Here is a 230,686-nt window from a genome sequence, read left to right as displayed (position 1 = left end):
AAGGCAAAGGAATGCCAGGAAGAAACGGCGGTGAACCGGGCGATCTGTTCCTGAAAGTTCATATAGGCCAGAAAGCCGGATTTGAGCGGAAGGGAACGGATATTTATGCAGATGTGCAGATTCCCTTCACTACGGCAGTTTTTGGCGGAGAGGTAAGAGTGCAGACATTAAATGGAGCTGTCATGTGCAAGATTCCGGCTGGCACCCAGTCGGGCAGTAAGATACGTTTAAGAGGAAAAGGAGCACCGGTGTTGGGCAATTCTTCCACGTGGGGGGATTTCTATGTGGTTGTCAGGATCGAGGTTCCGAAGAATCTGGACGCGGAATCTGCGGGCAAATTAAGAGAATATGAAGCGTGCCGGAATCGTGCGGTACAATACAGAAGAGCAGGTTAAGGAAGGAAAGGCAGAATGAAAAAAAGTGACTGGATACTGGCAGCGGCAGTTTTGCTGGCAGCCGGGGTGCTGGGAGCGTGGTTTTTACTTGGAAAATCAGAGGGCAGCCAGGTGGTTGTGACGATAGATGGAGAAGCCTTTGGAACTTATCCCTTGGAAAAAGATCAGGTTATTGAGATTGGAGATGGAAATCGTCTGGAGATTCATGACGGAACAGCAGATATGATCTGGGCAGATTGCCCGGATCAGATTTGCGTAAATGCAGCACCCATCAGTCAGGACGAGGAACTGATTGTGTGTATGCCTCATAAGGTGATGGTAGAAGTAAAAGCAGAATAAAATCGAACATATGATTGCGGTTCTCCTGATTTCATGCTATGATAAGCAAAGTAGAAAAACAGATGACAGCGGGAGAGACGATGAGATGATCGCATTTTTAAAAGGAATGGTAGAAGATATTACAGGGAACAGTCTGGTTCTGGATGTTCATGGAGTGGGATATGAAGTCCTGGTTCCGGGACAGATTCTGGATCTGATGGGAGGAACCGGACAGGAGATTAAGCTGTATACCTATATGCAGGTCCGTGAAGATGCGGTCATTTTATTTGGCTTTCTGACGAAGGATGATCTTCAGATGTTCCGGATGCTTATTGCAGTGAATGGTGTGGGACCGAAAGCGGGATTGGCTATTTTGTCGGCGTTGGGAGCGGATGATCTTCGGTTTGCCGTATTGGCGGATGATGCAAAGCGGATTGCGAAGACACCGGGAATCGGGGCAAAGACTGCCCAGAAGATTATTTTGGAACTGAAGGACAAACTGGATCTGGAGGATGCTTTTGAAAAGAAGCTGAATGCGGATCGAATCACACCAGAGACAGCTGTGGCAGCCGGAGCAGAAATGGTACAGGATGCAGTGGAAGCTTTGGTGGCACTTGGATATGGAAATACGGAAGCTTTGAAAGCAGTTCGAGCAGTCAAAGGGGCAGACTTCATGGATGTGGAGCAGCTGCTGAAGGAAGCGCTCAAACACATGTCTTTTTAGACAAAATGATTTTGCATAGTAAAATGAAACGAAATGGAAAGATAGAAGCATGAACAACCGCAGAATTATCACAACAGAAGAAGCAGAAGAAGATATTCAGATAGAGGGAACCCTGCGTCCGCAGCATTTGTCAGAATACATTGGTCAGGAACGGGCCAAGAGCAATCTGAAGATTTATATTGAAGCGGCCAAGTCCAGAGGGGAAGCGCTGGATCATGTGTTGTTTTACGGTCCTCCCGGTCTTGGAAAGACCACTCTGGCAGGAATTATCGCCAATGAGATGGGAACTCACATGAAGGTAACCAGTGGTCCGGCCATTGAAAAACCAGGGGAGATGGCAGCTATCCTGAATAACCTGCAGGAAGGGGATGTCCTCTTTGTGGATGAGATCCATCGGTTGAATCGCCAGGTGGAAGAGGTGCTTTATCCGGCGATGGAGGATTATGCCATTGATATTATGATTGGTAAAGGTGCTTCGGCCCGGAGCATCCGGTTGGATCTACCTAAATTTACATTGGTAGGTGCGACTACAAGAGCAGGACTTCTGACAGCACCTTTAAGAGACCGTTTCGGCGTTGTGCATCATCTGGAATATTATACGGTGGAAGAACTGACCACGATTATCGTTCGATCAGCGGATGTACTTCATGTGGAGATCGACCGGAATGGTGCGATGGAGCTGGCCAGAAGATCCAGGGGGACACCCCGGCTGGCAAATCGTCTGCTGAAGCGTGTCCGGGATTTTGCCCAGGTAAAATACGATGGAAAGATTACGGAAGAGGTAGCAGTCTTTGCGTTGGATCTTCTGGAAGTGGACCGCCACGGTCTGGATCAGTCTGACCGGACGATTTTAAGAACCATTATTGAAAAATTTGCAGGCGGTCCCGTGGGGCTGGACACGCTGGCTGCAGCGCTGGGAGAAGATGCCGGAACGCTGGAAGATGTGTATGAACCGTATCTTCTTCAAAATGGATTTTTAAACCGGACATCCAGAGGGCGTGTGGCAACCCAGGCGGCTTATAAACATTTGGGGATTGCTTTTCCTGAATAAATCAGTATACTTATAAGAAAGAAGCCGATCTGGAGGAAGAAAATATCTATGGCGAAGAAGAACACAGCGGAAGTGCTGATTAATGGAAAAATATATACCATCAGCGGGTACGAGAGTACAGCCTATCTTCAGAAAGTGGCAGTTTATCTGAATGAGATGGAGGATAAAGTCTCACAGATGGAAGGATACCGGCGGCTGGGATCGGAAGAAAAGCAGCTTTTAAAAAATATGAATCTGGCAGATGAGTATTTTAAGGCATATGATGCAAAGGAGCAGCTGGAAAAAGAACTGGAGAACCGGGAGAAGGAGATTTATAGCCTGAAGCATGATTTGATTGATGCCAGGATGGAGAAGGACAACCTGATGAAACGAATCCAGGAACTGGAAGGTGAGCTTCAGAATGAAAAAAAGCAGCTGAAGCAGTCTGCATCTGTGCGGAAACTGCACAAGCCGGAGCAGAAGTTATAAGGAACGAAGAATGACAGGCCAGCCCGGAAGAGCTGGCCTGTTTTGTGAAAGAGAGTAGAAGAATGGAAAAGAGAAAATTAGAAGTGTTAGCCCCGGCAGGCTCTTTTGAAAGTCTGAAGGCGGCAGTCAGTGCAGGAGCGGATGCAGTCTATATGGGAGGCAGCAAGTTTGGTGCGCGTGCTTATGCGCAGAATCCGGAAGGGAAGATTCTTCTGGATGCCATTGATTATGCACATTTGTATGGCGTAAAACTATATCTGACAGTTAATACGCTTCTGAAAGATCAGGAATTGGAACAGGAATTATATGAGTATCTGAAACCATGCTATGAGCATGGACTGGATGCAGTGCTGGTACAGGATCTGGGGGTTCTGTGTGCCATTCGGAAATGGTTTCCGTCTCTCCCGGTACATGCCAGCACCCAGATGACGATCTGTGGATCGGGTTCCGTGGAGCTTCTGAAGGAAATGGGCGTAGAGCGTGCCGTCCTTTCCAGAGAACTGAGTTTGAAGGAGATTGCAGACATTTATCAGAAGACGGGAATGGAGCTGGAGACCTTTGTTCATGGAGCCCTCTGTTATTGCTATTCCGGGCAGTGTCTGTTCAGTAGTATTCTGGGTGGGAGAAGTGGAAATCGTGGAAGATGTGCCCAGCCCTGCCGTCTCGCTTATCAGGCAGTAGATGAGCAGAAAAAAGCGCTGACCGGTGAACAGACATTGTTAAGTCCCAAGGATATCTGTGCCCTGGATCTGATTCCGCAGATTGCAGAGGCGGGTGTCTATTCCCTGAAGATTGAGGGACGTATGAAGCGTCCGGAATATACAGCTGGCGTGGTACGGATTTACAGGAAATATGTGGATCAGTATCTGCAGAATGGTGCCAAAGGCTATCAGGTTGCCGAAACGGATCGGAAAGAATTGCTTTTATTATTTAACCGGGATGGATTTTCCAGAGGATACTATGAACAGCATAATGGAAGAAATATGATGGCGCTGGAAAATGCCAAAGCATCTGATCAGGAAAAACGGGCATATGAGGCGTTGATTGAAAAACTCCATACAGAATATGTGGAAACAGAGCGGAAAGTACCTGTTCATGGGCAATTCCGGGCTGTGCCTGGAGAACCTATGCAGCTAACTTTGTCCTGCAGGATGGATGGTCAGATTTGTCAGGTGGAAGTGACAGGTGAGGTGCCGCAGCAGGCACAGAACCGCCCTATGGAGGAAGCACAGTTCTTAAAGCAGATGAAGAAACTGGGAGGAACGCCATTTACATGGGAACAGCTGGATCTTCATTTGGAAGGAACCTTGTTTGTGCCAGTAGGCGCGCTCAACAATTTAAGAAGAGCAGGACTGGAAGCACTTCAGAAAGCATTGGTGGAACGTTACTGGCGGGAACAGCCGAAAGCAAAAGAATCAGAAGAGACAGTTTTTTTGAAAAAGGCGGCTTCTGGAAGCCAGAAACTCCACGTATCTGTAGAAACGAAAGAACAGCTGCAGGCGGTACTGGATTTTACGGAGGAGAGGACGGGACAGCTTCACGCCCTTTATCTGGAAGCGGAAACTTTTGAAGCAGAGCTGCAGGAGCTTGTGCCGGAGCTTCAGAAAAAGGCGTCGGAGACGGGAAACTGGAAGGTTTATGTGCTGCTTCCGACGGTATTCCGGCTTCACACGAAAAAACGGTATGAGGAGAAGCAGCGGATGTGGAAGTCACTCCCGGCAGACGGTTATGTGATCCGCAACCCGGAGGAGTATGTGTTTCTGAAAGGTGCAGGCTGTGAGAAAGAAATTCTTCTTGATCATAATGTATACACCTTTAATAAAAGGAGCCGTCAGGAATGGACTAAGCGAGGCGTCATCTGGCAGACCAATCCGCTGGAATTAAACGCCAGGGAACTAAAGGAGATTTCCTATGAGTATTCCATTCAGGTAGTGTACGGAAGATATCCAATGATGGTGACGGCAGGCTGCGTTCACAGGACGTTAAATCAGTGCAAAAAGAAGCCGGAGCAATGGTTTTTACGAGACCGCTACCGAAAGGAATTTCCGGTAAAGAATTACTGTCTGGATTGCTATAATATGATTTACAATAGTCAGCCGCTGTATCTTCTGGACAGAAAAGCAGAGGTGGAAACCCTGGGAGCAGGTGCCTGCCGTATGATGTTTACAACAGAAAAGGGGAAAGAGACCCGGGAATTACTGGAACGGTGGATCACGGGAACTCCTTGGAACGGAGAATTTACAAGAGGTCACTTTAAACGGGGCGTGGAGTAAGTATGGTTAATGTAATCACTGAACTTTCCAGATATGCCATGATTCTGATGCTGGCATTGTACACACTGCAGGGATTCCGACTGGTAAATCTGCAGGATGAAGAAAAAGAAGCGGCCCTCTGGCAGCAGAATATTTTGTTTTTTGCGCTGCATTTTCTGGGAAATGGAATTTTGTATCTGAACACACAGAATGAGAAAATCCTGTATTTTTACGGGGCACAGGTGGCAGCCTTCGTGGTATTCCTGGTGCTGCAGCATCTGCTTTATCCGAGAGCAGATAAACTCTTGAACCATAATTTGTTGATGCTGTTAAGCATCGGACTCCTGATGCTGGCCCGCCTGTCCTTTGATAAGGCGGAACGGCAGCTGGAAGTGGCAATTCTGGCTATGGGACTGACATTTTTGATTCCCCTCATTATCAGGAAAGCAGGAAAATTAAGAGAGCTTTACTGGCTATATGGCGCTGTTGGGTTTCTTTTGCTGGCAGCAGTGCTGATTCTGGGAAGTTTGAGCTATGGTGCTAAGCTTGCTATTACCATTCATGGTGTGACTTTCCAACCGTCAGAATTGGTGAAGATCCTGTTTGTATTCTTTGCTGCAGGTATGCTGCATAAACAGCCTGACTTCCGAAGAGTAGTAGTGACAACGGCAGCGGCAGCGGCGTTTGTGCTGGTTCTGGTATTGTCCAAAGACCTGGGAGGCGCGCTTATTTACTTCGTGACTTATCTGATGATTCTGTATGTGGCAACTGGACAGCCTCTTTATCTGCTGGGAGGACTGTTGGCTGGCAGCGGAGCGTCCTTTATCGCCTATCGGCTTTTTTCTCATGTACAGACTCGTGTGCTGGCGTGGAGAGATCCGTTTTCTGTTATTGAGAAAGAAGGATATCAGGTTACCCAGTCTTTGTTTGCCATTGGAACAGGTGGCTGGTTTGGTTCTGGTCTGGGAAAGGGAATGCCCTACAAGATTCCGGTAGTAGAACAGGACTTTATCTTTTCTGCCATTGCGGAGGAACTGGGCGTGTTGTTTGCTGTTTTTTTGATTTTTGTATATATCTGCTGTTTCTATATGATTATCAATATTGCAGCGTGTCTTAAGGATACTTACTATAAACTTGTGGCGCTTGGACTGGGTGTGCTGTTGATTTTTCAGGTATTCCTGTCCGTGGGTGGTGCTATGAAATTCATTCCCTCCACAGGAGTGACCCTTCCCTTTATCAGTTATGGAGGAAGCTCACTTCTCACCACATTTATGATCTGGGCAATTATCCAGGGTATGTATCTGAAACGGGGCGATGAGGTGGCAGAAAATGACAGAAAAGAAGACAAAGATGACAAAAGTAAAGATGAAAAGGCAAAAACAAAAAAAGCAAAACAGTAAAGAATACACCAATATTTTGCTGTTTTTTACGGCACTGTTTGTACTGATGACCGGCTATCTAGTCTGGTTTCAGGCATTTAAAAGCAGGGAAGTAATCAATAATTCCTATAATGCCCGGATTGAAGCCATGGAAAATCAAGTGATCCGCGGCAGTATTCTGGCTTCTGACGGACAGGTACTGGCAACCACAAAGGTGGATGCAGATGGTACAGAGAAGCGTGTCTATCCTTTTGGGTGTACTTTTTCCCATGTACTGGGATACTCAGAATACGGAAAGACAGGGATTGAGAGTATCGGCAACTTTCAGCTGACCACATCCAATGCCTATTTTGTGGAGCGTTTCCTGAATGAATTAAAGGAACAGAAAAATATCGGAGACAGTCTGGTGACTACGTTGGATGTGGAACTGCAGACAGTGACCCATGATGCGCTTGGCACTAATAAAGGTGCGGTGATTGTAATGAAGCCGTCTACCGGGGATGTGCTGGCACTGGTATCAAAGCCGGATTATGACCCTTCAGAGATTGCACAGAAATGGTCTTCTTTCAGCAATTCGGAAGACGGTGTGCTTTTAAACCGGGCAACCCAGGGTCTCTATCCCCCCGGATCCACTTTTAAGATGCTGACGCTGCTGGAATATTTGCGGGAACATCAGATGAATGCCAGTGGATTTTCTTTCCATTGCACGGGAAAAGTGACATCTGGGGATACGTCCATCAGCTGTTATAAAGGCAAAGCCCATGGAGATCTGGATTTGACAAAGGCTTTTGCAAAATCCTGTAATGGTGCTTTCGCGGAAATTGGACGGGATCTGGACATCTCTTCCTTTCAGTCGCTGACGGATCAATTATTGTTTGATCAGGAACTGCCGGTGGCATTTCCATATAGTCAAAGTTCTTTTTCGCTAAAAGCTTCTGATCCGGAAATTTTAAAAATGATGACTGCTATTGGTCAGGGCAACACGCTGATGACGCCCATGCATATGGCGCTTCTTATGTGTGCAGTGGCAAATGACGGTGTGCTGATGACACCAAGATTTTTAAAACGAACGGAAAGCTATACAGGCATGCAGGTGGAATCCTATCCGGTCACTACCTATGGACAGCTCATGACGGAAGAAGAAGCGCAAACCCTGCAGCTATATTTGAGGGCTGTCGTAGAAGAAGGAACCGGAACGAAATTGCAAAGTGATGTATATGAGGCAGCAGGAAAGACCGGGACGGCAGAATATTCCAGCAACAAAAAGCAGAGCCATGCCTGGTTTGCCGGTTATGCATCTGGCAGCAAGGATGATCTGGTGGTGGTGGCAATCGTGGAAGGAGCCGGCTCCGGAAGCGAATATGCGATACCTATTGCGAAGAAAGTATTTGATGCGTATTATAAAGAGTAACAGATGCTTTTACAGGTTTGCCTTGTCATTTGCCTGAAAAAATGGTATGCTATAGCCAGTCTAAGAGGCACACCAGGCGACAGGAGGAATTGCAATGATCGAGGCAACAAGCTGTGGCGGTGTGGTGATTTTTCGAGGCAAGATACTGCTCCTGTATAAGAATTACAAAAATAAATATGAGGGATGGGTTTTGCCAAAAGGAACTGTAGAGCCGGGAGAGGAATATCCCCAGACAGCTACCCGCGAGGTGTGGGAGGAGACGGGTGTTGATGCGGAGATTATCAAGTATGTGGGAAAAAGCCAGTATACATTTACTGTTCCGGAGGACGTGATCGAGAAGGATGTCCACTGGTATCTGATGATGTCGGACAGCTACTACAGTAAGCCACAGCGTGAAGAGTACTTTATGGATTCGGGATATTATAAGTTTCATGAGGCATATCATCTTCTGAAATTTCCCAATGAGAAGCAGATTCTGGAAAAGGCATACAATGAGTATACGGAGATGAAACGAAATAATCTCTGGAAGAACCACAGATAAGCAAAGAGGTTGTTGGAGACGACAGCCTCTTTTTCAAAAGGAGGTGGCGTATGCGCTGGTACAGAAATCTATATATGGGCCCCAATGCGGCACTTTATGTGGAAAAAGTCCGCAGGAGAGCAGCACAGGGAAAAATGATGCCGGGGATTTATTATCTGACGCTTCCGACGGTGCCCGGCAATCTGCTGGATATTTTTCATAACGGATTTCTCAAGCAGGAGCTGTTTGCAGAACATCAGCGACAGGATGTAATCGGAATAGCGGAAGGAAAGCAGGAGGCATTCCGCCTGACAGCACAGATTATGGAAGAAGTGCTCCAGAAGACCGGAGGGTTCGATGTGGAAGCTTTTTTCCGGGAAGAAGATTTTCAATCGAATGAAGGGATACAGGAAAGATAGATGCTGCATGTGGTATTTTTAATTCTGAAAATATTGGGAATCCTGTTTCTTAGTATCCTGGGATTATTTCTTCTGCTGTTATGTGCAGCATTGTTTGTGCCGGTCAGATATCAATTGGATATGGAAAAGCAGGAACAGGTTCGGGTAACGGTAAGGGCCGGATGGCTGTTTCGGTTTCTGTTTGTAAAATACGAACTACGCTGGCCGGAGGAAGAAGCACTCTGGCAGAATTTGTGTTTTCGGATTTTGGGAATCCCCGTGTTTCGTCCGTTTCGGAAGAAAAAGAAGAAGCGGGAGAAGGGTAAGCCAGAGCCGGTAAAGAAAATAACACAGATATCGGAAAAAACGCCGGAGCCAGAAGCGGCATCGGAACCAGAGACAGTTCCGGAATCCGAGGAAACTTCGGAAGAAACCCCGGAACAGGAAGCTGTTCCAGAAAAAGAGCATATTCCGGAGCCAGAGAAACCGAAAATTTCTCTATGGGAGAGGCTCTGCCTCTTCTTCCGAAAAATGGCAGACCGGATGAAAGGTATCGGAAATTCTGTCCGGCATTTAGGTGATAGAATCCAAAAGATCAAAGAGAAGAAAGATACTTTGGTGGAGTTCTGGAATCTGGAAGAACATGTGCGGGCAAGGGAAGCGCTGATCAAAGAGGCTTCTTACCTGTGGAAACGGTCCAGACCACGCAAAATAAAGGGAACGCTGCAGTTTGGATTATGGGATCCGGCGGCGACGGGAATTCTCATGGGAATGCTGTCCATGCTCTATGCCTGGTATCCGGAAGAATTTACCCTGCATCCGGATTTCGATCAGCTTATTTTAAAAGGTGAGCTTCATATCAGAGGACATATAAGGCTGTATCCTTTCTGTCTGTCCGCATGGCGGATCTGGAGAAATAAGGATACCCGGCTGATGTATAAACATTGGAAACAAAAATAGGAGGTTCTTATGAGCGAAAAAAATAATAATACCTTTGAATCTACTGTATCGTCTCTGTTTCAGGGAATGGATCATTTCATCTCCAGCAAGACAGTGGTAGGAGATGCTATTACGGTAGGAGATACCATTATTCTTCCGCTGGTGGATGTGACCTTTGGCGTAGGAGCAGGAGCATCTGCATCGGACAGTAAGAACAATGGCGCAGGCGGTCTGGGAGGTAAGATTTCCCCCAGCGCGGTACTGGTAATCAAAGATGGAAATATCCGTCTTGTAAATGTGAAAAATCAGGACGCTGTGACGAAAGTACTGGATATGGTGCCGGATTTTGTCAACAAATTTACATCCGGAAAAAAGTCTGATCCAGATGTGGATAAAGCGGTAAACGATATTCTGGACGGTGAAAAATAAATGGATTTTGCAGAACTGAAAAAAAGTCTGTAAAAAAAGTAAAATTTTGCTTGCCAAGAAGAAATATTTCTGATAGAATAACAGAAGTTGTGAGTCTCCGGGACTCAAATAACCCTAAGGAGGTGCAATGATGGCTAAATGTGCAGTTTGTGAGAAGAGTGTTCACTTTGGTAACAATGTGAGTCATTCCCATAGAAGATCCAACAAAATGTGGAGATCCAATGTGAAGTCCGTAAAAGTGAAAGTAAACGGCGGAGCAAAGAAAATGTATGTATGCACTTCTTGCTTAAAATCCGGTAAAGTTGAAAGAGCTTAATCGGCTGTCATATGATAGGAATGCATAGGGGGTGTCGCAGTGCGATGCCCCTTTTTTGCGATTTTTACTTATCAGCAGGAAAAGTAACACTGATAGCCACAGATAATAAAGACTGCAGACATGAGAATTCGTGGGAAAAGGTTGTCTGCCGGCAAAAACAGCGTCAGAAAGATTCCGATGCCGATCCAGAACATGACAAAGCCAATTGTTTTTTTCATGGGTGGCCGAGCGATCCTCTGCTGATTTCCTTATTCCAGTATATGCAGATGATGTTAAAATAGAAAATAATAAAAACTTATTTCATTTTTTACTGAGATCGGGTATAATAATTTCAGTTATGTATTTTAATCGGGAGGTATTCGTATGCAGGGACAGATTAATACGAAGCTGGGAAATATTTCAATTGATGCGGATGTGATTGCAGTATATGCAGGCTCCGTTGCACTAGGCTGTACGGGTATTGTAGGTATGGCATCTCTTGACATGCGTGATGGTCTGATGAAACTTCTGAAGAAGGAGAACATCACGAGAGGTATTGAGGTGGAGATCGAAGATAACGAGATTTATCTGGCATTTCACGTGATTGTAGCTTACGGAGTAAATATCCCGGTGGTATCAGAGAATCTGATGGATTCTGTCAGATATCAGGTAGAAGAGTTTACTGGTATGAAAATCAAAAAGATTGACATCTTCGTGGAAGGTGTAAGAGTGATAGATTAATGAGGGAGGAACTTCATCTTGATTAGGACTATTGATGCCCGGATGATTGCAAAAATGTTTCTGGGCGGTGCAAAAAATCTGGAATCCAAGAAAGAATGGATCAATGAACTTAACGTATTTCCGGTGCCGGATGGTGATACCGGAACTAATATGACCATGACCATTACCGCGGCTGCATCCGAGGTGATGAAACTTCAGGATCCGGATATGGAGACACTGGCAAAATGCATTTCTTCAGGATCATTGCGTGGAGCGAGAGGAAACTCCGGAGTTATTCTTTCACAGCTGCTGAGGGGATTTTCCAAAGGAATCCGTGATCACAAGGATCTGGATGTAGTAGATCTGGCAGATGCTATGGAAAAGGCAGTGGAGACTGCATATAAGGCAGTTATGAAGCCGAAAGAAGGTACCATTTTGACGGTTGCCAAGGGTGCAGCAGTAAAAGCAGCTGAAGCAGCAGAAACCGTGGAAGACATTGAAGAGTTTTGCCGTATTGTGATTGAAGAGGCAGAGGCAGTTCTGGCGTGTACACCGGACATGCTTCCGGTTCTGAAGGAAGCTGGTGTGGTTGATTCCGGTGGACAGGGTCTGGTAGAAACCATGAAGGGTGCCTTTGACGCATTGCTTGGAAAAGAAGTGGATTATTCCTTTGAAGTTTCTAAAAAAACCGAGCCCTTAAAGGTCAGTGAGCAGACGAAAGCAGAGATCAAATTCGGATATTGTACGGAATTTATCATTATGCTGGAGAAGCCTTATGATCGGAAAACGGAACAGGAATTCAAGAATTTTCTGGAGTCTATCGGTGATTCCATCGTAGTCGTGTCCGATGAAGATGTTGTGAAGGTACACGTACATACGAATGATCCGGGTCTTGCAATCCAAAGAGCTCTGACATATGGTTCTCTCTCTAATATGAAGATTGATAATATGCGTCTGGAACATGAGGAGAAGCTGATCAAAGATGCTTCCAAGATTGCAGAAGAACAGAAAAAGGCAGAAAATCAGCAGAAAAAAGAGCCACGCAAAGAGATGGGATTTGTTTCCGTATCCATCGGAGAGGGCGTAGGAGAAATCTTCAAAGGACTGGGTGTTGATTACTTGATCGAAGGCGGACAGACCATGAATCCGAGTACGGAGGATATGCTGGAGGCTATCGACAAAGTGAATGCAGATACTATTTTCATTCTTCCGAATAATAAGAATATTATTCTGGCAGCTAATCAGGCAAGTTACCTGACTGAGGACAAGAAGATTGTTGTGATTCCGACAAAGACAGTCCCGCAGGGTATTACGGCTATGATCAATTTCATTCCGGAAGAGACACCGGAAGAAAATGAAAAACGCATGATTGAAGAGATACAGAATGTGAAGACCGGACAGGTAACTTATGCAGTTCGTGACACAAAGATCGATGATAAAGAGATCCATGAAGGTGATATCATGGGTATCGGAGATCAGGGAATTCTTGCGGTGGGCAAAGATATTGCAGAAACGACTAAGGCAATGATGAAAGAGCTGGTGGATGAAGATTCTGAGATCATCGGTGTTTACTATGGCGAGGAAGTATCCGAAGAGGATGCGCAGAAGCTTGGAGACGATCTGGCAGCACTTTATCCGAATGCGGAAGTAGAAGTACACGCAGGAGGCCAGCCGATTTATTATTACGTAATTTCCGTAGAGTAACGGAACGATATAACGGGAAAAGAGACGGCTTATTTCAACAAATGCCGTCTCTTTTTTTAGGACAGTAAAGAAGAGGACAACATGAAGATACAGTTTATATACCACAGTTGTTTTACAGTGGAAATTGCCGGTAAAGTGTTGGTGTTTGATTATTATGGGGAAGGAGATCTTCCGGCATATCCGGCGGACAGCCAGATTTATTTTCTGAATAGTCATAGTCATCCGGATCATTTTTCCAGAAAAATTCTGGCGTTAAAAGAACAATATCCAGCGGCAGAGTATATTCTTTCTAAAGATATCCGATTCCATGAAGAGGAACGGAGAGACTGGATTCACAGTGTTAAGGCCGGTGCAGAGTATGAGATTGGAGAACTGAAGATTCGTACACTGAAATCCACAGATGTTGGGGTGGCGTTTTTAGTGGAAACAGATAAAAAGAAGATTTATCATGCAGGAGATTTGAACTGGTGGCATTGGCAGGGAGAAGAAAAATATTGGAACAATAATATGGCCAGCAACTATAAGAGATCTGTGGATCAACTTGATGGCGAGACGTTGGATGCAGCCTTTCTTCCACTGGATCCAAGACTTGGAAGTGCTTATTACTGGGGAATGAAATACTTCCTGGAGCATGTGGAGGCAAGAGCGGTATTTCCGATGCATTGCTGGGGACAGTATGAGGTGTGCAGAAAAGTCATGGAGCAGCCGGAAATGAAAGGACTTCTGGAAACATATTATCCGGTGGAACGGACCGGACAGGAGTGGATCATATGAAGGTAAGAATTTATACGGATGGAGCAGCAAGAGGAAATCCTGACGGACCTGGCGGATATGGCACGATTTTATCCTATGTGGATCCAAAGGGGGAGGAGCATATCCGGGAGTTTTCACAGGGGTATAAGAAGACGACTAACAACCGTATGGAGCTGATGGCAGCAATTGTGGGTCTGGAAGCATTGAATCGCCCCTGCGAGGTAGAACTGTATTCGGATTCCAAGTATCTGGTGGATGCATTTAATCAGCATTGGATTGATTCCTGGCTGAAGAAGAATTGGGTTAACAGCCAGAAAAAACCGGTAAAGAATCCGGATCTCTGGAAGCGGCTCTTAAAAGCAAAAGCACCGCATCAGGTAACCTTTATCTGGGTGAAAGGACATGACGGACACCTGCAGAACGAGCGATGCGACCAGCTGGCAACCACGGCAGCAGACGGCGACAGATTAATGGATGATATGATACTGGAGTAATGAGAAGAGAACTGTAACAGGTTCTCTTTTTAATTTTAAGAAAAATATTGCAAAAAAGAAAAAGTTCCTGTAAACTAAATGCAGATATAAAAGTTTCCGTGCAATCGCACATAATTCCCAATAAAAACCGAAAGAGAAAACGGAAAGGAAGTATATGACATATGAGATGTTTTTAGATTGTCTGGAATGCGCAGTGCAGCAGGCGAAAAGAGAAAATGAGCAGATTAAAAGGGTTCATATTCTGAAAAATAACGGTGTTTATATGGATGGATTTGCATGCAGGCTTCCTGGAAGAAGGGAGGAACCCACGGTTTATGTGAATCATTATTATCGGGAAAATGCAGAGGAAGAATATGTGCAGGAGGTAGCGCATATGATTTTGGGAATCCAGCGGGAAAGTATGAGCTTTTCCTCCAATGATCTGGAACAGGTGCTGGATTTTGAACGAATGAAGAAGCGAATCTTTTTCCGACTGGTATCGAAGGAAAAAAATGCAGAGCTGCTTAAAAAAGTACCGTATGTAGAATGGCAGGATCTGGCGTTGATATTTTATTTGAAAATTCCTGAGGAGATTGTAAAACATGCGACAGCTGTTATCCATACCAATCATATGGAGCGTTGGGGAGTGGGAGTAGAAGAGCTTTATCACACAGCAAAGGTCAATATGGAGGAAATGCCGTTGTTCCTGCATCCTATTGAAGATTTTCTGAAGGACTATGGACTGGAAGACTTTGGAAGCGGGATGCATGTGCTGAGCAATCAACAGAAAGAGTTTGGAGCTGCTGTGATTGTTGATCCCAAAGTACAGAAAATGTGTGCCGATCGGATGAATGGAGATTACTATGTGCTGCCAAGCAGCATTCATGAGGTGATTTTACTGCCTGCCAGACAGGAGTATGAGAGAAAAGAACTGGATGAGATGATCAGAGATGTGAATGGGCAGTGTGTGAGTCGGGAAGAATATTTAGGTAATCATGCATATTATTACTCGGTTGCACTGGGAAAATTAGAATTTTGAGAAACTATTCAGAACCCATTCGCAAAACCGCCTCTGAGAGGCTTTGCTTTTGCTCATACAGAGCTTCTCGCCCTATAAATGCTCCGAAATATGTTCTTTTATGCGAGCATACGGAACATATTTACGGGCATTTGCAGGGTTCTGAATAGATATTACAAAATTATTACAAAAAACATTTGCTTATTTCCTCAACATGGTGTATGATAGTTGAGGTAATAAGCCAAGCACCTGTAGCTCAGCTGGATAGAGCACGGGCCTCCGACGCCCGGTGTCGCAAGTTCGAATCTTGTCAGGTGCATTTTTTATATCCAAAAATAGCTTCGGCTGTTGGGGACGGGGAAAAGAAGTGTTATGTCAAAGCTATGCTAGTTTGTTGGAGGAAAAAGAATGGAACAGAAAAACTGGAAAGAATTGTTGCAGAAGTATAAGAACTATATAATTGTTCTTGTGATTCTGCTGGTAGCAATTGTAACGCTGGCACGCAGCTGCGGTCAGAATAAGACGGAAAATAATACAGAAAATACGCAGCAGAATCAGACAGAGCAGACTGATCCGTCTGTTCAGGCAGGTCAGGCGGAAGAGGAGGAAGAGCCGAATGAGTTGGAAGAGAATACTCATTCATCAGTAGAACGTCTGGTAAGCAAGTATCTGGATTGTATTGTAAGCGGTGATACGGATGCTTTATCAGAGATTGTAGATGATCTGTCTGATAATGATAAAGAAGAAGTACAGAAGCTTTCCAAAGCTTATGAAGCTTACAGCAATTTGGAGTGTTATACCAAAAAAGGACCGGAGGATGACTCTTATATTGTATTTGTATGCTGCGATATGAAAATCACCGGTGTAGAGACGCTGGCTCCCTATATCAGTTGTCTGTATGTATCAGCAAAAGATGAATCCGGCAACCGTTATATCCGCTATAATAATGTAGAGGAGGATCAGACACTGCAGGCTTATGTGCAGGAGCTGGAACAGGATCCGGAAGTAAAAGCCCTTTACGATGACGTCAATGCCCGCTATCAGGAAGCACTGAACAATGATCCGACTCTGGCAGAATTTGTTCAGAATGCGACCGGTAAGGCAAATGAGAATACGGAAACTGCTGAAGAGGAAGCTCCTGCAGCAGATGAGGCCGCTGAGCAGGAGGATGCTCAGGAGGAGACTGGGGAAGAACCGGCAGCAGAAGAGCAGAACGAAGAGCCAGCAGAGGAAGAAGCACCGACAGCAGAGGCACAGAGCAGAGAGACCCGTGTTACGGAGAGTGTCAATATCCGTTCGGAGGCGTCTACGGATTCTGACCGTATTGCCCTTGCATATCAGGGAGATGCCATCACACAGATTGAGTCCTATGATAATGGTTGGAGCAAGGTTGAGTACAAAGGTGAGACCGGTTATGTGAAGACCGAATTCCTGGAGTAATGAATTTTTGAAAAGTGAATAAATATGGAAAAGCTCCATACCCTAGTAGCAATACAAGGGAAAGGAGCTTTTTTATGTTTTCAGATGCGGACAGAGCTGTGATGAAGGAAAATTACCGGAACAGCCGGATGGGACGGGAAGCCATCAATGTGATGATCAGTAAGGTGGAGGATGATGATCTGGCGTTGGATCTGAACCGCCAGGCATGTAAATTCATGCAGTTTGAGGAGAAGATCCAAAAAGAATATATGAAGGCAGAAGAGCCGCTGCCGGAGGAAAATCTGGTAGGAAAGACAATGCTGTGGGGAGGTATTCAGATGAATACCCTGTTGAATGCCAGTACCAGCCATCTGGCTGATATGATGATTCAGGGAAATACAAAAGGTATTGTAGAGCTTATGAAGGCAGTGAAGAGTAATCAGAGTGTGAAGAAAGAATATTATGAAATTGCGCAGGAACTGATGGATTTTGAAGAGAAAAATATTGAGAAACTGAAAGCGTATCTTAGATAGTCACTGGTCATTTGAAGGAAAATTTGGTATGATAGAATGGCGTGGGGCAGTATGGAGCCCCACGAAACAGCAGCTGAAAAGAGCGGCAAAAAGTTCCGGGAAAGGAAGTACATACCATGATACGTTTAAATAAATATATGAGTGAGGCGGGTGTCTGCTCCCGAAGGGAGGCAGACCGGCTTATCGAAGCTGGGAAAGTGACCGTTGACGGCATGAAAGCGACTGTCGGAATGCAGATTGAGGAAGGACAGAAGGTTTGCCTGAATGGAAAACCAGTACAGAAAGATAAAAAGGATAAGCTCATTCTTCTGGCAGTGAATAAACCAAGGGGAGTAGTCTGCTCAGAAAAAAGTCAGGGCGGTGATGTGAACATCATTGATTTTCTTCATTATCCCAAACGGATTACTTATGCAGGGCGTCTGGATAAAGATTCTGAAGGGTTACTTCTCATGACGAATAATGGGGATATCATTAATCAAATGATGCGTGCGGCAAATTATCATGAGAAGGAATACGAAGTAACGGTAGATAAAGAATTTAATGACCGCTTTCTGAAAGACATGGCGGCAGGTGTGCACCTGAAAGAGCTGGAAGTGACCACACGTCCATGTGAAGTAGAACGACTTGGTAAAAAGAAATTCAAAATTATTCTGACCCAGGGATTGAACCGGCAGATTCGCCGGATGTGTAAGGAACTGGGTTTTCATGTGACTGGAATTAAACGTGTCCGGATTATGAATATTCATCTGGGGCATCTGACAACCGGTGGATATAGGAATGTAACAGAAGCAGAACTTCAGGAACTGCTGTATTTACTGGAAGCATCCGAGAACGAGTCAGAAGATGTCCGGGAACTTAATGAGGAGGATATGCAGGATGACGAATAAGGAGCAGCAGATTGCCCGCATGAAGGAGTTGGGAGAACTGCTCAGGAATGCATCAAAAGCTTATTATGCAGAAGACAGGGAGATTATGAGCAATCTGGAGTATGATAAGCTCTATGATGAACTGACGGCATTAGAGAAAGAGACCGGCACGGTGTTATCCGGCAGTCCTACCATGACAGTAGGATATGAAGCGGTGGATGAACTTCCCAAAGAACGCCATGCGTCACCGATGCTTTCACTTGATAAGACCAAGGATGTGGGAGAACTGGCGGCATTTGCCGGAGATCATGAGGTATTGTTGTCCTGGAAACTGGATGGGCTGACGGTTGTCCTGACCTATGAAAATGGCCAGCTTGCCAAAGCTGTTACCCGTGGAAACGGGGAAGTGGGCGAGGTTATTACCAACAATGCAAGAGTTTTTAAAAACGTTCCGCTTACGATTCCCTGCAAAGAACAGGTGATTCTGCGAGGTGAGGCAGTGATTCGTTATTCTGACTTTGAGAGAATCAATGAAGAGATCGAGGATGAAGCAGCCAAATATAAAAATCCGCGAAACTTATGCAGCGGTTCCGTCCGTCAGCTGAATAATGAGATCACGGCAAAGCGAAATGTCTATTTTTATGCATTTGCGCTGGTTCAGGCCGAAGGTGTGAAGTTTGATAATTCCAGAGAAAAGCAGTTTCTGTGGCTGAAAAGCCAGGGCTTTGATGTGGTGGAATATAAGAAGGTGACTGGTGTCCAGGTGCCGGAGACTGTACAGTGGTTTTCAGAAGCCATTGTACACAATGATTTCCCATCCGATGGACTGGTGGCAACCTATGATGACATTGCATATGGGCAGTCTTTAGGAAGAACAGCAAAATTTCCAAGAGATTCCTATGCATTCAAATGGCAGGATGAACTGCGGGAAACTCATCTGCAGGAGATTGAGTGGAGTCCGTCCAGAACCGGCCTTATCAATCCAGTGGCCATCTTTGAACCGGTGGAACTGGAAGGGACAACAGTCAGCCGTGCGTCTGTTCATAATGTGAGCATTTTAAAAGGATTAAAGCTAGGTATTGGTGATGTGATCACCGTCTATAAAGCCAATATGATCATTCCGCAGATTGCAGAGAACCTGACTGGAAGCGGAACGGTAGAGATTCCGTCTGTCTGTCCGGTGTGCGGCGGTGCCACGGAGATCCGGAAAACCAATGATGTGGAATCCCTTTATTGTACCAATCCAGAATGTCCGGCAAAAAAAATCAAAGCATTTACATTATTTGTAAGCAGAGATGCCATGAACATTGACGGTTTGTCAGAGATGACGCTGGAGAAATTTATTGACAAAGGATTTATCAAGGAATATGCGGATCTGTTCCGTCTGGATCGCTACAAAGAAGAGATCGTCGGGATGGAAGGCATGGGTGTAAAATCCTATGAAAACCTTATGGACAGTGTGCAGAAAGCAAGACATACAACGTTGTCCAGAGTGATCTACAGCCTTGGTATTCCGAATATTGGACTTGCCAACGCGAAGATGCTTTGTAAAGAGTATGATGACGATGGAACGAAGCTTCGGAAGGCAACGGCGGAGGAACTGAGCCAGATTCCGGGTATCGGCGGTGTGATCGGTGCCAGCGTGGAGGCTTATTTTAAAAATGAGGAGCATAACCGATGGCTTGACGATCTGCTGGGAGAGCTGGATCTCTATAAAGAGACAGTAGATGAGAGCCAGCAGAACCTGTCAGGAAAAGTATTTGTCATCACCGGAAGTCTGGAGCAGTTTGATAACCGGGCGGCCCTTAAAGATTTTATTGAAACAAAGGGCGGTAAGGTAACCGGCAGCGTGACATCAAAGACGGATTATCTCATCAACAACGATGTGATGTCCAATTCTTCCAAAAATAAAAAAGCAAAAGAACTGGGCGTGGAGATTATTTCCGAACAGGATTTTATCGACCGGTTTACAAATGATTGATAAAAGAGGTATAAGCTATGGAAAGAGAAATGACGAATTGGATTGACAATATATGGCCGAAATTTCTGGATGCGGGGCTGTCCATTGTATGGGCAGTGATTCTCCTGATTATTGGCATTAAAGTCATTAATGTGGCAAGAAAACTGTTAAAAAGTGCACTGGAACGTTCCAGTATTGATACCGGAGTCGTGCAGTTCCTGGACGCATTTGTAAAATTTGTAGCCTATGCAGTATTGATTCTGGCACTGTTAGGACATTTTGGAGTGCAGACAACTTCTTTTATTACTATCCTTGGTTCTGCTGGAGTAGCCATTGGTCTGTCTTTGCAGGGCAGCCTGTCCAACTTTGCAGGCGGTATCCTGATTCTGATTCTGAAACCATTTGTGGTGGGGGATTATGTGAGCGTCTGTGGCTGTGAAGGAACGGTAGCAGTGATATCCCTGTTCTACACAACCTTACATACGGTGGATAACCGAAATGTTGTACTGCCAAATGGTAGTCTTTCCAACAGTAATATCACGAATTATTCAGCCAATGAAATTCGCCGCGTGGATATGAGCGTAGATGTGGGATATGGTTCTGACCTGAAGAAGGCAAGAGAAGTGATTATGGACATCCTGAATCAGGATGAACGAATTTTGAAAGATCCGGCTCCGATCGTAGCAGTGGATAATCTGGGAGACAGCGGCGTGAACGTGCTGATCCGTCCGTGGGTCAAATGCGAGGACTACTGGGCAGTGAAATGGAGTGTGCTGGAAGCTGTTCATAATCGACTGAATGCCGAGCAGATAGACATCCCGTTCCCGCAGATGACTGTACATCTTGATCAGAATTCATAAAGTTTTAATGGAAAACCACTGGAAAAAGGGATATACTGGTATCGGATAGTTAGACATGAGGTGAGTGAATGAAAGCGCATATGAGGAAACTCCTGAAGATATTTACTAGTCGTGTAGTTGTGGTAGGACTGGCTCTGCTGGTGCAGTTGTCATGGTACCTGTTGTTTCTGAACAGACTCGCGAATTATTCAATTGTCGTTAATGGTTTTTTTCGTGTGCTGAGTGTGATTATTCTGTTGTATCTGATCCGGAAGGATGAAAATTCTGCTTACAAAATAGCCTGGATGATCCTCATTATGATGATTCCGCTTTTGGGAGGCATCCTTTATGTAATGATCGGCAACAAAAAGCCGGGGAAAAAACTGGCTGCAAAGATGGCAGTTGTCAAAGACAGTATGACAGATGCGCTGAAGCAAAATGAAGATGTCCTGCAGGAAATCGAGGAACAGGATGCCAGGGTTGCCGGAAATATCCGGTATATTGGAAATTATGGCCCCTATCCGGCGTGGAAAAATACGACAGTTGAATATTTTCCGGTGGGTGAAAAGATGTTTGATGCCATGTTAAAAGATCTGCAGGCGGCAAAACATTATATTTATCTGGAATATTTCATTATTGCTGAAGGTGTCATGTGGGACATGATTCTGGAGATACTGGAACGGAAAGTAAAAGAAGGTGTGGATGTCCGGCTTATTTATGATGACGTAGGATGCGTGTCATTGTTGCCAATACATTATACAAAGATTATGGAATCTAAAGGTATCAAATGCATGGCATTCAACCGTTTTGTACCGTTTTTGTCTCTTGCCATGAATAACCGTGACCATCGGAAAATTTTGGTGATTGACGGTCACACAGCTTACAATGGCGGTATCAATCTGGCAGATGAATATATCAACCGGAAGATGAGGTTTGGACACTGGAAAGATACAGGGGTGCGGATTCATGGTGAGGCCGTCTTCAATTTCAGCATGATGTTTCTGGAAATGTGGAATGCATTCCGGGAGCCGGAGACGGATTTTAAAGCCTTTGATCCCCATCGGTGGCATCCGGAACCTTTTGAAAGCGACGGCTATGTGGTGCCATACTCCGATACACCGCTGGATTTTGAAGAACTGGGGGAGAATGTCTACATCAATATCCTGAATCAGGCGAAGGATTACGTCTATATAGCAACACCCTATCTGCTGATCAGTGATGAAATGGAAAATGCACTCTGTACGGCAGCCAAGCGCGGTGTGGATGTAAGGATTCTGATGCCTGGTATTCCGGACAAACCGATGGTATTTTATATGGCGAAATCTTATTATCCGCCGCTTCTTCGGGCAGGCGTTAAGATCTATGAATACACGCCGGGATTTGTTCATGCAAAATCCTATGTGTGCGACGACCGGATTGCGACAGTAGGAACCATCAATATGGATTTCAGGAGTCTTTACCTGCACTTTGAGTGTGGAACACTGCTGTATGAGTGTAAAGCAGTGATGGATGTGAAAAAGGATATGGAAGAGTGTTTCCCGAAGTGTCATGAAGTAACCATGGGAGACTGCAGACAGGGTGTGATTGGAGATCTTCTTACTTCCGTACTCCGTGTACTGGCTCCGCTGATGTAAAGTACTGTAAAAACGATAATTACGACAGGATGAAAAGAGAAGGATGAATGTATTATTTTTTCTGACCCCGAAAAGTGAGGTGGCCCATCTCCAAAAGGAATGGACCCTCAGACAGGCCATTGAGAAACTGGAACGGAGCGGTTATACTGCCATTCCTATGATCGACCGGGAAGGACACTATGTGGGAACAGTTACAGAAGGGGATATTTTATGGACGCTGAAAAAGCGCTATAACATGAATCTGAAGGAAGCGGAGAATGTTCCAGTGACCAGTGTAGAACGGCGCATTCCGTTCAAACCGGTTTCCATCGACGCAACCATGGAGGATTTGGTACAGATGGCCATGAACCAGAACTTTGTTCCGGTTATTGACGATAAAAAAATATTTATCGGCATCGTAACCAGAAAGGATATTATCCGTTTCTGCTACGAGGAGTATGCCAGAAGGCTTGAGGAGGAAAAGAAGTCATGAAATTAAAAGATTTACAGGATGCAATGATCGCAGCAATGAAAGCAAAGGACAAAGCGAGAAAAGATTCCATTTCCGCACTGGTATCTGCAGTGAAAAAAGCAGGTATCGACGCAGGCTGCCGCGATGATATCCCGGAAGATATGGTAAGTCAGGTCATTTTAAAAGAATTGAAAAGTGTAAAAGAACAGATTGATACCTGCCCGGCTTCCAGAGAAGATCTTCTGGCAGAGTACAAAGCACGTTACGAAGTGATGAGTGAGTTTGCTCCGAAGCTTTTAAGTGCAGAAGAAGTAAAAGAAATTCTCACCAGCAAATTTGCTGAAGTGCTGGCTACCAAGAATAAAGGTATGATCATGAAGACCGTTATGGGCGAACTGAAAGGCAAAGCTGACGGTAAAGTCATTAACCAGGTCGTTGCGGAGCTGACGAAATAAGATGCCAACATTACCAATGAGTCTTACTACGCTGTGTTATCTGGAGCAGGGCGACAGCTACCTGATGATGCATCGGGTAAAGAAAAAGAATGATGTGAATCAGGATAAATGGATCGGAGTAGGTGGTCATGCGGAAGATTACGAAAGTCCGGAAGACTGCCTCCTTCGTGAGGTGCGGGAGGAGACGGGTCTTACCCTGACCGATTACCGTTTCAGGGGCATTGTGACCTTTTCATTGAAGAATGTCGAGACCCAGTATATGTGCCTTTTTACAGCTACTGGATGGGAAGGAAAGCTGAACTATGACTGCGTGGAAGGTGATCTGGAATGGGTCAGAAAAGACCGTATCAAAGATCTGGAACTTTGGGAAGGAGATAAAGTTTTCTTTAAATTACTCACGGAGGAAGTACCATTCTTTTCACTGAAATTGTACTACGAGCAGGATGAACTGAAGGAATGTGTACTGAATGGAGAGATGTTGGATTGGAAAGATTTTCTGACGGATTAAAAAATTATATTTGAAATATAGTTTTGAGATATACTCCTTGTTTTATTTTTCTATATGTGATAAGATAAATCTACCAAAAAGAAACATATAGTAAAAGAAAAGGAGGAGTTAGTATGTCGGAAGATACAAAAATGATTATGGAAGAACTTGCAAAGATCCATGGTCGTCTTGACAATATGGATGGTCGCCTTGATAGAATGGACGATCAGTTTGACAAAATGGATGGTCGTCTTGATAGAATGGACGATCGGTTTGACAAAATGGACAGATGTATGGATGCTTTGGAAAGCAGTACAAAACAGGAGATTCGGTCACTTAAAACATATCTGGAAAATGAAATTGAAACAAAAATTAATATTGTGGCTGAAGGTCATTTTGATTTGATGAGAAAGTTTCGACAGGTCCAGTTATGTAATGAAGAATGGGAAATGATGAAAATCCGCATATTAGCTTTAGAACGTGGCGTTCGTGAAATCAAGGCAAAAATGCAGGTCGCATAAAAATTTTGAAAAAACAGTTGACATTTCACCTCAAGAGGCATAGAATACAAACAAGTTCAAACCAATTGTATACCAAAACCGATGAGAAAGAGAAGTAAGCTTTCCAGTAAAGTCACAGAGAACCGCAGGTGGTGGGATTGCGGTACAGAGCTGATTGCTGAATGGCCTTTCGAGGGCGGCCCGAAATGAGAAGAGTAGGAACCGTCGGGAACCAAACCCGTTATCAATGAGGAGTGTATGACAGTACACCGAAAGTGGACAGCAATGTCAAGTTGAGTGGTACCGCGATTATAAGATATTTATAACCGTCTCAAGCAGAAAAAGCTTGGGACGGTTTTTTTGTATGATAAAAAGCGAAGGGCAGCCGTTTCAAGCCAGCAAATAAGCCCTGGATTTTTGAATTGTGGAGGAAAAGGACATGAAAAAGAAAGTAGTAAGCGTATTACTGGCAGCAGCAATGACAACAACCCTGGTAGCTGGATGTGGAAGCACTGGAGCAGCAGACACCGCAGCAGATACTTCTGCAGAGGAGACCACGGAAAGCACAGATGATACCGAAGCAGATGCGGCAGATGCAGAAGAGACCGCCAATGCAGGTGCTACCTACAAAGTAGCAGTTGTAAAACAGATGGATCATGCATCACTGGATGAGATTGCAAACGCAGTAGAAGAAGAACTGGATGCAATCGCAGCTAAGAACGGAGTTACTATTGAATATGAAACCTATTCCGGACAGGGGGATCAGTCTACACTGACCCAGATCGGAACCCAGGCAGTAGCAGATGGCGTAGATGCCATCATCCCGATTGCAACTCTGGCAGCACAGGTGATGGCAACCTGTGCAGAGGATACCCAGACACCGGTTGTTTATGCAGCCATCTCTGATCCGGAAGCAGCAGAGCTGACTGACATCGATTATGTAACCGGTACTTCCGACGCATTGAATACCACCTTTATCATGGATATGATGCTGGCACAGAACCCGGATGTACAGAAGGTTGGTCTTCTTTATTCCCAGTCTGAAGCAAACTCTACCAAACCAATCGCAGATGCAAAAGCTTATCTGGATGAGAAAGGTATTGCATACGAAGAGAAAACTGCAAACACCAACGATGAAGTAATCACTGCAGCAAGCGCACTGATCGCTGATGATGTGGATGCAGTATTTACCCCTACGGATAACGTGATCATGGCAGCAGAGCTGGCTATCTATGAGAACCTGGCTGAAGCAGGAATCCCTCATTACACCGGAGCTGATTCCTTCGTAAGAAATGGTGCATTCGCTACCTGTGGTGTCAATTATACCGACCTTGGACATCAGACCGCTGATCTTGCATATGATGCAATGACGAAAGGCATGGACGACCTGGAAGACTACTATCTGATGGACGGCGGCATCATCACAGTCAACACCGAGACTGCCGCAGCACTTGGAATTGATTATTCCGTATTTAATGACATGGGAGAAGTGGTAGAAGTTACCACAACTGAGGAGTAAATTATGATTTATGTGATTCAGACAGCCCTGGAGCTGGGCTTTATGTACGCACTGGTAGCCATGGCCCTGTTTTTAAGCTACCGGATTCTGGATATTGCAGATTTGACGACAGACAGCGGATTTGTACTGGGAGCAGCTGTGTCGGTAACAGTAGCGGCAGCAGGACATCCGTTCCTGGCTATTCTGGCAGCAATGGCTGCCGGAAGCTGTGCCGGTTTTGTCACCGCATTTCTGCAGACCAGACTGGGAGTTCCGTCGATTCTCGCAGGAATCGTAACTAACACAGGACTTTATACGGTGAACCTGATGGTCATGGGCTGGAGTTCCAATGTGAGTCTTCTGAAACAGGATACTTTATTTACGCTTCTGAAGAACACGGGAATTGGAGGAAGTTGGTATAAGCTTCTTCTTGCTGCCGGAATCACAATTGCAGCCGGAGTTTTTCTGGTATGGTTTTTGGGAACCCGTATCGGACTGAGTATCCGGGCAACCGGAGATAACGCGGATATGGTGCGTGCCTCATCTGTGAATCCAGTATTTACTATTACCATTGGCCTTTGCATTTCCAATGCACTGACTGCTCTGTCTGGAGCTGTTGTAGGGCAGTATCAGAAGTCCGCAGATATTAACGGCGGAACGGGAATTGTAGTCATTGGTCTTGCCTGCCTGATTATTGGTGAGACTCTCATTGGCCGCAGATCCATGGGAAGAAATGTGATCGCAGCCATCGTGGGAAGTATTGTATATCGTTTTATTTATGCAGTCATTTTAAAGACCGGCATCGTACCGATTGAGTGTCTGAAACTGGTAACCGCTATCGTGGTAGCACTGGCCATTGCCGGACCGGCACTGAAAGAGGGAGCCGCATTTCAGAAACGGAAAATGAGCGCATCCGCGTCCAGAAAGGGAGGCAACTGATATGTTAAAACTGGAAAATATCAAAAAGACCTTCAATCCGGACACGGTCAATGAAAAATGTGCGCTGCAGGGATTATCCCTTCATTTAAAGCCAGGCGATTTTGCAACGATCATCGGTTCCAACGGAGCCGGAAAATCCACCATGATGAATGCCATTGCAGGTGTATTCTATGTGGATGAAGGTTCTATCACTCTGGATGGACAGGACATCACGTTTATCCCGGAATATAAGAGAAGCCGTGTCATTGGCCGCCTGTTCCAGGATCCGCTTCGCGGAACGGCTCCCCATATGACGATTGAGGAAAATCTGGCACTGGCTTATTTAAGAGCTTCTAAGGGAACCGCTCCCTTTAGCCGGATCTCCAAAAAGGATAAAGAATTTTTCCGGGAACAGTTATCTCTTCTTCATATGGGACTGGAAGACAGGATGAAAAATCCGGTAGGCCTTCTTTCTGGAGGACAGCGTCAGGCACTGACACTTCTTATGGCAACCATGGTACCACCCGATCTCTTACTTCTGGATGAGCATACCGCAGCTCTTGATCCTGCAACCGCAGATAAAGTGCTGAAGCTGACTCAGGAAATTATTGAGAAAAATAATACTACTTGCCTGATGGTAACCCACAATATGCATCAGGCATTGACGATGGGGAATCGGACGCTGATGATGGACGATGGAAAAATCGTACTGGATGTGGAAGGCGAAGAGCGCGCCAATATGACGGTGAACGATCTTCTGGAAAAATTCCACAGCAAGGCAGGAAAAGATCTGGACAATGACCGGATTCTCTTATCCATGGAAAAATAAAAGCGAAACTGTTCGGAAGATACATTCTTTCGGACAGTTTTTTTATGTAAATCTAAAAGTTTTATAAACAGTCGAAAAGTAGTTGCAAAGACAGAAGCTTTATGCTAAAGTCAGTCATAACAACAACGCAAGTCAAAATTCGGCCATATCGGCCAAAATTTTCCAAACAACAATGAAATTAACTGTGGTGCAAAAGAACGGGGGAAAGTGCAAAGTGTGAACAATATTATTTTTCTTTTACTGCTGGGTTGGATTGCAGTAGAAGATTTGAAACATCGCAGGATTCCAAACTATTTGGTCATCTGTCTGTTTCTATGGGGGATTTACAGCAACGGGATGACAGGAGAGTGGAATTCGTCGGTAAAAGGGGCATTACTGGCAGGCGGAAGTATGCTGATCTTTTATATTGTATTCCGCAGAGGAATCGGTGCCGGGGATGTGAAATTACTGACAGTGGTGGGATTTTACGTGGGGTGCGAAAAAATCTGGGAGCTATTGTTTTTGATTTTTCTGATGGCAGCGGTATGGGGAATATTATGCAAAAAGGAGGTCCCTCTGGCAATCTGCGTATTTCTGGGCGTAGGCTGTCGGATGTTGGGACTGATTTAACAGGGGGATTTTATGAGGTATTTATCTGCTTTTTACACAGATATTGGAACACAAAAAAAGAGTAATCAAGATTCGCTGTTAATCCAGGAAGCGAATACAGCAACAGGAACGACATTGCTGGCGGTTTTATGTGACGGGCTTGGCGGTTTGCAAAAAGGAGAGATTGCCAGCGCAGAAATGATCAAAGCATTTTCCGTCTGGTTTCAATATCAGTACCCGATTCTTTTGAACCAGAGATTTACTGCGGATGGTTTGCGGGAGAGCTGGTCGAAGCTGGTATCTGAAACGCATCAGAAGTTGACTACGTATGGGAAAATGCATGGATTATCACTGGGGACAACGGTCGAAGCAGTCCTTTTTTATGAAAAAAAATACTATGTATTTCATATCGGAGACTGCCGGGTTTATAAAAAGGAAGGAATTTTACAGCAGATTACAAAGGATCAGACCTATATTCAGCAGGAGATGGATTATGGAAGAATGACTCTGGAGGAAGCAATAAAAGATTCGAAAAGAAATATGCTGCTGCAGTGTGTGGGGGCAGGTAATTATCTGGCACCGGATTTCATACAGGGAGAGTTGGCACCGGAACAGGGGTTCCTGATCTGCAGTGATGGTTTCCGGCACGTAATCAGTACAGGAGAAATTGCAGAAGGCATGCGATTACCGTCTTCGCATCATGAAGATCTCATGAGAAAGCGGCTTGTGGGGTTAACGGAACTTTGCAAGCAGCGGGGAGAAAAGGATAATATCACTTCGATCTGGATACAGGTCTGCAGGTGAGATGAGGGAGTGTATACATGCTGAAGATTGGTGATTTACTGGGTGGAAAATATCGAATACTGAGTGTTGTTGGACGGGGCGGAATGAGCACCGTCTATTTGGCGCGTAATGAACGGGCAAATAAAAACTGGGCGGTAAAAGAAGTCAGAAAGAGCGGTGTAAATCAGGATCAGGTTGTAGAGCAGAGTCTCCTGACTGAGGTGGAGATCATGAAGCATCTCAATAATCCACATCTGCCAAGTATTATCGACGTGATTGATATTGATGATACATTTGTAATCGTTATGGATTTCGTGGAAGGAAATTCACTGGAGAAGGTACTGGAACATGGGAGCGTGTCGGAAATACAGGTGATTGACTTGGCAAAACAGCTTTGTGATGTATTGCTGTATCTTCATAGCTGTAATCCGCCGATTATTTACAGAGATATGAAACCATCCAATGTAGTACTGAGACCGGACGGAGTGGTGATGCTGCTGGATTTCGGTACGGCGAAAGAATATAAATATGATGAATCGGGAGATGCAACCACCTGTCTTGGTACAAGAGGATATGCAGCACCGGAACAGTATGGAGGACATGGAAGAACGGATGCCAGGACAGATATTTACTGCCTTGGAGCAACTCTTTATCATCTGGTGACAGGAAAACACCCGAGCAGTGAACCATACATGAAACCAGTCAGAAAAATCAATCCGAAACTTTCAGAAGGTCTGGAAAAGATGATTCAGAAATGTACCAGACAAAACCCGGAAGAACGTTATCAGTCCTGTGGAGAGCTGAAATTTGATCTGGATCATGTAGAAGAGATCGGAAGAACAGCCCAGAGAAAAAGAAGCAGAAATTTAGGACTGTTTTTTGGCTCAGTTCTGATGGCAGTATCCGGAATTGCCGGTATGACCGGATTTAAAATAGCTGCCTCCAATGAGACCAGATCCAGCTACGACTATTATATCTCACAGGGTGATGCGGTGGCGGAAGACGACAAGGAGCAGGAACTTTCAGAAAAGACAGAGATTTATAAACAGGCCATTCAGGTGGCACCGGCCAGAAATGAAGCATACAGGCATCTGCTGGACACGATCATTCATGATAACCGGATTGATATAAAGGAAATACAGGCAATGCAGACGCTTCTGGGACAGATGCTGGAAGGAAATCCGGCTCAGAACTATTTTCAAAAGCGGAATGAAAAAGAATTTGATGAGTTCGCTTATGATCTTGGTGTAAATTATTATCTCTATTGTACAGATAATGGAAAGAGCCTTTCTCTGGAATGGCTGAAGTATGCAGCTGACAGTACAACCCTCTCAAAAGAAAAAAGAGGAACGGCGGAAAGTCTTTGGACAATTGCAAAGTCTCATGGAGAACTGACAAAGAAGGTGAACTCGGAATATACCTATACAGAATATTGGACAGACCTTAATGGGCTGGTACAGGACGATCTTGTGACAAATACAGGATATTATATTGCCCTTGGTATTTACCGATATACAGCAGGAGAGATCAAATCCCAGATCAATAAGTTCAAAGCGCAGGGCGGTATTGAAAAAGCAGAGATAGAGCAATTGCTTGACCGGATCGAACAGGGAACAGCGCAGATTGAAACAGGAAATAACCTGGATGAAGAAGACCAGAAACTGATGGAAGAAATCAGAAACCAGGTGAAAGGAGCCAGAGATATGTCGGCCGTGGCATATGGTGTTTAAGGAGGAAACATATGGGAATGGAACGAATACAGACATATAACGCCGGGTTTTATATATGTCTGGTTATCACGATATTTGGAGTAATACTTGCGATTTTGTTTTTCTTTACCCTTCATATTAAAGATGCATGGAAGATGAGTTCAGGAAGAGCCAGAAATGAAAGCATTCGGAAGATAGAGAAAGCGACAGAAGTAATGATGAAAAGAGAAAACTGCTTTACTCTCACTAAAAATATTATGGTGATTCATACAGAGGAAAAAATCTAAGGAGGAGAATAAAATGCATAAGAGAATTCTGGCACTGATATGCACGGCTGTGTTGATATCAAATCTGCTTTCTGTTGAGAATTGGAGTATGATTACCCGTGCTGAAGAGCAGGAGGAACAGACAGAAGAGGAAACAGGATCTGCGACTGTCACGGTTACTACACAGGAAGGAAAAACAGCCGAGTGTGCAGTAAAAGTGACCAAAGATATAACCTCCATTACAATTGAACAGCCAGCAGAAGCAGAATTTTATCCGGCATTTACAGACAGTGTGCAATTTGCAGCAGCTCTTATACCGGATGAGGAATACTGTAATGATCCAACGGCCACATGGTCAGTCAATGAGGGAAGTACCGCTTCAATAGATCCATCCACCGGAGAACTGACACTCCATGAATTGACAGGTGATGAAGAGACGGTAACCGTTACCGCAGAAGCTGGAAATGAAAAGACCAGTAGGCAGGTCACTTTGAAAAAAGCAGAGATTACAGAAATTTTTGTCGATGATATCGATGTTACCTATGGAAAAGAAGCACAGTTGACGGCAACTGTAAAGTCTGGTGATGAAACAGTCAGTGAAGACAAAATGCCTCCGCTTCATTTTGAGGAGACAGATGGGACGGAAATAGCTGAAGTAACGAAAGAAGGAAAGGTAACTGCACGTGAAGTAGGCGCTTTTAAAGTAAAAGTATCCACAGATGGAAATGGTTACTTTAAATCCGCTGGAAGTTCCGAGAAGGAGCTGACCATACATCCGGCAAAACTGCAGGTAAAGGTTACAGAAGGTACGGCAGAGGGACCAATTGTAACAAAAGTCAGCGATGGAACAGCAGCACTGACAACAGACAATATCACCGCGATTGAAAATGCACTTTCCCTTGATGGGATTGTCGATGGTGATGAAGTGTCTCTGAAGGTCGGAGATGATGCACCCTGGAGCAGCCTTTCTTATGAAGAGAATAAGCTGGGCAGCAATACGGTATCACTGAACAGCCTGAAGGACAGTTTCGAACTGGAAGGAACGGACAGTGCTAATTATGTGCTGGATGCCGAGGTTCCCGCTGCAAATGATCTGAAGGTAACTGCAGAGATTGCACCGAAGGCACCAGAGACTTCTGATTATGATATGACTCAGGCAAAAGAAGATCAGACGTTTGCCCTTACGGATGATGAAGTAAGCGGTATTCTTCTTTCTGCAGGTACAAAAGGAACAGATGAAGTTTACTGGTATAACGAAGCAGGACTTCCCTTAACGGTTGATGAGGGCTATCAGCTGCTGACAGATCAGTATGTGCAGTATACGGACAGTCTCATAACAGAGTCCGGCAAGACGTATTATGTAAAGCAGACAAAAGAAGACAATACCGTATGGTATTATGGTCCCTATACCATTGAATTACAGTGTGATGGGGATGAGCCGACTTACCATATTGATGAGATTAAGAAGATCAATTTTGGAAAAGAAAGTACAGAGTTTACCATTATCATCAAAGATACAGATGGCAGTGGTGTAGATGCAGATTCGATCCGTTATTTTATCGGAGACAACAAGACGATGAAAGAAGACGGAACACTTCCGGCAGAAACAGATTCTGCATGGAAAAAATCCGCCACAGTATCACAGGATAGAGAAAACTATAAAGTAACAGTGACCGTTCCGACGTCCGGATATCTTTATATTCAGGCAGCTGACAAAGTGGCAAACAACAGCTTTGGAGGACCGTTCTATCTGCTGATACTGGAAAATACAGCACCGACGGTTACTGTGACCTGCCAGGATCAGGGCTATGATTTTGATGCGCCGAGAAATGCACATACCCTGAATATTACGGCAGAAGATGCCAAAGAAGACGGGACAGAACCGTATTCATATTCCGGAATTCAGTCACTGACTTACCGTCTGAGCAGACAGAATCAAGACGGAACAGTAGGAGATATTGTCCTGACAGCAGAAGATGCGGAAGCTTTCATGCCTCTTACGATGGATGTTGTAAAAGCATCCAGAACAAAGGTAAAAGATCAGATTGTCCTTCAAAATGATGACCAGGGACAGCCTTTGAATGGCATCTATATTTTGATGGTAACAGCAGTTGATTTCTGCGGAAATGAAACCGTAAAATCCGACTGGATTCTAAACTTTGATAATGAGACACCGAAGCTTGTAGATGCTTCCTATGATGGATATACCCATATCGGTACAGATGGAAATATATACTATGGGCAGAAGGCGACTGCACATCAGATACAGTTTACCATTCAGGAGAAGAATTTTGATCCAGATCTTGATAATGATTCCAGTATCGTGGTCAAAAAGAACGGTCAGCAGATCACAGAAGGATATACGGTGACGTGGGAACATGACGGAGAACTTCATAAAGCGATCGTAAATCTGACGGGAATCAATGGGACAGAAGAAAATGATGTTTACACCGTAGAGAGTCATTATCAGGATCTGGCAGGAAATCAATTGGATTATGAAGGTGCATCTATGGTGATGGACAAGGTGAGCCCGGTAGTTACCCGGATCGTAACCAGTGAAAATCTGAATGGAGAACCGGATGGCAGTCCGTACGATGGAATCGATTATTATATTAATAAAACAATTACGACTGTAATTACAATTGAAGACGAAAACTTACCGTCTGATTCCACGGAGATTTGGCAGACTTCCATGAAAAAAGACGGAAATGATGTGGAAGAGGATTTACGGACTGCAGAATCCGGACAAATCACATTTACAATGGAAGCAGACGGCCGATATTCCGATCTTAAAGCAGCAGGAACGGACCTTGCTGGAAATCCGCTGGTTCTGGCTGAAAATGGATATGAACACGAAATGTGGGATGAGGCAGAAGCAGAAAATGGGACGGTCAACCTCTCTTATGCAAGAGTCGTGGATACAGTCGCACCGGTTGCGGTGATTACTTATACTTCCAAAGCCGATCCGAATGGATATGGCACTGAGTACTACTACAACAAAGATGTTACAGCAGAAATTGCAGTGACAGATCAATACGGTGATAATTCCTGTGGCATTGATTTTACGAAACTATTTACGATATGCCGGAAAGACGGACAGGGAACAGCGGAGAATATCAGCAGTGAAAAGACGATTTATGAAATCAATAAAGTAGATGGAAGATATGGTATTTGCATCTATGGAACAGACCGTGCGGGAAATGCCCTGGGTGTCAGGGAGCAGACTCCGGGGACGATGGACGGATTTAAGGAAAATGTGTCCGGTAAAGACGGAGACGCCATACCATATACTATTATCCGTGACACAACCCCACCGGTCTTTACTTTCCAGGTAACTCCAGATGCAGCGGTTACCAATCAGAAGAAGCAGGAGGATGGACGTTATTATTTTAACGGAGATTATCGGGTTACCGTTGTAGTGGAAGATACCAACTTTGATGCAGGGAAGGTTTTTCTTAATAAAGGAATGACAGCGGCAGGTGCTTATGATGCTTCTGCAGCTACAATATCTGATTACAAAAAACTGACCGGTGATACATACAATAACGGAAACAATATCTATACAGACAGTGAAAGTATGGAAGGAGTGTTCCGCTATGCGGTCTATGGAACTGATAAAGCCGGAAATGCCCTGGTCATGAAAAAGGGAAGCGGCATCAATGAAGATATGGAAGGAAATGCCAGCTGCTACATTATAGTTGATAAAACAAAGCCGACAGGAACTCTTACCGTAGGCAACGGAAAAGAGACATACTATCAGATTCAGGTACAGGATGGTGCGGTGGATCAGGCAGAGCCGTATCGGACAGAAAAAGAGGCATATATTCAGATTACATCAGACGACTTCAGCCCGGTACAGATTGCATACACCACGGATCGTCTGGAGAATGATGAAGTAAAAGAGGCAGCAGAGATAAAAGGAAATGGTTTCTCTTATCAGCAGAGCAGAGAGAACAGTGTCAGTGGAGAACAGATTTTCAGAATTTCCGGTATCAGTATGACTGACCGTGCAGGAAATATGAGATTCCTTGCAAAGACCAATAAAATTTATCTGGATGTGACACCGCCGACCATGGATGAACTGGCTCCGACCATCTCTGTAGTGGCAACCTCTGAGAGTGATGGGCGTGGAACAAAAGGAACCCCTCTCTTTAAGGATGATGTACCACTTCATATTAAGGTAACCGATCCGTATGGTGGTTCTAAGAGTTCCGGACTGAGTGAAGTAACGTATCATCTGTATATAAATGGATCAGAAGTAGCCGGTGACAGACAGGTACTGAATCCAGAGTCCACTACAAAATGGAATGAAAATTATGAGGATTCTTCGTTAGTCTTCAATATTGACAGAACAATTACCGTGAATGCATCCAGCCATAACTATAATGATATCCGTGTTGTGGTGAATGCAAAGGATAATGCGGGAAATACCAATACCAGAAACTATACATTTGGAATTGATGTGACAGCGCCGACCATTGAAGTGGAATACGATAATAATGATGCGCAGAACGGACGGTATTTTAAAGCGGATCGTGTGGCAACTGTAACTGTAACAGAGCGGAACTTCAGCTCTGATCTGATAGACATTTCCACACAGTCTTCGAATATCAGCAGCTGGAGCTACAGTAAAGGCAGCGATGCCAATGGTGACGATGATAAGTGGACAGCGGAGATTACTTATCATGTGGATGGCGAGTATACACTTGATATTTCAGGAGAAGATCTGCTGGGACAGAGTGCGGAAAGTATCAGCTATTCCGGAACAGCATCCCAGGATTTCGTGATTGATAAGACCGCTCCGGTACTGACTCTGGAATTTGACCGGAATGATCCGGCAAATGGCAAGTATTACAACAGCGCAAGAACAGCAACTCTCTTGGTTGATGACGTGAATTTTGGCGGACAGGCAGACATTACCGTAAATGCGTCTGGTGGCGGAGCAGCACCGGCATTTACATTCACTGGAAAATCTTCTTCCGCAACATTCCATATGGACGGAATCTACAGTTTTGCCGGTACTGTCACGGATATGGCGGGAAATGTATCACTTCCGATAGACTGCGAAGAGTTTGTCATTGACCAGACAGCACCGGTAATTACATTCCATGATGTGGAAGATATGACAGCTTACGGTAAAAGTGACAGTGCATTTGCACCGTATATCACTATCGATGATACGAATTTTGATCCGGCTGGTGTGACAGTTACCATGTCAAGAATGAAATGGGATTCCGAAGAGGAAATGACGGATTTCGGAGGATTGAATGGAAGTACCTGGCAGCTGAAGGAACTGGAGCAGATGCCGGAAAATGATGCGGTCTATACACTGAACGTGAGAGTACAGGATATGGCGGAAAATCCGAACAGCGATGAGACTTACGTTACATTTTCACTGAACCGTTATGGCTCTGTCTATGTACTTGGTGAAGAGACATCTGCTTTGCTGGAACAGTATTATACAAATGAGGCTCAGGAACTGACACTGACAGAATACAACCTGAGTAATCAAGTAGATTCCTGGATTGATGTGTCCAGAAACAGCGAAGAAGAAACGCAGCTGACAAAAGATACAGACTACAGTGTACAGAAGCAGGGGAACTCTGGAAATGACTGTAACTGGAAGCAGACGGAATATCAGATTCATGCATCCAATTTTGTAGAAGATGGAACTTATAAGGTACTTGTATATTCCAAAGATACGCTGGAGAATGCAACGACCAATGAAAATCCGGCCGCAGAAGAATATGCGTCTGTGCTTGCATTCTGCAAGGATACGGAAGGTCCGACTGTGACTTTGACAGGTGTGGAAGAAGGTGGATTCTATAATGAAGCCAGTATGCCGCTTCTTGTTAATTATTTCGATAATAACGAAATGGAACGACTGAATATCCAGGTAGTCAATGGGGCAGATGAGAATGATGTGATAGAGAGCGTGGAGTATGTGGCAGATGACGGAGCCATTGAAGCAGCATCCGGTAAACTGGAATATACACTGAAGGAAAATGCAAAGATTCAGAAAGTCATTGTAACGGCAACCGACCGCGCAGGAAATACTTCAGAACCACAGAGTATTACATTTACCTTGTCTACCAGTGCGTGGGTACGGTTCTACAACAATAAGCAAAAACTCTATGGAACAATTGCAGGTGTAGCAGGAACGCTGGGAGTGATCTGTCTGATGATTAGGATCTGGCGAAGAAGGCGAAGGAATTGATTGCCAGGCTGCAGATACAGCCTTAAGCATTTCATATTTTTTTCACAGCCCGCCCATAATTTTAACACGAAAATCCGATCATCTGTATGTGAATGGAGAGAAGACCCTGTAATGGCTGATAATAGATGCTGAAAATCATAGATCACATAGAAGAACGCAGAAAAATTTTCTGCGTTCTTTTCAAAATCATTTAAAAATTCTGTATTTTTGTTAAAAAATAAATTATTCTTGATAAAACTGTATACAATGATACAATAGTACAAAAATACAACACGTGAACAAGGGGGAGAAAGCAGAATGAAAATGATCGTAAATTTCATCAATGAACTGGACGGACTTGTGTGGGGATGGCCAATGATCATCTTATTGTTGGGAACACACATTGTAATGACAGTCTGTACGGGAGGTATCCAACGGAAGATCGGAACAGCAATCAAGCTTTCCGTGACAAAGGATACAGAAGCAGAAGGTGAGGTCAGTCAGTTCGGAGCATTGGCAACGGCGCTGGCTTCCACTATTGGAACCGGAAATATCATTGGTGTGGGAACTGCAATTTACCTTGGCGGTCCGGGAGCGGTACTGTGGTGCTGGCTGACTGGTGTATTTGGAATTGCTACCAAATATGCAGAGTCTCTGATTGCAGTGAAATACAGAGTAAAAACTTCTGACGGACGCATGCAGGGAGGCGCTATGTATGCACTGGAGAGAGGGCTGAACATGAAATGGCTGGGTCTGATTTTCGCATTCTTTGCAGCCTTTGCATCCTTTGGAATCGGATGTGCGACACAGGTCAACGCCATCGCAACTGTTTGCACTGAGAATCTTGGCATTCCGACATGGCTGGTAGGAGGTGCAGTTGCATTTTTTACAGCGTTGGTTATTTTTGGAGGAATCAAGTCTATTTCCAGCGTATGTGAGAAGCTGGTTCCGTTCATGGCATTATTTTATGTGCTTGGATGTTTCGTAATTCTTTGTATCAACGGAGATTTTCTTCTTCCGGCATTGAAGACGATCGTAACGCTGGCATTCCAGCCGGGAGCAGCTGCAGGCGGTCTGACTGGCGGAGGTATCATGCTGGCACTGCATTATGGGGTTGCGAGAGGATTGTTTTCAAATGAGTCCGGTATGGGTTCTGCCCCGATCGCAGCTGCAGCTGCACAGACGAGAAATCCGGTGCGCCAGGCACTGGTATCCGCAACCGGAACTTTTTGGGATACTGTGGTTGTATGTGCCATGACCGGTCTGGTACTGGTTACCAGTATTATGAAAAATCCCAATATTGATATTTCCGGAGTGGACAATGGAGGTGTTTTAACGACACTGGCTTTTGATCAGATTCCGTACATAGGACCGATGATTCTCGTATTTGGAATTATTCTCTTCGCATACTCCACTGTTCTTGGCTGGGCATATTACGGAGAACGCTGTGTAGAGTACTGCCTGGGTAAAAAAGCATTGGTTCCGTATCGTGTTCTCTATATTGTAGTAGCTGCCATTGCTCCGGTTGTAGCGTTGGATCTGGTATGGACTATTGCTGATATCCTGAATGCATTGATGGCGATTCCGAATCTGGTGGCAGTGCTCCTGCTGTCTCCGGTGATTATGAAAGAAACCAGAAAATATATCAATAATCTGGATGCACACAGTAATGAAGCAGTTCCGGTGCTGAATACAGAAAAAGAAGACGTAGCTTAACATGATTATGAGATAGAAAACAGGAAAGAATAGGGCCTCGGGAAAGCGGTATTGCTTTCCCGGGGCTTTCTGTATTATAATACTATGGAATCTATAAAGATAAAGGAGACTACATCATTTATGATGAACATTTTATTTGTATCTCTTGGCTGTGACAAGAATCTGGTGGATTCTGAAGTTATGCTGGGACTGCTTTCAAACAAAGGTTATACATTTACCGATGATGAGACGGAAGCTGACGTCATTGTGGTAAATACCTGTTGTTTTATTGGTGATGCTAAGGAAGAGAGTGTTAACACAATCTTGGAGATGGCAGAGTATCGGAAAGCAGGAAAATGTAAGGCACTGATTGTGACCGGATGTCTGGCTCAGCGTTATAAGCAGGAGATCATTGACGAGATACCGGAAGTAGATGCGGTTCTCGGCACCACTACCTATGACAGCATCGTGGAAGCCATTGAGCAGGCTATAGGTGGTGAGCATATGCTCAAATGTGAGGATATTGACCGTCTGGTGCTGACTCCGGCAAAGAGAATACTGACTACAGGTGGACATTATGCACATCTGAAAATTGCAGAGGGCTGCGACAAACACTGCACCTACTGTATTATTCCAAAACTGCGCGGTAATTATCGAAGCTTCCCTATGGAGCGTCTGGTAAAGGAGGCAGAAGAACTGGCAGAGCAGGGTGTGAAGGAACTGATTCTGGTAGCCCAGGAGACAACCCTTTACGGAACCGATTTATATGGAAAGAAAAGCCTGCACCTGTTGCTGAAAGAGTTATGCAAGATCAAAGGCATCCGCTGGATTCGTGTGCAGTATTGTTATCCGGAGGAGATTTATGATGAATTGATCCAGACCATCAAGGAGGAGCCGAAAGTCTGTCACTATCTGGATCTTCCGATCCAGCATGCCTCCGATAGGATCTTAAAGAGAATGGGCCGCAGAACTTCCCAGGCAGATTTAAGAGCAATTGTTGCAAAATTAAGAGAAGAGATTCCCGATATCTGTCTTCGTACGACGCTGATCAGTGGTTTCCCGGGTGAAACCCAGGAAGATCATGAGGAACTGATGGCATTCGTGGATGAGATGGAATTCGACCGTCTGGGTGTATTTGCCTATTCTCCGGAGGAGGATACTCCGGCTGCCACTATGCCGGATCAGATCCCGGAAGAAGTCAAAGAAGAGCGTCGGGACGAGATCATGGAGCTTCAGCAGGAGATTTCCTTTGAAAAAGCAGAGGATATGGTTGGAAAATCCCTGTGGTGTATGATTGAGGGAAAAGTAGCGGATGAGTATGCTTATGTGGCAAGAACTTATAAGGATGCTCCGGGTGTGGACGGTTATCTGTTTGTCCAGACCCTGGAGGAACTCATGTCCGGTGATTTTGTAAAGGTCAAAGTGACCGGTGCGGATGATTATGATTTGATAGGAGAGATTGACGATGAATCTGCCGAATAAACTGACGATTTTCCGGGTGATCCTGGTAATTCCTTTTGTGGCACTGATGCTGAATGGCTATGATCTGTGGGCAGTAGCTGTATTTATTATTGCGAGTCTTACAGATCTTCTGGATGGAAAAATTGCAAGAAAATATAATCTGATTACAGATTTTGGAAAATTCATGGATCCGCTGGCGGATAAGCTTCTGGTATGCGCGGCTATGATTTGTCTGGTGGAGATGGGACGTCTTCCGGCATGGATGGTAATTGTTATCATCAGCAGGGAATTTATCATCAGTGGTTTCCGTCTGGTGGCTTCTGACAATGGTGTGGTCATTGCGGCCAGCTACTGGGGAAAATTTAAGACGACTTTCCAGATGCTCATGATCATTGTATTGATTCTGAATCTGGGTGGGGTGTTCGACATGATTGGTCTGGTGCTTACCTGGATCGCATTGATTTTGACGGTTGTGTCCCTGATTGACTACCTGGTGAAGAACAAACAGGTGATTCTGGAAGGAGAAATTTAAGATGGAGAACGAAGCGTATTCCAAGATAGTGAAACTTTGCGGAATGGAAGTGGCCGAAGTCAGAGAACAGCTAAGTGATCTGCTCATTGCACAGGATAAGGTGCAGTTTGACATCAACGGCGCATTCGGCGAGGTGGTTATCCGGCTTTCTTCCGAGGATGAAAATGCAAGGGAAAAGATCAAAAGTCTGATCCGGGAACTGAAAGTTCGCTTCGGAAGCAGCATTTTTACAACGAAGAAAAATATATCACTGGAACAGACCATTGTAGATCTCCTGAAAGAACAGAAGATGACGGTTTCTACAGTAGAGTCCTGCACTGGAGGTTTGATCAGTGCACGTCTTACAGATGTACCGGGAGCATCAGAAGTATTTTCTCAGGGATTTGTGACTTATTCAGATCGTGCCAAACGAAAGATGGTAGGGGTAAAGAAGTCAACTCTGAAAAAGTATACGGCGGTCAGCGAACAGACAGCGAAAGAAATGGCAAAAGGCGGCGCATTTATGGCAGAGGCAGATGTCTGTGTCAGCGTCACCGGATATGCAGGACCAGATGGCGGCGAAAACGGAGATCCGGTAGGTCTTGTCTATATTGGCTGTTGTGTGCATGACAAAGTGTATGTGGAAGAATATCATTTTGTAGGAGACCGTGCCAGTGTGCGCAGACAGGCAGTGATTCATGCACTGACCCTTCTGCGAAAAAGTATTTTGGAAAATTACGAGATCTAACGAGGCGAGACTATGAGGTATCATAATATTACAAAGGATGATATGCTGAATGGGGATGGACTTCGGGTAGTACTCTGGCTGGCCGGATGCACACATCACTGTAAAAATTGCCAGAATCCAATCACCTGGGATCCGAATGGAGGAATTCCTTTTGACGAGGACGCGAAGCAGGAAATATTCGAAGAACTTGAAAAAGACTATGTGGATGGCATTACCTTCAGCGGTGGCGATCCTCTGCTGGAGCAAAACAGGGAGGAACTGACAGGATTGATACGGGAGATTCGCAGCCTGTTTCCGGAGAAGACCATATGGCTGTATACGGGATATTTATGGGAAGAGATCAGTGACCTGGAACTGATAGATGATCTGAACGTATTGGTAGATGGTGAATTTATGGAAGATCTGAAGGACAATAACCTTCCCTGGAAAGGCAGCGCCAATCAGCGCGTTATTGATGTGCAGATGACGAGAAAACTTGGAAAAGTCGTACTGTACGCATAAAAGAAAGCATAAAAAGAACAACAGAGTCAGGCAGTCTATTGGCCTGACTCTGTGTGGATAAGGAGACTTTAATAAATGGAAACGATTAAGATTAAATATTTTTCTGACAAAATCGAGAAACTGACCTACATTGCAGGAAAGTCTGACTGGATTGACCTGCGGGCTGCAGAAGATATTGTCATGAAGCAAGGAGAATTTAAGCTGATTCCCCTCGGAATTGCCATGGAACTTCCGAAAGGATATGAGGCCCATGTGATCCCGAGAAGCAGTACATTTAAGAATTTTGGACTGCTGCAGACGAATAGCTGCGGACTCATTGATGGGAGCTATTGCGGCGATAACGATCAGTGGTTTTTCCCGGCACTTGCTATGAGAGATACGGAGATTCATGTCAATGACAGGATCTGCCAGTTCCGTATTATGGAGCATCAGCCGCAGATCATCTTTGAGGAAACAGAAAAACTGGATGGTAAAGACAGAGGCGGATTTGGAACAACCGGACGCCAGTAATACATAAATGGAGGATATGGTATGGCTTGTAAAATTTTCGGAACCATTGATGTGGGAAGCTATGAGATAAATCTGAAGATTTATGAGCTTTCTGCCAGAAATGGAATTCGGGTATTGAATCATGTGCGTCATCGGATGGAACTTGGAAAAGATGCCTATGCGACCGGAAAGATCAGCACAGAACTGGTAGATGAATTGTGTGCGGTGTTGCTGGATTTTCAGAGAATCATGAAAGAATTTGGTGTGGAAGAGTACAGAGCCTGCGCCACCAGTGCCCTTCGTGAGACTCGGAATACGCTGGTGCTGCTGGACCGGATTTACTTAAGAACCAGTGTCCGTCTGGAAATTTTAAGTAATTCCGAACAACGGTTTCTTGGATATAAGTCCATTGCGTCCAATGAACAGGCCTTCCAGAAAATCATTGAACAGGGAACAGCCATTGTGGACGTAGGCGGTGGAAGTATCCAGATTTCTTTGTTCGATAAAGACAATCTGGTGACTACACAGAATATCCGGCTTGGTACGCTAAGACTCAGAGAGCGCCTGGCCGATGTGGCAGAGCGGACGGTGCATTATACGGCAGTTATGGAAGAACTTCTGAATAATGAACTGCGTACTTTCCGGAAATTGTTTTTAAAGGACCGGAATATTCAGTATATTTTACTGGTAGGAAGTTATATCCAGTATGTGAACCGCTATATCCATGGCGGAGATGGGAATAACCAGATTTCCAGAGAAGAATTTCTGGAATTTTATGATGATTTTTCAAAAAAAGGCGCTCAGGTTATGTCGGAGCAGTTAGGAATTTCGCAGGAAAACATTTCGCTTCTTTTACCTACGCTTGTCTTGTATAAACGTCTGTTGGAAGAAACAGGGGCGGAAAACGTAGTCATTGTGGGAACTGATCTGGGGGATGGTCTTGCGTATGATTACGCTGAAAAAAATAAGATTGTGAAACCCCGGCATAATTTTGAAAATGATATTATTGAATCAGCGCGGAATATCGCAAAGCGGTACCATACCAACCGGAATCATGCGCAGATGATGGAACGCCTGGCCTTGACGATTTTTGACAAAATGAAATCGATTCATGGACTGGAGAAACGGGAACGTTTACTGCTGCAGATTTCGGTACTGCTCCATGACTGTGGAAAGTATATCAATATGGCCCAGTCGTCTGAGTGTTCCTACAATATTATTATGGCAACGGAAATTATCGGACTGTCCCACGCGGAAAGGGAAATGGTGGCTAATATCGTACGGTTTAACAGCAGTCCGATTCTGTCCTATGAGGAGCTGGCGGCAGGATCCCTTCTGGGACGTGAGGAGTACCTGACCATAGCCAAGTTGACAGCAATTCTGCGGGTGGCGAACGCTATGGACCGGAGTCATAAACAAAAGATAAAGGATATCCGTGTGACCATGAAAGGAAATCATACCATGCAGATCCTGGTGGATACTTTTGAGGATCTGACATTGGAGCAGGCGTTGTTTAAGGAAAAAGCGGAGTTCTTTGAAGAGGTGTACAGCATTCGTCCCGAATTGAAAGCAAAGCGTCTGGTGTAGGAGGAAGGGAATATGAAAAATGAATTTGTCAGACAGGAGTACTATGAAAATCGGGAATTAAGCTGGCTGGGATTTGACGAGCGGATTCTGGAAGAGGCACGGGATAAGACCATTCCGCTTTTTGAACGGTTGAAATTTTTAAGTATTACCGCTTCCAATCTGGATGAATTTTTTATGGTCAGAGTTGCTTCTCTGGTGGATATGGTCAATGCGGAATACAAAGGAAAAGACATTGCGGGGATGACGGCAAAGCAGCAGCTGGATGCCATTCATGACCGGGTGCACAGTTTTGTCAACGTCCAGTACTCCACCTGGCAGAGATCACTTCTTCCGGGGCTTCGGCAGTGCGGACTTCAGGTGATACAGGATCATCGGAATCTAACACCGGAGCAGGCCGGATATGTGGATGAATATTTTATGGAGAACGTGTATCCGGTACTGACACCTATGGCAGTGGACTCTTCCAGACCTTTTCCGCTGATTGTAAATAAGACGCTGAATCTTTGTGCGCTTCTGAAAAAAAAGAACGAGGAGGATGCAGAACTGGAATTTGCCACAGTGCAGGTACCGGCGGTGCTCCCGAGAATCGTGTCCATTCCGGGTGTAGAAAAAGACGTTCCTTCTGTAATTCTCCTGGAAGAAATTATCTCACGGAATATGCAGAAACTGTTTTTAAGCTACGATATTCTCTGCGTCCATCCATACAGGATTATGCGAAACGCTGATCTTACCATCGATGAGGACGAAGCATCAGATCTGTTAAAAGAGATTGAAAAACAATTGAAAAAACGACAGTGGGGCGAAGTGATCCGCCTGGAGATCGACGAAAAAGTAGATAAACGGCTGTTAAAAATTCTGAAAAAGGAATTTGCTGTTAAAGAGGACGGTATCTATCGGATCGGAGGTCCGCTGGATCTGACTTTTCTGATGAAAATGTACGGCCTTGATGGGTTCGAGGAACAGAAGGAACCGAAATACACGCCTCAGCCGGTGCCGGAACTGACCGGAAAAAATGATATTTTTGAGGAGATCCGAAAAGGGGATATTCTTATGCACCATCCTTATCAAACCTTTGATCCGGTGGTGGATTTTATCCGACAGGCGGCCAGGGATCAGAATGTGCTTGCCATCAAACAGACTTTGTACCGGGTCAGCGGTAATTCTCCGATCATCGCAGCGCTGGCGCAGGCAGCAGAAAATGGCAAGCAGGTATCGGTTCTGGTGGAGCTGAAAGCCAGGTTTGATGAGGAAAATAATATTGCCTGGGCAAAAATGCTGGAGCGGGCAGGTTGTCATGTAATCTATGGCCTGGTGGGCCTGAAAACCCACAGTAAGATTACACTGGTAGTTCGCCGGGAAGAGGACGGTATCCGCAGATATGTTCACTTGGGAACCGGAAATTACAACGATTCTACGGCAAAACTATATACAGACATGGGACTTCTGACCTGTTCCGAACTGATTGGGGAAGATGCTACGGCGGTATTTAATATGCTTTCCGGTTATTCCGAACCGGAAAGCTGGAACAAGCTGTCTTTAGCACCGCTCTGGCTGAGAGATAAATTTCTCAAGATGATTCAACGGGAAACTGAACATGCCAGAAAAGGAGAACCTGCTCACATTATTGCTAAAATGAATTCCCTCTGTGATCAGGGTATTATTGCGGCTCTTTATGAAGCCAGCGCGGCAGGCGTAGAGATTGAACTGATTGTACGTGGTATCTGCTGTCTGAAAGTGGGAATCCCGGGCGTTAGTGAGCATATCAGTGTCCGCTCTATTGTTGGAACATTTCTGGAACACAGCCGGATTTATTATTTCCAGAATGGCGGCGAGGAAGAAATCTATCTGTCCAGCGCGGATTGGATGCCGCGAAATCTGGATCGCCGGGTGGAAATTTTGTTTCCGGTTGAGAATGAACACCTGAAAAAAGAAGTGATGCATATTCTGGATATTCAGCTGAAAGATACGTTGAAGGCCCAGGTGAAGAAGTCTGACGGTACCTATGAAAAGGTAGACCGCAGGGGAAAACAGCCGTTGTGCGCACAGCAATATTTTATGGATTATGCCAGAAAGCTGGCAAAAGGACAGCAGGAAGAACATGTGCATGACCGGATCTTCACGCCGGCAGAGCCCATGTAGAGGAGTTATGAAAATGGAAAGAAAAGCATTATTTCTGGATATGGATGGCACCACGTTGAATGATGATGTGCAGATTCCAAAGGAAAATTACGAAGCAATGGAAGCAGCAAAAAAAGCAGGTCATGAGATTGTGATTACCACCGGAAGACCGTTGGCCAGTGCCAGAATCCTTTTAAAAAAGTGGGATCTGGAACGAATCGGACTGCGCTATGTGATTGCATTCAATGGCGGCATGGTGCTGGATACATTGTCGGGAGAGATTTTATATCAGAAAACTCTGACTTTAAATCAGATGCGAAAAGCTGTGCAGGCATCTCATGAGCGAAAAATCTATATTCAGACTTACGAAGGTGATAAAGTGCTGACGGATGATGCGGAAGCGGAAGGACTGGTTCATTATATCCATAAAAATGGCATGCAGCACAAGTTAGTGAATGATCTTTTTACAGATATGAATGAGGAAGCCTGCAAAATGCTGGCTATCGATATTCATCATCCGGAGTATCTGGAACCGCTGAAGGCGGAACTGGAATCCTGGCAGGAGGAGCCCATGGATCTCTATTTAAGCTGCAAGGAGTATATGGAAATCATGCCAAAAGGTGTATCTAAGGGAAATGCTCTGAAAGCATTTTGCGAAGGTCAGGGCATTCCACTTGCCAATACACTGTCAGCAGGGGATGAGTATAACGATATTTCCATGATTCAGATGGCAGGCATTGGTTGTGCGGTTGCCAATGCCAGACCTGACGTAAAAGCAGTTGCAGATTATGTGACGAAACATGATAATAACCATGGAGCAATCCGCGAAATTATTGAGAAATTTATGCTGTAAGCTTTAGTTCCCGGGTTCTTTTAACTTCATTCGGAATAGATATCTTTTTAAAAGCTTCCAGTCGAAGGGAATGAAGGGATAGAGATATCCTTTTCCTGAAAAGGTGCGGCAGGTAAGAAGACTGAAAAAGATGCCCAGAAGCCCAAGCATGAAACCAGGCAGACCAAACCAGTTGGTGAGCAGCAGGAGCAGGATTCTCATAAATTTTAATGCGTAGTTCAGTTCCATATTAATCTGTGAGTAATTGGCAATGGTCACAAAAGCCATGTAGAGAAGTACCTCACTGTTAAACCAGCCGGACTCCACGGAAAACTCACCGATGGATAGACCGGCAATGACGGACAAAGGGGTACTTAATACATCCGGTGTATGGATAGCGGCAAGCCGGAGACCGTCGATGGACAGCTCCAACATGAGAAATTGCCAGATCAGCGGAATGTGAATAGGATCTTCAATAGCAATGAAAGAAAAAGTTCCCGGAATCCATTGAGGATGTTCCATGAATAATAGAAATAACGGAGTTACCAGCAGGGACATGAGGGTAATAAGCATCCGGGATAATCGCAGGTAGGTACCGGTAACGGGAGGAAAATAGTAATCATTGGCTTCTTCCGTGATTGCTATCAAGGTAGTAGGGAGAATCATGGCAGAGGGAGAATTATCCACAAGAATAATGATATTTCCTTCTAAAATGGAAGCTGCCGCTGCATCAGGCCGTTCTGTAAGATGGAACTTTGGAAACGGATTATACCAGTGGCCCGGAAGGAGCAGCTCTGCCAGACTTTCCTGGTTCATGGAAAGAGCATCAATCTGAATCTGGGAGATGCGTGCTTTCAGATGGTGCAGACATTTCAGATCAGCCCGGTCCTGCATATAGCAGAGAGCAATATCCGTGCGGCTGCTGCATCCTACTTCCATCATTTCCATGCGGAGTTCAGAGGAACGGATCCGGCGCCGAAGCAGGGCAGTATTAAAAACCAGAGTTTCCACAAAACCGTCTCTGGAACCCCGCAGGGTCCGGTCTTTCTGGGGCTCGGATACGTTTCGTGCAGGATAGGAGCGGCAGTCCACAGCCAGACAACCTGGCATTCCCGATACGAACAGACAGGAAACACCGGATAGGAGATTTTTTAGTACCGGGGAATAGTCTGTAAGAATTTCTGCTTCAATGTAGGGAAAGTCCTGTAGTTGGAAATCTTCCAGGGAATTTCCCAGCTGTTCCGGTTTGAGATCATGGAAAAATTCCAGCAGTTTTTCCAGGACTTCATCTTTTACCATCCCTTCAATGAAGAACAGGCTGGCAGCCCGCCCACCGATGAGAAAGGTCTTTTCTTGTATATCAAAATTAAGATCTGTTTTCAAAATCCGACGGAGTTCGGAAACATTTTCGGTATAAGAAGATAATGTACGCAATCTGATCACCTCATGGATAGTATGCCAGATGGATGATGGAAAAATACATGGTAGAACAGTTGACACAGGAAATCCAACAGTTGTAGAATATATAAGACAGAATACAGATGATCATGGAGAGAGGGACATGGCCAAGAATTTTCCACTGTTTGTGGATGTTTCTAATAAAAAGATGATCGTATATGGAGCCGGCAAAATTGCCTCACGGAGAGTGGAGACATTGCTGGCTTTTGCGCCGTCTTTAACTGTTATTGCACCAGAAGCATCGGACCGTATTCGCAGAGCGGCTGAACAACATCTGCTGTATCACCGGACGGAACGGTATATACCAGGATCGATCCCGAAAGATACTTTTCTTGTGCTGGCGGCAACAGATGATCAGGCAGTTAATGAGGCAATCTGGCAGGAATGCAGAAAGAAACAGATTCTGGTCAATGTATGCAGTAATCGGGAACATTGTGATTTTCAGTTCCCGGGAATTGCATCCAGGGGAAATCTGGTAATAGGCATCAATGCCGGAGGCGGGAATCATCACCTGGCAAAGGCATGGACCGATAAAATTAGAAAAGAGGTTATGAAAGATGGATTTGACGATGAGACCGAGAAGACTTCGGACGTCAGCAAAGCTTAGAAAAATGGTGAGAGAGACCAGAATGGATAAAAGTTCTCTCGTATATCCCATGTTCGTTATGGAGGGAGAGAACAAAAAGGAGGAAATTCCGACTATGCCGGGTCAGTTCCGTTATACCATAGACCGGATGCCGGAGATCTTAAATGAGATGGCAGACGCAGGTGTGGGAAGTGTGATGCTGTTCGGAATTCCTAATCACAAAGATGAAGTGGGAAGTCAGGCTTATGCCTGTGATGGCATCATCCAGAGAGCACTGGAGAAGGCAAAGAAGGAAGTGCCGGATCTTTATTACATTGGTGATGTCTGTATGTGTGAGTACACCAGTCACGGACATTGTGGTATTTTGAAAGGAGATTATGTAGACAATGACTTGACTCTGGAGAAGCTGGCGCAGATTGCAGTTTCACAGGTACAGGCAGGTGCTGATATGGTAGCTCCTTCTGACATGATGGATGGGCATATCTCTGCCATTCGCGAAGGATTGGATAAGAATGGATTTGTAACTACTCCGATCATGTCCTATGCAGTCAAATATGCATCTGCATTCTATGGTCCGTTCCGTGATGCGGCAGGCAGTGCTCCGGCATTTGGAGATCGGAAGAGCTATCAGATGGATTATCACAACAGAAGAGAAGGTATCAAGGAAGCTATGCTGGATATCGATGAAGGCGCGGACATTATCATGGTAAAACCGGCCATGTCTTATCTTGATATGGTACGTGAGATCAAAGATCTGACAGATGTGCCAATGGCAGCCTACAGCGTCAGCGGCGAGTATGCTATGGTAAAAGCAGCTGCCAAACTTGGCTATGTGGACGAAGCAGCCATTCTTTGTGAGATGGCAGCCAGTGCATATCGTGCAGGGGTGGATATTTATATGTCTTATTATGCAAAAGAAGTGGCCCACTTTATGGATGAAGGGAGAATCGGATAATGACCAGATCAGAAACACTATTTAAAGAAGCAGTCAATTTGATGCCGGGAGGCGTTAATTCTCCGGTTCGTGCCTTTGGTTCTGTAGGAATGACACCCCGTTTTATTGCATCTGCGGAAGGATCCCATATGACGGATGTGGATGGCAACCGTTATCTTGATTTTGTAGGTTCCTGGGGGCCGATGATTCTTGGCCATGGTAATGAGATGGTGCTGGAAAAAGTAGCAGAAGCATGCAAAAAAGGTTTGAGCTTTGGTGCAGCTACCGAGGCAGAGGTAGATATGGCACGCCTGATCTGCGAAATGGTGCCGTCGATGGAGATGGTTCGTATGGTAAACTCTGGTACAGAGGCTGTTATGAGTGCGATCCGTGCAGCAAGAGGATATACAGGAAGAAATAAAATTATCAAATTTGAAGGATGCTATCACGGACACAGTGATGCCATGCTGGTAAAGGCTGGTTCCGGTGTTATGACGGCAGGTGTGCCGGACAGCTCAGGGGTACCGTCAGGAGCAACAGAAGATACCCTGTTGGCGGTTTATAATGATCTGGAGGGTGTGGAACAATTATTTAATACCTGGGAAAAAGAGATCGCAGCAGTCATTGTGGAGCCGGTAGGCGCTAACATGGGCGTAGTTCCTCCGAAGGCAGGATTCCTGGAAGGATTGAGAAAACTCTGTACGGAAAATGGATCTCTTCTGATTTTTGATGAGGTTATTACCGGATTCCGTCTGTCAAAAGCAGGTGCACAGGAATATTTCGGAATACAGTCCGATTTGACAACCTATGGAAAAATTATCGGCGGTGGTATGCCGGTGGGTGCATATGGCGGACGCAAAGAAGTGATGGAAGTAGTATCTCCGGTAGGAAATGTATACCAGGCCGGAACCTTAAGCGGCAACCCGGTAGCCATGGCAGCAGGTCTGGCGCAGTTGCATTATCTGAACGAGCATCCGGAAGTGTATACCCATCTGAACGCTTTGGGCGAGAAGCTCTATGGAGGTATGGAAAAGATGTGCGAAGAGCTGCAGCTTCCGTATCAGGTAAATCATGTTGGCTCGCTGGGAAGCCTGTTCTTCACGGATCAGCCGGTTGTGGATTATACCAGTGCAAAAACTTCTGACACGAAGAAATTTGCAGAGTACTTTCGCTATATGCTTGGGAATGGTGTGTATATTGCATCTTCTCAGTTTGAGGCTATGTTTATTTCCGATGCGCATACAGATGAGGAAATTCAACATACGTTGAATATTATGCACAATTATTTTGAGAAATAATCCTAAAATGCTTAACAAAAGATTTAAAGTATGTTACTATTTTAGAGAATGTGAGCAACTCCTTCAGTGGTTTTGACGAAGGAATGCAAAACGGAGGAAAACCATCGTGGAAGAGAAAAAATATGTGGCATATGTGGGAACCTACACCCATGGAAACAGCAAAGGAATCTATATCTACGATCTGGATGTGGAGAACGGACGGGCAGTAGAACGCAAGGTGGTTCCGATTAATAATCCTTCTTATATTAAGAAGTCACATAATGGAAAATATTTATATTCGATTTCAGATGAGGGAGTCAGATCTTTCCGAATTCTTCCAGATGGAGATCTGGAACCGATGAACAGTGCATCTATTTTCGGTATGCGGGGCTGCTATCTTTCGACGGATAAGGCAGACAAGTATCTGTTTGTGGGTGGCTGGCATGATGGAAAAGTAACGGTGATGCGGCTGAATGAAGATGGAACCATCGGTGAAATGACAGACGAGATTTTTCATAAAGGTCTTGGAAGTGTGGCAGAACGGAATTTCCGCCCCCATGTCAATTGTGTAAACATTACACCGGATCAGAAATATCTGTGTGCAGTAGATCTGGGTGTGGATCAGGTGAAGATCTATAAGTTCAATTATGAGACAGGAAAGATTACGCTGATGGACATGCTTCGGTGTGAGCAGGAGAGCGCACCACGTATTATCAAGTTCAGCCCTGATGGAAGATTTGCCTATCTGATCTGTGAACTGAAGAATTACATCAGTGTGTATTCTTACAAGGATGGTCCAAGGGGACCGATTTTTGAACTGGTACAGACCATTTCTACGTTAAATGATTATCACTCAAAAGGAAGTGCAGCCTGCGTGCTTCGTTTTTCCAGAGACTGGAATTATGTGCTCTGTTCCAATGCGGGAGATAACAGTATCGGTATTTTCAAAGTGGATCATGAAACTGGTATGCTGGAGAAGATCTGTATTCTTCCTATCAGTGGAGACTATCCGAAGGCGGCCGATTTCTTCCCGGATAACCGTCATATTATGTCGCTCAATCATGAGACGAATACGATGACAATTTTTAAGATCAATTATGAAAAGAAATATTTCAGTATGTGGGGAAAACCATTAAAGGTAGAAACCCCGAACTGCATCCTGGTATCTGAGATCCAGGGTTAATCCTGTTAGTAAAGCTGCCAGAGACAGCGTTACCATTATATATCATACATTCATAGGAGGATAATAAATTATGAAATTTATTGTTGAAACATCTGCACGTCACGTACATGTAACTCAGGAGGATCTGGAGGTTCTTTTTGGAAAAGGCTATCAGCTGACTAAGAAAAAAGATCTTTCCCAGCCGGGACAGTTTGCTTCCAATGAGAAAGTAACCATCGTTGGACCGAAGAAAGAGATGACCGCTTCCATTCTTGGACCGGTTCGTTCCGCAAGCCAGGTAGAGATCTCTCTGACTGACGCTCGTACCCTTGGAATCGCAGCTCCGGTTCGTGAGTCTGGTGATATCGCTGGAAGTGGTGCCTGTAAGCTGGTTGGACCTTGTGGAGAGGTTGAGCTGAAAGAAGGCGTTATCGCTGCAAAACGTCATATCCATGCAACTCCGGAAGATGCTGAAAAACTTGGCGTACAGGACAAAGACGTTGTATCTGTTAAGATCGATACCGACGGAAGAAGCCTTGTATTCGGTGATGTAGTTGTTCGTGTCAGCCCGAAATTCGCTCTGGCTATGCACATTGATACGGATGAGTCCAATGCAGCAGGATGCGGCAGAGAAGTTTACGGTGAAATCGTAAAATAATCATCGCACCCGGAAATATTATTTAGTATAGGAGAAACATATTCATGAAAATTTTAGTTATCAACTGCGGAAGTTCTTCCCTGAAGTATCAGCTGATCGACATGACTGATGAGAGCGTAATCGCAAAAGGTCTTTGCGAGAGAATTGGAATCGAAGGTTCCAAACTGACTCATCAGGTACCGGGAAAAGATAAATACATTGTAGAGCAGGCTATGCCGGATCATAAAGTTGCTATCGGTCTGGTTCTGGACGCTCTGCAGGATGCGGAGCACGGCGTTGTTAAGAGCACTGATGAGATCGCAGCTGTAGGACATCGTGTACTGCATGCAGGAACCAAATATTGCGAGTCCATCGTTGTAAATGAGGATGTTAAGAAAGTAATCCGTGAGTGTTTCGATCTTGGACCGCTGCACAATCCGGCAAACCTGATGGGAATCGAAGCTTGCGAGGCAGTTATGCCGGGCAAAGCAAATGTAGCTGTATGGGATACCGCATTTGGTATGGCTATGCCGGAAAAAGCATATCTGTATGCAATTCCCCATGAGTATTATGAGAAATACAGCATCCGTCGTTACGGCTTCCACGGAACCAGCCATATGTTTGTGTCTGGTGAGGCGATCAAATTCGGTAACCTGGATCCGGAGAATGCAAAAGTAATCGTTTGCCATCTTGGAAATGGTGCCAGCATTTCTGCTTCCATCGGTGGAAAATGTGTAGATACCAGTATGGGTCTTACCCCTCTGGAAGGTCTGATCATGGGTACCAGAAGTGGTGACATTGATCCGGCTGTCTGCCAGTTCATCTGCAACAAAGAGGGCATCGATATCAACGAGATGCTGAATATCCTGAATAAAAAATCCGGTATTCTTGGAATGAGCGGTGGCATTTCCAGCGACTTCCGTGATATTGAGAAAGCGAAAGAAGAAGGCAATCATCTGGCTGACGTTGCTCTGCAGGCATTCGTATATCGTGTTGCAAAATACATCGGTGCTTATACCGCAGCTATGAACGGTGTTGATGCGATTGCATTTACCGCTGGTGTTGGAGAGAACGACAAGAAGACAAGAAAAGCTGTATGTGAGTATCTTGGATATCTTGGTGTTAAGATTGACGACGAGGCAAATGATGTTCGCGGTGAGAGAAGAGTTATCTCTGCAGCAGATTCCAAAGTAAAAGTAATGCTGATTCCGACTAACGAGGAGCTGGCTATTGCAAGAGAGACCCTGAGACTTACAAAATAAGTTTTCAAAAAAGCACTTGACATTCTGAATACAGCTATGTATAATTGATAAAGTGTGAGTGAGACGGACCTCCTGTGCAGGTTCGACGAACGATAAAATGAATCGAGAAAGCATAGAGGAGGTGTAACCTGTGTCTATTTGTCCTAAGAATAAATCTTCCAAAGGAAGAAGAGATAAGAGAAGAGCAAACTGGAAAATGAGTGCTCCGAACTTGGTAAAATGCAGCAAATGTGGTGCTCTTATGATGCCGCATAGAGTATGCAAGGCTTGTGGATCTTACAACAAGAAAGAGATCGTTTCTGTTGATTAATCAAGAATAAGCTTAAGAGAACAAGGATTTCAGAGATGGAATCCTTGTTTTTTTGTGCATTTATTCCATTTTTGATCCATTTTCTGACTCAAAAAAGGATGCACCGTCTGATGCATCCTTCGTCGTTTTTCAAAATTTAATTTCCTGCTTTCCCTGCCCGATACTCTGATGGCGTTATTCCGTAATATCGTTTAAACAACCGGCTGAAATACAGCTGGTCTTCAAATCCCACAGAGATCGCCACTTCCTTGATATAACTGTTCTTATCGGCCAGAAGCTCGCCTGCGCGGGTCATGCGGAGATTATTGATATAGGAGTTAATGCTGACGCCAGTCTCGTCCTTAAAGATCCGGCAGAGATAGCCGGAACTCAATCCTACATGATCAGCTACGGAAGCCAGACTGATCTTCTTTCCATAATTGTCCTGAATATAGGAGAGAGACTGTAGGACTTCTGCACTGTATTGGTCAGCAGCATTTGGCTTGTCTGTATCGGCAGTAAAAACGGTCTTTAGAACATTTTGCAAGTGTCGTTCCAGTTCTTCCATCGTATCAGCGTTTCGAATATATTCAAAACTTTCTGCAATCATATCATGGGAGGCAGCGCTCACATCTGTCAGCTGGTATTCCAGTTCGCTGAGAAACTGCACGAAATACTGAATCAGCCGGGATGGCATGACATTTTGCAGACGGCATGTCTCGAGCAGTCTATGGATTCGTTCAGAAGCATAATCAGGATATGCTTCTTCTGTGTGTTCCAGAAGTTCGGAAACGAGTTCCTTATAGGAAATGTCAGGCACTGTTGTGGTGAGCTGATATTCTTCGGCATGAATCTGTCCCAGGGCACCATAAAAGGTAAGATCCAACAGATCCTGAAAATGGTGATAGGCTTTCCGGGCTTCCTGAAGGTCGGAGAGACCATCCTGATAAAGAATAGCCGGAGAGACAGGCATATAGTATCGGAATAGCTGTTCAATGCGTGCAGACAGACTGGCAATGGTATTTTGATGCTGATCCAATTCTGCCTGTGGTATGACAATCAATGTATTACTGGGACTGAAGAAGATAATCCGTCTTCGGTCATAGTGCTCCAGGGCATTTTTTAAAGTATTGCGGATGAGTGCAGTGTCAGGCAATGTTTCTAATTGCTGAACGTACCAGTCAAAGGAAATTTCGCACAGAGCGAGAGTTCCCAGCCCAGAGACATCGATTCCGGTGATGGAAAGGAGATTTTCCAGTGGATAGCTTTTGTGAGTGAAAAACTCCCGCCAGGCAGCGTGCCGTTCCTGGTGAAGAAGAGAAGTTTCCACACTGTCTTCCGGTTCTTTTTTTGCCTGTTTATCTTCCAGCTTGGTTTTGACTTTTTGAAGCTGGGAAGTTAGTTCTTCCGGGCTGATGCTGACTTTCAATATATAATCAGAAGCTCCCAGTACCAGTGCAGTTCTTACATAATTAAAGTCTTCATAGTTACTGATGACAAGAAATTCACAATCCATCTTTTTGTCTTTAGCGGCTTTAATCAGATCAATTCCATCCATGACAGGCATTTTCAGGTCACAGATCATCAGATCAGGGTGGAAACGTTCTGCCATTTCCAGTGCCTCTTCACCGTTGGAAGCGGTGGCACAGATATGAAATCCCAGGGATTCCCAGTCAATCATGGAGCGCAGGGCAATTTTTACAATAGGTTCGTCATCGACGATCAGTACCTGATACATTCGTTTTTTCCTCCGTGTGTTTCGCTGATTCAGAATCAATGGCAGGGATCCGGATCTGACAGAGCGTTCCTTCTCCGGGAGCACTTTTTACAGAAAGCCCATAATTGTCTGAAAAATATAAGTGAATGCGGTCATTGACATTTCGGCTTCCGATGCCGCCCAAACCTTTTGGTACAGCAGCCTTATCGTTCATATCAAATCCCTTTCCGTAATCCTGTACTTCCAGAAGCAGATCCGCTCCATCCCGGATGCAGCGGATGGTGATTTCCATGATGGTGCCGTCGTTATAGGAACCGTGCAGAACGGAGTTCTCAGCCAGAGGCTGTAAGATCAGTTTTGGCAGCATGTAGCGTTCCAGCTCTTCAGGAATCTCATAATTGACATGGAAACTGCCAGCATAACGAATGGCCTGAATGGAAAAGTAATGTTTCAGATTAGCAATTTCTTCATGAATAGGAATAAATTCGTGATCATTGATCAGCGTATTTTTTAAAAGTTCACTTAAAGAACGAATTCCCTCGGCAACTACTTTGTCCTGGTTCATCTGTGCCACCAGGCAGAGGGTGTTCAGGGTGTTGAACAGAAAATGGGGATTAATCTGATACTGAAGCATTTTCAATTCCAGATCTCTTTTTCGTACTTCACTTTCGTGCTGCTGTTCCAACAGAAGCTGAATCTCTGTTACCATTCCGTCAATATTGTCGGACAGAAAGGAGAGCTCGTCATTTCCATGATCCTGAATACGGGCATCCAGATCACCATCGGAGATATGCTGGCAGGTTTCGCTCATATGGTTGATAGGACTTGCAATACTCATATAAGTGTAGGTGGTCATGGTCAGGGCAATGCCTGCAATTAAAATAGAGAGAACCAGAAGCTGTCCGGTCAGGGCCGTGCTTCCATAAAAATAGGAATAAAGATAGACAAATACCAGAGGAAGAACGGTGGATATAAAATAGGAAATAACCAGCCTGTTTCGTATTTTCAAACTTCGCAGACCAACCAGCGCAAAATTACGGAGAGTCTGATAAGCCTGCTCTTCATAAGGTTCATCGTAGTTCATGGGAAATCCTTTCGTATCAATCGATATAGATAAGTCCAGTATAGATTATTTTCACCTGTTTTGTACATTTTAACTGAAAACAGGAAAATAATCCATAGGAAGAATAAAATCATCCATATAGAAAGCTTTTATAGAAATTTTTAAAAATTTATAGATATTTAAGAATCGAAAATAGTCCATAGGAAGGAGAAGATCGTAACTATACACTTTCGGCTGATTTTTATATAATAAAATCAACTTAGGAACGAGAGTTCAAAAAAAGGAGGAAAATGTAGATATGATGAAATATTTACAGAAACTTGGAAAATCCCTGATGCTTCCAGTTGCATGCCTTCCGGTATGTGGTATTCTGATGGGAATTGGTTATGCACTCTGTCCGAGCACCATGCAGGGCGGTGACATCAGCGGCGCAGCTCAGATCATTGGGTTCTTCCTGGTAAAAGCAGGTGGAGCACTGATCGATAATATGTCCTGGCTGTTCGCTATCGGCGTAGCAGTAGGTATGGCAGATGACAATGATGGTACAGCAGGTCTGGCAGGTCTGGTATCCTGGTTGATGATCACCAATCTTCTGTCCAGCGGTGTTGTAGCTACTCTGACCGGAGCTGAGGCGAATGCAGCATTTGCTAAAATCAGCAATCAGTTCATCGGTATTCTTGCAGGTCTGATTGGTTCTGCCTGCTACAACAAATTCAAAGGAACCAGACTTCCGGATGCACTGTCCTTCTTCTCTGGCAAACGTTGTGTTGCTATTGTAACGGCAGTTGTTTCCATTATCGTAGCAGCTATTCTGTTCTTCGTATGGCCGATCGTTTACACTGCACTGGTATTTGCAGGTGAGAAAATCGTTGGTCTTGGAGTTGTTGGTGTAGGTATTTATTCTTTCCTGAACCGTCTTCTGATTCCGTTTGGTCTGCATCATGCACTGAACTCTGTATTCTGGTTTGACGCAGCAGGAATCAATGACCTTGGTTCTTACTGGGCAGGTGAGCTTCTCAATGGAGCAGGCGGAAGCGCAGGTATGTACATGGCTGGATTCTTCCCGAGTATGATGTTCGGTCTTCCGGCAGCAGCAATGGCAATTATCCATTGTGCAAAACCGGAGAAGAAAAAAGCAGCAGCTTCCCTGATGGGGGCAGCAGCGATCTGTGCATTCATCTGTGGTGTTACTGAGCCGTTCGAGTTCGCATTTATGTTCCTTGCTCCGGCACTGTATCTTGTATATGCAATCCTTTACGGAGTATTTGCAGCAGTTACTGTAGCACTTGGCTTCAGAGCAGGTTTCTCCTTCTCCGCAGGACTTACCGACCTGGTATTCAGTGCATCTCTGCCGGCACATGCTAAGACATGGCTGATCATCCCGATCGGTATTGCAGCAGCTATCGTATTCTACGTAGTATTCCGCTTCGCAATCACTACCTGGAATCTTAAGACTCCGGGCCGTGAGGATGATGAAGAGGATGAGACCAAGATCGAACTTGCAAATGATGATTTCACCAGCATGGCAGCAATCATTCTTGAAGGTCTTGGCGGAAAAGACAACGTAACAAGCGTTGACAACTGCATCACCAGACTTCGTCTGGAGATCAAAGACTACACTGCAGTAGATGAGAAGAAGATCAAATCTGCAGGAATCAGCGGAGTTATCCGTCCGAGCAAAACTTCTGTTCAGGTTATCATTGGACCGAAGGTACAGTTCGTGGCTGATGAGTTTAAGAAGCTGATGTAATTATATCCACTATCCTAAAACACATATATCCAAAGGTGGGCTCCGGGAAACCGGGGCCTTCTCTTTGTTTGACAGCTTTTACCAGATTTGGTATGATAAAAAAATAAAGGTTTTCAGTAAAGAAAACAGGGGGAATACCGGTTATGAAATATGCATATCGTCTGGGAAAGTCTCTGATGCTGCCAGTAGCCTGCCTTCCGGTGGCAGGTCTTTTAATGGGAATTGGGTTCTGGATGGATCCGGTTGGACACGGAGACAGCTATCTGATTTCGCAGATTCTGGTAAAGGCAGGCTCAATTCTTATTGATCATATGAGCCTTCTGTTCACACTGGGGGTAGCGGTGGGAATGGCAGATGAACAGGATGGAACTGCTGCTCTTGCTGGTGTGGTCAGCTGGCTGGTCATTCAGCAGGTGCTGACTGCGGAGAATATTCGTGTGTTAACAGGAAATCAAACGGATCTTTCTGCTTTTGCCCATATTGATAATCAGCTGGTGGGAATTTTATGTGGTCTTATCGGAGCATCCTGTATCAATAAATATCGTTTTTGCCATTTCCCTGGACCCTTTGCGGCTTTCGGCGGAAGAAGAGCTGCAGTGCTGGCAGCTTCTTTTTATGCATCTGTGGTTTCTATTTTGCTGATGTTTATCTGGCCGCAGCTGTACGAAATCTGTGTCTATCTGGGAGAATCGCTGGTGGAGACCGGATCATTGGGAGTGGGGATTTATGCATTTTTGAACCGGCTTTTAATCCCTACTGGATTTCATCATGCATTGAATTCTGTTTTATGGTTTGACATGGCCGGTATTTCTGATTTGAAACGGTTTTGGGATGGAACAGGAATCTATGGGCAGACGGGAATGTACATGACAGGATTTTTTCCGGTTATGATTTTCGGACTGCCGGGTGCGGCACTGGCTATGTACCATACGGCACTGCCAGAACAGAAGAAGATGGCAGGGGGACTCCTTTTGACGGCATCTATTTGTTCGGTAGTGACAGGTGTAACAGAACCGCTGGAATTTTCATTTATGTTTCTGGCTCCGGGATTGTTTTTGATTCATGCATTTCTTACAGGACTGATTGGATTTATTTGTGCAGAGCTTCCGCTTCGGATTGGATTTAACTTCAGCGCAGGTCTTCTGGATTATCTCCTGTGCCTGAATGCACCTATGACAGAAAATCCATGGCTTCTATGGCCGGTAGGAATTTTCAGCGGAATTCTTTATTATGTGTTGTTCCGGTTCTGTATCAAGAAGTTCCGGCTGCATACGCCGGGAAGGGAAGAACCGGAGAAGACAAAATCTTCCATATAATACCGGAAATAATGAATAGACGCGGTAGTAAGGCTTTGCTATACTGGAGAGGATAAGTACTAAGGGAGAAGTTTGACGATAACGAGTCAGGAGGAAGAAAGATGTTTCAGTTTTTTAAGAAAAAAAGTGCACCGAAGCGCGAGATGGCAGCAGTGGCAGATGGACAGGTTGTCCCGATGAACGAGGCTACAGATCCTGTGTTTTCATCCTGTGCCCTTGGCGGTGGAGTGGTGATTCATCCGGAAGGAGAGCTCATTGTGGCTCCGGATGACGGAACCATTACAGCAACCATGGACGGAAGCAATCATGCAATTGGTCTGGAATTGCAAAGTGGCGTGGAAGTGCTGATTCATATTGGTGTGGATACGGTGCAACTCAACGGCGAAGGCTTTGAGATTTTTGTAAAGAATGGCGATAAAGTGAGGAAAGGGGATCAGCTGATTCACTTTGACCGGAAAGCTATGGAAGATAAAGGATATTGTATGGAAGTCATGCAGATTGTCATGGATGGAGAGCAGACAGCAGGCATAAACTATCAGACCGGAATTGCTGCAAAAGCAGGAGAAACGATTATCGCGACCTGGTAAAAACTGAAAACAAAGATGGTTATGGGAAAATCCATAAGGCGCATGGCTGCCCTGTGGGTTTTCCTTTTTTTTGCAGTGAAAGTATTGACTTCATGAAGGGGTTTTCGTATTATGATATAGACGATAAGGAGGAGAGAGCATGCAGGAGCTTGTAAGAGTGGCAGTCGATGCTATGGGCGGAGACAATGCGCCGCTGGAAATCGTGAAAGGTGCCGTAGAAGCGCTTGAAATTCGGAAAGACCTGAAGGTGATTCTGGTAGGACAGGAGCAGACGGTACGCGCGGAGCTTCAGAAATATTCCTATGATGAGTCAAGACTGGAGGTTGTGAATGCCTCGGAAGTGATTGAGATGGCAGAACCGCCGGTACAGGCGATCCGCAGTAAGAAGGATTCATCCATTGTGGTTGCCATGAAACTGGTGAAGAACGGAGAAGCAGATGCTTTTGTAGGAGCCGGAAGTACCGGAGCCGTTCTGGTTGGTGGCCAGCTGATTGTGGGAAGAATCAAGGGAGTGGAAAGACCGCCTCTTGCACCGCTGTTGCCTACCGAGAAGGGAGCTTCCCTGTTAATTGACTGCGGAGCCAATGTAGATGCAAGACCTTCCCATCTGGTGCAGTTCGCGAAGATGGGTTCCATCTATATGGAGAATGTAATGGGCATTCGGAATCCGAGAGTAGCGATTGTGAATATCGGTGCTGAGGAAGAAAAAGGCAACGCACTTGTAAAAGAGACGTTCCCACTTTTGAAGGAGTGTAAGGATATTAATTTTATAGGAAGTATCGAGGCCCGCGACATTCCGTCGGGATATGCGGATGTTATTGTATGCGAGGCATTTGCCGGGAATATTATCCTGAAACTCTATGAGGGAGTTGGCGCAACGCTGATTTCCATGGTGAAGAAAGGAATGTTGTCAACTCTGCGCAGTAAGATCGGTGCACTTCTTGTAAAACCGGCGCTGAAGGAGACATTAAAGCGTTTCGACACCAGTCAGTACGGAGGCGCACCGATGCTGGGACTGAAAGGTCTGGTTGTAAAGACCCATGGAAGTTCTAAAGCAGTGGAAGTGCGAAATTCCATCATCCAGTGTGTGACGTTTACGAAGCAGGGGATGAACGATAAGATTAAGGCCGGAATCCAGGCGGAAGAAAACTAGGAAGGAATGAAGATCATGGAATTTGACAAATTACGGGAAATCATTGCAGAAGTATTAAATGTGGATGCGGATGAGATTACAATGGAGACCACTTTTGTGGATGATCTTGGGGCAGATTCCCTGGATGTATTTCAGATTATTATGGGCATCGAAGAGGAATTTGATATTGAGATTTCAAACGAGGACGCTGAGAAGATCGTATCAGTCGGGGATGCTGTTGAGCAGATTAAAAATGCAATAAACTAGACAAACGAAAAGCCCCTTTCATGTAAGGGGCTTTTTTACATTATAAGACCGGAGACGGAAAGAGATGGATATCAGAAAACATTTAGAAGAACTGGAAGAAAAAATTGGATATACTTTTCATGACAAAGAGCTTTTGGAGCATTCCATGAGACACAGTTCCTATGCCAATGAACATCACATGGGCAGACTGAACAGCAATGAACGCCTGGAATTTTTAGGAGATGCGGTGCTGGAGCTGACCACCAGTGAGTACTTATTTGAAAATTATCCGGAGATGCCGGAGGGCGATGCAACTAAGACCAGAGCGAGTATCGTATGTGAGCAGAGTCTGGCATTTTGTGCAAAGAGTATTCCGCTGGGAGATTATATTCTTCTGGGAAAAGGAGAAGAGCAGAGTGGCGGCAGACTGCGTGCGTCTATCACATCGGATGCATTTGAAGCACTGATCGGAGCTATTCACCTGGATGGTGGTTTTACTAGCGCAAAAGAGTTTATCACAAAATTCGTGCTGAATGATCTGGAGCATAAGAAGCTCTTTTTTGATAGCAAGACCATTTTACAGGAGCGCGTGCAGGCGCATCATGGAGAACCCCTGCATTATGAGCTGGTCGGAGAAGAAGGACCGGATCATCTGAAAGAGTTTATTGTAGAGGCAAGGCTGGGCGAGAAGGTGATTGGACGCGGCTGCGGACGCACGAAAAAAGCGGCGGAACAGGAAGCTGCTTATCATGCCCTGACAGGAAAGGACATATGTATTTAAAGAGTATAGAGGTGCAGGGATTCAAATCCTTCGCGAACAAGATCGTATTTGAATTTCATAACGGAATTACCGGAATCGTGGGCCCAAATGGTTCAGGAAAAAGTAATGTCGCCGATGCGGTCCGCTGGGTATTGGGTGAGCAGCGTGTGAAGCAGCTCCGTGGCGGTACCATGCAGGACGTCATTTTCTCCGGAACCGAGAACCGCAAACCTTTGAGTTTTGCATCGGTTGCCATTACCATGGATAATTCCGACCACAAGCTGGCAGTTGCCTATGAAGAGGTGACGGTTACCAGACGGTTATATCGTTCCGGTGAGAGTGAATATCTTTTGAATGGAACGGTCTGCAGACTGAAGGACATTCAGGAAATGTTCTACGATACCGGTATCGGTAAAGAGGGCTATTCCATTATCGGACAGGGCCAGATTGACCGTATTTTGAGTACCAAACCAGAAGAAGCCAGAGAGCTTTTTGATGAGGCTACCGGTATTGTAAAATTCAAGAAGCGCAAGAAGACCGCGGAGAAAAAGCTGGAAGATGAAAAACAGAACCTTCTTCGTGTCAATGACATTCTCTCCGAGCTGGAAAAACAGTTAGGCCCCTTGGAGCGCCAGTCAGAGAAAGCAAAGGAATATCTGAAAAAACGGGAAACTCTGAAAGAATATGAGGTTCAGATTTTCCTTATGGAGATGGAGCAGACAAAGGCCGGTCTTCAGAAACTGGAAGAGGCCAGAAAAATTGCTCAGGAAGATCTCGATGAGACCCGTGGGGCTTTTGAAAATACAAAGTTGGAATATGAGCGTATTGAGCAGGAGCTGGAAGCGGTTGAGCGTAAGATTGACAGCGCGAAGGAAGAAGCCTCCCAGACCCGCGTAGAAAAGCAGCAGATGAAGGGACAGATTGCCGTTCTGGAAGAACAGGTCCGTTCTGCACGCCTGAGCACGAAGCATTATCAGGAGCGCATGGAGAGCATCGGGCAGGAGATTGAGACCCGTCAGGAAGAGCGTGGAAAGATCCTGGAAGAAAAGCAGGATCTGGACGTACAGCTGGCACAGGCACAGAAGGTGCAGGAAGAGGCAGAATCCCGCCTGGCATCCATTCAGCAGCGGATTTCGGACAATCAGACCAACATGGAGAACAGCAAGAACGAGATTATGGCTCTTCTGAATAACCGCGCGTCCATTAAGGGAAAATTACAGAGATATGACGCCATGACGGAACAGATCCAGATCCGGAAGGCAGAAGTAAACCAGAAACTCATTCAGATGAAGAGTGAGGAGATGGGACAGGATGAACTGCTGCAGGCACGTCAGCAGGAACTGTCAGATGTCCGGCAGGAACTTAAGAAAAAGGATACAGAGCGCCAGGAGCTGGAAAAGCGGATTGAGGCATTGCAGCAGCAGATTACCATCAGCCGGAAACGTCTGGAAGATGGACAGACCGCTTATCATAGAGAAGCATCCAGGCTGGAATCCTTACAGAATCTGGCGGAGCGCTATGACGGTTATGGTGGAAGTATCCGTAAAGTCATGGAGCAGAAAAGTAAGGAGCAGGGCATCTGCGGCGTGGTCGCAGACCTGATTCAGACGGAAAAAACCTATGAAACTGCTATTGAGACTGCACTTGGCGGAAGTATTCAGAATGTAGTTACAGAGGATGAGGAGACAGCAAAACGCCTGATCCAGTATCTGAAACAGAACCGTTTTGGCCGGGTGACATTTTTACCGCTGACCGCAGTTAGAAATGTGCAGGAATTTAAAAATCTACAGGCATTAAAAGAGCCGGGCGTGATTGGTCTTGCCCACACGCTGGTGCAGACCGATGCCAGATACCGGAATATTATGGCGCAGCTTCTTGGCAGGACGCTGGTGGTGGATCAGATTGATCATGCGATTGCCCTGCAGAGAAAATATCATCATATGCTGCGAATTGTAACACTGGAAGGAGAATCCTTAAATCCAGGAGGTTCCATGACTGGAGGTTCCTTCCGTAACAGCAGCAGCCTCTTGAGCAGAAATCGTGAGATTGACGAACTGCGGGAGAAAGTCGAACAGTCGAAAAAAACACTGGAAGCAGTCAGAACAAAGCTGGTGGAATTCCAGAATGAGAGAAGCAGCTGCTATTCACAGCTTGACCAGTGTGCGGCAGCATTGCAGGAGATTAAGGTGCGGGAGAATACCGCCCGCCTGAATGCAGAACAGCTGCAGGCACAAAAAGAAGCAGCTGGAAGCGGACTAGCTGCATTACAGAAAGAAGAAGAGGATCTGCTTCATCAGACGAAGGAGATTGCAGAGTTAAAGAAACAGAATCAGACAGAACTGAAAGATTCTGAGGCGATGGAGAAGGCGCATACGTTTGCGGTGGAGACTTACCAGAAACGTCTGGACGAAGACCGGGAGCAGGAGACAACAGCAGCAAGAGAATTGGAAGAGATCCATCTGAATACGGCTTCCATCCGGCAGAAAGCAGAGTTTACGGCTTCTAATCTGAATCGCGTGGACAGCGAACTTCGCCGACTGAGGGAAGAAGAGCGTCAGCTGACTGAGAATAGAGAACAGGCAGAAGAGGATACCAGAAGCCGGGAAGCAGGCATTGGAGCTTTGAAGCAGGAGATGGAAGCTCTGAAAGCAAAAGTAACCGGACTGGAAGAAAAGACGGCAGAGCTGCAGAAGCAGAAGGAAGAACAGTCAGCTTCCCACAAATCTTTCTTTGGAAAGAGAGAAGAATTATCCACTCGTATGAACGAGCTGGATAAAGAATTGTTCCGTATTGACAGTCAGAAAGAGAAGCTCGATGAGAATTCTGAGAGCCTCATGAACCATATGTGGTCAGAATATGAACTGACCTATAATGCAGCGCTTCCATTCAGAAATGAGGAATATAACAATCTTGCGGATCTGAAGAAGAACTGCGGACAGGTGAAAGAGGAGATCAAAGGCCTTGGAAATGTCAATGTGAATGCCATTGATGATTACAAAGAGATTTCCGAACGTTATACCTTCATGAATGGTCAGAGAACTGACCTGCAGGAAGCAGAGGAGGCATTGAAACAAGTCATTCACGAGCTGGACGAAGGTATGAAACGGCAGTTCAAAGAGCAGTTTGTACTGATACAGACAGAGTTTGACAAGGCGTTCAAAGAATTGTTCGGCGGAGGAAAAGGTACACTGGAGCTGATCGACGAGGATGATGTGCTGGAGACCGGTATCCGGATTATTTCCCAGCCGCCTGGAAAGAAACTGCAGAACATGATGCAGCTGTCCGGTGGAGAGAAGGCACTGACTGCCATTGCGCTTTTGTTCGCCATACAGAACTTAAAGCCGTCTCCTTTCTGTCTTCTGGACGAGATCGAGGCAGCACTGGACGATTCCAACGTTGATCGCTTTGCAAAATATTTACATAAGCTTACCAAAGATACGCAGTTTATTGTTATTACCCACAGACGTGGTACGATGAATGCGGCAGACCGGCTGTATGGTATCACCATGCAGGAGAAGGGTGTATCCACTCTGGTATCGGTCAATCTGATTGAAAATGATCTGGATAAATAGGAGGAAAATGTTATGGCAGAGGAGAGAAAAGGTTTTTTCAGACGTCTGGCAGAGGGTCTGACAAAGACCAGAAATAACATTGTGTCCGGCATGGACGCTATTTTCAGCGGATTTTCGGATATTGACGATGATTTTTATGACGAGATCGAAGAGATTCTTGTCATGGGTGATATCGGCATCAATGCGACTACCGCAATTATTGCCAATCTGAAACAGAAAGTAAAAGAGCAGCACATTAAAAACCCGCAGGAATGCAAGGAACTTCTGATCAACAGCATTAAAGAACAGATGCAGGTAGGTGAGACTGCCTATGAGTTTGAACATCGGACTTCCGTTGTGCTGGTGATTGGTGTCAACGGAGTTGGTAAGACTACTTCCGTTGGAAAACTGGCAGGAAAGCTGAAAGATCAGGGAAGAAAGGTTATTCTGGCGGCAGCAGATACGTTCCGTGCGGCAGCAGGCGAGCAGCTCACCGAGTGGGCGAACCGCGCAGGCGTGGAGATCATCGGCGGCAGCGAAGGGGCAGATCCGGCATCTGTTGTCTATGACGCCGTATGTGCAGCAAAGGCAAGAAGAGCAGACGTTCTGCTCATTGATACTGCAGGCCGTCTTCATAATAAGAAGAACCTGATGGAGGAGCTGAAGAAGATCAACCGCATTATTGAGAGGGAGTTCCCGGATGCTTACCGTGAGACTCTGGTTGTTCTGGACGGAACCACCGGACAGAATGCACTGGAGCAGGCAAGACAGTTCGGCGAGGTGGCTGACCTGACCGGAATCATCCTGACGAAACTGGATGGAACCGCCAAGGGCGGAATTGCAGTGGCAATTCAGTCCGAACTCAATATTCCCGTGAAGTACATCGGTGTCGGAGAACATATTGATGATTTACAGAAATTTGATGCAGACACATTTGTAAATGCACTGTTCCTGACCGAGACCGAAGACTAATATATATTTTCGCAAACACAACACACATTTTACAACAGGAGGAAACACCAATGGCAGACAAAATGACTTTGGAAAAATTTGAGGAGGCCTGCGAGATCGTGGGTAAGGTCACCAATAAGACCGGCTTGATGTACAGTCAGTGCTTCAGCGAACAGACCGGAAACAAGGTATACCTGAAACCGGAAAATATGCAGAAGACCGGCGCTTTTAAAATCCGTGGGGCCTACTATAAGATCAGCACCTTAAGTGAGGAAGACCGTCAGAAAGGCTTGATTACTGCATCAGCAGGAAACCATGCCCAGGGAGTAGCCTATGCGGCAAGAGAGTATGGCTGCAAAGCTGTTATCGTAATGCCGACTACAACACCGCTGATTAAAGTAAATCATACCAAAGAGTATGGTGCAGAGGTTGTTCTCTACGGAAATGATTATGATGAGGCATGCGCGCATGCAGTCGAGCTTTCCAAGGAGCATGGCTATACCTTTATTCATCCATTTGATGATCTGGATGTGGCAACCGGACAGGGAACCATCTCCATGGAGATTTTCAAGGAACTTCCTCTGGTAGACTACATTCTGGTTCCCATCGGAGGAGGCGGACTCGCATCTGGTGTGGCAACGCTGGCAAAAATGCTGAATTCGAAGATTAAAGTGATCGGTGTGGAGCCAACCGGTGCAAACTGTATGGAACAGTCTCTGAAAAAAGGCGAGGTAATCTGTCTTGACCACAGTGCAACCATTGCAGATGGTACCGCTGTCAGAAAACCGGGCGAGAAGATCTTCCCGTACATCCAGAAGAATATCGACCAGGTCATTTCTGTGCCGGATGACGAACTGATCGTTGCATTCCTTGACATGGTAGAGAATCACAAAATGATCGTGGAAGGCTCCGGACTGTTAAGCGTGGCAGCCCTGAAGCATCTGAATGTGAAAAATAAAAAAATTGTCTGCATTTTAAGTGGTGGCAATATGGATATTATCACCATGTCTTCTGTGGTACAGCACGGACTGATTCAGAGAGATCGTATTTTCTCCATCTCGGTACTGCTTCCGGATAAGCCGGGTGAGCTGGTGCGCGTGGCATCCGTTATTGCTAAAGAACAGGGTAATGTCATCCGTCTGGATCACAATCAGTTTGTCAGCATCAACAGAAATGCAGCTGTAGAGCTGAAGATCACGCTGGAGGCATTTGGAAGCGAACACAAGCAACGGATCATCAAAGCGCTGCAGGAGAATGGATATACTCCAAAAAACATTAGTGTAAATATCTAGGAAGCAGGAGAGAAAATTATGGACAGCAGAATTAAGGATACCATCGTAAGACATGACAAAGGATTTAACTGTGCACAGGCAGTGGCCTGTACTTACTGTGATCTTCTTGGTTATAAGGAAGAAGATATTTTCCGCATGACAGAAGGATTTGGTGCAGGAATGGGTGGAATGCAGGCAACCTGTGGCGCTTTGTCGGGAGCAGTGCTTTTGGCAGGACTTAAGAACAGTGACGGAGCTATTGATGCACCGAAGACGAAGGGGAGAACTTATCAGCTGTCCAAAACCATGGTAAATCAGTTCCGCGAGAAATGCGGATCCACTGTATGTTGTGAGCTGAAAGGTATCACAACCGGAACGCCGATTCATTCCTGTGCAGACTGTATCATGGATGCAGCTGCCATTGTGGAAAATGTACTGTTTGGAGGAGAAGAATGAGCAAATATAAGGAAATCAAGGCGGCACTTCTGGGTGCCGGAACCGTAGGCGGCGGCGTCTACAAGCTGGTAGAAAGAAGAGCTGCTGAGATGCCGGATAAAGTAGGTGCTGAACTGAAGATTACAAAAGTTCTGGTAAAGAATCTGCAGAAGAAAAGAGAGGGGATTCCGTCTGAAGTACTGACCGATGACTGGGAAGGCATCATTCATGATCCGGAGATCAGCATTGTGATCGAGCTGATGGGCGGAGTGGAGCCGGCAAGAACCTATATTCTGCAGGCGTTGGAAGCAGGCAAAAATGTAGTGACTGCCAACAAGGATCTGCTGGCAGAGCACGGACAGGAACTGATGGAGGCTGCGGAGAGAAATCACTGCGATCTTTGTTTTGAAGCAGCAGTAGGCGGCGGAATTCCCATTATCCGCCCCTTGAAAGAGTGTCTGGCAGGCAATGAGATTACTGAGGTAATGGGAATTGTCAACGGTACGACCAACTATATTCTGACCAAAATGACCCAGGAAGGCTGGGATTTTGATGACGCCCTCAAAGAAGCACAGAGACTGGGATTTGCAGAGGCAGATCCGACTGCAGATGTGGAGGGACTTGACGCAGGGCGTAAGATGGCAATTCTTGCTTCCATCGCATTCCATTCCAGAGTGACATTTAAAGATGTGGATGTAAAGGGAATTACCAAGATTACTGCAAAAGATATTCAGTATGCCAAAGAGTTTGGTTATACACTGAAGCTTCTCGGTGTGGCAAGAAACGAAGAGGGCAAGATGGAAGTCGGGGTTTCTCCGATGATGATTCCGAGTACCCATCCGCTGGCCAATGTCAATGATTCCTTTAATGCAGTCTTTGTACATGGTGATGCTGTAGATGATGCCATGTTCCAGGGAAGAGGAGCCGGCGAGTTCCCGACAGCAAGTGCGGTTGTTGGTGATCTGATCAGTGTGGCACGAGATATGCAGTATGACTGCTGCGGACGGATCGGCTGCAGCTGCTATAAGAACCTGTCTATGAAACCGGCAGGAGAGGCAAGACACAAATATTTTCTGCGTCTCATCGTAGAGGACCGCACCGGCATTCTGGCAGGTGTGGCAGGTGTTCTTGGAAACAACGGCGTCAGCATCAATCAGGTGATCCAGAAACCGGCAGTGAACGGTGTGGCAGAGCTTGTTGTCATTACCGATAAAGTGGAGACCAGACATCTTAACGATGCAATGATGATTTTTGGCGAAATGTCCATGATTCGTGAGGTTGCTTCCGTGATCCGTGTTTACACTCAGAAATAAAAAGGGGCTGTGAAGGTCTGCGGATGCTTTGGGCAAATTTGGGGTACACTGCTACTGTGCAGTTCAGAAAGGAGTGTGCCGATTGGAAATCAAGAAGATTGCCGGGGACAGTTTTCAGACTGAAGTGACAGAGGCAGGTGTGCCAGTACTGCTGGATTTCTATGCAGACTGGTGCGGCCCCTGTAAAGCACAGCTTCCCGTTTTAGAACAGGCAGCGGAGGAAGCCTGCGATGTGAAATTCTGCAAAGTCAATGTGGATGAGGAACCACGGCTGGCAGAACAGTTTCAGGTTATGCAGGTACCTACCATGCTGATCATGAACGGTGAGCAGATATTCCGGAGAATCACAGGATTTCATCCACTGGAAGAGATCCTGGAATTTCTGGAGATGTAAAAGAATGGAAAAAGAGGCTGCGGTAAACCGCGCCTCTTTTTCTGTGGGAGAGAAAGGAGTACCTATGCAGCTTCAAAAGCTTTTAAGTCTTATCCGCCAGGCGGTGGACCGATACAACATGATTGCAGAGGGAGACAAAATTGCAGTGGGAGTGTCCGGCGGGAAGGACAGTCTGACGCTTCTCTATGCACTGAAAAAGTTATCGCAGTTTTACCCGAAGCATTTTACGGTCTGCGCGATCTGTGTGGATCTTGGTTATGACAATACGGATTTTACGGGAATCGATGAATTCTGCAGAAATCTGGATGTGCCGCTGACACTGATTTCCACGCAGATTGGAAAGATTGTTATGGAAGAGCGGAAGGAGAGCAATCCCTGCTCTTTATGCGCGAAGCTTCGAAAGGGAGCGCTGGTGGACGAGGCTGTCCGGCTTGGCTGCACCCGGATTGCCTATGCGCATCACAAAGATGATTTTGTGGAAACCATGCTCATGTCCATGATTTTTCAGGGAAAATTTTATGCGTTTCCGCCGGTAACCCTTTTTGAAGATAAAAACCTGCGAGTCATTCGTCCATTGATGCTGGTGGAAGAATCGCAGGTCAAAGGTTTTGTAAAAAGGCAGGAGTTTCCGGTGTTGAAAAGCCCCTGCCCGATTGACGGAACAACGAAACGTGCTTATGCGAAAGCTCTGGTGGCACAATTACAGAGAGAGCATCCGGGCACCAAGGAACGATTGTTCCATGCCATTACGGAAGGAAAAATTGAGGACTGGGCTCTGCCGGGAGTTTAACTGTTTTCCAATTCCCGCAGAATCACTTTCAGGCGCTGGATCGCTTCCTCCACCTGGTCTCTGGCGGTATTGATGCGGTCCTGTACCATCCAGTCTACGAAAAAGCCGTCAAAGAACCAGTCGGCAAAAGAGAGAAAATCATCGGTCTCAATGTCCAGATGAGAAATCATATTCACATCTTTCAGTTCCTCGCTGAAATTTCGCAGATCCCATTTGGCCTGCTCCATATGCTGGCGGGCCTGGTTCATTTTGGAGCGCTTTGCCAGACTGGAGATAAGTCCTCCGGCGAACATATCAAAAAGCCCCCAGTTGTGGGCACTGTCCAGATTTTCCTTTGCGGTATGAAGGCTTTTCAATGCTTTGTTGCCGGCATCAATGGCTTCTCTTTTTTCTTTTTCAAAATTATATGCCATATTTTTTCCCTGTTAAAATCATTTTCCTAATGTATTGCTGTTTTTGGCAGCTGTTTTTGCAGCAAGAGTGTTTGTGGCTTCGAACAGGGAAGAAGTAGGAGCAACAGGACTCATCAGGACACGGCCGGTTCCGCGGTATACATTCACAAGGCCTTCTCCGCTGACAGCTGATCCGACCAGGGTTTTTGTGGTTCGTTCTACGGTGAAATCAAGGTCAGATGACCAGCACACGGCCAGATTTCCATCAATTTTCAGTTCATCGTCTTCCAGAATGATCTCAATCAGTTCCTCTTCCGGCACATTGCTTTCCAGAGCAACCGTACCGGTACCATGCAGGCTGAGATTAAAAAATCCTTCACCTCCGAGAACTGCGGATGATACATTTTTTCTTGCAACTATTTTGTTCTGAACGTGGGAATCACAGGCAAGAAACATGCCGTCTTCGATGGTCATCCCGGAAGAACCCCATTCAGAAATATCTTTTAAAAGAATGTATTTATAGGTAGGCTCCAGAACCAGATAGCCATTGCCGACATATTCTGGTTTGATGGCGGTTTCCTTGGTGACAGCGCCTTTTAAGGCTTTCCCAAATAAATCACCAATACCTTTTACTCCGGTAGTTGCCTGAATATCACCGCCCATCCACTGCATGGCACCAGCCTGGATAATGGCAGAGTGTTCCTTGTCGAGTTCGATGACTATCTGACGTCTTCTGACATTCATCTGGCTCATAAAATATTCTGTCTGGGCGTTCATGGGAGACACGCTGGCATCCTGTATGTATTCCAGTACATGAAAATTATTTACAGTTTTGACAAATTTTCTGTTTTCGTTTTCTAAATTGACGATCTTCATTGGAACCTCCCTTTTTTGATATAAAATGAATCATGAAAGTATGTATAAGACTATTATAACGTATTTGAGGAGAAAATAAATCTGAAAAAAGAATGAAGTTCATAGTTTAATGCTTCAGCAGTTTCTTAATCCGTTCATAAATCTCCGGTGTGCAGGTGAGTATATCGGAATTAGCGAGGAAGGGAAGGCGGGTGCCGTTCCAGTCGGTGATCTTTCCGCCTGCCTCTTCGATGATCAGGGAACCAGCAGCGTAATCCCACGGTTTTAAGTTCAGCTCGAAGAATCCATCGATGCGTCCGGCAGCCAGGTAGCAGAGATCCAGGGCAGCAGAAGCACTTCTGCGGAAATCAGCGGTTTCCATGAAAACTCGCTGGAAGATGGGAAATAACATGGAAGCCCGCTCTTTTTCATAAGGCGCAGAGCCAAAGGCAATAATACAGGTATCAAGGGCTTCCCGATGGGATACATGGATGGGTTCGCCGTTTAAGAATGCTCCTTTTCCAAGAGAAGCATGGAAGGTTTCTTCCGTAAACGGATTGTAGACCACGCCGAAGGTCATCTGTCCATTCTCATAAAGTCCAAGAGAAACTGCGCTCATGCGGTAATCATGAATCAGGTTAGTGGTACCGTCAATGGGATCGAGAATCCAGTAGGATTTTTCCGGATCCAGATTATTATTTTCCTGCTCCTCTGCAAGGAGAATGACGTCAGGTGTCCGGGCATCCAGTTCTTTTCGTAAATATTCCTGGACGGCAACATCCACTTTGGTTACATAGTCCGCAGCACCCTTGACGGTGACCGCATGAGCCAGTTCTTTGTTGTAAATAATGGATTTTGTGCTGTGTACCAGCTCTATGATTTCTTTTTCGTTCATATTCATGGGATACTCCTTGTTCTGTTGGAAATTTAAAGGATTTTCAAAAAATTCAATGTTCCTTCCGGATTGCCGGTGCCCCGTTCCATGAGAGAGACCAGTCCCTGAATGGTCTGATGAATCTCCTCCGGCGTGGAAGGAACCAGCGTATTATCAATCTTTACTGCAAGTACAATCAATGCGATCTCGGAGAGAGCTTCGGGATTGTCAAAGTCAATGAGCCCGTCCTCAATACCCTGGGATATAATCCGGGTGAGGGTGGGCTTTAATTCTGTAATCAGATGATTCAGAAATTTTTGATGAATGTAGGCATTCTCCGGTGCATTGGCAGCGGAAGAGGTGTGATCACTTTTGCGGAATTCCAGAGAAGAGCTGTGGCAGGCTTGAAAAATCATGGCCATCCGCGTAAATGGAGATATTTCCGTCTGGTCAGCCAGATGTTTTGCGGTCAGCAGAGGTTTTTCATAGCTTCGCTCTACCAGTGCTTCCAGCATGGCATCCTTGGATGGAAAATAATAATAGATGCTTCCTTTTCCAATCCCGGCAGTCTGGGCAATCTCACTGACGGAGATGGTCTGTATATCTTTCTGCTCCAACAGAGACTGGAGCGCATCCAGAATCATATCGTATTTCTGAGTCTTGGACATTTCTATCGTTCTCCTTCGTCTGAAAATCCTTATTAGTATAGCATATGTAGAAGAAAACCGCCAACCTGGAATATTGCCATAATAATCGACTGCCAGTCGAAAATAAACTGTGCAAAAATCATATTGACCGCTGGTCGAAAAGATGCTAATTTAATAATCAAACAAGTTCGACCGATAGTCGAAAAAGAACAAGGAGGAAAATCCGGTGCATAAATGGAAAAAAGCTGGAATTCTGCTAAGTCTTCTGTCTGTGGCAGAAGCAGGAAGTTCTGCTTACTTTTATAAAAGAACCATGAAACGTGGGATGGCAAGTACGGAACGCACGATAAAGATGGCAGGTACTGACTGGAGCCAGTATGAGGATCTTTTGAAAGAGCGGAAAGAAAAGTTTCTGGCGCGTCCGCGGGAGGATGTGTCCATCCGTTCCAGAGACGGACTGCGGCTGCGGGGAACTTATATACCAAACGGCGATGAGAAAAAGATCGTGATCTGTTTCCACGGATATACCAGTCAGGGTATGAGCGATTATATTGGTCTTTCTGATTATTATCTGCGTCATGGATTTTCCATGTTATTGCCGGATGCCAGAGCTCATGGAAGAAGTGAAGGCACGTATATCGGATTCGGATGTCTGGACCGGTATGATGCCCTCTGCTGGATTCGCTGGATGATTCATAAGGCAGGGGATGATGCAGAGATTCTTCTTCATGGAACTTCCATGGGGGGAGCCACAGTATTGATGGCCACCGGACTGGAACTGCCTGCCCAGGTAAAAGGCATTATATCAGACTGCGGATTTACATCGGCGAAAGAAGTTTTTACCCATGTACTTCATTCTATGTATCATCTGCCGGCATTCCCCATGATTCAGATTGCCAGTATGGTGAATCGGAAGAAAGCAGGGTACGGGCTTGATGACTGCAATTCTGCAAGAGAGGTAAGAAAAGCCACCGTTCCGGCACTTTTGATTCATGGCTCCGGAGATACGTTTGTACCGTGCAGTATGTGCGACCGCATTTATCAGAATTATGCATGTGAAAATAAGAAAAAACTGATTGTGGAGGGCGCTGCCCACGCAGAGAGTTATTATAAAGATCCGGCAGCCTATGAGGCAGCGCTGGATGCATTGATTGGAGGGATTATCAAATGATGAGAAAGAGAAAAGGTCATCCGGTGTATCCGCTGACTGCCGCACAGAAATTTCATTTTTTCTATCAGAATTTCTGCCCGAAGAAAGAAGTTCTGAATATCGGTACCAGTCTGACCATTGAGATGGAGCTGGATATGGAGCTGCTGAAGAAAGCTATTTATCAGGCCTATGACCGATGCGAGTCCATGAGACTTCGCTTTGCCCAGGACAAACAGGGTACCTGGTATCAGTATGTGGCAGACAAAGAGGAACGGGATATTGAATACGTGGATTTCTCCAATGGAACCATGGAGGAAGCGGAGAAAACCATGACTGCATGGACAGCGGTTCCCTTTAAGCCGCAGGATTCTCCCATGAACCGGATTGTCATGATTAAGACACCGGATAGTTATGAAGGAATCTATTTCCTGGCAGACCACAGAACGATGGATGCCCAGTCTTTGATCTGTTTTTTAAGAGATGTGATTGAGCTTTACTGCAGTCAGAAATATGAGGGTGTTCCGGCACCAAAGGAGATGGCGTCCTATGTGGAGCAGCTGAAAAAAGACCTGGCTTATGAGATGGGCAGCAAAGCAAAAGAGCGGGACGAGGCTTATTTCCAGAAGCTGATTGATGAGATGCCGGAGCCGATTTACAACGGCATTGACGGAGACGGTGCATTGAAAGCAGAACGGGAAAAAACCGGAAATCCCAATGCCAGAGCGGCAGTCAATGTATCTGATAGCGTGGATTCCGCTCTGGATATCTTCCATCTGGAAGCTGAGCCGACGGAGCGGCTGATGAAATTCTGCGAGCAGCAGCATATTTCCCTGGCGAGTCTCCTGCTCATGGGACTTCGGACCTACTATCAGAAAATGAATGGGAATGATGATGTTTCCATCAATACGGCCATTGCCCGTCGTGCTACCTTAAAAGAAAAAAAATCCGGCGGAACCAGGATTCATTCTTTCCCATTCCGCACGATCATTACACCGGATAAGACATTCCTGCAGGGACTCTTTGAAATACGTGATCTGCAGAATGAATATTTCCGCCATGCCAATTATGACCCGGTAGCTTATTTTGCATATCGGGGAAGAAAGTATCCGCATCCGGGTGGAGAAACCTATGAACCCATGTCACTGACCTATCAGCCCATGACGCTGAAAGATAAAAGACTTGATGATCTGGGCGGTATCAAATACAAGACCAAGTGGTATCCAAACGGAGCAACTACCCAGGCCATGTACCTGACCGTCATGCACCGGCCGGATGATAATGGACTGGATTTTAATTTTGAACATCAGGTGAAAGCCGTGACCAGAGAAAAGCTGGAATATTTCTACTATTATCTGTGCAGAATCTTGTTCCGGGGCATTGAGTCACCGGATATGACCATCGGTGATCTGATGGCACAGGTATAAAGAAAAAAGGGGAGAAAAAGAAATGCTGGAACAGTTAAAAGAAATTATTTGTAATTATGTGGAAGTAGAGCCTGAGCAGATTCAGCCGGAATCCCGTTTTATGGAAGACCTGGGATTTACGTCCTTTGATTTTATGAGCATGCTTGGAGAACTGGAGGATACCTTTGAAGTGGAAGTAGATCAGCAGACAGCAGCAGGTATCCGCACCGTGCAGGAGGCAGTGGACTATCTGGAGAAGCTGACCGGAGAGGAGTAGATATGAAGGCAAGCACCATGCGGGAATTGTTGGTACAGGCGGAAGAAACCTGGGGAGAGGAAATTGTCATTCGTTATAAGTCAGGAAAAGGCACGGTTGCTGAGAAAAGTTATACGGATCTTCGAAAAGACAGCGAGCATTTTTCTGATCTTCTGGAAACACTGAAGGTCAGAGGCGGGCATGTGGCACTGATTGGTCCTACTTCCTATGAGTGGATTCTGTCCTATTTTGGAACGGTGAACAGTGGAAGTGTGGCAGTACCGCTGGATGTATCCCTTCCGGCTGCAGATGTCTGTGAACTTGTCGACCGTGCAGATGCAGTGGTTCTGGTGGCAGATGAAGCAAGAAAAGATGTGCTGGAAGCAGCAAGAATCCAGTGTCCAAAGCTTCGGTATCTTATTTCCATGCAGAAGACAGAAGATGGAGATGGCATCCTGGCTTTGCCGAAGCTGATGGAAATGACACTGGAGGAGATGGAACCGGGAACTGGTGCGAAGGCGGATCTGCAGCCGGATCAGCTGGCTTCTATTCTCTTTACCTCCGGTACTACCGGAAAGAGTAAGGGGGTTATGCTTACCCATCGGAATCTTGCAGAAAATGCCACCTGTCTGGATATGAAATTTCCGGAACGAAGTGTGCTTCTCTCTGTGCTGCCGGTTCATCACGCTTATTGTCTGAGCATGGATATTTTAAAAGGTATTTCAAGCGGATCTGTGATCTGTATTAATGATTCCCTGTTCCGAATGGCGGCCAATATCAAACTGTTTCGGCCAAACATCATGCTCATGGTGCCCATGATGATTGAAACCCTGGCGAAAAAGCTGGCGGCAGCAGGAGATAAAGATCCGAAAATGGTGAAAGAAGCAGTATTTGGAGAACAATTCCACACGATCTGCAGCGGTGGGGCCTATCTCCAGCCGGAGCTTTTGGATCTGTTTGCAAAATATGACATTGCCATTTTGCAGGGATACGGTATGACAGAATGTTCCCCGGTGATCAGCACGACGTTGAGCTGGAATATCCGAAAAGGTTCTGTAGGACAGCTCCTTCCTAATTGTGAGGCAAGAGTGGTGGATGGAGAACTGCAGGTGCGCGGCAGCAGCGTCATGCAGGGATATTATCAGATGCCGGAGGAGACAGCGGAAACATTACAGAATGGCTGGCTTCTGACCGGAGATCTGGGATATGTGGACGAAGACGGTTTCCTTTTCCTGACCGGAAGAAAGAAGAACCTCATCATTACGAAGAATGGGGAAAATGTTTCACCGGAAGAACTGGAAAATAAGCTGTTGGAACAGCCCCTGATCAGGGAGATTCTGGTACGGGAGGCAGAAGGTGTCATTGAAGCGGAAGTTTTCCCGGACGAAGAGGAGATGAAAGCCCAGGGACTTGCTGAAAACAGCATCACAGAGGCGCTCCAGAAACTTATCGATGGCTATAATGAGCAGGCACCGGCGTATAAGCGGATTTATCGACTGAAGGTCAGAAATACAGAGTTTCCAAAGACACCGTCGAAGAAAATTAAGCGGTATTAAGCATAAAGTACCTTGACACAGGGGTGACTTTGTTATATCATGTATCCCGATAAAGGGGAGTAACCTACGTTTGGGAATCCGCGTTTGCAGTGTCGTCAGTACGGTGGAGACACCCGGTACTGCAAGAAAATGGTGAGACTTTTATTGCATTATTTGTGATGCAATAAAGGTCTCTTTTTTTATATCATTTTATAAAAAAAACCTTTCCTTGCATCAGAATTACAGTTGTTATAAGTTTGCAAAAGGAGGCAAAAGTAATGAAGGAAATTTATCAACAGACAGTTGAAGAAGTTTTCGATCGTGTGGAAAGCAGGAAATCAGGGCTTACCAGTGAAGAGGTCCAAAGGGCCAGAACGAAATGTGGATGGAATGAGCTTGCAGAAGGAAAGAAAAAAAGCATTTTGCAGATTTTCCTTGAGCAGTATAAGGATTTTTTAGTACTGATCCTAATTGCATCGGCAGTGATATCCGGAATCCTTGGAGATGCGGAAAGTGCAGCAGTTATCGTGATTGTCGTTACGATCAATGCGATTTTGGGAACTGTGCAGACAGTAAAAGCGGAACAGTCCCTGCAGAGTTTAAAGAAGCTTGCCTGTCCGGAGGCAAAGGTATTGCGTGATGGGGTAACGGTACAGCTCCCGGCCAGAGAGCTGGTTGTTGGAGATGTGATCCTGCTTGAAGCAGGTGATATGATTCCGGCAGACGGAAGGCTGATTGAAAATGCCAGTCTTAAGGCTGATGAGAGTGCCCTTACCGGCGAAAGCCTTGCAGTTGAAAAGAGTATGGATACTATTTTGACAGAAGCACCCCTTGGTGATCGGACAAACATGCTGTTTTCCAGCAGCTTTGTGACATATGGGCGAGGCAAAGCAGTTGTAACAAATGTAGGAATGCAGACAGAGGTTGGAAAGATTGCGGGACTTTTGAAATCAACTTCGGAAAAACAAACACCCCTTCAGGCAAATCTGGATGAATTTGGAAAGAAACTTTCCATTCTTATCATTGTATTTTGCGGAATCCTGTTTGGAATCAATGTACTTCGCGGTGAGAAGATCAGCAGTGCATTTATGTTTGCAGTAGCCCTTGCAGTTGCAGCAATTCCGGAAGCCTTAAGTTCTATCGTGACAATTGTTCTTTCTTTTGGAACCCAGAAGATGGCAAAAGAGCATGCAATCATTCGTAAGCTTCAGGCTGTGGAAGGTCTGGGAAGCGTGTCTGTCATTTGTTCGGACAAGACAGGAACGCTCACGCAGAATAAAATGACAGTGGAAGATTATTATATTGACGGAAAAAGGATTGCATCAGACGCAATTGATGTGGCAGACCCGGCACAAAGATGTCTTTTGGATTACAGCATTTTGTGTAATGACTCGACAAATGAAAATGGAGTGGAAATCGGAGATCCGACGGAAACTGCATTGATCAATCTGGGCAGCCGATATGGAATAGAGGCCGCAAGTGTAAGAAAGGTTTATCCGAGGAAAGGAGAACTTCCTTTTGACAGTGACCGTAAGATGATGTCAACACTTCACAGAATCGATGGTGAGAACCGGATGATCGTAAAAGGAGCGGTCGACCGGCTTCTGGAGCGGACAGAGCGAATCTGGACGAAAGACGGAGTCAGGGAAATTACGGAAGCAGATAGAGAAGAAATCCAACGGCAGAATCAGGATTTTTCGATGGAAGGGTTACGGGTACTGGCATTTACCTATCGTGAAATTCCGGAGAATCATGTATTGACAACGGAAGATGAGAAACATCTGGTATTTCTTGGCCTGATTGCCATGATGGATCCGCCAAGGGAAGAATCCAGGGCAGCAGTTGCAGAATGTATAAAAGCAGGAATTCGACCGGTCATGATCACGGGAGACCATAAAATTACAGCAGCGGCAATTGCAAAGAGAATTGGAATTTTGCATGATTTATCAGAGGCCTGTGAGGGCGCTGATATTGAAAATATGAGTGATGAGCAGCTGAAAGAATTTGTTCCCCATGTTTCTGTGTATGCAAGAGTGTCACCGGAGCACAAGATCCGTATTGTACGAGCATGGCAGGAGAAAGGGATGATCGTGGCAATGACTGGAGATGGTGTGAATGATGCTCCGGCATTGAAGCAGGCAGATATTGGTGTTGCAATGGGAGTGACCGGAACAGAAGTTGCAAAGGATGCCGCAGCGATGGTGCTTACAGATGACAATTTTGCAACTATTATAAAAGCAGTGGAAAATGGACGAAACTTATATCAGAATATCAAGCGCGCGATACAGTTTCTCCTGTCAGGAAACTTTGGTGCAATTCTGACAGTCCTTTGTGCATCCGTTGCAGGACTTCCGGTTCCTTTTGCACCGGTACATTTGCTGTTTATTAACCTCCTGACGGACAGTCTTCCGGCAATTGCCCTGGGTGTGGAGCCCCATAACAGTGAGGTGATGAATGAGAAGCCAAGATCTGCAAACGAGTCCATACTGACCAGAGACTTTATTGAAAAAATCGGCCTGGAAGGTCTGGTGATTGGGGCAATGACGATGGTCGGATTCCTGACTGGATATCATCAGAATGGTGCGCTGCTCGGAAGTACCTATGCTTTCGGAACACTTTGCCTGGCACGTTTGTTCCATGGATTCAACTGTAAATCAGACCATCCGGTTATCTTTACAAAACGGTTCTTTAATAACAAATGGCTTCAGGCAGCATTTGCCCTTGGGGCAGTGCTCATTACGGCTGTACTGACGATTCCGGGACTTCATCACATGTTTAAAGTGGAGACGCTGAATCTGATGCAGCTTGGCTGCGTATATCTGTATGCATTTGCCAGTCTTCTGATCATTCAGCTGCTCAAATGGATACGTATGAAAGTAGGAAAATAAGGAGAATGTTAGTGGATCCAAGCAAAATATCTGTCAAAAAAATCCGGGAACTCATTGTCTTTACAGCGTTTCTTGTGGCTGCCTTGTGGAAGTTTGATGTGATGCTCGATGTGTTAAAGGAAATATGGAGGATTCTATTTCCCTTTGTGCTTGGTGGGGTGATCGCATTTGTAACCAATGTGCCAATGAGCTTTTTGGAAAAGAAAATTTTTACGAAGGTAAAAAAAGAAAATAAAGCAGTTGGAAAACTGGCAAGACCGATAAGCCTGCTCCTTACAATCGTATTGGGGATTGGTGTGATTGCACTGGTGATGTTCGGGGTGATTCCGCAGCTTACAAGGACAATGGGAACTCTGGTCATGAGCATTTCTGATTTTATTCCGCAGATGCAAAGCTGGATTCGGGAATTTTCCCACAATAACCAGGAGATTATGAAGCTGGTAGATCAGGTACAGTTTCATCCTGACCAGGCGATCAAGTGGGGGATCAGCTTTCTTGGAAATGGCGCAGGAAATATGATGAATACGACAGTGTCGGCCGTGGGCTCTATCGTCAGCGGAGTAGCAACCTTTTTCATTGCTTTCTCTTTTTCCTGCTATATTCTTTTTCAGAAAGAAAAGCTGCACATACAGATCAGAAAAGTGTTTTTTGCTTTCCTTCCAAAAGAAAAAGCAGAGGTTTTTCTTCGAATCTGTTCTCTGACTTATCGGACATTTGCGAATTTTCTTACGGGTCAGTGTCTGGAAGCCATCATTCTCGGATGTATGTTTTGTGTTACATTAAGTATTTTGAGAATGCCATATGCACTTTTAATAGGCGTTTTAATTGCGTTTACGGCATTGGTTCCCATTTTCGGGGCATTCATCGGCTGTGCAGTGGGAAGTTTTTTGATCTTCATGGTAAGCCCGAAACAGGCAATCTTATTTATAATCGTATTTCTGGTGCTGCAGCAGATTGAAGGAAATCTGATCTATCCCCATGTGGTTGGCGAATCTGTAGGGCTTCCATCAATCTGGGTGCTGGCGGCAGTTACCATCGGCGGAAACCTTATGGGGATTGTGGGAATGCTTGTTTTCATTCCGCTGTTGTCAGTGCTCTATACGATTTTTCGGGAATTCGTATATCTGCGTCTGAAAGAACGACATATTAAACGGGTGACAAAAACTGAAATAGAGGAAATGTAAAGATGGCATATACAGGCACATATCATTCTCCATTAGGCAATCTCTTACTGGCGGCTGATGATACTGGCCTTACAGGACTGTGGTTTGAGGGGCAGAAATATTTTGCCAGAACCCTTCCGGAAGAACAGCTATTAAAGGAAACACCGGTTCTTGCAGAGACAAGACATTGGCTGAATATATATTTTTCCGGCGAGGAACCTGCATTCACTCCGCCCCTTCATCCGGCTGGATCCGCCTTCCAACAGGCGGTGTGGCAGATTCTGTTACAGATTCCCTATGGCAAGACCATGACTTATGGAGAGATTGCCCGGGAGATGGCCAAAAGACAGCAAGTTTCACATATGTCTGCCCAGGCAGTAGGCGGCGCAGTAGGGCATAATGCAATTTCTATTATCATTCCCTGCCATCGGGTAATAGGAGCCAATGGCAGTCTGACAGGCTATGCGGGCGGAATTGATAAAAAGGCTGCATTGCTGGAACTGGAACGTACAGTTTTGTGATGAATCATAAAATAACTGACACCCGGAAGGTGTTGTCGGTCACATCGAATTTGATCTGTCCGTTCAGGCGTTCTGTCAGAGCGCGGACGGACTGGGTGCCGATGCCATCACCATCATGTTTGGTGGAGAGGTATCGGCCTTTGTGGGTATGGATCTGATTGGAATGGCTGTTCTCTACCCGCAGACAGAGTTTTTCACGCTGCCATCCCGCCTGAAGGCGGATATATTTCCGACCGTTTATTTGAGAAGTGCAGGCTTCAAAGGCATTTTCGAGAAGGTTGCCAAACAGGATGGAAAGATCTGTATCTGAGTAGGGCAGTTCCGCGGGAAGCTCTGCATGGACAGACAGATCAATGTGATTTTGCTGACAGCGGGTATTGTAATACTGCAAAATCGCATCGATGATCAGATTCCGACAGAGGACGGTACGGTTGTCCGTATTAGAAGCAATTCGATAATCTTTCAGATAGTCTTTTAATTTCTCATATTCTCCCTCTTCTACCAATGTATTTAAAAGCTGCATATGATGGCGAAAATCATGTCGGATGCGCACCGTTTCCTCGATGCGGTCGGATAAGTCCTGATAGTGGGTTTTCTGGATCGCAATCTGCCGGGTCAGCTGTCGCTGTTCTTCAGAGAAGGTGAGCCGGAAAGAATATGCCTTCACCAGATCATTCCACAATGTATAAAGGATCATCAGCAGCAGGAGGGAGGTACCCCATTCGGAGAACCATCCGCCATAGACAGGCTCAAATTTCGGAAGCAGCAGATCCCAGAAAAAGGAAGTAGCATAGAAAAGGTCTCCGTAGAATAAAGGTACAGATTCCGGGGTCTGCCGTTTGAAAGCCAGGGATGCGGTTATAAGAAGCCACAGGACCAGAAAGACTTTGTAGGTGAAGACCAGACCGGAAAATACCTGCATGAGTCCGGTGGTGAGCATAGGCGCACAGGCACTGTAGCCAAAGGACAGCAGGCAGAAGAAAAGTGCAAGGTACTGGCTGATCATTGACGGGCGGCGGTCAGTTTCGCAGATCTGGTTGTGAAGCAGAAGCACGAAAAACGGAATCAGATAGCCGCAGAAGAGTTCCATGGCATACAGAGGAAATACAGGTAATTCAAAAAAAGTATGAATCAGCGGATAGGATGTAAATCCTACCATGGCAAGGCAGAGTCCTCCGAAGCAGAGTGCATTTTTATAATGCATACGGAAACCCAGATAGAATGCCAAAAGGGCAATGAGCAGCGCCAGCGCATCCGCAGCCATGCAGATGCCAAGACGCAGATTTTGATACCGGGAGACTGCTTCCGGGGTTCCGAAGGCAGGCGGATAAGTAAGTCCGCTGTAGTAGTGGGAATAATCACTGACGGATAGCAGAATCCGGGTATTTCCGGTGGAAGTAAAAGTCAGAAAATGCTCCTGAGTTCTTGCTTTATAGGCAGACGGATCCGGGTTGCCGGTCCGGAAGATGAGGTGGTCATCTATATAGATATTGCAGGAACTGAAGATTTCCGGCAATTCCAAGGCGCAGACTGTTCCAGGGGGCAGAGAAAGCCACAGGGCATAAGTGGCACTTCCATGAGGAAGCTGATCATTTCCCATCAGGTCAAAATGGGAATATTGTCCTATTTCCGTATAGATCATATAATGGTTTGATGTCTGGTTGTCAAAATCTGCGGGGGTAAGAAGCACATCAGGATAGTATGCCCAGCCGGAGGTCAGAAATGTAAGAGGCTGGGCAGCAAGGTCTTCTTCAGACAATATAAACAGTCCGTTGGCAGGCTGCAGGGACGGACGGGTATATTTATTATTGAAATGATACAAGAACAGATAACTGCCTGATGCAATCAGAATAACTGCAAGCATCAGGCAGATCCCTGAAATGATTTGTTTACGTGTCATCGGAAGATCCTCCGTCTGAGAATCAGAAAACTACCGCCAAGAGACAGCGCGGAAAGACCCAGATAAAAGGGGAGTCCATTTCCGTTGAAGAGACCGCCGGAAGGGTCAGATGGCGGCAGCTCGGAAGTATGGATGGTGCTTTCACTGTCGACTTCCCGTTCGGGCAGTTCATAAGTACCGGTCTCCTGCACGGTAAAGGAATAAAGCTTGCCGTTGACAGGGGCAGTGATTCTGGTGTCCGGAATCTCTGCGACCGTTTCGCCGTTTTTTGATACGGAAATAGTCACGGAGGATGGTGTTTCCTGTTTGATTTCCACAGTCAGAGAATCAGAAGCTCCAATATCCAGACTGTCGAGGGTATCAGAAGAAAGGGTGGCCTGAATGTCGTGTTTGGAAAAAGAGGCGCTTCCACCATGGTTTTTTCGGGACAGGTCAAGACGGGTACCGTAGATGGTATCACTGTCTTCTGTAAAAGATTCCATGGGTGCAGTTGTTTCCGGCTGTGCTGGCGTTTCCGGTTGCGATGGCTTTTCCGGCTGTGAAGGTGTCTCAGCAGGAGCAGTGGGCGCCGGCTGAATTACATCATCTGCTCCGGGATTGTCAGAACTTCCGTCCCGGTTTCCTCCGATACTGGCATAGGAGAATTTTTCACCGTTATCCTGCAGCATCACAATTGTGGAACTGCAGGAATCGGAACGGATCTGATAATAATAGTAATGTCCCACAGTAAGATTCCGTCTGAGGACAGACATGCAGTGGGCGTCAACGTTCAGAGATCCATTGGTGTCGACTGACCAGTCTGCAGTGGGCAATTCGTCCGGAGACAGTTCTGTCTCACTTTCCAATGTATAGAGCTTAAAAGAGGAATCCAGTTTTTTTAAATAATCAAAAGAAAAGGAGTCGTTATCATATTGGGTAATCCACAGTTCAAAAGCATCCGGATCAGAGATTTTTACCGGTACGCGGATTTTCTGAAGATGTTCCGGGAGGCTGAAAGATACCGTGTTTTCTTCCGATACTGCCAGTGTGATGATAATCTCATATTCTCCGGGAACGGAGAGATCCACAAGCGTATCATCAATAGAGACGACTTCCAGATAAGCAGGCTGTTCATCTTCTGTAAGACCATACATAGTCGTAGCCATGTAATGGAGATTGTCTATGGCCTCATTCCAGCTTTCGATATCATTCAGTGCAAGCATGATACCGCCATCGCAGAGATTCTGATTGGCAATCAGAGTGATCGGATAAACCTCATCTGCAGATTTGATCTGAAACGGAACAATAATCTGGGTAATGACTCCTTCTGCGAAGGTATATCCATCCGGAGCCAGAATGTCACCGGTCATTTGATAAAGTCCCGGAGAAGACAGATCCACATCAGGACCTGACCAGCAAACCGTCAGTGGCATTTCGGCAGAGGTACCGTTTTCATCGACGGTAGCGACTACAGATGCCAGCATCTGTCTATATTCCTGCACGCAGGCATCAAGGGTGGAAGAATCTTCATTACTGTAAAATACCAGAGGCGGAATAGAAGAGAGTAATCCTTGTCTCTGAATAGCGGTAATGATTCCTCCACAGGAAACCTCAGAAGAAAGCTCTTCTTCAGCAAATACGAAAGAAGCAGGAACTGTCATACATAAAACCAGTACACAGACTGGAAGCAACAGCAATTTTTTCATGTCATAATCCCTCCTTCACAATAGTTGTACAGATCAGAGCATATGCTCAAATTGAAAATCAATATAAGCGTCATTGACAGCTGCATACTGTCTTCGGCTGATGGGAATCGGTGCCCCATTATCCATAAGAAAACGATCTTTTTCCAGTGCTTTTACATGAGCCAGATTGACGACCACGCCGCGGGTACATGAGATGAACCGGAAATCCTGGAGCAGTGGTTCTATGGTCTTTGTAAAAGTGTGTCTTGCGGACAGGCGGATACAGGTGTCTTTCAGATGGAGTTCAATATTATTGCCCACCGACATAATATAGAGAATTTTTCCATAGGGAACTTCATAGTTCTGTTTGCCGGAAGAGACAGCCAGACGTCGGTTCTTCAGTACCGTCTGTGCGAGAAACTGGTCGATAACCGCGTGAACTTTTTCAGGAACCGGTGGTTTGGTCAGGTAACGCAGAGCCTGCACTTCATAGCCTTCATAGACATAGTCTGCACTGCTGGTCAGGAAAACAATGGCCAACTCCGGATCCAGCTCCCGGATTTGTCTGGCAGCGTCCATTCCATTCATTTTTTTCATATAAATATCGAGAAAACAGAGATCGAAAATTTCCGGTTCAAAGACAGAGAGAAAGTCTTCTGCACTTTCAAACTCGCTGATCTCGACGTCAATGCCGGTTTTCTCAAAAGAGTGGGACACAAGAGAATGGAGGAAGCTCCGGTCTGACGGATCATCATCCACAAGAGAGATTTTTATCATAACAGACCTCTTTTATATCATTATTTTCCAGTATAGCACATCTTTTTTGTCATATCCAGAAGGAAATATATTTGCCGTTTGAGGAACATAAATTACCGTTTGCCGAACCTTGGTTGAAGCGGAAAGAAGAACTGCGTATAGTGAAATTATAGAATGATACAAAGGATGGGTTTGGCAGATGGCAGCAGGGACAACTTATAAAAAAGAAGTCCATATTGATAACCGGGAGCTTGATGAAAGGCTCTGCAATGACCTGATGCGTTATGATTTGATCTTGCTGCAGGCTCCCATCGGGTGGGGAAAACATACTTTTCTCATGGGTTTTGCGGAACATCATCCGGAGTTTTCCATACAGATGCTGGAAGAAGGTCATGCAGCAGAACAGCTTCAATCTCTTCCAGAAGAGGATGGACAGATTTTTATCATTACAGATCTGAATGAAATTCTGCCGGAGGAAAGTGACCGGGAGCACCTGTGGAAAAGGATCGGAAAAAGCAGCCACGGCGAAAAATATGTGATTGCGTCTTCAGCGCCGATTGCGGAAGAATTACTTCCATTCCGTGTAGCCGGACGGCTCATTACCTATGGAATCAGGGAAATGAAACCAAACAGGGAAGAAGTGCGTCGGTATTTCGGGAAAAAGGGAATTTATCTGAGTGAAGAAGATTCATTTCGGATAGAGAAAGATTTTCGAAATATGCCATTATGTCTCTATATGCTGGAAAATCCTCTGAGCAGTTCAAAAAAAGGTTATTGCAGGGTGGTGAAAGAACAGTGTCTGGAAGATGTCTACAGCTGGATTGATCTCTATTTTTTCCGTACATTACTGGTGGAAGATCAGAATATTCTTGTCAGACTGATTTTTTTCGAAGAACTGACCGAAGAACTGATCTGGAGTCTGGCAGATTTATCCGTAAAAGAAAGCAAAGCGTTTATACAGAGACTTTTAAAAAAGGGAAGTATTCTCATTCCGACCGGTGTGGGGCGATGGGAGTTTTCGATACTGTTTGGAAAATTTCTGAAACGGTGCGTACAGAAATATATGGATCAGGAGATGTTAACCGATCTGTATCGGAGATCCATGGAATACTATGAGCAGAAGAATGACTGCTTCTCGGCACTTCGTTTCGCAGACCTTTTAAATGACTGGGAACATATGGTGGTTCTGCTTGGAAACATTTTCCGGGGAAAACTTTCCTGTGAGGTGTTTTTAAAATTGGAAGATGCCTGCCTGAGAATTCCGGAACTGTACTTAAAAAGCTGCCCGGAACTTCTGATGGCCAGATCTGTGCAGGAGGCGATCCGCGGAAATGTAGAGGAGAGCCGGCTCTATGAGCAGCAGTTGTATCGGATGCTGGAACAGACATCGGGGAAAGAACAGATCCGGATCAGTCAGGCATTGTTCTGTCTGGAGCAGGTAAGGCCAGGTGGTGTGACAGCAGAGAAGCTGCGGCAGGTGATGTCCCTTCCGGGAGGCATGGAGATCTTAGGAAGAGGAGAGTATCAGGGTAATTTTTTGCCGGAACAGATTTCTATCCTGCATGGAAACAAAGACTTCTGCCGCTTTCTGGAAAAAGGAGGGGCATTTTCAGAGAAAGATGTATTTCCACAAAACATGGGACCGGTAGTCGGTCCCGGGTATTATGTGCTGGAACGGTTCTTCCGGGCAGAAGTCTGTTACGAATATAACCGTCTGGAAGAAGCCGGAAACCTCTTGTCAGAAGCTTTTTATGAAGCGAGAAAACAGCAGAACAGCAGGTTTCAGAAGCTGTGCAGTCTGAAAATGGCAGATCTTATGATAGCCAGGAATCAGGCTCAGGGGGCGGATGCTTTCGTGCTTTACCGTCTGGAGGAAGAGGCAGAAGAGGATGAATTCTGGAATACCAGTTTCGATGCCCACAGAATCCAGTATCATCTTCTGAAAAATAATAAAGAACAAATTCTCACATGGATGAAAAATAAAGCTCCGGATGACAGCGGCAGATTCCAGAGTCCCATGTATTATTCGTATCTCATGAAAACAAAAATCTATATCTGGCAGGAAAGCTATATGGCGGCGCGTCTTCTGCTTCGTTCTCTGCTGGAATTTGCTGTCAATTATCAGATGTATTATCTGGAGATTCAGGTCCGCATGCTGGAAGCCATTATTGATTATCGGGAAGAACAGTCCTGCTGGCAGGAAAAACTGACAGAGGCACTGGAGCTGGGACGTAAGACCAGGTTCATCCGGGTATTTGCCGATGAAGGAGAGGCGGTCTATGAGCTATTGTCTGCACTGACAGACCGGAGGGACGAATGGAAGAAAGATCCGTATATCCGGGAAGTTATGAGCGCCTGCAGGGCGCAGATGCTGATCTATCCGGGATATTTAAGGCAGCGGGAGACCATGAGGCTTGATCAGTTTACCAGTTATGAAAAAGATGTGCTTCATCTGCTGGCTTTGGGAGAGAAGAATGCAGAGATCGCTGCCCAGCTCTGTGTTTCAGAAAATACCGTCAAATATCACCTGAAAAATATTTATCAGAAACTGGGAGCGAAGAACCGCAGCCAGGCGGTCAACATGATTAAAGAATATCGGCTTTTATAGAGACAGGAACCAGGACTACCCGTTCGGGCAGTGCGGTTCCTGTCTTTTTCTGTCAAAATGTATCTTACAATAGACTGCGTGTGGCCGGAGGTAGACGGAATGAAAGCAGAAAGAGACTTACAGCAGAAGAAAAAAGAACATTTTCGGGAAGTGTCAGACCGTCTGACAGCGGCAAGCCATGTGCAGATAGAATATTTCGCAAAACATACAAAAATAGAAGGCTATTATGAGAGTCAGATGGCTGGACATCTGTTTGGCTGCGATCGTCTGCTGAAACAGGATAATATGTTCGGCACGCTGCAGATGGGCTATAACCCGAATCGGGAACGGGTATTCCTGTTTGCAAATCTGAAAACCTCCCGTTATGATACCGTGGCAAGCCGCTATCAGAGAGAGATGAAAGAATATCAGCAAAAATCTCTTCTGAAAGGCAATAATGAAAACAGGGCTTATGTTTCCAAACGATGGGAGATGGCATCTGTCCTGATCGAGAAAAAAGAGAATAAGCCATGGACCAGATATTCCATTCAGACTTATCTGGGAAGAAATAATATGGAAGCCATACAGAAGACGATGCCGTTTTTTATGAAGTCGGAGGAAACAGAAGAGCTGACCCAGATACGAAAGCGCAGAAAAGAAATACAGGAAGCAATCCGGGAGAACCAGGAGAAATCAGAAGAGGTGAGAGGGCTTCGAAGAGAAGCAGTGGAAAATTTGACGATGGAAAACCTGACGGAATCCATTCTGACGAGAAAAGAGACTGCACAGAAGCATTTTTTAAGAAGACTTAATTATGCATATGATTTTCAGAAACAGGATATAGAAGCCTATTACAGGGAAAAGAAAAAGACACTTCAGGAGACAGCGGAAAGAGAAGTACCGGAAGAAACAGAACCGGGGGATGAGAATGGATGAAAAATATGGATGATTACAGATTTCAAAAGGAACTGGAATATCAGCTGGCTTTATTGGAAAGTATCCGAAAACTGTTACTGGTATATGAGAAATTTTACCAGGAGGAGACAAAAGGCGATATGCTTCCAAGAATTGGCGGAAGTATCCTGTCTCATCAGGAACTGAACCGGACGCTTCAAAAATCTCATCCGGAGTTCTGGAACCATAAGAAAGAAGCACTTCAGGAATTGTCCCGTATCCGGGAATGCGGAAAGAAAAGCATGCGGGAAAACGGAATCGTCATCGCCATGGAATATGTAATCCATGCATTCGGACTTACGGACTTTGAAGCTTTTTTGCTCATTCTTGCCTGGGCATCACAGATGGATCATGAGACGGGGCTTGCTGTCTCTGCAATGTGCGAATATCAGGGGGAAAAGGGGCCAACGATTCATTTCTGCGCCAGACTGTATGCTCTGGAAGAAGCGGAAACCATAGAGATTAAAAGAAAATGTCTGTCAAGAAAAGAACTGCTTTCCTGGCTGTTTGCCGGGACGGAAGCAGGCCAGAGAGGGGAATCACTTCTGGAAAAAGGACTTCACCTGGATGACAGAATTTTTGTTTACCTGCAGGATTATGGATCATTGGATGACGAACTTAAGATGTATGTAGACTATACATACCACCCGGAACCAAAACTTTGGATCCAGCAGGAAATACAGACCGGAATCAGCAGAAGCATCAGGCAGAAAAAAAGGATATTTCTTTTTGGAGAACAGGGATCCGGGAAAAAATATCAGGTCGCAGCATTTTGTCAGACCTTTGGACGGGAAATACTGCTTGTGAGAGGAAATACTCTGCCGGATACCCTCTGTGAGTTATCCAGGCTGGTTCAAAGGCTGAAAAGGGAGACCGTTTTAAGAGGAAATGCCATTTTGTGCTTTGCTGATCTTCCGGAAGACAATGAGATTTCCGAACATCTGCTGCAGGAACTGGGTGAGTGGGAAGAACCTGTATTTTTTACATCTGTTTTTAAAAATCCAACAAAGCAGCACGACAACAGAAGCCAGACGATTTATATGGAAATACCGAAGACAACTACAGAGGAACGGCTGATCCTGTGGAAACATGTGCTGAGAGAAGAACAGATACCGGATGCGTTTGATCTTTTGTTCCTGTCAGATAAATATCAGCTGACTCCGGGAGCAATTGTGATAAGTGCCGAAGAATATGAAAACCGTCTGAAGATGGAAGGAAAAAAGGCGGAAGCAAAATGGATTCTGGAAGCCTGCAGAAACCGGCTGGAACACAGCCTGGGAGACGATGCAGTCAGAATTCAGGCACAATACCAATGGGATGATCTGGTGCTGCCGGCATTCCAGAAGAAGATGCTTCAGGATGCCTGTGACCAGGTGATGTGTCATCATCAGGTCTATCATCAATGGAAATTTGAAGAGAAGATTGCCTATGGAAGAGGCGTATCCATGATCTTCTACGGACCTCCTGGAACTGGCAAGACCATGGCGGCTCAGGTCATGGCAAACCGCCTTGGAATGGAACTGTATAAGGTAGACATGGCAGGGGTGATGTCCAAATATATAGGGGAATCCGAGAAAAAACTGGGAAATATTTTCAGACAGGCAGCGAAGAGCCAGAGCATCCTCTTCTTTGATGAGGCAGATGCCTTATTCGGAAAAAGAACGGAGCAGCGGGATTCCAATGATAAGTATGCAAATGCCAGCACGGCATACCTGCTTCAGAAAATAGAGGAATACGAAGGAGTGATGATCCTTGCGACGAACCTTCTTCAAAATTTTGACAGTGCATTTTTACGAAGATTTAAATATGTCATTGAATTTCCCTTTACGGATATTACGAGACGTCGGAAAATCTGGGAGCATGTATTTCCAGCAGAAGTTCCGAGAGAAATGCTGGATGTGGAATTCCTTGCAGAAGAATACAAATTTTCAGGCAGCCAGATAAAGAACGTGGCAGTCGCAGCCGCTTTTCTCGCGGCAGCAAAGAAGGAAAAGGTAACCATGAAGCACGTGCTGACCGGAGTAAAGCGGGAACTTGCGAAGACCGGGAAACAGATGATCGCCAGTGATTTTGGACCTTATTATTATCTGATGGAAGAACAGGAGGAATAGCAGATGCCGGGGTTATTAAGAAAATTATTTGGAAAACCATCAAAGAAAACAGCAGCACCTGTCAAACAGGAATACAGACCGCCTGTTCCACGCACCGATAAGGAACGGTCGGCAAATCAAAATTACAGAAAGCGGATTATGGATCAGGTCACGCAGCTGACAAGAAATGCGGAATCCGCAGGCGGAGCCCTTGACAGAGAAAAACTGGATGATGCCAGAGGACAGTTTGAAAATATGCAGCGGATGGCAAGAGGAATGAATCTTCAGGGGGATGCGGAGTATCAGGCCCTGGAACAGGAGTTTCTTTCCAAAGCGGATGGGGCGCAGGATGCCATTGATCATAAGGCCAGAAAAGATGCAAAAGTTAAGGAACAGAAAGAAAACATCCTGAAACAAAAGGGAACTCCGTTGGAGACACTGATTAAAAAGGTCAAAACATTAAACGGCGGAGCCAATGCAGATGCAGATTATCTTACCGGACATGCGGATCCGGCAACTTCAACGGAAAGTACAGATTATGAAGCAGACAAGAAAGACAGATTATCCATTGCCAGGGAAAAACTGGGAAAAGCTTTTTCTCTTACTGCATTCAAAGAGTTTTTAAAGGAGCGCCTGAAGGATTGGCATGGAACCATTAGCGCGATTGCTGAAATGGCAGCCACTTCCAGCGGAATTGCCGGAGATAAGAAGGATTATGGAGAAGCGGCTGAAACGGCCGAAAAATTTATAAAACGGGGAAATAATAAAACAAGACTGAATAAAGAAGACTCTGTAGATGCGAACGGAATCGTGGGGAATGTATTAAGTTTGATCAGCGGAGTTCTGCATGTAATCAGTCTTGTGAAAGCAGGAGCCAACTGGATAAAAGCAGCCAATGCCACAGAAGGATCTCAGCTGGATGCCCTGCAGAGATGGAAAAATATCAAAGGAATCTTCCATAAGTTTGTGGATGTGTTTGGAGATATCAATGGAACCCTTTCTGTTTTTACCGCGCTGGTGCCTCTTCTGGGAAGCTGTCTTTCTTTAACCCAGGGGGGACTTGCCCTGATACTGAATCTGACAGATATGGTTGATTCCAGTGTACATATAGAGATGATGAGGAGAGACCGCAACCAGATTTTTGACCGAATTCAGAAAAAGAAAGCAAAATATGAGAATGCTGCGACGAAGGATGAAACAGCAGCAGAAGCATACACACTGCAGGAAGAACGGTATCGCAGCAGATCCGGTGATGTAAACGAAAAAAGAAAAGCTCTGCTTCAGAAGGTGGCTCTGGGAAATCAGGATGGCGTGTCCAAAATTCATATCGTGAAAAGTGATGAGATGCGCTCCAGAAATGACTCCAGATACCGGGAGGCCCAGTACGGAATAGGAGAGCGAATGGCAGTACTTCGAAATGAAATTGCGGAAGACCGGGCAAAAGAAGAACGGGGAGAACGAGTACGACCCAACAAAATGAAAGAGAATAAATCAAAACTTCGGCAGATGGAAGCACTGGAACTGATGGAAGAGTATAGAGAGCTGGATAAATCTCATAAGAAAATGAGAAAAGCTTTATATCATCAGCTGGAAGAGATCGGAAAAGGAACCGTAGGATTGATTAGTTCAGGAACGAAACTTACCGGAGAAATCGCATGTATGACCGGAGCTGGGGCAGTCGCAGGTGCAGCATTGCTGGGAACAGCAGCGACAGTCGGAGTTGCCAACGGAGGATATTCTCTGGCACGGGGAGGTGCGGCGCAGGTTTATGGGATTGCACGCAAACTGGCAGGAACTGCAGATAATAAAGAAACTACCAGAAATGACATGGCAATTATGATGATAGACCGTATGAGTGAGGTGGGAAATTCGGATATCTGGACGCAGACCAGAGGCTTCAAGAATGAGCCGGAGCTTGATACCGTGAATCCTAAGACCATTGTCCGGCAGGGAAGAAATGTAAGCCAGCTGCACAATGTCTTAAGAAGAGGACTGGATGCAGATATGCCGGAATTGATCAATGCGCCAAGTAAAGCGGAGCTGAGGAAGAAGATCGCAGCCTCATTTGGGCAGGAGTGATGGAGGAAAGCATGGATACGATCGGGAAGAAAATACGAGATCTGGAGCAATTAAAAAAAGAATTGGAAGAGCTGGATCTGGCAGCAGAGGTGCTGACGCCCGGAAGGTTAGCAGAGGATGCCACTTTGTTAGTATGTCTGCCCAGCGTGGATGAAGTGCCGGATGACCTGGATGATATAGAAAGTGAAGATCTTCATCTGGCCAGTGGAATGCTGGTGGATTTGGATGATACAGGAAAAAGTCTTGCCCGATATCTGATCTTTTACAGTCAGATCAGGGTAAAACTGGAAAATCCGGATGAACAGTGCATTTTAAAAATGGTGAATTTTATGAATCGCACAAGTCGTGTGGGACATTATTTTTATGGTTCTGCAGAAGAAGGGCAGGAGCCGCTGGTGCAGTATCGGGCGACCGTGACAGGGGTATCCGGAGAACCTTTTGATGCTGGAGTCGTAGCAGATACCATTCTGGAGATGGGGATGGGATATGACCTGATGAAGGAAATGCTGTTGAAAGAGTGTACAAAATAACCGGACTGTAAGGAGAGCTATATGAATTACGCAGAGATTCTGAGCCGCAGATTAAAAAAAGCAGGAAGAGATTTTGCAAAGGGACAGGCAGTTGATAAAAAAGAGCAGCTGCAGGCCGTTTTACGTGAAATCATGCAGGAAGGGCAGGACACAGGAACGTTCTTTCCATGGACCGAGGCGGTCCGTCGATTGAATATGGAAGAAATGGAGCAGCTGCTTTTATGTGCTTCCTGGGGACTTTGTGCGGTGGAGGGAAGCATCTCTGCGGAAACCTTCCGGAAACTTTATATGGAAATCTATGAGGAGGAGCCGGAAAATACCGCTTCTCTTCCGACATGGTATCGACCGGCGGATGGCCGGATCGTACTGGCGGAGGTTATGTTTTCCTTCCTTGAAGGAAAGAGTCCGGAGCTGCCGTCAGGCGTGAAGCTGGTGCTGCCGCGGGAAGAGCATTCTTATGGAACAGAATCGATTCTGGAGGATGGAAAAAAGATCTTCCAGCTGGCAGAAAAAAGGGGAGGATCGTTGATCTTTTGTCTCACAGGAGAAAAGGGAAGCGGAAGGACTTTTCTGATGGAACAGTTGGCGGCGGAAGAAGGAATGACGCTTTTGCTGATGGATGGTGACCGGTTCCAGGGAGGAAGACGGGAATTAAATGACTGCATTCTCTGTACGGCACTGTATGACAGCTTTTTCTGTATCCGAATGGGAAAAGAAGAAAGAGAAGGGCTGCTGCAGGATCTGACAGACTGCTTTACCTTTTTCGGGATGATCCGGGATGCGGACCGGCCTTTGACGGAGAGGACAGAAGCAGCGGTACTGACCAGGAGTACCGAACGTCCGGACCGGCAGTTAAAAGAACAGATGGCGGAAGATGTATTGGGAGAGATCTGGCATACCCTCCCGGAGACGATGAAGAAAGCCCAGATTGCAGGGAGACAGCTTCCGACAGGAACCTATCTTCAGTATCTGAAAAATATCCGGGCAGAAGCAGAATCCGGCATGACCATTGAAAATACGGTGCTTCTTCCGGCAGCAGGCACGAGACTTCAGCTTCTTCCGGCAACGAGAAGCTTTGCGGAACTGAAGCTTCCGGCCGCGCAGTATCAGAAGCTTCAGCAGATCTGCAGGATGATTTCCGCAAAGGAGCAGGTGCTGGAGCAGTGGGGATTCGGACAGAAATTTTCCTATGGAAACGGAATCTCCATTTTGTTCTACGGAGCACCTGGAACGGGAAAGACCATGGCGGCGCAGGTCATGGCAAATGAACTGGGAATGCCCCTTTACCGGGTGGATCTCTCCCAACTGATCAGTAAATATATCGGGGAAACCCAGAAAAACATCGGACGGATCTTCGAGGAAGCAGATAAATGCGACTGCATTCTTCTCTTTGACGAGGCGGATGCCATTTTCACAAAGAGAAGCGACGTGTCGGATGCCCAGGACCGGTATTCCAACGCAGAGACGGCGTATCTCTTACAGAGGATAGAGCAGTATAGCGGCGTATCGATTCTGGCGACCAATCTTTTACAGAATTTTGATGATGCGTTCCGCAGAAGAATTTCCTACATGGTGCATTTCCCGATGCCGGATGCGGCACTCAGGAAAGAACTGTGGGAGAGCATTTTCCCGAAAGATACACCGGTAGCCGGAGAGGTGGATGCGCTGATGCTGGCCCAGGCCTTTGAGCTGTCCGGTGCATCCATTAAAAATGCGGCACTGCATGGTGCATTGCTGGCAGCGTCGGAAGGGGTGCCGGTGGGGATGAAGCATCTCCTGGGCGGTATCGAAAATGAATATGGCAAACAGGGTAAAAATTTCAGCACATCCCAGCGGGAGCTGCTGGAAGCCTTTCTATAGAGCAGTACGGGACGGAGGCAAAACAAATGAAAAACAAAGAACCTAAGAAAAAATGGACGGGAAAGAAACAGATCTGGTACGGAGCAGCCGGATTATTCTGTCTTGTGGCAGCCGTGCTGGTACTGATACTGGGAAATGGAATGGGGGCAAAGGCGGAGCCTCTGCGTATGGGAGACAAAACCCTGGATTTCACCCTGGATAGTACGGATAGTTATTATGAAATCAAGAATAGTGCCCAGTTGTCTGCACTTGGAAATGCAACAGCAGACCAGACAAAGGACAAGAATTTTAAGCTGGTCAAGGATTTGAAGATTTCTTCTATCACGGCAGCATCTACAGGTATTTTTGCGGGAACGTTTGATGGAAAGGGTTATGTGATTACCATTGAAAAACTGGGGATCAGTGATGCTACACCAGGTACATCATCACAGGGTGTTTTATTTGGAACGGTTACAGGCACCGTCAGGAATGTGATTGTGAATATCACAGATGATGAAGCGACGTATAAAAGAACATCGGATGCAGGCGTGACGTCTTCCGAACAGACACCAGTGGAGAGGGTGGTATCCGGTGGGAAAACATTGGAGCAGCCTCCGAAACCTTACGTAAGTTCAGATCTGGTCAGTGAATTGGATACAAAGAATGAATATAGGACTGCATATAATCAGATCAAAAATTATAAGGATACGGTAGATGGGACTGGCAAGGAACTGGAATGGCAGGTGATAAGTGAAACCGTTACAACTAAGACGCCCAATTCAGCCGGAGAAGACAGTTTTGGTATTATCTGTGGTGAGCTTTCTGGAAGCGGAACGGTTGAGCAGGTTCTGGTGGATGGAAAAGACCTTACAGTAACGCAGGAAGGCACAGAACATAAAGATCAGGTTGTGACTACTACTACGACTACTACAGAGTCTGTTTTCTATAAGAAAGAAGATAATTATAAATTTAACGGGCTTAATAATATAGAAGTTTCTCTTCCTACACCGGCATTTTATGAGAAAGATGTGTCGGAAACAGGAACGAATGCGGAAGTAGGACAGCGCTTCAGCATTACAGCATCAGCTCCTGTCTATGAGGTGGCAGCGTACAGTGAAAATGAATATAAATATTCGATTACGTATAACGTTTCGGTAACTTCTTTTGATAATTTACAGCACACAGTACAGGTAACACCAGCGTTAAGTGGTCTGACAGGTGGTACATGGGATAAGGGTAATGTTACTCTGACAATGGACAGAGCCCAAAAAACAGAAACGGCGTCTTTTACTTACCAAGGTTCCTGCACGGCGGATTCTACAGTGGTCAAGGCGCATTTTAAGGCTTCTGAGATGGTGGGGGAACAGACGGTTACGGCAACGACGTCAGACCTTGCGACAACCGTAAACAAACAGGCAGAGGTGAGCAGCACGGACAGTACACCTGCAGTTGGGACGAATGAACTGCAGGTAACGGTTACGGGACGGGACGAAATTGGGACAGCAGAGAGTTCCCTTTCTTATACGGTAACAGTAAAAAATAACAGTGGGGCAACTCTTAAGGATGTGAAGCTGAATTATGAAGGAACCGAATGGACGGTAGCAGATAGTTCTGGCTCAACGAATCCGATTTCTGTGGGAACATTGAATGCGGATGTGAGTAAAGAGTATACCTTTACCAGAACTGACAGTTTTTCTGTCGGAACGAATCCTTCTCTGTCGGTGTCAGCAAGTGGGACAAAGGTAACTGGGAATGGTGAGCAGAAACTGGTTACGGGGAATGCGACAAAAACAACAGAAGTAAAGAAGTCTCCAGATGGAACCCCATCAACAGTGACATCTTATGGAAAGGTGAATGGAACAACAGGTAATGTTCTGCAAGTCACAATTGAAGGGCAGAAAGAAGCTGTAACGGGAACGAAGGCGGGCAGTCTTACCTATACTGCAACCATAACGAATCTTACAGAGCAGGCGATGTCGAACTTAGTACTGAATTGGTATGGTCCTCTTATGGAAAGAACAGGAACACTTCCACCAGGGGCAACGGAAACAAAGGGAATGATTACAGTAAAGAGCTTAGAAGCAGGTGCTTCCATAACGATTTCCTTTACGAATGCTTCAGCACTTACGAAAGGAAATGATCCGTTGCTATCCATTACTGCAACTGCAAACCTATTGAATTCAACTTCTGGTACCAGTGAAGATGGAACAACTCCTGGCGGAACAATTACTTCGACTCCTGTTAAAACAGATGCATGTACAAAAACGACAAATGTACTTGCATCTATTGCATCAACCCCGAGCACAGTGGAGGCTGGAAATACAGCAATTTTATCCGGAAATCTTTCATTAAAGGTTACAGCACCAAAGTACACAGCGAAAAATACGGCGGTTATTTATACGATTGAAGTAAGAAGCAAAAAAGCACAGACCGTGACTTTAAGTACTCCTGATATTTTTTTAAATGGAACCTGGTATGATGGAAATACTGCTCTTTCAGGTGCACCTACAATTACTTTTACAGAAAGCGGGACAAAGACATACACCTATCAGGTTACCCCAACTGCATCTGCAGGAGATCTGGTGAATGCATGGAATTTAACTGCCGCAACATCAGAGAATGCAGAGACCTTATCCCTATCGGTGCCTGAAGTATCTGTCTATAATAATGGGAAAAAAGGGACATCTCCGGTAACAAATAAGACTATTGCAGCAAATGAACTGCAATTTACAGTATCGGCACCGGCGGTGGCAGCAGCATCCAACGGAACAGCGGAGATTGTATATAGGCTTGCTAATGTTCCAAAGGGGACAGTGCTTACTGCGTTTCCATCTGGCGGAACCTGGAAGCAGGGAAGTCAGACATCGACAGATGCTGCTTTTACAGCATCAGGTTCAGAAGAGGTATCCTATACACTGTCAGTATCGGAGTTGCCATCCGGAACGAAGCATAGGACTGTGAAGACTTCTTTTACAGCCAGCCAGACAAAAATTGCAACAACGCTCTATGCTGCAACGAAGGAACTTTCGACGGATATTTATGCTGAAAATGCCATGTTGAAAGGGGAGTCCCAAACTACAAATGGAGAGTTAAAAGCTACCGTGACCACCCAGGCCTGGACGACAAGTGACAGTACGGAATATACCCTGACATTACAGAACACAATAACTGGCAAGCGGATTTACATAGAAGCTATATCGGACGATTGGACATTAAAGACCGGAACATGGGATAAGGGATCCTATACGAGTATAAAGGATAACGCCCCGTTAGGTACTTTGAAAGGAAAGATCCTTGCGGATAATGCTGCCGTAGTTCTGAAGAAGTCTATAGCAAAGAACTCTGTAAACGGGCAGAAAGTTACGCTGTCTGGTATCCAGACCATCCGGGAAGCGGATGCCTATCGTTATACAAAAAGAAAAACTAAAAATCCACCTTCCGAAGACAGCAAGAATAATCCGTCTATTTTAGTAGCGAACAGTTTATCTGTCGGTATGATAGTCGGAAAGAGCAATGGTGGAAAGATTCAGGAGATCTCCGGGCAGCTGAATCTGAAGGCAGTTGCAGCAACCGGACTGGCATCCAATGGAGCTTCCCTGCGTGCAGGTGGAATTGTGGGGCATGCAGAGAAAACGGAGCTTCACGATCTGTATGTCCGGGGCAGTGTGAGTGGTGGCAATTATCTGCTCGGCACAGGATCCGTGGAAAATCTTCAGCATGTGATTGTAACAGGTACTTCGGATGTGGCCAATCTTGGAGTATCTAATCCGGGCGATACGGTTCTGGCTGGCATGGCAGCAGAGCCTGCAGATGGATGGGAAAAATGGAAACGCTACAGTTATTATCAGTCCGAATCTGATCAGGCAGGAGGCTTTGACCTTGGATGGCTGGTAAAAAAGGATGCATTTTCCATTACGCCACCGGTCACGAACGCTCAGACAGTTGTACAGACGAAGATCAAAGATGCAGCATCTGGCCGTAATTATAGTTACTATATGGCATACAGTGCGAGAAGGGAACAGACAGATCAGGATCATCAGATCTACTATTGCACGGAGCCGAATCTCAATCTGGGGAGCAGTGGATATTATAAGATCATAAAACTCTATGCTACAGATGGATATTATCATTATCTGAAAGAAGAGGATACATCCTACAGTTATCCATTCATGACGGACAACCAGAAACCTCAGTTTTTTGAAGCAGGCGGCTGGAAAGTAGTGCGTAAGAATAAAACTTCTCTGGAAGATGAGATCCAGCTGACGATTTTTGACAATGTAAAGGATTTAACGCTTTATTATTATAATGAAAAACAGTCAGGATGGACCGAATCCAGTGCAGAAACTATTGAAGGAAAAACAGTAAAGACATTTCCATTTCAAACAGCAGAGGTATCGATCCGTACATTACCTCAATATGAACAGAAATTCTATGAGGAGGAGACAAAGAAATTTGCAGTAACAGATCATCTTCCGCTTCCTGCACCAGGGGTTCAGGTATCTGATTTTTATCAGGAAGGTGGTAAGGAAAATATTGTTGATTTTAAGAATGGCAATATTTATGGAAATCAGGCGAAAATGAGTCTGACGGAAGAAAATACAAAATGCAGCTATCAGTACTATATTGCGAAAGAGGAGATTAAGGAGAACTGGCGGGCAGGACAGTCCATGCAGAATGCGTTGGGATATGTGATGGATCTGGGTTCATTTTCTTCTGTGGAATGGACAGATATTACATCAGGTTTTCAGATGCCGGAGAATGCAGGAACATGGTATTTGTATCTGAAGGTGAGTGCAGATGGATATGCACCGATTGTTTACCAATACGGTTCTTTCCAGACAGCTCCGGCGGCAACAGCGGAGATTACAGTGTATCTTGATGATGGCACGAAACTGGAAGAAAATGACAGAGTGGCATCTGGTGACAGATTCCGGTTTGCGTTTACAATGACTGAATCAGGAGCACTGGGGATGACACATCTTCAATATCTGACTTCCGTTTCCTCGTTGACCGGAGATAACCTGCATATGGCAGACGAATGGAAGGCGTATACAGATACACCTGTAACAATCAATCGGCCTAATGGTGCGGATGAATATTATATCTATGCCCGGATCAATAACGGAAATGGAAAATATCAGGAAATAAAAACGTATCATTATACTTTTGAGGATGCGGCTGGAACGGTTACCATTTCTCCGCGAACAGTAAGTGTGGAAAGTATCGCAGATACATCTGCGGCATCCACGATTTCTTCCAGTGCGCCGATTTATTTGAACGCCCAGGAAGAAGGAGCGAGAATCCTGTACCTGATCAGTGACCGTCTGGAGGATAAATTTTCCTTTACCCGTGTGACGGAGAATCTTTCCGGATTGACTCCCGGAGAAAAGGGTTACTTTAAAGTAGGGAGCCGTTGGTACCGGACGGATGAAAATGTTCAGGTATATAAGGATTCTATCAGCTTATATAATGATGGATCCCGTACAAAGCCACAGTATATCCATACGGCTGTTCTTGGAAGTGGAGGAGAACCTGGAGAAACCATTACATATGCATATCAGGTATCACCCATGGAACAGACCTTTGCACCGGAAGCAGCTATGGATACGCTTCATTTCCCGGGTGGAGAAGACAAAGACAGTACGAAGGTCCGGAAAGGGGCAAGTCTTTCTTTCCGGTCACTGACACCAGGTGCGGAGATCTATTACATCATCGGTGACGGAAGCACGGAAGTGCTGGATCATGAAGAAGGAGAAACCCACCGCTATGATGATAAAAATGGAATTGAAATAACGGGAGATTATGGCAATCAGTTTGTGATCCGGATGAAAGCCGTGAAATGGAGTACGGACGGAACCGGACGAAAAGAGCTGAAAGACAGCGAAACGGTAAGGTTTATTTATACCATTGCGGATCAGGAGCAGACAGTGGCACCGACAGCTACCCCATCTACCTCTGACCAGGAACCAACCGTAATTATGCCGGGAGATAAGATTCTTTTATCCACACCGACAAAGGGGGCTTCCATTTATTATACTGCTGATGGATCAGCACCGTCGGTGACAAAGTCAGAAGATGGTACATTTGCTCCGGCAGGCAGTACGCTTCTCTATGATGCAGGACAGGGAATCATGGCACCGCCTTCCGGAAATGGCTACTTTACCGTGAGGGCAATTGCGGTACATCCGGAGCTGGCCAACAGTCCGGAAGCAAAATATACCTACAGTTTTCCTTCTGATGTGGGGATACCTTATGCCAATATTCCATCCGGTGATGTGGATATGGGAACAGCGGTCATCCTGAAGAACAAAACGGAAGGTGCGGAAATTTACTACACAGTATCCAGAGATGGAACCACACCTGAAGATCCGACGATCTCCAGTTCCGTCTTTGATACGACCCAGCCGATTATTATTAACGGAGCGACGGTGATCAAGGCAATCGCGGTAAAAGATGGGGTGAAGAGCGGTATTCTGACACTGACTTATAATTCCAGAGAGCAGCTGTCCGCACCGACAGCATCCATCGACAGCGGTGCCATGGTATCAAGAGGAACCAGACTGAAACTGAAAGCAGCTGACAGGGCATCCATTTATTACACCATGGATGGAAGTGATCCTTCGGACCAGAGCAATGCATCTGTCATATCCGGAAGTGAACTGATTCTGGACGGTGCTGCAGGAAGCACGGTTACTGTAAAAGCCTGTGCGCGAAAAGACGGAAAATCGGTCAGCGAAGTAGTGACATTTACTTATCAGATCAGTCAGAGCGCAGGAGGCGTGACGGCAGATGTGCCGAATGGAACACTGGTGTCCATTGGTTCCAAGATCAATCTGATGACAGATGTAACAGATGCTGAGATCCGCTATACGACGGATGGCTCTTCTCCGGCAGACAACGGAATCAAAGGTACCGTTGTGACAGTGGATGGAACATCCGGAAGCAGCTTTATGATTAAGGCGGTGGCTGTTGTGGACGGAGATGCAGGAACCGTATGTACATTTACCTACAAGATTAAGGAGAAGCCGTCTGCACCGACAGCATCACCATCCGGCGGTACGCTGACAGTGGCGACAAGAGTGGAACTGAATTCTTCGGCGGAGAAAATCTATTATACGACGGATGGCGTGACGCCGACGGAGGGTTCCAGTCTTTATAAGGAGCCGATCCTGATCAATAAGACCACCAATCTGAAAGCCATTGCGGTATCTGCAGACGGCGAGGTCAGTGAGGTGGCATCCTTCCAGTACACGGCAGCGCTGAAGGCAGAGAAGCCGACGGCATCCCATGATACCGGCACCGTGCTGGAGCCGGGAACGGTTGTGGCGCTTCATACGGATACGTCCGGTGCGGAGATTTATTATTCCACCGATGGAACGGAACCCACCCGGGACAATCTGGATTCCATGACGTTATATACAGAAGATGGTATTACCGTGAACCGGACTGTCACGATTCTGGCGGCAGCATACCGGGAAGATATGCAGCTTTCTGCTGTAACCGAACTGTACTACCAGGTAGATACGATACCTGCAGTGGAACAGAAAAAAGCGGAAGAGGCGCTTCTGGAAGAGCAGCAGCTGAAGGATACCGACAGCAGCGGACTGACAAGGACAGAGGAACAGCAGCAGAGTACTTCCTATCAGAGCAGGGTGCTCAGGGAACGGGACTGTAATACGGTGGTCTCTTCTACCTGGGAATCCATCCCCAGTGATGCGGTTCTGGTAACGGAAAAACAGGAGTATGGGCAGGAAGCCCTTGCCAATGTGCGGCAGCTGTTCGGAGATGATTATACGATTATCAGTTCCTATAATATGTATCTGATGCGGGGCAGTACCATTGCACAGCCTCAGGGCGAGGTGGAGATTGGAATGCCAATACCGGAAGCTTATGAAAATGCAGCAGTGACCATTGTTTATATTGATAAAAATAATAAGATCACGAAGAAAGAGACCCGCAGACAGGATGGCATGGCCTATGCAAAGACCGATCATTTCAGCCACTATGCACTGGTAGGTCTGGAAGAAGCGGCATCCGACGGCTGGACAGTTTCTTATCTGCTTATACTGGAAGCGGCAGCAGCGGTGACTGTGATTGCAGGACTTGGTTATTATATTTCAAGAAAATGGAAAAAAATGAAAAGGGACAGGTAAAGACTACCCGAACGAGTAATGAGCACTGCCCGAAAGTATGATACTCTTTTTTACAAGAAGGAGCATGTGTATGAAAAGACAGAACCATCACAGATACAATTTCATATGGCGAAGAATCCTTTTCAGCGCAGTGCTGACGGCAGTGCTGCTCGTGAATATCTGGGCGGTATTTCCACAGGAGACTCTGGCAGACAATCCATCCGGAAAAAAAGGAATGGTCTACTGGGATGAGGACGATAGCTTTTGGAACGGTATCCATATTGCAGGATATCGGGTAGAGCAGAAGGTGGATGCAGAAAAAATCAGCATCGATGATCATTCATACACGCTGAAGAAAAAAGCGGATGAAAACGGTGTGCAGGCTTATACCGTAGATGCGCTGTATCATACAGACTCTACGGTAACCATGAAGGAATTAAATCCGCATGCGGATTATGAAAGAGGAACGATTACATATCCCTCTGATCAAAGATATACCGAATATTCCCATTATATCAGCAGAAAACCAGCAGTTACCTATTATAAACTGATCACAGAAAAATCCGAGCCCTATGCATTTACAGAGTTTGAATCAAAAGTCCGGAATGCTTATAAAGATGCTCATAAAAATGAAACTGTTTCAGACAAGATGCTTGCTACATCGGAAGACGGATTCGGAAGTGCGTTTAATACATATATTGCTGGATATATGAATCAGCAGGGGGCGGAAGAATATTCTTCGGATGAGAAAATTCCATTACGGAAGGACGATCAGGACATTGTGAGAATTGATGTACTGACACTGACTCCGATTGACCATTATTTCAGACTTTACTCATTGGAGGAAAATAAATATCTGCGTCGTGACTATGATGAAGTTACTTACTGTTGTTACAGTTACCATTTTTCCGGTCCAGCCCTTCAGCTGAAAGCTCCATCATTGACTCTGGAGAGTGGAACCGAGCTGCAGACTACGGGTGCGACAGAGCTTTATAAAGATGATGTGCTTGTGAGTATGACGGCGCAGAATCCGAAACCGGATGATAAAGATGCAGTATCAGATTATGACTTTATAAAAAATAATATTAAGTATCAGTACTATCTCTCTGACAGTGAACTGCTTTCTTATGCGAATGTACAGTGGAAGGGATGGGAGCAGGATACTCCTGTTTCCCTGAATGGGAAAAAATATCTTTACGTAAAAGCAGTTGTGCCGGAAAAGCAGAATCCAACAGTGTATCATTTTTCAAGCAGTGAGCCGGTATGCTATGAGTTGAATTATAAGACAGAAACAGCCGGAAAAGTGACAGCAGAAATCGAAAATGTCCCAGTCACAGAGGGGGCAACTTTGGCAGATACGTTGACGCTTTCGGGAGAAAAGGGTGAAATACTGCTCTATACGACGGATAAAACAGCACCGATCACGGGAAAGGCAATGCTTACGACCAGTAAGCGCACAGAACTTGAACAGGCTGCTACAGATTCAACCGGAACAATTACAGAATATAAGCAAAAGAAGTATATCCGCATCAACAAACTCTGGTATGAGTGCAGTGACAGCGTGCAGGAATATAATTCTCTTTCACCGATTTCAGTTTCCTATAAAGAGGATGGAACTGTAACGATTTCTGTACAGGCGGTGGCAGAGGGAAAACTTCCGGGAGAGAACCAGCTCATTCGTTTTCAGAAACTGACTGCTCCGAAAGCATATCTTGAGAATGGAGAAAGCCTGTCAGCAGATAAGGTGATTTCCAGTGAAGATATGATTACGTTAAAAGATGGCAGTAAAAACGTAGAATGGCAGTATTATCTTTCGGGAAGTGCCATCACCAATTTTTCCGGTGTGAAGTGGGAAACCTGGAAAAAACCATTCTCACCGAGACAAAACTATTATCTGTATGTCAGGGCAAATGCAGGTAAAAGTGATTCCACAAAAGTGGCAAGTGCTGTCCGGGGTTACCATATCAGTTATATTGCAGAAAAACCGACTCCGGTGACTGCATCGGTAGAGACCGATACGAATGTAAAAGGAGCAAAACTTTTCGATACGGTAAAACTGAAAGGAATTGGTGATCATGCGTTAGCATTTTACTCCTTTACAGAAGTGGCAGAGCCCTTCATTGCGGGGCAGAGTTCCGGGATGATAGCAAAGCTGAACAGTCTGGCAGGTGAAAAAACGCCTGCAAGTGTGGAATATGAAGGAAAAAGATATGTGCGCGTAAATAAAGTATGGTATCAGTGCAATGATGCGGTAAAACTTTATGAGGACGGTATAGAGATTTCCCATGACAAGCTTATAAAAACAGGGGAAACCGTATATGCCTGGAAGCTGGAAGAGGGGAAAATCGTAAATAAGGATGCGGTTTCTTTCTCATATAAGAAACTGAATCCGCCTTCTGTTACGCTGGAAAGCGGTAAAACAGTGGATCAGAAAGTAGAAAAGGCAGATCAGATGGTTGACCTGATACTTGCAGAACAGGTGGAGACAGGATCAGTCACACTTCAATATTATCTCAGCGATAAAAAGCTGGTGTCGGTAGATCGCTGGATGACCTGGACAGGCAGTCCGGTATCTCTGGAGGGAAAGAAATATCTGTATGTCCGGGTAATTCCGAAGGATGAGGACGGGACGAAAGGATATACAGGAAGTATCCCGCAGGAATATGAACTGCAGTACATAGAAGCTACTTCTGGGAGAGTAAAGGCAACTGCATATGCCGGAGATCAGGAAGTGGAAGGCGGAGTTGATTATGGCGATAAAATTGAGCTGATCAAACTAACAACAGAAGAAGAAGATGCACTGATTTTTTATACAGTTAATCAATCAGAACCGACATTCACAAAAGTATCTTATGAAGCCCGACAGACGTTGGAAGGAAAATATAAAGGGACGGAGTTAAAAAGTATTACCTATGATGGCAAGCGCTATGTGAAGCTGAATGGACTCTGGTATGAATGCGGGGAGGATACCCGACTTTACGAAGACAGGATTACGGTAGATGAGAGCATCTATACATCCAACTACCTGATTATCAATGCACAGGCATTGACGAATGGAAAAACGATCGGATCAGCTGACCGTTTTACTTATTCTTTCTCTTTGAGAAGTCAGGTGGAAATACCGACGGCGAATCCGAAGGATGGAGAGAGTATTTCCATGGGAGATTCCATCAGCCTGTACTGCAGTACAGAGGGGAGCCGGATTTTCTATACAGTCAATGGAAGTGCTCCGGTAGTGTCTCTGAATGGTACGGAAGTGGTGATGGGAAAAGATACCTATGAGTTCAAAGATGCACCCATAGAGATTACAGATGATATTGCGGACTATGGAAGTTCTCTTACGATCACGGCCATTGCATGCAGCCTGACCAGTCAGTATGGTGAGCTGGTGCGGACCATGAAAGACAGTGAACTGACCAGATTTGTATATAAGGTGACAGATCAGCCGGTAGTGGAATCGGTCACTTCCGTTCCAGCTACGGATTCGGAAAACCGTACCATCGTAGAGATTGGTACAAAGATCCGGTTATATTCCGCAACGGAAGGTGTGACGATTTTCTATACGACGGATGGCTCTGAACCGGTATTTGATGAGGCAGCACTGGAGCCAAAGAACAGTGCGACCAGAAAGTATAATGGCTCAGAAGGCATTACGGTACCGGCAATCGGTGACTCTTCCCTGTTTACGATCACAGCAGTGGCTTATAAAGAAGGACTGGCAAGCAGTGCGATTTCCAGGCTGGTGTTCGCATATCCGTCAGCAGTTTCTTCTCCTTACGCAACTCCGTCAGGAGGCGCGGTGACAGAGAATACGCAGGTGACTCTGAAGACTGCAACGAAAGATGCGGTGATCTACTATGAGATTGCTTACGGAGGAGATACACCGAAAGATCCGACAGAAGAAAGCAATGTATTTGACAGCGACAACCCGTTTACGATTACAAAGAAGACGACCATCAAAGCTTATGCGGTAAAAGATGGCATGGAGAGTCAGATTGTTACTTTAACCTATGAAGTATCAGAAAAACTTTCCACACCGACACCATCCATTGATACCGGATCGGTAGTAGCGTCGGGAACGGTGATCGGTCTGAAAGCGGAAAAGGATGCGACGATCTACTACACGGTAGACGGAAGCGATCCCAAGAAAACGGATAACCAGAAAGTACTGGTAGGTGACCGTGTGATCATCAGCGGTAAGGCAGGGGATGTAGTGAGTGTCCGTGCCTATGCGGCAAAGACCGGATACAGTGACAGTGAGGTTGGTTATTACAGTTACAGCATTAGTAGTTATGAAGGCGGTATTTTTGCAGATAAAGAAACAGGAAGTACGGTAAAAAATGGTGAAATCATTTACCTGAATTCAGATGTGTCAGGCGCGACGATCCATTACACGACAGATGGTTCGACTCCCAGTGAGAGCAGTTCCGCAGGAAACGCAGTGACGATCACCGGAACACCGGGTGAAAATGTGATTGTCAAAGCCATTGCCATAGCAGACGGCACTGACAAAGCAGTATCAGCAGCTACCTTTACTTACACAATTATGGACAGGCTGGCAGCACCCTCCGCATCCGTACCGGATGGAGCAGTATTCACGGAAGAAGGTGCGGTGGAGCTTACCGCGGAGACCGGAAGAATCTTTTATACGACAGATGGAACGGATCCGACAACGGCAAGCAACCTTTATAAGAAAGCAATTTCCATCAAAGAATCCGTGACCATTAAAGCAGTAGCGGTTGCAGATGACTATGAACAGTCCGAAATCAGCACGTTTACCTATGGCTTTGCCGATCAGGTGGCAGCTCCGACTGCGAATTTCGCCAGCGGGGAACTGGAGATGGGAACGGAGATCACCTTCAGCACGGAGACAGATGGCGCTTCCATCTATTACCGGACAGACGGAATGGATCCCAATCCGGATGAAAAGACAGGTCTTACTCTTTATACAGGTCCGATCAGCGTGGAAAAGGCAGTGACGTTCAAGGTCATTGCAGTAAAAAATCAGATGGCGGACAGCAAGGTTCTGACTGCCGGATATACGGTGCGGGAGCCGGTTGTAGTAGAAGAAATCGAGGAAGAAGAGACCCCGCAGGATAACAGCGGAACGGGAAGACTTCAGAGCAGACGGAATTTTTCCAATGCACAGGCAGGTCCCAGCTTTACAGATGTAGTATTGAAGAATGCTGTTTATGGAGTGGTGGTCTCAACAGATGAAGAGGTACTTCCGGAAAATGTACAGCTTCTGGTGGAGCAGACGGGAACGACAGATGCTTCCGAGCGTATGGTAAAGCAGATCATCAATGAAAATTACGGACTGGTGGCAGCTTACAATGTAACGCTTCTTTCGGATGGACAGGAGATTCAGCCGGATGGAGAGATAGAGATCGGACTTCCCATCCCGGCAGCCTATGAGAACAGTATTGTTCAGGTAGTCTGCTTACAGGAAGATGGTTCTGTGGAAACGTTTGAGACTAGAAGATCCGGAGGAGAGGCCTACATTAAAACGAACCATTTAAGTGTATATGCCATTGCGGCACCTACAGAGTACAGCGAAGGAAAGAAAGCATTCCCGTGGCTTGCGGTTGCCTATAGTACAGCAGTCGTGCTGGCCGGGATCGGAATCCTGCTGCTGCGCAGATCCAGAAAGAAAAGAGAGGACGAAAGAGCAGAATGATGAACCGAAAGTATTATTCCTTTGAACGGAACAATTATTATTATGGAAAACTGCTGACATCAAAGGATTTTCAGAATGAGCAGGATTACATAAATAACAAAAGAAGACTGATCAACCGGGTTCTGCATGGAGCCGGCATCGTCTATGGACTGGACGTGGTGGCAGCTGATGACTCTTCCATCATTCTGCAGTCCGGTATGGCCCTTGATGCAGCGGGAAGGGAGATTGTGGTCCCAAGGACTCAGGTGCTGAAATTATCCACTATTGAAGGATACAGCAGTCTGAAGACCGATACGATCTGCCTGGGAATCGCCTATGAGGAAAAGGGAACAGAACCGGTCTACGCAGTGATGGATACAGAAGAAGACGGAAGAAAATACAACAGTACGAAAGAGCAGTACCGTTTGTATCTGCTTGACAGAAAAGACTGTAGCAGAGATACGAAGACGGAGGACCGTTATCTGACTTCAGCGGTGCTCTATCAGGATCAGGACATTCAGGTGATCCAGTATCTGCCTGCTTTTATCAGTCCGCAGACCGTGTTGAAGGGCAGGACAGAGATCAGGAAAATCAGTCATACGCCTTCTGTATTTTCTTTTTCCTGCAAGGTAACGGCAGACCGGATGAAACCGGAAGAGACAGTGATCCGGGCAGAAAATGTCAGCCTGGAATATGGAAAGAAAGTCATTCTGGAACAGTCTTTCCGGCCGGAAGATTACATTTTCAGTGGAGAGGAGCTGCTGCTTGATTTTCAGGATATCCAGGTTGTGGGAACCGGATCGGAGGAATCGGCGGAAAACCGAAGCATGAAAGTGACTCCGGTGCAGGATTCGGTTCTGGAACATGTAAGAAAGACCAGTTACCAGGGAACCCTGGATGTGGATCTGGATCGTACCTATGATGAAAAGCTGTTCATTGCGGAGATTCATCTGATTCGGTCTGATCATCATTCCATGATTGATGAGGTGGGAAGACCACCCTTTGACCAGTATGTGAGCAGCGCTGAGCAGCTGATGATTCTTGAGCAGCTTCATGAATATCTGGTTCCGGAATCTTCCTGTCAGGGACAGCTTCCGGTATCGGAAGTCCGGATACAGGAGCAGGGAAGTTATCATTCAGAGAAAGAACGGCGTGTCAATTCCAGCGGCGTCTTCGAGATGTCTCTTGGAAATGGCGGAGAGATGGGAAAAGTATATTTTTCCGATGAGATTATGCATGGACTGGGAAATGGCCCGGTATGTGTGGAGATCGGTGTGGAATATATCAGCCGGGACAATATCAGCAGCAGTGACCGGGAGTCTATTATCCTGGGAGACGGAAGTATCTTTGCTTCAGACAGTACGGTGACGGATGAAAAGGTATTTGAACTGGATCAGGCAATCAAGATTTTGCCGGAGAGAGGAACCTTTATCGTAGGTGTGCGGCCCAGAAGCAAAATGGGAAAGATCGGACTTCGGATCCGCTGGTATGCGTATAAGCCGGAGGACCTGGAGCAGAGAGTTTACAGTCAGAAAGACCAGAAGGGCTGCATTATGATACAGCCGGATACCATGGTTCTTTCACCGAAGAGCAGTGTTCACATCAATCCGGTATTTATCAATATGCCGGAGGAGACCTTGACTTATACGCTGCTTGATCCGGAAGGCGGCAAGATAGACAACAACGGTGTCTATACCGCTCCCGCCCAGGAAGGTGTCTATGAGATCAAAGTGGAAGCACTGGCACATCCGGAGATATTTACACATGCATTTATGATTGTGTCGCAGAAGAAGACGGAAGAATAACGAAAGAAGCAGGTGAGAACAGATGATTCCAGCATTGGGTATGGAGCTGGAGACGGTGAGAACCGTTCTTCAGAATCAGGTGAATGATATCTACGTATGTACGGACCTTTCCGGAGAGACGGGAGTGTTCTATACCGTGATTGCCATTCGCGATGCAGCTGTCAGAAAGACGGTGACGGAAAAACTGAATACAGGACGTCTGTTCTTCTCCAATCAGGATTTTTTAGGATCCTTTGTCTATGAGAGCAGGCTGAATCTGGTGTTCCGCTATTATCACGAAAATCTCCTGTCCCTTCTGGGCGGAGTGTATCTGGCAGAATTTGTACAGTGTAAGAGGGCAGCATTAAACCTTATTGCAGCCTGTGCGGAATCCGGGGCAGATGCTGATCTGGGAATCCTGCTTCTTCATGACAGAAATATTAATGTTACAAGGGACGGCGGAATTCAGTTTAATTATTTTATGGATTTCGCAGAACTGAAAGAAGGAACAGAAGAGGCGGAGTATTTTCTCGCAGCAGCGGAAAAAGCATTTGGCATTCTGGAACTGAACTATAAGGGCCGTTATGAATCAAGGGATGGTTATCCCGGAGATTTACGGCTGTTTGATATGAAAATGCGGACGACCGGATTCACTTCCTTTGGTTCTATTATCGCCACAATCCGCAGCATGGCGGATAAGCCTGTGGAGATGAGAGGAATTCTCTGGTGGTTTCGGAGCCGCTTCCGCAGAGTCCGGAATTTCCTGTTCAGAAATGCCATGACAGCGTTTTTGACGATTCTGGTGCTGGTTACCCTCATTTATGCGGGAGGACAGATCAGAACCCGCTGGAAAGTCCGGAAGGCATATGAGAGTAATGTAAGTTATAACGGTATTGAATACATCGGCAATGTCTATTTGGGCGATGGGGAATAAAAGGAGTGTTGTACTTATGAAAAAAGTATTCAGGACTATATTGCTGATCGCACTGATAATTGCCGGAGTGGTGGCCGGGTATCGGGGAATTGGAAGAAGTACTGTATCCATGGATTCGCTTCTGACCTTCTGTACGGCACAGAACGGAGGAACCGTTGCTGCATGGAATGATGGAAACAGTACCGTCATCGCCAGACTGAAGCAAAATGGAACAATTAACGGGCATTTAAAATTCCGCACGGAACGCAAAGATGCCATGTATCAGATTCTGGGAGTAACCGCCGGGGAAAAATATGTCTACGTCCTGCGGGATAAAGTTGACCGGTATGACGGAACGGTTCTGGGACAGGAGCTGATGGTCATCGATTTCGACCGTCTGTACGGACGGCAGAGAAAGATTTTTTCACTGGATAATGAAGACGGAATCCGTTATGGATGGGTCAATGCATCCGGCAGTACCATCACCGTTATCGGAACCGATGAAAAAGAAACCAAAGCGATTAGAAAAAATTATGAATTTGGTTCCGTGCTGGAAGATACCCTGTCACTGAAAAACGAAAGAACCTATCCCATGAGAACGGGAGAAGGGATTTATAAAGCGATTGGAAACGGCACAAACCTGGTCTATATTTCCGATTCCGGTAAGATCTACTGTGCCAGCGAGGAACGGGTATATGAAGTGTATCCGGCCCGGACGGTGGACACGCTTATGTATCCTTCCTTCATCTCCTATGCGGAAAGCGGTTATGTCTATTTTGGAGAGTATGAGACCGGAAATATCATAAGGCTCAATCTGGAGGATGGATCGGAGGAAACCGTGTTAAGCGGCAGCAGTCCTTTTGGCGGTTCCAATCTGTACACACCGGGAGATGTAGTGCTCATGTCCATGTCGGGACTTAACACCTTTACTGCACTGGTGAAGAGTGGGCAGGATGACGGATTTCATTTTCTGGTCTGCCAGGATGGAAACGGCCATGTGATCAGCGCTTTCCGGTATGGTATTCCGGCCATGATCCTGGAAATCCTCCGCCAGTGGGCAGTCTATGCGGCAGTAATTCTGGTGATCTTTGGGTTTGCGGTGGTTTTCACAAGCGCTATCCGGGGCGGACATACCATTATGGAACGGCTGTTAAGTGCGACGATCCCGCTTCTCTTCATCACCATGGCGCTGTTTGGAGCAGTTTCCTTCCAGTATTACAAGGGCGCTATTGATGAGAACTTTGTAAAACAGACCGTTGACGAGGGCAACATGCTGGCGGCTCTGTTCGGACAGGAGTCCTTTAACGAGATTGAATATCCTTACGATTATTCAGGGGAAGCTTATTCCTATTTGAGCCAGCAGCTGGCAACCCGTGAACTCTATACCAGAGTGATTTACTATGAAAACGGAGATTTATATATTGGTGTTGACAAAAACAGCCCATGTTTTTATCCCTGTGAGATTCTGATGAATCTTCCGGCGGAACAGCTCTACCGGAGAGCGGCGTTGACCGGAGAATCGGTTACGGGAACCATTCATGATCCGCTGGGAGAGCGTATGGTATGTATTACCCCGGTGGGAGGACTTTCCGGTGAGACCGTCTACCTGCTGGAAACAGGTATCTATGCTGCCAACATTGCGGCTTATACCGCCACCTACATTAAAGATTTCACTATAGTGAGTGTGGCATTTTTGCTGATTGTCATGGTGCTCATGATGCTGCTGTTCTATCAGATTCTGTTCCCGTTAGGAGAGATGAAGCGGGAAATGCAGCTTTTTGCAGATGGAGACCGGAGCATTCGGATTACCAGTACATCGGAGGATGAACTGACAGGAATTGCACAGGTATTTAATAAGATGGCAGATGATATTGACGTACAGATTCTCAATCTGGAGCGTATGAGTGAAACTTATTACCGGTTCGTACCGCCCAGTATCATCGGTCTTCTTGGAAAAGATAATTTGGGATCTCTGACCCTCGGAAGCAATGTCAAAGGCAATTTCGCCGTGCTGAATGTACGGCTTTACCTGGAAGACTCCCTTCCGTTGAATCAGACAGAGGCTCTTATGAACCGGTTCTTCAATACAGTCAACCGGTTTGCCCAGCAGAATAATATTATTTCCATTGTGGATGATGCCAACCTGCAGAGCATGATGCTGGTGTGCCAGAACGGAGCGGATTCCGCTGCAGTAACCGCGCTGACAATCCTGGCAAGGATGGACGCGGATAATCGCCTCTATGGACCGGAAGAACAGTTGAACGTTGTCTTTGTCATGGATCAGACGGAAGTATATTTTGGTATCTGTGGAGATGAGGAACGGTATATCCCGGCAGTGATTGCACCGGAATTTGAGCAGCTGTTAAGCAATGGAAAATTCTTACGGAGCATGGGAAGCCGTCTGCTCATTACGAAAGCAGCCTATGAGCGAATGGCAAACAAAGATTCCTATGCAGGCCGTTATATTGGACGTCTGGAAGACGGCAGTCTGGTAACAGGACTTTATGATATTTATGACGACAGAAGCGGAGAAGAGATCCGGCTGGTAAAACAGACACAGCACGCCTTTGACAAGGCCATGGAACTCTACGAAAAAGGCTTCTATTACGAGGCAAAGAACCTGCTTGCCTGTGTCTTGAGGGAAAATCCAAAAGATATGGCAGCGAAGTATTACATTTTCCGATGCGAGGATTTGCAGAAGAAAAACTAAGTAACCGGATGGAGGAGAAGGCAGAATGGGAAATCTAATTATGCAGATATTCCGCGGCATGAAAGGATCTTATGCTTTTCAGCTTCTCGGAAAGGCGTTCTTGAGACTGCGTACGGCAGTTATGAATCCCTTCCAGAGAGTGGTTCGCCGGGTACAGCAGATTTTCAATGTCAATATTATTACCTCCAGACTGGTAGCACCGATCAATGCCAAGGTGCGGAAGATCTTAAACGGGGAGGCAAAATCCCCGGAAGATTACTTTACCGTCGGACGGTTCTGGATCTCCAAGATGCTGGTCTACTTTCTGATACTGGCAGGATGCGCGGCAGTCTTTATCTACTTCAACTGGATTGCAGCGCCGGTATCTGATACCACTGCTACTTCAAACCTTATCACTACCGTCTATTATGACTATGATGATATGGATTTAGGAGATTATACAGGAAAAGCAAACATTCGGGCAGCCAATGGGGAAGTGGTCTATACAGGAGACATCAAAGCTGGTGTGTGCAGTGGAAGTGGAACTTTATGGAACCAGGACGGACTGAAAATTTATGAAGGTTCTTTTGAAAACAATAAATTCAGTGGAACCGGAACTTTATATAACGCAGACGGCAATCCGCAGTATACCGGAAAATTCGCAGACAATCAGTTTTCCGGTGACGGCATCCTGTATTATCCGGATAAAACCGTGCAGTATGAAGGCACTTTTGAAAACGGAGCCTTTAACGGGGAAGGGGTACTCTACAATGAACAAGGCATCATGATCTATGAAGGAAACTTCCAGAGCGGTGCCTACCATGGACAGGGAACCAGCTATTACGATTCCGGCATTAAGAAATACGAGGGAGAGTTCTATATGGGCCGGGAGCAGGGAAAAGGCATTCGGTATGCTTCTTCCGGAAGAGAACTCTTCGAAGGACAGTTTGCCAGGGATCATATTCAGTATGAATCTCTTCTGGGTCTCTCGCTGGAAGATGCGGAAGTGATGTTGAAAGAGACACCCATTGTCTATTACAGCGAGGGAGAGACCAGTTTTCTCTATGAGAAAAATAAAGTGATTTTGAGAGCAGACTGCCTGGTGGAGTTAAAGCTCTCCGGTACAGATTCCGCAGAAGGAACCGGATGGTATCTTCCGGATGAAGACGGGGAGACGCTGGCGGAGACAGAAGAAAGTAAGCTGGATGAGACGGATACTGCTGCCGGGACCACTGAAGGAACCACTTCAGAAACAGGGAGCACCGCCACAGAAAAGAAAACGAAAGAACAGGAACTTATGGAGAGCCTTCCGGCAGGTAACCGCTATTACGCATACTATTATCTAAGCGATGAGGAATGGCAGCCGGAAAGCACTCTGGATAAAAGCAAAATTACAATTACCGCAGTGACTACTTATGACAACGATCTGGATTTAAAGTTTCTGGAAGGATATGAGATGACGCCGGAGAACGGCGCTACCAATCTGCAGGAATGCGTTGCCATTGAGAGGGTACGATTCACCGTTCCAACAGCATTCAGCAGTATCAGCTATGAATTGGTGACAAGAAACAGCAGCCACGTGGAAGTGGGCGGCATCAATCTGGCGGAAGCCATCTATGAAGAAGTATACGAAGCGGACAATATCCGATACCGGTTATGTTATCAGATGAGTGAACCGGATCAGCTGATGTTCCTTACCGTAGAAAATGAATAAGGGAGGAGGGGAAAGACATGGCAGATTTTTCAATCATTTCGGACGTAAGTAATGAGGTCCTGAAGCTTTTGCGGGAAAATATCTGTCCGGAGCTGATCCAGTCGCCGGAATCCATTGCCCTTGCGGCACCGACAGACAAGAATGCAGATTTTCAGCTGGGACTGTATCTCTATGATATTCAGGAATTGCGGGAATATCAGAATCTGGATATGATCAGACTCCGCGGCAATCAGGCCCAGTATCCGCCGAAGCCTCTGAATCTGTTTTTCGCATTGTACATGAATACCAAATCCCAGATGATGTCCAATGTGGAAAATGAGCAGCGAATTCTTGGACGGGCCATGCAGGTTCTGATGGATCATGCGATTCTCTATGAGACCGCAGAAAATGATGAAACCAGCGCATCCATTACATTGCTGCCGATGAGTTATGAAGAAAAGACGAAGATATGGTCGGTGTTATCCATTCCATATCAGCTGGGAATCTATTTCAGCGTGGCTCCGGTGCTTCTGTCATCCAGAAGAATCCGCAGCTTCAAGCGTGTGGTAGCAGCCGAATTCGATGTTTCCCAGAGACAGCGGTAACAGGAGGCCCATATGATTCAGATGAGAATGGCATTTGCCCTGCGGCTGGTGGATGATTTTACCGGACAGTGTATCCGGAAAAAAGGTTTTTTGTTTTCCGTGGAAGGCAGAGTAATCCATCCGGTAGAAAAAGACGAAGGATTGTATCTTTTTATGGAACCACAGGAATCGGTGACAAGAGTACGGATAGAAAGTACGGATTATCACTCCTGCAGTGTTCTGATAGAAAAAAAACAGCTGAATCCGGACGAACCTGTTGCAGATGTAAGACTTTATGGAAAGCCGGGCAGGGGACATCCATATCCCCATGAATATCTGACCGGAAAGATAGAAAGCAGTAGAACTGCATTTCCGGCAGAAGTGTATGCGGCGAGAACCAGACCGACGGGTCTTATATTCCGGGAATACAGGAAGGGGCCGGACGGGGAATGGATCTTTTTCCAGGGATTTACAAAGGAAAATCTTATCGGAAAGCCTTTTATGGCAGGAAGCGGAAGCGAGACAGCAAGATTTATTCCCATGGAAAAAAGAGGAATTAATGAATACCGGATCGAGCCGGTGGGAACATTTCCGGCGAAATTAAAAGAAGGAGCTCCGATAACCAGAATATACCGGTCCGTCACAGACGGGGCAGGAGCCTATGCGATTCCCGTAGATCCGGGGGAAGAGCAGTTAATTGAGGAAGTAATGGTACTTCATATATAAAAACCATCATAGGTGAAAGGAGGTCGAACGTGTCTTTGATCGTAACATCGGGAGCGCAGCTGATGTGCAGTTTCGGAATGGCGCCATCTGTACTGAATGTACTTCCGGCAAGTAAGGTCCAATGCAGTAACATGCCGCCTGCATGCATCACGGACAATCAACCGATGGTCAATATCATGCCTTTTGGAATGTGCACTTCCATGGCAAATCCGCAGGTGGCAGCGGCAACAGCGGCGGCGCTTGGAGTCTTAACCCCAATGCCCTGTGTGCCGGTGACAGCAGCCCCCTGGGCACCGGGGTCTCCGACCGTATTGGTGGGAGGAAAACCAGCAGTAAATAACACGTGCAAATGCATGTGTAACTGGGGCGGGGTAATACAAATTGTAAATCCCGGACCCGCCACGACAACTATGGTGCCATAGGTCGTGAAACATAGATTACATTGAAAGGAGGACAGGTACGAGGCAAAAGGGCCTCGGACCAGACAAAAGAATGGCAGAATATTTATCCCCAGGAGTATATGTAGAGGAATTTGAATCAGGAATGAGACCTATGGAGGGTGTCAGCACCAGCACGGCAGGTTTTGTCGGAATGGCTGAGAAAGGAAAAGTAATCGGAACTCCGGAATTTGTATCAAGCTTTGCTGATTTCAACCGGAAATTCGGAGGCTATCTGCCGGAGAGTACCTACGGAGAATACCGTTATCTGGCATATGCAGTAGAGCAGTTCTTTGCAAACGGCGGTTCCAGATGCTATGTTATGCGTACCGCAGCAGCAGATGCAGCTATCGCAGCCGTATCCGCAGGCGGTATCACCATCAAAGCAAAGAATCCTGGAAAATGGGGCAATGAGATCAAAGTAACTGCAGTGGCAGCTACCAAAGGCAAGACCGCTGTTCTTGAGGCAACCGGTGAGGACCCGGCAGCAAAGGTTTATACTGTAGCAAATGGTTCTATTTTCGCAGAGGGCGATACGGTTGTAATCCGCAATAATGGCAAGGCAGTTGGTTATAACAAGATTGCCATGGTACAGGGAAATACCATTACTCTGGCACTGCCGGTAAAAGAAGACCTGGTGGACAAGTCCCCGGTTCCAAGAAAGGTTCTTTCTACCTGTGAGATGAACATGGAAGTGTCTTACAGAGATCAGGTAGAGATCTATGAGGGCGTTTCTCTGAATGCAGATGCTGCTTCCTTCATCAGCAAAGTGCTTTCCAAATCCGATCTGGTAGATGTATCTGCAGAGGAGATCAAAGAGGCCATCAATCCGCTGTCTGTATTTGGCGCAGCAGCAGATGCTGACAAAGCAATCGTCTTCCTGGCAGGTGGAAGTGACGGCGGCAAGAAAGCGATCACGGATGATGTATTCCTCGGCGTGGACGGAGGTCCTGGAAAGAGAACCGGTCTTGCAGCCTTCAAAGAGCTTAATAATGTAAGTATTATGGCAATTCCTGGTGTGACCAGTCCGGCGGTTCAGCTGGCACTGACTGCACACTGCGCAAATACCGGTGCATCCTTCGCAGTACTGGATGTTCCGCAGAATCTGACCAAACCTCAGGATGTATTGGCTCATAAAGAGAAGATTGATTCTGATTATGCAGCAATGTATCATCCGTGGATTCAGATCTACGACGTGCTTAACAAGAGACCGGCTTACATTCCGCCTTCAGGAGCTGTATGCGGTATCTATGCAAGAAGTGATGTGGAGAGAGGCGTTCACAAAGCTCCGGCAAACGAAGTAGTTTATAACTGCATTGGACTTTCCTGCCTGTACAACAAGGCTGAGCAGGATATCCTGAATCCGGCAGGTGTGAACCTGATCAGAGCACTTCCGGGACAGGGCATCCGTGTATGGGGCGCAAGAACCTGCTCCAGCAACAGTCTCTGGAAATATGTCAACGTTCGCCGTCTCTTCATCTACCTGGAGGAGAGCATCAAATCCCAGACCAACTGGGCTGTATTTGAGCCGAACGATGAGATGCTGTGGGCAAGAGTGGGAAGAACCATCCGTGCATTCCTGCGTGATATGTGGAGAAGCGGTGCTTTGGTTGGAACTACCGAAGACCAGGCATTCTTCGTAAATATCGGAAGAGATACGATGTCCCAGAGTGATATTCTGAATGGCCGTCTGATCTGCGAGATCGGAGTAGCTCCGAGCCGCCCGGCTGAGTTCGTCATCTTCAGAATCACCCAGTTCATGGAAGAGTCATAAGGAAGGCATAAAAGAAAGATAAAGGAGGATTAAACACGTGGCATATCCGTTTAAAAAATATAATTATAAGGTCGAGATCGATGGAATTACCGAGGCAAGTTTTTCAGAAGTAAGCGGTTTCGACGCAAGTATTGATGTTATTGAATACCGTACCGGTGATGAAGGTGTGAACTGGTCCCGCAAAATGAACGGTCTGACCAAATTCGGTAATGTAACGCTGAAATGGGGCATGACCAGTTCCTTAAGCTTCTATGACTGGGTAACCTCTATCTCCCAGGGAACGTCTCTCGGAGAGGATCACAACAAGAATGTGACCATTACCCTGTTTGATGATGACGGATCCACCGCACTGGCAGTATGGAATCTGACCAATGCATGGCCAAGCAAATATACCGCTCCGGATTTCAATGCAAGCTCCAGTGAGATCGCATTTGAGAGTGTGGAACTGGTATATGAATCTATGACAAGAGAGAGCTAAATTCTTTCACTTATTGGGATGTCCGGGAGAAGGAGTCTTCTCCCGGGAACTTCCCTGACAGGATTCGGAATTTGATAAAAGGGGAGAAACACGATGGAACTGATTACAGAATTTGAATTTGAACTTCCGAGAGGATATGTGGATGAGAATGGGGAAGTCCATAAGAAAGGCGTCATGAGATTGGCAACGGCAGCCGATGAGATTCTGCCGCTTCGCGATCCGCGGGTGGTCAGCAATCCGGCATATCTGACGATCATTCTTCTTTCCAGAGTGGTCACTTCCTTAGGAACATTGACCAACATCCGGCCGACCACCATTGAAAAACTGTTTTCCGCAGACCTTGCATTTTTGCAGAATATGTATCAGACCATCAATTCCATGGATGATCTCATGGAAACCTGTGTCTGCCCGGCCTGTGGGGAAAAATACAAAAAACCTATAAATTTTACGAGGGCGGAATAACCGTCTATCCGGAGGATGAGCTATATAAGGAAGTGTCTTTTGTGGCTTATTATTTCCACTGGAGTTTTGAGTCTGTGATGCAGATGGATCATAAGACGAGGCGGCGGTTCTGCGCGGAAATATCAGAAATTCATAAGAAAATCAGCGGGAAACCGAAGAATATATTTGAATTATAAGAGAAAGGGGAGAACAAAATGGCAGACAGATCAAAAGAATTGTACCGGAGAGGCTACAATTTTGTTGTTGAGCTGGAAAAGAAACGGATCCCCTTTCAGAAGGTATCGGGACTTTCAGCGGAAGGAAATTTTGAAGCGTTGAGAGAAGGGGGAAGAAACACAGTTGTGTATTCCCTGAATAACCAAAACACTGCGGAACGGACGATTACATTGGAGAGAGGACTTTTCTCGGATGAGAAGGAGTTCACGATCTATGAGCCGGGATACCGGTTTCGCGGAGAAGTGATGATTGGGGTGTTAGGATCAGATCAGTCACTGGTCAAATCCTATTATCTGAGAGGCTGCTATGTCAGGAGAATTTCTGTCAGTGAATTAAATGCAGAAAACAGCAGTCTGATGCTTGGAACGATAGAGATGGGGTATCTTACACTGGAAGAGGCATAGGAAATGAATAATCAGTTTCAGGATTTTTCCAACCGAATGATTGCAAAACATAAAGGCTTCGGACAGACCTTTGACAGTGCGCCCATGGTATTTCCGGAACAGGAGTCTGCAGGGGAGACCGGAGGCACCTCCATTGAAAATCATTATATTAAAAATCTCTATCAGATTCAGAATTTGACAGAGGAAAATCATTTATACCATCAGAATCTCCGGTTTGTTACCAATATCCTGGAAAAAAAACTGGAGCAGAGAGTAGTTCCGTCCGTAGAAAAACTGGTGGAGCGGACGATACAGGAAGAGCTGCCTGGAGTAGAGAAGCAGATCGTTCATGAAATGGCAGAACGGCTGCACACACTGGTAAAAGAAGGCGGTGTAAAGGAACTTACCATGCTGCGGGAGCAGCTGTACAAAGAGACGGAGAGGCAAAAAGAGCAGCTGTACAGAGAGACGGAGAGACAAAAAGAACAGCTGTACAGAGAGACGGAGAGACAGGAAAAACTGCTGCACAAAGAGACAGAAGTGCGGACAGAAAAGCTTGCAGGAAAACTGGGGAGAGAACTCCGGATTACTGAAAAGCTGAATAAAACAGAACATGAAATTCAGACGGAGGAGAGAAAACTCAGCGTCGAACAGAACAGACATACGGAGACTACGAATCTGACGGAGCAGGAAATTCTGCTTCGGAAAATTGAAAATATATATTACAGCAGTACACAAAACCATTTTTATGGGAATGCTGAGCAGGGCGGTGAACAGACAGAAAACAGTCCGGAAAGAACTAAGGTGTGGACGCGGGAACTGCAGACGCAGGCGTTACAGACACCGGCATTACAGACACCGACATTGGAAGCTCAGAAGGCTCCCCAGAAGTCGTTTGATTTCCTGCATCTGGAATATGGCGTACAGGACCCGGCGGAGGAGACTGCAAATACCCAGGCTCAGAGCAAGCCGGATACGCCGGAATTCCTGAAACAGCAGGAACGCGTGTTGGAACAGCAGAGGGAGATGATTGCGAGGCAGTTCAGAAGCCTGACACAGCAGGCGGAAGGAGCGGTTGTCGCCAGAAACAAAGAGCAACAGGAACGTCTGCTCCTGCAGCAGACAGTATCAGCAATACAAAATAAGCCACAATTACAGAGTACAACAGTATTACAGAATATAGAGCCGTCACAAGCTGCAGCCCCGTTACAAAATGTAGAATCGTCACAGGATGCAGTCTCTTTACAAAATGTAGAGCCGTCGCAATCGGAAGCAAGAAAGCCGGACATTTATGATAAAACACTGACGGTTCCGGAACATCGGAGCAGATCCATATTCCGGGTGGAAGATCTGAAGCGGCATCAGCCTGATCGTACATTTCAGGAAGCGGAACTTCTGTACAGTTTCGAGCAGACATCTGATGAGCACTGGAATGAGATCCGGCAGGAGATTGTGAAGGAACTTCGGGAGGATAAGAACCGGGAGGCCGAAAAGCCATCAGAAGAACCATCCGTTCATCAGCCAACAAGCACGTCAGTTCCGAGAGCAAGAGAGCTGGCAGATCAGATTTTCCGGCAGGCCGGGGAGAACATTCGGCTACAGACTGGCGGAACAGTTACGATCCATCCGGCAGCACTGGAATATCTGGAACAGGTGCTGGATACGCAGAGTGGACAGAGTAAACAGGCAGTGCAGCCAGTCGGGAAGCAATTACAATTAACGGACAGGAAGTCATCAGATGAGAATACCGTAATTCATAGGGTAGAACGGATATTGGATGCTTACCGTGTGCGTCAGGAACCGGTGAAAGCAGCAGCACGGTCAACGAAGCCAAAGACGATGATGACACAGGCACCGGCAGGTGTCAGGTCCGGAGAACCGGGAACCATGATGGCACAGCAGACCCCGGGACAGTCAGGAACCGTGATGGTACAGCAGACCCCGGGACAGTCAAGAACCATGATGGTGCAGCAGATACCGGGACAGCCAGGAACCATGATGGTGCAGCAGATACCGGGGCAGTCAGAAACCGTGATGGTGCAGCAGATACCGGGACAGCCAGGAACCATGATGGTGCAGCAGATACCGGAACAGTCAGAAACCGTGATGGTGCAGCAGATACCGGGACAATCAGAAACTGTGATGATACAGCAGACAATGGCAGGACAGTCTGGTCAGCCGGGGGCCGTGAGGTCGCAGCCGCAGATGACCAGTCGTCCGGGAACAGAGATGCTCCGGATAAAAAGCCAGATGCCGCAGGCCATCAGACTGATACAGGTACCGGAAATATCTGTGGGAGAAGTAAAGGCTGCCATGGAGCAGGCACCGATGATTTATCCGGAAGAAGTCTCTCCACAGGAGCAGGCAGAACAGAACCAGAATCTGCAGAAACAGATCCATGAGATCACCCAGGATATTAAAGAAGTAAAGAAAACGACGGTTGTCCGTCAGGAAACTCTGACGGAACAGCAAAAAGAAGTGGTTCGGGAAGTCATCCGACAGGCACCGGAGACGGTGAAGGAGAAAGACGTTTCTACTTTGATCCGCAGACAGGTACAGCGGGAAGTAGAGACCCAGGTGGATGCAAGCCTCGGGCAGATGACCAACCGGGTATATCGAAGAATCGAAGAAAAACTAAGAACAGAACGGGGAAGGAGGGGATTACTCTAAATGAGTTCCATTGATACCAGACAGAAATTAATCTACGGAGACGGAGCGCTTCAGAAAGCCTCTCTCACCTATAAGAACGCACAGACCGGCCGGGAAGTGACACTTCCAGTGCAGTTTAATCCTACGGAATATTCCATCAGCCGGGGTCTGAGATTTAAAAATAATGCCGGACATGGGGAAGAATCCCATCCGGAAAACACACAGGCGGCAGACAGTGAACTGGCGAATTTGAGAGTCAGCCTGATTCTGGATACCTCTACCTATATGCCAGAGTATCAGGTGCCAAAGGGCCTGAGCAAATATCTGAATGATGACAAAGAACTGACGAAAATCTGCCAGGACATTTCTCTGATTATGAAAATGAACGCGGAAAATCACGAGCAGAGCCTGGTGACATTTTCCTGGGGCAGCATGGCATTTTATGGACACATTACTTCCTTAAGCATCAGCTATCAGATGTTTAACCTGAACGGTATGCCGGTTCGGGCAAAGTTAGACATGGAGATCGAGGGAGAGGATAAGAGCATCCTCAATGTAATCGGAGCGAATCCCCACGAATCTCCGGACCGTACCAAATATCGAAGACTGAATCAGCGGGAAGAACTTTGGATGCTGGCAGATGCCGAGTATCATGATGTTTCCTGCTGGAAAGAGATTGCCAGGGAGAATGGGATTTTAAATCCCAGGAAGATTGATTACACAAAGAGATTAAAAGTTCCGGCGTTATAGTACCGGACAGAAAAAGCGGAAGGAGGGAGCAGCATGGATCTGATGAAAGGGAGCACAAACTTTCGTGCACTGAGCAGGAAATATGATGAATTCCGTGCCCCTTCCGCTGAGATCACCGTCGGAGGAACGAAGCTGGCAGCAGGAGCCAATGCCAATATACGGGATGTGGAGCTGGAACTGACCAGTGGTTATGAAGCATCTGGATGTGTCTTTTATATCGACGGTGCGTATGACGAAGAAAAGACGGATTTTAAAAAATTTGTAAAAAAGATTCAGATTGGCGAGGATGTGGAAGTAGCCATGGGATATGTCCGGAAGGAATCTCTTTTTAAAGGCTACATCAGCCAGGTGGAATACCAGTATGGTATGGAAGAAGGGGCTTACCGTGTGCGGGTGGAATGCATGGATGCCAAAGGCCTTCTCATGAAAAACCGCAGAATGGAATTTTTTACGCAGAAAAGTGCAGATGCCGTGGTAAAGGCAATCTTAAGTGAGCAGCCAGTGAGCAGCTATCTGTCAGGAAAAGAGATTGATACCTGCCCGGAGGAGGAAGTTCCTTTAAGAAGCCATATGATGACGGATTATGAATTGATCACAGAACAGGCAAACAAACAGGGATATGAATTTTTTATTCTTCAGGGAAAAGCTTATTTCCGGAAACGGCAGAAAGTAACGTCCTCTATTATGAAATTGTCCCCTCTGCAGGGAATCCTGAAGGCGAGGTTGTCCTTTTCCGGACAGCAGCTGGTGAAGAAAATCGAGATCCGTTCCATTGATGAGAACAGTGGCAAACAGATAAAAGGAGAGGCATCCATTCAGGGTTCCTTTGGCAGTGGTTCAAAGAAGATGATGGGTAATTCCAGGCAGGTATTTTATGAGCCGGGTGTCAAAGACGCTTCAGAAGCAGCAAAGAGGGCAAAGGCCCGGATGGAGGAGATCTGCCAGCAGTTCGGAGAACTGGAATGTGAATGTGTCGGCATTCCGGAACTGGCACCGGGACGTTTTGTGGAAGTAGAAGAACTTTCTTCCCAGGCAGACCGGAAATATTATATTACCTATGTACGGCATGTGCTGGACGAGGACGGATACCGGACTTATCTGAAAGCGGGGGTGAATAGCCTGTGAATTCCATTACGGATCTGTTACACAGTGAGAATGAATATTACGACAATCAGAAGGTGCCCGGTTTTGTACAGGGCATCGTAGTCGAGAATAATAATGCTGATTTTAAAGGCATGGTAAAAGTAGAATTTACCGTCTGGGAGACCGGAAAAAATATGTGCGAGTGGGTGCGTCTTCTGTCTCCCTATGCGGGAAAAGATTATGGTACTTATCTGGTGCCGGAAATCGACGAGATGGTGTTGGTTGGATTTATCGGCGGAAGCCTGAAGCGGCCGTTTTTGCTAGGAAGTCTGTATCCCAGCGGAGCTTCTGTGGTGTCGGAGAATTTTGATCAGAAGAATCTGAAAAAACATCTGAAGACCAAGGGCGGCATGGATCTTCTGATTCAGGAGGAAGACGGAAAGCAGAGTATCACGCTGACGACTCCAAAAGGAAGCGTCATTGCAGTGGATGACAGTACGGAAAGCTGTAAGATCTCTGACAAAGACGGAAAGAACATGCTGAGCATGGATTATAAAAATGGAAAGATTACCATTCAGTCGGAGAAAAATATTTCTCTGAAGGCAGGAAGCGCGGAACTGACCATGGATGGAAATGCAGGAGCGGTCAGCCTGAAAGCAAAAAAAGTGACAGTGACGGCGGATAATGAGATTGGACTGAAAGCAAATTCTGCATTAAAGGCAGAAGGTGCGCAGATCGATGTGAAGGGTCAGGCCAAGATCAATCTCCAGGCTTCCGGTCCGGTAGCCGTTAAGGGAGCCGTGGTTCAGATTAACTAAAGGAGCGAGAAGAGATGGACAGTTCGAGAGCATTTTTAGGAAAAGGATTTGCATTTCCTCCGGAGGTGGATCCGGTGACCGGACATTTCCGCATGGCGGAGGGGGAAGAAGATATCCGCCAGGCCATCTATATTATTCTGATGACAAGGCTGAAGGAGCGGGCAATGCTGCCGGAATTCGGATGCAATCTGCAGGAATATATTTTTGATCTCCCGGATACCGCCTTTGAGTCAAGACTGATCCGGGAAGTGGAGGATGCCCTGACAAGACATGAGCCAAGAATCCGGCAGGTGGAAGTAACGGTGGATAAAAAAGATCTGCCGCGGGGAACTATTTATCTGAATATCAGCTACTATGTACGGGCGACCAATAATCCGAATAACCTGGTATTTCCTTATTATCTGGAAGAGGGAATCGGTGAACTTTAGGAAAGGGGCATAAGAGCATGAGTGACAATCAAACTTATGAAAAACTGCAGAAACTGATGCATTCTTATGTGCCGGAATTTGCATATGAGCATGGGGCATCTGACCCGGGCTGCGTGCTGACCGATCTGTGCGGGACCATGATGGAGGAGAGCAGGGAGCGCTATGGAAAAGTCATTCCCAGACACCGGATTCAGTATTTGAACTTGTTTGAACATTTGTTAAAAGAGCCGGTCAGTGCATCAAGAGCCTATGTGCAGTTCCGACCGGTCAGCGGATATGAAGGAAAAGTAGCGATTCCTGCAGGTACGCAGGTACTGTCTCCTTCTTCGGAAGCAGGAGATATTGTATTTCAGACAGAGCATGGAATGACTATTTCCGATACTGCCCCGGAGCTTATCGTAGTAACGGATCGGGATCAGGATCGGATTATTAAGAGAAACTATTCAGAACAGAATCCAACCAGTTTTCGTGCTTTCGGAACGGAAGGGGTAAACTGTACGGTTCATCAGCTGTATCTGTGTTTTGAAAATCTCTTTGACTGGATGAGCGGTCTTGACCTTTTTCTTCAGGTTCAGGCGGGAGGAGAAGAAGATCAGGACAAGCTTCTGAAATTTCTGACGGGAGACCAGGTACGCTGGTCCATGTTGGAAACAGATGGAGAAGAGCGTACTTTCACTACAGTCGAAGAAACGGATGGAAGGATTCATCTGCTTTTGCCGGATTATCAGCCGCAGAAAGCAATGGTCGGCCAGAAAGAAGGGTATTACCTGGTACTCACCTGCCTTGAAGGGATACAGGATCTTTATATTCGTTCTCTTTCCCTTACATTTGCCGGGGAAAATAAAGTACCGGAAGAAGTATATCTGAATGGAAATGAGGAACCGGCAGGGAATTTTCTCCCATTTGGAAAACCGCTGGGACTTTATAATGAGTGCTCTATAGACGACAAGGAAGTACTGAGCAGACGTGGAGCAAAAGTGAGCATGTCGTTTTTGCTCAATTATCGGATTCACGAAGAAAAGCTGGAACTTCCGGAGATGGAACTGGAATATAAGGCAATCATGAAAAAGCCGCGTGAGCAGCTGAATGTGCGTCCGGCTGAAGTGCTGGCAGACTATGTGTGCTGGGAATATTTAAGCGAGACCGGATGGAAACGGCTTTTGAAGGACGAACGGACCGGTACTATGTTTAATGGTTCCGTGGAAGGACCAATGACGATGGAATTCATCTGTCCGGAAGATATGGCAGAGTACGATCCGGAGCGGAGGAGCGGAAGAATCCGTCTTCGTCTTCTGCAGGCAGAAAATATTTACAGGATGCCGGCAATCTATAAATGCCCGGTGATGGCAGGGCTGAGTTTTTCCTATACCTATGAGCAGGAAATGCAGCTTCCTGTCTGGGCCATGACCCGGAACAATTTTGAAGAAAAAAATATTACGGAAGATCTAAGAAGCCAGGGTGTGGTCAATCTGTTCTATGAGACCGAGCATCGAAGAAGGACCATGTATCTGGGATTTTCCGGTTCGGTGGCAGGAACTCCCCTCAGTCTTTATTTCGATATTGAGAATTATGGTGATCGTCCGATTTCCTTTCAGGTGGAATATCTGTCATCCCGGGGATTTCAGCCGGTGAAGACAGCCGATTATACCGATGGATTTTCCGGTTCGGGCAATCTGCTTCTGATGATACCAGATGATATACAAAAAACAACAAAATTTGGATATGAAGGATATTTTCTCCGATTTATCAACTATAACCGGGAAAATCCGGAACATGCCCTTCCTGTGATTCATGGCATCTATCCGAATATGGCGCGGGTGGCGAATGTAAACACTGTGACAGAGGAGTTTTATCTGGAAGATGAGGAAGCAGCGGTGCATATTCAGCTGTCCCAGCAGAATCTTCTGAAAGCGGAAGTCTTTGTTCGTGAACAGACAGAAGAAGGAGAAGAATGGATCCCCTGGAGACAGAGTAGCCGCTCGGTGGAAAATGGAAGAACCTGTCAGCTTGATATGGCATCAGGAGAACTTTTCTTCCGAAAACATCAGTTTTCCGGTTTTCGTCTTGCAGAGGAAGGACCGCATATTCGGGTGCTGCACAGCAACTACAGCGGCAGCGTGGCCAATGTTCCGGCGGGAGCAATCACCATACCGGGAACCGCCATCCGGTATCTGTCCGAGGTAACAAATCCATTTCCGGCCTATGGCGGTTACGATGGATATACGGAAGAGACAGCCATGCGTCTGGTATCCGGCATGCTTCGTACCAGAAACAGGGCAGTTACCAGAAAGGATTTCGCAGAGCTGATTGCGCAGGAATCTTATGGAATCCGGAAAGTAAAATGCGTCAATCAGATGAATCAGATCACAATTGCGGTCCTGGTGGAGGAATATGAAAAGGGAGCCCATGTATTTTCCGGAATCAAGAAAGCAATCCGGGACCGGCTTCTGCGGGACAGCGCGCTGATGCCGTCTGGAAAGTCATTGACATTAATTCAGCCACATTTTATTCGGATGAATGTCAGGGTATGGCTTGAGAAGGATTCCATGGATCAGGCATACGACCTGCAGCAGCGCGCACTGGCGAAAATGACGGATTTTATTAATCCTTTAAAGGGTGGTGTGTCCGGACAGGGATGGGAGATCGGGGAACTTCCGAGGGCATCCCAGCTGACAGCGGTTCTGCGGACAGGACTTCCGGGCTGCAGCATCACCAGAATGGTGATCACGGCGCAGGTGAATGGCCAGGAGTATTCCGTAACAGATGAATTTTATGAGAACCTGAATGATCCGTTTGCCATGGCAGTAAACGGAGAACACATGGTATACATAGAGGTGAGCGGATGTTAAAGGTACCAAAGCTTGATGATTTGACATATGAGCAGATGATGCAGCGGGCTGTGAGCAGGATTCCCTCCATGACGGAGGAGTGGACAGATTTTAACCACCATGATCCGGGTATTACGGTGTTACAGATGTATGCCTGGCTCACAGACATGCTGGATTATTATATGAGTGCCACAGGAGATGTCCATGTGGAAAAATACCTGAAGCTTCTGGGAGTGGAGCCGAAGGAAGGATGCCCTGCAGGTGGTTATGTGGTTGTGGAAGGATTACCGGAAGGAACAGTACTGCCGGCAGGTACCAGATTTCTGGCTGGAACGATTCCCTATGAAACGATCCGGGATTATGAAGTGCGGGAAAACCGGTTTATCGCATTTTTCAATGAGGCAGATGGAATGCTTACGGATATGACTGCATTTGCAGGAAAGGACGGGGATTATGCGGAAGGATTTTCCGGGAAATTCAATAAGGAAGCAGCAGTCTGGTTCTGCTTTGAAAAACCGCTGCTTCAGGGGGATGGTCTTTATATCTGCGTGGAAGCGGATGAGCGGAGAAATCCTTTTGACGACTCCTTCCGGCTGTGCGACTTCATCTGGCAGATTTATACAGAGCAGGGCTGGGTGGAAGTAACCGTAAGGGATGAAACCTGCGGCTTTTTAAGAAGTGGATTTGTGCGTCCGGATATTCCGGCAAAGATGGAACAGTTCAGGGAACCGTTGTCAGGACGCTCTGGCTATATGCTCCGGGCAGTCTTAAAGGAGAACCATTATGACTGTTTTCCACGGATTGGTATGGTCTATGTGAACCCGCTGCAGGTAGTGCAGAAGGCGACCGTCTGCAAAGAGGGAGAGGTTCTGTCGGAACTGCGGATCGGTCAGACAGATGGCTGTGCGGGACAGACGTTGCTGTTTGACTATCCGGATGTATGGAATTTTTCCCTGCTGCTCATGGGAGAAGACGGGAACCCTGCCATCTGGAGACGGGTGAAATCGTTTGCAGGAACCGGGTATGCAGATCAGGTATTTGTCTACGAAGGAGATCGGCAGCAGATTCGTTTTGGTGACGGAATTCATGGAGTGGTGCCGCCTCAGAAACAGTCGGTCTATGTGACCGGGCTTTCCTGTTCTCTCTACGGAGCGGGAAATGTGCAGGCGGGGGAACTGAAGGAATTTGCAGGAACACCGGATGGATCCTGCAGAGTTTCCAATCCCATGCCTCTGACCGGCGGAAGAGAGCGGGAACAGTTAAAAGATATGATTTCGCGAATGGAAGAAAGTGTATTTGCACAGAGAAGGATGGCTTCGGAGGAAGATTATGAGACCATCATCGGGTCAACGCCTGGACTTTTGATTGAGCGGGTACACGTAATTCCGGGTACTGTCTATGAAAAACTGCATCGTCAGAACCGAGGATACAATGAAGTGGTTGCGGTGGTGAAAACATGGACGGATGAGAAAAGACCGGATTTAAGTGAAACCTATCAGAGGGCAATCCGGCAGTATATTGAGCCATACCGTCTGCTGAATACAAAGGTAAGCATTGTTCAGCCAGAATATGTGGGAATCGAAATCTATGGCAGAGTTGCACTGCAGTCTCTGTCTGAAAAAGAGAAAAACGATGTCTGCTCCTGGCTGAAAAAGCAGATTGCAGAAGCAGGAGGAGAGAAGAGGTTTGGGGCTGTTATTTCCAGTGGAAAACTGTTTGCGGGTTTGGAGATGCTTCCCGGTGTCGTCCGGGTGCAGGAACTGAATCTGGAACGTGTGGGCAGCGCAGCCGAAAAAGATGACAGAGGAGATATCTATTTGCAGGAAGACGCTCTTGCTTATCTGGAAAAAATAGAACTGGAATTTGTCTGAGATGACAAATAGAAAGAAGGAGGATTGCCGGTTATGATGGAAAACAGAAAACAGGTGAATTTTTACCGGCTTGCATTAGCAGAAGGAAAACGGTTCCGCATGGAATTAAGTGATGATTACCGTCTGACCGGAACAGGCGGCGGGGTATTTACATGGCTTGCACCGGTCTATGATTCCATGGATCAAAACGAAACCTGGCATCGGCTGGTTTTAAGCGGAATCTTCCGGGAATGCAAGTATGAGATCATGGCGGCAGCTTCCAATGAAGATCTAAGGGAATTTCTGTATGCGGAAGAGCGGACAGCAGATCAGATAGAAGAGATGCTGCGAGAGCAGACCTTTATCAGAAAAGTAAACACGGACGATCTGCTTCTTCACAGCCTGACAGGACAGTACCTTTATATCCTGATCCGGGTATCCGGCGCACGTGTGGACAGTCATTTTCAGATTGACGGTCTTCATGTGGAATTCCCATGGGGCAGTTTTGTGGAATATCTGCCGGAAATTTATCAGACGTCCGGAAGGGATACATTTTTTGAGCGGTATATGACCGTGCTCCAGAGTATGTACGAAGATCAGGAACGGGAAGTAGATTATGTGCCGGATTATCTGGACTATGAGAGTACTCCAGAGGAACATCTGCCGGAACTGGCATCCTGGACAGGTGACTGGAGCAGGGAACAGCAGTATTCCTCCGGACAGATCCGCTGGCTTTTAAAGCATCTGCAGGAAATTCAGTGCGGCAGAGGCACCGGCCATGTGCTTGAGGAAATGATTGCTCTGTCAGTGGGAAGAAAAGCACGGATTCTGGAGTATTTTAAATGGCATGACTGGATGAAAAAAGGCACCGGACTGATGGAGGCTTATGAGAAACTCTACGGACGTGAGGAAGACACCTTTACGGTTATTCTGGACACATCCGATATGAAACATCCGCCCGCAAAAGAAAAGCTGCTGCAGCTGATGGAGGACTATATTCCCCTCGGGATGAACTGTAATCTGGTTCTTCTGGACTGGAGCAGTCATATGGATACCCACTGCTATCTTGACAAAAACAGCAGACTGTCCATACCGGAGCAGGCAGATACCAGCGGATTTGTGCTGGGCGGAAATTATGTACTGGGATAAAAGCGTTGTCTGTTTTTCTCTGTATGTATTATAATGAAAAAAAGATTACGATATACAGAGGAAGATAAAAATGATAGATCAGCAAAAACTGGAGACCCAGATCGCAGAATACCCAGTCTGTGAATATGCATTTATAAAACCGGAAGAGATCACATTTCTCGAACAGGTGCGCCATATCTGTGAGAGCGAATGTCCGCGGTATGGGACCTCTTGGTCCTGCCCGCCTGCAGTGGGTACTGTGGCAGAATGTAAGGAACGATGCCGCCAGTATACCGGAGGCTTTATTTTTACAACGGTGGCGGAAGTATCCGATATCGAAAATATGAAAGAAATGCTGGATACCAGAAAGGATCACGAGGAGATCACAAGACAGATCCGGGCGCTGGTGGAACAGCAATGTTCGAAAACGTTGACCCTCTCGACGGAGTCCTGCGCTATCTGTGAGCACTGCGCTTACCCGGATGCCCCATGCAGACATCCGGATAAAATGTTTCCGTGCATTGAAAGCTATGGCATTCTGGTGACAGATCTGGCAGAAAAATATCAGATTACCTTTATGAACGGGGGAAATGTGGTCACCTGGTTCAGTCTGATTCTGTACGAATAAGTATTTTTAGTTCTGCATATATATAATCAAACAGCCGGAAGCGGAGTAGTCATGGGATTACGGGAAAAGATTACGGACCGGTTCGGATTACCGAAGGACCTGGTCATGGGGGCAGCCGTACTGACCGTGACCGGCCGGAGTGAAGCCTATGTGGAAAATTATCGGGGGATTATTGAATACACGGAGCAGCGGATCCGTCTTCAGACAAAGACCTGTCAGATGACCTTCTGTGGAGAACATCTTCATATTGATTATTATACGGAAGACGAAATGAAGATATCAGGACAGATAGGGGAAATTCAATATTGCTGACAGACATCCTGAAATTTATAAAAGGTTATTTGATCATTCGGGTGACCGGATATTCGCCGGAACGGTTTCTGAATCTCTGCGGAAGGCATGGAATTGTGCTGTGGGAGCTTCGAAATCGGAAAACTGAATATGAAATGTGTATCAGCATCAGTGGTTTCAGAAAGCTGCGTCCACTGGTGAGAAAGACAAAGACAAAGGTCGTGATTCTGGAAAGACACGGCCTTCCTTTTATCCTGCACCGATATCGGAGAAGGAAGCTGTTTGCCATGGGAGCTCTGGCGGCAGCAGGACTTCTCTATGGCATGTCTCTCTTTATCTGGAATATTCATGTTGAAGGAAATGAACTGTTGAGCGAGCAAACGATTCTTTCTTATCTGGAGCAGGAACAGGTGGTTCATGGCATGGCAAAGCGACAGGTGCATGGAGAACAGATTGAAGAAAAATTGAGAAAACACTTCCCGGAGATTACCTGGGTGTCCGCGGAGATAAAGGGAACCCGGCTCATTGTTCACATAAAAGAAAATGAAGATGTGAAAGTGGATGAGCCAAAAGCGCAGGAACCGGTGAATCTGGTAGCTGAAAAATCCGGCACAATTGTTTCTATGATTGTACGGAGCGGAACACCTGCCGTGGAGGAGGGCATGGAAGTAGAAGAGGGGCAGCTTCTGGTAGCCAGCCTAGTGGAAATTCCCGATGACAATGGTGAAATTTCGAATACTTATTATGTACATGCAGATGCGGATATAGTGCTGCAGAGGACGGAACATTATACAAGATCCTTTTCCATGGAATACGAGGAAAAAAATTATACTGGACAGAAGCATGTGTCCTGGTATCTGATTCTGGGAAATTGGCGGCTGAATTTCGGAAAACAAAAATGCAGTTTTGTACAGGAAGAAGTGCTGACCAGCGAGATACAGCTGAAAGCGACGGAAAATTTTTATTTACCTGTGACTATTGGAAAAAACGTCATCAGGGAATATCAGAAGGAAGAAAGGGTTTATACGAAAGCAGAGGCGGAAGCAAAGGCACAGGAAGAGCTTTCGCTCTTTTTTGAAAAATTACGTATAAAAGGACTTCAAATTATCGAAAATCATGTTATGATAGAGATAAATGGGAAAAACTGTACAGCCTCCGGCACCTATGTGACAGAGGAGGAATCTGTGCGGGAAGAAATCCCGGAGATTGTTCTGCAGAAGCAGAATGATCAGGAAGAAGAAGGGAACAGAGTATAAGTGACATTACAGGACAATCTTTTAGACATTCCGTCTGAGCATGCACAGAATGTGTACGGACAGTTTGACGCTTATGTGAAGAAAATAGAACGTACTACCGGTGCAACCGTAGTATCAAGAGATGGCGGTGTAAAGCTGATTGGAAATGAAGTCCAGGTGAGCCAGGCAGAAAAAGTATTGAATGAGCTTTTGGAACTTTCCAGAAGAGGAAACCAGATCACTGAGCAGAACGTGGATTATGCATTATCCCTGGCTATGGAAGAAAAATCGGGGGCGCTTCTGGATATTGACAATGACATGATCTGTCATACCATCAGCGGAAAATCTATCAAACCAAAGACACTGGGACAGAAAAATTATGTGGATGCCATCCGAAAGGATATGATTACTTTTGGTATCGGACCTGCAGGAACCGGCAAGACGTATCTTGCGATGGCCATGGCAATCACCGCATTTAAAACAAACGAAGTGGAGCGGATCATTCTAACCCGCCCGGCCATTGAGGCAGGAGAGAAACTGGGATTTCTTCCTGGCGATTTGCAGAGCAAGGTAGATCCGTACCTTCGACCGCTTTATGATGCACTTTATCAGATTATGGGTGCAGAAAGTTTTCAAAAGAATATGGAAAAAGGACTCATCGAAGTAGCACCGCTGGCTTATATGAGAGGACGTACTTTGGACAATGCTTTTATCATTCTGGACGAAGCACAGAATACGACCCAGGCACAGATGAAGATGTTTTTAACCCGTGTGGGATTTGGTTCCAAGGTAGTTATCACCGGAGATGAGACCCAGAAAGACCTGGCCCCGGATGTAAAATCTGGTCTGGAAGTGGCCGAGAAGGTGTTGGGAAAAGTCGAAGGCATCAGTTTCTGCAGATTGACCAGTCGCGATGTAGTACGTCATCCGCTGGTACAGAAGATCGTTACCGCCTATGAGGAATATGAGAAGAAAACAGCAAAAAGAAAGGAGAGCTACAAAGAGAATCATGACGTTAAATCTGGAAAAAGAGTACGACCTGGAGCTAGGTCTTGAATATGAAGAAACTGCAAAGATGGTCATCAATCAGGTACTGGAGGAAGAAGGCTGCCCCTATGAGGCAGAGGTAAATCTTCTGCTCACTTCCGATGAGGAAATTCATAGAATGAACCGGGAATACCGGGAAGTAGACCGTCCAACGGATGTATTGTCTTTTCCGCAGGTGGAATATGAGACTCCAGCTGATTTTTCCTGGGCAGAAGAACATGAGGTGGACTGCTTTGATCCGGATTCCGGCGAACTGCTTCTTGGAGACATAGTGATCTCTCTTGACAAGGTAAAGGAGCAGGCAGAAAAATATGGACATGGTGTGAGAAGAGAATATGCTTTTCTTATTGCTCACAGTATGTTACACTTGCTGGGTTATGACCATATGACGGAAGAAGAGGCGGCCGATATGGAATCCAGACAGTCCCGTGTGCTGGAGCATCTGAACATTACAAGATAGAGGATACAAGAACAAATGAGTACCGGAAATCATAAGAAAAAATCCAATTATATTGTGCAGGGAGGAATTCTGGCTGCAGCTTCCATTCTGGTGAGAATCATCGGAATGGTGTACCGGATACCTGTGACAAGAATTCTTGGTCCGGTGGGAAACAGCTATTATTCAGCAGCCTATGAGGTATATTCCATGGTGCTGCTGATTTCTTCTTTCAGTCTCCCACTGGCAGTATCGAAATTAGTGTCTGCGCGAATGGCAGCTGGACAGGTAAAGGCGGCATATAAGATTTTTAAGTGTACGCTTCTGTTTGCCATGGTGTCAGGTGGTATCGGTGCACTGCTCATCTTCTTTGGAGCAGGTTTTTTCAGCGATGTGCTGGTAAATACGCCGGAGAGCAGACTGGCGCTGCAGGTGCTGGCACCGACGATTCTTGTGGTAGCCATTATGGGGTGTTTACGTGGTTATTTCCAGGGACTGGGAACGATGGTTCCTACGGCGGTTTCTCAGATTGTGGAGCAGGTTGTCAATGCAGCTGTCAGTATTGGAGCTGCATGGGCATTATTCCATTATGGGCAGAAACTGGACACACTCCTTGGAACGGAGACAGCGGCCTACGCTTATGGTGCAGCCGGAAGTACGCTGGGCACAGGACTTGGAGCGTTAAGCGGTTTGCTCCTGTTGGTGTTTTTGATCCTGGCATACCGTCGTTTTATGAAACGGAAGATGGTTTCAGACCGCAGTGGAAATGAAGAGTCTACAGCCGATATTTATTATATGCTGTTTCTGACGATTATGCCGGTTATTTTGAGTACGGCTGTTTACAACTTAAGCGGTATTATCGACCAGGGAATTTTCAAACACCTGATGGTATTTAAAAATTATGAAAGCATGAAGATCGACGAATTGTGGGGTATTTACAGCGGAGAATACAAGCTGCTGACAAATGTTCCCATTGCAGTAGCTTCTGCCATGGCATCCTCCACCATTCCAGTATTGACCCGTGCGCGGGTGGCAAAAGACCGGAGAGAAATGCGGAAGAAGACGGAAAACGCCATTCGTTTTGTTATGATCATTTGTATTCCCTGTGCAGTGGGACTTTCCGTGCTGGCGGAACCGATTCTGCAGCTTTTGTTTGGTGCAAAAGACCATCTGAAGTTGTCTGCATTATTGCTGCAGACAGGAAGCATTTCCGTTGTTTTATATGGAATGTCTACATTGACCAATGGTATTTTGCAGGGAATGGACAAGATGCGCCTTCCGGTTATCCATGCGGCGATCTCGCTGGCGCTTCATGTAGTATTGTTGGTATTTATGGTGATGGGTCCTAATATGAATATTCACGCAGTGGTATGGGCGAATATTTTCTTCGCTTTCCTCATGTGTGTGTTGAACTCCAGATCCATTGCAAAGTATATGCGGTATCGTCAGGAAGTGGTGCGTACCTTTTTGATTCCGACAGCTGCTTCTGCCATTATGGGTGTTGCAGCATTTGGAGTTCACAAAGGAATGATGCTGGTGCTGAAGAGCAATGCCGCAGCAACACTGGTAGCCTGTATGGCAGCGGTTGTTATCTATGCCGTGGCGCTTTTGCTTTTGAAAGGTTTAAGCGAAGAGGAACTTTTAGGTTTTCCCAAAGGAAGAACTCTAGTATCGTTTGCGAAGAAACTTCATTTGATGTAAAAAAGATTTGCATGTATAAACCTCTTTTTTCCAGTTCATACTACATGGAAAAAGGAGGTTTTGCTATGTCTGGGAAAACATGTCGGATTTGTCTGGCCGTAGCGGCTGTGGCAGCAGCGGTAATTTTCATAGGGGTGTTCCTATCTGTTCAGAGATCTTCGATACCCCAAAAGGAACAGAAAGGAGTGGAACTGGTAGAGACGGAACCCTCTCGCCCAGAGGAATTGGACAAAACAGTAATTTTGAAAGCAGAAGATAGGAACGAAACAGCAGAAGAAAGTTATGAATATGTGCTGGTGGATCACAATAATTATGTGGCGGTTTATCAACTGCCGGAACGCACCATCTATGAATATACGGATGTGATTATGGATGTGCTGCCGGAAGAAACGAGAGAGGAAATCCGGAAGGGAAAATACCTCCGAAATGAAGAAGAACTCTATAATTTCTTAGAAAATTATACAAGTTAGGATTGTCACAGACGGAAAGATGTTGTAAATTAATGATAAGCACGTCCTCGCAAAAAAGACAAAAGTCCGCGATGGACGTGGAATACCGACAGAGAGAATGTGAACCAATGGATAGTGCAGCATTAAGAGAGAAACTCAAAGACAAGAAACGTATTGTAATTAAGGTAGGTACATCCTCACTGACCCACCAAGAGACTGGATCTACGGATCTGATCACACTGGAAAAACTGGTGCGGGAACTGACGGATCTGCATAACAGAGGCAAGGAAGTGATTTTGGTAAGTTCGGGAGCGATTGCAGTTGGCCGTAAGACCATCGGCATGAAAGAACGTCCTACGAAGCTTTCCATCAAGCAGGCCTGCGCGTCTATTGGACAGGCACGTCTTATGATGATTTATCAGAAACTTTTTATGGAATACAATCAGGTGGCATCACAGATCTTGATGACTAAGAATACGCTGGTAAATGGGGAGAATCGTCTGAATGCCAGAAACACATTTGAGACCCTGTTGTCCATGGGAGTAATCCCGATTGTAAATGAAAATGATACCATTTCTACTTATGAGATTCAGTTCGGTGATAACGATACCCTGTCAGCAGTGGTAGCGGCACTGACTCAGGCAGATCTTCTGATTCTTCTGTCAGACATCGACGGACTGTTTACGGATGACCCCAACAAGAATCCGGATGCGAAGTTTATCGATTATGTAGAGCATGTGGATCATCATTTTGAACAGATGGGAAAAGGTTCTGCCAGTGACGTGGGAACCGGCGGTATGTCCACAAAACTGAAGGCGGCAAAGCTTGCTACTTCTGCGGGTGCGGATATGGTCATTGCCAACGGGGCAGATATGGGAGTGATTCATCAGATTGTAGATGGGGAACAGATTGGTACCCTGTTCAAAGAAAATCGGACGGAAGATTTTTATCTCATCGACTATCTGGATGAGCCGTCGGTATAAGGAGGAGCGAAAAACATATGATAGATGACAGCAAGATTCAACGAATCAATGAACTGGCAAGAAAGTCAAAAGCAGAAGGTCTTACAGCGACAGAGAAGAAAGAACAGCAGCTGCTCCGGCAGGAATTTCTGGCTGCGGTCAGAAAGAACCTGAAGGGCCAGCTGAATAATATTGATATTCTGGAACATGATGGCCGTATTGTAAATCTGGGTGAAAAATATGACAACGGATCAAAAAAAGGAAATTAGGCAGGAAGTAAAACGCCGTCGTGCAGAGGCTTTGCCGGAAACCCTTCATGAAAACAGTCTGAAGATTAAGAAGACTTTCGTGGAACTGGAAGCCTATAAAAATACAGCACTCTTGCTGGCTTATGTGGATGCCAAACGGGAAGTGGAGACCCGTCTTCTGATGGAGCAGGCATGGAAAGATGGAAAGAAAGTGGCAGCTCCCCGCGTGGATGGAGACGGAATCATGCATTACTATTATATAGAAGGAATGGATGATCTGGAGTCGGGAAGCTTTGGTATTATGGAACCGAAGAAGAGCTGTCCTCTCTGTAAAGAGGAAGAAGGCCTCATGCTGATGCCGGGTGTGGCATTTGATGAACACTGCCATCGGGTTGGCTATGGCGGTGGTTACTATGACCGCTATCTGGAAAAGCATCCGGGATTGGTACATATTGCACTGGCATTTGAATTTCAGGTATTCCCGGAGGTGCCTTTTGAAGCACATGATATTCTGCCGCAGATGATTGTGACAGAAACACGGATGATAAGACCGGAGGGAAAATAGATGAAGACCCTGGAAGAGATTGGAAAAAGTGCAAAAGCCGCAGAACCGGTACTTCGGATTATGGGTACCAACCAGAAAAATGAAGCATTGCTTCATGTGGCAGAAAAACTATTGGAAGAGAAAGCTTTTGTTCTGGCAGAAAATGTAAAAGACGTGGAGAAAGCCACTGCAAATGGGATGGCCCAGGGGATGATTGACCGCCTGATGCTGGATGACAACCGGATCGAAGGTATGGCAGAAGGGATTCGTCAGGTGGCAGCGCTGCCAGATCCGGTAGGGGAAGTTACTTCCATGAAACAGCGTCCCAACGGACTGAGCATTGGATGGAAGAAAGTACCCCTTGGCGTTATCGGTATGATCTATGAATCCAGACCAAACGTAACGGCAGACGCCTTTGCCCTCTGCTTTAAGGCAGGAAATGTGGTGATTCTCCGCGGCGGAAGTGACGCATTTTTCTCCAACAGTGCGATCACGAAGGTGATCCGCGCAGCGCTGACGGATGTGAAAATCCCGGAAGATGCGGTACAGCTGATTGAAGATACCCGCCGTGAGACCGTGCAGGAATTCATGAAAATGAACCAGTATGTGGATGTGCTGATTCCCCGAGGCGGTGCAGGACTCATCCGTACCGTAGTGGAGAACAGCCGTATTCCGGTCATCGAGACCGGTACGGGAAACTGCCATATTTTTGTGGATGAGAGTGCGGATTTTGATATGGCCATTGATATTATTTTCAATGCCAAAACCCAGAGAATCGGTGTATGCAATGCCTGTGAGTCTCTTGTGATCCATGAGAAGATTGTGGATGCATTTCTGCCGCAGTTGAAAAAACGGCTGGATGAAAAGCAGGTGGAGATGCGTGGAGATGAAAAAGCATGCAGCGCAGCAGAAGGTCTGGTTCCGGCTACAGAGGAAGACTGGGGACGGGAATATCTGGACTACATTCTTTCAGTAAAGACTGTAAAAAATATTGATGAGGCAATTGCCCATATTAACCGTTATAATACGGGACATTCCGAGGCAATTGTGACGAAGGATTACGCCAATGCGCAGAAATTTTTAAATGAGATTGACGCAGCGGCAGTTTATGTGAATGCCTCCACCCGTTTTACGGATGGATTTGAATTTGGATTCGGTGCAGAGATCGGTATCAGTACCCAGAAACTCCATGCCAGAGGTCCCATGGGACTGGATGCACTGACATCCGGAAAATATATTATATATGGAAATGGACAGATTCGATGAGAGTAATAGCAGGTACAGCGCGCAGTATGCCGTTAAAAACCATAAAAGGGATGGATACCAGACCGACGACAGATAAGACCAAGGAGACGTTATTCAATGTTCTGCAGACGGATATTCCGGACTGCCGTTTCCTGGATCTGTTCAGTGGAAGCGGAGCCATTGCGATTGAAGCCTTGAGCAGAGGTGCGGCTTATGCGGTGCTGGTAGAGCAGAATGCCAAAGCGGCAGAGTGTATCAGAGAAAATCTGATTTTCACAAAGACCATGGAGAGGGCGGAAATCCAGAAGTGTGATGTGCTGACGGCCCTTCACCGGATGGAAGGACAGAAGCCCTTCGATGTGATTTTCATGGATCCGCCTTATGATCAGGGATTGGAAGAGCAGGTGCTGGAATATCTTGTTCACAGCACGCTGGCAGATGAATATACGGTAATCGTGGTCGAGGCATCTCTGGATACGGATTTTTCCTATCTGGAAGGTCTTGGATATCACGTATATAAAGAAAAAAAATATAAGACAAATCAGCATGTGTTCATGCAGAAAAAGGATTAAACAATATGATACGAGCGATTTATCCGGGAAGTTTTGACCCGGTTACTTTAGGACATCTTGATATTATCAGAAGGGCGTCCAGGACAGTCAACGAACTGATTGTAGGAGTGCTGAACAATGGTGGAAAGACGCCGCTGTTTACCGCGGAGGAACGCGTAGAGATGCTCCGGGAAGTAACGAAGGATATTCCGAATGTGAAAGTGATGGCCTTCTCCGGGCTTCTGGTGGATTTTGCAAGACACACGGATTCCACTGTGGTAGTGAGAGGCCTTCGGGCAATCTCAGATTTTGACTATGAGCTTCAGATGGCGCAAACGAACCGGAAAATGAACCCCCATGTGGATACTATGTTTTTAGCTACCAGTCTGGAATATGCCTATTTAAGTTCCAGCACGGTGAAAGAAGTCGCCTTCTTTGACGGTGATATCAGTGAATTTGTACCGGAACCAGTGGTGGAGAAGGTACGTGAACGAGTAAAAGAAAGAAAAGCAAAATGAATCTGAAATCTTCTGTGAAAGAATTAAAGGGAATTGGCGAAAAAACGTCAGTTCCCTTTGCAAAAGCAGGAATTTTTAATATTGAAGACCTCTTGCGGTATTATCCCCGGGCCTATGAGACTTATGAGTCTCCAGTTGAAGTGGATGAAATGGAAGATTGCGGGAAATATGCAGTCCATGCCTGGGTGCAGTCGGTTTCCCCTGTGAAGCGATTTAAACACTATCAGATTTTCAGTGCCCAGCTGCAGGTGGGGGAAGCCGCAGTACAGGCGACCTGGTTTAACATGCCCTTTTTGCGGAATTATTTTCAAAAAGGCGGGCAGTATATTTTCAGAGGGACAGTGGCAGTTCGGAATGGACAATGCCGGATGCAACAACCGGAACACTATACACTGTCGGACTATGACAGGCTTCTTCACGTGATGCAGCCCAAATATCCGCTGACGACCGGGCTGACAGAGAAGATGGTCATGAAGGCGGTGCGGCAGGTGTTGGAAGGCGGTCAGGTGGCGCTGACGGAATATTTGCCAAAAGAAATAGTGGAATCCTACGGACTGGAATCGGAATGGGATGCAGTGCGGCAGATTCATTTCCCGAAAAATGAAGAAGTCATGCGTCGTGCCCGCAATCGAATTGTATTTGATGAATTTTTGCTGTTTGTTCTGGGAGTCCGCAGACTCAAAGAACATCAGGAACAGTTGGTCAGTCAGGTCCCTATGGTGGAGGTGTCGGAGACCAGCCGTCTGATGGAATCTCTTCCTTATGATCTGACAGGCGCGCAGAAGAGAGTCTGGCGGGAAATCGTAGCGGATATGACCGGGAAGAAAGTCATGAGCCGGCTGGTTCAGGGAGATGTAGGTTCCGGTAAGACCATTCTTGCGGTGCTTGCTCTTATTATGGCAGGATGCAATGGCTATCAGGGAGCGCTTATGGTGCCAACGGAGGTGCTTGCCAAACAGCACTATCAATCGGTGCGTGAAATTCTGAAAGCACATCATATTCCACTCCGACCGATTCTTCTGACCGGTTCTATGACGGCCAAGGAAAAGCGTCTGGCAAGAGAGGAGATTGCATCGGGAACGGCACAGATTGTGATTGGAACCCATGCATTGATCCAGGATGATGTGGAATATCAAAAGTTGGGGCTGGTGGTGACCGACGAGCAGCATCGGTTTGGTGTGCGTCAGAGGGAGATGCTGGCAGAAAAAGGGGTAACACCTCATGTGTTGGTTATGAGTGCGACACCGATTCCCCGGACGTTGGCTATGATTGTATATGGTGACCTTGATATTTCCGTGGTGGATGAGATGCCAGCAAATCGTCTTCCAATTAAAAATTGTGTGGTGGATGAGTCTTATCGCTCCAATGCTTACCGCTTTATGGAAAAAGAAGCGGTAGCTGGCCATCAGATTTACATTATCTGTCCCATGGTGGAGGAAAGTGATGAACTGGAACTGGAAAATGTAACGGATTACACAGAAAGGCTGAAGAATCTGATGCCTGGATTTTCTATTGCCTGTCTGCACGGTAAGATGAAGCCGAAAGAAAAAAATGAAATCATGGAAGCATTTGCAGAGGGACAGATTCAGATTCTGGTATCCACCACAGTGATTGAGGTGGGGATCAATGTGCCGAATGCCACGGTGATGATGGTGGAGAATGCGGAACGTTTTGGTCTGGCCCAGCTTCATCAGCTGCGAGGCCGCGTGGGAAGAGGAAAAGCTCAGTCCTACTGTATTTTTATGAGCGGCAGCAAAGGAAAAGAGACAAAGAAACGTCTGGAAGTACTGAATAAATCCAATGACGGTTTTTTCATTGCCAGCGAGGATCTGAAGCTTCGCGGACCGGGCGATCTCTTTGGTATCCGGCAGAGTGGTATTCTGGAATTTAAGATGGGAGACGTATTTCAGGATGCAAAAGTGCTGGAGCAGGCCAGCGAGGCAGCGGGAAAGATTCTTAAGGAAGATCCGGAACTGGAACGGCCAGAATATGAAAGATTAAAAGAACGGCTGAAAGGTTATATGAGCCGAAGTGCAGAAAGCTTAAGTCTGTAGTTGAAAAATGCTGATTTTGTCAGATTTTGAAACGATTGACAGTGTATTTGATCTGATCCTGCACATACTAACATCGTAACAAACAACAACAAATTGCGAAGCGGCAGTTACAAATCAAAAAATGCTTTGCAGTAAGGAGGAGTTTATTATGGCAGGATCTACAAATAAAGCAGCAGTACCGGAGGCAAAAGGGGCACTGGACCGTTTCAAATATGAGGTGGCCAGCGAGATTGGTGTTCCGCTGACAGACGGTTATAACGGAGACCTGACTTCCAGACAGAATGGTTCAGTCGGAGGTTATATGGTAAAAAAGATGATTGAGGCCCAGGAACGTCAGATGTCCGGCAAATAAAATATGAAAAGAACAGGGAAGCGGTATGGCATAAGGCTGTACCGTTTTCTTTTTTGAATGGAAATCCTGTACTTGACAAAACTTCCGTAATGGCTATAATAAATGCAATAAAATGCAAATGAGTTGCAAATGCACATAAGGTGCAAAAAATGCAACGGTACTTATATTAAGAGGAGAAAACATGTTACTGGATGTGATATTGGATACATTGCTGGATGGTCTGAGGTTATTGCCTTTTTTGTTCTTTACGTATTTATTGATGGAATTTCTGGAGCACCGAACAGGAGAGGCAGGAAGAGTCAGAATCGGAGCAGCCAGAAGGAGCGGTCCTGTCTGGGGTGCATTATTTGGAATCATTCCACAGTGCGGATTTTCAGCAGCGGCTTCCGGATTATATGCAGGAAGAGTTATTACGATGGGAACACTTATGGCTATTTATTTGTCGACATCTGATGAAATGCTGCCGATTCTTATTTCTTCAGCAGTAAGCCTTCCACGGATTTTGCGGATTCTGGCGGTAAAAGTGGGAATTGCCATAATAACCGGTCTGCTCATCGACATGTTTATGAAAGATCATCGAGGGCATCTGGAAGACAGACATCATCACCACCATGATCATGAAAAGGAGAAAGACTGTCATGGACATCTGGTAATGGCAGCCCTTCATCATACATTGGAGGTTTTTTTCTATATCATACTGATTTCCTTTGCATTGAATCTAATCATTGGACTGGTTGGAGAAGAGACATTGGCGATGATTTTTACAGAGCTTCCGGTGGTAAGCGAACTTCTGGCGGCGCTGGTAGGATTGATTCCTAATTGTGCATCTTCTGTAGTAATCACAGAACTGTATTTGTCAGGTGTCATCACATCCGGACCTATGATGGCCGGACTCCTGGTAAATGCAGGTGTCGGCATTCTGGTATTGCTGCGGCTTGATCATGATAAAAAAGATATTTTGCGGATTGTGGGTATGCTTTATGGGTCCGGTGTTCTGTGGGGGCTTGCCATAGAGATGCTTCAGGTGGTATTCTGATAAAAAGGGGATGGAATCAATGGCAGGAGAAAATCATTATGCGACATCCAGCCGCAGAAAAATACTGGAGATTTTAAAAGCAAGTAAAGACTGTACTGTGACAGCAGCGCAGATTGGAGAACAGTTGCGGCAGATGGAGAGCGAAGTGAATATTACCACGGTGTACCGGTATCTTGATAAACTGGAAAAGGACGGTACAGTGATTCGCTATGCTTCAGAACAGGGTGGACAGGCAGCTTATCAGTATGTGGAACAGGGGCAGGGGTGTGAAGGCCATCTGCATCTAAAATGTACTTGCTGTGGCAAGATTATTCACCTGGATTGTGCGTTTATGAAAGAAATCTCAGAGCATATCCGGGAAGATCATGGGTTTCAGCTCCAGTGCAGGAATTCCATCCTGTATGGAACCTGCAGGGACTGCCGTGAAAAAATGCAGAGAGTGTAAGAACAAAGGAGAAAAAGAAACTATGGACATCTATCTGATCCGGCATGGAGAGACAGACTGGAATAAAGAAAAGAAGCTGCAGGGTGTGACGGATATTCCGTTAAATGCCTATGGGATTGAACTGGCGGAAAAGACAGCGGAAGGATTGAAGGATGTTCCCTTTGACCGGATTTATACCAGTCCTCTTATCCGTGCGAAGAAGACAGCGGAGATTATCAGGGGAAACCGCCCCATCGATCTGGTGGTAAAGGAAGAGTTAAAAGAAATCAGTTTTGGCGATTACGAAGGCCATCATTATAAACCGGAGACTTATGATATCCCGGTTCCTGGATTCCGCAAGTTTTTTGAGGATCCTGCCCACTACGAGACGGCGCCCAATGGAGAGAGCATCAGTCATATGAGAGAGCGAACATCTTCTTTTGTAAGAAATCTGATTCATGATCCGGCCAATGAGCAGATGACATTTTTATTATCCTCCCATGGTTCGGCTATTCGCGGAATTCTGTCCGGACTGCTAAAGCTGCCTATTGAAGATTTCTGGGGCGGACCAGTACATAAGAACTGTGGTGTGACGCTTCTTCATGCTGAGCACGGGCAATTTGAAATTGTTTTTGAAAATAAAATCTACTATTAGCAAACAGCGGGCAGAAATGCCTGCTGTTTTATATGACTAATTGTTAGAAAATTCACAAGAATAGATTTATTTGTCAAAAAGATAACGAAAATAATTCTGATTGGTCAAAAACTACATGAAATCTGTGTGAAGAGGAGAGCTGTTTGTTAAAAATAAATGAAATCCCTTGCAAAAACCCCTATCAGGGGATATAATAGTTTCAGATATTCAAAAGTAGGATATTTATGCTTTTAAAATGTTAAAAAAATAACGAATTGATTTACTCATCGTTAAAAGGAGGATAGATATAAGATGCATATGACAAACGAAGAACACAGCCATTGCGGATGTGGATGCGGCGGACATGATCATGAGCACGAGCACAGCCATGAGCATACTCATGATGGAGTAACGCACACTCATGCACATGCACATGAGGGAGAGCATCAGCATGATCATACACACGGAGAATGCGGATGTGGCCATCATCACGGTGAACAGCCGAAAGATGAGGATACAGCAGTACTTGCATACATGCTTGACCATAACCGCCATCATGCTCAGGAGCTTGCAGCCATTGCAAAGCATTTAAGAGAGCAGGGCAAGGATGATGCAGCGCTTCAGATTGAGAAGGGCGTTGAAGATTTCGAAAAAGGAAATATGAGACTTTCCATCGCTCTTTCCCTGGTACAGTAAGGAGGTTGACTTTAAGATGTGTCTTGCAACTGTATATGGAAAGAAAAAAGAAGGTGAAAGCATTCTGATCAAGAATGCCAGCCGGATGGATGTGGATGGAACAACGATCCGCATCAGAGACATTATGGGTGCAGAGATCGAAGTAGAGGGAACCATCGTTATGGTGGATCTGGCGAACTCTACAGTAAAGATTAACTGCATCGAAGATTAATTCAGTTTGGTAGTTTTTTTGTAGGTTACAATTTAGATAAGATGTGGAGGTATGTAACTATGAAAATCTCACAGGCACTGAGAGAGAAGACTCTTCTTTCTTTCGAACTCTTCCCGCCGAAGACAGAGAAAGGAATGGAGAATCTGCCTGGTACCATCGATCATCTGATGAAGTACAAACCGGCATACATCTCCTGTACTTACGGTGCAGGCGGAGGAAACGTCGGCGCCAACAGAGAAGTATGCCAGATGATCAAAAAAGCAGGTACCACACCGGTTACCCACTTTACGGTTATCAAAAATACCAAAGAGGGTATCAAAGAGCAGCTGGATCAGTATCTTGCAGAAGGTGTTGATCATATGCTGGCACTCCGTGGAGATATTCCGCTGGGTGAGACCACGACTTGTGGTGACTTTAATTATGCAACGGACCTTGTAAAATTTGTTCGTGATACTTACGGCGACAAATTTGAGATCGCAGTAGCAGGATCTCCGGAGGGACACATTGCATGCCGCAGCCTGGATGCAGACATTGCAGTTCTGAAACAGAAGCAGGACAATGGTGCTGACTACATCATGACTCAGCTTTGCTGGGATATGGAGCAGTTCAGATACTGGCTGGATGCAATCCGCGAGGCAGGTATTACCATGCCGGTAGACGTGGGGGTTATGCCGATCCTTGATATGGGAGCCACCATCAACATGGCGCTTTCCCGTAATGGCTGTGTGATGGACAGCGAGCTTTGCAGAATGATTTCCAGACACTGGCTGTTCCCGAATCCGTTCGCAGCAAAAGATGCAGACGGAAAACCGTTCGACATGTTCTATGATAAGAAAGTCGAAGAGTTCAAAGAGGAAGGTATCCAGTATACCATCAGACAGATTGATGAGTATCGTGCAATGGGCGTAAACGGAATCCATCTGTATGCTCTGAACAAGTGGAAAGATGTATCCCGCATCATCGACGAGTCCGGACTTTGCACTCTCGTTTAAGAAAAAGACAATAGACAGATTTAGGAGATGACAATATGCCATATACAATTGCAGTGGCAGGAAAAGGTGGTGTGGGCAAAACCACACTGACCGGTATGATGATTCAATATTTGGCTGATAAGAAGGAAGGCCCGATTCTGGCAGTTGATGCCGATGCAAATTCCAATCTGAATGAAGTTCTGGGTGTGGATGTGGAAATGACGCTGGGAGATATCCGAGACGAGCTTTCAAAAGCGGAAGTTTCTGATGACAGCCCGATTCCGAAAGGAATGTCCAAGCAGGATTATACCGAGTTTAAGTTTGATTCCGCATTGGTAGAAGAAGATGACTACGATCTGCTGGTCATGGGTCATACACAGGGAAAAGGATGCTATTGCTTTGTAAATGGTCTGCTGTCGGCTCAGGTCGGAAAGCGTGCCCAGAATTACAAGTACATCGTGGTAGACAATGAGGCTGGTATGGAACATATCAGCAGAGGAATTCTTCCGGGTGTAGATGCTGTAATTCTGGTCAGCGACTGTTCACGCAGAGGAATTCAGGCAGTAGGACGCATTGCACGTCTGATTCCTGAGTGCGGACTGAAGCCGAAGAAAGTCGGTCTGATCGTAAACCGCGCTCCGGGCGGAGTTATCAATGACGGTGTCCGCGAGGAAATCGAGAAACAGAATCTCGAACTTCTGGGAGTGGTTCCCCAGGATGAAGGTGTATTTGACTATGACAGTGCCGGAACTCCTACAACGCAACTTCCGGCAGATAATCCTGTCAGACAGGAATTGTATCATATTTTAGAAGGTCTTGGGCTTTAAAAGCCTGACTATAAAGGAGATTTATATGGGAGACTTTAAATTAACCACAGTCGAAGAAATGGAAGCAGCTACCAACCGGCTGCTCGAGACCGGCGCGAAAGTCGGTGCTGATGCATGGCAGATTCGTGTAAAGAATCAGACTCCGCATTGTAAATTTGGTGAGCAGGGTATCTGCTGCCGTATCTGTGCAATGGGACCGTGCCGTATTACCCCGAAGGCTCCGAGAGGAATCTGCGGATGCGATGCTCATGGTATCGTAGGACGTAACTACCTGAAATTCACTGCAGGTGGTGCAGCTACTCACTCTGATCACGGACGTGAGATCTGCCATACTCTCTACGCAGCTGATCCGAACGGCGCTTACAAAGTAAAAGATCCTGATAAACTGATCCGTATCGCAAAAGAGTGGGGCGTAGAGACCGAAGGAAAAGATATCTACGATCTGGCACATGAGATGGCAGAGCTGGCTCTGATGGAGTATGGTAAACCGTTCGGCGTTCAGAGATGGCTGAAGAGAGCACCGGAGCATACCCAGAAGCTGTGGCATGATGCTGAAATCGAGCCGCGGGCAATTGACCGTGAGGTTGCTACTTCCTTACATATGACCCATATGGGATGTTCATCCAAACCGGAAGCACTGGTTCGTCAGTCCTTAAGAGCAGGTCTTGCTGATGGATGGGGCGGTTCCATGTGTGGTACCGAGTTCTCTGACGTACTGTTCGGAACTCCGAAGCCGATTGATACTGAGGCAAACCTTGGCGTTATGAACGCTGAGAACGTAAACATCGTAGTACACGGACATGATCCGTCACTGTCTGAGATGGTCTGTGAATATGCAGACGATCCGGAGATGATCGCTTATGCAAAGAGCATGGGCGCTAAGGGCATCACCGTATCTGGTGTCTGCTGTACTTCCAACGAGGTAGCAATGCGTCGTGGTATTCCGATGGCTGGTAACTTCCTGCAGCAGGAGAACGTAGTCCTGACAGGAGCATGTGAGGCTATCGTAGTAGACGTTCAGTGTATTTTCCCGGCACTTGGACCTCTGAGTAAATGTTTCCACACCAAGTTCATCACCACTTCTCCGATCGCTCAGATGCCGGATTCCGATTACATCCGTTTTGATGTAGGAACCGCAGCAGAGAAGGCAAAACAGATCGTTAAGACTGCATGCGAGAACTTCAAGAACCGTAAACCGGAGCTGGTATACATTCCGGATATGAAACAGAAAGCAACCGTTGGTTACTCTCTGGAAGCTCTTGTAAAAGTACTTGACGGTGTTACTAACAGCCAGGTAGATGTAACCGGAACCACCAAACCGCTTCTTGAGTGTGTTACTTCCGGTGTTATCCGTGGTGCAGTTGCAATGGTAGGATGTAATAACCCGAAGGTTCGTCCTGATACCGCACATATTGAAATGATGAAAAAACTCATTGCTAACGATATCGTAGTTGTAGCTTCCGGATGTTCCGCACAGGCTGCTGCAAAAGCAGGTCTGATGGACAAAGCTGCAAAAGATCTCTGCGGCGCTGGCTTGAAACGTGTATGTGAGCTGGCAGATATCCCGCCTGTACTTCATATGGGCTCCTGTGTAGATATCAGCCGTATGATGATTCTGGTAGCTGAGCTGGCAAAAGACTCCGGTCTTAAGATTTCCCAGCTGCCGGTAGTTGGATGTGCTCCGGAGTGGATGTCTGAGAAGGCAGTTTCCATCGGTAACTACGTAGTAGCAACCGGTATTGATACCTTCCTTGGCGTTGATCCTTATGTATCCGGTTCCAGCGAGATGGGTGAGTGGCTGACCAATGGCGTTCGTGATTGGGTAGAGGCTGCTTACACAGTTGAAACTGATATCGATAAGCTGTGTGACAAGATGATCGAGCGTATCGAAGAGAAGAGAACCGCAATCGGAATCTAATCCGGATAAGAAAGTAAATTGATATAAGACCGGAGGGAAAGACATTGAAGATAGCAATTACCGGAAAAGGCGGCGTTGGAAAGACGACCTTTGCGGCCACACTTGCGAGATTATATGCGGAAGAGGGACGCACCGTTCTGGCAGCTGACGTAGACCCGGATGCCAATCTGGGACTGGCGCTTGGATTTCCGGAAGAGGTGCTGGACTCCATTATCCCCATCAGTAAGATGAGAAAACTGGTGGAGGAGCGTACAGGAGCCGGACCGGATAATCAGATGTATAAACTGAACCCGAAGGTGGATGATATTCCTGATACATACAGCAAAACCTATAATGGCGTGAAGCTCCTGCTGCTGGGCACGGTGGAAACCGGCGGCGGCGGGTGCGTCTGCCCGGAGCATGTGATGCTGAGAAGAATCATCAGCCACCTGATGCTGAGAAGCAAAGATGTAGTAATCATGGATATGGAGGCCGGTCTGGAGCATCTGGGCAGAGGTACCTGTGAATCCATGGAGCAGTTCATCGTTGTGATTGAGCCGGGAGCCAGAAGCGTTCAGACCTATAAGAATGTAAAACGTCTGGCAGCAGATCTGGGAATCCGTCAGGTGCGCGTAGTCGCAAATAAAGTCCGAAGCGCTGAGGACGAGGAGTTCGTTCGTTCCAAGATTCCGGCAGAGGATTTACTGGGATTCATTCATTATAATACAGAGGTAATTGACGCGGATCGTCAGGGAAAAGCTCCCTATGATGTAAGTCAGTCCGCGACAGATGAGATTCGGAAAATCAAAGCGATTCTCGATGAGTCAAAATAAATTTTGGAGGTATAATACCGTGACACTTTTTGATAGAGTATTCAGCGGAAATGATGCAGTTTATGGTTTGACTGAAGCTGCCATCGACAATGCAATTGCGCAGTACGGCGCAGATCAGGCGGTATCTTTTCCGCATACCGCATACAGCCTTCCGTGCTACTATGCAGTAACCGGAACCAAGGTTGCTAATCTTGGAGAATTAAAAGAAGCTCTCGGCGTTGTAAAAACTCTCATGACCAGAGAGCAGAAACTGAATGATGCGTTCATGAGCGGTGTTGCTACTGCACTTTGTGCAGAGTTCATCGAGGTTCTGAAATATATTAACGGAGCAGAACCGTATGCAGAGCCGTACTACGGACATCTGGCAGATGCCATTATCCGTGAGCTTGGTGTACCGCTGGTAACCGGAGATATCCCGGGTGTAGCAGTTATTCTTGGAAAAGCTCCGAGCAACGAAGAAGCAGTAGAGCTTGTTAAGAGCTATCAGGCACAGGGTATTCTGGTAACTCTGGTTGGTGATGTGATCGATCAGTGTGTAGAAGCAGGCCTGAAGATGGGATATGCACTTCGTATCGTACCGCTTGGTAAAGATGTGACTTCCGTAATCCATGTTGTATCCGTAGCACTTCGTGCAGCTCTGATCTTCGGTAACGTAACACCGGGTGATGCAGGCGCTCTGATGAAATACACCATGGATCGTGTACCGGCATTTGTAAACGCATTCAAACCACTGGATGACGTAGTAGTAGCTTGCGGTGCAGGCGCTATCGCACTTGGTTTCCCGGTAGTTACCAACGAGACCGAGAATATCTTCCGTGTACCGAAGAGCCTGATTGTTCAGGAAGACGTATCCAAATTCAATGCTACCTCTCTTGAGGCACGTGACATTAAGATTAAGATTACCAAGATTGATATCCCGGTATCCTTCGCATCCGCATTCGAGGGCGAGATCATCCGTAAAGGTGATATGCAGGTTGAGTTCGACGGTTCCAGAAAAGACTGCTTCGAGCTGGTTTGCACCAAAGATGCAAGCGAGGTTGAGGATCACAAGTTCACTCTTATCGGACCGGATTTCGATCAGATGGAAGTAGGAAGCAAACAGCAGATCGCTTACATCGTAGACGTAGCCGGAAAGAATATGCAGTCCGACTTCGAGCCGGTATTTGAGCGTAAATTCCACAGCTATGTAAACTGTGTAGAGGGTGTTATGCATACCGGACAGCGTGATATGATCCGTATCCGTATCAGTAAATCTACCTTCGAGGCTGGTTTCCGTGCAAAAGACCTTGCAGAGGTTCTGTACGCAAACATTAAGAACGAGTTTGACGCAGTAGTAGATAAATGTGCAGTTACCATCGTAACTGATGAAGCAGAGTGTACCAGACTTCGTCATGAGCTGGCTATCCCGGCATATGATCGTCGTGACGAGCGTCTGACTTCTCTGACAGACGAATCCGTACCGGTATACTACAGCTGTATCATGTGCCAGGCATTCTCCCCGAGCCATGTATGTGTAGTAACTCCGGAGAGACTTGGACTTTGCGGTGCTGTTTCATGGCTGGATGCAAAAGCAACCAACGAGCTGGATCCGCAGGGACCGTGTCAGGTAATCACCAAAGAGAGAGTTATCGATGAGAACCTTGGACGTTATGAGGATGTTGATGAAGCAGTTGCTAAATTCTCACAGGGTGCTCTGGAGCACGTTACTCTGTACTCCATCATGGAAGACCCGATGACATCCTGTGGATGCTTCGAGTGTATCTGTGGTATCGAGCCGTTCTCCAACGGTGTTATCATTACCAACCGTGAGTACACTGGAATGACTCCTCTGGGAATGACCTTCGGTGAGCTGGCATCCATGACCGGTGGTGGAGTTCAGACTCCTGGATTCATGGGACATGGAAAACACTTCATTTCTTCCAAGAAGTTCATGAAGGCCGAGGGTGGTATCGAGCGTATCGTATGGATGCCGAAAGAGCTGAAAGAGCAGGTTGCTGAGAGAGTAAACAAGACCGCACAGGAACTGTACGGAATTGAGAACTTCTGCGATATGATCGGTGATGAGACCATCGCAACTGATCCGGAAGCACTGCTTGAGTTCCTGACCGAGAAAGGCCATCCGGCACTCGGCATGGACCCGATGATGTAAATGCGAGGAAGAAAATCAAGCACGAGCGCAGCGAGTATTTGATTTTACCGAGCATTTAGCGACAGAATCGATTGCACAGCGTGAGCTGTGACGGATGCGCAGAGCGCAGACGTGATTCTGGAGCCTAAGGAACCGGATGCGCAGAGCGCAGATGTGATTCTGGAGCTTAAGGAACCAGATGTGCAATAGTGGATTCTGGAGTCTAAGTTTAAAAATACCCGGGCACCCTGCATAGCAGGGTTGCCCTTTTGGAATGCATAAAACTCTTTACGAAAAGGGATTTTATGGTATAATATAGTATTTGTGTGATATATTTTTTTGAGGAGGAGAATTACCAATGCCATTCAATGGAAAATCAGGAAAATTCAACGCTTCCATCAATGCAGTTGAAGTAGGCTGCGGCGAGAAAGCAATCAAAATTGGCGGCGAGAATGTATTACCTTTCTATACATTTGATGCACCGATTGAGAACGCACCGAAAGTTGGTGTTATGATCACAGACCTCGGTCTGGACAACGAGCCGGAAGGTGTAAAAGCATACTATGCTGGATGCAGCACCATGGGCGAGATCGCTAAGAAAGCATCTGAGATGCCAGGTGCAGATTTCGTATGTCTGAGACTGATCGGAGCTGATCCGAACGGAGCAAACAAATCTACAGAAGAATGCATGGAGATCGTAAAAGAGGTCATTGACGCCATCGATGTACCGCTTGTAATCGAGGGATGCAAGAATGTAGCAAAAGATACTGAGCTTCTGTCCAAAGCTGCTGATGTAGCTCAGGGCAAAAATGTCATCATCCTGTCCGCAAGAGAGGAAGATTACAAAGGTATCGGTGCAGCAGCAGGTCTGGCTTACAATCAGAAAGTCGGCGCTGAGTCTGCAGTAGATATCAACCTTGCAAAACAGCTGAACGTGCTGATTACCCAGCTGGGTGTACAGCCGGCAAACATTGTTATGAACGTAGGTACCGCAGCAGTTGGATACGGTTTTGAGTACGTAGTTTCTACGATGGACCGTGTAAAAGCTGCAGCACTTTCCCAGAACGACGCACAGTTACAGATGCCGATCATTACTCCGGTAGCAGAGGAAGCATGGAACGTAAAAGAGGCTATGGCTTCTGAAGAAGATATGCCTGAGTGGGGTCCGGTTGAGCAGCGTGGTATCGATATGGAAGTTTCCACAGCCGCTTCCGTACTGGCTTGTGGTTCCAATGCTGTAATCGTGAAACATCCGGTTACCGTTGCCACCATCTCCAAAATGATCAAAGAACTGATGTAATTGTGGTAAGGAGGGAAATAAGACAATGGCATTAAAAGGCTTAGATATCTTTAAAATGACACCAAAAACAAACTGTAAAGAGTGCGGAAGCCCGACCTGTATGGCATTTTCCATGAAGGTTGCTCAGGGTGCTGTAGACATTTCCAAATGTCCGCATATGTCCGCAGAAGCTCTTGCAACTCTGTCTGAGGCAACTGCACCGCCTATGAAATCCATCAAAGTTGGTACCGGCGACGCAGAGTACACCCTTGGTGGTGAGACTGTACTGTTCAGACATGAGAAAACCTATGTTAGCAAACCTAGATTCGCTGTACGCATCACTCCGGATATGGATGCAGATGCTGTACTTGCAGCAGTTAACAAAGTTGACTATGACCGTATCGGTGAGAGAATGCATGCAGAGATGGTATTCGTTGAGTATACCGGAGATGCAGCCGCTTACGCTGAGACGGTAAAACATGTGACCGGTATCGGCAAAACCATCGTTCTGGAGTGCGCTGATGCAGAAGCAGCAAAAGCAGCTCTGGAAGTATGCAAAGCTGAGAAACCGATCCTTGATGGAGCAAACGCTTCCAACTACGCTGAGATGGTTGAAGTAGCAAAAGCAGCAGGTGCTGTTCTGGGTGTATCCGGAGCATCTCTGGACGAGCTGTATGATACTACCGCAGCTATTGAGAAACTTGGATATAAAGAGCTGGTTCTGAATACGACCGGTGCAACGATCAAAGAAACCTTCGCTAATACCGTTCAGGTAAGACGCGCATGTCTGGACAAGAACCCGGACAGAACCTGTGGATATCCGTCCCTGGTAAATCTGGCTAAGCTTGCTCCGGCAGATGAGGCTATGCAGACTGCACTGGCTTCCCTGTTTGTTCTGAAATATGGTTCCATCATCGTTATGGATACCATGAACTACGCAGAGGCACTTCCGCTGTATGGTTTAAGACAGAACGTATACACCGATCCGCAGAAGCCGATGAAGGTTGAGCCGGGTATCTATCCGCTGAATGGCGGAGATGAGAACTCCGTAGTTCTGACTACCGTTGACTTCGCACTTACATACTTCGTTGTATCCGGTGAGCTGGAGCGTTCCGGTGTTCCGTGTAACCTGGTTATCAACGATGCAGGCGGACTTTCTGTACTGACTTCCTGGGCTGCAGGTAAATTCTCCTCTACTTCTATCTCTAAATTCATCATTGAGAACGTAGAGCCGAAGATCAAATGCAGAAAACTGGTTATCCCGGGTAAGGTAGCAGTCTTAAAGGGTGATCTGGAAGCAAAACTTCCGGGTTGGGAGATTATCGTAGCTCCGAACGAAGCTGTACAGCTTGTAAAATTCCTGAAGGATATGAAAGCAAACGGCGAAATCTAGAATAGATACGACTGCCGGTTTTAACCGGCAGCCGCAAATAATATAATCAAAGGAGATTACTACCATGGCAAAATTCATTACGATTGGTGAAAGACTTTCCACTACTGCTCCGGCAGTCAACAAGGCTTTTCTTGAGAGAGATCCGGAGCCGATTCTGAAAAGAGCAAAACAGCAGCTGGATGCAGGTGCTACCTATCTTGACGTAAACATCGGACCGGCTGAGTCCTATGGTGAGGATCTGATGAAATGGGCAGTTCAGTTACTGCAGGGCGAGTTCGACAACGTTCCGCTGGCACTGGATACTTCCAACAAAGCAGCTATCGAGGCTGGTATCTCTGTTTACAATCGTTCCAAAGGAAAACCGATCGTAAACTCTGCAGACGCAGCAGGAAGAATTGAGAACATCGATCTGGCTGCAGCAAACGATGCAATCGTTATCGCTCTCTGCAACGGCGAAGGAATCGCAAAAGACAACGACGAGCGTATGGGATATTGCCAGATGCTTCTTGAAAGAGGTATGGAGCATGGTATGGAAGCAGAGGACATGTGGTTTGACCCGTTATTCCTGGTTATCAAAGGAATGCAGGACAAACAGATGCAGGTTCTTGAGGCAATCAAGATGTTCAGCGATATGGGTCTGAACACTACCGGTGGTCTGTCCAACAACTCCAACGGTATGCCGAAACACATCCGTCCGATTATGGACTCCGCTATGGTAGCTATGGCTATGATGTGTGGTCTGACTTCCGCAATCGTTAACCCGAATGATCTTCGTCTTATGGAGACCATCAAATCCTGTGATATTATTAAGAACAACACTCTGTACGCAGATTCCTATCTGGAGATCTAATAATCAGAGCGATTTTGCAATACTGTCAGTGTTTTCACTGGCAGTATTGTGCTATATGGGAAAATACAAAACCTGAAAACCCAGTTTATGGAGAAAAAGATTATGCCGAATGTTATATTTCGATATGAAGATGGAACTGCCACAAAAGTAGCAGTGACAGCCGGAGAGAACCTGTTGGAGGTGGCTCGGAAAGCGAATGTGGCCATTGATGCACCTTGTTCAGGCAACGGTTCCTGCGGTAAATGCCGGGTAAAATTCATCAGTGGAGAACTGGACAGTGTCCAGACAAGACATATTACGGACGAAGACTATGCAGAAGGATGGAGACTTTCCTGCTGCAGCAAGGTGACCGGCGACGTGGAGGTGCTGGTACCGGACATTGCATCTGCCTATAAGAGCCGCATGAAAGTGGCTGATTTAAGTTCACCGGAGGAAGTTGCCATCTTTGACCGGGCAAAACAGGATGTTGCAGATGCAGGAATTACTTTTGAAAATGATTTCTCGGTTGTGGAACTTCAGATGACGGCACCGTCACTGGAGGATACCATGCCGGATAATGAACGGCTGTCCTGGGCCATAGAGGCAGCCACGGGAATAGAGAGTGTAAAATTAACTTATCATGTATTGAAGAAACTGCCGGATGCGCTTCGGGACAATGAGTTCCATGTGAATGTAGTACTGAAGAAACTTCATCACAGTGTTCTCGTTTATGACGTAGTGCCTGTTACGGAGGAGAGAATCTGCGGAGCCGCCATCGATATTGGTACGACTACCGTATCAGCTGTGATTCTTGACCTGAGAGACGGGAAGATTCTGGCGAAGGCATCTGCAGGAAACGGACAGATCCGTTTCGGAGCTGATGTAATCAACCGCATTATTGAATCCAGAAAAACCGGTGGAGAAGCAAAACTTCAGAAAGCCATCATTGATGAGACTCTGAATCCAATGCTTCATAATATGTGCCGCGCTGCAGGCATTCAGGGAAGTCAGATATATCATCTGTGTGTTGCTTCCAATACGACCATGAACCATCTGCTCCTTGGCGTGAATGCAGATCCGCTTCGTATGGAACCGTACATTCCGGATTTCTTTGAGACAGAAGATGTCAGTGCCTATGACCTGAGACTGGATGTACATCCCAATGCAAAGGTCATCATTGCTCCGAATATTGGAAGCTATGTAGGAGGAGATATTACGGCTGGTACATTGGTCAGCATGATTTGGAATAAACCGGAATTCAACCTGTTTATTGACCTTGGAACCAACGGTGAGATCGTATTTGGCAACTCTGATTTTATGATGAGCTGTGCATGTTCTGCAGGACCGGCCTTTGAAGGTGGTGATATCAGCTGCGGTATGCGTGCAACAGATGGAGCCATTGAAGCATGTTCTATTGATGCAAAGACTATGGAACCGACTTTCTCCGTGATCGGAAAAGAAGGACAAAAACCGGTGGGATTATGTGGTTCTGGTATCATTGACGTGATCGCAGAGCTGTTCCGCTGCGGCATCATCAGCCCGAAAGGAAAGTTCGTCCGGGAGGGTGACCGTGTCCGCCATGATCATTACGGAATCGGAAGCTATGTGCTGGCATTCAAAGAGGATGCAGCCGGTCATAAAGATGTAGAAATCAATGAAGTAGATATTGATAATTTCATCCGTGCAAAGGGAGCCATTTTCTCTGCAATCTGTACAATGCTTCGTTCTCTGGACTTTGATGTGTCCATGATTGAAAATGTATATGTAGCAGGTGGCATCGGAAGCGGTATTAATATGAGAAATGCCGTGACCATCGGTATGTTCCCGGATGTAGAGATCGACAAGTTCCATTACATTGGAAACTCTTCTCTGACCGGTGCCTACAATATAACCCTTTCCACAGAAGCAGAACAGAAAGTGCATGACCTTGCTCACAACATTACCTATATGGAGCTGAGCACGGATCCGAGCTACATGGATGAATTTGTGGCTGCATGCTTTATTCCTCATACGAATACTGCGCTGTTCCCCAGCGTAAAACAGGAGGAGATTTAACTTGGAAATCGAAAACCACAAAGAAGAAGTGCCCTTTGAGCATTATCTGGAAAAATATAAGTCCTTGGATCCGAAGGAAGCTGCTCAAAGATTGAACATAGTGTATGATGAAACAGAGCAGAAATTCCATCTTCATTTTATGGGGCATCCCTATGAAGTGCATTTTCCGGAGTTTGAGATTATCGCTCTTGACGAGGAAGAGAAGGATGGTCTCCTTATGACCAGTCTTCCGGCCAAAACCTTTATTTTACGGTATCTGCTGGAAGGGCAGTATGTACAGTCCAGTGGAAAGTTTATGACCTTCCGCGAGGTTCCTACTTATGGGGAGCTGTATATTCAGCCTTTTACGGGAAGATGCATCAAGCGTCTGACCTACGGATTTGGATTTAAGCTGAAAGCATTTGCTGAGGGCATGGAAAAGATCCCGGGAGTGAAGAAGATCTCCATGGGAGATGTGGCCTACGAGTTTGAACTTATTGACGGATATCGAATGCAGTTTATTTTCTGGGCAGGAGACGAGGAATTTCCACCCTCTGCCCAGATTCTTTACAGCGATAATTTCCAGTTCGGATTTCACGCAGAGGACATGGTGGTGGCGGGAGACCTGTCCATTACCACTTTGAAACGTCTATGTGCATAAATTGAGTGTTATTGTACAAAGTGTAGGATGTCAAAAAATTATCAAAGTTATATAATGCATTCGTACACAAGGAACGGATGGGTTCTTTGAAATAACAAAAAAGCAAACCTTGCGCGATACGCGCATCAACCGCGGAGATCTGATTCTTTGCGATAAAGAAAGGAGAAGTTTTTTATGGGATTCAAATCTGACATTGAAATTGCACAGGAGTGCGAAGCAAGACCGATTACCGAGATCGCTGCCAAAGCAGGTATCGATGACAAGTATCTGGAGCAGTATGGTAAGTACAAGGCAAAAATTGACTACAATCTGCTGAAAGAAGTTCCGGGAGAGAATGGAAAGCTGGTTCTGGTAACCGCAATCAACCCGACTCCGGCAGGAGAAGGTAAGACTACTACTTCCGTAGGTCTGGCAGATGGTATGAGCAAGATCGGCAAGAAAGTTATGGTAGCACTTCGTGAGCCGTCCCTTGGACCGGTATTCGGAGTAAAAGGTGGAGCAGCAGGCGGCGGATATGCACAGGTTGTTCCGATGGAAGACATTAACCTTCACTTCACTGGTGACTTCCACGCAATCGGCGCAGCTAACAACCTGCTGGCAGCTATGATTGATAACCACATTTTCCAGGGCAATGCTCTGAACATCGACCCAAGAAAGATCACCTGGAGAAGATGCGTGGATATGAACGATCGTCAGCTTCGTAATGTAGTAGACGGACTTGGCGGAAAGACCAATGGAATGCCGAGAGAGGATGGTTACGATATCACCGTTGCTTCCGAGATCATGGCAGTCCTGTGTCTGGCAAGTGATATCGCAGATCTGAAGAAGAGACTTGCAAGAATTATCATTGGATATACATATGGCAAAGTCGCTGAGCAGAAACCGGTAACCGCTGGTGACCTGCATGCAGAGGGCGCTATGGCAGCACTTCTGAAAGATGCACTGAAACCGAACCTGGTACAGACTCTGGAAGGAACTCCGGCTATCGTTCATGGCGGACCGTTCGCTAACATCGCTCATGGATGTAACTCCGTAACTGCAACCAAGATGTGTCTGAAGCTTGCTGATTACACCATTACTGAGGCTGGATTCGGTGCTGATCTTGGTGCAGAGAAATTCCTCGACATCAAGTGCCGTATGGCAGGCCTGAAACCGAATGCAGTTGTTATCGTAGCTACTGTACGTGCTCTGAAATACAACGGCGGTGTTGCAAAAGCAGATCTCAACAATGAGAATCTGGAAGCTCTGGAGAAAGGTCTTCCGAACCTGCTGAAACATGTAAGCAATATCACAAACGTATACAAACTGCCGTGTGTAGTTGCAATCAATGCATTCCCGACGGATACCAAAGCAGAGCTTGATCTGGTAGAGGCTAAATGTAAAGAGCTGGGCGTTAACGTTGTCCTGTCTGAAGTATGGGCAAAAGGCGGCGAAGGCGGCGTGAAGCTTGCTGAGGAAGTTGTTCGTCTCTGTGAGCAGCCGAACGATTTCACTTATTCTTATGAACTGGAAGGAACTACGATTGAAGATAAGCTGAATGCGATCGTTACCAAGATCTATGGTGGAAAGAGAGTTGTTCTGACTGCAAATGCTCAGAAACAGGCAAAACAGCTGGAGGCTCTTGGATTTGCAAACTGCCCGATCTGTGTTGCAAAGACTCAGTACAGCCTGACGGATGATCAGACCAAACTTGGTGCACCGACTGACTTTGAAGTTACCGTTCGTAACCTGAAGATTTCCGCTGGTGCAGGCTTCATCGTAGCACTGACTGGTGAGATTATGACCATGCCTGGTCTTCCGAAGGTTCCGGCTGCAGAGAAGATCGATGTAGATGAGAATGGTAAGATTACTGGACTCTTCTAAATAATCATATACACAAATCTATATGGCGGCAGGGAGCACGGGATGTTCCCTGCCATAAGCCATGCTCAGAATTAAAAATGGCGTAAGCCTTAAATATGGAGGTATGTATGGGATTCACAACCAAAACCTGTGAGGAATTTGTAGACGTATTAGCATCCAAAGCCCCGGTTCCGGGTGGCGGCGGAGCATCTGCACTGGTAGGTGCCATCGGTATGGCACTTGGCAACATGGTAGGAAGCCTTACCGTTGGTAAGAAAAAATATGCAGATGTAGAGGCAGATATTATTGCACTGAAAGAGAAAGCAACCGCGCTTCAGGCAGATTTCCTTCGTCTGGTAGAAGCTGATGCAGAGGCATTTGAGCCGCTGGCAAAAGCATATGGTATGCCGAGAGAGACCGAGGAGGAAAAAGCAGAGAAAGCACGTGTCATGGCTATTGTTCTGAAGGACGCATGTGCAGTTCCTATGGAAATCATGGAGAAATGCTGTGAGGCCATTGATGTGATCGAAGAGTTTGCTGCAAAGGGTTCTGCTCTTGCAATCTCCGATGCAGGCGTAGGTGTTACATTCTGTAAGGCGGCACTTCTGGGAGCATCCCTGAATGTGTTCATCAACACCAAGTCTATGGCTGACAAAGAATATGCTGCATCTCTCAACGAGAAAGCAGATAAGATGATCGCTGACTACAGCAAAAAAGCAGACGAGATTTTCGCAGCAGTCAATGCAAGACTTCGTTAATATAAGAAAACAGGAGAGTAGAAAACCATGGCAAAACAGTTATTAGGTAAAGAAGTAACCGCAGCCCTGAATGAGAAGATTATCGGACAGGTGAAAGAGTTAAAAGAAAAAGGAGTATCCCCGAAGCTTGGCATTATCCGTGTTGGAGAAAGACCGGACGATATTTCTTATGAGACCGGTGCAACCAAGAGATGTGATACCCTTGGTGTGGAAGTAGAGAAAATCCTTCTGCCGGAAGATGTATCCAAAGAAGAACTTCTGGCAGTCATTGATAAAGTAAACAAAGACGATACCATTCACGGCGTTCTGATGTTCCGTCCGCTTCCGGCTCACTTAAAAGCAGTTCAGTCTGAGATCGAGAATGCACTGGATCCGGCAAAAGACGTTGACTGTATGACTCATCTTTCCCTGGCAGGCGTATTCGAGGGCAAACCCCTTGGATTCCCGCCGTGTACTCCGCAGGCTTGTATGGAGATTCTTGACTACTACGGAATCGACTGCAAAGGTAAAAATGCAGTAGTCATCGGAAGAAGCCTTGTAGTAGGAAAACCGGCAGCTATGATGCTCATGGGCAAGAATGCAACGGTAACGGTATGCCATACCAAGACGGTTGATGTTCCGGCTATCGCAAGAGAAGCAGATATCCTGATCTCCTGTGCAGGTGTGCTGAACAGTCTGACCAAAGAGTATGTACGTCCGGGACAGATCGTAATCGATGTTTCTATTAACTGGGATCCGGAAAAGATCAACAAAAAGGGCGGCAAGGGCGCTATCGCAGGCGACGCTGTATTTGATGAGGTTGAGCCGATCGTTGAGGCAATTACTCCGGTACCGGGCGGCGTTGGAAGCGTTACCACTTCTGTTCTCGTAGGACACGTTGTAGAAGCAGCTATGAGAAAGTTTGCATAAGCTATGCGAATCAGTATGCAGATTCTGGCGGATCGACTCCGCCAGAATTATCCGGAGTGCCGTTTGGGAAAAATGTCAGAGGACATGAATCTCAAACGGCCTCTTTTTTATCAGAACGGAACAGACTTTAAGAAAAATAAAGTATATATTACAAGGGCATCTGATTTGACGCCGGAGCAGCTTGCAGAGCACGGAGATAATCTGGTGCTGGCAGTAGGTGATTTTAAAGAAATGGAAACTCTGCCGGACGGAGTGGGCTGTTTTCCGCAGGAAATAAATGCGGAAGCACTGTTTAATACGGCGCAGCGTGCTTTTGATACCTATGACGCCTGGGATGAACGGATGCAGAGCATGGCACTTTCCGAGAGTACACTGAAGAGCCTTCTGGATGCTTCTTACCGGATTTTTCATAATCCTTTGATGGTCAGCACCACAGAAGGCTTTATGGTAGACCACAGCAGCCTCATGGATACCCTGCCGGAATTTCAGGAGATTCTGTCTCATAATCAGGTCAGTGTTGTAGCCTGCAGCGAGGAACATCAAGAGCCCTTTGCTGTACAGCACTACCAGGATCCGGTTACGAAGAGAAATAATCTTTTTGTGGAGATCTATGACAAGAACCGGAACAGCTATCGGGTAATTCTGGTGGAGGCATCACGAAAGTTAAGGCTTTATGATGAGTATCTGCTGCAGCATCTGGCAAAATATGTGCAGCAGATGCTGGAACGTTATACAGTGGTGCAGGAGGACATCAGCTATACCCTGGATCGCCTCTTGTCCAATATTCTGACGGAGGACAGCATTGGGGTGGATTCTCTGGAATCCCGGTTTGAGAGTTTTCATTGGAAGGAATCTCACCGTTATTTCTGCATGAATATTCATGTGTCGACGGTAGACCGGCAGAATCTGACGGTTGTCCGTTTTATCTGTAACCGTATTGAGAGTCTGATGAGGGGAAGCTGTGCTTTCCTGCTCCATGAAAATATTGTGGTTTACGTGAACCTGAATGATTATGGAAAATCATTGGAGGAAGCGTTGGAAGCGGTGAAAGAGTTCCTGAAAGATAGTTATTTAAAAGCGGGCATCAGTTATACATTTACGGGCTTGCGTTCTTTGAAGCAGTATTATCTTCAGTCCCGGATTGCATTGGAAGAGGGCATGAAGCGCTATCCACTGCGCTGGATCAACCGCTTTGAGAATATTGCGCTTGACTATCTTCTTGGAAAATGTACGGAAGTGCTGGAGCCAGAGGTTGTCTGCAGCCGTGCAGTATTAGACCTGAAAAAATACGATCAGGAGCATAAGACCGATTATTATCTGACACTGAAAACCTACATTACCTGTCAGATGAACGCGGTGCAGGCAGCAAAGAAACTATTTATCCATCGAAGTACGTTTTTGTACCGGATGGCTCATATCAAAGAACTGGTGCAGATTGATCTGGAAGATCCGGATCAGCTGCTGTATCTGCTGATGACCTATCGGTTGTTGGAAGAAGCATAAAGAGAGCACTTTTGTCAGCGCTGAATCGCGCGGCAGAAGTGCTTTTTGCTTGCCTTTTTGATTTCTTACGTTATAATAGGAACTGCGGTTGTTTGACCAAATAGCCGTCCGCAGGATTTACAGAAACGGAGATTTACAAAAATGATTTTAGCATGTCAGAATATATGCAAAGCATTCGGGGACAACGAAGTCCTCAAAAATGCTTCTTTTCATATTGAAGAGCGGGAGAAAGCGGCGATCGTTGGTATCAACGGTGCCGGAAAGTCTACACTTTTAAAAATTATCATAGGGGAGATGGCGGCAGATGACGGGCAGACGGTGATCAACAAAGGTGCCACCATCGGATATCTTGCTCAGCATCAGGAGATGCAGAGTGGAAACACGATTTTTGATGAGCTTCTGACGGTGAAGCAGGATGTGCTCGATCTGGAAGCTCGGATCCGCAGCATGGAGCTTTCCATGAAACAGGCAGAGGGTGCCGAACTGCAGGAGCTGATGGACCAGTATGCAAGACTGAGCCATGAGTTTGAGCAGAAGAACGGATATGCCTGGAAAAGTGAGATTACGGGTGTATTAAAGGGCCTCGGATTTACGGAAGAAGATTTTTCCAAGCATGTGGATACCCTGTCCGGTGGACAGAAGACCCGTGTTTCACTGGGTAAATTGCTGCTCTCCAAACCGGATATTATTATGTTGGATGAGCCCACCAACCACCTGGATATGGGTTCTATCACCTGGCTGGAGACCTTCCTCATGAACTATCAGGGAGCCGTACTCATCGTATCCCATGACCGGTATTTTCTGAACCGTGTAGTAACCAAGGTCATTGAGATCGATCAGGGAGAAGTGACTACATTCATGGGCAATTATTCCGATTACGCCCAGAAAAAAGCCATGCTCCGGGAAGCACAGATGCAGGCGTATTTGAACCAGCAGCGGGAGATCAAACATCAGGAGGAAGTCATTGCGAAACTGAAATCCTTCAACCGCGAGAAATCCATCAAGCGTGCCGAGAGCCGTGAGAAAATGCTGGATAAGCTGGATGTGTTGGACAAACCTTCTGAAGTAAAGGCAGATATGCATATTGAGCTGGAGCCGCGGGTGGTAAGCGGTAATGACGTACTTACAGTACTGGGACTGTCCAAGGCATTTCCGCCTCAGACATTGTTCAAGGATATTGATTTTGAGATTAAGCGTGGTGAGAGAGTGGCGCTTATCGGAAGCAATGGTACGGGAAAGACTACCATTCTGAAAATTTTAAATCAGGTGCTCCCGGCAGATGAGGGAGAAGTACATCTGGGCTCCCGGGTACAGATTGGTTATTACGATCAGGAGCACCATGTGCTTCATATGGAAAAGACGGTGTTTGAGGAGCTTTCTGATGCCTATCCGACACTGACCAATACAAAGATCCGCAACGTACTGGCAGCCTTTCTCTTTACCGGGGATGACGTATTTAAACGGATTAAAGATTTAAGTGGTGGTGAGCGTGGCCGTGTTTCCCTGGCGAAGCTCATGCTCTCGGAGGCAAATTTCCTCATCCTCGACGAGCCGACCAACCACCTGGATATCGTGTCCAAAGAGGTGTTGGAGGATGCACTGAACCATTATACTGGAACTGTGCTGTTTGTCTCTCATGACCGTTATTTCATCAATACAGTAGCAACCAGGATTTTGGATCTGGAAAATCAGGGACTGACCAATTATATTGGAAATTATGATTATTATCTGGAAAAGAAAGAGACGATGGTGAATTTTACCGCGGCTCCTTCGAAAATGGTTTCGGCAGAAGAGACAACCGCAGATACAGATTCCAAGCTGGACTGGAAGCAGCAGAAGGAGCAGCAGGCACAGCTTCGGAAAAAACAAAACGAGCTGAAAAAAGTGGAAAGCCGCATTGAAGAGCTGGAGGACCGGGATAAAGAGATTGATGCGGAATTGGAGAAGAAAGAAATCTTCACCAATGTGGCGGAAGTGACGAAGCTTTCCAAAGAAAAAGATGCCATCCAGACGAAACTGGAAGAATTATATGAAAAATGGGAAGAGCTGTCAGAATAGTTGACAGCTTTTTCAATGGGAGCTCTCATGTACAGTGGCGCAAGTGCGTAACAAGTGTTTGACAAAGATTAGACAGGGTTTTATAATTAGTGCAGTATATAAATCGGAGGTTTTTCTGATGGAGGAAAGACAAATATCAAAGGCGGTAATCAAAAGACTGCCGCGGTATTATAGATATCTTGGTGAGATTCTGAATAATGGAGTGGAACGTATCTCATCCAGCGAATTGAGCAATAAGATGCAGGTGACTGCTTCCCAGATCCGGCAGGATTTGAATAATTTCGGAGGCTTTGGTCAGCAGGGATATGGATATAATGTACAGTATCTGTACGATGAGATTGGCAAGATTCTGGGAGTGAATAAAACACATCCTATGATCATTATCGGTGGCGGTAATTTTGGACACGCCCTGGCGAACTATGATTTTGAGAAGAACGGATTTGTAACGAAAGCCATTTTCGATGTGCGTCCGGATCTTTGTGGAACGATGGTTCGCGGCATTCCGGTGATGATGATGGACGATCTGGAAGAGTTTGTGGAGCAGGAGCAGATTGAGATTGCAGTGCTCACCCTTCCAAAGAGCAAGGTACAGGAGGCAGCGACCAGACTGGTAGCATGCGGAATTAAAGCATTGTGGAACTTTGCTCATTTGGATCTGGATGTGCCGAAGGATGTGGTTGTGGAGAATGTTCATCTGGTGGACAGCCTGATGCAGTTATCCTACCGGATCAGCAGCTATGAACGGCCTGAGAACGGAGAATAAGGAAAGATAATAGGGGGCCGCTGCAAAGGAGTACCGGTAATGGATCGGAATTCTTTTGCGGCAGGCTCTTTTTTATGGAAATAGATATGATAGAAAAAGAAATTTTGAAATTGCTTCCTGACCGCCCGAACAGATCCCATAAAGGAATGTTTGGAAAGGTGCTTTGTATTGCAGGAAGTGTGAACATGGCAGGGGCTTCCTATCTGTGCGGTTATGCGGCGCTGCGGACAGGAGCAGGACTGGTACGGATTTTTACCAGAGAAGAAAACAGAGTCATTTTACAGATGCTTCTTCCGGAGGCAATTCTGACCACCTTTTCCGCGGCGAGGGAGGCGGAGGAAAAGCTATCCGAAGCCCTTGACTGGGCGGATACGGTGGCGATAGGACCTGGCCTTGGAAAAGAAACCTGGGCGGCTGCGCTGGTACAAAAGACGCTGACGGAATTTCATGGTCCTATGGTGCTGGATGCGGATGGAATTAACCTTGCAGCGAAACATCGGGAAGGACTCTTGCAGCATGAAGGCCCACTGATTGTGACGCCTCATGTGGGAGAGTTCGGAAGGCTGATGGATCAGCCGGCAGCAGCCATTTCTGCGGATATTCCGGGGCAGGCGAAGGCCTGTGCAGAGAAATATCATTGTATCTGTGTATTAAAAGATGCACCCACGGCCGTAGCGTTTCCGGATGGAGCCTGCTGGATAAATTCCACGGGAAATAATGGCATGTCCACGGCGGGAAGCGGCGATGTACTGACTGGAATCATTGCAGGCCTTTTGGGACAGAAGGTGAAAGCAGAAGATGCGGCACGGCTGGGCGTCTGGCTTCACGGAAGAGCAGGTGATCTGGCGGCCCGCACAGAAGGAACCTATGGCTTAATGGCCCGGCATCTGATTCAGTATCTGCCGGAGGCCATGAAAGGAGAAGAGGAATGAAACATTATATGAGAGTATGTGCAGAGATCAATCTGGATGCTGTTGCATATAATTTTAGAAATATGAAAGAAAATCTGAACCCGGAGACCCAAATGATCGCCGTGGTGAAAACAGACGGATATGGCCATGGAGCAGTGCCTATTGCACAGATGGTACAGGAGTACCCTTATGTATGGGGATTCGCAACGGCTACCATCGAGGAAGCTTTGATTCTCCGGAAGGAGGGCGTGAAAAAGCCTATTCTGATTCTGGGATTTGTGTTCCCGGATGCTTATGAGGATGTGGTACGCTATGATATTCGTCCGGCAGTATTTAAGCTGTCTATGGCGCGCCAGCTTTCCGAAGAGGCTGTTCGCCAGCAGAAGACGGTCCATGTGCATATTAAAGTGGATACAGGTATGTCCCGCATTGGATTTGCAGATACAGCGGAGAGTGCAGATATTGTAAAAGAGATCAGTGGACTGCCGAATCTGGAGACAGAAGGACTGTTTACTCATTTTGCAAGGGCAGATGAGCGGGATAAGACGGCGGCCAATGAGCAGCTGACAAGATACCAGGCATTTGCAAAACTTCTGGAGGATCGTCAGGTACCGATTAAATATCATCACTGCTCCAACAGTGCGGGTATTTATGATATGAAGGACGCCAACATGGATATCGTGCGTGCGGGGATTTCCATCTATGGCATGTATCCGTCGGATGAAGTCAACAAAATGGCAGCGCCTCTGGCTCCGGTTATGAGTTTGAAAAGCCATATTGTATTTATCAAAGAACTTCAGCCGGGTGCGGCCATCAGTTATGGTGGAACCTATGTGGCAGATCATGAGATGAAAGTGGCAACCATTCCGGTAGGATACGGAGACGGTTATCCGAGGGCATTGTCGGGCAAAGGCCGGGTATTGATCCGCGGATGTCAGGCGCCGATTCTTGGACGTATCTGCATGGATCAGTTTATGGTGGATGTATCCGATATTCCGGGTGTCCGGGAAGGAGATGCTGTTACCCTTATTGGTTCCGATGGCGGTTATGAGATCCGCATGGAAGAACTGGCGGAATTGACTGGTGGTTTCCACTATGAGCTGGCCTGCGACATCGGAAAACGGGTTCCCAGACGGTTCTGGAAAGATGGAAAAGTTGTGGCAACCCAGGATTATTTTTCTGAAAGCGGAATAACCAAAGCATAATCCGGAAATACTCTGACTGAAAAAAGAACAGATCGGAGTGAAAATATTGGTAATCAGACGCGGAGATGTCTATTACGCGGATTTAAGACCGGTGATAGGTTCGGAGCAGGGCGGCATCCGGCCGGTTCTCATTATTCAGAACGATATTGGCAACAGACATAGTCCTACGGTGATCTGCGCGGCCATTACGTCTAAAATGAATAAGGCAAAGCTTCCGACCCATGTGGAGTTGTGCGCATCGGCCTGTCATATGGTCAAGGATTCCGTGATTTTACTGGAACAGCTTCGTACGATTGATAAAAAAAGATTGAAAGACAAAGTGTGCCATCTGGACGGACCTATTTTGAAAAAGATAGAGGATGCCCTGAAAATCAGTCTGGAATTAGATACATAGGCTTGCAAACATTGATTTTGCGTGTTAAGATAGATAGCATGCATAGATGGCGTCCGCTTAGGGGCGCGGAAGAACGAAAGACGAGAAAAGGAGATTTAGTTTATGTCAGGACATTCCAAGTTCGCAAATATTAAACATAAGAAAGAGAAAAATGACGCAGCAAAGGGTAAGATTTTTACCATCATCGGAAGAGAGCTTGCGGTTGCAGTTAAAGAGGGTGGTCCGGATCCGAACAACAACAGCCGGTTAAGAGATGTAATCGCAAAGGCAAAAGCAAATAACATGCCGAATGACACCATTGACCGTGGTATCAAACGTGCAGCAGGTGATGCAAATGCTGTCAATTATGAGCATGTTACATATGAAGGATATGGACCAAGCGGAATTGCTATCATTGTAGAGGCTCTGACCGATAATAAGAACCGTACCGCTTCTAATGTGCGTAATGCATTTACCAAAGGAAACGGTAGTCTGGGAACTACTGGCTGTGTATCTTACATGTTTGATCAGAAAGGCCAGATCATTATTGACCGCGAAGAGTGCGATATGGAGGCAGATGACCTTATGATGCTGGCTCTGGATGCAGGCGCAGAGGATTTCTCCGAGGAGGAGGACAGCTTTGAGATCTTGACAAATCCGGATGATTTCTCCGCAGTCCGTGAGGCATTGGAGAAAGAGGGAGTTCCGATGGCTGAGGCTGAGATTACCATGATTCCGCAGAATTATGTGACTCTCAGTGATGAAAATGATATTAAATTCCTGAACCGTACGCTGGATCTCCTGGATGAGGATGATGACGTTCAGGCTGTTTACCACAATTGGGACGAGTAAAGATGATGTTTAAAGAAGGTACATGTCCGATCTGCCACGAAAAAATACAGGTTCCGGAGGACAGAGAGCAGATTATCTGCATGTTTTGTGGAAAAGAGATTTCTGTAGACGAGGCACTTGGAAAAGAGAAGAAAGAACCCCGGAAACTTGGTCAGGAAGAGCATCAGGAGTATGAAGACCGTGCACTGGCAAGAATGAAAGAACTGATTGAAACTTGTGATAATCCTATGAATAATTTTAAACGTACCCGTTATGAAGGGGAGTTTGAAGATTATTATGCGTCCAACAGAGAACTGTTTGAAGCTCTGGATATGATCTATACCGGTGGAGCATCAGGAGAGCAGACATTAAAGCAGATGGCTGATTGTCTGATAGAGACTGCCAGAGAACAGATTGAGCAGATTCGTTTCAAAGGGCGTAAGACCCAGAAGCAGTTGGATTATAATTTTATGATCAGTGTTTATCTGATTCCGGCTATTCGGAAGTATCCGGCAGATTTTTCCGAACCCTTTGCAGACTGCTTGGTACAGTCCTGGAATGAAGCATTTGGCACTACAATCGGAAAAGCAAGCTTTGATGATATTAACAAAGGTTTCCGCAGAAAGCTTTGCTATGTGACGACAGCTATCTGCGAGAATCTGGGAAAAGGTCCGGACTGTTATGAGTTAAAGACTCTGAAGGATTATCGGGATCAGTATATGGAGAAGACACCGGAAGGTCATGCGCTTGTAGACGAGTATTACGATATCGCACCAACTATTGTAAAGAGAATGGAACGCCAGCCAAACCGGGATCAGCTGTATAAAGAGCTTTATGAGCAGTATCTGGTTCCCTGCATTCACGAAATCGAGGCAGGCAAGTACGAAGAGTGCTGTAAACGTTACGAAGAGATGGTTCTGGATCTGAAGAGCCGTTATCTGAACTAAGGTATAAAATACCGGTCTTTCAGCCATACTTGGAAGAAGAAAAGTATGGTGGAAAGGCTGGTTTTTTATGGCGGAAAACGAAGATAAACTGGAGAAATACGGACAGCCGGAGGAATTGTCCCAGTCATCCCGTATCAGGGTTCTGACGATTATCGGAGAGGTGGAAGGACATGAGAATCTGGGAAGCAACAGTAAGACAACGAAATATGAGCATGTAATTCCATTGCTTGCAGCTGTTGAAGAAGACAACAATGTAGATGGACTGCTTGTTCTCATCAATACTGTGGGTGGAGATGTGGAGAGTGGTCTTGCTATTGCGGAGATGATTGCGTCTTTAAGCAAACCGGTGGTATCCCTGGTGCTTGGAGGAAGTCATTCGATTGGCGTTCCGTTAGCAGTGTCAGCAGATTATTCATTTATCGTACCAACCGGAACGATGATGATTCATCCGGTCCGTATGACCGGACTGATTATTGGCGTGTCGCAGACGTTTGATTATTTTAAACGGATTCAGGAACGGATTGTAAGTTTTGTGGTGTCTCACAGTCAGATACGAAAAGAACGGCTTACAGAGCTGATGCTTGAGACCGGGGAATTGACCAAGGACGTAGGAAGTATTCTGGTAGGCGAACAGGCAGTCAGGGAAGGACTGATTGATGAGGCAGGTGGCATTCAGGATGCATTTCGGAAACTTCACGAACTGATGAAGGCAGAAAGAGATTGAGTTTTGTCTGTTTTCTTGCTATAATGGGCGCATGTGAGCCGGGATGGGTAACTCTGGCGAGTGATGAATGTACGAGAGAAAAGGAGAGATACGATGGCAGTTTTAACAGGATTAGAGCCGGCAGGCGTATGGAAATATTTTGAGGAACTGAGCAATATCCCAAGAGGATCTTATCATGAAAAGGCAGCCAGTGATTACTGCGTGGCATTTGCAAAAGCACACGGGCTTGAAGTCTGGCAGGATCAGGCCTGGAATATTATGATGGTGAAAGAAGCATCGGAAGGATATGAGGATGCAGAACCCATTATTTTACAGGGACATCTGGATATGGTGTGCGAGAAGAAACCAGGCTGCACCATTGATTTTGAAAAGGACGGTCTGAAATTGGCCATTGACGGCGACAATGTCTATGCAGAGGGAACGACCCTTGGCGGAGATGACGGAATTGCTGTTGCCTATGCACTGGCACTTCTTGACGATGAAAGTATTCCTCATCCCCGTCTGGAAGTGATCTTTACCACCAGCGAGGAAGTGGGAATGGAAGGTGCATCTGCACTGGATCCGTCCGTGCTCAGAGGACATACCATGATAAATCTGGATTCTGAGGGTGAGGGTGTGCTGTTGGCAGGCTGTGCAGGCGGATGCCATATGCAGGTAAATCTGCCACTTAAAAGAGAAACTGTAACCGGTATCTTTGCAACGCTGAAAGTAGATGGTCTGAAGGGAGGACATTCCGGCACCGAGATCAATAAAGGCCGTGCCAATGCCAATCAGCTGCTTGGTCAGGTGCTCACAGCGTTGGCAGAGAAGGTTCCGTATCATCTGGTAACACTGGCAGGCGGACTGAAGGATAATGCCATTACCCGTGAAGCAGAGGCACAACTGGTATTTGCATCCCGTGAGGCAGCAGCAGAGGCAGAGAAAGTGGCAGCTGCCAAAGGAAAAGTATTCCGCGAGAACTGCAAAGAGACAGATGCAGGGGTGACGGTGACACTGACCGTTGAGGGAGAAGAAACAGCGGCGGCTATGACCGCAGAAAGCGCTGCTAAAGTAAGAGCACTGCTCATAAGAATTCCAAATGGTGTGGTTCGCATGAACCCGGATATTCCGACGCTGGTACAGACGTCTCTTAATGTAGGAATCATGACCTGTGAGGATTCCTTGCTGAATCTCCAGTATACAGTCAGAAGTTCTGTTGGAGATGAGAAGGAAAAACTGATTCAAGAGATTACTACTATTGCGGAGGAAGAGGGGGCTTCCATTGAGCGGAACGGCGAATATCCGGCATGGGAGTATCAGAAGGACTCCCCACTTCGCGCAAAAATGATGAGAATTTACGAAGAAATGTTTGGAAAAATCCCGACAGTAGAAGTGATTCATGCAGGACTGGAATGTGGTATTCTTTCCACGAAGATTCCGAATCTGGACTGTGTTTCCATCGGACCAAATATTTATGAAATTCATACCACAGAAGAACATATGAGCATTTCTTCTGTGCAGAGAATGTGGAATTATCTGGTGGAAATTGTAAAAACCCAATAATAGTACTGGTTTAACCGGTTTGCAGGGGAGATTTATGCAGACCGGTTTTTTACTTATAAAAATAATTTATGATTTTTATTATTAAAACTGGATAAAAAGTTCATTTTATGATACATTTAATAAATAAAATCATCATAAGGAAGGTGAGCAATTGGAAAATTATACAAAGTACAAGCTGAAAAGCAGTGATGAGCTCGCATCCGTCCTGGAGGGAAAGGACAATCTGTTTGTGATTGCCTGCAACAAGTGTTTCAAAGAATTTGACACTGTTGATGAGCCGGATTGCGATGAGTTCCTGAAGATCGCTGCTGAGCAGGGCAAAACCGTTACGGGCAGTGCAAAAGTTGATTTCCTGTGCAACAAGATGCACACAGAAAGAAAATTACAGGATCTGATTCCGGAAGGAACAGATCACGTGGCAGTCATTTCCTGTGGTCTTGGTATTCAGACGGTTGCAGACCTGGCAGGAAAGCCAGTGATTGCTGCAAGTAATACACTGAACTACAGAGGACATCACGGTATGGCTCTTACTAAGAAGAGCTGTGATGCATGCGCACAGTGCTATCTGAATATTACCGGAGGCGTCTGTCCGATCGTCGACTGTTCAAAGAGTCTTGTCAATGGACAGTGCGGCGGCGCAAAGAATGGAAAATGCGAAGTCGATCCTAATAAGGACTGCGCATGGGAGAAAATTTATCAAAGACTGGCGAAACAGGGGCGGCTCGAAGAATTTTTGAACCAGCCGGTGCAGGTTCGCGATTTCTCCAAAGTAAATTTCAAAGTGATCAACGAGTATGTGAAGTCGATCAGAGACGACAGGCTGAATGGATACTATGGCGGCGTTCATCCGTCAGAGCATAAGGAATTCAGTGAGCATATTGCACTGAAGAGATTCCCGGAGCCAAAGACACTGGTGATCTCCATGTCACAGCATCTGGGTGCTCCGGCCAATCCGATCGTTCAGGTGGGCGATACAGTCAAAGTTGGTCAGAAAATCGGTGAAGCAGCAGGATTTATCAGCGCTCCGGTTCATTCCAGCGTAAGCGGAACCGTTGTTGCAGTGGAACCGCGTATGCATGGAACAAGAGGCAGCGAAGTAATGGCTGTTGTCATTGAGTCCGATGGAAAAGACACACTGCATGAGTCTGTTAAGCCTCATGGTGATCTTGACAGCCTGACTCCGGATGAGATCATTGAGATTGTCAAAGAAGCAGGAATCGTTGGTATGGGTGGTGCAGGTTTCCCAACCTGTGTCAAACTAAAACCAGCCAAACCAGTTGATACCATTCTTCTCAATGGATGCGAATGTGAGCCATATTTAACAGCAGACCACAAAGTTCTCCTTGAGTTTGCAGATGACATTATTTTTGGTCTGAAAGCAATCCTGAAGACAACCGGTGCTGAGAAAGGTATCATTGTCATTGAGGATAATAAACCGGATGCCATCGAACTGCTGCAGGAAAAAGTTGCCAACATCGGCAACATGGAAGTCTTCGTTGCAAGAACCAAATACCCGCAGGGTGCTGAGAAGACTCTGATCAAGCGCGTGATGGGACGAAAGGTTCCAAGCGGCGGTCTTCCGGCAGATGTTGGTGTTATCGTAGATAATATCAGTACTGTAAAGGCGATTTCCGATGCGATCCAGAAAGGCATGCCTCTGATCGAGCGTGTTACAACGATAACAGGCGAGAAGATCAAGAACCCGGGCAACTTTATTATCAAGATCGGCACCAGCGTAAAAGACCTGATCGATTATTGTGGTGGATTCACTGACGATGACGTACTGGTCAAGATGGGCGGACCGATGATGGGATTCCCTCTGAATACACTGGACGTACCGATGATGAAAGGCTCCAATGGTATTATTGCCATTGAACCGGATGAGACAAAAGAGCAGCCGTGTATCAAGTGCGGCCGCTGTGTTGATATCTGTCCGATGGAACTTTCTCCGCTGTATTTTGTGAAATATGCAAAAGAAGAGAACTGGCAGGGCATGAAAGACATGAACGTCATGGATTGCGTAGAGTGCAGATGCTGTCAGTATATCTGTTCTTCCAAGATTCCGATCATCAACAGTATCAAAGCCGGAAAAGGTGCAGTAAGGGGGATGAAGTAAAATGTTGATTACCCAGTTAAAAGCAAAAGAAACGATCACTTCCCTGACAGCTGGAAAAAAGGTGTTCATCATCAACTGTCATGGATGCAAAGAAGTTCGTTTTCCGGAAAAAGAAGCTGTTGAACTTCAGAAGGAACTTGCCGCTGAAGGAAATGTGACAGGAATCATGACAACGGATTATATCTGTAACCCGGAAAACATGGAATTACGTCTTAAAAGACATATGAGCAAGATCCAGGAATCAGATCTGGTGTTAGTATTCTCCTGCGGTGTTGGTGTACAGACCGTGGCAGAATATCTGGCTGACAAAAAAGTCTGTGCAGCCTGCGATACATACCCGGTACCTGGTTTCCAGGGTGTGACTCCGCTGGAGTACAAATGTGACCAGTGCGGTGAGTGCTATCTGAACCTGACAGGCGGAATCTGCCCGATTACGGCATGTTCCAAGAGCCTTGTGAACGGACAGTGCGGTGGTTCCAAGAATGGAAAATGTGAAGTAGACAGTGATATGGAGTGCGGCTGGGAGCGTATTTACAGACGTCTGAAAGAAATCGGACGGCTTGACGCGCTGAAATGCCCGACACAAATTCATAACTTCGCAACAGACGATGAGGTAAAATAAAAGGATTGGAGCAATAATACAATGAAAATGAAAGAATTATTTGACCGTGGTGAATTCGTAGTTTCTGCTGAAGTAGGACCGCCTAAAGGAATCCATGTAGAGGAACTGGTAGAGGAAGCAAAAACATATCTGAAAGGTGTTCATGCCGTAAACGTAACAGATAATCAGTCTTCTGTTATGCGTCTTGGCTCTCTTGCAATGTGTAAAGTTCTCAAAGATGCTGGCATGGATCCAATCTTCCAGCTGGCATGCCGAGACAGAAACCGTATCGCTCTGGAGTCTGATCTTCTGAGCGCTGCTATGTTCGGTATTGAGAATATTCTCTGCCTGACCGGCGATCATACAAAGATGGGTGATCATCCCCAGGCAAAACCGGTATTTGACCTTGATTCCGTATCCCTTCTTCACACAGTGAAACTGCTGGAGTCAGGCGTAGATCTTGGTGGAAATCAGCTGGTAGGTGAGCCGCCGAAATTCTCTAAAGGTGCGGTTGTATCTCCGTGCAGTGATTCCGTTGATGCACAGCTTGCAAAGATGGAGAGAAAAGTGGCTGCAGGTGCTGATTACTTCCAGACCCAGGCTGTTTTTGAGCCGGAGAAATTTATTAAGTTCATGGAGAAAGCAAAACAATTCGGAAAACCGGTACAGGTTGGTATCATTATTCCGAAATCTGCCGGAATGGCAAAATTCATGAACAACAATGTTGCCGGTATTCATGTTCCGGATGAGATGATCGAGGAACTGAAAGCAGATAAAGAAAAGACCAAAGCAGGTATCACTGGTGTTGAGATTGCTGCACGTATTATTAAAGAGTGTAAGCCCTACTGCCAGGGTGTACATATTATGGCCCTTGGTTGGGAGTCCAAGATCCCGGCACTGCTGGAGCAGGCTGGAATTTAATTCCAAGTTTTATAAAGGAGCTGTCCGAATCCCGGACAGCTCTTTTTTTCAGAAAGACTAAAATTCCTTTGATATTCTTAACATTTCTAAAGATTCTCCGAAATCCCACATATTTGAAAAAATTTATGGTAAGGTATAAAAGCTTTATAAATTCTGATTGTTAATCAAAGAGAGGAGTGTTCTCTATTTTGAAACCGCTTGTAGAAGTACGGGATATGTGCAAAATTTATAATCCCGGTGAAAATGAGGTGCGTGCACTGGATCACGTGAGCCTCACCATAGATCAGGGAGAGTTCGTGGGAATCATCGGTCATTCCGGCTCTGGAAAATCAACTTTGATGAACATGTTGGGATGTCTGGATATACCGACTTCCGGATCCTATTATTTGAATGGAAAGGATGTCTCTCATATGTCAGATGACGAATTGTCGGATATCCGGAATGTGGAGATTGGTTTTATTTTTCAGGGATTTAATCTGATTCCCAACCTGACGGCGCAGGAAAATGTGGAATTGCCGTTGATTTACCGGGGAGTAGGCAAGAAAGAGCGGGAGGCACTGGCTCAGGAATCCCTGAAAATGGTAGGACTTGCCCAGCGAATGGATCATAAGCCCAGCGAGATGTCAGGAGGACAGCAGCAGAGGGTAGCCATTGCAAGGGCCATCGCGGCAAAACCTCCGGTAATCCTGGCAGACGAACCGACGGGAAATCTCGACTCCCGGTCGACCCAGGAAATTATGAACATTTTAAAAGATCTTCACAAAGACGGAAGAACAGTGATTCTTATCACCCATGATGATGAGATCGCAGCGCAGGTACACCGGGTGATCCGGATCAAAGACGGAAAAGTAGAAGCTGACTTTTATAATGAAGAGGCAAAGGGAGGACATGAAGATGATTTTAAAGAAGTTTAAGAAAGAAAAGGATATAACGGAACTTGCAGTACAGAAAAAGACGCTGACGCCGGAGCAGAAAAAGAAACGGAAGAAACGGATCATCGCCGGTGTGGCAGCCGTTGTTATTGTGGGATTTGCAGTGAGCAGAATGCTTACTCCTGCAGCGCTTCCCATGGTGTCGGTCCGCTCTGCACAGGTAGGAAATATTGAGCAGAGTGTAGATGCCAGCGGTACCGTGACCACGGAGGAGTCAAAGACGTATTTTTCACCGGTGGGAGCGAAGATATCCGAGTGTAAGGTGCAGGCGGGAGATGCAGTGGCAGCAGGAGATGTGATGCTGGTCTATGATGCACAGGATCTGGAGGAAAGACAGAAGGAAGCAGAGCTTCAGAATGATGAAGCAAAATATACCTATGAGAACACGGTAGGTAAGAGCAACAAAGACGCTTCCGAGTACAGCCGTTCCAGCCATGATGTGGAGATCCTGGAGCAGCAGGTGGAGGACTGGAAAGCAGAGGTCCATGCACTGAAGCAGTACATTACGGATATGGGATGTTTCTTACGAGAAGCCCAGAACGAAGGCCATGAAAATGATGTGGAAGAGTATCAGAATAAGATTGACCAGGCAAATAACACATTGATGGTAAAAGAAGAAGAGCTGGCTGATTTCCAGAGCAATCTGTCTGAGCAGAAAGGAATCAAGAACTCCACGGAGGATTCCATGCTCACGGCCAGCGGAAAGAAACAGATCGAGGCAACCAAAGATCTGGCAGCATTAAAGGCTTCCCAGGTGACAGACGCAGTAGCACAGGTGACAGACGGACTGAAAGCAGAATTTAATGGTGTTGTCACGGATGTGAAGGCTGTGAATGGCGGAACAGTGGAAGAAAACGGAGAATTGCTCACTGTTGACAGTACAGAAAATGTCTGCGTGAAGGTGTCACTCAATAAGAGTGATCTGGAGAAGGTAAAAGAAGGACAGAAAGCAGCAATTACGATTGTTGGTAAACCGTATGAGGGAACCGTTACCCGTATCAGCCGTTCTGCGACGAAGAATGAAAAAGGCGCTGCTCTTGTGACGGCGGAGATCCACATTGACAATCCGGATCAGGATCTATATCTGGGCGTGGACGGAAAAGTAACGATCCAGGGAAATAAGGCAGAAAATGTGGTAACGGTTCCCATCGAGGCAGTCAACATTGGAAAAGACGGAAGCTTTGTTTATATCGTTAATGAAAATGGGATGATTGAAAAACGAATCATCACAACCGGACTTTCCTCCGCAGAGGCAACGGAGGTGAAGGAAGGTCTTGACGGAACCGAACAGGTGGTATTAAGCGTGGATGCCGGGATTGAGGAAGGAATGCAGGTTACGCCTGTGGAGGAATAAAGCATGGGACAGCTTTTCGAATACATAAAAATGGCATTGTCCAATATTAAAATGAACAAGGGCCGGTCGTTCCTGACCATGCTCGGCATTATTATTGGTGTCTCTTCTGTTATTCTGATTATGTCCATCGGAAACGGAGCAAAATCCGAAATGGAGAATGAGCTCACTTCTGTGGCAGGAGGACAGATATATATTTATGCCAATTCCAATCTGGATGGTGAAATACCAACGGTGACGGCAGAAGACAGGGATGCATTAAGAAAACTTCCGGGTGTAAAAGGAGTCAGTTCCATGGCAGGCTCCATAGTGAACAGCGTTAAGACCGGAAAAGGAAATTTCGAAGCAGTGGTCGATTATACGGACCCGGATTATGAGTATTCCACGAATCCAACCATGCTTTATGGACACTGGTTTACCTGGGATGATTACGACAGTGGATTGGATGTGGCGGTTCTATCAGAAAAAGATGCTATTCGGATGTTTGGGACTGCTGATGTGGTGGGGCTTACGTTTGAAATGGATGATGGAAGTTCCATTAAAGATGTCCGGATTGTAGGCGTGAAAAAAGCACTGGATGGAACTTTTGTAAATGAAGGGTATGGCGATTATCTTGGTATAACAGTGCCCCTTACATCGGATTCCTACTGGGCAGAAAACCAGGACTTTGATTCGGTATATCTATTCTCTGAGAATACATCTGCGACGGCTGAGCTTGCAGAAAAGGGTGTCAATCTGCTAAATGCCCGCCATGGAATGACAGGACAGGATGCGTTTCTGACCGAGGATTTTGAAAGCCAGATGGCATCTATCATGCAGGTGCTCGATATGATTACTATTTTCATTATGCTGGTGGCGGCTATTTCTCTGTTGGTCGGCGGCATTGGCGTTATGAATATTATGCTGGTATCCGTTACCGAGCGGACACGGGAGATCGGAATCCGAAAAGCATTGGGAGCCCGGACGAAATCAATCCTGCTGCAGTTTCTGGCAGAATCCGCCATTATTACCGGCATTGGCGGCATGATTGGAATTGTAATTGGAATTGCAGGGGCTTATGCCGTCTGCGCATTGCCTATGGTCAGCTTTGGGCCTGCAGTCAGTGCAGGAGCTGTCATTGGAGCAACTGTATTTTCCTGCACCGTTGGTATCTTCTTCGGAATTTATCCTGCAAGAAAAGCGGCACATTTGAGCCCGATTGAAGCACTTCGCAGAAATTAACACAGGCTGCATAGAACGGGGCAGAAAGTGACAGCCTGTGAATGGAACATCCGCTGCCATTTTCTGCGCTCAACAATCAAATATATTTTGATAGTCAAAATATATTGACAAACACAAACATATGCTATATACTTTGAAAGTCAAAGTAATATCAACTATGAATTTAAGAGGTGTATAACATATGTGGAAGGACAGTATCAGTGCCCTGGACAGAAAGAGAAAGCGTATTCTGCAGGCAGGTGGACAGGATCGTATTGAAAAACAGCACAAGAGCGGCAAACTGACAGCCAGAGAAAGAATTGACCTGCTCTTTGATCCGGGCACCTTTGTGGAAGTAGATAATTTTATTGAATCCCGAATTGATGATTTTGGACTGGACAAGAAAAGAGTGCCGGGAGACGGTGTTGTGACTGGTTATGGCGAGATCGGCGGCAAGACCGTATTCGTATCTTCCGAGGATTTTACTGTCATTGGCGGTTCCTTGGGAGAATATCACTCTATGAAAATTGCCCGCATTCAGGATATGGCATACGATATGAAAGCTCCGATCATTATGATCAACGACAGCGGCGGAGCCCGTATTGAGGAGGGAATTGATTCTCTGAGCGGTTATGCAAATATTTTCCTGAGAAATACTAAGGCATCCGGTGTGATTCCGCAGATTGCAGTAATCGTAGGACCTTGTTCAGGCGGAGCATGCTATTCTCCGGCTATCTGTGATTACATTTTTATGGTGGAAGAGATTGGTAAAATGTTCATTACCGGACCGCAGGTTGTAAAGACGGTGGTAAACGAGACCTGTACCGTAGAAGAACTGGGAGGGGCTGCTGTTCATGCAACAAAGAGTGGGGTGACTCATTTTACCTACAAAGATGAGGAGACCTGCTTTGAGGGAGTACGGCAACTGCTTTCCTATCTGCCGAGCAGTTATCTGGAAAGGCCGAAACTGGTGAAGGACAAGGAGGATACTTCTGCAAAGAAATCCCTTCTTTATTCCCTGAACAATCTGGTAAGAAGGAATAAGATTGAGCCCTATGACCGCTGCGAGGAACTGACAGAAATCGTGCCGGACAATTCCAGAAAAGCATATAATGTGCTGGAAGTGATTGACCGGATCTGTGATAAAGATTCCTTCATGGAAGTGCAGAAAGAGTTTGCGAAAAACGTAGTGGTTGGTCATGCAAGAATCGGTGGCCGCAGTGTGGGTATTGTGGCGAACCAGCCTATGGTGCTGGCAGGCAGCCTTGACTATGATGCATCTGATAAGGCAGCACGTTTTATCCGGACCTGTGACTGCTATAATATTCCGTTGGTAGTGCTGGTGGATGTGCCTGCATTCATGCCGGGAACAGCACAGGAGCATAAAGGAATTATTCGTCATGGAGCTAAAATGCTCTATGCATTTTCCGAGGCAACGGTGCCGAAGATTTCTGTTATTATGAGGAAAGCATACGGCGGTGCTTATATTGCAATGAACAGTAAAAACATGGGAGCTGATATTGTCTACGCATGGCCGGGAGCAGAAATTGCGGTTATGGGAGCAGAAGGAGCAGTGAATATTGCATTCAAGCGCGCTATCAGTGAAGCAGAGAATCAGCAGGAGACCAGAGATCAGTTGGTGCAGGAGTACAAAGAAAAATTCATGAACCCCTATGTGGCGGCTTCTCGTGGATTTGTAACGGAGGTAATTAAGCCTGCGGAGACGAGAAAACGTCTGCTTGCAGCCCTGAATATGCTGAAAAACAAACAGGTGGCAGAAGTTCCGAAGAAGCATGGTAATATTCCACTATAAAACGTTGGTTCGAGGGCACAAAAAACAGCAATCGTTCTTGTGCTCATGAACGAAAAAAAGATTTAGATATAAATAATGCATAATGATAGTTGGAATTTCGAAACTCTAATTGTGAAAAACTGACAATTTTCATGAGCAAATTGATGTGCTATACTATGCTCATGATAATGTGAAAGGAGGGTTTTGGAGATGTTAAAAGACTTGACAAGTGAGAACCTGATTAAGCTCAACATCGAGGCAACTGACTGGGAAGATGCGGTTCGTAAAGCTGCTCAGCCGTTACTGGATGCCGGCAAAGTAAAACAGTCTTATGTCGATGATATCATTGTCGGAGCAAAAGAATCAGGTCCGTATTTTGTACTTGCCCAGCATGTGGCACTTCCCCATGCAAGACCTGAAGCGGGAGCGCTTGAGAGCGCAATCGGTATTGCAACTTTAAAAACACCGGTAGAATTCGGAAGCGAGGCTAACGATCCGGTTAAGTATTTATTCTGCTTAAGTGCAAGAAATAATACAGAGCACCTGGAGGCGCTGGCTGATCTGGCAGAGAGACTGGAGGATGAAAATTTCTTCAAGATGCTGGATAATGCAACCGGAGCTGAAGAGGTTCTTGCATACCTCAACAAATAAGTCACATATTTTTAAAGGAGGAATTGAACAATGTATAGAGCATTAGTATGCTGCCGTGCTGGAATGGGTTCCAGTATGCTTCTTAAAATCAAAGCTGATCAGGTAATCAATGAGAACAATTTCCCGATCAAAACTGAGCATGGAAATCTGGATTCTATCGTTGGATTCAACGGAGATCTGGTAATCACCATGGATGACCTTGCAGGAGAGCTGAAAGATAAAGTTCCGTATGCACTGGGAATCAGAAATATCGTAGACAAAGTAGAAATGAAATCTAAATTAGAAGAGTTTCTGGCTACGAAGCAGTAATTAAGACTGCAGGTGAATGAAAGACGGCTGCGCGTTAAGCGTTGACCATATATTTTAAACAAGGGGAGAAATTCAAAATGTTAGATGCAATCTTAGCACAGTCAAGGAACACAGCCTTGATCATGGGTCTTGTAGCCCTCATCGGTCTGCTTCTTCAGAAGAAGAACGCTGTAGATACCATCAGTGGTACTGTTAAGACCGTTATCGGATTCATGGTATTCAATATCGGATCCAATGCAATGTCTGCTGTAGTAAGCGACTTCACTACTCTGTTCAACACCGCTTTCGGTATTGACGGTGTAACCACTCAGGTAGAGCTGGCAACCGCTCTTGCTCTGGATACATACGGAACAGAGGTAGCTCTGGTATTTGTAATCGGATTTGCTATGAACCTTGTGTTTGCAAAATTCACACCGTTCAAATCCATCTTCCTTACCGGACAGCACTTCCTGTATTTCGCATGTGTTATCGCTCTGGTATTCATCGCTAATGGTACACCGATGGTAGTTACCGTTGTAGCTGGTGGTATCCTTCTTGGATTCTTCGGTGCAGCACTGCCGACTCTGTGTCAGCGTTTCATGGTTGATCTGACCGGTGCAGACAACCTGTCCATGGGTCACTTCAACTGCCTTGGTTATGCATTCTCCGGATATGTAGGATTACTGTTCGAGAAAGCTGGCGGAAACAAAGAGAAATCTGATGCAAGCAACGTAAATATGCCGAAATTCTTCGAACTGTTCAGAGACTTCGTATTCTCTGTAGCACTGTTCATGGTAGTTCTGTTCTACATCGCAGTAGTAGCTTGTGTTGTAAACGGACATATGGACGTAGTTCTTGAGAAATCCGGAAACAACATCTGGTTCATCTATCCGTTCCTGCAGGGTCTGCAGTTTGCGGCTGGTATGAGCGTCCTGATCTATGGTGTTCGTCAGTTCATCGCAGAGATCACCGCAGCATTCGTTGCAATCTCTGAGAAATACATTCCGAACTCCAAACCTGCAGTTGACTGCCCGGCTATTTTCCCGTTCGCACCGACCGCAGTTCTGATCGGTTTCGTTGGATCTTTCCTTGGCGGACTTGCAGCAATGGCTATCATGGTAGCTATGCACAGCAGCACCATCATGATCCCGGCAGCTGGTATCTGCTTCTTCTCCGGCGGTACTTGTGGTGTATTTGGTAACATCCACGGTGGCTGGAAAGGTGCATTCGTTGGATCCTTCATCGTTGGTATGGCTCTGACTGGCCTGCCGCTGATCCTGTATCCGGCATTTGCAGCACTTGGAATCGCAGACGCTTCCTTCCCGAACGTTGACTACAACATCATCGGAGCTGTATTAAATACCATTTTAGGTATCTTTAGATAATTATTTATCAGGGGGCAGGGAGCATATCCCTGCCCTCGCTTTCATTACGAGGAAAATTATGGAACTGAAGGAAGTCTGGAAGGACAGAAAATTAAAAGGCGTACTGGTAAAGGTAGTGGATAATCCGGCAATGGCCGTGATTGCACAGCAGTGTGGGATGGATTTTGTGTTTTATGACTGTGAGCATGGAGTCCTTTCCTACGAAAAGCTGCACGACCTGATGGTAATGGCAAACGGAAGAGGATTTCCTTCTGTTGTGCGTGTGCCACAGCTGGCTAGAGCGGATGTATCCAAGATTCTGGATTACGGTGCATCTGGTGTGATGGTACCCATGATTGAGACGCGGGAACAGGCAGAACTTCTGGCAGGCTGGAGCAAGTATCCGCCAGTGGGAAGAAGAAGCTATTCCGGCGGAGCCAATACGGATTACGGTCCCAGTGGCGGACATGCACAGAATATGGAAAAGATGAATCGGCATACCATGACCATTGCTCAGATTGAGACGGTCAAAGGTGTGGAGAACATCGACGAGATCCTGAGGGTGGAAGGTATTGACGCGGCGATTGTAGGTCCCTGTGACCTGGGAATCTCCATGGGCAATCCTGATAACGTGATGGATGAACGGGAACTGGCCTTGATTCAGAAAGTAGTGGATGCCTGCAAACGGCATGACAAGGCTTTTGGAATTATCGGCGGCATGAATCTGCTTTCACATTTTCGTGAGGATATTAATATTCTGGTGGCAGCAATTGACACCAATATTCTCCGTGCGGGCATGAAAAAAGCAGTAGAAGAGTATGAACAACTATAAGGAATAGTAGAAAGGAGCCATTATGGCAACTGATAAAGAACAGGTAAAAGAGTTTTTAGACATTGCATCCGGACAGGTACAGAAATGGATCGACAGCATTGATGTTGATGCACTTTCAGCTGCAAAAAAACTGATCCTTGATGCTGAGGCAAACAATAATCGTGTACACGTAACCGGTATCGGTAAACCTGCACATGTAGCAGGATATATTGCATCCCTTCTTTCCAGTACCGGAACTCCGGCTTACGAGCTGCACGGAACTGAGGCTGTACACGGAAGTTCAGGACAGGTTCGCCCGGGAGATGTGGTAATCGCAATCTCCAATAGTGGTGAAACTATGGAACTGAAAGCAACGGTAGAGACACTGAAGAGAAATGGTGCAAAGATCATTTCCGTAACCCGTTCTGCAGAGTCCTGGCTTGGTAAAGCAGGTGATGTTGCATTGGTTGCAGGTGTTGAGCAGGAAGGTGATTCCATGAACAAACCACCTCGCGCGTCCATTCTGGTTGAGATCATGATGCTTCAAACCTTAAGCGTTCTGTTGCAGAATGAGAAAAATCTGACACCGGAAATTTACGTTACCTGGCATCCGGGCGGATCTCTTGGAAAGAGCATCAGAGAAGGAGAGAAATAAAGCATGATGAAAATGGAAGGCATTATCACTCCGATCGTCACCCCGTTCCATCGTGACGCGGAGCAGAGCATTAACTATGAAGCAACTGAGAAACTGATCAACCACCTGATTGAGCATGGCGTAAATGGTATTTTCATCCTTGGAAGTAACGGTGAGTTCCATGTAATCGATGAAGACGAGAAGATCGAGATGACCAAGAAGGTTGTTGAGATCGTAAACAAAAGAGTGCCGGTATATGTAGGGACCGGAAGCTGCTCTACCAAGGCTACCATTCGTCTGTCCAAGGCTGTAGAGGCTGCTGGTGCTGACGCTCTGTCTGTTATCACTCCTTACTTCCTGAAACCAACTAATGAGAACCTGTATGCTCATTATAAAGCAGTTGCTGAGAGCGTAAATATCCCGATCGTTCTTTATAACATCCCGAAGGCTACCGGCTGCCCGCTGGATCCGGAACTGGTAGATCGTCTGGCTGATTTTGAGAATATCCAGGGTATCAAAGACTCCAGCGGAGAGCCTGAAAGACTGCAGGCATATGCCGAGATCAGCAAACGCAAAGATCTGCAGCTTCTGGTTGGAAGTGATTCCAAGATCTCCTATGCATATGGCCTGGGTGCTACCGGTGCTGTTGCAGGAACCAGTAATGTTATTGTTGACACTCTCGTAGGTCTGGATAAGGCTCTGAGAGCAGGTGAGACTGAGAAAGCTGAGAAGCTTCAGAAAGATATCGATGTTCTTCGCGGTGTGCTGAAACTTGGTACCGTTCCGAGCGTTATGAAACGTGCAACCGAGCTGGCTGGTATCGCAGAGATTGGACCGGCAAGACTTCCGGTTCAGGAACTGACTGCTGAGGATGATGAGAAGATCAAAGAAATGCTGAAATACTACGGCCTTAACTAAGTAAAAATAAAAAGGAAGAATGACATGGGCGAATATACAATTGAAGAAGACCGCGTAAAACTGACACTGTACACCGCAGGAAATCTGTGCCTGACTCTGATACTGATGTTTATCTGTGCAGAGTTTATGAATCGTGTGTTCTATCTGGGCGTGTTCTTGGGTGCTACAGGAATCTGGTTTGCTGTTAAGTATATGTTCCGTTATGGAAAGAAACTGACACAGAATATTCCGGTTTGCACGTTTAAGAAAAAAGAGCTCGTGATCTATTCTCTTCCCCGCGGGCCTGTAACCATGCAGTACTGCAAAATCAAGGAAGTCAAAGTGCTTCGTGACCATAAGTCCATCAAACTGTTTTTTGCATCAGATGAGGTGACCCATCCGTCGGGATGGAACTATGTGGGTGTCATCTGGCCATTCCGTAAGCAGGAGTTGGCTGAGACGGAGGAGCGCGTAGTGGAAGTTATGAAAAAACATAATCTGAATATAACCGTCGTGGACAAGAAATAAGAGGAGGATGCTAATTATGCAGAAAGTGGAAATTACAAAGAGAATCGCTGATACTGGCGCTATGGCCATTGTTCGTGTTCAGACTGTAGAAAGAGGATATGAGATCGCAGAAGGCTGCCTGGCTGGTGGAATCGACTGTATGGAGATCAGCTACACCCTTCCAAACGCAGGTGAGGTAATTGCTGCCCTTCGTGAAAAATTTGGTGACAAACTGGTTGTAGGTGCTGGTACCGTTCTGGACCCGGAGACTGCAAGACATGCAATCCTGGCTGGCGCACAGTTTATCATCGCTCCGAACCTGAGCACAGAGGTTGCAAAAGTCTGCAACCGTTATCAGATTCCGTATGCACCGGGCTGCACAAGCATCACCGAGGCAATTACCGGACTGGAGTATGGTGCTGCTTTCATCAAAGCATTCCCGATTTCTGACTTCTACGGTCCGAAGCTGGTGTCTGTATTCAAGACCCCGACTCCGTTCATGCCGATTCTGGCATCCGGCGGAATCACTCTGGACAACCTGAGCGATTATGTGAAGAGAGGCGTAGATTGCTGTGGATTCGGAGGACTTTTAACCAAAGGTACTTCCGAGGATATCGCTGCTAACGCAAAACAGATCAAGACCATCATTGATGAGACTCGTGCATCTATGAAATAAATCCTGATTGCAGGATATGGAAGTCCCCTGACAGCTGCTGCTGGAAGGGGATTTCTTTTTTGGACAAAATATGATAGACTGCTGGAAGAAAGTGAAGAGGAGGAACCGGTTATGGGAAAAGTATCCTATGGAAAAATGGTCATTATTGGAGCTGGAAATGTAGGAAGTGCGATTTTAAATTCGGTGCTTCGGATGAATATTTTGGATAATATTGTGGTTGTAAACCGTAATCAGAAGAAAGCGCTGGGAGAGGTGCTGGATGCCAGTCATACAACTGCATTTGCCTACAGTGCCAATGCAGACATCCGCGTAGGCGGTTATGAAGAGTGTGCAGATGCACAGATCATTGTCATTACAGCAGGTCCCAGTATTCAGCCAGGTAATTCAAGAGACCGGATGGTGCTTTTGGAGAAAAATGTCAGTGTTATGAACGATATTATGGAGCAGATTACCCGATATACGCGGGAGGCAATTATTATTGTTGTATCTAATCCTCTCGATATTCTCACTTATATTGCACAGAAAAAGTTCAATTATCCGGCAAATAAAATTTTTGGAACCGGAACCTTGCTGGATACGGCACGTTTTAATAAGATGCTGGGTGATTTGTGCGGTGTTGACGCTAAGAACGTGACGGGATTTGTATTGGGTGAGCACGGTTCTACTTCTTTTATTCCGTGGAACACGGTAAATATTGTAGGTGTGCCCTTTGACCAGCTGAAAGAGCAGTTTAATCTTGAAGAACAGCCGGATAAAGAGAAACTTCTTCATGATACCAAGGTCATCGGACTGGATATTGTGGAACTGAAAGGTTATACCAGTTCCGGCGTGGCATTAAGCGCTTGTCGTCTGATTGGAAGCATTGTCCGGAACGAAAAATCCGTAGTACCGGTATCTACTGTTCTGTCAGGCCAGTATGGTATGACCGGAGTAGCCATGAGCCTTCCCTGTGTTATTTCTAAGAATGGAATTGACCGGGTATTGGAGCTGCCCCTTGACGAAAATGGTAAGAAAGATCTAGAGAATTGCTATGAACATCTGCGGACGGCCATTACCAGTGTCTATCCGGAAGAAAAAAATTTGTAAAATCCTATTGACATGCTTTGAAAACAGGAGTACCATAACAACCGTTATATGAACTTCGCAATGACGAGGACGAGTAACTGGAAGGAATTCTACAGAGAGCCGCGGATGGTGGGATGCGGTGATGCAGTTTCAGTGAAAATCACCTCTGAGCATCCGGTTCGAGAAGCATGTTACCGCGTAGATCCGGACGGCTGACAGTCGTTATCCTGTCGCTCATTAGTAGATGAGTAGAGAGTGGTCATGGATTCCATGGCAAGAAGAGTGGTACCGCAGAGGATTTTAAACCTTTGTCTCTTGTATTAGAGATGAAGGTTTTTTTATTTGTCCGGACAATGTAAAAATACCTGTGGAAACATTTGCGCTATGGTGTGAAGATGCATATACAAAAGAGGAAAAGAGGAAACTAGAAATGAACGTACTGAAAAAAATCACTAATTTTGTAAGCCGTTATATGGCGGCCATTGTTATTCTTATGGCATTGGTTGCATTGTTTGCACCGTCCAGTGTCAGCTTTATTAAGACAAGCTATGTCAATACACTGCTTGGTATTGTTATGTTTGGTATGGGACTTACCCTGAAGCCGGATGATTTCAAAGTAGTCTTCAGCCGCCCGAAGGATGTGATTATCGGCTGTATTGCCCAGTTTACCATTATGCCGCTTCTGGCATTCGGTCTGACAAAACTGTTTCACCTGAGTCCGGAACTGGCGGTCGGTGTCATTCTGGTAGGTACCTGCCCGGGAGGAACTTCTTCCAACGTTATGACTTACCTTTCCAAAGGAGATGTGGCACTGTCCGTTGGTATGACTTCCGTATCCACGATTCTTGCTCCGTTCCTGACTCCGCTGCTGACCAAGCTGTATGCAGGACAGACAGTAGATGTGAATGTAGTGAGCATGTTCGTATCCATCATTAAAGTCGTGATTGTACCGATCCTGCTTGGATTTGTCATCAACCACTTCTTTAAGAAAATTACTGAGACAGTAGTAGAAATCCTTCCGCTGATCTCCACCACTGCGATTGTAGCGATTGTAGCAGCTGTTGTATCCGCAAACTCCGCAAAGATCATGACTTCCGGTCTTCTGATCATCGGTGTAGTCATTCTTCATAATGTACTTGGTTACACGGTTGGTTACGGCGTAGGAAAAGTTTTGAAACTGGATGAGAGCAAATGCCGTGCAATCTCCATTGAGGTCGGTATGCAGAACTCCGGACTGGCAACTTCTCTTGCAACCGTACATTTTGCACAGTATCCGCTGGCAACCATTCCGGGAGCAGTCTTCAGTGTATGGCACAATGTATCCGGAGCAATCTTAGCAAACTTTTTTGCGAGAACTGCGGAACGCTAATTAAGAAAATAAGAGATACACCTGGATTACAGGATTGTATCTCTTATTTTTTTGTGCTATACTTTCTGTAAATAAATTAGGCATATCTAACCACAAGGAGAAAATAATGGAAGAATGGATACTGAAGGGAATGGATGTGAGGCGATGGTACGGAGAGGGAGAAGTGGCTGTACATGCGCTAAATGGGGTTTCTTTTGAGATCCGGCCACGGGAATTTGTGGTCGTCTTAGGACCGTCCGGTTCCGGTAAGAGTACACTTCTTAATCTGCTTGGTGGAATGGATAAGGCAAGCGGAGGAGAGCTTTTATACCAGAATCAGAACTTATCAGAAATGACGGAAAGGGAACTCTCCAATTATCGGAGAAATGTCGTCGGATTTGTATTTCAGTTTTTTCACCTGATACCGACTCTGACGGCCAGAGAAAATGTAGAGCTGTCTGCCAGCATTACGGAAGGCTCCAGAAGTGCGGAAGAAGTCTTGGAGATGGTGGGACTGGCGCAGCGGAAAGAACATTTTCCATCCCAGATGTCCGGTGGTGAGCAGCAGCGTGTCTCCATTGCCAGGGCGATTGTGAAAAATCCGTCGATTCTGCTCTGTGACGAGCCTACCGGAGCACTGGATTCCAAAAACTCTCTGGCGGTGGTGCAGCTTCTTCTGGATGTGCGGGACCAGATCGGATGCCCGGTGGTGACCATCACCCATAATGCAGAGATGGCAAAAGTGGCGGATCGGGTATTTTATATGAAGGACGGGCAGATTCAGCGGGTGGAGGAAAATACCCATCCATTGAAAGCGGAGGAACTGCAATGGTAAAACTGCTTTTGCAAAAGATGCTCCGCGACATGAGGAAAAGCATAGCAGCTTATGGTATCTGCCTTCTGATTGTTGCTGTTGGATTCTGTGGGTACTGTCTTATGTCGGTGGCAGAAGACCATCTGATTGCATCCAGAGATCTGCTCTATGAACGAAGCTCTTTTGCGGATGGATTCGCGGAGGTGCAGGAAGCACCGGCCGCGATTACGGATAAAATAAAGGAAATACCGGGAATCACGGATGCCAATGCACGGATTATAAAGGAAGTCCGTATCAAAGAGGAGAATCAGGAACAGGGAAATACGACCGCGCGGCTGAAACTGATTTCCTATGAAAAGGGCGGCTCCGATGTGCCCATGCTTTTTCAAGGCATGGACGCAGGTGACGGAGACCTGCAGATGGTGGCCGGAAATGCATTTCTGGAAGCAAGAGGGTATTCGCCGGGACAGAAAATCCGGGTGATGGTTTCCGGAAAAGAAACAGAATTTGAGATTACGGGCGGAGGCATTTCGCCGGAAAATATTTATATTATCCGGAACATCGTTGAGATGTATCCTGATCCCTATCATTACGATGTGGGGTTTGTTAGTCTCCGTACCATGGAAAATCTCTATGGCATGCAGGATATGGCAAACAGCTTTACATTTACATTACAACCGGGGTATGAAGTAAAAGATGTGAAAGACCAGGTGGAAGAACTTCTGAAGCCTTATGGCTGTTACAGCGTTTATGGAAGAGAAGATCACCAGTCCGCTTCTATGCTGAATTCAGAGTTGAGCCAGCTGGAAGAGATGGCGGTGGTGCTGCCGTTTCTGTTTCTTTTTGTGGCGGCAGTGGTGCTTTACATTACCATGCATCGGCTGATTGATCAGCAGCGTATTCAGATCGGAACTATGTTGTCACTGGGAATTACCGGCAGACAGATCGGACTTCACTATCTGGGCTATGGCCTGCTGATCGGCGTGATCGGCGGAGCTGTGGGCGGTCTTCTGGGTAATTTTGGGGCATCTCCACTGATTGCATACTACAGACAGTACTATAATCTGCCGGATGCCATAGCCGGGATTTCCATGAAATATTTGGTGCTGGGAACTGTGCTGGCAGGAACTTTCTGTGGAACGGTAAGCTTCCTGTGTGCGAAAAATCTGACAGGGTTAAGTCCGGCAGACGCATTGCGGCCGCCTGCACCGAAGAGCGCGAAGGCAACTCTGGCGGAGCGGATTCCCGGATTTGTCAGGCTATTTACCGTGCCTGGTATTATGGCGCTTCGAAGTATCGGCCGAAACCGAAGGCGAAGCCTTTTATCCCTGTTTGGGATTGCCTGTGCTTTTATGATTACGGCGACACTCATGTCGGTCAATTCTCTGTTTGACGTCTTTCTCTTTGATAATCTGGAGAAAGTACAGCATCAGGATTTTACTGTATATTTTGAACAGCCATTAAAGACCAGGGAGGTGCTTGCATCTATCCAGAACAGCCAGATTGAGAAGGTGGAGCCCTTTGCGGAGACTCAGGGAAAGCTGATGCGGGGAGATACGGAACTGGATTGCACCCTGCAGGCGATCGAACCGGATTCTACCCTCTGCCGCTTGTCAGATAAAGAAGGACGACGGATTAATGTGGAATCGGAGGGCATTGTATTGTCCATTCATATGAGTCAGCGGCTTGGTGTCAAAGCCGGGGACTGGATTGATGTAAAGGTCCTGTATCCGGAGGAACGGATTTCCAGAATCCGGGTAACAGCCGTCATGGAACAGTATATGGGAACCACTGCGTATCTGTCACCGGAAGGTCTGGCGAAAATCAGTGAATATCGGAATGTGTCAACTGGAATTTATATTAAGGCGGCAAAAGATGCCCAGGAAGAATTGTGGAAGAGCTTTGACGGGGCACCGCTGGTGACGGGAATCGAGAGCCGGACGGCCAAGCTTGATAATTGGCGGAGCCTCATGGGAAGCTTTACCGTGATGATTGGTTCTATGGTAGTTTTGGGAATCCTCATTGGTCTGGCGGTCTTGTACACCAGCGCCCTTATCAGTTTTGAGGAACTGAAACGGGAACTTTCTGTTATGCGGATGCTGGGGCTGACGGCGAAAGAATGTCTGGAAGTCATCAGTGTGGGCCAGTGGATTCTGACTGCGGGAGGTATTCTTCTTGGCATTCCTATGACTCTGTGGATGAGCCATATGCTGGCAGTTTCCATGTCGGCGAAGATGTACAGCATTCCGGATTTTGTAGATGCAGCATCTGTACTGGAAGCAATTGTACTCATGGGCGTTGCTGTATTTATCAGTTCACAATTGATTCTGAGAAAACTAAAAGCGGTATCACCGGTATCGCTTCTGATGGAGAGGGAATAAAGATGAAGAAAAAAGTAAAATTGATTCTGGCAGGGGCAGCCGTCATTGTGCTGGCAGCCGTCGGACTCTATGTCCTGTTAAGCCCGGTATCGGTGGAGACGGAAATTATGGAAAAGGCAGACCTCACGGAAACCTTTACAGCGTCTGCGACTGTAACGCCGAAGAACAGTCAGTATGTGTGCGCACCGTTAGCAGGACAGGTGACGGAGGTACTGCTAAAGGAAGGCGAAACAGCCAGCGCCGGAGATCAGGTGATTGCTATTGACGATTCCGAGGCCCGTGACGAGCTGGAACGTCAGAAGACGTCTCTGGAAGCCCAGAAATCAGGAGTGAAAAGCCAGGGAAATTCCGCTAAAGCAGAGGTGGCAGTGAGCCGTCAGCAGCTGGAAACCCAGCTCAATCAGGCAAGAACCACCTATGAGCAGCTCTACGGAGAAAATGGAAATGCTGAGCAGCTGTTCCAGATTGCATCTGAAAATTTTCAGGTGGCAAATGTGGCTTACTGGAAAGCTTATGATAAATATGACGGTTCCACCGATCCCACCAAACAGTCCCAGTTAAGCGCACTGGAGAGCACCAGGGCAGCGGCGGAACAGGCACTGGTGGAAGCGGATACTAATCGTTCCGAGAGTACCAAAGCATATTATGAAAGTATGATTGCTTCCTATGAAAATCAGTTAAAGCTTCTGGACGGCAGCAGCAGTTCCCTGACTCAGAGTACAAAGGCCTCCGAAGATCAGCTTTCCAACCAGGAAGAGCAGGTGCAGAGCCAGCTCGACAAAGCGGAACCCACTGCGCCGCTCGATGGCGTGATCTGGGAAATGCTGGTGAAAAACGGAGACTATGTAGCAGCCAACCAGCCCCTTTACCGGATCTATGATCCGTCCGAGATGACGCTGGAAGCGGATCTTCTGGATACTCAGGCAGCACTCATTCATGATGGTGACGAAGTAACGGCGGAACTGTCCGACGGCAGCATCGTGGATGCAACCGTATCCTTCTTATCTCCGGTATCCACAGAAGAACTGTCTGTTCTCGGTATTGAGGAGAACCGAAGCAAAGTGATCCTTACCGTAGACAGCCTGTCCGACCGCATCGGTGCCGGACATCAGGCAGACCTTACCTTCCATGCCGTACACAAAGAGCAGGTGCTGCAGGTACCGTCCTCTGCCATCGTGCCGGATACCGATGGAGATGCGGTCTATGTGAAGAAAGGCAGCCGTGCCGTACTGACTCCGGTCGAAACCGGTGAACAAAGCGACGGCAGAACCGAGATCGTCAGCGGCCTGGAAGAAGGACAGGAAATAATCACCAATCCCTATGACGCGGATATTAGTGATGGAAAAAGAGTGAAATAAATCATTGCGATTTTGTAGGGCGTGGGTCTCCACGCCCGATTTGTTTGCAAAAATTCCTGTCATTTTCAAAAAAGGTGGAATTTTTGGCTGATGAAGCTATTCTCTGGCCCATTTCACGTATAAAAGCTTGTTGTGGCGAGGAAAAACAGGAACTGGGATGGGGGTATTTTCATATAGGCCCATGAAAAAAATAATAGGTGAATATTATTAGAGCGCAAAACGGCTATTCCATTTTTTTCATCTACTTTATCACTCGGTTTATAAGTTAGACCGATATTAGTTTCACCAATACTTCCTAACCGTATCCACTCCCAGCTCTCCGGAATCTCAAACGGCACCTCATCCGCAATGCACACAGGCTCATTCTTACCAACTTTCTCATAAGGCAAGTTATCGGCAGCGTTGGTAGGTTTCTTTAACGATTTTTTATTTAGAAACCCGAACTGATGTTTACTGTTGGGGTTACGTATGGTAAGATATACGCATGGAAAGTTATATTTTCATATAAAAATGCAATTTCATATAATGAAAGATGTCTATACTTTTTATAGCAACATTTTGTGTGAAGTATTGGAAGTAAGTGGATTATAGCAAGAATCAAAGATATGTAAGAAAATGAGGTGTAGCTATGTCTTTAGAAAAAAACTGGCAGTTCGAACTTGAAGAATATATCAAGCAGGGTGAACCTGACAAAATAGAAAAAAGCGAAGCGTGGCAGACAGCGATTGGTCTGCAGGCAGTGGATGGACTAAAAACATCTGCGTATCTATTAGATACGGCCAAAGATCATATTGAGGGCAAAATTAGTATAGATGACGCACAGAAGCGTATTCAGAGTTATTATGAACAACGCGCTGATCGCGTTGAAACTGAAAATGAGACGAAGGAGGCCGATATTGTATCAGCGAGAATTGCAAAGTTGTTAGGTGAGAAAACATTTCAGTTTTCGCCTGCCGAATGGCTGACTATTCACCGCAGATTATTTGAAGGCGTATTTCCGCATGCCGGTCAAATCAGAAACTATAATATCACGAAAAAGGAATGGGTATTGAAAGGCCATACGGTTATTTATGCGGCATGGGATAGTATCAAAGATACTCTAGATTATGATTTTTCTACGGAAAAACAGTTTTCTTATGAGGGACTGTCCATAGATGCGTCGGTAAGACATCTGGCAAAATTTGCTTCAGATATATGGCAGATTCATCCTTTCTGCGAAGGCAATACCAGGGCAACCGCTGTTTTTATGATTAAGTACATAAAAACGTTCGGGTTTCGCGTAAACAATGATGCTTTTGAGAAAAATTCATGGTATTTTCGTAATGCATTGGTAAGAGCTAATTATAATGATTTGCAAAATGGCATTCATGCAACAACGAAGTTTTTGGAAATGTTCTTCAGTAATTTGATTTTAGGAACAGATTATGAATTGAAAAATCGATATATGCATATTGATTATGTTGCGGAAGAGAATGGAAAGGATGTTAAAAGGGTAACAGAAAATATTTCAAAGGGCAGAATTTGCACTTTGAATTGCCCTTTGGATGAATTAGCGCTTCTCTTAAAGAAAAAGGATTTATTCAGAGATTAAATGGAAAACGTAATGGTAAATGGGAAGTTTTAATTAAGATAGAATAAAACAGAGATTTATAACAATAACGAGGAGGCATAGTCATGAAACAACACACCTACATTGCCATCGACTTAAAATCATTCTATGCCTCGGTGGAGTGCCGCGATCGGGGACTGGATCCACTGGATACGAATCTGGTGGTGGCGGATGAGAGCAGAACGGATAAGACCATCTGTCTTGCAGTGACACCTACATTAAAATCATTTGGTATTTCCGGCCGGGCGCGTCTGTTTGAAGTGAAGCAGAAAGTCAAGGAAGTCAATGCAGACCGAAAGCGAAATCTGAGGGGCAGAGAGTTTTCTGGTTCTTCTCATTTTTATTCGGAATTATCAAAAGATCCTTCACTGGAGTTGGATTTTATCATTGCACCTCCGCGTATGGCCTATTACATGGAATACAGCACCCGGATTTATGAGATTTATATGAAGTATGTTGCACCGGAAGATATCATTGTTTATTCCATAGACGAGGTATTTATGGATGTGACGGACTATTTGCAGACCTATCGTATGTCTCCTCGCGATCTTGCCATGAAAATGATTTTGGAAGTGCTGGAGACAACCGGGATTACGGCCACGGCAGGAATTGGAACCAATCTGTATCTGTGTAAGGTAGCCATGGATGTCATGGCAAAGCATATTCCTTCCGATGAAAATGGAGTCAGGATTGCATTTCTTGATGAAATGACTTACCGAAGAGAGTTGTGGTCACACCGGCCGATTACAGACTTCTGGAGAGTGGGCAGAGGATATGCAAAGAAACTGGAAACCTATGGCATTTATACAATGGGTGACGTAGCCCGTTGTTCGGAGCAGAATGAAGAGTTACTGTACCGGCTGTTTGGAAAAAATGCAGAGCTTCTGATTGACCATGCATGGGGATGGGAACCCTGTACGGTGGAAGCGGTGAAGGCATACCGGCCGGAGAGCAGCAGTCTTGGTTCCGGTCAGGTGCTGCAGTGTCCATATGATGCGGAAAAAGCAAAGCTTGTAGTAAGGGAGATGGCAGATGCTCTTTCTCTTGATCTGGTTGAAAAGCGTCTTGTCACTGATCAGATTGTCATTACTGTTGGCTATGATATTGAAAATCTGACAGATCCGGAACGCAGAAAGAAATATCGAGGTGAGGTGGTCACGGACCGTTATGGAAGACAGATTCCAAAACATGCCCATGGAACGGAGAATCTGGAAAGCTTCACTTCTTCCACGCAAAAGGTGGTAGAGGCGGCTTCTGTTCTGTACGACCGTATTGTGGACAAGAATCTGCTGATCCGAAGAATGAGTATTACGGCAAACAATATCGTGGAGGAGAAAGCCGCTCAGCAGAAGAACAACAGCTATCAACAGCTGGATTTATTTACAGATTATGCGGCTGAAGAGGAGCAGGAAAAGCAGGAGGCACTAAGACTGGACCGGGAAAGAAAATTACAGGAAGCTACAATTACGATTAAGAAAAAGTTTGGCAAAAATGCAATTTTGAAAGGGATGAGTCTTCAGGAAGGTGCAACTGCCAAAAATCGAAATGAGCAGATCGGAGGGCATAAGGCGTGAGTGAATATGATGATATCATCCATCTTCCCCATCGTGTATCAAGAATACATCCGCAGATGTCCATGGAAGACCGGGCGGCGCAGTTTTCACCATTTGCTGCTTTGACAGGCTATGATGCTGCAATTGCAGAAACAGCAAGACTGACAGATCAGCGTGTGGAGCTGGATGAATATGAACGGCAGGCTTTAAATGAGAAATTACAGTTCATTTCCGAACATCTGAACGAACATCCCAAGGTCAGTATTACCTGTTTTGTGCCGGATGCCAGAAAAGAGGGCGGTGAATATGTTACCGTGACAGGAAATATAAAAAAGCTTGACGACTATGAGCACAGAATTGTTCTCATGGACGGAAGTCGGATTTTGATGGAAGATGTGATCGGGATAGAAGATGAATTATAAAAATACAAATAATTGGAGAAACAGAATGTCAAGAATTAAAAATATTGATATCAGTGCGGCAGCACTTCATATAATAGCTATGACCCTTATGTTAATGGATCATCTTTGGGCCACCTTATTTCCAGCACAGGAATGGCTGACTTGTGCTGGAAGACTTGCTTTCCCTACCTTTGCATTTATGACAGTGGAAGGGTATTTTCGTACTCACAATTTCCGGAAATATGTGTTTCGATTATTTCTGTTTGCATTGATTTCAGAAATACCTTTCGACCTGATGTATGGAGGAACCTGGTTTTATCCGGTTCATCAGAATGTGATCTGGACACTGCTGATGGGGCTTTTGGGAATCCATCTGATGGAAATGGTCAGAAAAACACAGAAGATTTGGAAATATCTGGCTGTAGCCGCCATTGTTGTTATCGTAGGAATGATACTAGGAACGCTTTGCATGGTGGATTATTATGGAGTTGGTGTTCTGACGGTGTTTATTTTCTATTTCTTCCGGGAGCGGAAATGGTGGTGTCTGTTAGGACAGATTCTTGCACTTTACTGGGTAAATGTGGAGATGCTGGGAGGCCTTATGTATCCGGTTTCATTATTTGGAGTGGAATTTGAACTTTGCCAGCAGGGCTTTGCATTATTAGCATTGATTCCCATTTGGCTGTATCGTGGAAGGCAGGGATACCATAGTAAGCCATTCCAGTATAGTTGTTATGCGTTTTATCCTGTTCATATGTTGCTTCTTGTGTTGTTATTAAACTATATTTTATTTTAGAATTGTGTTCAGAAGGATTTGCGGATATAATAACGTTGGATAAATATGAAAATAGATAAATACCAAGGAGAATTCATGGATAAACAGAATTTGACACCAATGATGCAGCAGTACATGAAGACCAAGGAAGAATATAAAGACTGCATCTTGTTTTATCGTCTCGGAGATTTCTACGAGATGTTTTTTGATGACGCAAAAATTGCCTCCAAGGAACTGGAACTGACGCTGACCGGAAAGAACTGCGGTCTGGAGGAACGTGCTCCTATGTGTGGAGTACCATTTCATGCGGTAGAAGGATATTTGAGCAAACTGGTATCCAGAGGCTACAAGGTTGCCATCTGTGAGCAGGTGGAGGATCCGGCTCTTGCGAAAGGATTGGTAAAGAGAGAAGTGATCCGTGTGGTGACACCGGGAACGAATCTCAATGCCCAGGCGCTGGATGAGTCAAAAAATAACTATATTATGAGTATTGTCTATGTGAGTGACCGGTTCGGCATTTCCTTTGCGGATGTAACGACCGGTGATTATTTTGTGACGGAAGTAGATTCTTCCAGAAAACTTATGGACGAGCTCTATAAATTCACACCACGCGAAGTAATCTGCAATGAGGCACTTCTTATGAGCGGCGTGGAGCTGGATGATTTGAAAGAACGGTTAAATCTGGTGATGTACCCACTGGAGAGCTGGTATTTTGATGATGAACTCTGCAAAAACACTCTGCTGGAGCATTTTCATGTGAAGTCTTTGGAAGGACTGGGTGTGGTGGACTTTGGATGCGGAGTGATCGCAGCCGGCGCGCTGCTGAGGTACCTTACAGAGACCCAGAAGACGTCCCTGGCTCATATAACGAAACTGCTGCCCTATGTATCCGGCAATTATATGATTATCGACAGCTCCAGCCGGAGAAATCTGGAACTGGTAGAGACCCTGCGGGAGAAGCAGAAACGAGGTTCCCTTCTCTGGGTACTGGATAAAACAAAGACAGCTATGGGAGCCAGAACACTCCGAAGCTATCTGGAACAGCCGCTGATTGACAAGGAAGAGATTGAAAAACGTCTGACAGCTATAGAGGAACTGAACAGTCAGATGATTACCCGCGAAGAACTCCGAGAATATTTGAATCCGATTTACGATTTAGAACGTCTGATAGGAAGAATCAGCTATCAGACAGCCAATCCAAGAGATCTGATCGCATTTAAAGCTTCTCTGGAAATGCTGCCTTCGATCAGGACTCTGCTCACGGAACTGAAAAGTCCGCTGATGCAGGAGATTCTGGAAGAGCTGGATCCATTGGAAGATCTGCATACGCTGGTGGAAGAATCCATTCTGGAAGAACCGCCCATTTCTATCCGTGACGGCAATATGATCCGTGACGGTTACAATACGGATGTAGATAAATATCGTACGGCCAAGACAGAAGGAAAGACCTGGCTTGCCCAGATCGAAACGAAGGAACGGGAACGCACCGGAATCAAGAACATGAAGATCAAATTTAATAAGGTATTTGGTTATTATCTGGAAGTAACCAATTCTTATAAGGATCTGGTGCCGGATGATTATATCCGCAAGCAGACTCTGACAAATGCAGAGCGGTATATTACGCCGGAATTAAAAGAACTGGAAGATACCATTCTGGGCGCGGAAGAGAAGCTGACCGCCCTGGAGTATCAGCTGTTCTGTGAAGTGCGGGATCAGATTGCTTCTGAGGTGTTACGTATTCAGAAGACAGCGAAGGCAGTGGCGAAGCTTGATGTCTTTACTTCTCTTGCTTATGTGGCAGATAAAAACCGTTATGTGCGCCCGAAGATCAATACCCGCGGTGTTATTGATATCCGCGGCGGCCGTCATCCGGTAGTGGAGAATATGATCTCCAATGATATGTTCATTTCCAATGATACTTATCTGGACAACGGAGCCAACCGTATCTCCATTATTACCGGACCGAACATGGCAGGTAAATCTACTTATATGAGACAAACCGCCCTCATTGTGCTGATGGCTCAGGTGGGAAGCTTTGTTCCGGCAGACAGTGCAGATATCGGTGTTGTAGATCGGATTTTTACCCGCGTGGGTGCATCGGATGATCTGGCCAGCGGGCAGAGTACCTTTATGGTGGAGATGAACGAGGTATCCAATATTTTAAGAAATGCCACTTCTAACAGCCTCCTGATTCTTGATGAAATCGGCCGTGGAACCAGCACCTTTGACGGACTGTCCATCGCCTGGGCGGTCATTGAACATATAGCAGATAAGAAATTACTTGGGGCCAAGACCCTGTTTGCCACCCATTACCATGAACTGACTGAACTGGAAGGCACTATGGAAGGTGTGAATAACTACTGTATTGCTGTCAAGGAAAAAGGCGACGATATTGTATTTTTACGGAAAATTGTCAAAGGCGGTGCAGATAAATCCTACGGTATCCAGGTAGCGAAGCTGGCAGGTGTGCCGGAAAGCGTCATTTCCCGCGCGAAAGAGCTGGTGGAGGAATTGAGCCAGGCCGACATTTCCGTGAAAGCCAAAGCCATTGCCGAGGAAAGCCAGGCAAAGGCGAAGCAAAAGACCAAACCGAAGACCTATGACGAAGTAGATTTGGAGCAGATTTCTCTGTTTGATACAGTAAAAGATGACGATGTGGTGAAGGAACTGCAGGAACTGGATATTTCCAATATGACACCCATGGATGCCATGAACACATTATACCGGCTTCAGAATAAGCTGAAAAACCGCTGGTAACATAGGAGAATGATCGTGGGAAAAATTGCAGTATTAGATCAGCAGACCATTGATAAAATTGCAGCCGGAGAAGTAGTAGAACGTCCGGCCTCTGTCGTGAAAGAATTGGTGGAAAATGCCATTGACGCAGGTGCTACCCAGATCACGGTAGAGATTAAAGAGGGCGGTATCGGCTATATCAGGATTACGGATAATGGAAGCGGTATGGAAAAAGACGATATTCCTGTAGCGTTTTTACGGCATTCCACCAGTAAAATCCGGAGTGCGGACGACCTTTTAGAGGTTTCTTCTCTGGGATTTAGGGGGGAGGCGTTGTCCAGCATTTCTGCCGTTGCCATGGTGGAACTGATTACGAAGACGAAGGAAAATGATCTGGGAAGCCGCTGCTGTATCGAGGGTGGTGTGCAGAAAAGTCTGGAGGAAATTGGTGCGCCTGACGGAACCACCTTTATTATCCGGAATCTTTTTTACAATACGCCGGCCAGGAAGAAATTCCTGAAGAGTGAAATGAGTGAGGCTTCGGCCATTCATGAGCTTATGACCCATCTGGCCATGTCCCACCCGGAAGTGGGATTCAAGGTGCTTATCGGCGGGCAGATGCGGATTCAGACTTCAGGGAATGGAAACTTAAAAGATGTGATCTATCATCTCTATGGAAGAGATGTGGCCATGCGCCTGATTGAAGTAGACCGGGAGGAAGGACCGCTTCATGTGAGAGGCTTCCTTGGAAAACCGGAGATTTCCAGAGGCAACCGGAATTATGAAAATTATTTTGTAAATGGCCGCTATGTCAAAAGTAAGATCATTGCAAAGGGCATTGAAGATGGTTATAAAACCTTTATGATGCAGCATCGGTATCCTTTTGTGTGCCTGGATATTCATATGGATGGCAAGATGCTGGATGTGAATGTGCATCCGACTAAGATGGAGCTGAGGTTCAGTAATCAGAACCTGGTCTATGATCTGTTGGAGCGGATGACGAAGGACGCTTTGTCCGGCCGGGAACTGATCCCGGAAGTGACGCTGGATGAACCGAAGAAACAGGTGGTTATGCCGGAAAAAGCGCCGCAGCAGGTGCCTCCGGTACAGACACTGCGGGAGCCGGAGAGTACTTACCAGGTGCAGAAGCCAGCAGCGGTTCCGACCGCATCCGTAGAGCGGACGATTCCGTCGTACCAAAAGCCGGAACAGAAAGTGCCGCTGGAAAAGATGTGGACCACACCGGAACCACAGAAGGAGCCGGTCAAACCCCAGAATAAGAATTTGGAATATTTTATGGAACAGATGCGGAAGCGGGTAGAGGAGCGCTACAAAGCGCCGGAGGCGCCTGCTCCGACTGAGCAGAGGGAGACCACTGAAACCGCGCAATCGACTGTGCCTGAGCAGTCAGCCACTGTCCCAGAAACACCCGTGGAGGAGAAGCCTCCGCAGAAACCGGAGCAGCTGGACCTTTTTGACGGCAAACTGCTATCGAAAGAAGCCGCCGTCCATCATGTGATCATCGGTCAGCTGTTTGATACCTACTGGTTAGTGCAGTTTGGTGAAAAACTTTATATTATTGATCAGCATGCAGCCCATGAGAAAGTGCTCTATGAGCGTCTTATGAAAGATCTGAGGAACCGGACCTTCCAGTCCCAGATGCTGTCTCCGCCTATTATTCTGAACCTGAGCATGCAGGAAGAAGAGTTGTTCCTCAAATACCGCAGCTGTTTTACGGAGATGGGATTTGAGATCGAAGAATTCGGCGAGAAAGCCTATGCCGTGCGTGGGGTACCCGCTAACCTGCCAGGAGTGGCAAGACGGGAGATTCTCATGGAACTTCTGGACAGCCTCTCTGACATTACAGGAAGCGGTAATTCAGAGTCCCTAATGGACAAAGTGGCATCCATGTCCTGCAAGGCGGCGGTGAAGGGCAATCATCAGATGTCTGCCATGGAGGCAAAGGCACTGATTGATGAATTATTGTCTCTGGAAAATCCATATAACTGTCCCCATGGACGACCAACGATTATTTCCATGAGCAAATACGAACTGGAAAAGAAATTTAAACGAATCGTATAGAAACGGATTCTGCCGGTTTGCGTATGATAAAGAAAAACCAGCAGGATTGTGGAAATGACAATGAGAAGTCAAATATCTGTCGCCTGTACACCCGGAAAACGGACGTTGAAAAATTTTCTGGCAACCGCCATGCAGCCGGTAGGAACCGTTCTCTATGTTTATGGAGGCGGCTGGAATTTTGAAAATACCGGGGCATCCAAAGAGGCCTGTTCCATCGGAGTTCCAGACAGCTGGATTCGATTTTTTCAGAAACAGGGTACGGATTATACGTATAAAGAATACAATCCTGCCCATAATCAGAACGCATATGGATATGCCGGTGCGGACTGTACCGGATATGCCGGATGGGCTATTTATAATACGCTGGAGACAGTATCTGGAAAAGACGGCTATGTGATCTTTTCCACAGATATGGCCTATACGCTTGCGAAGGAGCGAAAGCTTGGAACCTGGACACAGAAAATCAGCAGCTGCAGGAATTTTAAGCCGGGCGACCTGTTCAGTATGAATGGTCATGTCTGGATCTGTCTTGGGTTATGCGCAGATCAGAGTATGGTGATCCTGCATTCCTCACCAACAGACAGTCGTACCGGACATCCGGGCGGAGGTGTGCAGCTATCGGCTTTAAGTGATGATCCGACTTGTCAGGCGATGGAATTGGCGCAGCACTATATGAGCCATTACTGCCCGATGTGGAAGGAACGCTATGAAGCCGCCTGGAAGTCATACCGGAAATATACTACTTTTACCGGCAAGAGAGCCGGTCGTTTCTCCTGGTATTTGGACGAACGCGGGCTTTTGGATCAGGAGCATTACAGAGACAAAGATGCAGAAGCCATTCTGCAGGATTTATTTGAAAAAGGGGGATCTTCTCTTTGAAAGAACCGTTAATCATACTGACCGGCCCAACTGCGGTCGGCAAGACAAAGCTTTCCATTGCACTGGCGAAGGCGGTGAATGGAGAGATTATATCTGCAGATTCCATGCAGGTCTATAAGCACATGGACATTGGTTCCGCCAAGATCATGCCCGAAGAAATGGGCGGCGTCCGCCATTACCTGGTGGACGAACTGGAACCTTTTGAAGAGTTCCATGTGGTCCGGTTTCAGGAAATGGCAAAATCGGCTATGAAGGAAATCCGAAGCCGGGGACATATTCCGATCCTGGTGGGAGGAACCGGATTCTATATTCAGGCCGTGGTACGGGACATTGACTTTACGGAAAATGAAGCAAGTCCCTACCGGGCAGAGCTGGAACGGCTGGCAGAAGAGAAAGGAAGTACTTGGCTTCATGAAGAACTGAAAAAAGTTGACCCGGAATCGGCGGAAGCCATTCACGAAAATAATATAAAACGGGTGATCCGTGCACTGGAGTTTTATAAGCTTACCGGGAAAAAGATCTCTGAGCATAATGAAGAGCAGCGGGAACGGCAGTCACCTTATAATTTCGCTTATTTCGTGCTCAATGATGAACGTGAGCATCTCTATCGGCGGATTGAGCAGCGTATTGACCAGATGATGGAAGCAGGACTGGTGGAAGAAGTCCGGAGATTAAAAGAGATGGGCTGTCATCAGGAGATGGTGTCCATGAAAGGGCTTGGATATAAGGAAATCCTGGAGTATCTGGACGGCACCTATACGCTGCCGGAAGCCGTAGAAATATTAAAACGGGATACCAGGCATTTTGCAAAGAGACAGATTACATGGTTTAAGAGAGAAGAGGATGTAATCTGGATGAATAAGCAGGATTATGCATACGACGAGGAGAAGATTCTCGAAGCAATGCTTACAATATTAAGAGAGAAGGAAATACTGAAATGAATTTAAATGAAATGTATCAGAAAATGGGCATTGATAACGATGTCTATACCTATGGACAGAAAATTGCAGAGGAATTAAAGGAACGTTTTGCAGCCATTGACGAGACAGCAGAATATAACCAGCTGAAGGTGCTGCATGCCATGCAGAAGAACCGCGTCAGCGATATTCATTTTGCAGCCACCAGTGGATATGGTTACAACGATCTCGGAAGAGACACACTGGAAGACGTCTATGCGGATACGTTCCATGCGGAAGCCGGGCTGGTGCGTCCGCAGATCACCTGCGGTACTCACGCTCTGGCAGTGGCCCTGGCTGCCAACCTGCGTCCTGGTGATGAACTTCTGGCGGTTTCAGGAAAACCCTATGATACGTTGGAAGAAGTCATTGGAATACGTCCCAGTAACGGAAGTCTTGCAGAATACGGAATCACCTATCAGCAGGTGGATTTGAAAGCAGACAGCAGTTTTGATCTGGATGGCATCCGCGCAGCCATCAACGAGAAAACGAAAATGGTACACATCCAGCGTTCCAAAGGTTATCAGACCAGAAAGACATTGTCTGTGACGGAGATCGGCGAGGTTATTGCATTTGTCAAATCCATCAAATCGGATGTAATCTGCATGGTAGACAACTGCTATGGCGAGTTTGTGGAGCGGATCGAGCCGACCGATGTGGGTGCAGATCTGTGTGTTGGTTCTCTGATTAAAAATCCGGGCGGCGGACTGGCTCCCATCGGTGGTTATATTGTAGGAAAAGAGGCATATGTAGAGAACTGTGCATACCGCCTGACTTCTCCGGGTCTTGGAAAAGAAGTAGGTGCGACCCTTGGCGTCATGCAGTCCTTTTATCAGGGATTTTTCCTGGCTCCGACGGTAACGGCAGGCGCGTTGAAAGGTGCTATTTTTGCCGCTAATGTCTATGAAAAACTGGGATTTGATGTACTGCCAAATGGCACCGAGAGCCGTCACGATATTATTCAGGCCATCACTTTTGGAAAACCGGAAGGTGTCATTGAATTCTGTAAGGGAATTCAGGCAGCAGCCCCGGTAGACAGTTATGTGGAACCGGAACCGTGGGCAATGCCGGGATATGACAGTGATGTCATCATGGCAGCAGGTGCTTTTGTGCAGGGCTCTTCCATTGAGCTTTCAGCAGACGGTCCTATCAAACCGCCTTATGCCGTTTATTTCCAGGGCGGGCTTACCTGGGAGCATGCTAAGTTCGGCATTCTTATGTCCTTACAGAAACTGAAAAATGCAGGAATTGCAAAACTGGAAGCGTAAAACCATATGAAATGTAAATACTGCGGCGCCAATCTGCAGCTGACGGATGCGTTCTGCCCTTATTGTGGGAAGCCGAATCCGCGGGCAGAACGCTATACAAAAGACAAACAATATTATGAGCAGGATTATGCGGAAACAAGCCAGAAGGTAAACAGAGTCTGGAAACTGTCCTACGACTGGATGACCAGAGGTATCACACTTGTGGTACTTGGCGTACTGGTTTTTGGCCTTTTATTTGTCACGTTTCTTGCGGATGATCATTCTTATTATAAGAAGCAGGATGCAGCTGTGGCCGACTTTACTTCGGTATCTGAGCAGATGGACCAGTATCTGGCGGCTGGAAAATATGAGCAGTATTTTGCGTACTGCAAATCCTACAATCTGACTGGATGGACCGCGGGACCGTTTCTGCCCTGGCAGCCCCAGACCAAATGTATTGAAATCGGACGCTTTATCAAAGAGCATCTAAACGGGTATCTGGCGGCAGACAGTATTTATGAACAGAATGATCATCTGGAGACCATCGGCGGGCTGCTTCCGGAATTTTATGATACGGACTCCCTCTGTGCGGTGGCAAAAGATGTGATTGACCGTGAGAAAACGGAAACGGATCTTCGAAATATCCAGAAAGACCTGGAACTGTCCCTGAAAGTATGCTTTGGACTGACAGACGAGGAATTAGCAGAGTTGCCAACCATGACAGATGAAGAGGTTCTGCTTTTGCTGGAGGAAAAACATGAATGGTAAGAGACAGCGCTCATTTGGAAGCGCATGGATGCATATGGTGCGGCTGGTGGCAGTTACGATGGTAGTCGTACTGTTGGCGGCATTTCTTATATTTCAGTACAGTAATTATGAGGAGCAGAAAAACAACCAACAGTTAAAGGAAAGTATTCTCAATGAGCAATAATACAAAGCAGCATGACAAAGACATGCGGAAATTTCAAAAAGAATATGAGAAAACCAAAGCGGACGTCTGGAAGAAAACCCGGCATTTTGAACTGCGTTCCCATAAAAGAGCGGTGCTGGGTGTTCTGGTGTTTATTGTACTGTTGGGCATGTTTTTAGCAGCAGAGGTCAGTTCCGGGTACGTGGAGAAAGTTTCCAGAAGATGGAAGGCGGGCAGGAATTACGAGAAAACCTGCAGCCAGATGGAAACTTATCTGGACGAAGGGGCTTATGGAGATTTGTTTGTGTATGGGGAATATTACCATCTGACGGACAGCGAATCCGGAAAGTTTGCATCCTGGTATCCCATTCTGTGGTGTGCCTGGCGTTATGATGTGACGGAGAAAGCAGCGGAAGATCTGGCCCAAAATGTGGAGATTTCTCTTGATAGGATATATGATGGAAATATTACATATTTTGCAGATACACTGGCGGCGTTTTATCGGGAAACCTATGAAGATGCAGAGAATGCAGATAATCCGGAAGTTTTTGAAACCATGCGGCAGCGGATGGCGGAAGTACTGAAAGAGATGCTTCCCCTGACAGACGAAGAGATTTCTGAACTGGACGGCATGACTTCTGCAAGAATCAGCAAACTGTTGAGAGAGAGGTATGGGCTGGAATGAAAGAAAGCATGAGAAAGCCGGTTTTGTTTTTTATGGACCTTATGGTTGTATTTCTGACGGTGATTCTGACTATTGAGCTCATTGCCATTGCAGGGTTTACCTTTCCGTTTATGGAAACCGGTCACAGAACATCCGCATTTTTAAGACGGATACAGGATCAGGAATACCAGAAATGTGTAGAATATTATTATGAAAATGAAGCCAATGGCGTCGAACCGGATGAGGAACTGAAAGAGTGCTATGGCGTGGCAAAATACTACGAAGCTGCCTGGCAGAGAATGCGGTATCTGGCATCCGGGGAGCAGGTGCTTGCAAAAGAGGCAGAAGCCGGAATGGAAGCTGCAGCAGAAGAAATGGGAGAGCTGCAGCCAGTGCGGGAACAGATTGATGAGATTCTGAAGCAGGGGAGATAAGCGGTGAAGAAAGTATTGATTATCGGAGGTGGTGCTTCCGGCCTGATAGCAGCCATTGCGGCAGCGGAGCAGGGCGCGAAGGTGACGCTTCTGGAAAAAAATAAGCAGACCGGGAAAAAACTGCTGGTGACAGGAAACGGCCGATGTAATTTTACTAATAAAGATCAGAAACTGGAACATTACCGGAGTGAGACACCGGAATTTGTCAGAGAAGCGTTGTCGCAATTTTCCATGGGCGATACGGTGCGTTTCTTTGAAAAACTCGGAATTCGGGTAAAAGACAGAAACGGGTATCTTTATCCGGCCAGTGGACAGGCTGCTTCTATTGCGGAAGTGCTGCGGCTGGAAGCACTGCGTCAGGGTGTGAAGCTGGCTTGCAATACAGAGGTGCTGGAAGTTCATAAGAAGGATGGACAGTTTCAGGTAGTGACAGAAGGATGGACCTATGAGGGAGATGCATTGATTCTTGCCTGTGGTTCCAAAGCAGCACCGGAGACGGGCACAGTGGGAGACGGCTACCGTTTTGCGGAAAGCTTCGGCCACTCTGTCGTAACACCGCTTCCTGCTTTGACAGGACTCTGCGCGTCAGAGAAAGACTGCGGAAAACTGACTGGAGTACGCACCGATGCAAAAGCGACGCTTACCGTGGAACCAGAACATGCTGCATATGAAGAAGAGGGAGAGATTCAGTTTGCTGCCTATGGGCTGTCCGGAATCCCTGTATTTCAGCTGAGCCGATATGCAGCACGCGTATTGGAACATGGAGGCAGCTGTCAGGTGACATTGGATCTCTGTCCGGAGCTTACGGCGGAGGAATTGGAAGAAATCTTAAAAGACAAGGCAGAATTTATCGGAGAACGGTCGGGCACGGATGTGCTGCTTGGCATGTTCCCGGAAAAATTATCAGATGTGATCCTGAAACGGGCCGGTATTTCCATGAAGAAGAAAAGCCGGGAGTGGAAAGAAGCGGACTGGAACCATCTGATTGGTCAGATCAAAAAATTTACCTTCCATATTACCAGATGCCGCGGTTATGAGCAGGCGCAGGTGTGTACAGGCGGAGTGCCGCTTGCAGAGCTGAAGAACTGTTCCATGGAATCGGCAAAAGTACCGGGACTTTACCTGTGTGGCGAACTTCTGGACGTGGATGGAGCCTGCGGCGGTTACAATCTTCAGTGGGCGTGGACCAGCGGTTATCTTGCAGGAAATGCTGCAGGAAGTGAGGAGTAGCAGATGCTTAGAATTCAACAGCTGAAGCTTCCGGTGATACATACGCCGGGGGATTTAAAAGCGAAAATGATAAAGATATTGCGGATTCGGCCGGAAGACCTGATTCGTTATGAGATCATACGGAAATCTCTGGATGCCAGGGGCGGTGAGTTAAAGTACGTCTATCTGGTGGATGTGGAAGTGAAAAGAGAGCCATCTGTGCTCAAACACTGTCCGAAGCAGGTGAGCAAAGCGGTAAGAATCTGGTATCAGTTCCCTGCTCACGGAGAAAATCCGCTTAACCGACGTCCGGTGATTATCGGAGCTGGACCTGCGGGATTGTTCTGCGGGCTGATGCTGGCAAGAAATGGCTATGCCCCCATTATTCTGGAACGGGGCGAACGGGCGGAAGAACGTGCCAGAACGGTGGAGACTTTCTGGCTTACCGGGAAATTGAATCCCGCCTCTAACGTACAGTTTGGAGAAGGAGGTGCCGGAACTTTTTCTGACGGAAAGCTCAATACGATGGTTAAAGATCCGGTTGGAAGAAACCGGAAGGTGCTGGAACTTTTTGTGGAAGCAGGCGCACCGGAAGAAATTTTATATGAAAATAAACCCCATCTGGGAACAGATCAGCTTATTGGGATTGTAACCCGGATGCGAAAAGCGATAGAAGATTTAGGAGGAGAAGTGAGGTTTGGCTGCCGGGTCACCGATCTTCTGACCGATCGCGGAAAGATCCGGGGCGTGTCTTATGAGCAGCGCCAGACAGCCGACAGGGTGGAAGAACAGGAATTGCGGACTGACGTGGTGGTGCTTGCCATTGGACACAGTGCAAGAGATACGTTCTCCATGCTAAAGGAAAAGGGCATACCTATGCAGGCAAAATCTTTTGCGGTGGGCGTCCGCATGGAACATCCTCAGCATATGATCAATGAAAGCCAATATGGGAAAAACTATCCGGCAATATTGCCTGCAGCTGCTTACAAAGTGACGCGGCAGACCGGAGGGGGAAGAGGTGTCTATTCTTTCTGTATGTGTCCGGGGGGATGGGTAGTCAACGCTTCTTCCGAAAAAGGACACCTGGCAGTAAATGGTATGAGTTATCAGGCAAGGGACAGCCGGAATGCCAACAGTGCCATGATCGTTACGGTGACACCGGATGATTTTCCGGGGACAGATGTGCTGGCTGGTGTGGAATTTCAGCGAAAGCTGGAAAAGGCAGCTTATGGATTATGTGACGGTAAGGTGCCGGTTCAGTTATTTGGAGATTTTTGCAGAAATGTGCCAAGTACCATGCTTGGGGAGGTAGAACCCTGCATCAAGGGACAATATGAACTGTCCAATGTACGGACGATTTTTCCGCAGGAGTTATCATCGGCACTGGAAGAAGGAATCAAAGGATGTGAAACCCTGATTCATGGATTTTCCAGAGCGGATGCGGTGTTATCCGGTGTGGAGAGCCGGACTTCTTCTCCGGTCCGCATTATAAGAAATACTGAGTTTGAAAGTGAATTATCAGGACTTTATCCGTGCGGAGAAGGTGCCGGTTATGCGGGAGGCATCACCTCCGCCGCTATGGATGGATTAAAGATTGCAGAAGCAATTGCAAAAAAATATGTGCCGTGTTATGATTAACTGAATCGGTATTTGGAGGTAGTATACATATGAGAGGTGCGAAAAATGGCTGGACACTGCTTTTGCTTGTACTGGCAGGAGTGGTACTGGGAGGCTTTATTGGAAGTCTGGCAGCCAATGTTTCCGGTCTTAGCTGGTTGAATTACGGACAAGCCTTCGGACTTGAAAACCCGCTGGTGCTGTCACTTGGACTGGTTGTGCTGACCTTTGGACTGACCATTAAGATTACCATTGCCAGCATCATTGGAATAGTTCTGGCAATTCTGATTTACCGCTGGATATAAGGACATACTAACAAGGTAACCTTCGGGGTGTCTGGAGAGACCATCAAACGGAGGTTATAGCATGAATGAAAATTTCAATAGTCTGCCGCAGGAGGACAGACCCTATGAACGGTGTATCCGTCATGGAGTGCAGTCATTGTCAAACAGGGATCTTCTGGCGGTGATTTTAAGAACCGGTGCAAAAGGAAGAAATGTGCTGGAACTGGCTGGAGATCTTTTAAAGCTGGTTCCGGAGAGAGAAGGATTTACGGGAATTCGAAGATTGAGTCTCGATGAACTCTCAAATGTAAAAGGTATCGGGAAAGTGAAGGCAGTTCAATTGAAGTGTCTTCTGGAGATTGCCAGGAGAATGGCGCGGGAAGAAGCCGGAGAAGGCACTTATTTTACATCTCCATCCGCGGTGGCAAATTATTATATGGAAGATCTGCGTCATGAGGAGCAGGAAGTACTGTTGCTTCTCATGCTCAATCAACGGGGCAGATTGCTCAAAGAGCGATATATGTTCAAAGGGACAGTGAATGCATCGGTGATTTCACCACGGGAAATCTTTGTGGAGGCACTTGCTGCGCGGGCAGTGCAGATTATACTGCTTCACAATCACCCCAGCGGCGATGCAAGCCCAAGTCAGGAGGATCTGAATGTAACCAGACGCATAAAAGAAGCAGGACAGCTTCTTGGGATTGCTCTGACAGACCATATTATTATCGGAGAGCATGCTTATGTGAGTCTCCGGGAGGAACACTATCTATAACTTAGAAGAAAGAAGGAATATACCATGAATAATCATTGTTTTGGCTGCGATTTTGGTTCTTACCATCTGAAAATTTATCATAAAGAGCAGGACGGCTGTCTGATGCAGCACAATATGGTGGCAGTACAGGACAAAAAAGAGATGCTTGCATACGGAGATGAGGCATATGCCATGTATGAAAAGGCTCCGGCCAATATTCAGGTGTCCAGTCCCATGTCCTATGGAAATCTCGCAAGCATCAGCAATATGCAGGAATTTTTGAAAAAGCTGTTAGAAAGCACAACTAAGGGGCAGCTGAAAGGTGCAGAATATTTTGTTGCACTTCCAACGGATATGCAGGAGCGTATTTTTACAACCTTGATCCAGGATTCCAGTATGAAACCGAAGACTGTTTATCTGGTAGACAAGCCGGTGGCAGCAGGACTTGGACTTGGAATTAATGTAAAAGAAGCACAGGGTGTATTAATTGTGGACATCGGCGCGGAAACAACGGAAATTTCTGTTCTTTCCCTTGGCGGTATTGTCATTAGTCGTCTGATTCAGACCGGCGGACGTTCCATTGATGATGCAATTCAAAGTGCAATTCGTAAGGAACACAACTTTTTCATCGGAAGTAAAACTGCAGAGTCGATCAAAAAAGAACTGGCCTATGCCATCAATCCGGAAGAGGCAACGATGAAGATCTGTGGCCGCAACATGGTAGTGGGGCTTCCGCAAATGCTGGAAATCAGCGCAGATTTTGTATATTCAGCCATCAAAGAACAGCTTGGTATCATTGTAGATGCTGTTAAGACAATTCTGGAGAGAACTCCGCCGGAGTTGGGCGTGGACATTATCCAGAACGGTATCTATCTCACCGGCGGTTCTGCAAGAATCCGTAAGATGGATGAACTTCTGCAGGAAAAATCCGGTATTCGTGTGACTGTTGATCCGGAGCCGGAATTAAGCGTGGCAAAAGGTCTGGCCAGAGTGATTAATGAAAAAGAGTTCAGACCGCTTGCTTTTGTAACAAAAGAGCAGAAATATGAGTAAAGACCGGAGCCGGGGACGATGAAGAGAAAAAACCGTACTACGATTCCAAGTAAATATATTCTGTTTGTTTTGACTCTTTTGTGTGTGGCTGCCATGTCTGTTTCTTTCCTGACGAATTTTGACGGGGGACCGCTGAATGTTGTTTCTGGATATGTGCTGGTACCAGTGCAGCGAGGGATGAATGCGGTAGGCGGATGGGTCAGAGATAAAGCAGATAATCTGGAAGATTTGAAGAAAATCCGGGAGGAGAATGCACAGCTTCAGGAGCAGATCTCAGAATTAACGCTGGAAAATAACTCTCTGTTACAGGACCGTTACGAATTGGAAGAATTAAGGTCTCTGTACAAGCTGGACAATGATTACTCTGATTTGAATAAAATTGCTGCCAATGTAATCGGAAAGGATTCCGGTAACTGGTTCAATATGTTTATTATCGACAAGGGTTCCAATGATGGAATTCAGGTGGATATGAATGTCCTTGCAGGTGGGGGACTGGTAGGAATTGTGACTAAAGTGGGACCGGACTGGGCTCAGGTGCGTTCCATTATCGATGACATGAGTAATGTCAGCGCCATGATTCTGAAGAATTCTGATCTCTGTTATGTCAGAGGTGACCTTCAGATGATGACAGAAGGAACACTTCAGTTAAATCAGCTTCGCGATGAAGACAATGAGGTGGAGCAGGGCGATAAGGTAGTTACTTCTTATGCCAGTGCCAAGTATCATAGAGGGATCCTGATTGGATATGTGAATGAGATTTCCACGGATGCCAATAATCTTACCAAATCAGGAAGTATTACACCTGCAGTGGATTTTGAACATCTGAGCACGGTGCTCATTATTACAGATCTGAAACAACAGGTGAGCAGCGACGACCTGAATTCAGCAGAGTAGGGAAAGGAGACTGTCAGTGAAACGTAAAATTGTCATCGCACTGATGATTATCGTCTGCTTTCTTCTGCAGAGCACGTTATTCCAGAGCCTTTCCCTTGCATCCATCAGTCCGAATCTTTTGATTATTCTTACTTCTGCCTATGGCTTTATGAAGGGGAAGAAAGAGGGAATGGCGGTAGGATTCTTTTGCGGATTACTGGAAGATATCTTTTTTGGACGTCTTCTGGGCATGCATGCGCTGATCTACATGTATATCGGCTATGCAAATGGTTATTTTAATCAGATTTTTTATGGGGAAGACATTAAGCTTCCTATGGCACTTATTTCTGCCAGTGAGCTGGCTTACGGACTGGGAACATATCTGATTATGTTTCTGATGCGAAGCCGGTTTGATTTTTTCTATTATCTGAAAAGAATTATTCTGCCGGAGCTCTTATATACCATTATTGTGACACTGTTTGTATACAGAATTATTTACATGATTGACCAGAAACTTGAGAAGAAAAAAGATCTTAAGGAGCGGATAGATATTGTTTGAGGACTGGAAAGAAGCTGTCGTAAGTTTTGTGACATCTCGGATATTTGTGCTGATGATAGTATTTCTGGCATTTTTCGGGATTCTGCTTGGCCGTGTATTTGTCCTTCAGATTATCAATGGACAGCAGTATGCGGAAGATTTTACGATGAAAATCAAAAAAGAAGTCAGTATTGCAAGTACCAGAGGAAAGATCTTTGACCGGAACGGTCAGATTCTGGCAGACAATGTACTGTCTTATTCTGTGACCATTGAGGATAATGGAACTTATGAGACTACCCGTGAGAAACAGGCAACTTTGAACCGTACGATCCTGAAGGTGCTTGATATTGTAGAATCCCATGGAGATTCTGCCATCGGTGACTTTGGTATCATTTATCAGAACGGGCATTATGAGTACACGCAGGAAGGCACCTCTCTTCTGCGTTTTAAAGCGGATATTTACGGATATAAAACCATCGATGAACTGGAAAAAAAGCCGGAGCAGTATGTGGCAAGCGCAGACCAGATCATGGAATTTCTGTGCAGCAACAAGAAATATTTTATTTCACCTGATGCATACACAGAAGAACAGCTGGCACAGTATAAAGTTGCGACGGATTTGACCCCGGAGAAAACTCTACAGTTGGTTACAATCCGATATCAGATGAGCAACAACAGTTATAAGCGTTATGTGGCAACCACCATTGCTTCGGATGTCAGTGATGAGACGGTTGCGGAGATTCTGGAGAACCAGAGCAGTCTGCAGGGTGTGGATATTGCAGAGAGTAGTTTAAGAACATATCCGGATGCCAAGTATTTTGCCAACATTATCGGTTATATTGGAAAACCGGATCAGGACGAACTGGCAAGCCTGCAGGAAGAAAATGAAAATTATGAAGCAAATGATATCGTAGGAAAGGCCGGACTGGAGCAGTATATGGAGACACAGCTTCAGGGAACAAAAGGTCAGAGGACGATTTATGTAGACAGTGTCGGTAATGTGCTGGAAACGGAAAGTGAGACAGCACCGGAATCCGGAAAGGATTTATATCTGACCATAGATAAAAATTTGCAGGAGACTGTTTATAAGGTGTTGGAACAGAGGCTTGCCGGGGTTCTGGTATCCAAGATCAGAAATATAAAACAGTATACATCTACCGGTTCGGCTGCAGATATCCAGATTCCTATTTATGATGTTTACTATGCGCTGATCAACAATCATATTATCGATACCACGCATTTTTCTGCTGATGATGCAACGGATTTGGAAAAATCCATTCAGGACCGTTATGAGCAGCGACTTGCTTCTACCATTGATCAGATCCGCACGGAGTTAACGACCGATAACCCGACGGCATATACGAATCTGTCTATTGATATGAAAAATTATATGAGTTACATTGTATCAGATGTACTCATGGGCAGTAACCAGGTGCTGATGAGCAGTCTGGTGGATCAGGAAGATCCCACCTACATTGCATGGGCGAAGGACGAAACCATCAGCCTGAAGGAATACCTTCAGTATGCGATTTCCAGAAACTGGGTCAATGTATCAGGCTTGGATGTGCAGACGTCATATCTTAGTTCTGAGGAAATCTATGATGTAGTGGTGGATTTTATTTCGACAGAGTTGGAAAATGATGTCGATTTTCAGACGATGCTGTATAAATATATCCTTTTAGATGATGTGGTGACGGGAAGAGAGATTTGTCTTCTCTTGTATGAACAAGGTGTTCTGGAGTATGATGAGGAGACGGTTGGAAAATTACAGATTGGTTCTACATCTGCATACAATTTTATGCTGGATAAGATCAGTCATCTGGAAATTACGCCGGCACAGCTGGCACTGGAACCGTGCAGTGCGGGGGCTGTTGTGACAGATCCGAATACCGGGGAAGTGCTTGCATGTGTTTCTTATCCTGGATATGACAACAACCGTTTAACGAATACATTGGATTCTGAATATTTTGCAGCGTTGAATCGGGACAAATCAAGCCCACTGTACAGCAAAGCGACTCAGCAGCAGACAGCCCCTGGTTCTACATTTAAACCGGTTGTCGCAGTGGCCGGACTGGAGGAAGGGGTGATTTCTCCTTCTGAGATTATTCATGCAACCGGTGTATTTACAGATGCTTATGGTTCTCCGACCTGCTGGATTTACAACCAGTATCATGGAAGCCATGGAAACATCAATATGGTTGATGCGATTAAGGTGTCCTGCAACTACTACTTTTATGAAGTGGGATTTCGCCTGGGAGGAGGAAGATCCACAGGATATTCTTCTGATAAAGCGTTGTCCCTGCTGGCAAAATATGCGACTCAGTTTGGCTTGAATGCGAATTCTGGTATTGAGCTTTCTGAAAGTGATCCACAGCTGTCGACCAAGGACGGAATCCGTTCTTCCATTGGACAGGGCAATGCCTTGTTTACAGTTTCCCAGCTGGCGAGATATGTGAGCACCATTGCAAACAGAGGAACCGTTTACAACCTGACGCTATTAGATAAATTGACAGATTCTGAAGGAAACACTATTGAAGATTATTCCGCGTCAGTATATAATAAAATGGAAATTGCAGATGTTGACTGGAATACGATCCAGGAAGGTATGCATCAGGTAGCACTGAACACCAGTGCATTTAAAAATCTGGATCTGACCATTGCAGGTAAGACTGGTACGGCTCAGCAGTCCAAGAGTCATCCCAATCATGCACTTTTTATTGGTTATGCGCCATATGAAAATCCACAGCTTGCGGTGGCAATCCGTATTGCCAATGGTTATACGTCCGCTAATGCGGCGGCCATGGCATCGGATATTTTTAAATACTACTTCGATCTGGAAGGAAAAGACGAGGTGGTAAACGGTACTGCTGTCCAGGGAACATCAGAAGTAATTAACGACTAGGAAAAAAGTAATGAATGAGCAGAGTGTTGTAATTAAAAGTAACAGATATGGGATTACCCTGTTTCTGGATAAGGATGCATCCTTTCAGGAATTGCTGAGTAGCATCCGGGAAAAATTCAGAGCGTCATCCAAGTTTTTTAAAGATGCCCAGATGGCGTTGGCATTTGAAGGCCGTCAACTGACACAGGAGGAGCAGATAGAGGTGATTCAGGCAATTCAGGAATCTTCCGGACTGCAGGTACTGTGTATTTTGGAAAATGATGCGCTGAAAGAATCCTATATGAAACAGATTGTAGAGGGACGAAAGCAGAAAAGTGCCGAAAGTGACGGCAGATTTTATAAAGGAACGCTTCGTTCCGGACAGGTTCTGGAATCTGAGACCAGTATTGTGATACTGGGTGATGTGAATCCGGGAGCTACCGTTGTATCCAAGGGAAATGTTGTAGTCCTTGGTGCACTGAAAGGAACCATTCATGCAGGTGCGGCAGGTAATGAAAGTTGTTTCGTGGCTGCTTTGAACATGATGCCGATGCAAATCCGAATTGGGGACTGCATCGCACGCTCCGCAGACGGTCCGATGACAAAAGGAGCAACGGAACCGATGATTGCCTATACAGAAAACGGTAATATCTATATGGAGCCGATTACAAAAGAAGTGATTAACGACATCCGGATCTGACCATAATGAAAGATGGAAACCGGAGCAGAGATAGAAAAGTGGAGGATGCGTAAATGAGTGAAGTAATTGTTATTACATCAGGAAAAGGCGGCGTCGGAAAGACAACCACGACTGCCAATGTGGGAACCGGACTGGCAAAGCTGGATCAGAAAGTAGTTATGATCGATACAGATATAGGACTTCGCAACCTTGATGTTGTTATGGGCCTGGAAAATCGAATCGTTTATAATCTGGTGGATGTTGTAGAAGGAAATTGCCGGATTAAACAGGCGTTGATCAAGGACAAGCGATATCCGAATCTTTACCTTCTTCCGTCTGCACAGACGAGAGATAAGACGGCGGTCAGTCCGGAACAGATGGTGAAACTCATCGATGAGCTAAAAGAAGAATTTGATTATATTCTGTTGGACTGCCCTGCAGGTATCGAACAGGGATTCAAGAATGCCATTGCAGCTGCAGATCGTGCATTGATCGTAACGACACCGGAGGTATCTGCCATTCGTGATGCAGACCGTATCATTGGTCTTTTGGAAGCAAATGAAATCAAGAGAACAGATTTGATTGTAAACCGAATCCGTATGGATATGGTAGAGAACGGAAATATGATGTCTATGGATGACGTTGTGGAGATCCTTGCCATTGACCTGATCGGAGCGGTTCCGGATGATGAGAATATCGTTATTGCAACCAATCAGGGCGAACCGTGCGTAGGAGATTCTTCACTGGCCGGACAGGCTTATATGAACATCTGCCGCAGAGTGATGGGGGAAGAGGTTCCGTTCCTGGATCTGAAGGTTAAGACCAGCTTTTTCGACAGACTGAAGAATCTGTTCAAATAGGGGGAATAGTATATGGGATTCATGGATTTCTTTCGTAAGAAGAACTCAGGAGAAGTGGCAAAGGATCGTTTGAAGCTGTTATTGATTTCGGATCGTGCCAATTGTTCACCTGAAGTGATGGAAGCCATTAAGAATGACATTATCAAAGTTATTACCAAATATATGGAAATTGACAGTGAGGGTCTGGATATTCAGATCACGCAGACAGAGTCTGAAGGCGGTAATGGAGCAGTGCCGGTACTCTGTGCAAATATTCCGGTAAGGGATATGAAGAAAAGAAATTAGAAATAAGGTGAGATATGTTCAGACAATATAAACTGAGGGATTTCAGACTTCGGTTAGTGGTACTTGTGTATGCGATTTCCATTCTCAGTGTGTTTGTCATCGGCAGTGCCGCAGAAGAATATCAGAGCCAGCAGCTTCTGGGAATTATGATGGGATCTGTAATTATGCTGATATTTACTCTGCTTGATTACCGGGTACTGCTGAATTTCAGCTGGGTGATTTATGCAGTCAATTTGATTCTTCTGGTAGCAGTCATTCCTTTTGGGGTAAAGGTCAACGGAGCCAGAAGATGGCTGAAAATCGGTTTTTTCAGATTCCAGCCATCAGAACTTACCAAACTGGCATTAATTGTGTTTTTCGCATACTTCTTTGTGAAATATAAAGAAAAGCTTAACAGCTTTAAAGTGATCTTTATTTCATTGGTTTTGCTTGGCATTCCGCTGCTGCTTTTGAAACAACAGCCACATCTGTCAGCGATGATTACTATTTGTTTCATTTTCTGCGTATTGATTTTTTCAGCAGGCCTGAGTTATAAAATCATTGGTGGAATTATTGCGGTGGCAGTGCCGACAGCACTGATTGGAATTAACCTGATTCTCAGAGAAGGACAGAATATTCTGGATGCTTACCAGTTAAAGCGTATTATGGCATGGCTAGAGCCGTCTAAATATGCAGATGATGCATATCAGCAGCTGAATTCCGTGATTGCCATAGGTTCAGGACAGCTTTATGGAAAGGGATTATATAATACGGATATTTCATCTGTAAAGAACGGTAACTTTATTGTGGAGCCGCAGACAGATTTCATCTTTGCCGTTACTGGTGAGGAGTTGGGTTTTATTGGGTGCGCAACAGTGATTATTCTGTTGGCACTGATTACGATGGAGTGTCTCTGGATTGGAAAGAATGCCAGAGATGAAGAAGGAATGATTATCTGCTGCGGATTCGGCGGTTTGATTGCGTTTCAGACATTTGCAAATGTCTGTGTAACTACAGGCCTGATGCCGAATACTGGTGTACCGCTTCCATTTGTCAGTTACGGATTAACGTCTCTGATCATGTTATACATGGGGATTGGAATTGTACTTAATATCGGTTTACAACCGAAAAAATATTAACAGGGGGTAACACCATGAACATTGGATTGATTGCGCATGACGCAAAGAAAGTTCTAATGCAGAACTTCTGCATTGCATACAGAGGTATTCTCTGTAAAAATGAATTATATGCAACCGGAACTACCGGAAGACTGATCGAAGAGGTGGCAAATTTGTCAGTTCACAAATTCCTGGCGGGTCATTTGGGCGGTGAGCAGCAGCTTGGAGCTCAGATTGAGCACAATCAGATCGATCTGGTTATCTTCCTGAGAGATCCGGTACAGCCAAAGAAGCATGAGCCGGATGTTAATAATGTGGTATATTTGTGCGATATGCATAATATTCCGATTGCAACCAATCTCGCAACGGCAGAGCTTCTGATTAAATCACTGGACAGAGGAGATATGGAGTGGCGTGAGATGTATAAATAAAAAGCGGCAGATCGCGGCGCTTCTTCTGGCAGCGTGTCTGACGGCGTCACTTACTTCCGGCTGCGGGCAGACGGCTCAGCTTACAGATGCATTTTCGTCAGATCATCCGGAATATGGAATTCAGTCTGGAGATGACAATACGGAAATTCCATATTTTGCAAAAGATCTGTGCGTGGCAGAAGGAGATGCAGAAGAGATTGAAGCAGATACTTCTGAAGCCGGAGCAGCACTTTTTTTTAATATAGATACGAAGGAAGTGTTGTATGCAAAAAACATTTATGAGCGGCTTTACCCGGCCAGTACTACGAAATTGATGACTGCACTGGTGGCATTGAAAAACGGAGATTTGGACGCACAGACTACCGTAAGCCAAGAGTCAGTAACTTTCCATGAATCCGGAGTATCCACGGCGAAACTGAAGGCGGGAGATGTATTAACACTCCGGCAGCTTCTTTATGCGCTTCTTTTGCCATCAGCTAATGATGCTGCAAATGTGATTGCTGAGCAGATTGCAGGAAGCCAGGATCAGTTTGTGGCAATGATGAATGCAGAAGCAAAAGAAATTGGTGCAACCGGTTCCCATTTCGTAAATGCCAACGGATTGCATGATGAGAATCACTATACGACTGCATATGACCTGTACCTGATTTTTCAGGCTGCCATGCAATACGATGATTTTATGGAAATTATTCAGCAAAAAGAATACACGGCTACCTACACCGCCTCGGACGGATCTGCGATCGAGGCAACCTGGTCCAGTTCCAACAAGTTTACATCGGGCGCGGTAACTGTTCCGGATGGCGTCCAGGCAGTAGGAGGAAAAACTGGCACGACAACTGCAGCAAGATCCTGTTTGGTTCAGCTTTTTACGGATGTGCAGGGACAGCGGTATGTTGCAATTATCCTTGGTTGTAAAGAACGTGGAATTCTGTATGAAGAAATGCAGAGCTTTTTATCTAATTTGAACAATTAAACCTTGTATTTCACCCTTCTTAATGGTATAATCTTACTAACAAAACAGCAACCGAAGGAGGGCACTGGTATGGTACAGTTAATTGTAGGAGTAAAAGGCACAGGAAAGACTAAAAAAATGCTGGATCACGTGCATGAATCTATTAAGAATGTGGAAGGCAATATCGTATATCTGGACAAATCTTCCCAGAATATGCATGAGCTTGACAACAAAGTTCGTTTGATCAATGTTTCAGAGTATCCTATTGATACGACAGATCAGTTTATTGGTTTTGTATGTGGAATCTGCTCTCAGGATTATGATCTCCAGGAAATGTATTTAGATGGATTTTTAAAGATTGCCAGACTGGAAGGACAGGATATTTCCAGTGCCCTGTCGCAGTTGAACAAGATCAGTGAGCAGTTTAAGGTAAATATGGTTCTCAGCGTATCCATGGATGAGAAGGATTTACCGGATTTTGCAAAATCACAGGTGATTTAAGAACCGGCATAAAAGGAAACACAAAGCGGGTGCCCACAAAAGGACACCCGTTTTTTATTGTATTAAGAAAAGAGAGGAGCAGGTTCCATGTCAGGAAACCGGAGAAGAAAAAAGATCGTCAGAGTAAACAGCCGCAGACCGATTAACATCGATCTGGTATTTTTTGGCGCAGTGGCGGTTTATATCTGTGTCATTTGTTATATGGGACTGACTTCGACCCATATTGCAGGATATGAGGTAAATAAAGGAACACTTGCTGCCAATCATACATATACCGGATTTGCGGTTCGGCAGGAATCCGTTTATCAGGCAGATACGTCAGGTTATGTCAGCTATTATGCCAGTGAAGGAGACAGGGTGTCTGCTTCTTCTCTGGTTTATACGGTAGATGAAAAAGGCGAGATTAATCAGCTGATCCAGGAAAATGCGGAAAATGTGGATTTGACGGATGACAATTTTTCTATGATTCGAAGTGAGATCAGCAGCTATATGGGAGATTTTGATGAGCTCACGTTTTCAGATGCCTATACGTTCCAGTCTTCCATGGAGAGTTCTGTCATGGAACTGCTGAACCAGAATATGCTGGACAGTCTGGAGGAAGCGGGTGATAATTCCATGTTTTCCAAAGTTTATTCCGGCGGTATCGGTATTCTGGAATATTACACGGATGGATATGAGAATGTCACCGTGGAAAGCATGACAGAAGATATGTTGGATGAGAAAAGTTATTCGAAAGAAAGTCTGAAAAAAGAGATTGTCCAGAGTGGGGATAATGTATACAAGCTTTCAACTTCAGAAAAATGGAGTTTGGTAGTCCCTATTACAGAGGAAGAAGCAACGCAGTATCAGCAGGAAGAAAAAAAATATATGCAGGTGGAATTTACCAGGGATCATACGACGGCCTGGGCTGCTTTCTCCGTAGTGAACGTAGGAAGTATTCCTTGTGCAAGACTTGATTTCAATAACTCTATGGTTCGGTTTGCAGATGCCCGGTATATTCAGGTGAAATTCCTGGTGGATGATCAGCAGGGACTGAAGATTCCCAACAGCGCCATTGTTGAAAAAGAGTTTTATTTAATACCGAAGGAATTCCTCATAGAGCAGGAGGACAGTAAAGGATTCCTGAAAGAAATTTATGACGATTCGGGACAGGCTACGGCACAGTTTGTAAATATGACGCTGTACTATGAGGATGACGATTATTATTATGTAGATCCTTTGGAATCTGATTATGCAACTGGAAACAAGAAGCTTTCCGTAGGAGATTATCTGGTGGCGGAAAACAGTGATGCCCGGTTCCAGATTGGACAGAAAGGCTCTTTACAAGGAGTGTATAATATTAATAAAGGATATACCCAGTTCCGTCAGATTAATATTCTTGCACAGAATGAAGAATATACGCTGGTGGAAGAAGGAACCAGTTACGGTCTGACCGTTTATGACCATATTGTCCTGAATGGCAGTGCAGTAGATGAAGACGAAATTATTTATTAAGGAGTGATCACAAAGATGGTAGCAGAAAATTACAGGGAAGTAGATCGCAAAGTATGTGAAGCATGTGCACGTGCAGGAAGAGACCGGTCTGAAGTCACTTTGATTGCCGTCAGCAAAACCAAACCAGTGGAAATGATCCGTGAAGCCATGGAGGCAGGCGCGAATGTGTTTGGCGAAAATAAAGTGCAGGAACTCTGCGATAAGTATGAGCAGCTGCCAAAGAATCTGCACTGGCATTTAATTGGCCATCTGCAGCGAAATAAAGTGAAATATATTGTGGGAAAGACAGATTTGATTCATTCTGTTGACTCGCTGCGACTGGCAGAGGAGATCAGCAAAGAAGCAGCGAAAAAAGGAACAGACGAGCGGATTCTGATTGAAGTAAATGTGGCTCAGGAAGAGAGTAAGTTTGGCGTTACTGTACAGGATACGGAAGAACTGATCCGTGAGATTGCAGGTCTTTCGCACCTTCATATCTGCGGACTTATGACAATTGCTCCGTATGTGGAAGATGCAGAAAAAAACAGACCGATTTTTCGTACTTTAAAGAAATTGGCAGTTGACATCAAAATGAAAAACATTGATAATGTATCTATGGATGTGCTTTCAATGGGAATGACCGGAGACTATGAAGTTGCCGTCGAAGAGGGAGCGACGATGGTGCGTGTAGGAACAGGTATTTTCGGAGAGAGGAATTATTCGATATAAAGGAGAACCGAAAATATGAGTATTTTGGATAAGCTCATGGACACCATGCATCTGAATACGGAAGATGATTATGATGACTATGACGATTTTGATGACGATTATGAAGATGAGCGTTCAAAAAAGGGCGGATTATTCAAGAAGAAAGATAAAGACTACGATTATGACCTGGCAGATGATGTAGTGGCAGATAAGCCGGCAAAAAAGCAGGCTCCGGCCCGCATTACACCTATGCGTTCCAAAAAAGGAAGTAATGGAATGGAAGTATGTGTATTCAAACCGACGCAGTTTGATGAATCCAGAGAGATCACAGATACTCTTTTATCTAATTGTACGGTTGTTTTAAACTTTGAGGGACTGGATGTGGAGGTTGCCCAGAGGATTATTGATTTTACATCAGGATCCTGTTATGCAATCGGTGGAAATCTTCGAAAGGTTTCCAACTACATATTTATTGTAACTCCCAGAAATGTGGATCTTGCAGGCGATTTCCAGGAG

Annotated in this window: 205 protein-coding genes, 1 tRNA gene and 2 other annotated features (2 of these 208 running past the window's edge); of the genes, 195 read left to right on the top strand and 11 right to left on the bottom strand. The window is 46.0% G+C overall.

Annotated features, from left to right (window positions below):
• From ACZMB2_RS01350 to rpmB, 13 genes are all read left to right on the top strand, one after another.
• Positions 1-395, top strand: the final stretch of a protein-coding gene (locus ACZMB2_RS01350) for a DnaJ C-terminal domain-containing protein (RefSeq protein WP_487595161.1). Its footprint begins 604 nt before the window's first position; 395 of the gene's 999 nt are visible here — the last part of the coding sequence; its start codon lies beyond the left edge, outside the window; it ends in the stop codon at positions 393-395.
• Positions 396-410: 15 nt separating this feature from the next.
• Complete coding sequence (locus ACZMB2_RS01345; protein WP_487595160.1) at positions 411-734, top strand: NusG domain II-containing protein; 324 nt, start codon at positions 411-413, stop codon at positions 732-734.
• 85 nt (positions 735-819) lie between these two features.
• A complete protein-coding gene (gene ruvA, locus ACZMB2_RS01340) occupies positions 820-1,437 on the top strand; it encodes a Holliday junction branch migration protein RuvA (protein ID WP_487595159.1) in 618 nt (205 codons plus the stop codon).
• Between the two features lie 49 nt (positions 1,438-1,486).
• Complete coding sequence (gene ruvB, locus ACZMB2_RS01335) at positions 1,487-2,488, top strand: Holliday junction branch migration DNA helicase RuvB (RefSeq protein WP_487595158.1); 1,002 nt, start codon at positions 1,487-1,489, stop codon at positions 2,486-2,488.
• A 48-nt stretch (positions 2,489-2,536) separates the two neighbouring features.
• Positions 2,537-2,956, top strand: a complete 420-nt coding sequence (locus tag ACZMB2_RS01330; RefSeq protein WP_487595157.1) for a cell division protein ZapA — start codon at positions 2,537-2,539, stop codon at positions 2,954-2,956.
• Between the two features lie 62 nt (positions 2,957-3,018).
• Positions 3,019-5,229 (top strand): peptidase U32 family protein, encoded by a 2,211-nt coding sequence (locus tag ACZMB2_RS01325; RefSeq protein WP_487595156.1) that lies wholly within the window; start codon positions 3,019-3,021, stop codon positions 5,227-5,229.
• 2 nt (positions 5,230-5,231) lie between these two features.
• Positions 5,232-6,608: an FtsW/RodA/SpoVE family cell cycle protein gene (locus ACZMB2_RS01320; RefSeq protein WP_487595155.1), complete on the top strand. Its 1,377-nt coding sequence runs from the start codon at positions 5,232-5,234 to the stop codon at positions 6,606-6,608.
• A complete protein-coding gene (locus ACZMB2_RS01315; RefSeq protein WP_487595154.1) occupies positions 6,538-7,998 on the top strand; it encodes a peptidoglycan D,D-transpeptidase FtsI family protein in 1,461 nt (486 codons plus the stop codon). Before ACZMB2_RS01320 ends, ACZMB2_RS01315 begins: the two co-directional genes overlap by 71 nt.
• Before the next feature lie 94 nt (positions 7,999-8,092).
• Positions 8,093-8,539 (top strand): NUDIX hydrolase, encoded by a 447-nt coding sequence (locus ACZMB2_RS01310; protein WP_487595153.1) that lies wholly within the window; start codon positions 8,093-8,095, stop codon positions 8,537-8,539.
• A gap of 50 nt (positions 8,540-8,589) precedes the next feature.
• A complete protein-coding gene (locus ACZMB2_RS01305) occupies positions 8,590-8,937 on the top strand; it encodes a hypothetical protein (protein WP_487595152.1) in 348 nt (115 codons plus the stop codon).
• A gap of 9 nt (positions 8,938-8,946) precedes the next feature.
• A complete protein-coding gene (locus tag ACZMB2_RS01300; protein WP_487595151.1) occupies positions 8,947-9,876 on the top strand; it encodes a hypothetical protein in 930 nt (309 codons plus the stop codon).
• Between the two features lie 9 nt (positions 9,877-9,885).
• Positions 9,886-10,284: a GerW family sporulation protein gene (locus ACZMB2_RS01295; RefSeq protein WP_487595150.1), complete on the top strand. Its 399-nt coding sequence runs from the start codon at positions 9,886-9,888 to the stop codon at positions 10,282-10,284.
• Positions 10,285-10,414: 130 nt separating this feature from the next.
• Positions 10,415-10,600: a 50S ribosomal protein L28 gene (gene rpmB, locus ACZMB2_RS01290; protein ID WP_118769424.1), complete on the top strand. Its 186-nt coding sequence runs from the start codon at positions 10,415-10,417 to the stop codon at positions 10,598-10,600.
• A gap of 71 nt (positions 10,601-10,671) precedes the next feature.
• Here rpmB and ACZMB2_RS01285 read toward each other — a convergent pair whose 3' ends face one another.
• Positions 10,672-10,818, bottom strand: coding sequence for a hypothetical protein (locus ACZMB2_RS01285; RefSeq protein WP_487595149.1), 147 nt, complete (start codon positions 10,816-10,818; stop codon positions 10,672-10,674).
• A 145-nt stretch (positions 10,819-10,963) separates the two neighbouring features.
• Here ACZMB2_RS01285 and ACZMB2_RS01280 point away from each other — a divergent pair, with 145 nt between their 5' ends.
• From ACZMB2_RS01280 to ACZMB2_RS01120, 33 genes are all read left to right on the top strand, one after another.
• Positions 10,964-11,320 carry an Asp23/Gls24 family envelope stress response protein gene (locus tag ACZMB2_RS01280; protein WP_487595148.1) on the top strand — a complete coding sequence of 119 codons (357 nt, stop codon included), beginning with the start codon at positions 10,964-10,966 and terminating at the stop codon, positions 11,318-11,320.
• Positions 11,321-11,335: 15 nt separating this feature from the next.
• Positions 11,336-13,003 carry a fatty acid kinase ATP-binding subunit FakA gene (gene fakA / locus ACZMB2_RS01275; protein ID WP_487595296.1) on the top strand — a complete coding sequence of 556 codons (1,668 nt, stop codon included), beginning with the start codon at positions 11,336-11,338 and terminating at the stop codon, positions 13,001-13,003.
• A gap of 81 nt (positions 13,004-13,084) precedes the next feature.
• Complete coding sequence (locus ACZMB2_RS01270) at positions 13,085-13,777, top strand: MBL fold metallo-hydrolase (RefSeq protein ID WP_487595147.1); 693 nt, start codon at positions 13,085-13,087, stop codon at positions 13,775-13,777.
• Complete coding sequence (gene rnhA / locus ACZMB2_RS01265; RefSeq protein ID WP_487595146.1) at positions 13,774-14,250, top strand: ribonuclease HI; 477 nt, start codon at positions 13,774-13,776, stop codon at positions 14,248-14,250. The genes ACZMB2_RS01270 and rnhA overlap by 4 nt, the downstream gene beginning before the upstream one ends.
• 154 nt (positions 14,251-14,404) lie before the next feature.
• Positions 14,405-15,268, top strand: coding sequence for a DUF5688 family protein (locus ACZMB2_RS01260; protein ID WP_487595145.1), 864 nt, complete (start codon positions 14,405-14,407; stop codon positions 15,266-15,268).
• Between the two features lie 224 nt (positions 15,269-15,492).
• Positions 15,493-15,566, top strand: a tRNA-Arg gene (locus ACZMB2_RS01255).
• Positions 15,567-15,655: 89 nt separating this feature from the next.
• Entirely contained in the window at positions 15,656-16,687 is a 1,032-nt protein-coding gene (locus ACZMB2_RS01250; protein WP_487595144.1) for an SH3 domain-containing protein, read from the top strand.
• Positions 16,688-16,761: 74 nt separating this feature from the next.
• A complete protein-coding gene (locus ACZMB2_RS01245) occupies positions 16,762-17,199 on the top strand; it encodes a hypothetical protein (protein WP_487595143.1) in 438 nt (145 codons plus the stop codon).
• Positions 17,200-17,315: 116 nt separating this feature from the next.
• Entirely contained in the window at positions 17,316-18,086 is a 771-nt protein-coding gene (locus ACZMB2_RS01240; RefSeq protein WP_487595142.1) for a pseudouridine synthase, read from the top strand.
• The gene (gene ligA, locus ACZMB2_RS01235; protein ID WP_487595141.1) at positions 18,076-20,046 is read left to right on the top strand and encodes an NAD-dependent DNA ligase LigA; all 1,971 of its coding nucleotides are present in this window, start codon (positions 18,076-18,078) and stop codon (positions 20,044-20,046) included. The genes ACZMB2_RS01240 and ligA overlap by 11 nt, the downstream gene beginning before the upstream one ends.
• Positions 20,047-20,063: 17 nt before the next feature.
• Positions 20,064-20,885, top strand: coding sequence for a mechanosensitive ion channel family protein (locus tag ACZMB2_RS01230; protein ID WP_487595140.1), 822 nt, complete (start codon positions 20,064-20,066; stop codon positions 20,883-20,885).
• 68 nt (positions 20,886-20,953) lie between these two features.
• Positions 20,954-22,498 (top strand): cardiolipin synthase, encoded by a 1,545-nt coding sequence (gene cls / locus ACZMB2_RS01225; RefSeq protein ID WP_487595139.1) that lies wholly within the window; start codon positions 20,954-20,956, stop codon positions 22,496-22,498.
• A gap of 43 nt (positions 22,499-22,541) precedes the next feature.
• A complete protein-coding gene (locus ACZMB2_RS01220) occupies positions 22,542-22,970 on the top strand; it encodes a CBS domain-containing protein (protein WP_487595138.1) in 429 nt (142 codons plus the stop codon).
• Positions 22,967-23,404 carry a GatB/YqeY domain-containing protein gene (locus tag ACZMB2_RS01215; RefSeq protein ID WP_118769435.1) on the top strand — a complete coding sequence of 146 codons (438 nt, stop codon included), beginning with the start codon at positions 22,967-22,969 and terminating at the stop codon, positions 23,402-23,404. Before ACZMB2_RS01220 ends, ACZMB2_RS01215 begins: the two co-directional genes overlap by 4 nt.
• 1 nt (position 23,405) lies before the next feature.
• Entirely contained in the window at positions 23,406-23,912 is a 507-nt protein-coding gene (locus ACZMB2_RS01210) for an NUDIX hydrolase (protein ID WP_487595137.1), read from the top strand.
• A gap of 113 nt (positions 23,913-24,025) precedes the next feature.
• Complete coding sequence (locus ACZMB2_RS01205; protein WP_487595136.1) at positions 24,026-24,412, top strand: hypothetical protein; 387 nt, start codon at positions 24,026-24,028, stop codon at positions 24,410-24,412.
• 72 nt (positions 24,413-24,484) lie between these two features.
• Positions 24,485-24,728: a binding site (T-box leader), on the top strand.
• Positions 24,729-24,830: 102 nt separating this feature from the next.
• Positions 24,831-25,910: an ABC transporter substrate-binding protein gene (locus ACZMB2_RS01200; RefSeq protein ID WP_487595135.1), complete on the top strand. Its 1,080-nt coding sequence runs from the start codon at positions 24,831-24,833 to the stop codon at positions 25,908-25,910.
• A gap of 3 nt (positions 25,911-25,913) precedes the next feature.
• Entirely contained in the window at positions 25,914-26,828 is a 915-nt protein-coding gene (locus ACZMB2_RS01195; RefSeq protein ID WP_118769439.1) for an ABC transporter permease, read from the top strand.
• Between the two features lies 1 nt (position 26,829).
• Positions 26,830-27,636 (top strand): ABC transporter ATP-binding protein, encoded by an 807-nt coding sequence (locus ACZMB2_RS01190; RefSeq protein WP_487595134.1) that lies wholly within the window; start codon positions 26,830-26,832, stop codon positions 27,634-27,636.
• A 216-nt stretch (positions 27,637-27,852) separates the two neighbouring features.
• Positions 27,853-28,245, top strand: a complete 393-nt coding sequence (locus ACZMB2_RS01185; protein ID WP_487595133.1) for a prepilin peptidase — start codon at positions 27,853-27,855, stop codon at positions 28,243-28,245.
• A gap of 12 nt (positions 28,246-28,257) precedes the next feature.
• The gene (locus ACZMB2_RS01180; RefSeq protein ID WP_487595132.1) at positions 28,258-29,028 is read left to right on the top strand and encodes a PP2C family protein-serine/threonine phosphatase; all 771 of its coding nucleotides are present in this window, start codon (positions 28,258-28,260) and stop codon (positions 29,026-29,028) included.
• Positions 29,029-29,045: 17 nt separating this feature from the next.
• Positions 29,046-30,737: a serine/threonine protein kinase gene (locus ACZMB2_RS01175; protein WP_487595131.1), complete on the top strand. Its 1,692-nt coding sequence runs from the start codon at positions 29,046-29,048 to the stop codon at positions 30,735-30,737.
• An 11-nt stretch (positions 30,738-30,748) separates the two neighbouring features.
• Positions 30,749-31,003 carry a hypothetical protein gene (locus ACZMB2_RS01170; protein WP_308459092.1) on the top strand — a complete coding sequence of 85 codons (255 nt, stop codon included), beginning with the start codon at positions 30,749-30,751 and terminating at the stop codon, positions 31,001-31,003.
• 13 nt (positions 31,004-31,016) lie between these two features.
• Positions 31,017-37,199, top strand: coding sequence for a hypothetical protein (locus ACZMB2_RS01165; protein ID WP_487595130.1), 6,183 nt, complete (start codon positions 31,017-31,019; stop codon positions 37,197-37,199).
• 297 nt (positions 37,200-37,496) lie between these two features.
• Positions 37,497-38,894 carry an alanine/glycine:cation symporter family protein gene (locus tag ACZMB2_RS01160; protein WP_487595129.1) on the top strand — a complete coding sequence of 466 codons (1,398 nt, stop codon included), beginning with the start codon at positions 37,497-37,499 and terminating at the stop codon, positions 38,892-38,894.
• Positions 38,895-39,017: 123 nt separating this feature from the next.
• Positions 39,018-40,355: a 30S ribosomal protein S12 methylthiotransferase RimO gene (gene rimO / locus ACZMB2_RS01155; protein WP_487595295.1), complete on the top strand. Its 1,338-nt coding sequence runs from the start codon at positions 39,018-39,020 to the stop codon at positions 40,353-40,355.
• Positions 40,339-40,866, top strand: a complete 528-nt coding sequence (gene pgsA, locus ACZMB2_RS01150; RefSeq protein WP_118769447.1) for a CDP-diacylglycerol--glycerol-3-phosphate 3-phosphatidyltransferase — start codon at positions 40,339-40,341, stop codon at positions 40,864-40,866. The genes rimO and pgsA overlap by 17 nt, the downstream gene beginning before the upstream one ends.
• A gap of 1 nt (position 40,867) precedes the next feature.
• Positions 40,868-41,593: a nicotinamide-nucleotide amidohydrolase family protein gene (locus ACZMB2_RS01145; protein ID WP_487595128.1), complete on the top strand. Its 726-nt coding sequence runs from the start codon at positions 40,868-40,870 to the stop codon at positions 41,591-41,593.
• 12 nt (positions 41,594-41,605) lie between these two features.
• Positions 41,606-42,094 carry an anaerobic ribonucleoside-triphosphate reductase activating protein gene (nrdG, locus tag ACZMB2_RS01140; protein ID WP_487595127.1) on the top strand — a complete coding sequence of 163 codons (489 nt, stop codon included), beginning with the start codon at positions 41,606-41,608 and terminating at the stop codon, positions 42,092-42,094.
• A 75-nt stretch (positions 42,095-42,169) separates the two neighbouring features.
• Positions 42,170-42,604: a dUTP diphosphatase gene (locus tag ACZMB2_RS01135; protein WP_487595126.1), complete on the top strand. Its 435-nt coding sequence runs from the start codon at positions 42,170-42,172 to the stop codon at positions 42,602-42,604.
• A 21-nt stretch (positions 42,605-42,625) separates the two neighbouring features.
• Positions 42,626-44,170, top strand: coding sequence for a Ppx/GppA phosphatase family protein (locus ACZMB2_RS01130; protein ID WP_487595125.1), 1,545 nt, complete (start codon positions 42,626-42,628; stop codon positions 44,168-44,170).
• A 12-nt stretch (positions 44,171-44,182) separates the two neighbouring features.
• Positions 44,183-46,309 carry an RNA degradosome polyphosphate kinase gene (locus ACZMB2_RS01125; RefSeq protein ID WP_487595124.1) on the top strand — a complete coding sequence of 709 codons (2,127 nt, stop codon included), beginning with the start codon at positions 44,183-44,185 and terminating at the stop codon, positions 46,307-46,309.
• Between the two features lie 7 nt (positions 46,310-46,316).
• Positions 46,317-47,141 (top strand): Cof-type HAD-IIB family hydrolase, encoded by an 825-nt coding sequence (locus tag ACZMB2_RS01120; protein WP_487595123.1) that lies wholly within the window; start codon positions 46,317-46,319, stop codon positions 47,139-47,141.
• Positions 47,142-47,144: 3 nt separating this feature from the next.
• Here ACZMB2_RS01120 and ACZMB2_RS01115 read toward each other — a convergent pair whose 3' ends face one another.
• A complete protein-coding gene (locus tag ACZMB2_RS01115; RefSeq protein ID WP_487595122.1) occupies positions 47,145-48,554 on the bottom strand; it encodes a spore germination protein in 1,410 nt (469 codons plus the stop codon).
• Positions 48,555-48,681: 127 nt separating this feature from the next.
• Here ACZMB2_RS01115 and ACZMB2_RS01110 point away from each other — a divergent pair, with 127 nt between their 5' ends.
• The 7 genes from ACZMB2_RS01110 (at position 48,682) to rpmF (ending at position 54,746) form a co-directional block, all read left to right on the top strand.
• Positions 48,682-49,185, top strand: coding sequence for a precorrin-2 dehydrogenase/sirohydrochlorin ferrochelatase family protein (locus ACZMB2_RS01110; protein ID WP_487595121.1), 504 nt, complete (start codon positions 48,682-48,684; stop codon positions 49,183-49,185).
• Positions 49,136-50,119, top strand: a complete 984-nt coding sequence (hemB, locus tag ACZMB2_RS01105; protein ID WP_487595120.1) for a porphobilinogen synthase — start codon at positions 49,136-49,138, stop codon at positions 50,117-50,119. Before ACZMB2_RS01110 ends, hemB begins: the two co-directional genes overlap by 50 nt.
• Positions 50,119-51,396: a glutamate-1-semialdehyde 2,1-aminomutase gene (gene hemL, locus ACZMB2_RS01100; protein WP_487595119.1), complete on the top strand. Its 1,278-nt coding sequence runs from the start codon at positions 50,119-50,121 to the stop codon at positions 51,394-51,396. The genes hemB and hemL overlap by 1 nt, the downstream gene beginning before the upstream one ends.
• A 106-nt stretch (positions 51,397-51,502) precedes the next feature.
• On the top strand, positions 51,503-52,558 hold the full coding sequence (locus ACZMB2_RS01095; protein ID WP_487595118.1) for a lactonase family protein: 1,056 nt from the start codon (positions 51,503-51,505) through the stop codon (positions 52,556-52,558).
• A 70-nt stretch (positions 52,559-52,628) separates the two neighbouring features.
• Positions 52,629-53,195, top strand: coding sequence for a phosphate propanoyltransferase (pduL, locus tag ACZMB2_RS01090; RefSeq protein ID WP_487595117.1), 567 nt, complete (start codon positions 52,629-52,631; stop codon positions 53,193-53,195).
• Positions 53,196-53,239: 44 nt separating this feature from the next.
• Positions 53,240-54,436, top strand: coding sequence for an acetate/propionate family kinase (locus tag ACZMB2_RS01085; RefSeq protein ID WP_487595116.1), 1,197 nt, complete (start codon positions 53,240-53,242; stop codon positions 54,434-54,436).
• A gap of 130 nt (positions 54,437-54,566) precedes the next feature.
• The gene (rpmF, locus tag ACZMB2_RS01080; protein ID WP_021953116.1) at positions 54,567-54,746 is read left to right on the top strand and encodes a 50S ribosomal protein L32; all 180 of its coding nucleotides are present in this window, start codon (positions 54,567-54,569) and stop codon (positions 54,744-54,746) included.
• Positions 54,747-54,882: 136 nt separating this feature from the next.
• Here rpmF and ACZMB2_RS01075 read toward each other — a convergent pair whose 3' ends face one another.
• Entirely contained in the window at positions 54,883-56,463 is a 1,581-nt protein-coding gene (locus ACZMB2_RS01075; RefSeq protein ID WP_487595115.1) for an AraC family transcriptional regulator, read from the bottom strand.
• A complete protein-coding gene (locus tag ACZMB2_RS01070; protein WP_487595114.1) occupies positions 56,438-57,526 on the bottom strand; it encodes a sensor histidine kinase in 1,089 nt (362 codons plus the stop codon). Before ACZMB2_RS01070 ends, ACZMB2_RS01075 begins: the two co-directional genes overlap by 26 nt.
• 277 nt (positions 57,527-57,803) lie before the next feature.
• On the opposite strand from ACZMB2_RS01070, the gene nagE reads away from it, so the two are divergent.
• The 13 genes from nagE to ACZMB2_RS01005 all read left to right on the top strand — a co-directional run bounded on the left by nagE (position 57,804) and on the right by ACZMB2_RS01005 (position 72,001).
• Positions 57,804-59,255: an N-acetylglucosamine-specific PTS transporter subunit IIBC gene (gene nagE / locus ACZMB2_RS01065; RefSeq protein ID WP_522731573.1), complete on the top strand. Its 1,452-nt coding sequence runs from the start codon at positions 57,804-57,806 to the stop codon at positions 59,253-59,255.
• A gap of 143 nt (positions 59,256-59,398) precedes the next feature.
• Positions 59,399-60,571 carry a PTS transporter subunit EIIC gene (locus ACZMB2_RS01060; RefSeq protein ID WP_487595113.1) on the top strand — a complete coding sequence of 391 codons (1,173 nt, stop codon included), beginning with the start codon at positions 59,399-59,401 and terminating at the stop codon, positions 60,569-60,571.
• 101 nt (positions 60,572-60,672) lie between these two features.
• On the top strand, positions 60,673-61,158 hold the full coding sequence (locus ACZMB2_RS01055; RefSeq protein WP_487595112.1) for a PTS sugar transporter subunit IIA: 486 nt from the start codon (positions 60,673-60,675) through the stop codon (positions 61,156-61,158).
• Between the two features lie 139 nt (positions 61,159-61,297).
• Complete coding sequence (gene plsX, locus ACZMB2_RS01050; protein ID WP_487595111.1) at positions 61,298-62,311, top strand: phosphate acyltransferase PlsX; 1,014 nt, start codon at positions 61,298-61,300, stop codon at positions 62,309-62,311.
• Between the two features lie 15 nt (positions 62,312-62,326).
• Positions 62,327-62,557, top strand: a complete 231-nt coding sequence (gene acpP / locus ACZMB2_RS01045) for an acyl carrier protein (protein WP_487595293.1) — start codon at positions 62,327-62,329, stop codon at positions 62,555-62,557.
• A gap of 64 nt (positions 62,558-62,621) precedes the next feature.
• Entirely contained in the window at positions 62,622-63,317 is a 696-nt protein-coding gene (gene rnc / locus ACZMB2_RS01040; protein ID WP_487595110.1) for a ribonuclease III, read from the top strand.
• A complete protein-coding gene (gene smc / locus ACZMB2_RS01035; protein WP_487595109.1) occupies positions 63,308-66,868 on the top strand; it encodes a chromosome segregation protein SMC in 3,561 nt (1,186 codons plus the stop codon). Before rnc ends, smc begins: the two co-directional genes overlap by 10 nt.
• A 12-nt stretch (positions 66,869-66,880) precedes the next feature.
• Positions 66,881-67,819, top strand: coding sequence for a signal recognition particle-docking protein FtsY (gene ftsY, locus ACZMB2_RS01030; protein ID WP_487595108.1), 939 nt, complete (start codon positions 66,881-66,883; stop codon positions 67,817-67,819).
• 50 nt (positions 67,820-67,869) lie between these two features.
• Positions 67,870-69,090: a threonine ammonia-lyase gene (ilvA, locus tag ACZMB2_RS01025; protein ID WP_487595107.1), complete on the top strand. Its 1,221-nt coding sequence runs from the start codon at positions 67,870-67,872 to the stop codon at positions 69,088-69,090.
• A gap of 18 nt (positions 69,091-69,108) precedes the next feature.
• Positions 69,109-69,525 (top strand): C-GCAxxG-C-C family protein, encoded by a 417-nt coding sequence (locus ACZMB2_RS01020; RefSeq protein WP_308459078.1) that lies wholly within the window; start codon positions 69,109-69,111, stop codon positions 69,523-69,525.
• On the top strand, positions 69,522-70,817 hold the full coding sequence (locus ACZMB2_RS01015) for a homoserine dehydrogenase (protein WP_487595106.1): 1,296 nt from the start codon (positions 69,522-69,524) through the stop codon (positions 70,815-70,817). Before ACZMB2_RS01020 ends, ACZMB2_RS01015 begins: the two co-directional genes overlap by 4 nt.
• Positions 70,818-70,899: 82 nt before the next feature.
• On the top strand, positions 70,900-71,211 hold the full coding sequence (locus ACZMB2_RS01010; RefSeq protein ID WP_118769473.1) for a thioredoxin family protein: 312 nt from the start codon (positions 70,900-70,902) through the stop codon (positions 71,209-71,211).
• A gap of 64 nt (positions 71,212-71,275) precedes the next feature.
• Positions 71,276-72,001, top strand: a complete 726-nt coding sequence (locus ACZMB2_RS01005; RefSeq protein WP_487595292.1) for a tRNA lysidine(34) synthetase — start codon at positions 71,276-71,278, stop codon at positions 71,999-72,001.
• Here ACZMB2_RS01005 and ACZMB2_RS01000 read toward each other — a convergent pair.
• From ACZMB2_RS01000 to ACZMB2_RS00985, 4 genes are all read right to left on the bottom strand, one after another.
• The gene (locus tag ACZMB2_RS01000; RefSeq protein WP_487595105.1) at positions 71,998-72,414 is read right to left on the bottom strand and encodes a hypothetical protein; all 417 of its coding nucleotides are present in this window, start codon (positions 72,412-72,414) and stop codon (positions 71,998-72,000) included. The genes ACZMB2_RS01005 and ACZMB2_RS01000 overlap by 4 nt on opposite strands.
• A gap of 18 nt (positions 72,415-72,432) precedes the next feature.
• Complete coding sequence (locus ACZMB2_RS00995) at positions 72,433-73,269, bottom strand: AIM24 family protein (protein WP_118769475.1); 837 nt, start codon at positions 73,267-73,269, stop codon at positions 72,433-72,435.
• Positions 73,270-73,375: 106 nt separating this feature from the next.
• Positions 73,376-74,143 (bottom strand): inositol monophosphatase family protein, encoded by a 768-nt coding sequence (locus ACZMB2_RS00990; RefSeq protein WP_487595104.1) that lies wholly within the window; start codon positions 74,141-74,143, stop codon positions 73,376-73,378.
• A gap of 32 nt (positions 74,144-74,175) precedes the next feature.
• The gene (locus tag ACZMB2_RS00985; protein ID WP_118769477.1) at positions 74,176-74,790 is read right to left on the bottom strand and encodes a TetR/AcrR family transcriptional regulator; all 615 of its coding nucleotides are present in this window, start codon (positions 74,788-74,790) and stop codon (positions 74,176-74,178) included.
• Between the two features lie 205 nt (positions 74,791-74,995).
• Here ACZMB2_RS00985 and ACZMB2_RS00980 point away from each other — a divergent pair, with 205 nt between their 5' ends.
• From ACZMB2_RS00980 to ACZMB2_RS00950, 7 genes are all read left to right on the top strand, one after another.
• The gene (locus ACZMB2_RS00980) at positions 74,996-75,940 is read left to right on the top strand and encodes an alpha/beta hydrolase (RefSeq protein ID WP_487595103.1); all 945 of its coding nucleotides are present in this window, start codon (positions 74,996-74,998) and stop codon (positions 75,938-75,940) included.
• A complete protein-coding gene (locus ACZMB2_RS00975) occupies positions 75,940-77,343 on the top strand; it encodes a condensation domain-containing protein (RefSeq protein ID WP_487595291.1) in 1,404 nt (467 codons plus the stop codon). The genes ACZMB2_RS00980 and ACZMB2_RS00975 overlap by 1 nt, the downstream gene beginning before the upstream one ends.
• A 22-nt stretch (positions 77,344-77,365) precedes the next feature.
• A complete protein-coding gene (locus ACZMB2_RS00970; RefSeq protein WP_487595102.1) occupies positions 77,366-77,599 on the top strand; it encodes an acyl carrier protein in 234 nt (77 codons plus the stop codon).
• Positions 77,600-77,601: 2 nt separating this feature from the next.
• On the top strand, positions 77,602-79,134 hold the full coding sequence (locus ACZMB2_RS00965; RefSeq protein WP_487595101.1) for an AMP-binding protein: 1,533 nt from the start codon (positions 77,602-77,604) through the stop codon (positions 79,132-79,134).
• A gap of 257 nt (positions 79,135-79,391) precedes the next feature.
• Positions 79,392-82,001: a cation-translocating P-type ATPase gene (locus ACZMB2_RS00960; RefSeq protein ID WP_487595100.1), complete on the top strand. Its 2,610-nt coding sequence runs from the start codon at positions 79,392-79,394 to the stop codon at positions 81,999-82,001.
• Between the two features lie 11 nt (positions 82,002-82,012).
• Positions 82,013-83,185 carry an AI-2E family transporter gene (locus ACZMB2_RS00955; protein ID WP_487595290.1) on the top strand — a complete coding sequence of 391 codons (1,173 nt, stop codon included), beginning with the start codon at positions 82,013-82,015 and terminating at the stop codon, positions 83,183-83,185.
• Between the two features lie 2 nt (positions 83,186-83,187).
• Positions 83,188-83,685: a methylated-DNA--[protein]-cysteine S-methyltransferase gene (locus ACZMB2_RS00950; RefSeq protein ID WP_487595099.1), complete on the top strand. Its 498-nt coding sequence runs from the start codon at positions 83,188-83,190 to the stop codon at positions 83,683-83,685.
• A gap of 4 nt (positions 83,686-83,689) precedes the next feature.
• Here ACZMB2_RS00950 and ACZMB2_RS00945 read toward each other — a convergent pair whose 3' ends face one another.
• The 3 genes from ACZMB2_RS00945 to ACZMB2_RS00935 are packed head-to-tail and all read right to left on the bottom strand — an operon-like array spanning position 83,690 to position 88,026.
• The gene (locus ACZMB2_RS00945) at positions 83,690-85,585 is read right to left on the bottom strand and encodes an ATP-binding protein (RefSeq protein ID WP_487595098.1); all 1,896 of its coding nucleotides are present in this window, start codon (positions 85,583-85,585) and stop codon (positions 83,690-83,692) included.
• Complete coding sequence (locus ACZMB2_RS00940) at positions 85,582-87,270, bottom strand: hypothetical protein (RefSeq protein ID WP_487595097.1); 1,689 nt, start codon at positions 87,268-87,270, stop codon at positions 85,582-85,584. Before ACZMB2_RS00940 ends, ACZMB2_RS00945 begins: the two co-directional genes overlap by 4 nt.
• A gap of 33 nt (positions 87,271-87,303) precedes the next feature.
• Positions 87,304-88,026: a LytR/AlgR family response regulator transcription factor gene (locus ACZMB2_RS00935; protein ID WP_487595096.1), complete on the bottom strand. Its 723-nt coding sequence runs from the start codon at positions 88,024-88,026 to the stop codon at positions 87,304-87,306.
• Between the two features lie 178 nt (positions 88,027-88,204).
• Here ACZMB2_RS00935 and ACZMB2_RS00930 point away from each other — a divergent pair, with 178 nt between their 5' ends.
• The 122 genes from ACZMB2_RS00930 to ACZMB2_RS00325 all read left to right on the top strand — a co-directional run.
• Positions 88,205-90,613, top strand: a complete 2,409-nt coding sequence (locus ACZMB2_RS00930) for a LuxR C-terminal-related transcriptional regulator (protein ID WP_487595095.1) — start codon at positions 88,205-88,207, stop codon at positions 90,611-90,613.
• A gap of 99 nt (positions 90,614-90,712) precedes the next feature.
• A complete protein-coding gene (locus tag ACZMB2_RS00925) occupies positions 90,713-91,528 on the top strand; it encodes a hypothetical protein (protein WP_487595094.1) in 816 nt (271 codons plus the stop codon).
• Positions 91,525-93,657 (top strand): ATP-binding protein, encoded by a 2,133-nt coding sequence (locus ACZMB2_RS00920; protein ID WP_487595093.1) that lies wholly within the window; start codon positions 91,525-91,527, stop codon positions 93,655-93,657. Before ACZMB2_RS00925 ends, ACZMB2_RS00920 begins: the two co-directional genes overlap by 4 nt.
• A 3-nt stretch (positions 93,658-93,660) precedes the next feature.
• The gene (locus tag ACZMB2_RS00915) at positions 93,661-95,715 is read left to right on the top strand and encodes a hypothetical protein (protein ID WP_487595092.1); all 2,055 of its coding nucleotides are present in this window, start codon (positions 93,661-93,663) and stop codon (positions 95,713-95,715) included.
• Between the two features lie 11 nt (positions 95,716-95,726).
• Positions 95,727-96,245, top strand: coding sequence for a hypothetical protein (locus ACZMB2_RS00910; protein WP_487595091.1), 519 nt, complete (start codon positions 95,727-95,729; stop codon positions 96,243-96,245).
• 21 nt (positions 96,246-96,266) lie between these two features.
• Positions 96,267-98,105 (top strand): ATP-binding protein, encoded by a 1,839-nt coding sequence (locus ACZMB2_RS00905; RefSeq protein WP_487595090.1) that lies wholly within the window; start codon positions 96,267-96,269, stop codon positions 98,103-98,105.
• A 26-nt stretch (positions 98,106-98,131) separates the two neighbouring features.
• Positions 98,132-106,237: an FN3 associated domain-containing protein gene (locus ACZMB2_RS00900; RefSeq protein WP_487595089.1), complete on the top strand. Its 8,106-nt coding sequence runs from the start codon at positions 98,132-98,134 to the stop codon at positions 106,235-106,237.
• Positions 106,238-106,307: 70 nt separating this feature from the next.
• Positions 106,308-111,893 carry a chitobiase/beta-hexosaminidase C-terminal domain-containing protein gene (locus ACZMB2_RS00895; RefSeq protein ID WP_487595088.1) on the top strand — a complete coding sequence of 1,862 codons (5,586 nt, stop codon included), beginning with the start codon at positions 106,308-106,310 and terminating at the stop codon, positions 111,891-111,893.
• On the top strand, positions 111,890-113,677 hold the full coding sequence (locus tag ACZMB2_RS00890; RefSeq protein WP_487595087.1) for a hypothetical protein: 1,788 nt from the start codon (positions 111,890-111,892) through the stop codon (positions 113,675-113,677). The genes ACZMB2_RS00895 and ACZMB2_RS00890 overlap by 4 nt, the downstream gene beginning before the upstream one ends.
• A gap of 22 nt (positions 113,678-113,699) precedes the next feature.
• Positions 113,700-114,590, top strand: coding sequence for a hypothetical protein (locus ACZMB2_RS00885; RefSeq protein WP_118769494.1), 891 nt, complete (start codon positions 113,700-113,702; stop codon positions 114,588-114,590).
• 16 nt (positions 114,591-114,606) lie between these two features.
• Positions 114,607-117,279, top strand: coding sequence for a HAMP domain-containing protein (locus ACZMB2_RS00880; RefSeq protein ID WP_487595086.1), 2,673 nt, complete (start codon positions 114,607-114,609; stop codon positions 117,277-117,279).
• A gap of 25 nt (positions 117,280-117,304) precedes the next feature.
• Positions 117,305-118,972: an MORN repeat-containing protein gene (locus ACZMB2_RS00875; RefSeq protein ID WP_118769496.1), complete on the top strand. Its 1,668-nt coding sequence runs from the start codon at positions 117,305-117,307 to the stop codon at positions 118,970-118,972.
• A 17-nt stretch (positions 118,973-118,989) separates the two neighbouring features.
• The gene (locus ACZMB2_RS00870; RefSeq protein ID WP_118769497.1) at positions 118,990-119,556 is read left to right on the top strand and encodes a Pvc16 family protein; all 567 of its coding nucleotides are present in this window, start codon (positions 118,990-118,992) and stop codon (positions 119,554-119,556) included.
• A 12-nt stretch (positions 119,557-119,568) separates the two neighbouring features.
• Positions 119,569-120,261 (top strand): hypothetical protein, encoded by a 693-nt coding sequence (locus ACZMB2_RS00865; protein ID WP_118769498.1) that lies wholly within the window; start codon positions 119,569-119,571, stop codon positions 120,259-120,261.
• A gap of 29 nt (positions 120,262-120,290) precedes the next feature.
• On the top strand, positions 120,291-120,683 hold the full coding sequence (locus ACZMB2_RS00860; RefSeq protein ID WP_118769499.1) for a DUF4280 domain-containing protein: 393 nt from the start codon (positions 120,291-120,293) through the stop codon (positions 120,681-120,683).
• 70 nt (positions 120,684-120,753) lie between these two features.
• Positions 120,754-122,472 (top strand): phage tail sheath family protein, encoded by a 1,719-nt coding sequence (locus ACZMB2_RS00855; protein WP_308459054.1) that lies wholly within the window; start codon positions 120,754-120,756, stop codon positions 122,470-122,472.
• 37 nt (positions 122,473-122,509) lie between these two features.
• Positions 122,510-122,950 carry a phage tail protein gene (locus ACZMB2_RS00850; RefSeq protein ID WP_118769501.1) on the top strand — a complete coding sequence of 147 codons (441 nt, stop codon included), beginning with the start codon at positions 122,510-122,512 and terminating at the stop codon, positions 122,948-122,950.
• Positions 122,951-123,043: 93 nt separating this feature from the next.
• The gene (locus tag ACZMB2_RS00845; protein ID WP_118769502.1) at positions 123,044-123,412 is read left to right on the top strand and encodes a phage tail assembly protein; all 369 of its coding nucleotides are present in this window, start codon (positions 123,044-123,046) and stop codon (positions 123,410-123,412) included.
• Positions 123,413-123,444: 32 nt separating this feature from the next.
• A complete protein-coding gene (locus ACZMB2_RS00840; protein WP_487595085.1) occupies positions 123,445-123,588 on the top strand; it encodes a DUF6760 family protein in 144 nt (47 codons plus the stop codon).
• Between the two features lie 18 nt (positions 123,589-123,606).
• Positions 123,607-124,032 carry a phage tail protein gene (locus tag ACZMB2_RS00835; protein ID WP_487595084.1) on the top strand — a complete coding sequence of 142 codons (426 nt, stop codon included), beginning with the start codon at positions 123,607-123,609 and terminating at the stop codon, positions 124,030-124,032.
• Between the two features lie 3 nt (positions 124,033-124,035).
• Entirely contained in the window at positions 124,036-126,681 is a 2,646-nt protein-coding gene (locus ACZMB2_RS00830; protein WP_487595083.1) for a hypothetical protein, read from the top strand.
• Positions 126,682-127,410: a CIS tube protein gene (locus tag ACZMB2_RS00825; protein ID WP_308459051.1), complete on the top strand. Its 729-nt coding sequence runs from the start codon at positions 126,682-126,684 to the stop codon at positions 127,408-127,410.
• A gap of 33 nt (positions 127,411-127,443) precedes the next feature.
• Positions 127,444-128,535 (top strand): phage late control D family protein, encoded by a 1,092-nt coding sequence (locus ACZMB2_RS00820; RefSeq protein WP_487595082.1) that lies wholly within the window; start codon positions 127,444-127,446, stop codon positions 128,533-128,535.
• A complete protein-coding gene (locus ACZMB2_RS00815) occupies positions 128,532-129,311 on the top strand; it encodes a phage baseplate assembly protein V (protein WP_487595081.1) in 780 nt (259 codons plus the stop codon). The genes ACZMB2_RS00820 and ACZMB2_RS00815 overlap by 4 nt, the downstream gene beginning before the upstream one ends.
• Before the next feature lie 14 nt (positions 129,312-129,325).
• Entirely contained in the window at positions 129,326-129,739 is a 414-nt protein-coding gene (locus ACZMB2_RS00810) for a gp25 family contractile injection system sheath assembly initiator (protein ID WP_118769508.1), read from the top strand.
• 17 nt (positions 129,740-129,756) lie between these two features.
• Positions 129,757-132,588: a baseplate J/gp47 family protein gene (locus tag ACZMB2_RS00805; protein ID WP_487595080.1), complete on the top strand. Its 2,832-nt coding sequence runs from the start codon at positions 129,757-129,759 to the stop codon at positions 132,586-132,588.
• Entirely contained in the window at positions 132,582-134,438 is a 1,857-nt protein-coding gene (locus ACZMB2_RS00800; protein WP_487595079.1) for a baseplate J/gp47 family protein, read from the top strand. The genes ACZMB2_RS00805 and ACZMB2_RS00800 overlap by 7 nt, the downstream gene beginning before the upstream one ends.
• 33 nt (positions 134,439-134,471) lie before the next feature.
• Positions 134,472-135,566, top strand: coding sequence for a hypothetical protein (locus tag ACZMB2_RS00795; RefSeq protein WP_487595078.1), 1,095 nt, complete (start codon positions 134,472-134,474; stop codon positions 135,564-135,566).
• Between the two features lie 70 nt (positions 135,567-135,636).
• A complete protein-coding gene (locus tag ACZMB2_RS00790) occupies positions 135,637-136,173 on the top strand; it encodes a DUF2284 domain-containing protein (protein WP_487595077.1) in 537 nt (178 codons plus the stop codon).
• A 51-nt stretch (positions 136,174-136,224) separates the two neighbouring features.
• Complete coding sequence (locus ACZMB2_RS00785) at positions 136,225-136,485, top strand: YabP/YqfC family sporulation protein (RefSeq protein ID WP_487595076.1); 261 nt, start codon at positions 136,225-136,227, stop codon at positions 136,483-136,485.
• Positions 136,479-137,720, top strand: coding sequence for a sporulation protein YqfD (gene yqfD / locus ACZMB2_RS00780; protein ID WP_487595075.1), 1,242 nt, complete (start codon positions 136,479-136,481; stop codon positions 137,718-137,720). The genes ACZMB2_RS00785 and yqfD overlap by 7 nt, the downstream gene beginning before the upstream one ends.
• Entirely contained in the window at positions 137,721-138,755 is a 1,035-nt protein-coding gene (locus tag ACZMB2_RS00775; RefSeq protein WP_487595074.1) for a PhoH family protein, read from the top strand.
• Positions 138,709-139,206 carry an rRNA maturation RNase YbeY gene (gene ybeY / locus ACZMB2_RS00770; RefSeq protein ID WP_487595073.1) on the top strand — a complete coding sequence of 166 codons (498 nt, stop codon included), beginning with the start codon at positions 138,709-138,711 and terminating at the stop codon, positions 139,204-139,206. Before ACZMB2_RS00775 ends, ybeY begins: the two co-directional genes overlap by 47 nt.
• Before the next feature lie 15 nt (positions 139,207-139,221).
• Positions 139,222-140,883, top strand: coding sequence for a putative polysaccharide biosynthesis protein (locus ACZMB2_RS00765; RefSeq protein ID WP_487595072.1), 1,662 nt, complete (start codon positions 139,222-139,224; stop codon positions 140,881-140,883).
• Between the two features lie 65 nt (positions 140,884-140,948).
• Positions 140,949-141,353 (top strand): hypothetical protein, encoded by a 405-nt coding sequence (locus tag ACZMB2_RS00760; RefSeq protein WP_487595071.1) that lies wholly within the window; start codon positions 140,949-140,951, stop codon positions 141,351-141,353.
• Positions 141,354-141,424: 71 nt separating this feature from the next.
• The gene (gene proB / locus ACZMB2_RS00755; RefSeq protein ID WP_487595070.1) at positions 141,425-142,315 is read left to right on the top strand and encodes a glutamate 5-kinase; all 891 of its coding nucleotides are present in this window, start codon (positions 141,425-141,427) and stop codon (positions 142,313-142,315) included.
• A 17-nt stretch (positions 142,316-142,332) separates the two neighbouring features.
• A complete protein-coding gene (locus ACZMB2_RS00750) occupies positions 142,333-142,563 on the top strand; it encodes a DUF896 domain-containing protein (protein ID WP_487595069.1) in 231 nt (76 codons plus the stop codon).
• Complete coding sequence (locus tag ACZMB2_RS00745; RefSeq protein WP_487595068.1) at positions 142,535-143,107, top strand: 5-formyltetrahydrofolate cyclo-ligase; 573 nt, start codon at positions 142,535-142,537, stop codon at positions 143,105-143,107. The genes ACZMB2_RS00750 and ACZMB2_RS00745 overlap by 29 nt, the downstream gene beginning before the upstream one ends.
• Entirely contained in the window at positions 143,108-144,352 is a 1,245-nt protein-coding gene (locus tag ACZMB2_RS00740; RefSeq protein ID WP_487595067.1) for a glutamate-5-semialdehyde dehydrogenase, read from the top strand.
• A complete protein-coding gene (gene rsmD, locus ACZMB2_RS00735; RefSeq protein ID WP_487595066.1) occupies positions 144,349-144,903 on the top strand; it encodes a 16S rRNA (guanine(966)-N(2))-methyltransferase RsmD in 555 nt (184 codons plus the stop codon). The genes ACZMB2_RS00740 and rsmD overlap by 4 nt, the downstream gene beginning before the upstream one ends.
• Positions 144,904-144,908: 5 nt before the next feature.
• The gene (gene coaD / locus ACZMB2_RS00730; RefSeq protein ID WP_487595065.1) at positions 144,909-145,400 is read left to right on the top strand and encodes a pantetheine-phosphate adenylyltransferase; all 492 of its coding nucleotides are present in this window, start codon (positions 144,909-144,911) and stop codon (positions 145,398-145,400) included.
• Positions 145,397-147,454, top strand: a complete 2,058-nt coding sequence (gene recG / locus ACZMB2_RS00725) for an ATP-dependent DNA helicase RecG (protein WP_487595064.1) — start codon at positions 145,397-145,399, stop codon at positions 147,452-147,454. The genes coaD and recG overlap by 4 nt, the downstream gene beginning before the upstream one ends.
• Positions 147,455-147,602: 148 nt before the next feature.
• Complete coding sequence (locus tag ACZMB2_RS00720; RefSeq protein WP_487595063.1) at positions 147,603-147,806, top strand: alpha/beta-type small acid-soluble spore protein; 204 nt, start codon at positions 147,603-147,605, stop codon at positions 147,804-147,806.
• A 181-nt stretch (positions 147,807-147,987) separates the two neighbouring features.
• Positions 147,988-148,842, top strand: coding sequence for a putative manganese transporter (locus ACZMB2_RS00715; protein WP_487595062.1), 855 nt, complete (start codon positions 147,988-147,990; stop codon positions 148,840-148,842).
• 19 nt (positions 148,843-148,861) lie between these two features.
• Complete coding sequence (locus ACZMB2_RS00710) at positions 148,862-149,287, top strand: Fur family transcriptional regulator (protein WP_487595061.1); 426 nt, start codon at positions 148,862-148,864, stop codon at positions 149,285-149,287.
• A gap of 22 nt (positions 149,288-149,309) precedes the next feature.
• Positions 149,310-149,921, top strand: coding sequence for a histidine phosphatase family protein (locus ACZMB2_RS00705; protein WP_487595060.1), 612 nt, complete (start codon positions 149,310-149,312; stop codon positions 149,919-149,921).
• 291 nt (positions 149,922-150,212) lie between these two features.
• Entirely contained in the window at positions 150,213-150,596 is a 384-nt protein-coding gene (locus ACZMB2_RS00700; protein ID WP_487595059.1) for a DUF8180 domain-containing protein, read from the top strand.
• A gap of 16 nt (positions 150,597-150,612) precedes the next feature.
• Positions 150,613-150,807 (top strand): CooT family nickel-binding protein, encoded by a 195-nt coding sequence (locus ACZMB2_RS00695; protein WP_487595058.1) that lies wholly within the window; start codon positions 150,613-150,615, stop codon positions 150,805-150,807.
• A 59-nt stretch (positions 150,808-150,866) separates the two neighbouring features.
• On the top strand, positions 150,867-151,799 hold the full coding sequence (locus tag ACZMB2_RS00690; RefSeq protein ID WP_118769946.1) for a methylenetetrahydrofolate reductase: 933 nt from the start codon (positions 150,867-150,869) through the stop codon (positions 151,797-151,799).
• 35 nt (positions 151,800-151,834) lie between these two features.
• Positions 151,835-152,605, top strand: a complete 771-nt coding sequence (locus ACZMB2_RS00685; protein ID WP_118769947.1) for an ATP-binding protein — start codon at positions 151,835-151,837, stop codon at positions 152,603-152,605.
• 25 nt (positions 152,606-152,630) lie between these two features.
• Complete coding sequence (cooS, locus tag ACZMB2_RS00680; RefSeq protein ID WP_487595057.1) at positions 152,631-154,523, top strand: anaerobic carbon-monoxide dehydrogenase catalytic subunit; 1,893 nt, start codon at positions 152,631-152,633, stop codon at positions 154,521-154,523.
• A gap of 44 nt (positions 154,524-154,567) precedes the next feature.
• Positions 154,568-155,335 (top strand): ATP-binding protein, encoded by a 768-nt coding sequence (locus tag ACZMB2_RS00675; RefSeq protein ID WP_118769949.1) that lies wholly within the window; start codon positions 154,568-154,570, stop codon positions 155,333-155,335.
• Positions 155,336-155,354: 19 nt separating this feature from the next.
• Entirely contained in the window at positions 155,355-157,484 is a 2,130-nt protein-coding gene (gene acsB, locus ACZMB2_RS00670; protein WP_487595056.1) for an acetyl-CoA decarbonylase/synthase complex subunit alpha/beta, read from the top strand.
• Between the two features lie 337 nt (positions 157,485-157,821).
• Positions 157,822-158,763: an acetyl-CoA decarbonylase/synthase complex subunit delta gene (gene acsD / locus ACZMB2_RS00665; protein WP_118769951.1), complete on the top strand. Its 942-nt coding sequence runs from the start codon at positions 157,822-157,824 to the stop codon at positions 158,761-158,763.
• 25 nt (positions 158,764-158,788) lie between these two features.
• Entirely contained in the window at positions 158,789-160,135 is a 1,347-nt protein-coding gene (acsC, locus tag ACZMB2_RS00660; protein WP_308459306.1) for an acetyl-CoA decarbonylase/synthase complex subunit gamma, read from the top strand.
• Positions 160,136-160,199: 64 nt separating this feature from the next.
• Positions 160,200-160,985 (top strand): carbon monoxide dehydrogenase/acetyl-CoA synthase methytransferase subunit, encoded by a 786-nt coding sequence (acsE, locus tag ACZMB2_RS00655; protein WP_118769953.1) that lies wholly within the window; start codon positions 160,200-160,202, stop codon positions 160,983-160,985.
• Between the two features lie 102 nt (positions 160,986-161,087).
• Entirely contained in the window at positions 161,088-163,019 is a 1,932-nt protein-coding gene (gene acsV / locus ACZMB2_RS00650) for a corrinoid activation/regeneration protein AcsV (protein ID WP_487595055.1), read from the top strand.
• Position 163,020: 1 nt separating this feature from the next.
• Positions 163,021-163,659: a DUF3786 domain-containing protein gene (locus ACZMB2_RS00645; RefSeq protein WP_487595054.1), complete on the top strand. Its 639-nt coding sequence runs from the start codon at positions 163,021-163,023 to the stop codon at positions 163,657-163,659.
• A 174-nt stretch (positions 163,660-163,833) separates the two neighbouring features.
• The gene (locus ACZMB2_RS00640; RefSeq protein ID WP_487595053.1) at positions 163,834-165,522 is read left to right on the top strand and encodes a formate--tetrahydrofolate ligase; all 1,689 of its coding nucleotides are present in this window, start codon (positions 163,834-163,836) and stop codon (positions 165,520-165,522) included.
• Positions 165,523-165,629: 107 nt separating this feature from the next.
• Positions 165,630-166,259, top strand: coding sequence for a cyclodeaminase/cyclohydrolase family protein (locus tag ACZMB2_RS00635; protein ID WP_487595052.1), 630 nt, complete (start codon positions 165,630-165,632; stop codon positions 166,257-166,259).
• Positions 166,260-166,286: 27 nt separating this feature from the next.
• Positions 166,287-167,168, top strand: coding sequence for a bifunctional 5,10-methylenetetrahydrofolate dehydrogenase/5,10-methenyltetrahydrofolate cyclohydrolase (locus ACZMB2_RS00630; RefSeq protein WP_118769958.1), 882 nt, complete (start codon positions 166,287-166,289; stop codon positions 167,166-167,168).
• 3 nt (positions 167,169-167,171) lie between these two features.
• Entirely contained in the window at positions 167,172-168,671 is a 1,500-nt protein-coding gene (locus tag ACZMB2_RS00625) for a PucR family transcriptional regulator (protein WP_487595051.1), read from the top strand.
• A 141-nt stretch (positions 168,672-168,812) separates the two neighbouring features.
• A complete protein-coding gene (locus ACZMB2_RS00620; RefSeq protein WP_487595050.1) occupies positions 168,813-170,729 on the top strand; it encodes an ABC transporter ATP-binding protein in 1,917 nt (638 codons plus the stop codon).
• A 118-nt stretch (positions 170,730-170,847) separates the two neighbouring features.
• Positions 170,848-171,492, top strand: a complete 645-nt coding sequence (locus tag ACZMB2_RS00615; protein ID WP_487595049.1) for a redox-sensing transcriptional repressor Rex — start codon at positions 170,848-170,850, stop codon at positions 171,490-171,492.
• Between the two features lie 86 nt (positions 171,493-171,578).
• A complete protein-coding gene (locus ACZMB2_RS00610; RefSeq protein ID WP_487595048.1) occupies positions 171,579-172,424 on the top strand; it encodes an NAD(P)H-hydrate dehydratase in 846 nt (281 codons plus the stop codon).
• Complete coding sequence (gene alr, locus ACZMB2_RS00605) at positions 172,421-173,608, top strand: alanine racemase (RefSeq protein ID WP_487595047.1); 1,188 nt, start codon at positions 172,421-172,423, stop codon at positions 173,606-173,608. Before ACZMB2_RS00610 ends, alr begins: the two co-directional genes overlap by 4 nt.
• 46 nt (positions 173,609-173,654) lie before the next feature.
• Positions 173,655-174,002, top strand: coding sequence for a type II toxin-antitoxin system PemK/MazF family toxin (locus ACZMB2_RS00600; RefSeq protein WP_487595289.1), 348 nt, complete (start codon positions 173,655-173,657; stop codon positions 174,000-174,002).
• A 102-nt stretch (positions 174,003-174,104) separates the two neighbouring features.
• On the top strand, positions 174,105-174,833 hold the full coding sequence (locus tag ACZMB2_RS00595) for a YebC/PmpR family DNA-binding transcriptional regulator (RefSeq protein ID WP_487595046.1): 729 nt from the start codon (positions 174,105-174,107) through the stop codon (positions 174,831-174,833).
• 2 nt (positions 174,834-174,835) lie between these two features.
• Positions 174,836-175,759 carry a CFI-box extended C-terminal domain-containing protein gene (locus tag ACZMB2_RS00590; RefSeq protein WP_487595045.1) on the top strand — a complete coding sequence of 308 codons (924 nt, stop codon included), beginning with the start codon at positions 174,836-174,838 and terminating at the stop codon, positions 175,757-175,759.
• Between the two features lie 67 nt (positions 175,760-175,826).
• Positions 175,827-176,483, top strand: coding sequence for a ClpP family protease (locus ACZMB2_RS00585; RefSeq protein ID WP_487595044.1), 657 nt, complete (start codon positions 175,827-175,829; stop codon positions 176,481-176,483).
• 93 nt (positions 176,484-176,576) lie between these two features.
• Complete coding sequence (locus tag ACZMB2_RS00580) at positions 176,577-178,025, top strand: aminoacyl-histidine dipeptidase (protein ID WP_487595043.1); 1,449 nt, start codon at positions 176,577-176,579, stop codon at positions 178,023-178,025.
• A gap of 151 nt (positions 178,026-178,176) precedes the next feature.
• Entirely contained in the window at positions 178,177-180,141 is a 1,965-nt protein-coding gene (gene rsxC, locus ACZMB2_RS00575) for an electron transport complex subunit RsxC (protein WP_487595042.1), read from the top strand.
• A 1-nt stretch (position 180,142) separates the two neighbouring features.
• Entirely contained in the window at positions 180,143-180,763 is a 621-nt protein-coding gene (locus ACZMB2_RS00570; protein ID WP_118769980.1) for a methylenetetrahydrofolate reductase C-terminal domain-containing protein, read from the top strand.
• Between the two features lie 27 nt (positions 180,764-180,790).
• Positions 180,791-181,663: a methylenetetrahydrofolate reductase gene (locus tag ACZMB2_RS00565; protein WP_487595041.1), complete on the top strand. Its 873-nt coding sequence runs from the start codon at positions 180,791-180,793 to the stop codon at positions 181,661-181,663.
• Between the two features lie 188 nt (positions 181,664-181,851).
• Positions 181,852-182,577, top strand: coding sequence for an ABC transporter ATP-binding protein (locus tag ACZMB2_RS00560; protein WP_308459282.1), 726 nt, complete (start codon positions 181,852-181,854; stop codon positions 182,575-182,577).
• Positions 182,558-183,949, top strand: a complete 1,392-nt coding sequence (locus tag ACZMB2_RS00555) for an efflux RND transporter periplasmic adaptor subunit (protein WP_487595040.1) — start codon at positions 182,558-182,560, stop codon at positions 183,947-183,949. The genes ACZMB2_RS00560 and ACZMB2_RS00555 overlap by 20 nt, the downstream gene beginning before the upstream one ends.
• 3 nt (positions 183,950-183,952) lie before the next feature.
• On the top strand, positions 183,953-185,167 hold the full coding sequence (locus tag ACZMB2_RS00550; protein WP_118769984.1) for an ABC transporter permease: 1,215 nt from the start codon (positions 183,953-183,955) through the stop codon (positions 185,165-185,167).
• Between the two features lie 181 nt (positions 185,168-185,348).
• Complete coding sequence (locus ACZMB2_RS00545) at positions 185,349-186,959, top strand: acyl-CoA carboxylase subunit beta (protein ID WP_487595039.1); 1,611 nt, start codon at positions 185,349-185,351, stop codon at positions 186,957-186,959.
• Positions 186,960-187,148: 189 nt separating this feature from the next.
• Positions 187,149-187,589, top strand: coding sequence for a PTS sugar transporter subunit IIA (locus ACZMB2_RS00540; RefSeq protein ID WP_487595038.1), 441 nt, complete (start codon positions 187,149-187,151; stop codon positions 187,587-187,589).
• Positions 187,590-187,619: 30 nt separating this feature from the next.
• A complete protein-coding gene (locus ACZMB2_RS00535; protein ID WP_487595037.1) occupies positions 187,620-187,898 on the top strand; it encodes a PTS sugar transporter subunit IIB in 279 nt (92 codons plus the stop codon).
• A 77-nt stretch (positions 187,899-187,975) separates the two neighbouring features.
• A complete protein-coding gene (gene ulaA / locus ACZMB2_RS00530) occupies positions 187,976-189,262 on the top strand; it encodes a PTS ascorbate transporter subunit IIC (protein WP_487595036.1) in 1,287 nt (428 codons plus the stop codon).
• 58 nt (positions 189,263-189,320) lie between these two features.
• Positions 189,321-190,073, top strand: coding sequence for an HpcH/HpaI aldolase family protein (locus tag ACZMB2_RS00525; RefSeq protein ID WP_487595035.1), 753 nt, complete (start codon positions 189,321-189,323; stop codon positions 190,071-190,073).
• A 22-nt stretch (positions 190,074-190,095) separates the two neighbouring features.
• Positions 190,096-190,707 (top strand): KpsF/GutQ family sugar-phosphate isomerase, encoded by a 612-nt coding sequence (locus ACZMB2_RS00520; protein WP_487595034.1) that lies wholly within the window; start codon positions 190,096-190,098, stop codon positions 190,705-190,707.
• Between the two features lie 3 nt (positions 190,708-190,710).
• Positions 190,711-191,604 (top strand): 4-hydroxy-tetrahydrodipicolinate synthase, encoded by an 894-nt coding sequence (dapA, locus tag ACZMB2_RS00515; RefSeq protein ID WP_487595033.1) that lies wholly within the window; start codon positions 190,711-190,713, stop codon positions 191,602-191,604.
• A gap of 24 nt (positions 191,605-191,628) precedes the next feature.
• On the top strand, positions 191,629-192,111 hold the full coding sequence (locus ACZMB2_RS00510; protein WP_487595032.1) for a hypothetical protein: 483 nt from the start codon (positions 191,629-191,631) through the stop codon (positions 192,109-192,111).
• Positions 192,112-192,127: 16 nt separating this feature from the next.
• Positions 192,128-192,766 (top strand): beta/alpha barrel domain-containing protein, encoded by a 639-nt coding sequence (locus ACZMB2_RS00505; RefSeq protein WP_487595031.1) that lies wholly within the window; start codon positions 192,128-192,130, stop codon positions 192,764-192,766.
• 111 nt (positions 192,767-192,877) lie between these two features.
• Positions 192,878-193,852, top strand: a complete 975-nt coding sequence (locus ACZMB2_RS00500) for an L-lactate dehydrogenase (protein WP_487595030.1) — start codon at positions 192,878-192,880, stop codon at positions 193,850-193,852.
• Positions 193,853-193,903: 51 nt separating this feature from the next.
• Positions 193,904-194,150, top strand: a binding site (T-box leader).
• A gap of 111 nt (positions 194,151-194,261) precedes the next feature.
• A complete protein-coding gene (locus ACZMB2_RS00495; RefSeq protein ID WP_487595029.1) occupies positions 194,262-195,200 on the top strand; it encodes a bile acid:sodium symporter family protein in 939 nt (312 codons plus the stop codon).
• 106 nt (positions 195,201-195,306) lie between these two features.
• Complete coding sequence (locus ACZMB2_RS00490; RefSeq protein WP_487595028.1) at positions 195,307-196,014, top strand: ABC transporter ATP-binding protein; 708 nt, start codon at positions 195,307-195,309, stop codon at positions 196,012-196,014.
• A complete protein-coding gene (locus ACZMB2_RS00485; protein ID WP_487595027.1) occupies positions 196,008-198,374 on the top strand; it encodes an ABC transporter permease in 2,367 nt (788 codons plus the stop codon). Before ACZMB2_RS00490 ends, ACZMB2_RS00485 begins: the two co-directional genes overlap by 7 nt.
• Positions 198,375-198,376: 2 nt before the next feature.
• Positions 198,377-199,732, top strand: coding sequence for an efflux RND transporter periplasmic adaptor subunit (locus ACZMB2_RS00480; RefSeq protein WP_487595026.1), 1,356 nt, complete (start codon positions 198,377-198,379; stop codon positions 199,730-199,732).
• A 628-nt stretch (positions 199,733-200,360) separates the two neighbouring features.
• Positions 200,361-201,323: a Fic family protein gene (locus tag ACZMB2_RS00475; protein ID WP_487595025.1), complete on the top strand. Its 963-nt coding sequence runs from the start codon at positions 200,361-200,363 to the stop codon at positions 201,321-201,323.
• 83 nt (positions 201,324-201,406) lie between these two features.
• The gene (locus ACZMB2_RS00470; RefSeq protein ID WP_487595024.1) at positions 201,407-202,915 is read left to right on the top strand and encodes a Y-family DNA polymerase; all 1,509 of its coding nucleotides are present in this window, start codon (positions 201,407-201,409) and stop codon (positions 202,913-202,915) included.
• Complete coding sequence (locus ACZMB2_RS00465) at positions 202,912-203,316, top strand: YolD-like family protein (RefSeq protein WP_487595023.1); 405 nt, start codon at positions 202,912-202,914, stop codon at positions 203,314-203,316. Before ACZMB2_RS00470 ends, ACZMB2_RS00465 begins: the two co-directional genes overlap by 4 nt.
• Positions 203,317-203,341: 25 nt before the next feature.
• Positions 203,342-204,091, top strand: coding sequence for a TraX family protein (locus ACZMB2_RS00460; protein WP_487595022.1), 750 nt, complete (start codon positions 203,342-203,344; stop codon positions 204,089-204,091).
• Positions 204,092-204,166: 75 nt separating this feature from the next.
• A complete protein-coding gene (gene mutS / locus ACZMB2_RS00455) occupies positions 204,167-206,827 on the top strand; it encodes a DNA mismatch repair protein MutS (protein ID WP_487595021.1) in 2,661 nt (886 codons plus the stop codon).
• Between the two features lie 9 nt (positions 206,828-206,836).
• Complete coding sequence (gene mutL / locus ACZMB2_RS00450) at positions 206,837-208,888, top strand: DNA mismatch repair endonuclease MutL (RefSeq protein ID WP_487595020.1); 2,052 nt, start codon at positions 206,837-206,839, stop codon at positions 208,886-208,888.
• 54 nt (positions 208,889-208,942) lie between these two features.
• Positions 208,943-209,767 carry a hypothetical protein gene (locus ACZMB2_RS00445; RefSeq protein ID WP_487595019.1) on the top strand — a complete coding sequence of 275 codons (825 nt, stop codon included), beginning with the start codon at positions 208,943-208,945 and terminating at the stop codon, positions 209,765-209,767.
• Positions 209,764-210,708, top strand: a complete 945-nt coding sequence (gene miaA, locus ACZMB2_RS00440) for a tRNA (adenosine(37)-N6)-dimethylallyltransferase MiaA (protein ID WP_487595018.1) — start codon at positions 209,764-209,766, stop codon at positions 210,706-210,708. The genes ACZMB2_RS00445 and miaA overlap by 4 nt, the downstream gene beginning before the upstream one ends.
• The gene (locus tag ACZMB2_RS00435; protein ID WP_487595017.1) at positions 210,705-211,991 is read left to right on the top strand and encodes a methionine gamma-lyase family protein; all 1,287 of its coding nucleotides are present in this window, start codon (positions 210,705-210,707) and stop codon (positions 211,989-211,991) included. The genes miaA and ACZMB2_RS00435 overlap by 4 nt, the downstream gene beginning before the upstream one ends.
• A 6-nt stretch (positions 211,992-211,997) precedes the next feature.
• On the top strand, positions 211,998-212,738 hold the full coding sequence (locus ACZMB2_RS00430) for a zinc ribbon domain-containing protein (RefSeq protein WP_487595016.1): 741 nt from the start codon (positions 211,998-212,000) through the stop codon (positions 212,736-212,738).
• The gene (locus tag ACZMB2_RS00425) at positions 212,728-212,901 is read left to right on the top strand and encodes a hypothetical protein (RefSeq protein ID WP_308459270.1); all 174 of its coding nucleotides are present in this window, start codon (positions 212,728-212,730) and stop codon (positions 212,899-212,901) included. The genes ACZMB2_RS00430 and ACZMB2_RS00425 overlap by 11 nt, the downstream gene beginning before the upstream one ends.
• The gene (locus ACZMB2_RS00420; protein ID WP_487595015.1) at positions 212,891-213,565 is read left to right on the top strand and encodes a hypothetical protein; all 675 of its coding nucleotides are present in this window, start codon (positions 212,891-212,893) and stop codon (positions 213,563-213,565) included. The genes ACZMB2_RS00425 and ACZMB2_RS00420 overlap by 11 nt, the downstream gene beginning before the upstream one ends.
• The gene (locus tag ACZMB2_RS00415; protein WP_487595014.1) at positions 213,562-213,978 is read left to right on the top strand and encodes a hypothetical protein; all 417 of its coding nucleotides are present in this window, start codon (positions 213,562-213,564) and stop codon (positions 213,976-213,978) included. The genes ACZMB2_RS00420 and ACZMB2_RS00415 overlap by 4 nt, the downstream gene beginning before the upstream one ends.
• 3 nt (positions 213,979-213,981) lie before the next feature.
• Positions 213,982-215,208 (top strand): BaiN/RdsA family NAD(P)/FAD-dependent oxidoreductase, encoded by a 1,227-nt coding sequence (locus ACZMB2_RS00410; RefSeq protein ID WP_487595013.1) that lies wholly within the window; start codon positions 213,982-213,984, stop codon positions 215,206-215,208.
• 3 nt (positions 215,209-215,211) lie between these two features.
• Positions 215,212-216,825 carry an NAD(P)/FAD-dependent oxidoreductase gene (locus tag ACZMB2_RS00405; protein WP_487595012.1) on the top strand — a complete coding sequence of 538 codons (1,614 nt, stop codon included), beginning with the start codon at positions 215,212-215,214 and terminating at the stop codon, positions 216,823-216,825.
• 29 nt (positions 216,826-216,854) lie between these two features.
• Positions 216,855-217,109: a DUF4321 domain-containing protein gene (locus tag ACZMB2_RS00400; protein WP_118770000.1), complete on the top strand. Its 255-nt coding sequence runs from the start codon at positions 216,855-216,857 to the stop codon at positions 217,107-217,109.
• 61 nt (positions 217,110-217,170) lie between these two features.
• Entirely contained in the window at positions 217,171-217,860 is a 690-nt protein-coding gene (gene radC / locus ACZMB2_RS00395; RefSeq protein WP_487595011.1) for a RadC family protein, read from the top strand.
• Positions 217,861-217,884: 24 nt separating this feature from the next.
• Positions 217,885-218,892 (top strand): rod shape-determining protein, encoded by a 1,008-nt coding sequence (locus ACZMB2_RS00390; RefSeq protein WP_487595010.1) that lies wholly within the window; start codon positions 217,885-217,887, stop codon positions 218,890-218,892.
• 18 nt (positions 218,893-218,910) lie between these two features.
• Positions 218,911-219,786, top strand: coding sequence for a rod shape-determining protein MreC (mreC, locus tag ACZMB2_RS00385; protein ID WP_487595009.1), 876 nt, complete (start codon positions 218,911-218,913; stop codon positions 219,784-219,786).
• A gap of 16 nt (positions 219,787-219,802) precedes the next feature.
• On the top strand, positions 219,803-220,324 hold the full coding sequence (gene mreD / locus ACZMB2_RS00380; RefSeq protein ID WP_487595008.1) for a rod shape-determining protein MreD: 522 nt from the start codon (positions 219,803-219,805) through the stop codon (positions 220,322-220,324).
• 52 nt (positions 220,325-220,376) lie between these two features.
• Entirely contained in the window at positions 220,377-223,205 is a 2,829-nt protein-coding gene (locus ACZMB2_RS00375) for a penicillin-binding transpeptidase domain-containing protein (RefSeq protein ID WP_487595007.1), read from the top strand.
• A gap of 10 nt (positions 223,206-223,215) precedes the next feature.
• Positions 223,216-223,884, top strand: a complete 669-nt coding sequence (minC, locus tag ACZMB2_RS00370; RefSeq protein WP_487595006.1) for a septum site-determining protein MinC — start codon at positions 223,216-223,218, stop codon at positions 223,882-223,884.
• A 53-nt stretch (positions 223,885-223,937) separates the two neighbouring features.
• The gene (minD, locus tag ACZMB2_RS00365; RefSeq protein ID WP_487595005.1) at positions 223,938-224,723 is read left to right on the top strand and encodes a septum site-determining protein MinD; all 786 of its coding nucleotides are present in this window, start codon (positions 223,938-223,940) and stop codon (positions 224,721-224,723) included.
• 12 nt (positions 224,724-224,735) lie between these two features.
• The gene (gene minE / locus ACZMB2_RS00360) at positions 224,736-225,008 is read left to right on the top strand and encodes a cell division topological specificity factor MinE (RefSeq protein ID WP_487595004.1); all 273 of its coding nucleotides are present in this window, start codon (positions 224,736-224,738) and stop codon (positions 225,006-225,008) included.
• A gap of 14 nt (positions 225,009-225,022) precedes the next feature.
• Positions 225,023-226,126, top strand: coding sequence for an FtsW/RodA/SpoVE family cell cycle protein (locus ACZMB2_RS00355; protein WP_487595003.1), 1,104 nt, complete (start codon positions 225,023-225,025; stop codon positions 226,124-226,126).
• A 14-nt stretch (positions 226,127-226,140) separates the two neighbouring features.
• On the top strand, positions 226,141-226,536 hold the full coding sequence (locus ACZMB2_RS00350) for a methylglyoxal synthase (RefSeq protein WP_487595002.1): 396 nt from the start codon (positions 226,141-226,143) through the stop codon (positions 226,534-226,536).
• The gene (locus ACZMB2_RS00345; RefSeq protein ID WP_487595001.1) at positions 226,520-227,509 is read left to right on the top strand and encodes a D-alanyl-D-alanine carboxypeptidase family protein; all 990 of its coding nucleotides are present in this window, start codon (positions 226,520-226,522) and stop codon (positions 227,507-227,509) included. The genes ACZMB2_RS00350 and ACZMB2_RS00345 overlap by 17 nt, the downstream gene beginning before the upstream one ends.
• 69 nt (positions 227,510-227,578) lie before the next feature.
• On the top strand, positions 227,579-227,989 hold the full coding sequence (locus ACZMB2_RS00340; protein WP_487595000.1) for a twitching motility protein PilT: 411 nt from the start codon (positions 227,579-227,581) through the stop codon (positions 227,987-227,989).
• Between the two features lie 87 nt (positions 227,990-228,076).
• Positions 228,077-229,483 (top strand): biotin/lipoyl attachment domain-containing protein, encoded by a 1,407-nt coding sequence (locus tag ACZMB2_RS00335; RefSeq protein WP_487594999.1) that lies wholly within the window; start codon positions 228,077-228,079, stop codon positions 229,481-229,483.
• Positions 229,484-229,498: 15 nt separating this feature from the next.
• Complete coding sequence (locus ACZMB2_RS00330) at positions 229,499-230,191, top strand: YggS family pyridoxal phosphate-dependent enzyme (RefSeq protein ID WP_487594998.1); 693 nt, start codon at positions 229,499-229,501, stop codon at positions 230,189-230,191.
• Between the two features lie 15 nt (positions 230,192-230,206).
• Positions 230,207-230,686, top strand: the 5' portion of a protein-coding gene (locus tag ACZMB2_RS00325; protein ID WP_487594997.1) for a cell division protein SepF. The gene runs 36 nt beyond the window's last position; the window shows 480 of its 516 coding nt (coding positions 1-480); its start codon is at positions 230,207-230,209; its stop codon lies beyond the right edge, outside the window.

The sequence above is a fragment of the Hominiventricola sp. genome, from assembly GCF_057604405.1.
The sequence above is the reverse complement of the archived record's forward strand: the minus strand, read 5'-3'. Positions and strand labels throughout refer to the sequence as shown.

What these genes read in the sequence shown, in the direction of transcription:
- ACZMB2_RS01345 (WP_487595160.1), top strand. Translation starts at nt 411, where the DNA reads ATGAAAAAAAGTGACTGGATACTGGCAGCGGCAGTTTTGCTGGCAGCC.
- ruvA (WP_487595159.1), top strand. Translation starts at nt 820, where the DNA reads ATGATCGCATTTTTAAAAGGAATGGTAGAAGATATTACAGGGAACAGT.
- ruvB (WP_487595158.1), top strand. Translation starts at nt 1,487, where the DNA reads ATGAACAACCGCAGAATTATCACAACAGAAGAAGCAGAAGAAGATATT.
- ACZMB2_RS01330 (WP_487595157.1), top strand. Translation starts at nt 2,537, where the DNA reads ATGGCGAAGAAGAACACAGCGGAAGTGCTGATTAATGGAAAAATATAT.
- ACZMB2_RS01325 (WP_487595156.1), top strand. Translation starts at nt 3,019, where the DNA reads ATGGAAAAGAGAAAATTAGAAGTGTTAGCCCCGGCAGGCTCTTTTGAA.
- ACZMB2_RS01320 (WP_487595155.1), top strand. Translation starts at nt 5,232, where the DNA reads ATGGTTAATGTAATCACTGAACTTTCCAGATATGCCATGATTCTGATG.
- ACZMB2_RS01315 (WP_487595154.1), top strand. Translation starts at nt 6,538, where the DNA reads ATGACAGAAAAGAAGACAAAGATGACAAAAGTAAAGATGAAAAGGCAA.
- ACZMB2_RS01310 (WP_487595153.1), top strand. Translation starts at nt 8,093, where the DNA reads ATGATCGAGGCAACAAGCTGTGGCGGTGTGGTGATTTTTCGAGGCAAG.
- ACZMB2_RS01305 (WP_487595152.1), top strand. Translation starts at nt 8,590, where the DNA reads ATGCGCTGGTACAGAAATCTATATATGGGCCCCAATGCGGCACTTTAT.
- ACZMB2_RS01295 (WP_487595150.1), top strand. Translation starts at nt 9,886, where the DNA reads ATGAGCGAAAAAAATAATAATACCTTTGAATCTACTGTATCGTCTCTG.
- rpmB (WP_118769424.1), top strand. Translation starts at nt 10,415, where the DNA reads ATGGCTAAATGTGCAGTTTGTGAGAAGAGTGTTCACTTTGGTAACAAT.
- ACZMB2_RS01285 (WP_487595149.1), bottom strand. Translation starts at nt 10,818, where the DNA reads ATGAAAAAAACAATTGGCTTTGTCATGTTCTGGATCGGCATCGGAATC.
- ACZMB2_RS01280 (WP_487595148.1), top strand. Translation starts at nt 10,964, where the DNA reads ATGCAGGGACAGATTAATACGAAGCTGGGAAATATTTCAATTGATGCG.
- ACZMB2_RS01270 (WP_487595147.1), top strand. Translation starts at nt 13,085, where the DNA reads ATGAAGATACAGTTTATATACCACAGTTGTTTTACAGTGGAAATTGCC.
- rnhA (WP_487595146.1), top strand. Translation starts at nt 13,774, where the DNA reads ATGAAGGTAAGAATTTATACGGATGGAGCAGCAAGAGGAAATCCTGAC.
- ACZMB2_RS01260 (WP_487595145.1), top strand. Translation starts at nt 14,405, where the DNA reads ATGACATATGAGATGTTTTTAGATTGTCTGGAATGCGCAGTGCAGCAG.
- ACZMB2_RS01250 (WP_487595144.1), top strand. Translation starts at nt 15,656, where the DNA reads ATGGAACAGAAAAACTGGAAAGAATTGTTGCAGAAGTATAAGAACTAT.
- ACZMB2_RS01245 (WP_487595143.1), top strand. Translation starts at nt 16,762, where the DNA reads ATGTTTTCAGATGCGGACAGAGCTGTGATGAAGGAAAATTACCGGAAC.
- ACZMB2_RS01240 (WP_487595142.1), top strand. Translation starts at nt 17,316, where the DNA reads ATGATACGTTTAAATAAATATATGAGTGAGGCGGGTGTCTGCTCCCGA.
- ligA (WP_487595141.1), top strand. Translation starts at nt 18,076, where the DNA reads ATGACGAATAAGGAGCAGCAGATTGCCCGCATGAAGGAGTTGGGAGAA.
- ACZMB2_RS01230 (WP_487595140.1), top strand. Translation starts at nt 20,064, where the DNA reads ATGGAAAGAGAAATGACGAATTGGATTGACAATATATGGCCGAAATTT.
- cls (WP_487595139.1), top strand. Translation starts at nt 20,954, where the DNA reads ATGAAAGCGCATATGAGGAAACTCCTGAAGATATTTACTAGTCGTGTA.
- ACZMB2_RS01220 (WP_487595138.1), top strand. Translation starts at nt 22,542, where the DNA reads ATGAATGTATTATTTTTTCTGACCCCGAAAAGTGAGGTGGCCCATCTC.
- ACZMB2_RS01215 (WP_118769435.1), top strand. Translation starts at nt 22,967, where the DNA reads ATGAAATTAAAAGATTTACAGGATGCAATGATCGCAGCAATGAAAGCA.
- ACZMB2_RS01210 (WP_487595137.1), top strand. Translation starts at nt 23,406, where the DNA reads ATGCCAACATTACCAATGAGTCTTACTACGCTGTGTTATCTGGAGCAG.
- ACZMB2_RS01205 (WP_487595136.1), top strand. Translation starts at nt 24,026, where the DNA reads ATGTCGGAAGATACAAAAATGATTATGGAAGAACTTGCAAAGATCCAT.
- ACZMB2_RS01200 (WP_487595135.1), top strand. Translation starts at nt 24,831, where the DNA reads ATGAAAAAGAAAGTAGTAAGCGTATTACTGGCAGCAGCAATGACAACA.
- ACZMB2_RS01195 (WP_118769439.1), top strand. Translation starts at nt 25,914, where the DNA reads ATGATTTATGTGATTCAGACAGCCCTGGAGCTGGGCTTTATGTACGCA.
- ACZMB2_RS01190 (WP_487595134.1), top strand. Translation starts at nt 26,830, where the DNA reads ATGTTAAAACTGGAAAATATCAAAAAGACCTTCAATCCGGACACGGTC.
- ACZMB2_RS01180 (WP_487595132.1), top strand. Translation starts at nt 28,258, where the DNA reads ATGAGGTATTTATCTGCTTTTTACACAGATATTGGAACACAAAAAAAG.
- ACZMB2_RS01175 (WP_487595131.1), top strand. Translation starts at nt 29,046, where the DNA reads ATGCTGAAGATTGGTGATTTACTGGGTGGAAAATATCGAATACTGAGT.
- ACZMB2_RS01170 (WP_308459092.1), top strand. Translation starts at nt 30,749, where the DNA reads ATGGGAATGGAACGAATACAGACATATAACGCCGGGTTTTATATATGT.
- ACZMB2_RS01165 (WP_487595130.1), top strand. Translation starts at nt 31,017, where the DNA reads ATGCATAAGAGAATTCTGGCACTGATATGCACGGCTGTGTTGATATCA.
- ACZMB2_RS01160 (WP_487595129.1), top strand. Translation starts at nt 37,497, where the DNA reads ATGAAAATGATCGTAAATTTCATCAATGAACTGGACGGACTTGTGTGG.
- rimO (WP_487595295.1), top strand. Translation starts at nt 39,018, where the DNA reads ATGAACATTTTATTTGTATCTCTTGGCTGTGACAAGAATCTGGTGGAT.
- pgsA (WP_118769447.1), top strand. Translation starts at nt 40,339, where the DNA reads ATGAATCTGCCGAATAAACTGACGATTTTCCGGGTGATCCTGGTAATT.
- ACZMB2_RS01145 (WP_487595128.1), top strand. Translation starts at nt 40,868, where the DNA reads ATGGAGAACGAAGCGTATTCCAAGATAGTGAAACTTTGCGGAATGGAA.
- nrdG (WP_487595127.1), top strand. Translation starts at nt 41,606, where the DNA reads ATGAGGTATCATAATATTACAAAGGATGATATGCTGAATGGGGATGGA.
- ACZMB2_RS01135 (WP_487595126.1), top strand. Translation starts at nt 42,170, where the DNA reads ATGGAAACGATTAAGATTAAATATTTTTCTGACAAAATCGAGAAACTG.
- ACZMB2_RS01130 (WP_487595125.1), top strand. Translation starts at nt 42,626, where the DNA reads ATGGCTTGTAAAATTTTCGGAACCATTGATGTGGGAAGCTATGAGATA.
- ACZMB2_RS01125 (WP_487595124.1), top strand. Translation starts at nt 44,183, where the DNA reads ATGAAAAATGAATTTGTCAGACAGGAGTACTATGAAAATCGGGAATTA.
- ACZMB2_RS01120 (WP_487595123.1), top strand. Translation starts at nt 46,317, where the DNA reads ATGAAAATGGAAAGAAAAGCATTATTTCTGGATATGGATGGCACCACG.
- ACZMB2_RS01110 (WP_487595121.1), top strand. Translation starts at nt 48,682, where the DNA reads ATGGCCAAGAATTTTCCACTGTTTGTGGATGTTTCTAATAAAAAGATG.
- hemB (WP_487595120.1), top strand. Translation starts at nt 49,136, where the DNA reads ATGGATTTGACGATGAGACCGAGAAGACTTCGGACGTCAGCAAAGCTT.
- hemL (WP_487595119.1), top strand. Translation starts at nt 50,119, where the DNA reads ATGACCAGATCAGAAACACTATTTAAAGAAGCAGTCAATTTGATGCCG.
- pduL (WP_487595117.1), top strand. Translation starts at nt 52,629, where the DNA reads ATGAAATTTATTGTTGAAACATCTGCACGTCACGTACATGTAACTCAG.
- ACZMB2_RS01085 (WP_487595116.1), top strand. Translation starts at nt 53,240, where the DNA reads ATGAAAATTTTAGTTATCAACTGCGGAAGTTCTTCCCTGAAGTATCAG.
- ACZMB2_RS01075 (WP_487595115.1), bottom strand. Translation starts at nt 56,463, where the DNA reads ATGTATCAGGTACTGATCGTCGATGACGAACCTATTGTAAAAATTGCC.
- ACZMB2_RS01070 (WP_487595114.1), bottom strand. Translation starts at nt 57,526, where the DNA reads ATGAACTACGATGAACCTTATGAAGAGCAGGCTTATCAGACTCTCCGT.
- nagE (WP_522731573.1), top strand. Translation starts at nt 57,804, where the DNA reads ATGATGAAATATTTACAGAAACTTGGAAAATCCCTGATGCTTCCAGTT.
- ACZMB2_RS01060 (WP_487595113.1), top strand. Translation starts at nt 59,399, where the DNA reads ATGAAATATGCATATCGTCTGGGAAAGTCTCTGATGCTGCCAGTAGCC.
- ACZMB2_RS01055 (WP_487595112.1), top strand. Translation starts at nt 60,673, where the DNA reads ATGTTTCAGTTTTTTAAGAAAAAAAGTGCACCGAAGCGCGAGATGGCA.
- plsX (WP_487595111.1), top strand. Translation starts at nt 61,298, where the DNA reads ATGCAGGAGCTTGTAAGAGTGGCAGTCGATGCTATGGGCGGAGACAAT.
- acpP (WP_487595293.1), top strand. Translation starts at nt 62,327, where the DNA reads ATGGAATTTGACAAATTACGGGAAATCATTGCAGAAGTATTAAATGTG.
- rnc (WP_487595110.1), top strand. Translation starts at nt 62,622, where the DNA reads ATGGATATCAGAAAACATTTAGAAGAACTGGAAGAAAAAATTGGATAT.
- smc (WP_487595109.1), top strand. Translation starts at nt 63,308, where the DNA reads ATGTATTTAAAGAGTATAGAGGTGCAGGGATTCAAATCCTTCGCGAAC.
- ftsY (WP_487595108.1), top strand. Translation starts at nt 66,881, where the DNA reads ATGGCAGAGGAGAGAAAAGGTTTTTTCAGACGTCTGGCAGAGGGTCTG.
- ilvA (WP_487595107.1), top strand. Translation starts at nt 67,870, where the DNA reads ATGGCAGACAAAATGACTTTGGAAAAATTTGAGGAGGCCTGCGAGATC.
- ACZMB2_RS01020 (WP_308459078.1), top strand. Translation starts at nt 69,109, where the DNA reads ATGGACAGCAGAATTAAGGATACCATCGTAAGACATGACAAAGGATTT.
- ACZMB2_RS01015 (WP_487595106.1), top strand. Translation starts at nt 69,522, where the DNA reads ATGAGCAAATATAAGGAAATCAAGGCGGCACTTCTGGGTGCCGGAACC.
- ACZMB2_RS01005 (WP_487595292.1), top strand. Translation starts at nt 71,276, where the DNA reads ATGCAGCTTCAAAAGCTTTTAAGTCTTATCCGCCAGGCGGTGGACCGA.
- ACZMB2_RS01000 (WP_487595105.1), bottom strand. Translation starts at nt 72,414, where the DNA reads ATGGCATATAATTTTGAAAAAGAAAAAAGAGAAGCCATTGATGCCGGC.
- ACZMB2_RS00995 (WP_118769475.1), bottom strand. Translation starts at nt 73,269, where the DNA reads ATGAAGATCGTCAATTTAGAAAACGAAAACAGAAAATTTGTCAAAACT.
- ACZMB2_RS00990 (WP_487595104.1), bottom strand. Translation starts at nt 74,143, where the DNA reads ATGAACGAAAAAGAAATCATAGAGCTGGTACACAGCACAAAATCCATT.
- ACZMB2_RS00985 (WP_118769477.1), bottom strand. Translation starts at nt 74,790, where the DNA reads ATGTCCAAGACTCAGAAATACGATATGATTCTGGATGCGCTCCAGTCT.
- ACZMB2_RS00975 (WP_487595291.1), top strand. Translation starts at nt 75,940, where the DNA reads ATGAGAAAGAGAAAAGGTCATCCGGTGTATCCGCTGACTGCCGCACAG.
- ACZMB2_RS00970 (WP_487595102.1), top strand. Translation starts at nt 77,366, where the DNA reads ATGCTGGAACAGTTAAAAGAAATTATTTGTAATTATGTGGAAGTAGAG.
- ACZMB2_RS00965 (WP_487595101.1), top strand. Translation starts at nt 77,602, where the DNA reads ATGAAGGCAAGCACCATGCGGGAATTGTTGGTACAGGCGGAAGAAACC.
- ACZMB2_RS00960 (WP_487595100.1), top strand. Translation starts at nt 79,392, where the DNA reads ATGAAGGAAATTTATCAACAGACAGTTGAAGAAGTTTTCGATCGTGTG.
- ACZMB2_RS00950 (WP_487595099.1), top strand. Translation starts at nt 83,188, where the DNA reads ATGGCATATACAGGCACATATCATTCTCCATTAGGCAATCTCTTACTG.
- ACZMB2_RS00945 (WP_487595098.1), bottom strand. Translation starts at nt 85,585, where the DNA reads ATGACACGTAAACAAATCATTTCAGGGATCTGCCTGATGCTTGCAGTT.
- ACZMB2_RS00940 (WP_487595097.1), bottom strand. Translation starts at nt 87,270, where the DNA reads ATGAAAAAATTGCTGTTGCTTCCAGTCTGTGTACTGGTTTTATGTATG.
- ACZMB2_RS00935 (WP_487595096.1), bottom strand. Translation starts at nt 88,026, where the DNA reads ATGATAAAAATCTCTCTTGTGGATGATGATCCGTCAGACCGGAGCTTC.
- ACZMB2_RS00930 (WP_487595095.1), top strand. Translation starts at nt 88,205, where the DNA reads ATGGCAGCAGGGACAACTTATAAAAAAGAAGTCCATATTGATAACCGG.
- ACZMB2_RS00925 (WP_487595094.1), top strand. Translation starts at nt 90,713, where the DNA reads ATGAAAGCAGAAAGAGACTTACAGCAGAAGAAAAAAGAACATTTTCGG.
- ACZMB2_RS00920 (WP_487595093.1), top strand. Translation starts at nt 91,525, where the DNA reads ATGAAAAATATGGATGATTACAGATTTCAAAAGGAACTGGAATATCAG.
- ACZMB2_RS00915 (WP_487595092.1), top strand. Translation starts at nt 93,661, where the DNA reads ATGCCGGGGTTATTAAGAAAATTATTTGGAAAACCATCAAAGAAAACA.
- ACZMB2_RS00910 (WP_487595091.1), top strand. Translation starts at nt 95,727, where the DNA reads ATGGATACGATCGGGAAGAAAATACGAGATCTGGAGCAATTAAAAAAA.
- ACZMB2_RS00905 (WP_487595090.1), top strand. Translation starts at nt 96,267, where the DNA reads ATGAATTACGCAGAGATTCTGAGCCGCAGATTAAAAAAAGCAGGAAGA.
- ACZMB2_RS00900 (WP_487595089.1), top strand. Translation starts at nt 98,132, where the DNA reads ATGAAAAACAAAGAACCTAAGAAAAAATGGACGGGAAAGAAACAGATC.
- ACZMB2_RS00895 (WP_487595088.1), top strand. Translation starts at nt 106,308, where the DNA reads ATGAAAAGACAGAACCATCACAGATACAATTTCATATGGCGAAGAATC.
- ACZMB2_RS00890 (WP_487595087.1), top strand. Translation starts at nt 111,890, where the DNA reads ATGATGAACCGAAAGTATTATTCCTTTGAACGGAACAATTATTATTAT.
- ACZMB2_RS00885 (WP_118769494.1), top strand. Translation starts at nt 113,700, where the DNA reads ATGATTCCAGCATTGGGTATGGAGCTGGAGACGGTGAGAACCGTTCTT.
- ACZMB2_RS00880 (WP_487595086.1), top strand. Translation starts at nt 114,607, where the DNA reads ATGAAAAAAGTATTCAGGACTATATTGCTGATCGCACTGATAATTGCC.
- ACZMB2_RS00875 (WP_118769496.1), top strand. Translation starts at nt 117,305, where the DNA reads ATGGGAAATCTAATTATGCAGATATTCCGCGGCATGAAAGGATCTTAT.
- ACZMB2_RS00870 (WP_118769497.1), top strand. Translation starts at nt 118,990, where the DNA reads ATGGCAGATTTTTCAATCATTTCGGACGTAAGTAATGAGGTCCTGAAG.
- ACZMB2_RS00865 (WP_118769498.1), top strand. Translation starts at nt 119,569, where the DNA reads ATGATTCAGATGAGAATGGCATTTGCCCTGCGGCTGGTGGATGATTTT.
- ACZMB2_RS00855 (WP_308459054.1), top strand. Translation starts at nt 120,754, where the DNA reads ATGGCAGAATATTTATCCCCAGGAGTATATGTAGAGGAATTTGAATCA.
- ACZMB2_RS00845 (WP_118769502.1), top strand. Translation starts at nt 123,044, where the DNA reads ATGGAACTGATTACAGAATTTGAATTTGAACTTCCGAGAGGATATGTG.
- ACZMB2_RS00835 (WP_487595084.1), top strand. Translation starts at nt 123,607, where the DNA reads ATGGCAGACAGATCAAAAGAATTGTACCGGAGAGGCTACAATTTTGTT.
- ACZMB2_RS00830 (WP_487595083.1), top strand. Translation starts at nt 124,036, where the DNA reads ATGAATAATCAGTTTCAGGATTTTTCCAACCGAATGATTGCAAAACAT.
- ACZMB2_RS00825 (WP_308459051.1), top strand. Translation starts at nt 126,682, where the DNA reads ATGAGTTCCATTGATACCAGACAGAAATTAATCTACGGAGACGGAGCG.
- ACZMB2_RS00820 (WP_487595082.1), top strand. Translation starts at nt 127,444, where the DNA reads ATGGATCTGATGAAAGGGAGCACAAACTTTCGTGCACTGAGCAGGAAA.
- ACZMB2_RS00810 (WP_118769508.1), top strand. Translation starts at nt 129,326, where the DNA reads ATGGACAGTTCGAGAGCATTTTTAGGAAAAGGATTTGCATTTCCTCCG.
- ACZMB2_RS00805 (WP_487595080.1), top strand. Translation starts at nt 129,757, where the DNA reads ATGAGTGACAATCAAACTTATGAAAAACTGCAGAAACTGATGCATTCT.
- ACZMB2_RS00800 (WP_487595079.1), top strand. Translation starts at nt 132,582, where the DNA reads ATGTTAAAGGTACCAAAGCTTGATGATTTGACATATGAGCAGATGATG.
- ACZMB2_RS00795 (WP_487595078.1), top strand. Translation starts at nt 134,472, where the DNA reads ATGATGGAAAACAGAAAACAGGTGAATTTTTACCGGCTTGCATTAGCA.
- ACZMB2_RS00790 (WP_487595077.1), top strand. Translation starts at nt 135,637, where the DNA reads ATGATAGATCAGCAAAAACTGGAGACCCAGATCGCAGAATACCCAGTC.
- ACZMB2_RS00785 (WP_487595076.1), top strand. Translation starts at nt 136,225, where the DNA reads ATGGGATTACGGGAAAAGATTACGGACCGGTTCGGATTACCGAAGGAC.
- ybeY (WP_487595073.1), top strand. Translation starts at nt 138,709, where the DNA reads ATGACGTTAAATCTGGAAAAAGAGTACGACCTGGAGCTAGGTCTTGAA.
- ACZMB2_RS00765 (WP_487595072.1), top strand. Translation starts at nt 139,222, where the DNA reads ATGAGTACCGGAAATCATAAGAAAAAATCCAATTATATTGTGCAGGGA.
- ACZMB2_RS00760 (WP_487595071.1), top strand. Translation starts at nt 140,949, where the DNA reads ATGTCTGGGAAAACATGTCGGATTTGTCTGGCCGTAGCGGCTGTGGCA.
- proB (WP_487595070.1), top strand. Translation starts at nt 141,425, where the DNA reads ATGGACGTGGAATACCGACAGAGAGAATGTGAACCAATGGATAGTGCA.
- ACZMB2_RS00750 (WP_487595069.1), top strand. Translation starts at nt 142,333, where the DNA reads ATGATAGATGACAGCAAGATTCAACGAATCAATGAACTGGCAAGAAAG.
- ACZMB2_RS00745 (WP_487595068.1), top strand. Translation starts at nt 142,535, where the DNA reads ATGACAACGGATCAAAAAAAGGAAATTAGGCAGGAAGTAAAACGCCGT.
- ACZMB2_RS00740 (WP_487595067.1), top strand. Translation starts at nt 143,108, where the DNA reads ATGAAGACCCTGGAAGAGATTGGAAAAAGTGCAAAAGCCGCAGAACCG.
- rsmD (WP_487595066.1), top strand. Translation starts at nt 144,349, where the DNA reads ATGAGAGTAATAGCAGGTACAGCGCGCAGTATGCCGTTAAAAACCATA.
- coaD (WP_487595065.1), top strand. Translation starts at nt 144,909, where the DNA reads ATGATACGAGCGATTTATCCGGGAAGTTTTGACCCGGTTACTTTAGGA.
- recG (WP_487595064.1), top strand. Translation starts at nt 145,397, where the DNA reads ATGAATCTGAAATCTTCTGTGAAAGAATTAAAGGGAATTGGCGAAAAA.
- ACZMB2_RS00720 (WP_487595063.1), top strand. Translation starts at nt 147,603, where the DNA reads ATGGCAGGATCTACAAATAAAGCAGCAGTACCGGAGGCAAAAGGGGCA.
- ACZMB2_RS00715 (WP_487595062.1), top strand. Translation starts at nt 147,988, where the DNA reads ATGTTACTGGATGTGATATTGGATACATTGCTGGATGGTCTGAGGTTA.
- ACZMB2_RS00710 (WP_487595061.1), top strand. Translation starts at nt 148,862, where the DNA reads ATGGCAGGAGAAAATCATTATGCGACATCCAGCCGCAGAAAAATACTG.
- ACZMB2_RS00705 (WP_487595060.1), top strand. Translation starts at nt 149,310, where the DNA reads ATGGACATCTATCTGATCCGGCATGGAGAGACAGACTGGAATAAAGAA.
- ACZMB2_RS00700 (WP_487595059.1), top strand. Translation starts at nt 150,213, where the DNA reads ATGCATATGACAAACGAAGAACACAGCCATTGCGGATGTGGATGCGGC.
- ACZMB2_RS00695 (WP_487595058.1), top strand. Translation starts at nt 150,613, where the DNA reads ATGTGTCTTGCAACTGTATATGGAAAGAAAAAAGAAGGTGAAAGCATT.
- ACZMB2_RS00690 (WP_118769946.1), top strand. Translation starts at nt 150,867, where the DNA reads ATGAAAATCTCACAGGCACTGAGAGAGAAGACTCTTCTTTCTTTCGAA.
- ACZMB2_RS00685 (WP_118769947.1), top strand. Translation starts at nt 151,835, where the DNA reads ATGCCATATACAATTGCAGTGGCAGGAAAAGGTGGTGTGGGCAAAACC.
- cooS (WP_487595057.1), top strand. Translation starts at nt 152,631, where the DNA reads ATGGGAGACTTTAAATTAACCACAGTCGAAGAAATGGAAGCAGCTACC.
- acsD (WP_118769951.1), top strand. Translation starts at nt 157,822, where the DNA reads ATGCCATTCAATGGAAAATCAGGAAAATTCAACGCTTCCATCAATGCA.
- acsC (WP_308459306.1), top strand. Translation starts at nt 158,789, where the DNA reads ATGGCATTAAAAGGCTTAGATATCTTTAAAATGACACCAAAAACAAAC.
- acsE (WP_118769953.1), top strand. Translation starts at nt 160,200, where the DNA reads ATGGCAAAATTCATTACGATTGGTGAAAGACTTTCCACTACTGCTCCG.
- acsV (WP_487595055.1), top strand. Translation starts at nt 161,088, where the DNA reads ATGCCGAATGTTATATTTCGATATGAAGATGGAACTGCCACAAAAGTA.
- ACZMB2_RS00640 (WP_487595053.1), top strand. Translation starts at nt 163,834, where the DNA reads ATGGGATTCAAATCTGACATTGAAATTGCACAGGAGTGCGAAGCAAGA.
- ACZMB2_RS00635 (WP_487595052.1), top strand. Translation starts at nt 165,630, where the DNA reads ATGGGATTCACAACCAAAACCTGTGAGGAATTTGTAGACGTATTAGCA.
- ACZMB2_RS00630 (WP_118769958.1), top strand. Translation starts at nt 166,287, where the DNA reads ATGGCAAAACAGTTATTAGGTAAAGAAGTAACCGCAGCCCTGAATGAG.
- ACZMB2_RS00625 (WP_487595051.1), top strand. Translation starts at nt 167,172, where the DNA reads ATGCGAATCAGTATGCAGATTCTGGCGGATCGACTCCGCCAGAATTAT.
- ACZMB2_RS00620 (WP_487595050.1), top strand. Translation starts at nt 168,813, where the DNA reads ATGATTTTAGCATGTCAGAATATATGCAAAGCATTCGGGGACAACGAA.
- ACZMB2_RS00615 (WP_487595049.1), top strand. Translation starts at nt 170,848, where the DNA reads ATGGAGGAAAGACAAATATCAAAGGCGGTAATCAAAAGACTGCCGCGG.
- ACZMB2_RS00610 (WP_487595048.1), top strand. Translation starts at nt 171,579, where the DNA reads ATGATAGAAAAAGAAATTTTGAAATTGCTTCCTGACCGCCCGAACAGA.
- alr (WP_487595047.1), top strand. Translation starts at nt 172,421, where the DNA reads ATGAAACATTATATGAGAGTATGTGCAGAGATCAATCTGGATGCTGTT.
- ACZMB2_RS00595 (WP_487595046.1), top strand. Translation starts at nt 174,105, where the DNA reads ATGTCAGGACATTCCAAGTTCGCAAATATTAAACATAAGAAAGAGAAA.
- ACZMB2_RS00590 (WP_487595045.1), top strand. Translation starts at nt 174,836, where the DNA reads ATGATGTTTAAAGAAGGTACATGTCCGATCTGCCACGAAAAAATACAG.
- ACZMB2_RS00585 (WP_487595044.1), top strand. Translation starts at nt 175,827, where the DNA reads ATGGCGGAAAACGAAGATAAACTGGAGAAATACGGACAGCCGGAGGAA.
- ACZMB2_RS00580 (WP_487595043.1), top strand. Translation starts at nt 176,577, where the DNA reads ATGGCAGTTTTAACAGGATTAGAGCCGGCAGGCGTATGGAAATATTTT.
- ACZMB2_RS00570 (WP_118769980.1), top strand. Translation starts at nt 180,143, where the DNA reads ATGTTGATTACCCAGTTAAAAGCAAAAGAAACGATCACTTCCCTGACA.
- ACZMB2_RS00565 (WP_487595041.1), top strand. Translation starts at nt 180,791, where the DNA reads ATGAAAGAATTATTTGACCGTGGTGAATTCGTAGTTTCTGCTGAAGTA.
- ACZMB2_RS00555 (WP_487595040.1), top strand. Translation starts at nt 182,558, where the DNA reads ATGATTTTAAAGAAGTTTAAGAAAGAAAAGGATATAACGGAACTTGCA.
- ACZMB2_RS00550 (WP_118769984.1), top strand. Translation starts at nt 183,953, where the DNA reads ATGGGACAGCTTTTCGAATACATAAAAATGGCATTGTCCAATATTAAA.
- ACZMB2_RS00545 (WP_487595039.1), top strand. Translation starts at nt 185,349, where the DNA reads ATGTGGAAGGACAGTATCAGTGCCCTGGACAGAAAGAGAAAGCGTATT.
- ACZMB2_RS00540 (WP_487595038.1), top strand. Translation starts at nt 187,149, where the DNA reads ATGTTAAAAGACTTGACAAGTGAGAACCTGATTAAGCTCAACATCGAG.
- ACZMB2_RS00535 (WP_487595037.1), top strand. Translation starts at nt 187,620, where the DNA reads ATGTATAGAGCATTAGTATGCTGCCGTGCTGGAATGGGTTCCAGTATG.
- ulaA (WP_487595036.1), top strand. Translation starts at nt 187,976, where the DNA reads ATGTTAGATGCAATCTTAGCACAGTCAAGGAACACAGCCTTGATCATG.
- ACZMB2_RS00525 (WP_487595035.1), top strand. Translation starts at nt 189,321, where the DNA reads ATGGAACTGAAGGAAGTCTGGAAGGACAGAAAATTAAAAGGCGTACTG.
- ACZMB2_RS00520 (WP_487595034.1), top strand. Translation starts at nt 190,096, where the DNA reads ATGGCAACTGATAAAGAACAGGTAAAAGAGTTTTTAGACATTGCATCC.
- dapA (WP_487595033.1), top strand. Translation starts at nt 190,711, where the DNA reads ATGATGAAAATGGAAGGCATTATCACTCCGATCGTCACCCCGTTCCAT.
- ACZMB2_RS00510 (WP_487595032.1), top strand. Translation starts at nt 191,629, where the DNA reads ATGGGCGAATATACAATTGAAGAAGACCGCGTAAAACTGACACTGTAC.
- ACZMB2_RS00505 (WP_487595031.1), top strand. Translation starts at nt 192,128, where the DNA reads ATGCAGAAAGTGGAAATTACAAAGAGAATCGCTGATACTGGCGCTATG.
- ACZMB2_RS00500 (WP_487595030.1), top strand. Translation starts at nt 192,878, where the DNA reads ATGGGAAAAGTATCCTATGGAAAAATGGTCATTATTGGAGCTGGAAAT.
- ACZMB2_RS00495 (WP_487595029.1), top strand. Translation starts at nt 194,262, where the DNA reads ATGAACGTACTGAAAAAAATCACTAATTTTGTAAGCCGTTATATGGCG.
- ACZMB2_RS00490 (WP_487595028.1), top strand. Translation starts at nt 195,307, where the DNA reads ATGGAAGAATGGATACTGAAGGGAATGGATGTGAGGCGATGGTACGGA.
- ACZMB2_RS00485 (WP_487595027.1), top strand. Translation starts at nt 196,008, where the DNA reads ATGGTAAAACTGCTTTTGCAAAAGATGCTCCGCGACATGAGGAAAAGC.
- ACZMB2_RS00480 (WP_487595026.1), top strand. Translation starts at nt 198,377, where the DNA reads ATGAAGAAAAAAGTAAAATTGATTCTGGCAGGGGCAGCCGTCATTGTG.
- ACZMB2_RS00475 (WP_487595025.1), top strand. Translation starts at nt 200,361, where the DNA reads ATGTCTTTAGAAAAAAACTGGCAGTTCGAACTTGAAGAATATATCAAG.
- ACZMB2_RS00470 (WP_487595024.1), top strand. Translation starts at nt 201,407, where the DNA reads ATGAAACAACACACCTACATTGCCATCGACTTAAAATCATTCTATGCC.
- ACZMB2_RS00460 (WP_487595022.1), top strand. Translation starts at nt 203,342, where the DNA reads ATGTCAAGAATTAAAAATATTGATATCAGTGCGGCAGCACTTCATATA.
- mutS (WP_487595021.1), top strand. Translation starts at nt 204,167, where the DNA reads ATGGATAAACAGAATTTGACACCAATGATGCAGCAGTACATGAAGACC.
- mutL (WP_487595020.1), top strand. Translation starts at nt 206,837, where the DNA reads ATGATCGTGGGAAAAATTGCAGTATTAGATCAGCAGACCATTGATAAA.
- ACZMB2_RS00445 (WP_487595019.1), top strand. Translation starts at nt 208,943, where the DNA reads ATGACAATGAGAAGTCAAATATCTGTCGCCTGTACACCCGGAAAACGG.
- ACZMB2_RS00435 (WP_487595017.1), top strand. Translation starts at nt 210,705, where the DNA reads ATGAATTTAAATGAAATGTATCAGAAAATGGGCATTGATAACGATGTC.
- ACZMB2_RS00430 (WP_487595016.1), top strand. Translation starts at nt 211,998, where the DNA reads ATGAAATGTAAATACTGCGGCGCCAATCTGCAGCTGACGGATGCGTTC.
- ACZMB2_RS00425 (WP_308459270.1), top strand. Translation starts at nt 212,728, where the DNA reads ATGAATGGTAAGAGACAGCGCTCATTTGGAAGCGCATGGATGCATATG.
- ACZMB2_RS00420 (WP_487595015.1), top strand. Translation starts at nt 212,891, where the DNA reads ATGAGCAATAATACAAAGCAGCATGACAAAGACATGCGGAAATTTCAA.
- ACZMB2_RS00415 (WP_487595014.1), top strand. Translation starts at nt 213,562, where the DNA reads ATGAAAGAAAGCATGAGAAAGCCGGTTTTGTTTTTTATGGACCTTATG.
- ACZMB2_RS00405 (WP_487595012.1), top strand. Translation starts at nt 215,212, where the DNA reads ATGCTTAGAATTCAACAGCTGAAGCTTCCGGTGATACATACGCCGGGG.
- ACZMB2_RS00400 (WP_118770000.1), top strand. Translation starts at nt 216,855, where the DNA reads ATGAGAGGTGCGAAAAATGGCTGGACACTGCTTTTGCTTGTACTGGCA.
- radC (WP_487595011.1), top strand. Translation starts at nt 217,171, where the DNA reads ATGAATGAAAATTTCAATAGTCTGCCGCAGGAGGACAGACCCTATGAA.
- ACZMB2_RS00390 (WP_487595010.1), top strand. Translation starts at nt 217,885, where the DNA reads ATGAATAATCATTGTTTTGGCTGCGATTTTGGTTCTTACCATCTGAAA.
- mreC (WP_487595009.1), top strand. Translation starts at nt 218,911, where the DNA reads ATGAAGAGAAAAAACCGTACTACGATTCCAAGTAAATATATTCTGTTT.
- ACZMB2_RS00375 (WP_487595007.1), top strand. Translation starts at nt 220,377, where the DNA reads ATGATAGTATTTCTGGCATTTTTCGGGATTCTGCTTGGCCGTGTATTT.
- minC (WP_487595006.1), top strand. Translation starts at nt 223,216, where the DNA reads ATGAATGAGCAGAGTGTTGTAATTAAAAGTAACAGATATGGGATTACC.
- minD (WP_487595005.1), top strand. Translation starts at nt 223,938, where the DNA reads ATGAGTGAAGTAATTGTTATTACATCAGGAAAAGGCGGCGTCGGAAAG.
- minE (WP_487595004.1), top strand. Translation starts at nt 224,736, where the DNA reads ATGGGATTCATGGATTTCTTTCGTAAGAAGAACTCAGGAGAAGTGGCA.
- ACZMB2_RS00355 (WP_487595003.1), top strand. Translation starts at nt 225,023, where the DNA reads ATGTTCAGACAATATAAACTGAGGGATTTCAGACTTCGGTTAGTGGTA.
- ACZMB2_RS00350 (WP_487595002.1), top strand. Translation starts at nt 226,141, where the DNA reads ATGAACATTGGATTGATTGCGCATGACGCAAAGAAAGTTCTAATGCAG.
- ACZMB2_RS00340 (WP_487595000.1), top strand. Translation starts at nt 227,579, where the DNA reads ATGGTACAGTTAATTGTAGGAGTAAAAGGCACAGGAAAGACTAAAAAA.
- ACZMB2_RS00335 (WP_487594999.1), top strand. Translation starts at nt 228,077, where the DNA reads ATGTCAGGAAACCGGAGAAGAAAAAAGATCGTCAGAGTAAACAGCCGC.
- ACZMB2_RS00330 (WP_487594998.1), top strand. Translation starts at nt 229,499, where the DNA reads ATGGTAGCAGAAAATTACAGGGAAGTAGATCGCAAAGTATGTGAAGCA.